The 230,686-nt window shown below is 58.2% G+C and carries 203 protein-coding genes and 11 pseudogenes (2 of these 214 only partly in view); 114 read left to right on the top strand and 100 right to left on the bottom strand.

The genetic code is table 11. The features are described 5' to 3' along the window. Nucleotides 1–12: the 3' portion of a caspase family protein gene (locus C5J22_RS18925; RefSeq protein WP_105439448.1), read on the top strand. Its footprint begins 3,744 nt before the window's first position; the window shows 12 of its 3,756 coding nt (coding positions 3,745–3,756); its start codon lies beyond the left edge, outside the window; the stop codon is at nt 10–12. Between the two features lie 22 nt (nt 13–34). After that, nucleotides 35–214 (top strand): annotated as a pseudogene (locus C5J22_RS32070) (hypothetical protein); the annotation flags it as partial. A gap of 307 nt (nt 215–521) precedes the next feature. Here C5J22_RS32070 and rpsU (C5J22_RS18915) read toward each other — a convergent pair. Then, the gene (gene rpsU / locus C5J22_RS18915; RefSeq protein WP_105439447.1) at nt 522–776 is read right to left on the bottom strand and encodes a 30S ribosomal protein S21; all 255 of its coding nucleotides are present in this window, start codon (nt 774–776) and stop codon (nt 522–524) included. A gap of 371 nt (nt 777–1,147) precedes the next feature. Here rpsU (C5J22_RS18915) and C5J22_RS18910 point away from each other — a divergent pair, with 371 nt between their 5' ends. The 3 genes from C5J22_RS18910 to ligD (C5J22_RS18900) are packed head-to-tail and all read left to right on the top strand — an operon-like array spanning nt 1,148 to nt 3,903. Further along, nucleotides 1,148–2,047: a Ku protein gene (locus C5J22_RS18910; protein WP_105439446.1), complete on the top strand. Its 900-nt coding sequence runs from the start codon at nt 1,148–1,150 to the stop codon at nt 2,045–2,047. A 12-nt stretch (nt 2,048–2,059) separates the two neighbouring features. After that, entirely contained in the window at nt 2,060–2,872 is an 813-nt protein-coding gene (locus tag C5J22_RS18905) for a Ku protein (RefSeq protein ID WP_105439445.1), read from the top strand. Then, on the top strand, nt 2,869–3,903 hold the full coding sequence (gene ligD / locus C5J22_RS18900) for a non-homologous end-joining DNA ligase (RefSeq protein WP_105439444.1): 1,035 nt from the start codon (nt 2,869–2,871) through the stop codon (nt 3,901–3,903). The genes C5J22_RS18905 and ligD (C5J22_RS18900) overlap by 4 nt, the downstream gene beginning before the upstream one ends. Nucleotides 3,904–4,048: 145 nt before the next feature. Here ligD (C5J22_RS18900) and C5J22_RS18890 read toward each other — a convergent pair whose 3' ends face one another. From C5J22_RS18890 to C5J22_RS18875, 4 genes are all read right to left on the bottom strand, one after another. After that, on the bottom strand, nt 4,049–4,591 hold the full coding sequence (locus C5J22_RS18890; RefSeq protein ID WP_105439442.1) for a DUF4334 domain-containing protein: 543 nt from the start codon (nt 4,589–4,591) through the stop codon (nt 4,049–4,051). Beyond that, a complete protein-coding gene (locus C5J22_RS18885; RefSeq protein ID WP_105439519.1) occupies nt 4,557–5,468 on the bottom strand; it encodes a hypothetical protein in 912 nt (303 codons plus the stop codon). The genes C5J22_RS18890 and C5J22_RS18885 overlap by 35 nt, the downstream gene beginning before the upstream one ends. A gap of 57 nt (nt 5,469–5,525) precedes the next feature. Further along, complete coding sequence (gene ligD / locus C5J22_RS18880; RefSeq protein WP_105439441.1) at nt 5,526–8,198, bottom strand: DNA ligase D; 2,673 nt, start codon at nt 8,196–8,198, stop codon at nt 5,526–5,528. 228 nt (nt 8,199–8,426) lie between these two features. Beyond that, entirely contained in the window at nt 8,427–9,017 is a 591-nt protein-coding gene (locus C5J22_RS18875) for an SOS response-associated peptidase (RefSeq protein WP_105439440.1), read from the bottom strand. A 51-nt stretch (nt 9,018–9,068) separates the two neighbouring features. On the opposite strand from C5J22_RS18875, the gene C5J22_RS18870 reads away from it, so the two are divergent. From C5J22_RS18870 to C5J22_RS31725, 5 genes and pseudogenes are all read left to right on the top strand, one after another. Then, nucleotides 9,069–9,581 carry an SOS response-associated peptidase family protein gene (locus C5J22_RS18870; protein WP_172746698.1) on the top strand — a complete coding sequence of 171 codons (513 nt, stop codon included), beginning with the start codon at nt 9,069–9,071 and terminating at the stop codon, nt 9,579–9,581. A 407-nt stretch (nt 9,582–9,988) separates the two neighbouring features. Beyond that, nucleotides 9,989–10,741 carry an ImuA family protein gene (locus C5J22_RS18860; protein WP_105439439.1) on the top strand — a complete coding sequence of 251 codons (753 nt, stop codon included), beginning with the start codon at nt 9,989–9,991 and terminating at the stop codon, nt 10,739–10,741. Further along, entirely contained in the window at nt 10,662–12,173 is a 1,512-nt protein-coding gene (locus C5J22_RS18855; protein ID WP_172746697.1) for a DNA polymerase Y family protein, read from the top strand. Before C5J22_RS18860 ends, C5J22_RS18855 begins: the two co-directional genes overlap by 80 nt. Continuing rightward, a complete protein-coding gene (locus C5J22_RS18850; protein ID WP_105439438.1) occupies nt 12,170–15,427 on the top strand; it encodes an error-prone DNA polymerase in 3,258 nt (1,085 codons plus the stop codon). Before C5J22_RS18855 ends, C5J22_RS18850 begins: the two co-directional genes overlap by 4 nt. Nucleotides 15,428–15,568: 141 nt before the next feature. Next, a pseudogene (locus C5J22_RS31725) lies at nt 15,569–15,727 on the top strand (type II toxin-antitoxin system VapC family toxin); the annotation flags it as partial. 902 nt (nt 15,728–16,629) lie between these two features. Here the strand turns inward: C5J22_RS31725 and C5J22_RS18845 are convergent. Continuing rightward, a complete protein-coding gene (locus tag C5J22_RS18845) occupies nt 16,630–17,934 on the bottom strand; it encodes a DUF882 domain-containing protein (RefSeq protein ID WP_371412637.1) in 1,305 nt (434 codons plus the stop codon). 325 nt (nt 17,935–18,259) lie between these two features. Here C5J22_RS18845 and nadE point away from each other — a divergent pair, with 325 nt between their 5' ends. From nadE to C5J22_RS31720, 4 genes and pseudogenes are all read left to right on the top strand, one after another. Further along, nucleotides 18,260–19,081: an ammonia-dependent NAD(+) synthetase gene (gene nadE, locus C5J22_RS18840; RefSeq protein ID WP_105439436.1), complete on the top strand. Its 822-nt coding sequence runs from the start codon at nt 18,260–18,262 to the stop codon at nt 19,079–19,081. 39 nt (nt 19,082–19,120) lie between these two features. Beyond that, on the top strand, nt 19,121–20,395 hold the full coding sequence (locus tag C5J22_RS18835) for a cytochrome P450 (protein ID WP_105439435.1): 1,275 nt from the start codon (nt 19,121–19,123) through the stop codon (nt 20,393–20,395). A 291-nt stretch (nt 20,396–20,686) separates the two neighbouring features. Continuing rightward, the gene (locus C5J22_RS18830; protein ID WP_105439434.1) at nt 20,687–21,298 is read left to right on the top strand and encodes a transglutaminase-like cysteine peptidase; all 612 of its coding nucleotides are present in this window, start codon (nt 20,687–20,689) and stop codon (nt 21,296–21,298) included. A 585-nt stretch (nt 21,299–21,883) separates the two neighbouring features. Next, nucleotides 21,884–22,077: pseudogene (locus C5J22_RS31720) on the top strand (ABC transporter ATP-binding protein); the annotation flags it as partial. Nucleotides 22,078–22,532: 455 nt separating this feature from the next. Here the strand turns inward: C5J22_RS31720 and C5J22_RS18820 are convergent. Continuing rightward, nucleotides 22,533–23,486 carry a LysR family transcriptional regulator gene (locus tag C5J22_RS18820; protein WP_105403620.1) on the bottom strand — a complete coding sequence of 318 codons (954 nt, stop codon included), beginning with the start codon at nt 23,484–23,486 and terminating at the stop codon, nt 22,533–22,535. A gap of 93 nt (nt 23,487–23,579) precedes the next feature. Here C5J22_RS18820 and C5J22_RS18815 point away from each other — a divergent pair, with 93 nt between their 5' ends. Continuing rightward, entirely contained in the window at nt 23,580–24,539 is a 960-nt protein-coding gene (locus C5J22_RS18815; protein WP_105439433.1) for an MBL fold metallo-hydrolase, read from the top strand. 200 nt (nt 24,540–24,739) lie between these two features. Here the strand turns inward: C5J22_RS18815 and C5J22_RS18810 are convergent, their stop codons facing one another. The 5 genes from C5J22_RS18810 to C5J22_RS18790 form a co-directional block, all read right to left on the bottom strand. Then, complete coding sequence (locus tag C5J22_RS18810) at nt 24,740–25,789, bottom strand: ABC transporter ATP-binding protein (protein ID WP_105439432.1); 1,050 nt, start codon at nt 25,787–25,789, stop codon at nt 24,740–24,742. Next, entirely contained in the window at nt 25,789–26,835 is a 1,047-nt protein-coding gene (locus C5J22_RS18805; RefSeq protein ID WP_105439516.1) for an NAD(P)-dependent alcohol dehydrogenase, read from the bottom strand. The genes C5J22_RS18810 and C5J22_RS18805 overlap by 1 nt, the downstream gene beginning before the upstream one ends. Nucleotides 26,836–26,840: 5 nt before the next feature. Beyond that, the gene (locus tag C5J22_RS18800; RefSeq protein WP_105439431.1) at nt 26,841–27,659 is read right to left on the bottom strand and encodes a carbohydrate ABC transporter permease; all 819 of its coding nucleotides are present in this window, start codon (nt 27,657–27,659) and stop codon (nt 26,841–26,843) included. Then, entirely contained in the window at nt 27,656–28,519 is an 864-nt protein-coding gene (locus C5J22_RS18795) for a carbohydrate ABC transporter permease (RefSeq protein ID WP_105439430.1), read from the bottom strand. The genes C5J22_RS18800 and C5J22_RS18795 overlap by 4 nt, the downstream gene beginning before the upstream one ends. A 65-nt stretch (nt 28,520–28,584) precedes the next feature. Then, nucleotides 28,585–29,835: a sugar ABC transporter substrate-binding protein gene (locus C5J22_RS18790; RefSeq protein WP_105403615.1), complete on the bottom strand. Its 1,251-nt coding sequence runs from the start codon at nt 29,833–29,835 to the stop codon at nt 28,585–28,587. A gap of 138 nt (nt 29,836–29,973) precedes the next feature. Here C5J22_RS18790 and C5J22_RS18785 point away from each other — a divergent pair, with 138 nt between their 5' ends. Together C5J22_RS18785 and C5J22_RS31285 are read left to right on the top strand one after the other, a co-directional pair. Then, on the top strand, nt 29,974–30,909 hold the full coding sequence (locus C5J22_RS18785) for an AraC family transcriptional regulator (protein WP_105403614.1): 936 nt from the start codon (nt 29,974–29,976) through the stop codon (nt 30,907–30,909). Between the two features lie 436 nt (nt 30,910–31,345). Then, nucleotides 31,346–31,498, top strand: a complete 153-nt coding sequence (locus C5J22_RS31285; RefSeq protein ID WP_172746696.1) for a hypothetical protein — start codon at nt 31,346–31,348, stop codon at nt 31,496–31,498. A 246-nt stretch (nt 31,499–31,744) separates the two neighbouring features. On the opposite strand, the pseudogene C5J22_RS18780 reads toward C5J22_RS31285, so the two are convergent. After that, a pseudogene (locus C5J22_RS18780) lies at nt 31,745–31,927 on the bottom strand (hypothetical protein); the annotation flags it as partial. Between the two features lie 649 nt (nt 31,928–32,576). Here C5J22_RS18780 and C5J22_RS18775 point away from each other — a divergent pair. After that, on the top strand, nt 32,577–33,017 hold the full coding sequence (locus C5J22_RS18775; protein WP_105439429.1) for a hypothetical protein: 441 nt from the start codon (nt 32,577–32,579) through the stop codon (nt 33,015–33,017). A 228-nt stretch (nt 33,018–33,245) separates the two neighbouring features. Continuing rightward, on the top strand, nt 33,246–33,611 hold the full coding sequence (locus tag C5J22_RS18770; protein WP_105439515.1) for a VOC family protein: 366 nt from the start codon (nt 33,246–33,248) through the stop codon (nt 33,609–33,611). Between the two features lie 272 nt (nt 33,612–33,883). On the opposite strand, the gene C5J22_RS18765 is transcribed toward C5J22_RS18770, so the two are convergent. Next, the gene (locus C5J22_RS18765) at nt 33,884–34,126 is read right to left on the bottom strand and encodes a DUF982 domain-containing protein (protein WP_105439428.1); all 243 of its coding nucleotides are present in this window, start codon (nt 34,124–34,126) and stop codon (nt 33,884–33,886) included. Between the two features lie 880 nt (nt 34,127–35,006). Continuing rightward, nucleotides 35,007–35,261 (bottom strand): 30S ribosomal protein S21, encoded by a 255-nt coding sequence (gene rpsU, locus C5J22_RS18760; RefSeq protein WP_105439427.1) that lies wholly within the window; start codon nt 35,259–35,261, stop codon nt 35,007–35,009. Nucleotides 35,262–35,605: 344 nt separating this feature from the next. On the opposite strand from rpsU (C5J22_RS18760), the gene C5J22_RS18755 reads away from it, so the two are divergent. Further along, on the top strand, nt 35,606–37,552 hold the full coding sequence (locus C5J22_RS18755; protein ID WP_105439514.1) for a methyl-accepting chemotaxis protein: 1,947 nt from the start codon (nt 35,606–35,608) through the stop codon (nt 37,550–37,552). A gap of 142 nt (nt 37,553–37,694) precedes the next feature. On the opposite strand, the gene C5J22_RS31280 is transcribed toward C5J22_RS18755, so the two are convergent. Beyond that, complete coding sequence (locus tag C5J22_RS31280; RefSeq protein ID WP_172746695.1) at nt 37,695–38,003, bottom strand: hypothetical protein; 309 nt, start codon at nt 38,001–38,003, stop codon at nt 37,695–37,697. 207 nt (nt 38,004–38,210) lie between these two features. Next, nucleotides 38,211–38,555: pseudogene (locus C5J22_RS18745) on the bottom strand (PAS domain-containing protein); the annotation flags it as partial. 434 nt (nt 38,556–38,989) lie between these two features. Between C5J22_RS18745 and C5J22_RS18740 the strand changes: the two are divergent. From C5J22_RS18740 to C5J22_RS18725, 4 genes are all read left to right on the top strand, one after another. Then, on the top strand, nt 38,990–39,649 hold the full coding sequence (locus tag C5J22_RS18740; protein ID WP_105439424.1) for a transcriptional regulator: 660 nt from the start codon (nt 38,990–38,992) through the stop codon (nt 39,647–39,649). A 132-nt stretch (nt 39,650–39,781) separates the two neighbouring features. Continuing rightward, on the top strand, nt 39,782–40,342 hold the full coding sequence (locus C5J22_RS18735) for a hypothetical protein (protein ID WP_105439423.1): 561 nt from the start codon (nt 39,782–39,784) through the stop codon (nt 40,340–40,342). Nucleotides 40,343–41,056: 714 nt separating this feature from the next. Further along, entirely contained in the window at nt 41,057–42,217 is a 1,161-nt protein-coding gene (locus C5J22_RS18730; protein WP_105439422.1) for an iron-containing alcohol dehydrogenase, read from the top strand. A 153-nt stretch (nt 42,218–42,370) separates the two neighbouring features. Next, nucleotides 42,371–42,826 carry an RbsD/FucU family protein gene (locus tag C5J22_RS18725; protein ID WP_105439421.1) on the top strand — a complete coding sequence of 152 codons (456 nt, stop codon included), beginning with the start codon at nt 42,371–42,373 and terminating at the stop codon, nt 42,824–42,826. A gap of 212 nt (nt 42,827–43,038) precedes the next feature. On the opposite strand, the gene C5J22_RS18720 is transcribed toward C5J22_RS18725, so the two are convergent. The 8 genes from C5J22_RS18720 to C5J22_RS18685 all read right to left on the bottom strand — a co-directional run bounded on the left by C5J22_RS18720 (nt 43,039) and on the right by C5J22_RS18685 (nt 51,514). Further along, nucleotides 43,039–44,592, bottom strand: a complete 1,554-nt coding sequence (locus C5J22_RS18720; RefSeq protein WP_105439513.1) for a hypothetical protein — start codon at nt 44,590–44,592, stop codon at nt 43,039–43,041. Nucleotides 44,593–44,609: 17 nt separating this feature from the next. Then, on the bottom strand, nt 44,610–46,169 hold the full coding sequence (locus C5J22_RS18715; protein ID WP_105439420.1) for a hypothetical protein: 1,560 nt from the start codon (nt 46,167–46,169) through the stop codon (nt 44,610–44,612). Nucleotides 46,170–46,299: 130 nt separating this feature from the next. Next, nucleotides 46,300–47,049 (bottom strand): SDR family oxidoreductase, encoded by a 750-nt coding sequence (locus tag C5J22_RS18710; protein WP_105439419.1) that lies wholly within the window; start codon nt 47,047–47,049, stop codon nt 46,300–46,302. Next, nucleotides 47,046–48,368 (bottom strand): FAD-binding protein, encoded by a 1,323-nt coding sequence (locus C5J22_RS18705; RefSeq protein WP_105439418.1) that lies wholly within the window; start codon nt 48,366–48,368, stop codon nt 47,046–47,048. The genes C5J22_RS18710 and C5J22_RS18705 overlap by 4 nt, the downstream gene beginning before the upstream one ends. Before the next feature lie 7 nt (nt 48,369–48,375). Next, on the bottom strand, nt 48,376–48,807 hold the full coding sequence (locus C5J22_RS18700; RefSeq protein ID WP_105439417.1) for a GtrA family protein: 432 nt from the start codon (nt 48,805–48,807) through the stop codon (nt 48,376–48,378). A gap of 10 nt (nt 48,808–48,817) precedes the next feature. After that, entirely contained in the window at nt 48,818–50,272 is a 1,455-nt protein-coding gene (locus C5J22_RS18695; RefSeq protein ID WP_371412643.1) for a UbiA family prenyltransferase, read from the bottom strand. 304 nt (nt 50,273–50,576) lie between these two features. Next, nucleotides 50,577–51,200, bottom strand: coding sequence for an exopolysaccharide biosynthesis protein (locus tag C5J22_RS18690; RefSeq protein WP_105439415.1), 624 nt, complete (start codon nt 51,198–51,200; stop codon nt 50,577–50,579). A 2-nt stretch (nt 51,201–51,202) separates the two neighbouring features. Then, entirely contained in the window at nt 51,203–51,514 is a 312-nt protein-coding gene (locus tag C5J22_RS18685) for a hypothetical protein (RefSeq protein WP_105439414.1), read from the bottom strand. Between the two features lie 325 nt (nt 51,515–51,839). Between C5J22_RS18685 and C5J22_RS18680 the strand changes: the two genes are divergently transcribed. Together C5J22_RS18680 and C5J22_RS18675 are read left to right on the top strand one after the other, a co-directional pair. Further along, nucleotides 51,840–52,178, top strand: coding sequence for a hypothetical protein (locus tag C5J22_RS18680; protein WP_245440459.1), 339 nt, complete (start codon nt 51,840–51,842; stop codon nt 52,176–52,178). A 218-nt stretch (nt 52,179–52,396) separates the two neighbouring features. Next, on the top strand, nt 52,397–52,960 hold the full coding sequence (locus C5J22_RS18675; RefSeq protein WP_105439511.1) for an alpha-ketoglutarate-dependent dioxygenase AlkB: 564 nt from the start codon (nt 52,397–52,399) through the stop codon (nt 52,958–52,960). A gap of 282 nt (nt 52,961–53,242) precedes the next feature. Here the strand turns inward: C5J22_RS18675 and dinB are convergent, their stop codons facing one another. Beyond that, nucleotides 53,243–54,331, bottom strand: coding sequence for a DNA polymerase IV (dinB, locus tag C5J22_RS18670; RefSeq protein WP_105439510.1), 1,089 nt, complete (start codon nt 54,329–54,331; stop codon nt 53,243–53,245). A gap of 177 nt (nt 54,332–54,508) precedes the next feature. Between dinB and C5J22_RS18665 the strand changes: the two genes are divergently transcribed. Both C5J22_RS18665 and C5J22_RS31715 read left to right on the top strand, forming a co-directional pair. Beyond that, nucleotides 54,509–54,817 carry a hypothetical protein gene (locus C5J22_RS18665; protein WP_105439413.1) on the top strand — a complete coding sequence of 103 codons (309 nt, stop codon included), beginning with the start codon at nt 54,509–54,511 and terminating at the stop codon, nt 54,815–54,817. A 2-nt stretch (nt 54,818–54,819) separates the two neighbouring features. Then, nucleotides 54,820–55,071 (top strand): annotated as a pseudogene (locus C5J22_RS31715) (DNA polymerase ligase N-terminal domain-containing protein); the annotation flags it as partial. Nucleotides 55,072–55,231: 160 nt separating this feature from the next. On the opposite strand, the gene C5J22_RS18655 reads toward C5J22_RS31715, so the two are convergent. Further along, nucleotides 55,232–56,173: an alpha/beta hydrolase gene (locus C5J22_RS18655; protein WP_172746694.1), complete on the bottom strand. Its 942-nt coding sequence runs from the start codon at nt 56,171–56,173 to the stop codon at nt 55,232–55,234. Nucleotides 56,174–56,712: 539 nt separating this feature from the next. On the opposite strand from C5J22_RS18655, the gene C5J22_RS31275 reads away from it, so the two are divergent. From C5J22_RS31275 to C5J22_RS18640, 3 genes are read left to right on the top strand one after another with little or no spacing between them, the layout of a single operon-like run. Continuing rightward, entirely contained in the window at nt 56,713–57,258 is a 546-nt protein-coding gene (locus tag C5J22_RS31275; protein WP_205837199.1) for a nutrient deprivation-induced protein, read from the top strand. Then, nucleotides 57,251–57,667 carry a phage holin family protein gene (locus tag C5J22_RS18645; protein ID WP_105403609.1) on the top strand — a complete coding sequence of 139 codons (417 nt, stop codon included), beginning with the start codon at nt 57,251–57,253 and terminating at the stop codon, nt 57,665–57,667. The genes C5J22_RS31275 and C5J22_RS18645 overlap by 8 nt, the downstream gene beginning before the upstream one ends. Next, the gene (locus tag C5J22_RS18640) at nt 57,667–58,644 is read left to right on the top strand and encodes a DUF3618 domain-containing protein (RefSeq protein ID WP_105439410.1); all 978 of its coding nucleotides are present in this window, start codon (nt 57,667–57,669) and stop codon (nt 58,642–58,644) included. The genes C5J22_RS18645 and C5J22_RS18640 overlap by 1 nt, the downstream gene beginning before the upstream one ends. A 93-nt stretch (nt 58,645–58,737) precedes the next feature. Here C5J22_RS18640 and C5J22_RS18635 read toward each other — a convergent pair whose 3' ends face one another. Beyond that, nucleotides 58,738–59,358, bottom strand: a complete 621-nt coding sequence (locus C5J22_RS18635; protein WP_105439409.1) for a cyclodeaminase/cyclohydrolase family protein — start codon at nt 59,356–59,358, stop codon at nt 58,738–58,740. Between the two features lie 455 nt (nt 59,359–59,813). Beyond that, complete coding sequence (locus C5J22_RS18630) at nt 59,814–60,602, bottom strand: DUF2243 domain-containing protein (RefSeq protein ID WP_172746693.1); 789 nt, start codon at nt 60,600–60,602, stop codon at nt 59,814–59,816. A gap of 829 nt (nt 60,603–61,431) precedes the next feature. On the opposite strand from C5J22_RS18630, the gene C5J22_RS18625 reads away from it, so the two are divergent. Next, nucleotides 61,432–62,349: a hypothetical protein gene (locus C5J22_RS18625; RefSeq protein ID WP_105439407.1), complete on the top strand. Its 918-nt coding sequence runs from the start codon at nt 61,432–61,434 to the stop codon at nt 62,347–62,349. Nucleotides 62,350–62,829: 480 nt separating this feature from the next. Here the strand turns inward: C5J22_RS18625 and C5J22_RS18620 are convergent, their stop codons facing one another. Then, on the bottom strand, nt 62,830–63,237 hold the full coding sequence (locus C5J22_RS18620) for a cupin domain-containing protein (protein WP_172723925.1): 408 nt from the start codon (nt 63,235–63,237) through the stop codon (nt 62,830–62,832). Between the two features lie 98 nt (nt 63,238–63,335). Between C5J22_RS18620 and C5J22_RS18615 the strand changes: the two genes are divergently transcribed. Continuing rightward, nucleotides 63,336–64,229, top strand: coding sequence for a LysR family transcriptional regulator (locus C5J22_RS18615; protein WP_105439406.1), 894 nt, complete (start codon nt 63,336–63,338; stop codon nt 64,227–64,229). 235 nt (nt 64,230–64,464) lie between these two features. Here the strand turns inward: C5J22_RS18615 and C5J22_RS18610 are convergent, their stop codons facing one another. Then, on the bottom strand, nt 64,465–64,683 hold the full coding sequence (locus C5J22_RS18610; RefSeq protein ID WP_105439405.1) for a hypothetical protein: 219 nt from the start codon (nt 64,681–64,683) through the stop codon (nt 64,465–64,467). 85 nt (nt 64,684–64,768) lie between these two features. Here C5J22_RS18610 and C5J22_RS18605 point away from each other — a divergent pair, with 85 nt between their 5' ends. After that, the gene (locus C5J22_RS18605) at nt 64,769–65,386 is read left to right on the top strand and encodes a TetR/AcrR family transcriptional regulator (RefSeq protein ID WP_105439404.1); all 618 of its coding nucleotides are present in this window, start codon (nt 64,769–64,771) and stop codon (nt 65,384–65,386) included. Between the two features lie 35 nt (nt 65,387–65,421). Here the strand turns inward: C5J22_RS18605 and C5J22_RS18600 are convergent, their stop codons facing one another. After that, a complete protein-coding gene (locus C5J22_RS18600; RefSeq protein ID WP_105402509.1) occupies nt 65,422–65,748 on the bottom strand; it encodes an isochorismatase family protein in 327 nt (108 codons plus the stop codon). A gap of 28 nt (nt 65,749–65,776) precedes the next feature. Here C5J22_RS18600 and C5J22_RS18595 point away from each other — a divergent pair, with 28 nt between their 5' ends. Then, a complete protein-coding gene (locus C5J22_RS18595) occupies nt 65,777–66,781 on the top strand; it encodes a GlxA family transcriptional regulator (protein WP_105439403.1) in 1,005 nt (334 codons plus the stop codon). Nucleotides 66,782–66,825: 44 nt separating this feature from the next. On the opposite strand, the gene C5J22_RS18590 is transcribed toward C5J22_RS18595, so the two are convergent. The 4 genes and pseudogenes from C5J22_RS18590 to C5J22_RS18575 form a co-directional block, all read right to left on the bottom strand. Continuing rightward, nucleotides 66,826–68,079 carry a cation:proton antiporter gene (locus C5J22_RS18590; RefSeq protein WP_371412642.1) on the bottom strand — a complete coding sequence of 418 codons (1,254 nt, stop codon included), beginning with the start codon at nt 68,077–68,079 and terminating at the stop codon, nt 66,826–66,828. Nucleotides 68,080–68,151: 72 nt separating this feature from the next. Beyond that, nucleotides 68,152–68,884, bottom strand: a pseudogene (locus C5J22_RS18585) (alpha/beta fold hydrolase). Nucleotides 68,885–69,013: 129 nt separating this feature from the next. Then, nucleotides 69,014–69,232, bottom strand: a complete 219-nt coding sequence (locus tag C5J22_RS18580) for a hypothetical protein (protein WP_105439401.1) — start codon at nt 69,230–69,232, stop codon at nt 69,014–69,016. Continuing rightward, a complete protein-coding gene (locus C5J22_RS18575; RefSeq protein WP_105439400.1) occupies nt 69,229–69,531 on the bottom strand; it encodes a hypothetical protein in 303 nt (100 codons plus the stop codon). The genes C5J22_RS18580 and C5J22_RS18575 overlap by 4 nt, the downstream gene beginning before the upstream one ends. 786 nt (nt 69,532–70,317) lie before the next feature. Here C5J22_RS18575 and C5J22_RS18570 point away from each other — a divergent pair. Both C5J22_RS18570 and C5J22_RS18565 read left to right on the top strand, forming a co-directional pair. Further along, the gene (locus tag C5J22_RS18570; RefSeq protein ID WP_105418119.1) at nt 70,318–70,677 is read left to right on the top strand and encodes a response regulator; all 360 of its coding nucleotides are present in this window, start codon (nt 70,318–70,320) and stop codon (nt 70,675–70,677) included. 87 nt (nt 70,678–70,764) lie between these two features. Then, complete coding sequence (locus C5J22_RS18565; protein ID WP_105418117.1) at nt 70,765–71,838, top strand: sensor histidine kinase; 1,074 nt, start codon at nt 70,765–70,767, stop codon at nt 71,836–71,838. A gap of 271 nt (nt 71,839–72,109) precedes the next feature. On the opposite strand, the gene C5J22_RS18560 is transcribed toward C5J22_RS18565, so the two are convergent. The 4 genes from C5J22_RS18560 to C5J22_RS18545 form a co-directional block, all read right to left on the bottom strand. Beyond that, a complete protein-coding gene (locus C5J22_RS18560; RefSeq protein ID WP_105439399.1) occupies nt 72,110–73,099 on the bottom strand; it encodes a TIGR03885 family FMN-dependent LLM class oxidoreductase in 990 nt (329 codons plus the stop codon). Next, the gene (locus tag C5J22_RS18555; protein WP_105439398.1) at nt 73,096–74,757 is read right to left on the bottom strand and encodes an alpha-amylase family protein; all 1,662 of its coding nucleotides are present in this window, start codon (nt 74,755–74,757) and stop codon (nt 73,096–73,098) included. The genes C5J22_RS18560 and C5J22_RS18555 overlap by 4 nt, the downstream gene beginning before the upstream one ends. 1,280 nt (nt 74,758–76,037) lie before the next feature. Beyond that, complete coding sequence (locus C5J22_RS18550) at nt 76,038–77,111, bottom strand: zinc-binding dehydrogenase (RefSeq protein WP_105439509.1); 1,074 nt, start codon at nt 77,109–77,111, stop codon at nt 76,038–76,040. A 564-nt stretch (nt 77,112–77,675) separates the two neighbouring features. Continuing rightward, nucleotides 77,676–78,584, bottom strand: a complete 909-nt coding sequence (locus C5J22_RS18545) for a LysR family transcriptional regulator (RefSeq protein WP_105439397.1) — start codon at nt 78,582–78,584, stop codon at nt 77,676–77,678. A gap of 135 nt (nt 78,585–78,719) precedes the next feature. Between C5J22_RS18545 and C5J22_RS18540 the strand changes: the two genes are divergently transcribed. The 13 genes from C5J22_RS18540 (at nt 78,720) to C5J22_RS18480 (ending at nt 90,754) form a co-directional block, all read left to right on the top strand. Continuing rightward, nucleotides 78,720–79,634: a LysR family transcriptional regulator gene (locus tag C5J22_RS18540; RefSeq protein WP_105439396.1), complete on the top strand. Its 915-nt coding sequence runs from the start codon at nt 78,720–78,722 to the stop codon at nt 79,632–79,634. A gap of 548 nt (nt 79,635–80,182) precedes the next feature. After that, the gene (locus C5J22_RS18535) at nt 80,183–81,136 is read left to right on the top strand and encodes a sugar ABC transporter substrate-binding protein (RefSeq protein ID WP_105439395.1); all 954 of its coding nucleotides are present in this window, start codon (nt 80,183–80,185) and stop codon (nt 81,134–81,136) included. A gap of 73 nt (nt 81,137–81,209) precedes the next feature. Then, complete coding sequence (locus C5J22_RS18530) at nt 81,210–82,322, top strand: ABC transporter permease (RefSeq protein ID WP_105439394.1); 1,113 nt, start codon at nt 81,210–81,212, stop codon at nt 82,320–82,322. Then, nucleotides 82,322–83,101, top strand: a complete 780-nt coding sequence (locus tag C5J22_RS18525; protein ID WP_105439393.1) for an ATP-binding cassette domain-containing protein — start codon at nt 82,322–82,324, stop codon at nt 83,099–83,101. The genes C5J22_RS18530 and C5J22_RS18525 overlap by 1 nt, the downstream gene beginning before the upstream one ends. Nucleotides 83,102–83,223: 122 nt before the next feature. Continuing rightward, entirely contained in the window at nt 83,224–84,315 is a 1,092-nt protein-coding gene (locus C5J22_RS18520) for a Gfo/Idh/MocA family protein (RefSeq protein ID WP_105439392.1), read from the top strand. Between the two features lie 791 nt (nt 84,316–85,106). Next, a complete protein-coding gene (locus tag C5J22_RS18515; protein ID WP_105439391.1) occupies nt 85,107–85,439 on the top strand; it encodes a Dabb family protein in 333 nt (110 codons plus the stop codon). A gap of 21 nt (nt 85,440–85,460) precedes the next feature. Next, nucleotides 85,461–85,646 carry a hypothetical protein gene (locus tag C5J22_RS18510; protein ID WP_105439390.1) on the top strand — a complete coding sequence of 62 codons (186 nt, stop codon included), beginning with the start codon at nt 85,461–85,463 and terminating at the stop codon, nt 85,644–85,646. 112 nt (nt 85,647–85,758) lie between these two features. Then, on the top strand, nt 85,759–86,043 hold the full coding sequence (locus C5J22_RS18505; protein WP_105439508.1) for a YciI family protein: 285 nt from the start codon (nt 85,759–85,761) through the stop codon (nt 86,041–86,043). Nucleotides 86,044–86,092: 49 nt separating this feature from the next. Then, the gene (locus C5J22_RS18500; protein ID WP_105439389.1) at nt 86,093–87,154 is read left to right on the top strand and encodes a maleylacetate reductase; all 1,062 of its coding nucleotides are present in this window, start codon (nt 86,093–86,095) and stop codon (nt 87,152–87,154) included. Nucleotides 87,155–87,185: 31 nt separating this feature from the next. After that, nucleotides 87,186–88,109, top strand: coding sequence for an intradiol ring-cleavage dioxygenase (locus tag C5J22_RS18495; RefSeq protein ID WP_205837198.1), 924 nt, complete (start codon nt 87,186–87,188; stop codon nt 88,107–88,109). 2 nt (nt 88,110–88,111) lie between these two features. Next, nucleotides 88,112–88,903, top strand: coding sequence for an SDR family NAD(P)-dependent oxidoreductase (locus tag C5J22_RS18490; RefSeq protein ID WP_172746692.1), 792 nt, complete (start codon nt 88,112–88,114; stop codon nt 88,901–88,903). 41 nt (nt 88,904–88,944) lie between these two features. Further along, nucleotides 88,945–89,742: an SDR family NAD(P)-dependent oxidoreductase gene (locus C5J22_RS18485; protein WP_027664433.1), complete on the top strand. Its 798-nt coding sequence runs from the start codon at nt 88,945–88,947 to the stop codon at nt 89,740–89,742. A gap of 127 nt (nt 89,743–89,869) precedes the next feature. After that, nucleotides 89,870–90,754 (top strand): sugar phosphate isomerase/epimerase, encoded by an 885-nt coding sequence (locus C5J22_RS18480; RefSeq protein WP_027664432.1) that lies wholly within the window; start codon nt 89,870–89,872, stop codon nt 90,752–90,754. Between the two features lie 20 nt (nt 90,755–90,774). Here the strand turns inward: C5J22_RS18480 and C5J22_RS18475 are convergent. The 10 genes and pseudogenes from C5J22_RS18475 to C5J22_RS18430 all read right to left on the bottom strand — a co-directional run. Next, a pseudogene (locus C5J22_RS18475) lies at nt 90,775–91,258 on the bottom strand (ATP-dependent DNA ligase); the annotation flags it as partial. 197 nt (nt 91,259–91,455) lie between these two features. After that, nucleotides 91,456–92,388, bottom strand: coding sequence for a dihydrodipicolinate synthase family protein (locus C5J22_RS18470; protein WP_105439387.1), 933 nt, complete (start codon nt 92,386–92,388; stop codon nt 91,456–91,458). A 27-nt stretch (nt 92,389–92,415) separates the two neighbouring features. Then, a complete protein-coding gene (locus tag C5J22_RS18465; protein ID WP_105439386.1) occupies nt 92,416–93,243 on the bottom strand; it encodes a shikimate dehydrogenase in 828 nt (275 codons plus the stop codon). Nucleotides 93,244–93,247: 4 nt separating this feature from the next. Continuing rightward, entirely contained in the window at nt 93,248–94,051 is an 804-nt protein-coding gene (locus tag C5J22_RS18460) for a sugar phosphate isomerase/epimerase (RefSeq protein ID WP_105439385.1), read from the bottom strand. Nucleotides 94,052–94,185: 134 nt separating this feature from the next. Next, nucleotides 94,186–95,205 carry an aldo/keto reductase gene (locus C5J22_RS18455; protein ID WP_205837197.1) on the bottom strand — a complete coding sequence of 340 codons (1,020 nt, stop codon included), beginning with the start codon at nt 95,203–95,205 and terminating at the stop codon, nt 94,186–94,188. 295 nt (nt 95,206–95,500) lie between these two features. Beyond that, entirely contained in the window at nt 95,501–96,799 is a 1,299-nt protein-coding gene (locus C5J22_RS18450; RefSeq protein ID WP_105439383.1) for an ABC transporter substrate-binding protein, read from the bottom strand. 45 nt (nt 96,800–96,844) lie between these two features. Continuing rightward, nucleotides 96,845–97,690 (bottom strand): carbohydrate ABC transporter permease, encoded by an 846-nt coding sequence (locus C5J22_RS18445; RefSeq protein ID WP_105439382.1) that lies wholly within the window; start codon nt 97,688–97,690, stop codon nt 96,845–96,847. 9 nt (nt 97,691–97,699) lie between these two features. Next, the gene (locus tag C5J22_RS18440; RefSeq protein ID WP_105439381.1) at nt 97,700–98,641 is read right to left on the bottom strand and encodes a carbohydrate ABC transporter permease; all 942 of its coding nucleotides are present in this window, start codon (nt 98,639–98,641) and stop codon (nt 97,700–97,702) included. 53 nt (nt 98,642–98,694) lie between these two features. Beyond that, nucleotides 98,695–99,747, bottom strand: a complete 1,053-nt coding sequence (locus tag C5J22_RS18435) for an ABC transporter ATP-binding protein (protein ID WP_105439380.1) — start codon at nt 99,745–99,747, stop codon at nt 98,695–98,697. A gap of 144 nt (nt 99,748–99,891) precedes the next feature. Further along, nucleotides 99,892–100,722 carry an IclR family transcriptional regulator gene (locus tag C5J22_RS18430; RefSeq protein ID WP_105439379.1) on the bottom strand — a complete coding sequence of 277 codons (831 nt, stop codon included), beginning with the start codon at nt 100,720–100,722 and terminating at the stop codon, nt 99,892–99,894. Nucleotides 100,723–100,908: 186 nt separating this feature from the next. Here C5J22_RS18430 and C5J22_RS18425 point away from each other — a divergent pair, with 186 nt between their 5' ends. Beyond that, nucleotides 100,909–101,916 (top strand): Gfo/Idh/MocA family protein, encoded by a 1,008-nt coding sequence (locus tag C5J22_RS18425; protein WP_172746691.1) that lies wholly within the window; start codon nt 100,909–100,911, stop codon nt 101,914–101,916. Between the two features lie 175 nt (nt 101,917–102,091). Continuing rightward, nucleotides 102,092–103,090, top strand: a complete 999-nt coding sequence (locus C5J22_RS18420; RefSeq protein WP_105439506.1) for an SMP-30/gluconolactonase/LRE family protein — start codon at nt 102,092–102,094, stop codon at nt 103,088–103,090. A 25-nt stretch (nt 103,091–103,115) separates the two neighbouring features. On the opposite strand, the gene C5J22_RS18415 is transcribed toward C5J22_RS18420, so the two are convergent. The 3 genes from C5J22_RS18415 to C5J22_RS18405 all read right to left on the bottom strand — a co-directional run bounded on the left by C5J22_RS18415 (nt 103,116) and on the right by C5J22_RS18405 (nt 107,058). Further along, nucleotides 103,116–103,889: a shikimate dehydrogenase gene (locus C5J22_RS18415; protein ID WP_245440458.1), complete on the bottom strand. Its 774-nt coding sequence runs from the start codon at nt 103,887–103,889 to the stop codon at nt 103,116–103,118. A 29-nt stretch (nt 103,890–103,918) separates the two neighbouring features. Then, nucleotides 103,919–105,892 carry a VCBS repeat-containing protein gene (locus C5J22_RS18410; RefSeq protein WP_105439376.1) on the bottom strand — a complete coding sequence of 658 codons (1,974 nt, stop codon included), beginning with the start codon at nt 105,890–105,892 and terminating at the stop codon, nt 103,919–103,921. A 341-nt stretch (nt 105,893–106,233) separates the two neighbouring features. Next, nucleotides 106,234–107,058, bottom strand: a complete 825-nt coding sequence (locus tag C5J22_RS18405) for an IclR family transcriptional regulator (RefSeq protein WP_105439375.1) — start codon at nt 107,056–107,058, stop codon at nt 106,234–106,236. A gap of 647 nt (nt 107,059–107,705) precedes the next feature. On the opposite strand from C5J22_RS18405, the gene C5J22_RS18400 reads away from it, so the two are divergent. Next, nucleotides 107,706–108,596 carry a ribokinase gene (locus C5J22_RS18400; protein WP_105439374.1) on the top strand — a complete coding sequence of 297 codons (891 nt, stop codon included), beginning with the start codon at nt 107,706–107,708 and terminating at the stop codon, nt 108,594–108,596. Nucleotides 108,597–108,774: 178 nt separating this feature from the next. On the opposite strand, the gene C5J22_RS18395 is transcribed toward C5J22_RS18400, so the two are convergent. The 6 genes from C5J22_RS18395 to C5J22_RS18365 all read right to left on the bottom strand — a co-directional run bounded on the left by C5J22_RS18395 (nt 108,775) and on the right by C5J22_RS18365 (nt 114,866). Further along, entirely contained in the window at nt 108,775–109,683 is a 909-nt protein-coding gene (locus tag C5J22_RS18395) for a nucleotidyltransferase and HEPN domain-containing protein (RefSeq protein ID WP_105439373.1), read from the bottom strand. A 561-nt stretch (nt 109,684–110,244) separates the two neighbouring features. Then, a complete protein-coding gene (locus C5J22_RS18385) occupies nt 110,245–111,021 on the bottom strand; it encodes an aldo/keto reductase (protein ID WP_105439371.1) in 777 nt (258 codons plus the stop codon). A 6-nt stretch (nt 111,022–111,027) separates the two neighbouring features. Beyond that, on the bottom strand, nt 111,028–111,651 hold the full coding sequence (locus tag C5J22_RS18380) for a hypothetical protein (protein WP_245440457.1): 624 nt from the start codon (nt 111,649–111,651) through the stop codon (nt 111,028–111,030). 275 nt (nt 111,652–111,926) lie between these two features. Next, a complete protein-coding gene (locus tag C5J22_RS18375; RefSeq protein ID WP_105439370.1) occupies nt 111,927–112,142 on the bottom strand; it encodes a hypothetical protein in 216 nt (71 codons plus the stop codon). A 19-nt stretch (nt 112,143–112,161) separates the two neighbouring features. Continuing rightward, nucleotides 112,162–113,802: an iron ABC transporter permease gene (locus C5J22_RS18370; protein WP_105439369.1), complete on the bottom strand. Its 1,641-nt coding sequence runs from the start codon at nt 113,800–113,802 to the stop codon at nt 112,162–112,164. A 2-nt stretch (nt 113,803–113,804) separates the two neighbouring features. Beyond that, nucleotides 113,805–114,866, bottom strand: coding sequence for an ABC transporter ATP-binding protein (locus C5J22_RS18365; RefSeq protein ID WP_105439368.1), 1,062 nt, complete (start codon nt 114,864–114,866; stop codon nt 113,805–113,807). 119 nt (nt 114,867–114,985) lie between these two features. Between C5J22_RS18365 and C5J22_RS18360 the strand changes: the two genes are divergently transcribed. The 3 genes from C5J22_RS18360 (at nt 114,986) to C5J22_RS18350 (ending at nt 117,956) form a co-directional block, all read left to right on the top strand. Then, on the top strand, nt 114,986–115,975 hold the full coding sequence (locus C5J22_RS18360) for an extracellular solute-binding protein (protein ID WP_172746690.1): 990 nt from the start codon (nt 114,986–114,988) through the stop codon (nt 115,973–115,975). Between the two features lie 146 nt (nt 115,976–116,121). Beyond that, on the top strand, nt 116,122–117,138 hold the full coding sequence (locus tag C5J22_RS18355; RefSeq protein ID WP_172746689.1) for a protein phosphatase 2C domain-containing protein: 1,017 nt from the start codon (nt 116,122–116,124) through the stop codon (nt 117,136–117,138). Continuing rightward, complete coding sequence (locus C5J22_RS18350; protein WP_105404646.1) at nt 117,135–117,956, top strand: DeoR/GlpR family DNA-binding transcription regulator; 822 nt, start codon at nt 117,135–117,137, stop codon at nt 117,954–117,956. Before C5J22_RS18355 ends, C5J22_RS18350 begins: the two co-directional genes overlap by 4 nt. 391 nt (nt 117,957–118,347) lie before the next feature. On the opposite strand, the gene C5J22_RS18345 is transcribed toward C5J22_RS18350, so the two are convergent. Then, nucleotides 118,348–119,439: a 4-oxalomesaconate tautomerase gene (locus tag C5J22_RS18345; RefSeq protein WP_105439365.1), complete on the bottom strand. Its 1,092-nt coding sequence runs from the start codon at nt 119,437–119,439 to the stop codon at nt 118,348–118,350. A 110-nt stretch (nt 119,440–119,549) separates the two neighbouring features. Here C5J22_RS18345 and C5J22_RS18340 point away from each other — a divergent pair, with 110 nt between their 5' ends. The 4 genes from C5J22_RS18340 to C5J22_RS18325 all read left to right on the top strand — a co-directional run bounded on the left by C5J22_RS18340 (nt 119,550) and on the right by C5J22_RS18325 (nt 123,881). Next, nucleotides 119,550–120,449 carry a LysR family transcriptional regulator gene (locus C5J22_RS18340; RefSeq protein ID WP_105439364.1) on the top strand — a complete coding sequence of 300 codons (900 nt, stop codon included), beginning with the start codon at nt 119,550–119,552 and terminating at the stop codon, nt 120,447–120,449. Nucleotides 120,450–120,636: 187 nt separating this feature from the next. Next, the gene (locus C5J22_RS18335) at nt 120,637–121,617 is read left to right on the top strand and encodes a tripartite tricarboxylate transporter substrate binding protein (RefSeq protein WP_105439363.1); all 981 of its coding nucleotides are present in this window, start codon (nt 120,637–120,639) and stop codon (nt 121,615–121,617) included. A gap of 68 nt (nt 121,618–121,685) precedes the next feature. Then, nucleotides 121,686–122,375: a tripartite tricarboxylate transporter TctB family protein gene (locus tag C5J22_RS18330; protein ID WP_105439362.1), complete on the top strand. Its 690-nt coding sequence runs from the start codon at nt 121,686–121,688 to the stop codon at nt 122,373–122,375. A gap of 3 nt (nt 122,376–122,378) precedes the next feature. Next, on the top strand, nt 122,379–123,881 hold the full coding sequence (locus C5J22_RS18325; protein WP_105439361.1) for a tripartite tricarboxylate transporter permease: 1,503 nt from the start codon (nt 122,379–122,381) through the stop codon (nt 123,879–123,881). A gap of 153 nt (nt 123,882–124,034) precedes the next feature. Here C5J22_RS18325 and C5J22_RS18320 read toward each other — a convergent pair whose 3' ends face one another. The 4 genes from C5J22_RS18320 to C5J22_RS18305 all read right to left on the bottom strand — a co-directional run bounded on the left by C5J22_RS18320 (nt 124,035) and on the right by C5J22_RS18305 (nt 127,768). Then, entirely contained in the window at nt 124,035–125,621 is a 1,587-nt protein-coding gene (locus C5J22_RS18320; protein ID WP_105439360.1) for an FAD-dependent oxidoreductase, read from the bottom strand. Nucleotides 125,622–125,625: 4 nt separating this feature from the next. After that, a complete protein-coding gene (locus tag C5J22_RS18315; protein WP_105426880.1) occupies nt 125,626–126,357 on the bottom strand; it encodes a GntR family transcriptional regulator in 732 nt (243 codons plus the stop codon). 83 nt (nt 126,358–126,440) lie between these two features. Beyond that, nucleotides 126,441–127,097, bottom strand: coding sequence for an amino acid ABC transporter permease (locus tag C5J22_RS18310; protein ID WP_172746688.1), 657 nt, complete (start codon nt 127,095–127,097; stop codon nt 126,441–126,443). Between the two features lie 5 nt (nt 127,098–127,102). Next, a complete protein-coding gene (locus tag C5J22_RS18305; RefSeq protein WP_105404653.1) occupies nt 127,103–127,768 on the bottom strand; it encodes an amino acid ABC transporter permease in 666 nt (221 codons plus the stop codon). Between the two features lie 178 nt (nt 127,769–127,946). Between C5J22_RS18305 and C5J22_RS18300 the strand changes: the two genes are divergently transcribed. The 3 genes from C5J22_RS18300 to C5J22_RS18290 all read left to right on the top strand — a co-directional run bounded on the left by C5J22_RS18300 (nt 127,947) and on the right by C5J22_RS18290 (nt 130,536). After that, entirely contained in the window at nt 127,947–128,708 is a 762-nt protein-coding gene (locus C5J22_RS18300) for an SDR family NAD(P)-dependent oxidoreductase (RefSeq protein ID WP_105439359.1), read from the top strand. A 72-nt stretch (nt 128,709–128,780) separates the two neighbouring features. Continuing rightward, nucleotides 128,781–129,683 carry an ABC transporter substrate-binding protein gene (locus C5J22_RS18295; protein ID WP_172746687.1) on the top strand — a complete coding sequence of 301 codons (903 nt, stop codon included), beginning with the start codon at nt 128,781–128,783 and terminating at the stop codon, nt 129,681–129,683. Nucleotides 129,684–129,735: 52 nt separating this feature from the next. Beyond that, nucleotides 129,736–130,536: an amino acid ABC transporter ATP-binding protein gene (locus tag C5J22_RS18290; protein WP_105439504.1), complete on the top strand. Its 801-nt coding sequence runs from the start codon at nt 129,736–129,738 to the stop codon at nt 130,534–130,536. 120 nt (nt 130,537–130,656) lie between these two features. On the opposite strand, the gene C5J22_RS18285 is transcribed toward C5J22_RS18290, so the two are convergent. Continuing rightward, a complete protein-coding gene (locus C5J22_RS18285; RefSeq protein WP_105439503.1) occupies nt 130,657–132,069 on the bottom strand; it encodes an aldehyde dehydrogenase family protein in 1,413 nt (470 codons plus the stop codon). A gap of 85 nt (nt 132,070–132,154) precedes the next feature. After that, entirely contained in the window at nt 132,155–132,613 is a 459-nt protein-coding gene (gene hpaR, locus C5J22_RS18280) for a homoprotocatechuate degradation operon regulator HpaR (RefSeq protein ID WP_105439357.1), read from the bottom strand. Nucleotides 132,614–132,733: 120 nt separating this feature from the next. Between hpaR and C5J22_RS18275 the strand changes: the two genes are divergently transcribed. From C5J22_RS18275 to hpaI, 7 genes are all read left to right on the top strand, one after another. After that, nucleotides 132,734–133,123 (top strand): 5-carboxymethyl-2-hydroxymuconate Delta-isomerase, encoded by a 390-nt coding sequence (locus C5J22_RS18275; RefSeq protein ID WP_105439356.1) that lies wholly within the window; start codon nt 132,734–132,736, stop codon nt 133,121–133,123. A 56-nt stretch (nt 133,124–133,179) separates the two neighbouring features. Then, entirely contained in the window at nt 133,180–134,697 is a 1,518-nt protein-coding gene (hpaE, locus tag C5J22_RS18270) for a 5-carboxymethyl-2-hydroxymuconate semialdehyde dehydrogenase (RefSeq protein ID WP_105439355.1), read from the top strand. 99 nt (nt 134,698–134,796) lie between these two features. Continuing rightward, nucleotides 134,797–135,777, top strand: coding sequence for a 3,4-dihydroxyphenylacetate 2,3-dioxygenase (gene hpaD, locus C5J22_RS18265; RefSeq protein ID WP_105439354.1), 981 nt, complete (start codon nt 134,797–134,799; stop codon nt 135,775–135,777). Nucleotides 135,778–135,858: 81 nt separating this feature from the next. After that, nucleotides 135,859–137,325: an NADP-dependent succinate-semialdehyde dehydrogenase gene (gabD, locus tag C5J22_RS18260; RefSeq protein WP_105439353.1), complete on the top strand. Its 1,467-nt coding sequence runs from the start codon at nt 135,859–135,861 to the stop codon at nt 137,323–137,325. A gap of 12 nt (nt 137,326–137,337) precedes the next feature. Further along, the gene (locus C5J22_RS18255; protein ID WP_105426888.1) at nt 137,338–138,207 is read left to right on the top strand and encodes a fumarylacetoacetate hydrolase family protein; all 870 of its coding nucleotides are present in this window, start codon (nt 137,338–137,340) and stop codon (nt 138,205–138,207) included. A 1-nt stretch (nt 138,208) separates the two neighbouring features. Then, nucleotides 138,209–139,012: a 2-oxo-hept-4-ene-1,7-dioate hydratase gene (gene hpaH, locus C5J22_RS18250; RefSeq protein ID WP_105404662.1), complete on the top strand. Its 804-nt coding sequence runs from the start codon at nt 138,209–138,211 to the stop codon at nt 139,010–139,012. Nucleotides 139,013–139,021: 9 nt separating this feature from the next. Next, nucleotides 139,022–139,831 carry a 4-hydroxy-2-oxoheptanedioate aldolase gene (gene hpaI, locus C5J22_RS18245; RefSeq protein WP_105426889.1) on the top strand — a complete coding sequence of 270 codons (810 nt, stop codon included), beginning with the start codon at nt 139,022–139,024 and terminating at the stop codon, nt 139,829–139,831. Nucleotides 139,832–140,191: 360 nt separating this feature from the next. Here the strand turns inward: hpaI and C5J22_RS18240 are convergent, their stop codons facing one another. Beyond that, the gene (locus C5J22_RS18240; RefSeq protein ID WP_105426890.1) at nt 140,192–140,680 is read right to left on the bottom strand and encodes an Lrp/AsnC family transcriptional regulator; all 489 of its coding nucleotides are present in this window, start codon (nt 140,678–140,680) and stop codon (nt 140,192–140,194) included. Nucleotides 140,681–140,813: 133 nt separating this feature from the next. Between C5J22_RS18240 and C5J22_RS18235 the strand changes: the two genes are divergently transcribed. Both C5J22_RS18235 and C5J22_RS18230 read left to right on the top strand, forming a co-directional pair. After that, on the top strand, nt 140,814–142,001 hold the full coding sequence (locus C5J22_RS18235) for an amino acid aminotransferase (protein WP_105439352.1): 1,188 nt from the start codon (nt 140,814–140,816) through the stop codon (nt 141,999–142,001). Between the two features lie 32 nt (nt 142,002–142,033). After that, on the top strand, nt 142,034–143,662 hold the full coding sequence (locus C5J22_RS18230; protein ID WP_105404701.1) for a thiamine pyrophosphate-dependent enzyme: 1,629 nt from the start codon (nt 142,034–142,036) through the stop codon (nt 143,660–143,662). A 236-nt stretch (nt 143,663–143,898) separates the two neighbouring features. Here C5J22_RS18230 and C5J22_RS18225 read toward each other — a convergent pair whose 3' ends face one another. Beyond that, the gene (locus tag C5J22_RS18225; protein WP_105439351.1) at nt 143,899–144,975 is read right to left on the bottom strand and encodes a trans-acting enoyl reductase family protein; all 1,077 of its coding nucleotides are present in this window, start codon (nt 144,973–144,975) and stop codon (nt 143,899–143,901) included. A 103-nt stretch (nt 144,976–145,078) separates the two neighbouring features. Here C5J22_RS18225 and C5J22_RS18220 point away from each other — a divergent pair, with 103 nt between their 5' ends. From C5J22_RS18220 to C5J22_RS18205, 4 genes are all read left to right on the top strand, one after another. After that, nucleotides 145,079–145,675 carry a TetR/AcrR family transcriptional regulator gene (locus C5J22_RS18220; RefSeq protein ID WP_105404667.1) on the top strand — a complete coding sequence of 199 codons (597 nt, stop codon included), beginning with the start codon at nt 145,079–145,081 and terminating at the stop codon, nt 145,673–145,675. 686 nt (nt 145,676–146,361) lie between these two features. Continuing rightward, the gene (locus tag C5J22_RS18215; protein ID WP_105404668.1) at nt 146,362–147,030 is read left to right on the top strand and encodes a haloacid dehalogenase type II; all 669 of its coding nucleotides are present in this window, start codon (nt 146,362–146,364) and stop codon (nt 147,028–147,030) included. 164 nt (nt 147,031–147,194) lie between these two features. After that, a complete protein-coding gene (locus C5J22_RS18210; protein WP_245440455.1) occupies nt 147,195–148,319 on the top strand; it encodes a phosphotransferase enzyme family protein in 1,125 nt (374 codons plus the stop codon). 67 nt (nt 148,320–148,386) lie between these two features. Continuing rightward, nucleotides 148,387–149,724, top strand: coding sequence for an aspartate aminotransferase family protein (locus tag C5J22_RS18205; protein ID WP_105439349.1), 1,338 nt, complete (start codon nt 148,387–148,389; stop codon nt 149,722–149,724). A gap of 564 nt (nt 149,725–150,288) precedes the next feature. Here C5J22_RS18205 and C5J22_RS18200 read toward each other — a convergent pair. Next, nucleotides 150,289–151,161 (bottom strand): GNAT family N-acetyltransferase, encoded by an 873-nt coding sequence (locus tag C5J22_RS18200; RefSeq protein WP_105439348.1) that lies wholly within the window; start codon nt 151,159–151,161, stop codon nt 150,289–150,291. A 343-nt stretch (nt 151,162–151,504) separates the two neighbouring features. On the opposite strand from C5J22_RS18200, the gene C5J22_RS31270 reads away from it, so the two are divergent. The 3 genes from C5J22_RS31270 (at nt 151,505) to C5J22_RS18190 (ending at nt 153,802) form a co-directional block, all read left to right on the top strand. Beyond that, the gene (locus tag C5J22_RS31270; protein ID WP_172746686.1) at nt 151,505–151,693 is read left to right on the top strand and encodes a hypothetical protein; all 189 of its coding nucleotides are present in this window, start codon (nt 151,505–151,507) and stop codon (nt 151,691–151,693) included. A 312-nt stretch (nt 151,694–152,005) separates the two neighbouring features. Continuing rightward, on the top strand, nt 152,006–152,482 hold the full coding sequence (locus C5J22_RS18195; protein WP_105404671.1) for an Lrp/AsnC family transcriptional regulator: 477 nt from the start codon (nt 152,006–152,008) through the stop codon (nt 152,480–152,482). A 474-nt stretch (nt 152,483–152,956) separates the two neighbouring features. Beyond that, on the top strand, nt 152,957–153,802 hold the full coding sequence (locus C5J22_RS18190) for a GNAT family N-acetyltransferase (protein WP_105439347.1): 846 nt from the start codon (nt 152,957–152,959) through the stop codon (nt 153,800–153,802). Between the two features lie 323 nt (nt 153,803–154,125). Here the strand turns inward: C5J22_RS18190 and C5J22_RS18185 are convergent, their stop codons facing one another. Further along, the gene (locus C5J22_RS18185; RefSeq protein WP_105439346.1) at nt 154,126–155,442 is read right to left on the bottom strand and encodes an FAD-binding oxidoreductase; all 1,317 of its coding nucleotides are present in this window, start codon (nt 155,440–155,442) and stop codon (nt 154,126–154,128) included. 540 nt (nt 155,443–155,982) lie between these two features. Here C5J22_RS18185 and C5J22_RS18180 point away from each other — a divergent pair. Next, complete coding sequence (locus C5J22_RS18180; protein WP_105439345.1) at nt 155,983–157,410, top strand: aldehyde dehydrogenase family protein; 1,428 nt, start codon at nt 155,983–155,985, stop codon at nt 157,408–157,410. Here C5J22_RS18180 and C5J22_RS18175 read toward each other — a convergent pair. Then, a complete protein-coding gene (locus C5J22_RS18175; protein ID WP_105439344.1) occupies nt 157,404–158,333 on the bottom strand; it encodes a LysR family transcriptional regulator in 930 nt (309 codons plus the stop codon). The genes C5J22_RS18180 and C5J22_RS18175 overlap by 7 nt on opposite strands. Before the next feature lie 90 nt (nt 158,334–158,423). Here C5J22_RS18175 and C5J22_RS18170 point away from each other — a divergent pair, with 90 nt between their 5' ends. From C5J22_RS18170 to C5J22_RS18160, 3 genes are read left to right on the top strand one after another with little or no spacing between them, the layout of a single operon-like run. Then, the gene (locus tag C5J22_RS18170) at nt 158,424–159,602 is read left to right on the top strand and encodes a DSD1 family PLP-dependent enzyme (RefSeq protein WP_105439343.1); all 1,179 of its coding nucleotides are present in this window, start codon (nt 158,424–158,426) and stop codon (nt 159,600–159,602) included. Beyond that, nucleotides 159,602–160,060: a RidA family protein gene (locus tag C5J22_RS18165; protein ID WP_105404677.1), complete on the top strand. Its 459-nt coding sequence runs from the start codon at nt 159,602–159,604 to the stop codon at nt 160,058–160,060. The genes C5J22_RS18170 and C5J22_RS18165 overlap by 1 nt, the downstream gene beginning before the upstream one ends. 28 nt (nt 160,061–160,088) lie before the next feature. Further along, a complete protein-coding gene (locus tag C5J22_RS18160) occupies nt 160,089–160,442 on the top strand; it encodes a cupin domain-containing protein (RefSeq protein ID WP_105439342.1) in 354 nt (117 codons plus the stop codon). Between the two features lie 315 nt (nt 160,443–160,757). On the opposite strand, the gene C5J22_RS18155 is transcribed toward C5J22_RS18160, so the two are convergent. The 5 genes from C5J22_RS18155 to C5J22_RS18135 all read right to left on the bottom strand — a co-directional run bounded on the left by C5J22_RS18155 (nt 160,758) and on the right by C5J22_RS18135 (nt 165,567). Next, nucleotides 160,758–161,201: an Lrp/AsnC family transcriptional regulator gene (locus tag C5J22_RS18155; RefSeq protein WP_105404679.1), complete on the bottom strand. Its 444-nt coding sequence runs from the start codon at nt 161,199–161,201 to the stop codon at nt 160,758–160,760. A gap of 16 nt (nt 161,202–161,217) precedes the next feature. After that, nucleotides 161,218–162,003: a phosphotransferase gene (locus C5J22_RS18150; protein WP_105439341.1), complete on the bottom strand. Its 786-nt coding sequence runs from the start codon at nt 162,001–162,003 to the stop codon at nt 161,218–161,220. Nucleotides 162,004–162,165: 162 nt separating this feature from the next. Then, nucleotides 162,166–163,044, bottom strand: coding sequence for a 4-hydroxy-tetrahydrodipicolinate synthase (gene dapA / locus C5J22_RS18145; RefSeq protein WP_105439340.1), 879 nt, complete (start codon nt 163,042–163,044; stop codon nt 162,166–162,168). Between the two features lie 46 nt (nt 163,045–163,090). Further along, on the bottom strand, nt 163,091–164,506 hold the full coding sequence (locus C5J22_RS18140; RefSeq protein ID WP_105439339.1) for an aldehyde dehydrogenase family protein: 1,416 nt from the start codon (nt 164,504–164,506) through the stop codon (nt 163,091–163,093). Next, the gene (locus C5J22_RS18135) at nt 164,506–165,567 is read right to left on the bottom strand and encodes a homoserine dehydrogenase (RefSeq protein ID WP_105439338.1); all 1,062 of its coding nucleotides are present in this window, start codon (nt 165,565–165,567) and stop codon (nt 164,506–164,508) included. The genes C5J22_RS18140 and C5J22_RS18135 overlap by 1 nt, the downstream gene beginning before the upstream one ends. Before the next feature lie 491 nt (nt 165,568–166,058). Here C5J22_RS18135 and C5J22_RS18130 point away from each other — a divergent pair, with 491 nt between their 5' ends. The 3 genes from C5J22_RS18130 (at nt 166,059) to C5J22_RS18120 (ending at nt 169,161) form a co-directional block, all read left to right on the top strand. Continuing rightward, complete coding sequence (locus tag C5J22_RS18130) at nt 166,059–167,567, top strand: NAD-dependent succinate-semialdehyde dehydrogenase (protein WP_105439337.1); 1,509 nt, start codon at nt 166,059–166,061, stop codon at nt 167,565–167,567. Between the two features lie 108 nt (nt 167,568–167,675). Then, the gene (locus C5J22_RS18125) at nt 167,676–168,029 is read left to right on the top strand and encodes a cupin domain-containing protein (protein WP_105404685.1); all 354 of its coding nucleotides are present in this window, start codon (nt 167,676–167,678) and stop codon (nt 168,027–168,029) included. A gap of 283 nt (nt 168,030–168,312) precedes the next feature. After that, nucleotides 168,313–169,161 carry a GNAT family N-acetyltransferase gene (locus C5J22_RS18120; protein WP_105439502.1) on the top strand — a complete coding sequence of 283 codons (849 nt, stop codon included), beginning with the start codon at nt 168,313–168,315 and terminating at the stop codon, nt 169,159–169,161. 399 nt (nt 169,162–169,560) lie between these two features. Here C5J22_RS18120 and C5J22_RS18115 read toward each other — a convergent pair whose 3' ends face one another. The 4 genes from C5J22_RS18115 to C5J22_RS18095 form a co-directional block, all read right to left on the bottom strand. Beyond that, the gene (locus C5J22_RS18115; protein WP_105439336.1) at nt 169,561–170,883 is read right to left on the bottom strand and encodes an FAD-binding oxidoreductase; all 1,323 of its coding nucleotides are present in this window, start codon (nt 170,881–170,883) and stop codon (nt 169,561–169,563) included. A gap of 487 nt (nt 170,884–171,370) precedes the next feature. Further along, nucleotides 171,371–172,087: a 4-hydroxythreonine-4-phosphate dehydrogenase gene (locus tag C5J22_RS18105; RefSeq protein WP_105439335.1), complete on the bottom strand. Its 717-nt coding sequence runs from the start codon at nt 172,085–172,087 to the stop codon at nt 171,371–171,373. An 11-nt stretch (nt 172,088–172,098) separates the two neighbouring features. After that, nucleotides 172,099–173,073 (bottom strand): 4-hydroxythreonine-4-phosphate dehydrogenase PdxA, encoded by a 975-nt coding sequence (gene pdxA, locus C5J22_RS18100; protein ID WP_105439334.1) that lies wholly within the window; start codon nt 173,071–173,073, stop codon nt 172,099–172,101. Beyond that, on the bottom strand, nt 173,070–174,281 hold the full coding sequence (locus C5J22_RS18095) for a four-carbon acid sugar kinase family protein (RefSeq protein WP_105439333.1): 1,212 nt from the start codon (nt 174,279–174,281) through the stop codon (nt 173,070–173,072). Before C5J22_RS18095 ends, pdxA begins: the two co-directional genes overlap by 4 nt. Nucleotides 174,282–174,349: 68 nt before the next feature. On the opposite strand from C5J22_RS18095, the gene C5J22_RS18090 reads away from it, so the two are divergent. Beyond that, a complete protein-coding gene (locus tag C5J22_RS18090; RefSeq protein WP_172746685.1) occupies nt 174,350–175,258 on the top strand; it encodes a LysR family transcriptional regulator in 909 nt (302 codons plus the stop codon). A gap of 361 nt (nt 175,259–175,619) precedes the next feature. Here the strand turns inward: C5J22_RS18090 and C5J22_RS18085 are convergent, their stop codons facing one another. Then, entirely contained in the window at nt 175,620–176,288 is a 669-nt protein-coding gene (locus C5J22_RS18085) for a FadR/GntR family transcriptional regulator (RefSeq protein WP_105404693.1), read from the bottom strand. A 227-nt stretch (nt 176,289–176,515) separates the two neighbouring features. Between C5J22_RS18085 and C5J22_RS18080 the strand changes: the two genes are divergently transcribed. From C5J22_RS18080 to acs, 6 genes are all read left to right on the top strand, one after another. Beyond that, nucleotides 176,516–178,180, top strand: coding sequence for an ABC transporter ATP-binding protein (locus C5J22_RS18080; RefSeq protein ID WP_105439332.1), 1,665 nt, complete (start codon nt 176,516–176,518; stop codon nt 178,178–178,180). Between the two features lie 37 nt (nt 178,181–178,217). Beyond that, complete coding sequence (locus tag C5J22_RS18075) at nt 178,218–179,888, top strand: peptide ABC transporter substrate-binding protein (RefSeq protein ID WP_105439331.1); 1,671 nt, start codon at nt 178,218–178,220, stop codon at nt 179,886–179,888. A 66-nt stretch (nt 179,889–179,954) separates the two neighbouring features. Next, entirely contained in the window at nt 179,955–180,905 is a 951-nt protein-coding gene (locus tag C5J22_RS18070; RefSeq protein ID WP_105404696.1) for an ABC transporter permease, read from the top strand. A 35-nt stretch (nt 180,906–180,940) separates the two neighbouring features. Beyond that, nucleotides 180,941–181,819 carry an ABC transporter permease gene (locus C5J22_RS18065; protein WP_105404697.1) on the top strand — a complete coding sequence of 293 codons (879 nt, stop codon included), beginning with the start codon at nt 180,941–180,943 and terminating at the stop codon, nt 181,817–181,819. A 179-nt stretch (nt 181,820–181,998) separates the two neighbouring features. Further along, a complete protein-coding gene (locus C5J22_RS18060; RefSeq protein ID WP_105439330.1) occupies nt 181,999–183,333 on the top strand; it encodes an FAD-binding oxidoreductase in 1,335 nt (444 codons plus the stop codon). Nucleotides 183,334–183,498: 165 nt separating this feature from the next. Continuing rightward, nucleotides 183,499–185,442 (top strand): acetate--CoA ligase, encoded by a 1,944-nt coding sequence (gene acs, locus C5J22_RS18055; protein ID WP_105439329.1) that lies wholly within the window; start codon nt 183,499–183,501, stop codon nt 185,440–185,442. Nucleotides 185,443–185,838: 396 nt separating this feature from the next. Here acs and C5J22_RS18050 read toward each other — a convergent pair whose 3' ends face one another. The 3 genes from C5J22_RS18050 to C5J22_RS18040 all read right to left on the bottom strand — a co-directional run bounded on the left by C5J22_RS18050 (nt 185,839) and on the right by C5J22_RS18040 (nt 189,067). Further along, the gene (locus C5J22_RS18050; RefSeq protein ID WP_105405432.1) at nt 185,839–186,522 is read right to left on the bottom strand and encodes a GntR family transcriptional regulator; all 684 of its coding nucleotides are present in this window, start codon (nt 186,520–186,522) and stop codon (nt 185,839–185,841) included. A gap of 102 nt (nt 186,523–186,624) precedes the next feature. Further along, entirely contained in the window at nt 186,625–187,995 is a 1,371-nt protein-coding gene (locus tag C5J22_RS18045; protein WP_105439328.1) for an aspartate aminotransferase family protein, read from the bottom strand. A 7-nt stretch (nt 187,996–188,002) separates the two neighbouring features. After that, nucleotides 188,003–189,067, bottom strand: a complete 1,065-nt coding sequence (locus tag C5J22_RS18040; protein ID WP_105439327.1) for a phosphotransferase — start codon at nt 189,065–189,067, stop codon at nt 188,003–188,005. A gap of 949 nt (nt 189,068–190,016) precedes the next feature. Between C5J22_RS18040 and C5J22_RS18035 the strand changes: the two genes are divergently transcribed. Then, nucleotides 190,017–190,709, top strand: coding sequence for a haloacid dehalogenase type II (locus C5J22_RS18035; RefSeq protein ID WP_105439326.1), 693 nt, complete (start codon nt 190,017–190,019; stop codon nt 190,707–190,709). A 376-nt stretch (nt 190,710–191,085) separates the two neighbouring features. Here the strand turns inward: C5J22_RS18035 and C5J22_RS18030 are convergent, their stop codons facing one another. Both C5J22_RS18030 and alr read right to left on the bottom strand, forming a co-directional pair. After that, a complete protein-coding gene (locus C5J22_RS18030; RefSeq protein WP_105439325.1) occupies nt 191,086–192,387 on the bottom strand; it encodes a D-amino acid dehydrogenase in 1,302 nt (433 codons plus the stop codon). A 33-nt stretch (nt 192,388–192,420) separates the two neighbouring features. Then, on the bottom strand, nt 192,421–193,539 hold the full coding sequence (alr, locus tag C5J22_RS18025) for an alanine racemase (protein WP_245440454.1): 1,119 nt from the start codon (nt 193,537–193,539) through the stop codon (nt 192,421–192,423). 148 nt (nt 193,540–193,687) lie between these two features. On the opposite strand from alr, the gene C5J22_RS18020 reads away from it, so the two are divergent. Beyond that, nucleotides 193,688–194,149, top strand: a complete 462-nt coding sequence (locus C5J22_RS18020) for an Lrp/AsnC family transcriptional regulator (protein WP_105439500.1) — start codon at nt 193,688–193,690, stop codon at nt 194,147–194,149. Nucleotides 194,150–194,359: 210 nt separating this feature from the next. On the opposite strand, the pseudogene C5J22_RS31710 reads toward C5J22_RS18020, so the two are convergent. Further along, nucleotides 194,360–194,593, bottom strand: a pseudogene (locus C5J22_RS31710) (IS66 family transposase); the annotation flags it as partial. Between the two features lie 201 nt (nt 194,594–194,794). Then, nucleotides 194,795–196,075, bottom strand: a complete 1,281-nt coding sequence (locus C5J22_RS18010) for a DUF3422 domain-containing protein (protein WP_105439323.1) — start codon at nt 196,073–196,075, stop codon at nt 194,795–194,797. Between the two features lie 538 nt (nt 196,076–196,613). On the opposite strand from C5J22_RS18010, the gene C5J22_RS18005 reads away from it, so the two are divergent. Continuing rightward, on the top strand, nt 196,614–196,967 hold the full coding sequence (locus tag C5J22_RS18005) for a hypothetical protein (protein WP_245440453.1): 354 nt from the start codon (nt 196,614–196,616) through the stop codon (nt 196,965–196,967). Between the two features lie 16 nt (nt 196,968–196,983). Here C5J22_RS18005 and C5J22_RS18000 read toward each other — a convergent pair whose 3' ends face one another. Together C5J22_RS18000 and C5J22_RS17995 are read right to left on the bottom strand one after the other, a co-directional pair. Beyond that, the gene (locus C5J22_RS18000) at nt 196,984–197,955 is read right to left on the bottom strand and encodes a threonine/serine dehydratase (RefSeq protein WP_105439322.1); all 972 of its coding nucleotides are present in this window, start codon (nt 197,953–197,955) and stop codon (nt 196,984–196,986) included. A gap of 2 nt (nt 197,956–197,957) precedes the next feature. Further along, entirely contained in the window at nt 197,958–198,953 is a 996-nt protein-coding gene (locus C5J22_RS17995; protein ID WP_105439321.1) for an ornithine cyclodeaminase family protein, read from the bottom strand. Between the two features lie 255 nt (nt 198,954–199,208). On the opposite strand from C5J22_RS17995, the pseudogene C5J22_RS31705 reads away from it, so the two are divergent. Then, a pseudogene (locus C5J22_RS31705) lies at nt 199,209–199,355 on the top strand (damage-inducible mutagenesis protein); the annotation flags it as partial. 487 nt (nt 199,356–199,842) lie between these two features. Here the strand turns inward: C5J22_RS31705 and C5J22_RS17985 are convergent. Then, nucleotides 199,843–200,601, bottom strand: coding sequence for a DeoR/GlpR family DNA-binding transcription regulator (locus C5J22_RS17985; RefSeq protein ID WP_105439320.1), 759 nt, complete (start codon nt 200,599–200,601; stop codon nt 199,843–199,845). Between the two features lie 612 nt (nt 200,602–201,213). On the opposite strand from C5J22_RS17985, the gene C5J22_RS17980 reads away from it, so the two are divergent. From C5J22_RS17980 to C5J22_RS17970, 3 genes are all read left to right on the top strand, one after another. After that, entirely contained in the window at nt 201,214–202,383 is a 1,170-nt protein-coding gene (locus tag C5J22_RS17980; RefSeq protein ID WP_245440452.1) for an MFS transporter, read from the top strand. Nucleotides 202,384–202,516: 133 nt separating this feature from the next. Then, complete coding sequence (hisN, locus tag C5J22_RS17975; RefSeq protein WP_105439499.1) at nt 202,517–203,299, top strand: histidinol-phosphatase; 783 nt, start codon at nt 202,517–202,519, stop codon at nt 203,297–203,299. A gap of 228 nt (nt 203,300–203,527) precedes the next feature. After that, nucleotides 203,528–204,178 carry an HAD family phosphatase gene (locus C5J22_RS17970; RefSeq protein WP_172746683.1) on the top strand — a complete coding sequence of 217 codons (651 nt, stop codon included), beginning with the start codon at nt 203,528–203,530 and terminating at the stop codon, nt 204,176–204,178. Nucleotides 204,179–204,255: 77 nt separating this feature from the next. Here C5J22_RS17970 and C5J22_RS17965 read toward each other — a convergent pair whose 3' ends face one another. The 5 genes from C5J22_RS17965 to C5J22_RS17945 all read right to left on the bottom strand — a co-directional run bounded on the left by C5J22_RS17965 (nt 204,256) and on the right by C5J22_RS17945 (nt 209,498). Next, the gene (locus C5J22_RS17965; RefSeq protein WP_172724459.1) at nt 204,256–205,044 is read right to left on the bottom strand and encodes a sugar phosphate isomerase/epimerase; all 789 of its coding nucleotides are present in this window, start codon (nt 205,042–205,044) and stop codon (nt 204,256–204,258) included. 191 nt (nt 205,045–205,235) lie between these two features. After that, nucleotides 205,236–205,772, bottom strand: coding sequence for a gluconokinase (locus C5J22_RS17960; protein ID WP_172746682.1), 537 nt, complete (start codon nt 205,770–205,772; stop codon nt 205,236–205,238). A gap of 169 nt (nt 205,773–205,941) precedes the next feature. After that, the gene (locus C5J22_RS17955) at nt 205,942–206,919 is read right to left on the bottom strand and encodes an ABC transporter permease (protein WP_245437547.1); all 978 of its coding nucleotides are present in this window, start codon (nt 206,917–206,919) and stop codon (nt 205,942–205,944) included. A gap of 73 nt (nt 206,920–206,992) precedes the next feature. Then, nucleotides 206,993–208,519, bottom strand: a complete 1,527-nt coding sequence (locus C5J22_RS17950; protein ID WP_371412640.1) for a sugar ABC transporter ATP-binding protein — start codon at nt 208,517–208,519, stop codon at nt 206,993–206,995. A 52-nt stretch (nt 208,520–208,571) separates the two neighbouring features. After that, on the bottom strand, nt 208,572–209,498 hold the full coding sequence (locus tag C5J22_RS17945; protein WP_105439318.1) for a substrate-binding domain-containing protein: 927 nt from the start codon (nt 209,496–209,498) through the stop codon (nt 208,572–208,574). Between the two features lie 518 nt (nt 209,499–210,016). Between C5J22_RS17945 and C5J22_RS17940 the strand changes: the two genes are divergently transcribed. The 6 genes from C5J22_RS17940 (at nt 210,017) to C5J22_RS17915 (ending at nt 218,483) form a co-directional block, all read left to right on the top strand. Beyond that, a complete protein-coding gene (locus C5J22_RS17940; protein WP_105418279.1) occupies nt 210,017–211,150 on the top strand; it encodes a LacI family DNA-binding transcriptional regulator in 1,134 nt (377 codons plus the stop codon). Nucleotides 211,151–211,250: 100 nt separating this feature from the next. Continuing rightward, on the top strand, nt 211,251–213,350 hold the full coding sequence (locus tag C5J22_RS17935; RefSeq protein WP_105439317.1) for a hydantoinase/oxoprolinase family protein: 2,100 nt from the start codon (nt 211,251–211,253) through the stop codon (nt 213,348–213,350). Between the two features lie 13 nt (nt 213,351–213,363). Further along, the gene (locus C5J22_RS17930; RefSeq protein WP_105439316.1) at nt 213,364–215,178 is read left to right on the top strand and encodes a hydantoinase B/oxoprolinase family protein; all 1,815 of its coding nucleotides are present in this window, start codon (nt 213,364–213,366) and stop codon (nt 215,176–215,178) included. A gap of 90 nt (nt 215,179–215,268) precedes the next feature. Next, nucleotides 215,269–216,174: an aminotransferase class IV gene (locus C5J22_RS17925; RefSeq protein WP_105418273.1), complete on the top strand. Its 906-nt coding sequence runs from the start codon at nt 215,269–215,271 to the stop codon at nt 216,172–216,174. 81 nt (nt 216,175–216,255) lie between these two features. Further along, nucleotides 216,256–217,026, top strand: a complete 771-nt coding sequence (locus tag C5J22_RS17920; protein WP_105439315.1) for an SDR family oxidoreductase — start codon at nt 216,256–216,258, stop codon at nt 217,024–217,026. Nucleotides 217,027–217,163: 137 nt separating this feature from the next. Beyond that, a complete protein-coding gene (locus C5J22_RS17915) occupies nt 217,164–218,483 on the top strand; it encodes an aspartate aminotransferase family protein (protein ID WP_172746681.1) in 1,320 nt (439 codons plus the stop codon). Between the two features lie 317 nt (nt 218,484–218,800). Here the strand turns inward: C5J22_RS17915 and C5J22_RS17910 are convergent, their stop codons facing one another. Next, nucleotides 218,801–219,484, bottom strand: coding sequence for a glutathione S-transferase family protein (locus C5J22_RS17910; RefSeq protein ID WP_105418267.1), 684 nt, complete (start codon nt 219,482–219,484; stop codon nt 218,801–218,803). A 20-nt stretch (nt 219,485–219,504) separates the two neighbouring features. Next, entirely contained in the window at nt 219,505–219,915 is a 411-nt protein-coding gene (locus tag C5J22_RS17905; RefSeq protein ID WP_105418265.1) for a DoxX family protein, read from the bottom strand. An 82-nt stretch (nt 219,916–219,997) separates the two neighbouring features. On the opposite strand from C5J22_RS17905, the gene C5J22_RS17900 reads away from it, so the two are divergent. After that, nucleotides 219,998–220,462: a MarR family winged helix-turn-helix transcriptional regulator gene (locus tag C5J22_RS17900; RefSeq protein WP_105439497.1), complete on the top strand. Its 465-nt coding sequence runs from the start codon at nt 219,998–220,000 to the stop codon at nt 220,460–220,462. A 449-nt stretch (nt 220,463–220,911) separates the two neighbouring features. Beyond that, nucleotides 220,912–221,109 (top strand): annotated as a pseudogene (locus C5J22_RS31700) (hypothetical protein); the annotation flags it as partial. 924 nt (nt 221,110–222,033) lie between these two features. On the opposite strand, the gene C5J22_RS31255 reads toward C5J22_RS31700, so the two are convergent. Next, the gene (locus C5J22_RS31255; protein ID WP_172746226.1) at nt 222,034–222,219 is read right to left on the bottom strand and encodes a hypothetical protein; all 186 of its coding nucleotides are present in this window, start codon (nt 222,217–222,219) and stop codon (nt 222,034–222,036) included. Nucleotides 222,220–223,702: 1,483 nt separating this feature from the next. Here C5J22_RS31255 and C5J22_RS17880 point away from each other — a divergent pair. Together C5J22_RS17880 and C5J22_RS17875 are read left to right on the top strand one after the other, a co-directional pair. Next, nucleotides 223,703–224,122, top strand: coding sequence for a response regulator (locus C5J22_RS17880; RefSeq protein WP_105439313.1), 420 nt, complete (start codon nt 223,703–223,705; stop codon nt 224,120–224,122). Further along, nucleotides 224,103–224,477: a response regulator transcription factor gene (locus C5J22_RS17875; RefSeq protein ID WP_105405424.1), complete on the top strand. Its 375-nt coding sequence runs from the start codon at nt 224,103–224,105 to the stop codon at nt 224,475–224,477. The genes C5J22_RS17880 and C5J22_RS17875 overlap by 20 nt, the downstream gene beginning before the upstream one ends. Nucleotides 224,478–224,836: 359 nt before the next feature. On the opposite strand, the gene C5J22_RS17870 is transcribed toward C5J22_RS17875, so the two are convergent. Then, on the bottom strand, nt 224,837–225,136 hold the full coding sequence (locus C5J22_RS17870; protein WP_105439312.1) for an I78 family peptidase inhibitor: 300 nt from the start codon (nt 225,134–225,136) through the stop codon (nt 224,837–224,839). 253 nt (nt 225,137–225,389) lie between these two features. On the opposite strand from C5J22_RS17870, the gene C5J22_RS17865 reads away from it, so the two are divergent. From C5J22_RS17865 to C5J22_RS17845, 4 genes are all read left to right on the top strand, one after another. After that, the gene (locus C5J22_RS17865; protein WP_172746679.1) at nt 225,390–227,726 is read left to right on the top strand and encodes an EAL domain-containing protein; all 2,337 of its coding nucleotides are present in this window, start codon (nt 225,390–225,392) and stop codon (nt 227,724–227,726) included. A gap of 388 nt (nt 227,727–228,114) precedes the next feature. Continuing rightward, on the top strand, nt 228,115–228,765 hold the full coding sequence (locus C5J22_RS17860) for a transcriptional regulator (RefSeq protein WP_105439310.1): 651 nt from the start codon (nt 228,115–228,117) through the stop codon (nt 228,763–228,765). Between the two features lie 133 nt (nt 228,766–228,898). Then, nucleotides 228,899–229,459 carry a hypothetical protein gene (locus C5J22_RS17855; RefSeq protein ID WP_105439309.1) on the top strand — a complete coding sequence of 187 codons (561 nt, stop codon included), beginning with the start codon at nt 228,899–228,901 and terminating at the stop codon, nt 229,457–229,459. Nucleotides 229,460–230,415: 956 nt separating this feature from the next. After that, nucleotides 230,416–230,686: the start of a PAS domain S-box protein gene (locus C5J22_RS17845; RefSeq protein WP_105439308.1), read on the top strand. It continues 833 nt past the right edge of the window; 271 of the gene's 1,104 nt are visible here — the first part of the coding sequence; its start codon is at nt 230,416–230,418; the stop codon falls past the right edge of the window.

Below are 230,686 nucleotides of genomic sequence, written 5' to 3'. Positions count from 1 at the left end.
CCGATGCATTGAGCACGAGTGGCCGTACGCCTAAGGCCGCAAAGGCTTTGCGGTGCTGTCTGCGAACATGGCCGAGGCAATCCCTGTCAATGCCGACGAACTTGCACGGCATACGCCCGAGACGGCCGAGCGGGTGCTGCAGCAGGCGTGCGCGATGATATCGCAGTTCAAGGCCGCCTATCCTCATCGCATTCTCAGTCGATCGGTCCATTGATCGGGACGAAGGGCAACGCGGGTTCGGTTCATATAACCGGTTGGAAGCTGGCTGGGGAAAGTGGCTACGCTCCCGCATGCGGCACTCCGCGGAGGGGAGGTCGTGGGAAGGGATGGCACGTAGTTGAGAGGTCAGCGAAATCCAGGCCCTCTTTGAAGGGCCTGATCCTTCTGTTCGCCGCGGGCGTGAAAGTCGGGGAGGGCTAACGTATTGCAGCCATGCGCCACGTCTGCGAGTTGGTTCCGCGAAGCGAATGTGCGGCGCGGCAAACACCTGAAGCAGGCCTAGCTAGACATCTCGCCGGAAATCAACCGGCAGGTTTCGGACGGATGGCTGGCTTCGCCTTCTTCGGCGCAGTTATTCCAAGTTCGCGGTTCAACTTTTTCAACGCCACCTTGCGCGTCCGGCGGATGCCCTCCGCCTTTTCGCGGGCCCGCTTCACGGAAGGTTTTTCATAATGTTCCCGGAGGCGCATCTCCCGAAACACGCCCTCCTGCTGCAACTTCTTCTTCAGAAAGCGCAAAGCCTGATCAACATTGTTATCCCGCACCAGAACTTGCAAGCCGAGCTCCTATGTTATCGTCTGGACCATTCATAGGCGGACGGCCGGTCTCTGGCAATATTGCAGCAAGGGAGGCAGGGATGACCATGGATGCCGCTAGAGTTATCCGTCATCGAGTCCCTGCGGACATACCGTTTGTCGGTTCCGGTATCGATCAGTTCGCGTGTGGTGATGGCGAGACTCCTTCCTGGTTGATGCTTTCCATGAACGCACCCGACGCCCAAAGATGCATGCGAATCAGCGGCCTAACAGAGACTCGCAGAACGCCAACGGTGGACCCGCTAAGTCATTAGAAAATGATTCGTTTCGACTCGGAACAATTGCCCCCTAATTCGCTTGAATCGCCTAAGTTGCGTCAGGAGTTCAGCGTCATGGTTGCCCCAAGAGCCAATTGGAAAGGCTTTATCAAGTTCGGAGAGGTGTCATGCCCTGTGGCGCTTTACACCGCGGCATCCTCCTCCGAGCGGATCGCGTTTAACACCCTCAATCGAAAGACCGGCAATCGGGTAAAGCGAGAGTTCGTCGATAGCGAAACGGGCGATCCCGTCGAACGCGATGATCAGGTCAAGGGGTACGAGATCGAAAACGGCCAGTACATCGTTCTGGAACCCGACGAAGTCGCGGCCGCCGTACCCGAAAGCGACAAAACCCTGAAGATCAACGCCTTTATTCCCTGCCACGAAATCGACGACGTCTATTTCGACAAGCCCTATTATCTTGCGCCGGACAGGATGGGCAAGGAGGCTTTCGTCCTTCTGCGCGACGGGATGAAGGCGGCGAAGGTCGCCGCTATCGCTCGCACCGTCCTCTTTCGCCGGATGCGCACGGTCCTGATCCGCGCACACGGCAAGGGCCTGATCGCCTCGACGCTGAACTTCGACTACGAAGTCCGTTCATCCGAGAAAGCGTTCGAGGAGCTGCCTGACCTGAAGATCGAGGGCGAGATGCTCGATCTCGCCGAACATATCATCGGGAAGAAGAAGGGCAGTTTCGATGCCAGCACCTTCGACGACCGATATGAAGCCGCGGTCGCCGAATTGGTGAAGGCCAAGATCGAAGGCCGGTCGCTGCCGAAGAAGAAGGCGCCGGTCGCATCGAAACCGAGCGATCTGCTGCAGGCACTGCGCGAAAGCGCGGGGGTCGGAGCCAAGGCCGAGCCGAAACGCACAGCCGCCAACGCCAACAAAGGCACCGGTCGCCAAAAGGCCGCCAAACCTGCCAGTGCAGCGAAATCGAAGGCCGCGACGACGCCAGCGCGCCGCGCAAGCTGATCGGAGGGTATCATGGCTGTCCGTCCCTACTGGAAAGGCTATCTCAAGCTGTCGCTGGTCACCTGCCCGGTGCAGATGATGCCTGCGACCTCCGAGAACGAGAAGGTTCGCTTCCACACGCTCAATCGCGAAACCCAGAACCGCGTCGTCAGTTACTATGTGGACTCGGTGACGGGGAAAGAAGTCAGGCAAGAGGACGAGGTCAAAGGCTATCAGCGCGGTGAGGACGAATACATCATTCTGGAAGATGATGAGCTCGAAAATGTCGCATTGGATAGCAGCAAGACCATCGATATCTCCACCTTCACCCCGCGCGACACGATCGAGTGGGTCTGGCTCGACACCCCCTATTATCTGTCACCGAACGATCCGGTCGGCCAGGAGGCGTTCTCGGTCATACGCGACGCAATGGAATCCCAGGACATGGTCGGCATTTCGCGGCTGGTTATTACGCGGCGGGAGCGCGCCGTCATGTTGGAGCCACGCGGCAAGGGTATCGTTCTGTGGACTTTGCGCTATGGTGACGAGGTGCGGGATGAAGAGACCTATTTCGGGGGCATCGGTGATGAGACAGCAGATTCCGACATGATGCCGCTGATCCAGCAGCTGATCAAAAAGCAGACCCAGCACTGGAACCCGAAGATGGTCGTCGACCCGGTTCAGGACCGGCTCCTCGATATCATCGCAGCGAAGAAGAAGGCCCTGAAAAAGCCGTCAAAGGCCAAGGCCAAAACGCCGGCCTCAGCGCCCGCACCGAGCAACGTCATCAACATCATGGATGCCTTGAAGAAGTCGGTCGCAGCCGAAACCCGGACAAGCAAATGAGCAAACGCGCCAAGCCTCTGCTTCAAGACGAGGCGTTCACCGCCAAATCCAAGCCGAGGCGCAAGCGCGATCCGGCCCAACCCAACCTCCCATTCGACCCGATGCCCGATCGCGTTGAGCCATGCCTGGCTTTGCTGAAGACAGCTCCGCCTGTCGGGCCGGACTGGGCCTTCGAAATCAAATGGGACGGCTATCGACTCGCGATCCATATCGAGCCGAAGGGCGTGCGGATCATCACCCGTGGCGGCCATGACTGGACACACCGTTTTCCCGCGATTGCCGCGGCGGCCAAGAAACTCGGGGTCGGAACAGCGATCCTCGACGGGGAGGCTGTCGTTCTCAACGCTGAGGGCCAATCCGACTTCGGAGCGCTGCAGCGTTCGCTCGGCGGACGCGGCGGCAAACGATCCTCGACGGAGTCGATCCTGTTTGCCTTCGACCTTCTGTATTTCGACGGGCACGATCTGACGAAAACCGAGCTGTCTGTCCGGCGGCATCTTCTCGAAGATCTGCTGGAAGGCACCGTCCGCGCCATTCAGCTTTCAGAGGAAATCGAAGGCGACGGAACAGGGTTGTTGGCCAACGCTTGTTCTATTGGAATGGAAGGCATTATCGCCAAGCACCGCGACAGCCCGTACCGCTCCGGTCGGACCGGGGACTGGCTAAAGATCAAATGCGTCCAGAGCGATAGCTTCATGATCGTCGGCTACGAGCAATCCGCCGCTGCGCGCGGCGGTATCGGCAGCTTGCTGCTTGCTGGCCGTCGCGGCCATGACTGGGTCTATGTCGGCGCCGTGGGCACCGGCTTCAAGGAAAAGGATGCGATCTATCTGAAGAAGACGCTGGATCAGCTGAAGACGAAGACGCCGGTCGTTCCGATCAAAGGCAAGAACTACGTGTTTGCGCAGCCGACGTTGATCGCGGAGATCGAATTCCGCGGCTGGACGGACGACGGCAATCTGCGGCATGCATCTTACAAAGGCCTTCGGGAAATCCAGGACAACGCGGCGGTATTCGAAATGAATCGCTGACCGGATCGCTGAAATGGGCAGGGAGCTCGACCCTTGCGGGGAGCGCCCTGCCACACCCGGACGATCGCGCAGACAGACAAGCTGCTGCGCAGGCGATCATCGAAGACGCGTGGCAGCAGATAGATGATCGTCCGAGCCGGAGAATTCAAGGGTCTGCTCGTGCCGAGCCTGATGGCGGCTCGACCCGTTCAAGTTCGAAGAAGTAGATCCGCTCGTCGCCTTCAATCACCATCGCCCCCATCATCCTGTGCTCGTCAATCCTGCGAAGGTGGTCTACGATCGGTTGCTCGTCATAGATGATCGCAGCGCTTGTCACTCCGTGAAACGACATCGTCTGCAGCGACGCAACCGGCCCTTTTGCCCGCAGCCCGCGCTGAAGGTACGAAAACAGGTTTTTCACGGGACGTGTTCTTCCGACCTTATGGAAGCGAAGCGCCAGACGCAGCGGGATCCTCGCGGGATCGATTGGTGTCAGCCTGTGCTGGCCGGATCGAAACAAGAGCGCGTCCGCGCGCAATTGCGATGTAAACCGTTTGCCGAACCAGCCGAGATTTTCCAACACGCCGTCGAACGGATGGCCGGACGGGATGCCGCGACCCTGCCATAGCCCGATCATCTCGCTGGGCCTGATCGGCGGCAAGCTTAGAAACTTCTCAAGGGTTTTCTGCTGTTCGCTCAGAGGACGCATCCTTTTCCCTGCGCTCCCTCGTCCGCCTCCTGGATTTTGCGTCACGCCGCGCCGTTCGCAACTCATCCAGCGTCGGCAGCCACCAGCCGCGATCGGTTTCTTGTCGTCCCGGAGGTGTCCGCGCCGGCCAGGTGGTCACCAATTCTTCCAGCGAACCTGAACGCCACGACGCCCAGACATACTCCTCATCGCGATTTGCGGGGAAGTAGAACGTATCGACAGTCGCCGTATCTGCCAATTCGCCGTGCGTGCCAGTAAAGAAAAGGACTCCGACATGGGTGCTGACAGCGCGCTCCAGCGGCGGGCCATCATTGGCCGGGACGGGATATCGTTTCCGTCGACGCTCCCTGGTCCGTGCCTTCGACGCCTCGTCTTCCTCTGTACCCTTGATTGCTTCACGCCGCGCCTTCCGCATCTCAGGCTCGTTGCGTTCGGCGGCCGTCTCAATTGCCGGCCACCGCCGGCGGAGTTCGTCCAACGACCGGTAAGGCACCGTCCACAGCCGTCGGTCGGCATCCCAGCGCGCGAAGGGAATGTCCCGGATCTCGTTGACGATGGTGCGGGAATAGGGCGTCCGAATTTGAAGGGAAGAGGGCCCCGCGTCCAGATAGTGGCTTTCGATCGGATCGAATGCGAAGGCATCTCTGCCCTTCTCGTCGGCGAAGGCCTCGGCTTCCGCTTCCATCTCGGCGAGCCAGCGGCCGATACGTCTCTGGGCGGTCCGTCCCGGCACGAACCAGGCATTGAGACGATCGCTCCATCGCGCGCGCGGAAACGCTTCGCGAAAGCGCTGCACCGTGATGCGATCATGAGGCAGCTCTGTCGTCGCGCCAGCCCGGGGCGTTGAGGGAGCATCGCTATCCGGTTCCGGTTCCATCTTGCTGTAACGCGGAGTTACGAATTCGGGTTCACTCGCCATGCTGCGGACGATCACTCAGGCCGCCTGCTTCATCGACTTGGCGAGCCGCTTGATCGCCTGCTGGAGCGATCGCTGCCCGTCGCAATAGTCCTGCCAGGCGCTCGATTTCGCCAGCAGCGCCGGCACGGTGCGGATCGTGAACCGCTTTGGATCGAGATCCGTCTTCACCTGGGCCCAGGTCAGCGGCATTGACAACGTGGCGCCGGACCGGGCGCGCGGTGATAGTGGTGCGACCGCGGTCGCCATGCGGTCGTTGCGCAGGTAATCGAGGAAGATGCGGCCGTTGCGCTGGTTCTTCGCCATCTTGATCAGGTAGAGCTCGGGGTTTTCGCGTGCCATCTGCTGGCAGACGTCATGGGCAAAACCTTTGGCTTCCGGCCAAGCGAGCTTCTTGCCCTTCGCCACCGCAAGCGGCGTGACCACATGCAAGCCCTTGCCACCCGTCGTCTTGCAGAAGCTGACAAGGCCGAGTTCCTCCAGCCGGTCACGCATCTCCCGAGCGGCTTCGACGACGGTGGAGAAGGGGACGTCCGGACCGGGATCGAGGTCGAACACCAGACGACCCGGCACTTCGGGTAGTTCCGGTTCGCAATTCCAGGGATGCAGCTCGACGCCGCCGATCTGCGCGATCGCGGCGAGGCCCTCGACGCGATCAATCCGCAGATAGGGTTTCTTGTCGCCGAACACCTGCACCAGCTCGAGCAGGTTCGACGTTCCGGGCATGGCATGGCGCTGGAAGAACTGCTCGCCGCCGATGCCATCGGGGGCTCGGATGATCGAGCACGGCCGGCCCTTGATGTGGTCAATAAGCCAGGGGCCGACGGCTTCGTAGTAGGTGGCGAGATCGACCTTGGTCACCGGCTTGTCGTCGCCAGCGTCGGGCCACAGCGGCTTCTCCGGATTGGAGATCAACACGCCCATGACGTTCGCCTTGCCGCCCTTCCGGAAAGATTTAGCGGGAGTTGGCTTGTCGGCCTCTGCCTCCGGATCAGGCACATCGGCTGCTACGGGTGAGACAGGCTTCTCAGCGACGACTTCCCCCGCCGGCTTATCCTCGCGCAGGCCTTTGAATGCCGCCTGCCGAACCAGGCCATCGGCCGTCCAACCGGCGAACTGGATCTCGGCGACGAGTTCCGGTTTGAGCCAGACGATGTCAGGATCCTTGTTTGGCGCGCCGATCCCCGTAAACGGCGACTTGGTGGTTTCCAGCTGGCGGAGCTTCGGCAAAATCGTATCGACGACTTTTGCGCCGTAACCCGTCCCGACCCGGCCGACATAAACGAAATGATCACCCCGGTTGACGCCGACGAGCAGCGAGCGGAACTTGCCGTTCGTTTTGGCATAGGCGCCGATCACCACTTCATGGCCGGCCCGGCATTTGGACTTGGCCCACGTTTCAGTGCGGCCGGATTGATAAGGCGCATCGGCCTGTTTCGAAACGATGCCTTCGAGCGACAGGCGGCAGGCCGATTTCAGGACGGCGTCGCCACCGGTTTCGAAATGCTCGACGAAACGCAGGCGTGGATCGTCGCCTGCATCGTTGAGCAGGGTCTGCAGACGATCCTTGCGCTCGGTCAGCGGCAGTTGTCGGAGATCCTCATTGCCTTCAAACAGCAGGTCGAAGGCGAAATACACCAGCGCATCGGTCTTGCCTTCCGACAGCGCCGCCTGCAGCGCGGCAAAGTCCGGCGCGCCGTGTTCGTCGAGAGCGCAGATCTCGCCATCGATGATCGCGTCAGGGAGGGCGGAACCAGACGCGGCTATTGCCGGATATCTTGCTGTCCAGTCAAGGCCTTTGCGAGTCTTGAGTGTCACCTCGCCGTTTTCGATGCGCATCTGGATGCGATAGCCGTCGAACTTGATCTCATGGATCCAGCCGTCCGCCGTGGGTGGACGCTCAAGCGTTTCGCAGAGCTGCGGAGCGATGAACCCCGGCATTGTTGACTTTGCTGACTTGGAAGCTTTGGCCGGCGCGGATTTCCTTTTGGTTTTGGTTTCGGCTTTGCGTTCTTCGGCGGCAAGGCCGTGGTTGCTGTCCCAGACGGCATTCGCCTGAACGTCACCGCTCTCGACCATGAACGGTTTCGGCTTCTTGCCCTTGCCGGCAGCGATCGCCTCCATCGTCCGACCGGAGGCGACAGAGGTGGCGTTGTCCTCAAGGACAGCCGCGCCGTCTTCCTCGACGGAAAATTCATCGTGATGCTTGATCAGCAGCCAATTGGTGCGCTTGCCGCCATCGCGGTCATTGCGCATCCGCACCAGCACAAAGCTGCCATGCAGACGCTCGCCCTCCAGCCTGAATTTGAAATCGCCTTTGGCCAATGCCTGTTCCGGGCTTTTGTTACCCTCCGGCTCCCAATAGCCACGGTCCCAGAGCATGACCGTGCCACCGCCATACTGGCCTTTCGGGATCGTGCCTTCAAAGTCGCCATAGTCGAGCGGATGATCCTCGACCTCGACGGAAAGACGCTTGTCGTGTGGATCGAGCGACGGTCCCTTGGTCACCGCCCAGGACTTGAATACCCCATCTAGTTCAAGGCGAAGATCGTAATGCAGCCGCGTCGCGTCATGTTTCTGGATGACGAAGCGACGGCGGTTCGATGCCTTCAGCTTCGCCTTTCCGCTCGGCTCCTGCGTCTTTAGAAAATCACGTTTCTGCTTGTATTTTGAGAGCTTGTCGCTGGCCATCGCGGTCCCCGGGACACTTCCGCCATCCGCGTCGAATGACGACGGAGCTGAGGCGCGGGCTGGACAGGTGGGACGCTCGACTGCCATTTCGTTGGCCGCAAGGAGAGCGTTCATCACCCCTGTCACGTCCAGTTGACACGGCACGCAACCTCGGAACTGAGAAGCATCCAGCCCGCATTTTGTTCCAACTCAGCCCGTTGAGATGCGGTGATGGAAACAGAAAGCGCGTCAGCCGACCTGCTCGACGTGGAGTGTGCCGGCGGGAAGCGGCCTGATCAGAGACTTCGCCGAGACAGATGGATCGAGCCAGTCGCCCCAGGCGTCCCGTTCGAGGATGACGATCTGCCGGTCGTGATAAGGCGCGATATCCGGGCCAGGCTCGATCGTCAGCATGGTGAAGGCTTGCCCGACGTCATCCGTCTCGCGCCAGATGCCGGCGATGCAGAAAATTGGTTCGTCCTTCTTGGTGAACAGCCACTTGTCCTTGCGCTTTTTGCCTTTTTCGGTTGGTTCGGTGAACTCGTAGAAACCATCGGCGACGATCAGGCATCGGTTAGAATCGAACTCGCGTCCATCGGAGCGGAAATTATAGACCGGCCGCTTGTTCTGGCCAGGCCAACTCCATCGGCGCTGGACGAGGCCGGCCTCGTCGCGCGTTCCCTCGATTGTGCGGATGATCGGCGCCATATCTGTGATCTTGATGTCTTCGCGTGCCTCAACGTTCGGTGCACCTTCACCAAAGCGGATCTTGATCTTGAGATGGGTGAAGTCCTCCACAATCGACGCCACGTCCACCATCAGCCGATAATCATTGCACATGCTTTCCTCGCAGTTCTTGTTGTGAAGCCTGGTTCTTGCTATGTTCTACATATGATGAACGCGAAGGTTTTCCAGTCCGACGCCCCGCTCGACGAGCGCCGCGTCATCATAAGACGGCATGACGGCGATGTGGAGATGGTGGAGCTGCCCTGGGGGTTGCGTCGGCTCGATGGCGGCCCACGCGCGGCCAATGTCGTCCGCTCTGAAGGAAGGACGTTTCCAACCCACCACCGCTGTCTGGTGCCGGCATCCGAGTTTCGCCATCGCAGTGGGGCGAGGAACTTCTGTTTCTCGCTCAAGAACGGTGACTGGTTCTATTTCGCGGGTATCTGGCGGCAGGCGTCCCATGGCTGGCCGGAGGCCTATGCCGTCCTGACGATCGAGGCGAATGTCGACATCGCACCCTACCATGACCGGCAGATGGCGGTGCTGACGCGCGATCGGCGGATGGACTGGCTCGATGGGGTCGTAGCGGAAGATGAAATCCTGCGGCCACTCCCGGCAGGTACATTCCGCGTCAAGCCTCTTTCGAACGCTTCGTTCCAGTCAAGATTGGCGGTCTAAAGCGCGAGCCGCAACTGCGGCGCCTTATCACCTGCGTTGCGCCAGTGAGGACAGCAACACGTCGGGCGGGCGGCCATGACCGTCCGGCCGCTTGATCCGCGACGTTTTGTCGGTGGGGTGCCCTCATGCGCGGGGATCGAGAAGAAATTCGCAGACACTACGACGATCCCGACTTGTCCCCGCAATTCACACCAAGGAGTAGCGAGCGCACGCAGCGCTCCAAAAAAGTCTGCCAGCCGCTATTGGGCTGATTCTTCTGAGTATTCTTCCGATTCCTAATGTCCAGGATAATATTCCCATTCCTCCGGTTGCTTGACTCTTTTATTCGACCGGAACAGAAAGAGAACATCCACATTTGCTCGACATGATGTCGGCCGCCAACACGACCTTGAAGGGAGCCGTGAACGATGACTGCTGCCCGCGAAAGGGTGATTTCCGATCTGCGCGAGCGCATTGCCTCGCTGGAGGGCGTGTCAGCCAGAAAGGCCGGCTGTCTGTCCTTTGGGGTGCCGGAAATCGATGCGGTCCTGCCGGGAGGTGGCCTGGCCTATGGCGCCCTGCACGAATTTGCAGGCGGCGGGTCGGGCACGGTGGATGGTGCGGCGGCGGCCCTCTGTGCGGCGGGCATCGCGGCCCGCACCAAAGGTCCGATCGTCTGGTGCCTGACGCGGCCGGACCTGTTTTTTCCTGCGCTCGCCCAGGTCGGTCTCCAACCCGACCGGGTGATCTTCGTCGAGTCCGACAAAGAAGAAGACGTTTTGGCAAACATGGAGGAGGGGCTGTCCTTCGGCGGGCTCGGCGCCGTCGTCGGTGAACTCGTTCGCCTGCCGATGGTCAGTTCGCGCCGGCTGCAGCTGGCGGCCGAGCAAACGGGCACGATGGCGCTCGCCGTGCGACGCTGGCGACGGCAGACGGAGGCCAATGACTTCGGGCAGCCGACGGCGTCGACCACGAGGTGGCGGGTGAGCGTCATGCCGTCGGAGGAATTGCCGGTGCCGGGTGTGGGGAGGGCTCAATGGTTGCTGGAATTGATGCGCGTGAAAGCGGGTGAATGTGCTGAGTTTCTCGTGAGGGCGTGCGATGACAAGGGTTGTCTCGATCTATCTTCCGGATCTGCCGACGGATCGCATTCGTCGCGCCGATCCGTCTATTCCGCCTGAACAGGCGATCGCCGTGATCGCCAGGAGCGGCTCGAAGCGCTGGGTATCGGCCGCCGACGCGGCCGCCAGGAAAGCCGGCGTTCATGTCGGCATGCCGGCGGCCAAGGCACAGGCGTTGTTCCGCGGCCTGATGCTGGTCGATGCGGATCCTACAAAGGATGCCGCAGCACTCGAACGCATTACCCTCTGGGCGCTAACGCTCTATTCGCCGATCGTCGCCGTCGATGGGATCGACGGGATCGTCATGGACACCGAGGGTGCCGATCACCTGCAAGGCGGCGAGCTCGCCATGGTGACGAAGATCGCCAATCAGTTCCTGGCAAAAAAACTCACACCCCGAGTCGCGATCGCCGACACCTGGGGTGCGGCCCACGCCTGTGCGCGTGCCATCAGCCGCGAAACGGTCATCGTGCCTTCAGGTCAGACCGTCCGCGCCGTCGAAAAGCTGCCGATATCGTTGCTGCGCCTTCCCGGGAAAGTCGTCGGCGATCTGCGCACGCTTGGCTTCCAGACGATCGGCGAATTGGCCAATACGCCGCGCGCGCCGCTGACGCTTCGTTTTGGTCCGGAGATTGGCCGGCGGCTCGACCAGATGTTCGGCCCGGTCCCTGAACCGATCGATCCGATCCGCACCGCCGAGCTCGTCGAAGTGAGCCGCGCCTTCGCCGAACCGATCGGTGCTTCCGAAACCATCGACAAATATGTCGGCCGGCTGGTCGTGCAACTGATCGAGGAGCTGCAAAGGCGCGGCCTTGGTGTTCGGCGCGCCGACCTGATCGTCGAGAAGGTTGACGGAACACGGCAGGCAATCCGCGCCGGCACGGTGAAGCCGGTGCGCGATGTCGTCTGGCTGACGAAGCTATTTCGCGACCGGACGGAAAAGATCGAGCCCGGTTTCGGGATCGAGAAGCTCACCTTGGTTGCGGTGATAGTCGAGCCGCTGGAGGAGCGCCAGAAATCCTCCTCGCTGGTCGAGGAGGAAGTGAAGGACGTGACGCCGCTGATCGATATCTACGGCAACCGTGGCCAGCGTGTGTATCGGGTGGCACCCGTTGCATCCGACGTGCCAGAGCGCTCCGTCCAGCGCATCAGTCCTGCTGCCGATCCGGTCGAGGTCACCTGGGTCAGTCATTGGCGCCGGCCGGTTCGGCTGCTGGCCCGCCCGGAGCTGATCGAGGCCATTGCCTTGCTGCCGGACCGGCCGCCGGTCTCGATCACGTGGCGCGGCAAGCGGCGGAAGGTCAAGCGCGCCGACGGTCCGGAACGGATCTTTGGCGAGTGGTGGCGGCGCGACGCGGAGATGGAGGCCGTGCGGGACTACTTCGTCATCGAAGACGAGGCCGGCGAGCGTCTTTGGGTGTTTCGCTCCGGTGATGGCATCGATCCTGACACCGGAAGCCATCGCTGGTTCTGCCATGGGATCTTCGCATGAGCTATGCCGAGCTGCAGGTCACGACCCATTTTTCCTTCTTGCGCGGTGCAAGCTCGGGGCAGGAACTGTTCGAAACCGCCAAGGCTCTTGGCATCGAAGCCCTTGGCGTTGTCGACCGCAATTCGCTTGCCGGAATCGTCCGGGCGCTTGAAGCATCGCGCGCCACGGGATTACGCCTCGTTGTCGGTTGCCGGCTCGATCTGGCCGACGGCATGTCGGTGCTGGTCTATCCGACCGACCGGGCTGCCTATTCCCGGCTGACCCGCCTCATCACGCTTGGCAAGTCGCGCGGCGGAAAGAACAACTGTATCCTGCACTGGGACGACGTCGTCGCATACAATGGCGGCATGATCGGCATTCTTGTGCCGGACCTGCCGGATGACACCTGCGGGATCCAGCTGCGCAAGATGGCCGAGCTGTTTGGTGATCGGGCCTATGTGTCGCTTTGTCTGCGGCGCCGGCAGAACGACCAGCTGCGCTTGCATGAGATTTCCAATCTTGCGGCGCGGTCCAAGGTGCGGACGGTCGTCACCAATGATGTCCTCTTCCATGAGCCAGGCCGCCGGCAGTTGCAGGACATCGTCACCTGCATCCGCACCCGCACGACGATCGACGAAGTCGGCTTCGAGCGCGAGCGCCATGCCGACCGCTATCTGAAGCCGCCGGAAGAAATGGAGCGTTTGTTTCCGCGATACCGGCAAGCCCTGGCACGAACCATGGAGGTTGTCCGTCGCTGCACTTTCTCGCTCGAGGAACTTACCTACCAATATCCGGAGGAGGCGATCGTGCCGGGCAAGGATGCTCAAGGATCGCTGGAGCATTATGTCTGGCAATGCGTGCCCGATCGCTATCCCGAAGGTCTGCCGCCCGATGTGTTGAAGGTCGTGCGCCACGAGCTCGATCTCATCCGCACCATGAAATACGCGCCCTATTTTCTGACCGTCTTCTCGATCGTGCGCTATGCCCGGTCTCAAGGTATCCTTTGCCAGGGGAGGGGTTCTGCCGCCAACAGCGCCGTCTGCTACATTCTCGGCATTACCAGTATCGATCCCTCGACCAACGATCTTCTGTTCGAGCGGTTCGTCAGCCAGGAGCGCGACGAGCCGCCGGATATCGATGTGGATTTCGAGCACGAGCGGCGCGAAGAGGTGATCCAGTGGATCTATCGCACCTATTCCAGAGAAAAGGCAGCGCTCTGCGCGACCGTGACCCGCTATCGCGCCCGCGGCGCGATCCGCGATGTCGGCAAGGCGCTCGGCCTGCCGGAGGATGTGATCAAGGCGCTGTCGTCGGGCATGTGGGCCTGGTCGGAGGAGGTTTGCGATCGCAATGTCCGTGAGCTCAATCTCAATCCAGACGACCGGCGCCTTGTCCTCACCTTGAAGCTCGCACAGCAGCTGATGGGTGCCCCGCGGCATCTCGGCCAGCATCCGGGCGGATTCGTCCTCACCCATGATCGGCTCGACGATCTCGTGCCGATCGAACCGGCGACGATGAAGGATCGCCAGATCATCGAATGGGACAAGGACGACGTCGAAGCCCTCGAATTCATGAAGGTGGACATCCTGGCGCTTGGGATGCTCACCTGCATGGCCAAGGCCTTCGATCTGATCCGCGAGCACAAAGATCGCGATCTCGACCTCTCGAAGATCGAGCAGGAGGATCCTGCGACCTATGCGATGATCCGCAAGGCCGATACGCTCGGCACGTTCCAGATCGAAAGCCGCGCGCAGATGGCGATGCTGCCGCGTCTGAAACCCCGAACCTTCTACGACCTCGTGGTGCAGGTCGCCATTGTCCGGCCCGGTCCGATCCAAGGGGACATGGTGCATCCCTATCTGCGCCGGCGCGAAGGCAAAGAGGCAGTCGAATATCCGACGCCCGAGCTTGAGGCGGTCCTCGGCAAGACGCTCGGCGTGCCGATGTTTCAAGAGTCGGCGATGAGGGTCGCGATGGTCTGCGCCGGCTTTACCGGCGGCGAGGCCGACCAGCTGCGCAAGTCGATGGCGACCTTCAAGTTCACCGGCGGCGTCTCGCGGTTCAAGGACAAGCTCGTGTCCGGCATGGTGAGGAACGGCTACACGCCCGAGTTCGCCGAAAAGACCTTCTCCCAGCTCGAAGGCTTTGGCTCCTATGGTTTTCCGGAGAGCCATGCGGCATCCTTCGCGCTAATCGCCTATGCGTCGAGCTATATCAAACGCCATTATCCGGAAGCCTTCTGCGCGGCGCTCATCAATTCGCAGCCCATGGGTTTTTACGCGCCGGCGCAGATTGTCGGCGACGCGAGAGCCCACGGCGTCGAGGTGCGGCCGGTCTGCATCAACCGGTCCCGGTGGGACTGCACGCTGGAGCGGATCGGCAATGCTGGGCGCCATGCCGTACGGCTCGGTTTCCGGCAGGTGAAAGGACTGGCGGTGGCTGACGCGGCGCGCATCGTCGCGGCACGCATGGACAATACCTTTGCCTCGGTTGATGATATGTGGCGCCGATCCGGCGTGCCATCGGAAGCGCTCGTCCAGCTTGCCAAGGCCGATGCCTTTCTGCCGTCGCTGAAGCTTGAACGCCGCGACGCGGTCTGGGCGATCAAGGCGCTGCGCGATGAACCCCTGCCGTTGTTTGCGGCGGCTGCCGAACGGGAGATGGCTGCAATTGCCGAGCAACAGGAGCCGGAGGTGGCACTTCGGCAGATGACGGACGGGCATAACGTCATCGAAGACTACAGCCATACCGGGCTGACATTGCGGCAGCATCCGATCGCCTTCCTGCGCAAGGATTTAGCAGTGCGCAACATTATTACCTGTGCCGAGGCGATGAATTCGAGGGACGGGCGGTGGGTCTATACCGCCGGACTTGTGCTGGTGCGGCAAAAGCCGGGATCGGCCAAGGGCGTCATGTTCATCACCATCGAGGACGAGACCGGGCCGGCTAACCTCGTCGTCTGGCCGACGCTGTTTGAAAAACGCCGGCGGGTCGTTCTTGGTTCATCGATGATGGCGATCAATGGCCGGATCCAGCGGGAAGGGGAGGTGGTGCATCTCGTCGCGCAGCAGCTGTTCGACCTGTCGGGCGATCTGACCGGCCTTGCCGATCGCGATGAAGAGTTCAAGCTGCCGCCAGGACGCGGCGATGAGTTCGCCAGAGGCGGAGGGCCTGATCCACGGGACAAGCCGAAGCCGGTTATAGCCGCGCGCGACATGTTCGTGCCTGACCTTCATATCGATACGCTGAAGGTGAAGAGCAGGAATTTTCATTGATATTCAATTTAAGAGCTGGTCTTTGGTTCAAATCGGGCTTCGGCGATAGAGCTAGGATCCCATCTTGCGGCATCCTCTCGATGGTTATACTGTTTTTGAAAAACAGTATAACACCAGAGTCGAGCCTATGAAGTCCATCGCAAGGCCGCCCAATGGCATGTGCCCCATCCCAAACCGATCAATGACGCTTATATTGCAGCGACAGCCTTCACCCGACATATGACACTGGTGACCCGCAACATCAAGGACTTCGAGGGCATGGGAGTGGCACTCGTGAACCCGTGGGCGACGCCGACATAGGGCCATCTGGATTCTAAATTTAGCTTCTTATTCCGCACCGGGATCGGCAATGCCAGATCTTTCGGCCGCGCAGGAAGCGGCCTTTTCACCACGAATGTCCGTCGCAACGATCGTTCGGGCCGTCCGCTCGTTGAACGGTGCGCGCTCTATGCCGAAGGCACGGAGCCGGCCGTGGCCGTCTCTGCCGATCCCGGTGACGATCGCTTGCCCAGCGAGCGCTTCACACTCGTCTGTGAAGCCCGTTCCGGGCCGCTTCCATCTGTTCGCCCAATGACATCGCCGCCCAGGCCGGTCCCTGGGAACTATCAGAGGCCATCCCCCGGGACAGACCGGGAGGGCTTCGCCCGAGGGGGCTTGCCAATCGGGATGACAACGGGGGTCAGACAAGAGCAGTTCGAAATCGTACGATAAGGCCGAACGGAGCATGGACAATGCCGTAGCTCGGATCAGCAGCTCCGATCTTTGCGGCCATCGGTGACGCACGAGGGGTCGACATCTTCTCGAATGGAAGCACGGCCGAGCCCAAGGCAGCCGATCCGGACCGACGAGGAAACTCAAGAGCGCCCGCCGCAGCACCGTGCCGTGCATGACGAGCATCGTCGGCAGGCCGACAAATGCGCGATCGCTTCTGTCTCCTTTCTTGCGAAGAGATCATTGCCCTTGGAACCATGCCAGTCAGTGCCCATCTAGGGCTCATTACCCGCCATAGATGATTGCCTGCAGCGCCGCTCTCGGCCGCGCGTTCGCAGTCGTCCAGGTTACGAAGGCGCTCCCTGGCAACAGGTCGAGCGCCTTCGTCATTTCTGCAGCTTTCTATTCGTATCGACGCCAACGCGATCATGAACCGAGCGCAGGCAGCGGACGCAAGAGCCGGAAGGCAGAACAATCCAATTGATATTAGGTTAGCGAATATACGCAGGGGGCGAGCCGTCTGACCAGAAACGCCCTCTGTCGAACTCTTCCGCTACCGCTGTCGGCCCGATCTCTCCGCCTTCCGAACCTGCGGCTGCCGCGCCCAAGGTGATGATACGGGACACGAAAACTGGCGCGGTCATTCCAGTGAAGGTTCCGGGCGCTGACAGCGCCCAACTCACGAGGGCGTCTTCCGCGTCACTCTCGTCTCGCGGATCGGTATCCGAGTGGGTGATTCCAAGCAGGGCGATAGAAGCTGAGGGTTCCCGCAGTTCCAGGATCGCACCCTGCGGTCGCACGCGGCCAGTCGAAAGGGCTGAAAGGGGGCCGGGTGCCGCGGTCTCGACCGCGGGCGAAGCCATCACCTCCGCCGGACGAACAGATGGGATCGGCACCGCCAGGGAAGCGAGATCCGCGAAATTGGATCCCTTCGCCGCGGAGGCATCCCTCTGAGATTTCGTCTGCAGGTCAAGCGCCTCCTCGGCACGGCTCCGCGGGGTCGGAAGCATGGCCGCCAGCAGACTGCTGCGGGCTGGTGCCGGAGCGACATCTTCATCGTCCTCCCCGGCAGTGCTGGCGATCTCGATGGACTTGGCTCCCACACGCCGCCTGTAGTCCGCGACAGCCTGATCGTAGCCGGGAAGGGGGCTGCCGTTGGCGGGCAGATGCATCGTCTTCCCGTCAGGAAAGATGCGCGCGAGTTCCTGGCGGGACATGCGCGGCCATGCGCGGACGTTGCCGACGTCGAGGTGCACGAACGGGGATCCGGACGTCGGGTAGTAGCCCACGCCGCCGACCTGCGCCTGCATGGCGATCGCCCGGAGCGTCGCCAGGTTTACGCCGGGGATGTAGAAGTCCATCGCCTTGCCCAGCATGTGCTGGCTGTTCTTCGCCACTCCGGTGTTGCGCGAGCGTCCGCGCAGCATGCTGTTGGTGGCAGGCGACCGGTAGGCGGAGACGATGTGGATGTAGTCCTTCGCCCCCGCGCGGTCGTAGACCTCCCAGACGAGATCGAGCAGGCGGGGATCCATCCGGGCAGGCTCGTTCTTCCGCCAGTCGCGGAGCAAGCGGTTGATCCGCGCCAGACCCTTGGGGTCGAACCTGCCGTCGCGTTTGAAGGTGATCGTCGCCCTTTCGCCGGTGTGCGTGAAGAAGAGCTTGAGGGATCGGTCCCCCTCGGCGGCAGCAAATGTCGCAGATGCAAGCACCACAAGCGCTGCAATCAGCCCTGCGCGGGCGGCCTTCACGCAAGGTCGGACGACATGCGACAGCAGAAAGACAGCAGCACGTCGCACAGCCTCCTTCGAAAACACTTTCACCGAAACCTCAGACACGAAAAAACCCGTCCACGCAGCACGATCGTAGCGGGAACGCCATCGTCGCCGCTTCCTGGAGACGGAATTATGGTCAACGAATTACTAATATGCCGTTGACGGTTCCATCAAAGGCGCGATCTAACCGAAACCCCCTCTTCGTTCAGATGCTTCTTCTTCGGCGTCATTTATCCGTTGCGTGCTGCTCCGCCGAAATGAGCGATGACAGATGCCTCCACTTGGAAGTCTGCAACGGGAGCGCCAGGTATGCGTTGTCGGCTTACTTGATTTCCATCGGAGGACAGACATGCTCGACGAACACGCCCGGATCATCAAGGAACTCGGAGTCGCTGGAGACTTCGATGCGGCGGCCGAAGCCAATCGTCGCTCGGCTTTCCTTGCAGACCATGTCCAGACATCGTCGATGCGGACGCTCGTCCTCGGCATCAGTGGTGGCGTGGATTCGCTCACGGCAGGAATGCTCGCGCAGCGGGCGGTGCAACGGCTGCGAGACGGCGGCTACAGTGCCGAGTTTATCGCGGTACGGCTTCCATACGGCGAGCAGGCCGACGAGGATGACGCACGGAAGTCGCTTGATGTCATCCGCCCGGATCGGACGGTCACCATCGACATCAAGCCTGCCGCCGACGCCATGATGGCCGAGATCCGGCGCGATGCCGACGATCTCGTTTCAGGCGAGCGCCTTCACTTCCATCTCGGGAACATCAAGGCCCGCCAGCGAATGATCGCCCAATACGCACTGGCAGGCGGTGCACGGGGCCTCGTCATCGGCACTGACCATGCGGCGGAGGCGCTGATGGGGTTCTTCACGAAGTTCGGCGACGGCGCGGCCGACATCCTGCCGCTTTCAGGTCTCAACAAGCGGCAGGTGAGGGCGGTCGCGCAGCATCTCGGCGGTCCGGAGGATCTCATCTTCAAGGTGCCGACGGCGGATCTTGAATCCGACGCGCCGCTCAAGCCGGACGAGCAGGTCTATGGCGTCACCTACGACGAAATCGATGACTTCCTGGAGGGCAGGGCGATCGGCGAGAACGCGCTGCAACGGATCCTGACGGCGTACCGGTCCACCGCTCACAAGCGCGCGCTGCCTGGGGCTCCGATCGGCTAAGACAGCCAACGGTATGTGAGACGGTAGAGCGAGGTAGCGATGGCCCAAATCCCATTTGAGAAAAACCTGGACTCGACGCTGGCCCTCATCGGCGATCCCTATCGCTTCATTTCCGACAGATGTCGGCGCCACCGCTCCGACCTGTTCGAGACACGGCTCCTGCTGGAGAGGACGATCTGCATGACAGGTCCGGAAGCGGCCCGGCTATTCTACAATCCGGACCTCTTTGTGCGTAAAGGTGCCATGCCTAAGGCGATCCAGAAGACGTTGCTCGGCGAGGGCGGCGTACAGGGTCTCGATGGTGGATCACATCGACACCGCAAGCAGATGTTCATGTCGCTGATGAGCCCCGCGCAAATCGGGGAACTCACTCGCCTGACGGCAGCGGAATGGCAGGCGCGCATGCGGGCGTGGACATCGACACCCAACGTTGTGCTCTATCCGGAATTCCAACGGCTTCTGACTCGCGCAAGTTGTGCCTGGGTCGGCATCCCTCTGGCCGACCCAGAAGTCGATGCACGATCGCGGAATATCGTGGCACTCTTCGACCACGCCGGGTCGGTGGGGGTTCGCCATCTGTGGTCGCGGTGGTCGCGAAAACGTGCCGATCGCTGGCTTGCGAACATTGTGGAAGAATTCCGTTCCGGGCGGCTCCACTTGCCGGAACATACCGCTGCCCACGCCGTTGCCTGGTACCGGAATCCTGATGGCGCGCTGCTGGCGCCCCAGGTTGCCGCCGTCGAGCTGCTCAACCTTATCCGGCCGATCGCCGCAGTATCGGTCTACATGATCTTCGTGGCGCACGCGTTGCATATGCATCCGGATATCCGGGACAAACTCCGCTCCGGTGACGACGATTACGCCAACCTCTTCGTTCAGGAAGTGCGCCGATACTATCCGTTCTTCCCTGCGGTCGCCGCCCGTGCGCGACGGACGTTCGAATTGAACGGCTACAAAATTCTTGAGGGCCGCCGTGTGATCTTGGATTTATATGGGAGCAATCAGGATCGACGAACGTGGGAGAAGCCGGAGGAGTTCGAGCCCGAGCGATTTTGTCGATGGGATGGTGGCCAGTTCAACTTCATTCCGCAGGGCGGCGGAGACCACTACGTCAACCATCGCTGTCCGGGTGAGTGGATCACAATTGCGCTCATGAAGCAGGCAACGGAAATGCTGACGCAACAGATGGCGTATGACGTTCCCGAACAGGACCTGCAGATCGAATGGTCGCGGATGCCTGCGCTGCCGCGAAGCCGCTTCGTGATCAGCAATGTCATAACCCGCGAGGCACCATGGGCTACTGCAACGACTTAGATTGAATCGATACTGCCGGTCGGTGTCGACGCAGGATCCTGCATTAGGCGGGGATATCTCCGGTCCCAGGCTTGGTCTTAGTGGGTGGGCTGTGGCGGCGGAACCGCACGTCACGTCTCATTGCGGGGTGGGAGACGATGCTGCGCACGTTGTAGAAAGGCTCCTTCGATACGCGCCACTGGCCGCACAGTCGAACAATCCCGATCACCACAGATCACGGGTGAAAGTTCATGAATTGACCGATGGCCCCTCCGAATCTTAACTTTGGATTAAGAATCAGGGGGCGAACGAATGAACCTTTCTTCTTGGACGGGAGCAGCCATTGCCGTCGCGGCGGTGGTTCTCTCTTCAAGTGTCGCTATCGGTGGACCAAGGGCGGCGACCAACATGATCGTTGGCGAACTCACCAGCCAGCCGGTCGGCCACTACGACTTCTGCCAGCAGTATCCTGCGGAATGCAGCGTCCGCCTCCCGTCGTCTCCCTCTCCCGAGCTGTCGGAATACGGCTGGGCTGCTATCGAGGCCGTCAACACCTCCGTCAACGCAAGGATCGTCCCCAAGACCGACAGGCAGATGTTTGGCCGGGAAGAGCTCTGGGCCTATCCCTCCAGCGAGGGGGACTGCGAAGACTTCGCGCTCCTGAAGCGCAGGGAGCTCGCTAACCAGGGGTTCTCCCTGGCCGACCTCCTGCTCACCGTTGTCCGGAAGCCGGACGGCGAGGGCCATGCCGTCCTCACCGTGCGCACTGCTGACGGTGACTTCGTGCTCGACAACCTGGACTCCAAGGTCAAGGCCTGGAACGAAACGGCATATGTCTTCGTCAAGCGTCAGTCCTCGTCGGACACGGGCCGCTGGGTCAGCATCGAGAGCGCCCGGGACGTGCCTGTCGGGTCGGTCCGCTAGTGTCCGGTCTCGACCTCCGGAGGCTTGGTGGTGAGAACGTCAGCGTGTCCTGCAATATGAGGTCCGAGGCTGATGCATCGAAGCGCGGGCTGCGTTCCTGCGAGCTGCGGAGGAAGCCGACCTCGATATCAGTGGCAACTGAGGTAGAGGACAAACATTTCGGAGGGTCCGAAGACCAATCGCTGACAATTTTACCAGTTGCGCCGCGACCAATTGGCTAACGCGCCGTCATGACTAAAGATGAGATAACAACCTTCCTGGTTGCGATGATCGAAGCCTGCAGCAAGATCCAGGCGATCGGGACAATCGGCTAGTTCTTGGCTGAACCGGCCGATCCGACTGACAGAGATGCTTGCCGCCGGATCAAGCTTGTCTCCTCGGCATTCGGCGAGCGCATCTCCGGCCGCCGCACCGAACGGCCATCGGGATCGCGTCGGAGGTTGCCAACGTAGGGGCCGACCACCATCGGGGGATCTGGATTATCTGAAGGTCGCCCCGGAGCCGACAGCCTTATCGGCGAAGACTTTGAACCGGATTGGGACGCTGCGGGTCACGTCGGGCTTCAGCTTGAAGGCTACCCCTATACCGTACGATTTTTCAGGCGGGCATCGGCAGCCCATCGGCATTGGCCGGGCGGTGGCGGTCAATCTGGAATTCCTGATCCTCGACGAGCCGACCTCGGCCTCACCTACTTTTTTATCAGCCACGATCTCGGCGTCATCCGCTATATCTGCGACGATGTCGCGGTGATCTATCGCGGCAAGGTGGTCGAGCAGGGACCGGTCGCCTATTGCCCACAAAAGAGGTGGCTCGACCGTTTTTCCCGTTCGAGCCACCAAGCAGTCTGTTGGCAAGGCACATGACAACCTTGCCGTCAATCGAGCGTGACACGGCCGTCAAATGTAACGGCTTCACGCTTTGTAGGTCATTATTTTCCGCATTTCGGACAGCGGTTACGTGGTGCGAGACCGCAAACCCAACGATTTAGTCGAATTCGACCGGTTGGACCGTCAGCGTGAGCGGTTCCGCCGAAGATCCCGATCGAGCCGTTGATGCGGTCTCCAGGGTAGCACTTGGAGCTGGTTGAGGCATGTGCCCAGCCGTCATGGAAGCCCATTTCCTCGTGGTTCTGCCGGTCGGCGTCGGGCTTGTGCCGCACCAGCGCCTGGTGGAAATTTTGGACGGGCTGCAGGCTCGTGTCCCTTGACGGCGTGGCCTTCAATACACCCGCACGTCACGCTGCGATATCCGCGACGTTGCTCCCGTTCGTCCTCAGCATCGCGTCGCGGATTTGCTGCCGCAACCATGCGCAGCCAAGATCGCTGTCCATCTGAAGCGGCCAGACCATAGCCACCGGTGGAAAAGAAAGCGCCAGTGGCACCGGACTGACCTCGAGTCCCAACAGCGGCCCATAACGGGCCGCGATGCGCGATGATACGGTGGCGATCACCGCAGACGAACGCGCCGTGGCCAAAATCGACATGAAATCGGGTGCTGCCGCCACCACTTCCAGTTCGGCACCCGCATGCTCCAGAGCATCCTTGACGCAGCCATGCAGGCTGTCGGTCTGGGAGATCACCGCGTGTTGTGCGGCCATATAGGCATCAAGGCCTACCGGATTGGAGAGCTTCAGCAATTGCGGATTAAAACAGCACAGTACGCTGGACTGATACAGCGGTTCGCAGTGGTGCCGTGAGTCCGGCAGATAACTGCACCCCACAGACAGATCGACGACGCCTGCATCGAGCATCGCGTCGACCTCCTGCGCATCACCGCCACGGGCCAGAATACGGATGCCCGGCGCGATATCCCGCAGACGCGCCGTCAGATCGGGCAGCAGTAGTAGTTCCACCTCGCTGGAAAGCCCCAGCCGGAATGTGCGTTGCTCGGTGGCCGGATCGAATGCGTCCGCCGTCAACACCGCCGCCTGCGCCTGCCGCAACGCCTGCCGCACCGGACCAGACAAGTTGAGCGCACGTGCCGTGGGTTTCATCACCTGTCCTACACGGATGAAAAGCTCATCCTGAAACAGCGTGCGCAGGGTGGATATATTGTGGCTCATGGCAGGCTGCTGGATTTTCAACCGCTGGGCCGCACGGGTCACACTCATCTCTTCCATCATTGCGTCGAAGGCAACGAGGAGATTGAGGTCGAAGGAACGTAGATTGAAATGATCGATGACTTGCATGAATGGTATCGATTTGATTGCTGACCAAGGCATCCTTAGCTGATGGGCAGGAACTTGCAAGCCATTCCGAAGCATCACCCATGGAGTAAACCAATGCCATCCCGTCGTTCTATTCTCAAAACTGCTCTAAGCGGCTTGATCGCCGCACCCTTCGTCGCACCGTCAATCGCCTTCGCCAAGGCACCCTATGCCGTTGATCAGGCACCTGGTTTCTACCGGCTTAAAATCGGCTCCGCAGAGGTCACGGCCCTGTCGGACGGCACCGTCGCTCTGCCGCTGGCCAAGCTGTACACCAACACCAGCGAACAACATGCGCAGAGCGTGTTGAATGATGCCTTTCTGCCAGAACTCGTTCCAACCTCCGTCAACGCCTTCCTCGTCAACACCGGGGAAAGACTGGTACTGATCGACGCAGGCACCGGTGCCTATCTAGGGCCATCGCTCGGCAAACTCGTGTCCAACATCGAAGCGTCCGGTTACAAGATGGATGACATCGATGATGTCGTCCTCACCCATATTCACACCGATCATTCCGGCGGGTTGATGAGCAATGGCAAGCGCACCTTCCCGAACGCCACATTGCGGGTCAATGAGCGGGAGGCCAAATTCTGGCTGAGTGCGGTAAACGCCACGGCGGCGACCGGCATCGTCAAGCAGCATTTTGGCGAGGCGGATCAGTGCGTGACGCCATATGTTAAAGCCGGAAAATTCGCAACCTTCGCGGATAATGCAGCGCCCGTTCCCGGTCTTGGCTCCATTCTTTACGCGGGACATACGCCGGGTCACAGCGCCATCACGCTGGAAAGCGAAGGCCAGAAGATCATATTTTGGGGCGACATCACCCATGGCGATATTCTGCAATTCGACCAACCCGGCGTGGCGATCGAATTCGATATCGACCAAAAGGCCGCCGTGGCTGCACGCGACATTGCGTTCAAGCGGGCGGTGGAAGGCAAATATCTAGTGGCAGGTGCGCATATCGCCTTTCCGGGCATCGGGCATGTGCGGAAAGACAGCACGAATTTCGATTGGCTGCCGGTCAACTACGCTTAAGGGCTGGCGACCGGCCTGGGTGGCTTCATCAGACGTGCAGCTGAACACCTGGAGCCCCTGAACCGCTTCGAGCATCGCCTGCTCTGAACTCTGTTGAACAGGGCTGCATAACTCAGATATCCCTCAGCACGCTCAGGGCGATATGCTCAGAGGCGTCCCGCCATCGACGGGACGCAATCATCGGTCCAACAACAACGATCCTAGTTTAACCTCAGTCCGGTGCCCGGATCGAATACGTGGATGTCGGAGGAAGCCACTTCAACACCAAGCACCTCACCGATTGCGGGCCTAATGTGCGCCGGAACTGAGATATTGATCTCGTGACGCTCATTTTTCAGACTGATGAGGCGTGTTTCTCCATGAAACTCGTTGCGTTCGACCGTACCGCGAAATCCCTGGGCTTCCTCGCTCACGCGGAATGAGCCGGGCCGGATCCCAACGGTTACCTCTCCCTGGCGAATTCCAGCAGGTGCTGCGAATTTGACGAGGTTGTCGCCGAGCCATTCTTCCGTCAACTGCAATTGCAGAAAGTTCATGTTCGGCGTGCCTATGAACCCGGCGGCGAAGACCGTCGCCGGTGCCTGGTAGATCTCCTCGGGTGTGCCCATCTGCTCGATGCGGCCGTCCTTCATCAGCACGATCCGATCAGCGAGCGTCATCGCTTCGAGCTGATCGTGGGTGACATAGATGCTCGTCGTCTTCAGGTCACGATGGAGCCGCGCGATCTCGACCCGGAGGCTGCCGCGCAGCTTGGCATCGAGGTTGGAGAGCGGCTCGTCGAAGAGAAACACCTCGGGCGTCTTGATCATCGCGCGTGCGATCGCAACGCGTTGCTGCTGGCCACCCGACAGTTCTGCCGGCTTGCGGGCGAGGTAGACACCCAGGCCCAGGGCCTCAACCACCGGAGCGAGCCGGTCGTCGATCGCGGCCTTGCCGACGCCGGAACGCTCAAGGCCAAAGGTTATGTTCTCGCGCACGCTCATATGCGGATAGAGGGCGTAGTTCTGGAAGACCATCGCGATGCCCCGGTCCCCGGGGTCACGGTCATTCATCCTCGCGCCACCGATCAGAAGCTCGCCGCCCGAGATCTCTTCGAGCCCCGCGATCATCCGCAGCATGGTGGATTTTCCGCAACCTGACGGACCGAGGAAGACAACGAATTCATGATCGTCGACCTTCAGGTCGAAATCGCGCATGACTTCAAGTGCGCCGTAGACCTTGCGGATGGCCCGGCATTCGACGATGGCCATCAGTTCCCCTCCCTGTCCACGACGATCTGCAGCTTGACGTCTTCCGGCCGCCCTTCGGCAGCGCGTTCGAAGGCAGCGATCGACTGATCGAAGCCGTAGGTGCCCGATATCAGGGGCTGGAGATCCACCTTGCCGGCGGCAATCAGGGCGAGGGCCCGGTCAAAGACGTTGGCGTAGCGGAAGACCGTTTCGATGCGGCATTCGCGGAAGCAGGCCGCTGCAAGGTCGACTGCGACGGGTTCCGGCGGCAGGCCAACGAGCACGACGGTGCCACCTGGCCTGACCACCTTGAACAGATCGCGGATCGCTGCCGGTGCGCCGGAGCATTCAAAGACGATGTCTGAGCCCCAGCCTTCGGTCGCGTCGTTGACCGTCTCAATGAGATCTACCTGCCTGAGATTGACGCCGGTGATACCGCCATAGCTTTCGGCAAGCTTCAGCTTCGTCTCGGAAATGTCCGAGATCAGGACGCGCGAGCAGCCGCCGGCAAGCGCCGCCAGCGCCACCATGATGCCGATCGTGCCGCAACCGGTGACCACCGCCGTGTCGCCAGGGGTGATTTTCGCCCGGGCAGCCGCCTGCATGCCGACGGCGAAAGGTTCGACCATGGCGCCTTCGGCAAACGAGACATTGTCCGGCAGCTTGTAGGTGAAGCTTGCCGGATGCACAGTCTCGGGGCAGAGCACGCCATGCACGGGCGGCGTTGCCCAGAAGGTGACGGCGGGATCGACATTGTAAATACCAAGCCGCGAGGCCCGCGACTTGGGATCGGGGATGCCAGGCTCCATGCAGACACGGTCTCCAGGCTTCAGATGGGTGACGTTGGCACCGATTTCCGTGACGGTTCCAGCTGCCTCATGGCCGAGAACCATGGGCTCGTTGACGATGAAGTCACCGATGCGGCCATGGGTGTAATAATGAACGTCGCTGCCGCAGACTCCGACCGTGTGTATGCGGATGCGAACGTCGTCCGGTCCCATCTGCTGTGGCAGTTCGATGTCGCGCAGGGAAAGTTCGCCGACACGTTCGAGGACAAGTGCTTTCATGAAGGTCAACCTTGATCAATTTTCTTGGAGAATGCGGCGTTGAGCCCACCGGCAAGGACCCCGAGAAGGATCAGCGGTGGCAGAGACAAAAGGACGACGGCAGCGTTCAGGATGCCCCAGGGCACGTTCATGCCGAGCTGCGACATTTCGGAGGCGATGATCGGCAGGGTCTTCGCCTTCGAGGTCGTGAGCATCATGGCAAGCAGAAACTCGTTCCAGACCAGGACGAAGGAGAAGGCGATGGCGCCGAAGACCTGGAAACGGGCGATCGGCAGCGCGACGCGGAAGAAGGTCGCGTATGGGCCAAGTCCGTCGACACGGGCGGCCTCCTCGACATGCAGGCTGACGCGCTCGAAGGCCGGCACTGACAACCAGATCGTGATCGAGGCGGTCACGATGAGATAGGTCACGATCAACGACAGGCGGGTGTCGTAGAGATCGAGGCCGAGCCAGATGACCAGCATGGGGATGGCGATTGCGACTGGGGGGAGGAAGCGGAGGGACAGGACGAAGAACTGCGCTTCCGCCGTGATACGGTTCTTGAACCGGGCGATCACATAAGCCGCCGGCACTCCGAGGACGGCACCGAGCAGCACGGCGCTCGAGCAGATGATCAGAGAATTGGTGAGCGCCCGTGCAACCGAGCGGCGGTTCAGGACATAGCTCATATTGTCCCAGACCGGTTGGAAGACCAGCTTCGGCGTCGAAACCAGGAGATCTGCATTGGTCTTGAAGGCGTTGAGCAAGGTCCATAGCAGCGGCAGCACGACCAAGGCGGCGGCAAAAAGGAGCAAAAGCTTGAGCAGGAGGGTCGAGAGCTTCATCGATTGAGCCTCTTCCAGGTGAAGGTGAAGGTGACGATGGTCAGCACCATCATGATGACGGCCATGGATGAGGCGTAGGAGATCTTGCCCGCTTCGATGAAGCCTTGGGAATAGGCATACATGTCGAGCGTCTCGGTGGAGATGCCGGGACCACCGCGCGTCATGACATAAACCAGATCAAAGGAGCGCAGGCTTTCGATTGCCTTGACAAGCAGCAGGCTGATCAGCGGCGCCTTCAGCATCGGCAGGGTGACAAAACGGTGGATCTCGAAGCGGGTCGCCCGGTCGATCCGTGCAGCTTCAAGCGGCTGCGGCGGCAGGGATTCGAGAAGCTTCAGGATGATGACCGTGAAGAACAGACCCCATTGCCAGACATCGACGAAGGCGACGGCGAGAAGTGCGCCAAGCGGGGTCGAGAGAATGTCCGGCGTGATACCGGTGAGTTCCCTGACCGGCCAGGTCAGCGCGCCATAGAGCGGGTGAAAGGCGAATTTCCAGACAAAAGCAGCGCAGACGCGGGGCAGAAGGACCGGAATGATGAAGAGCACGCAGAGGATGTTGCGCATGCGCGGGCTCGCTGCCTCGAACATCGCAATCCCAATGGCGAGCCCCGTCACCATGGTCGCAGTCACGCTGATGATCTCCCACTTGAAGGAGACCCAGAGCGCATTGAGGAAGCGGGCGTCCGAAAACAGCGCGAGGTAATTGGCGAACCAGACATAGTCTGCATTGGGGGCCGAAAGGGTGCGATTTTGGAGCGATATGTTGATCGCGTAGATCGTCGGCACGAGTGCGAGCACGATCAGGATACCCAATGTGGGTCCCAGAAAAACGTAGGGCAGCGAGCGGCCGCGGCGCATGGCAAATCCTCGGATGGGAAAAGGGGCGCGTCAACAAACGCGCCCGCTAGAGGGCTCAGGAAGTGTCAGAGCTTGGCGGCGAAGGCTTCAAGTTCGGTCAGCGTCGCCTTGATGTCGGTGCGGCTGCCGGTGATCAGTTCTTCCAGCATGATGCCCCACTGGTTACCCAGTTCCTGCCAGCGCGGATCCTGCCAGAAGGTGACAGTGGTTTTCTCGCCTGTCGCAGCCATGGCGTCGGCAAGATTCTGGCCGAAGGTCTTGGCATATTCCGGGCTCTGATAGGTGCTGGTGCGCGTCAGTTCGCCCGGCTGCCCTGCGGCGAGGCGACGGGCCTCCTGCTCCTTGGACGTGGCCCAGGCGACAAAGAGACCGGCGCAGGCCTTTTCCTTATCCGTCGCGTTTGCCTTGGACGCGATGGCAAAACCATGGGCGTAGCCGCCACCCGGCAGTGGCGAGGGCGGTACGGAGAAGGCGACCTTGTCGGCGACCTGGCTCTGCGCCTTGTCGACGGACATGCCGCCGAGCGGGGCGGATTCGATGATGATTGCCACCTTGCCGGAGCGGAAAGCGCCGGTGGATTCGTCCCAGGAACCGGTCTGCGTGCCAGGTGCCGAGTACTTGAAGAGCTCGAGATAGGTCTTGGTCGCTTTCAAGGCGGCATCCGAGTTGAAGGACGGCTTGCCGTCCTTGAACCACTCACCGCCATTGGCCTTAAAGAAGGGCATCCAGCGCCACACGTTAGCGCCTGAGCCACGTTGGCCGCGCAGGGCGGTTCCGTAGACGCCGTTCGCCGGGTCATGCAGCTTCTGTACGGCGGCGAGATATTCGTCCCACGTCTTTGGTGGCGCAATGCCGGCCTTTTTCAGGAGATCGGTGCGGTAGACCATCAGGTCGCCGCCGCCCTGCACCGGCGCAAACCACTGCTTGCCATTATAGGTGGCTGCAGCCCGCATGCCGGCATCGAAGTCGTTGTAGTCATATTCGGCCGGGTAGAAGCCCCCGAGGGGGACGATCCAGCCGGACGAGGCAAAAAGTGCAAGGTTAGCTTCATCGACGTAGTAAACGTCGAAGCTGCCAACGGTCGAGGCGTCGGCCTGCGACTTTGCGCGGCGGTCATTTTCGTTGAGATAGCTGATCTCGAAGCCCGCGCCCGAGAGCTCTTCGAACTCGTCCACATAGTCCTCGAGAAGTGTGAGACCGTCACGCGGCTGTGCCAGGACGCGCACGTCGTCGGTGCATTGTGCGGCGGCAAGAGCATTGGATGCGGCAAGCATGGCGATGACCGCGCAACCGGCACGGAGAGCATTGAGTGTCATGATTTCCTCCCTCAGATGGTAAACTCCCTTACCATCGACAGGGGGCATTTTTGCGCAGGCTATCAGCGCGAACTAGTTTGTCTTCGTCGCAGAACTAGTATTATTTTGACATCTGTCCGCAACAACATGAGTCTGTGAATGCCTATTGCATCAGATTTTCCGCAGTCGATCTCCGAAACCTTCACTGCCACGCGCGAGCAGATCGTCCTGCCAGGAGGCGCCTCCTATCTGATCCGGCGGGACGACTATCCCAATCCGATCTGCATCTGGAACTATCATCCGGAATGGGAGATCCATTTCATCCCGGGTGCGAGTGGCTTCGCCTACGTCGGTGACTATATTGGCCCCTTTCGGCCGGGACACCTCATGCTCACGGGCACCAATCTGCCGCATAATTGGATTACACCCGGCGCACCGGAGATCCCCGGCCGCGACCTGGTCCTACAATTCGACGCGGATGCCCTGATTGGCGTCCGTGCGATCTGTCCCGAGTTTGACGTGCTCCATCGACTGAAGCCACTCGCTCAGCGCGGGATTGAGGTTTTGGGTCCAGAGGCCTTCGCCATCGGGGCCAAGATCCTTGAACTGCACGCCGTCGGCCACCGGGGCGGACTAGGGCTCTTTCTGGAAATTCTGCAGGACATCGAGGCTGCATCGCCGAAGCGCCTGCTTGCGAGCGAACACTTTCTCTCAGTCTATAATCAGGTGTCGGACCGCAGGCACCGTCGGATCGACCAGGCGATACAGATCCTGCAATCGAATCCCGGCGCGCAGATGCACGAGGTGGCGGAACAGGTCGGTTTCGAGCCCTCTGCCTTCTCGCGCGCCTTTCGGCGTCTCACGGGCATGAACTTCTCCGACTACAGCCGTTCGGTCCGCGTCTGGCGGGCCCGCACACTGCTTGCGGAGACAGAGACAACGATCACCGACGTCTGTTTCGAGGCCGGCTTCAACAACCTGTCCAACTTCAATCGCTACTTCCGGATGGAAACGGGCCTCACACCTCGAGCCTATCGCAAGGCCGCGCGCATCAGAGCGAAGTCGGTTATCGCTGGCTCGCTAAAACAAGCCTAAGCCGTGAGAAGAAAGTCATGTACCGACGAGCTGAAGGAAGTGCAGCCATGGCGCGACGTGTCTTGGAGCGGTAGAACCGCTACTTTCTCGACGCGCGAGATCAGGCAACGAAAACCTGAGGGAAAAATAACGAGGGCTAACTCGCCGGCCACATCGTCACTGGCGAGTTAGCCATTCCTGATGATGCTCTTCGACCGACCGAGCGCACGCCTACGTCCCTCCCTGAACGCGCACTTTCCTGTACCGCAGGCCGTCCCGTCTGTTCATCGACGATCGGCATCGTGTCCACAACTCATCTGTAACATCGGGATTCCGCCATCAGCTGTCCCTCCTCAGCAAGGGAGTGGAATCGGAGAAGAAGCACAGACGGTTGTGTCTTCCTGTTTTAAAATAAGCCGCAATTAACTTTTCGGTAACGAAGTCGGAGCATGAGTCCGTGGCTCAATCGCTGAGAGGTTTTGTCATGCGTGTTCCCGGTGGTGCCGTGCTTTTGGTTATCCCGATTATTGCGGTGCTGCTGTTTGGCGCGTCGCTTGCTTGGGACCAACTCGACAAATTCGATCCCATCGTGACAGGCACTATCCGATAGAACGAGATTTATGTCGGCCTCAACGGGCTGCCACGCTTGCGCCCGGACGACAGGTCTGCGAGTGTCGGCCCGCCTGTAATCTCCTGCCAGACATCGTCATGCATTCGCTATTGGGGGGATCAATGAAGGTCCCGGACCATCGCGGCCCCCTTAGGGAGAAATACCAGAGCTTTGGCGAATCGGCGCTGGACGATTTTGATATCCTCGAGCTTCTGCTTCTCCGCTCCAACCCTCAGCGCGATACGTCGTCCAGTCAAGGCGACCATTCAGGATCGGTGGCGGCTTCCGGTAAATGATCAGGTTGATGAGATAGGGGCGGATATTTTCCAGCACCCGCTTCGGTGCGATCGGCGCAATGCGCAGCTCGCAGAATTCCGAGATTTTTCGTTGAAAATGACGTGATGAAATATCCTGTTTGGGCACGCTCATTCCATTTCTCTCAGACACCCGTGCCGAGGGCGAGGGGGAATAGGAGGCAGGCTTTAACGAAGCATGTATCGGAACTATAATTTGGCGGTCGCGCTCGACCCCGCAGTGCGCCCAGACTCTTTCAGAAAAAGGCATTTAAACAGATCATTGTCCCTAATATGTGCTTCAGAGCGAATGCAGACTTGGCCTAGTGCCAAGCGACGGTGGACGAATTTCCTGAAAATGCCGCTCTTATCTTGCCTCTCGTACCCATCTCGGGGGCCTTTCCATGAAACCTATCCCCTACGTCGGCTCCGGGCAGTATTGCTACGCCAACACCTTTGCAAGGATGTTGGGGCGGACGCGCCGTCTACAGCGGCCATTGAATTCGCGACCAGCAGTGTCTTCGGGATGTAACTCATTGGAGGCACGCTGCCTTTCTTCGGTACCTACGGATGGACCCCTGAAGCCGGCCGAGGCACGAGTTTCGAGATCCGCAGGTAACTTCGACAGGATCGAATGTTTCTTTCAGATGTCCGATCACCCGAAATCCCATAACGCACGCGACGATGCGAATGAGAATCCGACGAACGTGGCTAGTTGGTCGTCGACCGATGGAACTTCGTCCTCTCCAAACAGTTCGCGCACCACGAAACCGGGAGGAGCAGTCATGGTTTTGCAATCGCTCATCGCTGAAATCACTGGCCAGGTGCCTCAGCAGGCGGAGAAGCTTGTGGAGCAGATCGCAGCCGGCCGGCTTCTCGTGGTGATTTTTGAGGACACGGCCGGCGCGCTGCGAGTTTGGCAGAATGAACTGCTCAAGATCAACGGCGACGCGATTCGAGAAATGAATATGTGGGTAGCCTGTGTTCCAGCAGATGGGCAACCGGCATTGTTGAATGGTCGCCCAACCGACCTTCCGGTTGCAGAACTACGTCAAGCGCTTTCCGAGGGGATGTCGGGGGCGTTTCAGGTCGTCCTGTTGAATTTCGACGGCGAGGTTATCCTGAGAGCCAATGGCCCCGTGACCATTGAACAGCTTGCGGATGCGGTGGGTCGAACAGGCTCCGCATCCGGCACCCCCGCTAACGACATCGGCAGGCTCCTGTAACCCGAGGCGCATGCAAAAGACGCCGGGAAGTCGATAAGTGCGAAAGCCGCGACGATTTATGGCTACACGAGGAAACGTCAGTATCGTCGCGGGTGAAGATGAGTGCTTCGCGTTTTTTGTAGCGACCGGAACAGCAGTCGCGCTCGCGGAGGCACCGGATACTTCGACCCTCGCTTGCTCTCCGGGCTCGTGAAGTGCATGATCCCGCCGTGGTTCCAGGGAAATTTCATGCCGAAGGTGATTGGAATCGGTGGACTTTTCTTCAGGGCAGTTGACCCGGGAGGTCTCGCCCAATGGTATGAGAAGCATCTAGAGATCGCCGACCTGCACAAGTCCGTTTGGCAGCAGCAGGCAGGCCCGACAATTTTTGGTCCGTTCTCTGAAAGTACCGACTATTTTGGGCGGTCAGAACAGCAATGGATGATCAACTTCAGGGTGGATGATCTCGATGGACTCAAAGCTGCCCTGACGGCGAGCGGGATCGCAGTGGAAACTCGCGCAGAGTGGGACTCAGAGGCCGGCCGTTTTGCCCGTATCCATGATCCAGAAGGTAATCCTATCGAGTTATGGCAACCGCCTGACACACCTGGGTAAGCCCGTAGGGCGGAGTTCCTGCACTCAGTGCAGCGCTAGAGTTCACGCGGCTCCGGTGGGCAGAAAGCTGCACATTCCCGGCTGGTTCCTATTACTGAGCAGCCGGCTTCTAAGTGCCGCCATGCGAGCGTTCATGATTGTGGAAGGCCTGCTGCTGGACGGGGCCTAAATCGCGCGCGGTGTCGGAATTTCACAAGTTCGATCAGTCTGCATTCGCCAAAGCGGTCACCACGGAAACATCAGTTGGCGCCAAGGTCTGCTACCGTTTGTCCTTAGTTCAGATTTCGGTTTGCTTCCGCCGCAGCCTTTTCAAATGCGCGTCGCGCCTGTTCCGCCGTAAGTCTTTCGTCGAGCGCCGCCTTGCAGGCGATCTTGGCCCGAACGAAATGGGGTCCTGTCATTGCCGGCCAGCCTTCAGTTAAAAGCGCCAGCGCCTCAAATGGCCCATTGACGTCCCTGCGCCCGATCCCCGGCAATGCCACATTGACGGGCGCGTTCCAAGTTCTCTCAGTCATCGCTTTCCTCCTGATCGCTCCTGTCACGATCATTGATACTTTGTGAGCGGAGTCCAGTGGAAAGCAGGGCGCGGTACGATTCCTGACCAACACGTACTTTCGAAAGATAGCGTCGACGCACAGCGGGTCGGTCAAGGATTGGTCAGGTTCCGCTAGACCACGTCAGCATCTGCGCCATCTGCCGTTGGTCGCTTGAGCACTCTGTCGAAAGCGGATCCGTCTGCCGTTGCGCCTGCCAAGCGGGACTTGCGAACCGATCTTCGTTCCCGTTCAAGCCCCATGAACGATCCATCCTGCCGTGAGGATCACCAAAAGGCTCTGCAACAGCACTGTGACCATCTCGCGCCGGCCCCAATATGGGCGGTGCCACCCGCGCCAGGAGCCAGCATTCGCCTCGAGAATTCCTAACGTCAGTGCTAGCGAGCATGATCTGCTTTAGCCTGGCGGATGTGTGGCGTGCGGCAACAAGACAGCGCACTCGGTCAACTTCTACTCTCGGCAAAGAAAAATGCCCAGGGCGAGTGCCTGGGCCAAGTTTCTAAAACGACAGCAGCATACGAAGGGGAGGAGCTTGCTGCTGAGGTTAAATTAGGGATTTTTGATTAAAGAAAACCCTACTGTTTACGGCATGGCAGCGATCCTTCGCCACTCATAGGGACGACGGCGGTCGCCTCCTCCAGGAACGCCCAGTGCTTCTTGAGTAGTTGGAAAGCGTAATGCATTTATCCCGAACCGACTTTTGATTGTCGTCTGCAATCGGTCGGTCTGCGGGCAATCGACGAAAGGCAGCCTGAAGCCCGTCTTCGATTCTACCCTTTCAGTCGATCCGGCCACCAACAATCGAGCCCTATGGCGATTTGGGCGCGGCGTTAGGCGGTAGCTAAAGCCCAGGTTTCGGGCGTGCGGCGAGCTTTGCCTTCTTCGGACTGGCGATGCCCAGTTCTCGGTTCATCTTTTTCTGCGCGAGCTTACGCGTTCTCCGAATTCCTTCGGCCTTTTCTCGCGCTCGTTTCTGGGAAGGTTTTTCGTAATGCTCTCGAAGTCGCATTTCCCGAAACACGCCTTCTTGCTGCAATTTCTTCTTCAGAAAACGCAAAGCGTGATCAACATTGTTGTCGCGCACGAGAACTTGCAATGTCCGCTCCTGATGCTGCTAGTGGGCGAATCCATATCTGCACTGTACCTTCCGCGCAATACACCACCATATTTGGCGAACCACCATCTCAACCGCGGCCTCAACAGCGTTGGCCGCGAAAGTCTGGTTTCAAATGACCGTGCAACCGCCTCTCGCGCAGTGAATGCGTCTCGGCGCGGGAACCTGCCAAAACTTAAAGGAATAAAAAGCCTTTCACTGAATATTAGTCGCAGCTTTAACGCTGGCGAGAAGATGTATTCCGCCTTCCTACTCCCTAAGCAGAATGATTTTGCATGACGGCTCTGTTCGTGACGCTGGACTACGGTTCAGCGATAGGAGAATTCATGTCTCGTCCGAATATCAAAACTGCTCTTATGGGAATGCTGATCGTGATCAGCTTCATATTCGGTGGCTTTGCCTTCTATGCGGTAAACCGCCTGGAGGTCGTCAACGACTACGTCAGCGATCTGGCAACCGACTGGATGCCAAACCTGGCCTTGGCCAAAAATATGAGCGCTGATCTGACAACGTTACGCGTTGTATACCGAGATCACCTCCTATCTGCGGATGACGTAGGCAGGGAAGGTGCGGCAGCCAGAATAAAGGTGGCTGGCGAGGCCTTTCTTGCGCATCTGGCAGCCTACGAAACGAATTCCATCAACCGGAGTCAAGCGGACGTCTTCACGCGGATTCGCGCAGATGTGAAAAGTTACAATGCGGTGGGCGAGCGCGTGATCATGGCCTCCCGTATGGGCAAGGCCGATGAAGCCAAGCAAATACTTTGGTCGCAATTGGCGCCTCTTGGCGACAGAATTGTTGGGCAGGTGAGCATTCTTGTCGAAACGGCCGAAGCGGGGGCGAAGGAAACCTATACCAACAGCCAAATCGTCCATAGCAGGGCACTGACGATGACGTTGATCGCTGTCGGGCTATGTGCCGTAGCGATCGGCGGTTCCGTCTGGTTTGCCGTGGCGGGCATTGCCCTACCGATCCAGACAATTACCGCCTCGATGACGAAGGTGGCGGAAGGTGATTCAGCAACCGCAATACCCTATAACGGACGCGCCGATGAGATCGGTCAGATGGCTGCCGCCGTCGAAGTTTTCCGGGCCAACGCTGTTGCCAATATACGTCTCGAACAGGAAGCCCGCATACAGCGGAGCGAGACTGAGGAAGAACAGCGGAAACTTGCGGAAATTGAGCGGACCAAGGCTGACGCCATGGCTCAGGCGACATCCGGGCTGGCGAATGGTTTGAAGCATCTGGCTCGCGGCGACCTTACGTTCGAACTCTCCGAACCTTTCGCCAGCGAATTTGAAAGCCTACGATCCGATTTCAACACGGCGGTTGGTCAGCTCTCCGAGACATTGGGATCCGTCGCCCAATCGACGGGTTCGATCGACAACGGGATACGCGAAATCAGCCAGAGTTCGGAAGATCTATCCAAGCGCACCGAACAGCAGGCGGCGTCGCTCGAAGAAACCGCCGCCGCCCTGGATCAGATCACTGTAAACGTCACGAACTCCTCCAAACGGGCAGAAGAGGCGCGGACCGTGGCCGTCCAGGCCAACAAGAGCGCGGGAGAATCCGGCAGGGTGGTCGCCGACGCTGTCTTTGCCATGCAAAAGATAGAGCAGTCCTCAAACCAGATCTCCAGCATCATCGGCGTGATAGACGAGATCGCGTTTCAGACAAATCTACTTGCCTTGAATGCCGGGGTCGAAGCGGCCCGCGCGGGAGATGCCGGCAAGGGTTTCGCTGTCGTGGCCCAGGAAGTGCGAGAACTTGCTCAACGTTCGGCGCAAGCAGCAAAAGAGATCAAGGAGCTCATCCGCAATTCCAGCATAGAGGTTCAGGGCGGCGTCAAGCTTGTCAGTGAGACGGGCCAGGCGCTGAAGACTATTGAGGGTTATATCATCACAGTGAACCAGCATATGGATTCCATCGCGACTTCGGCGCGTGAGCAGTCGATTGGGCTCGCTGAGGTAAATACGGCGGTCAACCAAATGGACCAGGTGACACAGCAGAATGCGGCCATGGTCGAGGAAACGAACGCAGCCAGCGCTACGCTCGCCAACGAGGCCGGACGACTGCGCGAGCTGATCAGCCAGTTCCAGCTTGCCGGACAAGTTGCACCGCATCCGACTGGCAGAACGCTGGTAAGCCTGGCCGATATTGTCGATCAGCGTAGGCCTGTCATCTCGCCGGCGCGGCGGCTGACCAACTCGGCCGCCAAGGCGTTCGGCAGCGGCCAGGCAGCAATTGCAACCGACAACTGGCAGGAGTTTTAAGAGCGGGCAGGTGCCGGAAAGCTTGCGCCCCTACTCGGGCGTCGCAGTTCGGCCGTTATGGCGGCCGGGAAGCGAACCCGGCTGGCGCAACGACAGCGAAGAGCCGCGAGAGCGGATCAACCTAGTTGCGAACGCGCCACACTCACGTACGGCTCTTGGCACGGATACGCCGCGGCCGGCGGTCGGTCGAAAGATCGGGCAGGTTGCCATCAAGCTGGGGGCCGGTGTGGCCGCGGTCATTTGCCGAGAATTCTCTTTCGATTTCCTTGATCGCCTCTTCGAGCTTGTGCAGTTGGGTTGGCAGAGAACCATGGCCGGTCGGCATGTCTGAGCGTGTAAGAAGCCGTTCTATTCCACGACGGGCGGAAGCATAGATGCGTTGCCGCCCTTCGACCGTGGTATCGTTGGAGCGCTGGATGGCTTGGCGGAGTACGGAAATAAGTGCTGACATGTGATCCTAGCCGCGATGATATCACAGAGCTAGGGCTATATAGTCAGTCGTCAATTGTGGAATTCGCGCTAAATCCAACGGGTTACTATTGCCAAGCGCCGGCGCGGGCTCCGTGGAACGAAATCGCCTGACAAGCGCCCATCATCATGAGACGCGCATCTGGCGCCCTTCACTACTGAAAAATCTCCGGGATATCGACGTGCGATTGACCACCTTGTAGGGGCGGCCGTTGCGCAGAACCGGGTTGTAGGATGCCTGGATCCAGATCTCGCGTCCGCCCTTGGCGATCCGTTGGTATGTCCCAGCGTCGAATGATCCACCAGCCAATCTTGTCCAGAAGGACTTATACTCTGCGGAGGCAACCGTCGCGGCATCGCAGAACATGCTGTGGTGCTTGCCTACCATTTCATCGAGCCGATCGCCGAGCGCCTTGAAAAAGTTATCGCTCGCGGAAAGGATGTTCCCCTTCAAGCCGAACTCGATCACCGCCTGGGATCTGGATATGGCAGCCAATACGCTCTTTGCGTCCGCGAACGCCCCTAGACCCAGCATCAAACCCTCGGCAGAGCATTTACTTGACGGTGCGCATTCAAGGTAACAGTGGGTTTATGCGCCACTGTGAAAATAGACCAGTAAGTAGAGAGTGGGAGAGCTGGAAGATACATCGAAACCGCTTGTCGCCCTGCGTGGAACACCGGCTTGGTCAACTGCTCGAGTGACCTCGGCTCACATCTCAACAACGCCTGCCCAATGGGTGGTAGAATCGCTTAATCCACAATCGGCAAAGCAGGTGGCTGCAGGCGGTCTTTGGCCAGCGCTGTTTGCTTGGCGACCCTTGGGGTCAACGGGCGGTGATGGTGGTCCCGTTCGAGGCGCGATATCACCATGGGTATGGACCGCAAGGGCGATAGCGGCTATCTGCAGGGCTTGTTGCGATGCTGAACACGTCGCCGAAACATCACCGCAGACACCCAAGGCCTCCCAAAGTGAAAAAAGTCCAGCGCAGCTTTGCCGTCGAGTACAGATCGGGTCGGCGTAAACTCAATTCCAATCCGAACTCGATCTGGGGAGACATGGATCTCAAGTCCGTTGCGCAGGATCTGCAGGACGAGGCAATGCCATTTCTTCCGGAAACGTCTCAGGTTGGCAGCGCCGGAGTGTCTTTACCCGGCGAACAACAGGCCGCGACGTTGTTGACACCGCCGATCGAGCAGGAGACAAATGCACCGGCTTTACAGGAGACCATAATGGCCGACGAAAACAATACGATGACTGATGCTGACACGCCGACGGTTGCGGCGCCCGCACCGAAAAAGGAGCGCAAACCTCGCGCCAAAAAGGCAGCCGCTGAAACGGCCTCAGCCGCAGTTTCGGCGCAACCGGCAGCGGCTTCGAATACCGCAGCGATCAAGCCGACGAGAGGCCGCAAGGCAAAGGCTGACGACGGTGCGACAAGCGCCAAACGTGCGCCTGTCAAACGGGCTCCGAAGGCGGTGCAGGCAGCGAGCGCTCCGTCGGTGGCGGCGGTCGACGAGTTTGCGGATCTCCTGCAGCTGGAAGAGGAAAACCAGAGACTGCGCAAGCAGCTGGCCGAGAAGCTGCGTGCTGAAAATGCCGATCTGCGAAAGCGGCTCAACCTCGGTTGATCGGCAGCCGTCGGTCAAGCGCTGGCCGCATTCTCAAGGCTATATCGAGACGAACATCTTGGCGGCGGCTGGTCCTGCCGCCACGCTTTTGCTCGCAGCCTGCCTGCGGGGTAGAATACGAGGTCGAATAAAATGGCGTCTCCATGGAAACTTCTTGCCCGGCTTGTGTCACCGCGGCGTCAGCAGCGCCAAGAACACGGCTCGACCGATGACGTGAAGCCGGACATATTGGCCATCGCCAAACCGACTGAAACGGTCGCCGACAACGGGCTCAACACCGCGGATCCTCCGGTCGACGAAAAGCCGGTCGCTTACGAACAATCGGAGGCGGTGTCGGCGGACCCGGATCATTCCGAAGAAACGGCAAGCGGTGTTCACGGCACGGCAGATATCGAAGGCGCTGGGCCGGTGGAGGCGGCTGATCCGGCCTTGTCCGATGACGCCGGTACGGCCGCACACGACGCACCAAAACCCTCCCAGGCTAGCGAAGGTGCAACGCGAAAGCGCAGCATCCGGGGCAAGAAAGCGGCAGGGGGTGAAGCCGTTCCGCCACCCGCTCCGACCGTTCCCGCCGTTTCTGACGATGCAATCCGCCTCGATGAAGAGATCAGGCTGCTGCGGGACCAACTGGCGCGCAAGCTACAGCTGCAAAATGCGCAACTGAAGAGGCTGCTGGAGCGGTTCGAACGCTGAACGTGCTTTTATCGTCGCACTCTCTTGGATGGCTGCGCGGTTTGTGCTTTTCGCACAAGCCGCGTGCGCCCGCGCTTGTTTCAGGGCGGGGACGTTCATCGTTTGCTTCGGCTGCTCTGATTTCTTCAGATGGCGAAAAATCAGTCAGTTAGGAAATCACGCCGGATCTGATCTCGCCTGAATATCCCCGCCGATCACCTTACCTCTATCCTCGATGGCGTGTAGTGCTCATCGGAGAATTGTTTGATGTCCAAGACGGATTGGGTGATGTTGGTCGCAGTGGCCATCCCGGTCGCGCCGGCGCTTTCAAGGGAGGTCCGGCTTTGGTGGGAAACCTGGCGGAAGCATCGGCGGGCCGAGCGTCGGAAGCGCGCTGAGCAACCTTGATATTTCCCCTCGCTCCTGGAAGTAGTTCATCGGGTCCTTCCACTTTCTGGCGGATCGTGGCGGGAGGAGGGTGGGCCATGCGCCCGTCGAAGTGGAGAAGGCAATCTGCTTGAACATGCGACCATTGGCTGCCTTCACAGGCTTGCCTCACCAATGTTGGGGGCACCTCTGCTCAAACACTGCAAAGACTGGCTATCGGCCTACAAAGATCCTGGACCGCGTCGACAGAGGTACTGAGATACTCGTACAGGCTGGAGAAAAAGCCTGCAAAGACAAACGTGGCGACGGCATCCCGCAGCGTGGCGCAAATCAACTTAGGAGAAGTGCATGAACCCGTTTGTCTTCAGTACGACCGCACAGGTCGTCTTTCGACCTGGTGCTGCAACTGCGATCGGTGATCTCGTACAGCAGAAGCTCGGCCGCCGTATTCTCTTCGTGACGGACCCCGGATTGCGAAAGCTCGGCCTCTGTGAACCCGCTCTTGCGTCTCTCACTGTCTCCGGCATCGAGACCACCGTGTTCGATGGAGTCGAAGCTGACCCATCCCTCGCAACCGTGATGGCCGCGGTAGGTGTCGCCAAGGCTGACAATGTCTCCGGGGTCATCGGCTTCGGTGGCGGTTCTTCACTTGACGTGGCCAAAGTCGTCGCATTGCTTTGCGGTTCAGGTGAGCCCCTCGACGAGGCGTGGGGCGTGGGGAATGCGAAGGGGCCGCGGCTGCCCCTGGTTCTTGTTCCCACCACGGCCGGAACAGGATCGGAGGTCACCCCGGTTTCCATTATCACGGTCGGCGGCGACGAGAAGCGTGGCGTGTCGTCGACCATCATCTTGCCCGACATCGCGATCCTCGATCCCGATCTGACCTTAGGCCTTCCCGCTCACATAACGGCCGCCACGGGCATCGACGCCATGGTCCATGCGATCGAGGCATATGCGTCGAAGAGCGCGAATAACAACCCTCTTTCAAAGATGCTTGCGCGCCAGGCGCTCCAGCTTCTGGGCGCGAATATCGAGAAGGCAGTCTTTGATGGAAGGAACCGTGCTGCCCGCGGCGCGATGCTTCTCGGCTCGATGCTGGCTGGACAGGCCTTCGCGAACTCTCCTGTGGCGGCGGTTCATGCGTTGGCCTATCCGATTGGCGGAACCTTCCACATTCCCCACGGCCTTTCAAACGCGCTCGTGCTCCCGCACGTCCTGCGGTTCAACGCGCCGGACGCTGCGTCGATATACGCGGAGATCGCAGCCGACGTCTTTCCGGAACTCGGTTCGGAACAGGGACACCAGCGACGATGCACCGCTTTCATCGAACGGCTTGCCGGGTTGTCGCTTAAGCTCGGGCTTCAGCCGCGGCTGCGAGACGTGGGTATCGGAGAAGAGCACCTGGCCGGAATGGCGCGGGACGCCATGAAACAGACCCGGCTTCTTGTCAACAACCCCCGCGAGGTCGGCGAGGCGGACGCCCTCTCGATATACCGGGCGGCCTGGTGATGGCGGAACGAACAGCTCCTGAACGGTCCAGCCCAGAAGGTTCCGAATGAGCGCAATCATGCCTCTGGTCCTCGTCGGCATCTTTCTGGAGCGCTATATCGCCAAGAGGCCGACTGCAGGCGCCGTCAAGTAAATGCCAATGAGGAGGACATCATGCTTAAGAACATTCATCCGGCGTTGAACGCCGACGTGCTGCACGCGCTCCGCTCCATGGGGCACGGGGACACGCTGGTCGTCTCCGACACCAACTTCCCGAGCGACAGCGTCGCCAGGCAGACGGTGGTCGGCCGCCAGCTCAGTATGGCCAATCTCCCGGCACCGCAGGCGATCCGTGCCATTCTCTCGGTGCTGCCGCTCGACACGCCGCTCCAGAATTCTGCCGGGCGTATGGAGGTCATGGGCGCGCCGGGCGAAATTCCGACGGTGCAAAGCGAGGTCCAGGCGGAGATCGACCAAGTGGAAGGCAGGCCTTCACCCATGTACGGCATCGCGCGCTTCGATTTCTACGATCTGGCCAAGAAGGCCTATTGCGTGATCTCGACTGGGGAAACCCGCTTCTATGGCTGCTTCCTGTTCACCAAGGGTGTCATTCCACCTGCAGGCGTGTGAGGTACGGCCATGGGAACCGGAATTCCATTCTCGGAATTTTCGTCGCCGACACGGCCTGTCTCGCGCCGAGAATGTCAGCCGTGGGCGAGATTATAGCCGGCAGCGGCTTTGGCGAAATGTTAAAGGCTATCGCAGTGCGGGAGTATCCGCCGGCGGCTCTATAGCGGATCGGCACGACGCAAGCACCTGATCCTGAGGTGCGCTCCTTATGCTCATTTTCTGCGGTAGATTCGCCAATTCGTTGTCTCCCGTACCTCGTCGAAATGGCGGGCGATATAGTGAGCGAAAATGTCGCGCATGCCATTCGCCGTCCAGATCTCGATTGGCCATTTGGGATCGAGGATCAGGTCGACGTCTGCAAACATCTCCTCCGCGGGTGGATGGTAGTCGGGACCGAGGGTTCGTCCCCAGTGATACCAGGCGCTGTCGCCAACGGGTGGCCGGAGCGTCAGCCCCGCCGAGAAGGGGTTGACGAAGTCCAGCACGGCGACAGTCGCTTGGCGAGCGCCTAACTGGGACAGCACGTCCGAGGCCTCGGACAGAGTGCGATTATACTGCACAAAATAGTCGTACTGACCAGCACTCCATGTTTCGACAAGGCGAATTCTCGAAAATGCCGGCAGCGGCATAGGCTCGCCCCATCCCGCAATAGCGTAACGGGCATGAAGGGCAACAGCAACGGCATTGCTTATCGCTGCCGGCACAAGCAGAAATGCCAGCAGTAGCGGCAAGACGAGACGAGCCTTCCGGTACAGGCGGGAAAGCTCGGTCCTCAGAAGAGTTTGAGTGATCACAGCTGCGCTTGGCCCCAGCGTCAGGATGCCCGCGTGTTGGAAGTTCTGTTCAATGAGCAGCACGCCGGTTACGCCGCTAAAAGCTGTAAAAAGAAGATGGCGGTAGCTTGGTGCGAGAGCAAGAAAGATGCCGGCAACAAGTGCGTAGACAGTAAGGTCGGCGAGATTGTTCAGCAAGACGTGCCCCAGAGCGCCGAGCGTCGGGAGCCCGCCGCTATTCTCGCCTGCAAGGCGCATATCCGCGAGGTAGTTGAGGCCCCCGCCCCAGAGAAGTTCGATTGCAAGGACGCTGCTCCCGATCATCCCAAGCGCCAGCGGGGCCCACCCGATTCGACGTCGATCAGTTGCCAGGAAGACCAAAAATGCGAGCTCTACAAGGCCATAGGTGATCTTTGTGTAGAGCATGAGCAACACTAGGAGGCTTGCACAGGCGGCATCCACGACCTTGCTCCGAGCGCTGGATAGGCGGGGCAGGTACATCACCAAAAGAAGACCGAGCGAGGCCCAGCCCAGCCTATTGTAGAACATCGCAAATGTGAGATCGCCGATCCGCTCTCCGGGATTGGCAGGAGCCGCGACGAGCAAAAGCAGAAATGCCGCCAAGGGCAGGCCGAGCGCCTTGTGCATCCGGCTGCCGAGAATCGCCGCGGCAACGGCCGCAAACAGGAGGATGACTATGGCCATGCCCACTGGCATCGCGCCGCCCATGCTTCCCGAAAGGCCATAGCCGGCAGCAGGAATATAGAAGGTGAGTGCTCCAAGTGAGGTATGGAAATCCACGTTCGGAATTTGTCCCGACCAGATGCGATGCGCACCGTCGAGAAAGACAAAGAGATCGTTGACGTATTTGCTGGTGATCGTCTGGTTGGGCAGGGCGAGAAGAGCTGAAAGCACCAGCGCAAACGACGCGACGGTGGTCCACCAGATGTATTGGCGGCCGGCCCGTGGCGATGCGTCTTCCTGCTCCGGCATCGACCTCACTGCCTGCGTCACCGCGCCTCGCTTTCCAACGCGGCCTGTGGTCGCTGGTAAATCGTCCATTCCGGCGTTTTCTGCACCATCTCGAAATTTTTCGAGATGAATGGGCCATACAGCTCCTGTAACGGCAGGCTGTTGATGCCGGCCTTCGGCACCATCAAAATCTTCACGTCGGCGAACAGTGCTTCCGGTGGGATATAGGTCTTCTCGTTGATGTTGCGGTTCCAGTGGAACCACGCAGTGTCACCTGTGGGAGGACGTATCCCGAGCCCCGCGGAGAAAGGATTGGCGAAATCGAGCACGAATACTCGCTCGAGCGGAATCGGCAGGGCCTGTAATAGAGCCGCTCCACTTTCGATACTATCGAGGTAGCGCTGAATGAAATCAGGCTCGCCACCGGGCGGGTCGACTTCCCGGACGTCCTCAAAGAGCGGAGGGCCAAGGGGCTTGCCCACGTTCTCCGCCGCAAGTGCCGTGTGGAGAGCGATCGCCTCAGCGTGGTGGACGATGGGCGGCAACAGAAAGAAGATTAGAAGCAGCGGCAGCGCAGCGACAAGACGAGCAGGCCTCTCGATTTGCGCGCTTGGGTCGAAAGATTGAAAGCGCCGTGCCTTTTCCACCAGGACGGCCGCTCCGCAATAGAGGGTGATGATACCCCAGCTGTGGGCGTTCTGGTTGATGATTGCCAATCCTGCACCCACGCAGAAGCCACTGTAGAGCAGGTCTCGAAGGCTGCGGATGCGCCAGAAGGCGATCAGCGCAAAGACCGTGAAAACCACCAGATCCGAGAAATTCTCACGGACATTTTTCAGTATGCTGCGGACGTCATGGTCACCGCTGACCCGTGCGGCGGCCCGCAGATCCTCTATGTGCTGAAGCGTGCCGCGCCAGAAGAACTCGATAACGATCATTGCCAGTGCAGTCAGGAACAGACTGAGCAGGATCCAGGAGCGCTGCTGCCGGTCCAACAACAGGAAGATCAGAAAGGCTAGGCCGCAGAGCCCGTAGGTCGCCTTGGTGTAGAATTGGACAAGTAGAAGAAAGGCCGTCGCGAGACTGTCTGCAACGTCGTTGCGTGCGGCGTTGGATCTCGGCTTCAGGTACATCACCAGGATGAGCCCGAGAGCGACCCAGCCGATGCGATTGTAGAACATCGCGAAAGAAAGAAGCCGGACCGGACTTCCGAGGTTGATCGGGACCGCGAGAATAAGAATCAGGAATATGCCCAAGGTGATGGCTGAGGGAGAGCTTAGGCGCGAAAGAAGGATACGGATCATCGCAGGCATGAACGCGAAGACCAGGAGTGCCATTCCCATCGGTATCGCGGCGCCGAAATTTCCGGACAGGAGGTATCCCAAGGCAGGGATATAGAAGACCAACGGTCCGAGCGCCGTATGAAAATCACGGTTTGGCACCTGCCCGACAGCGATACGATGCGCTCCATCAATGAATATCAAAAGGTCGTTGATGAAAGCGGTGTTGATGGTCCGTCCAGGAATGGCAAGCATCGCGGCACAAATTGCCGCGACCACCAGGAGCGCAACCTGTGTGGAAAAAAGGCGGCGCCTCATCTAGACCCCGTCCTTCCCGAGGACAGGTCTTGATCCGCATCGGCGTGCGGAAAAAGCGGATCAACAAGATGGAACATACGGACGACGAAGCGGCCAGGGCAATCTCTATCTTCTATTCCCCAGGTTTCGATCACAGCCGCAACCTCTTGAAGATCGGTTCCGGTATGCTTCGGATTATCGCCATGAGCGGATACCAAATGCGCCGGACATAGACGACGTCCCCTCCCTTGCTGCCATCGGCCACGGCAAAGATCCTTTGAGCGACCTCTGCAGGCTCGGCCGTAAGCACTGGTGGAAGCTTCATTCCATCAGTCATCCGCGTTCGGACAAAACCGGGTTTGATGGTGAGGACGCGTACCCCGGCTGCGGATAGTCTGTTCCTGAGACCGGACAAGAACGCCGTCAGGCCAGCTTTCGCGGCGCCATACACGTAGTTGGATCCTCTCCCGCGGTCGCCGGCGACCGAACTTATGCCGACGATGGTGCCGGACCCGCGCGCGGCAAAGCGGCTAGCCAGGAGGCCGAGCATCAAAGCCGGTCCTTCGAAGTTTGTCCGCATCACCATGGCTGCGTGTTCGAGTTCCCTTTCGGCGCGGGCCTGCTCGCCGAGTTCGCCGACGACGCAAACGGCCGTGTCAGGTAATGGCGACACGGTGGTCAGAAACTCTTCGAAGCGGTCGGTATCAAGAATATCCAGTTCATGGGCGGTGACGGCGGCGCCGGTGCGCGTGACGATGTCATCGGCTTCACGTTGGACAAGCTCACGCCTGCGTCCGACCAAATCGATGTCCCAGCCCGCCTCGGCATAGACCAGGGCAGTCGCACGACCAATATCCGACGTCGCGCCAATCAGGAGCAGTGTCTTGCCGATGGCCTTCATATGCCAAGCCTTTTTCCCAGCTGGGAACTAAAGTGACGGTCGGCCCCCGTTGTTCGTCGCACCTCTTTGAACGCCTGCAGTCGGGGGTAACCGGCTTCGAAAGTATGACGGGATTGCCTCGCATCCTTGGCGAGATAGAGCCGCCCTCCCGCCGCGACAACCAGCTTGTCAATTTCGGCTAACAACTGGAACACGTCGGGCGCGACCGGCAGATCGAGTGCGAGAGTATACCCTGGCGCCGGAAATGACAGAAGGCCTGCGCCACCCCTCAGCCTTTTCAGAACGGCCAGGAATGAGGCTTTCCCAGAACGAGCGAAACGATCGAGCATACCGCTCAGAACCGCAAGCGCATTTTCGTCAGGCACTACGCATTGATGCTGCAGGAAGCCGCGCTTACCGTAGAGGCGATTCCATGCGAGCAGACCGTCAAGCGGAAAGAAGTAACTGTCCCAGTGGACCAACGAGGCTCGGGATGCTTTGCGGGCACCCATCCGATAGTAAAGGTCGTTGAATGCGGAAACACTCGCCCTGTTGAGCGCCCAAGCAGGCAGGTCGACCGGCAGCGAAAAACGGGCGGCCTTGGAGGGAGGCAACAGCGCTGCTTTCGGCATTTGAGCGATGTCGCTCGGGTTGGCGTGCTCGCCGACAAAGATCAGCGAGCGGCCAAGCGAAGCCCCCCGCGAAAGGCAATCAATCCAGGCAACGGAATAGGTGGCGTCGTCTGTTTGCTTCAAGGCTTTCAGCGTATCGCCGAGGTTTTCTGTCACGACCGTCTTTTGAACAATCCAGCCGGTAGTGATGGGCCTCAGCGTAAAGGTGGCTTCAGCGATGACGCCCGTCAGGCCCATACCGCCGAGCGTCGCGAGAAAAAGCTCCGAATTCTGCGTTCTGCTGCAGGTAAGGATCTCACCACCGGCAACAACCAGCTTGATTTCGCTAACGTGTTCGCCGAACCCGCCGTCGCGATGATGGTTCTTCCCGTGCACATCGGATGCGATCATTCCGCCAACCGTGACGAACTTCGTACCTGGGACCACCGGGGGGAAATAGCCTCGGGGGATGAACGACCTGAGAATGTCCGACAACATGACGCCACCTTCGACGGTCAGCGACGCCTTCTTCTCGTCGAAGCTTCTCATTCGGCTCAGTGCACCGCAGGTCAAAGTGAGATGCTCACCGATCGCGGCATCGCCATACGAGCGGCCGTTGCCGCGAGCAATCAGACCCGCGCGCGATGACACCGTTCCAGGCAGCGCTTCCGGCAGCCTGCAATCAAGCACTTCACTATCGTGGCGCGGATAACGTCCCCATCCCTCCATCAGTCTGTCACACCCCCTCCAACCTGAACACGAATTTTCGGTCGAGCGCGAATTTTGAGACGTAGCCGATCGCCAGACCGATCGCCCCGCCCGCATACTTCGCAAGATCCGTTCTCCAGACTGTCCAGAAGACGATTTCGAACCCCCAGAATATGATCGTCGTCACGACGCTGAACAGGCCGTAAAGGACGATCTTGAGCAATTCGTCACCATGCGACTCGTATCGGTCAAAGAAGATCCACCTTTTATCGAGGAAGTATTTGAGCCCGAACCCAGCGGCGGTGCCCGCGAACATTGACGGCACAAGGCTTTGCGACGGGTAGATTTTCACGACAGCCGCCTGAACCGCAAAATTTGCCAAAGTCGAGAGGATCGCGAACGCGACATAGCGAACTGCGATGCGGGTCGTAGTCCCTCCACGCATATGATAGGAACGCATCTCGCTCACCTCAAAGCGCGGCGACTACAAAGGCGCCGGCAACGCCCAGAGTCGCGAGGCTCACCTTGTCTTTGATCGCAAATACGACCGGATCGTCATGCATCTGCCCCCTATGGGCCAGCAACAGGATGCGGGCAATCCAGCAAGCCAGGATTGGCCCCGCCAGCCATAAAATCCCTGGCCGGGTGTAGAGATCCTGCACGCTGTCGCTTGCAGCGTAGAGAGCATACAATGTCAGCGCGTTCATCCCGGCCCCGGCCGCCAATGCGCCGATCATGCCGACGTCTCCATTCTTGTAATCGCGGCTCTTGGAGTCGGGTAGGTTCGCGGCTCGGCGTGAAATGAGCTCCGTATATCGCTTGACGAGTGCAAGCGAGAGGAACCAGCTCATCATGAAGGCGAGCAGCCAAGGAGAAGGCCAAACGGAAATCGCCGCCGAGCCTCCCACCACGCGTGCGGTGTAAAGAGCGGCAAGGGTGACGACGTCGAGGATTATCTTCCGCTTCAGAAAGAATGAATAGGCGGTGGTCAACGAAAAGTACCCGGCGAGAACCAACATAAAGGCGGGTGAAATCGTGACGGCAACCATAAACGATAGCAGCAGGAGAACGGGGATTGCCATGAGCGCGTGTGAGAGCGGGATATCGCCGCAACCCAGCGGCCTGCTGCATTTGCTGCGATGTCCGCGGTCGTCCTGCAGGTCGACCAGGTCATTCAGCACATAGACGCTCGACGCGCAAAGCGAAAAGGCGACCAAAGCCAGAGCGGCATTGGCGAGACTGTGGACGTCGAAGAGCTGATTTGTCAGCAACGGGATAAAGACGAGCCCGTTCTTGACATATTGATGCACCCGCAGCAACCGCGCCCAAGTGCGCCAGGTCGGCTTGTCGTGCGCAAGATGTTCGACGTTGTCGCATTGACGTGACAGTTGCCGGGCCACCCTGGCGGACGTCCGAACTGCATATGACTTTCCGGCATGACGCCATACAGGTAGATCTGCGGCGTCGTTGCCAACATAGTCGAAGCCGCCATCCCCAAAGGCCGCTACGAGCTTTTCCGCCTTTACCTTGGCAGCGCAATTCGTCATCTCGTCCGTTGCAAACCAACCGGTGAAGACACCTAAATGATCGGAAACGCGGGAGACAAGTCGTTCGTGGGTCGCGGACGCGAGATAGACCTGACGTCCCTCTTCCCGCGCCGTCTGGATCAAGTTCAGAACCTCGGGATCAAAGGGCAGGATGGCCGGATCAAAATCCGCGGGTGCGGAAAGGCGGTGCTTGAGGCATGCCTTTCCCCGGCACATCGAGAGGACAAGGTCAACGACGGAAAAGGGGCGGAGCCTGAGTTCAGAGAACGCGGTCTCGATCAGGAGGTCGGATCGGACCAAGGTGCCATCAAGGTCGATGACCAGCGGCCTCGACGATTCCGAATTTTGCGGTGTCGCCGAACCACCGACCGTTGATATCGTTCGACGAAGTGAAATCCACTCGTCCTCCTGGCCCGTCGGCAGAAAATCTCTTCGAAGCTCAAACTCCTGGCGCAATTCGCTCAAAGGATTTCCCTTTACTTCGGGTCGGTGGAAATGGCCGAACAACGGCTAAGCCGCTTAGTTCCATGGCCCAATCACTTGCGTCTGACGGCTTTGCGCGCCCTTCACCTCAAAGTTTAGACAGGTAGCGGATATCCTTGCGCGACCCGTCGATGCAGCGGACTACCACCAAGACAAACGGCCATCCAGCGAATGGCGAGACCCACGGCGGCTCCGGGCGTCAAAGCGTGGACATGAAGATTGCAGCGCCGTGGAGAAGTGCGGCCGTTACGACTAGGGCAAATAGCGTCAACAACGTTCCGAGCAGCACGATCAAGCCGTCCCTCTCGATCAGACCTATGGCTATGACGCAGACCGCAATCACGGGAAGAATGTTGCCAAACGGAATGGGAAGGGCGATCGCGATCGCAAGCGCAAAGACAGGAAGCGCCAGGACATAGGGCAGCGCAGGCCCGGTGAACGCCTTCAAGCGTCCTGGTCGAATGATGCGCTCGATCCTCCTTACGATCGGATCGGCATGTCGCTGAAGAGCTGCGAATGCTGATGCGGAAACTTTACAGTTCCGCAGAATGGATGGGAGCCAGAGCGAGCCGACCCCGACGGCAAACTGCAGGGCGACGATCGCCAGAGCAGATCCGAAAACCATGCCGAAGGGCCCTGGGATGGGGATCAGGGCGGGAAGTGCCAGCATCAGCATTGCGAAACCAAAGCTTGCCTCGCCCACCGAGGCAAGTGCATCGCCGACCGTAAGTCCCCCGCGGTCGCGTGCCGTCTCGGTAAGCTTTGCAAGCGCAGCTGAGGCGATGCCACGCGGCTTAGCTGCCGTGCCTACCTCTGGCCCCATGATCAAGCTCCATTGACCTGGTCATTCTCGATCTGAAAAACTTTTATGATGGTAGAGCAGTTCGGGTCGCCTTCGTCGAGAAGCTGTACCGGCGAGATCCAGCCGACTGCAAAGCTCACGGCCGTAGCGACCGCCCAACCGGGTTCTTCGCCGGCGCGTTGCAAAAGCCGCGGTCCATGTGACTCGACGCACTGGCGAGATTGCTGGATTGCGGCTACGGGAGCATTGGCGCGTTCCAGGTGTGCGCTTATCTCAGCCTGAAGAGGGTCGATGACAAAAAGAGCGAACAGCCAGGCTGCGATATCCGAGATCATCAAAAACCTATCACTGGTTCGGCAAACATGTCGGAAACGGTCCGACATCACGAAAGCGCCGAAGACTTCGCCAGAGGGGCCCGGACCAAGGGTCGTTGTTAAAATAGATAGTGTTCGCTAGCGTTCAAGGCTCGCCGGTCGACGACCAGTATGGCAACGCCTCTCGTATGTTCGGTTGGCGGCGGTGGCCTTCCTCCCAACGCCCGCCAACTCGCCACTGGCCTTAGGTGAGCCTAATGCATGCACGGAATACATGGCGGCCATGATTTGCTCGCTTGCTCTCGGCACCCCATATACTTTGAGACTATCCAGGTGAGTTTCAAGTATGATGCCGTTCCGTCGCCGCCAGTGGCTGAGCGACGGCGTGCGCGAAGGAGACAGCATGGAAGAAATTGCCAAAACCCTTGTAGAAATGGATCCCGTCGAGCGGTTCCAACTGCTTGACACCGTCACCGACGCGCTGAGGCAAGCTGCTGGTCAAGCCGAAGAACAGGGCGACACTTGCTTCGCCGCCAATTCGAGATGTTTGGCGGGTTCGATCGTAGGATGCGCTAATGATCCGGAAGGAGAAAACCTAGCGGCCGCCGAGCTTTTGCTGAGGCAGGGCGTCATGCTCCTGCACTTATATTCGAACAGGTCGAACGTGCGGTCCGTGCTTCATTAGGTCAATCCGCGAACTGTGCGAGCAGAGCTCCGGGAACCGAGTACATTTCCCTCGGTTTGGAGGCGATGAAACGATCCGACCGCACCAGCCCATCCATCCGTGCGCAACCAAACCGATGACTTCCAAGACGACACCGGCGTGACAGACGAGATCATCGTCGTGGCTCAGGCTCGGTCGGCACGTGTCTAACGTAAACCCGAAGAAGCGCGGTGATGCCCATGCAGGCCGATTTGTTTAAGGAGCAGGCGCCCTTTTTTCCCGCCGGCTTCCGTTACTTGCCAGATGTGGTTCCTGCGGGGATGCAGGCCGGCCTGGTGCGCCTTATCAAGGAAATGCCGCTGAAGCCCTTCGATTTCCATGGCTACGAAGGCAAGCGGCGCGTTGCCTCCTTCGGTTGGAAGTTTGATTTCGATACGCAGCGCCTTCGTCAGACTGAAGCGATACCCGACGATCTGCTGCCAGTCCGCGACATCGCCGCCCATTTCGCCGGCATTCGGCCTGACAGTTTGCAGCAGGTATTGGTGACGGAATATGAGCCTGGCGCGCCGATCGGCTGGCACAGGGACAAAGCGGCCTTCGCCCGTGTTGTCGGCCTGTCGCTTCTATCTAGCTGTACGTTCAGGCTGAGACGGCGAGCTGGTAGCAAATGGGAACGTTTTTCTATATCAGCGGAACCCGGCTCGGCCTATCTGCTGTCAGGGCCAAGCAGGAATGAATGGGAGCATTCCATCCCGCCTGTCGATCGGCTGCGCTACTCGATCACCTTTCGTGAGCTCAGGTGACGCCGTCGCCAGCGAGCGGGAGTGCCATAACAACTTGCCGCCCGCTATCTGTGCGGGTCCTCAGCGCAATTTCGTTTGCGGTTTCGCAAACCGCACGCCATCCCCCCGTCGTCTTCGGAGATGAATTCCACTCCGGCATTCTTGAAGGCGATACATATCACTCCTAGCGTCGAGGCATGCCTGGACCAGCTTCTCTCCCGATCCTCACATCCAGCGTCGGCTTCAGCTGGCGCGCGCTTTCGGGTCCAACGCCCAACCTCCTGGTTAGACAAGACTGGCGGTCTAAAGCGCCAGCCTTAGCTGCGGTTCCGCAGACGGTGCTTGCCGCTCCAGCGAGGACAGGGTGACGCCGAGCAGACGTATCCCTTTTCTCAGTGGGAAAATCGGCGTGAGAAGCAGGCCGATCAGATCCTGAAGATCAGTGATCGCCGACAGGGGTGCAGGGACCGTCTTGCTGCGGGTGACTTGGGTAAAGTCGGCATATTTGACCTTTAGCGTCACCGTCTTGGCGCCAATGTCATTGGCCTCGCAGTAACCCCACACTTTTTCGATCAGCGGCTGAAGCCCTTCGCGGGCAGGCTCAAAGGCGTGGAGGTCCTGCGAGAATGTGTCTTCCGCGCCGACGGATTTGCGCACCCGATCCGGCTTGACCTGGCGATTGTCGATACCGCGGGCGATGCCATGGAAATACGGTCCCGACTTGCCGAAATGCTCCACCAGGAACTCGAGCGTCTTCTCTTTCAGATCCGCGCCCGTTTCGATTCCGAGCCGATGCATCTTTTCGGCCGTTGCCGGTCCGACACCATGGAATTTATTGACCGGGAGGGCTTCAACGAAGGCCGGCCCGTTCCTCGGCGTGATGACTGCCTGTCCATTGGGCTTGTTGAGGTCGCTCGCCATCTTGGCGAGGAACTTGTTGTAGGAAATCCCGGCCGAGGCGTTGAGGCCGGTGACCAGCTTGATCCTGGCGCGGATCTCCAACGCAATCTCGGTGGCGATCTCCATGCCCTTGAGGTTTTCGGTAACGTCGAGATAAGCCTCGTCGAGCGAAAGCGGCTCGATGAGGGGCGTGTACTCGGCAAAGATTTCGCGGACCTGCTGCGACACAGCCTTATAGACGTCGAAGCGCGGAGGCACGAAAATCAGCTCCGGACATTTGCGCTTGGCAGTCACAGATGGCATTGCCGAGTGAACGCTGAACTTGCGTGCCTCATAGCTTGCCGCTGCCACTACACCGCGGGCGGCCGAGCCACCGACGGCAATCGGCTTGTTACGTAGGTCCGGATTATCGCGCTGCTCGACCGAGGCATAAAAGGCATCCATGTCCACATGTATAATTTTCCGGACCGGGGTTGAGCTCATCTCGTCCATGGCGGCTTTAACGATCACGATAGATCGGCCCTCGGAATTTGCGCCGAAACAAAAAGAGAACATAGCAGGGTTGCGTGCGTTATCAACCGGATTCGACGGCGTCTTCTCACTGCGATCGAAACCAGCCGCCACCGAAGGCGTTCACATCCTGTGGAAATCAATATCTGGAGACACCCAATGGCGGACGACAGCACTACGACAATCCGGGCTACTTTCGAAACACGTGAAGCAGCCGATCTTGCCGTCGAACATCTGGTTCAGCAGCACGGCATAGCAAGGCCGGACATCTTTATTCAGTCGGCAACCGACCGCAATTCCGCCGGCTCGGCGCCGTCGGGCGGCGATGTCTCCCATGAAGAGGGCGCCCGTCGCGACGCGCCTCTCGAAGGCGAGATCGAGGTCTCGGTGGATATCGCATCCCGCCAAGTCACCGCCGTCGAGCGCAGACTTGGAGACGCCGGTGCGCTCCGTGTGTCGAGCCGCTGAGCATGGGCGACAATCTCTCAAAATACCATGCCCAGCGCGATTTCAAGAAGACCAGCGAGCCGAGAAGCGAGGCGCAGGTCAAGCCGTCGGACCGCCGGCGGTGCGTTATCCGGAGGCACGACGCCGCACGGCTCCATTATGATCTGAGGCTCGAACTTGACGGAGTTGTTTAAGTCCTGGGCAGTAACAACGGGCCGTCGCTTGATACCCACGACAAGCGACTGGCAGTCGAGGTCGAAGATCACGCGCTCGACTAACCTTGTTTCATTTGCAGTTTTCCGCGTAGGCTTCTACTCGTTTGAAAATCTCAACCGTGAGAATTCTCCAGGCTTGAAGGCCGGTAATCATTTCAGATCAGCCTAGTGAACCGGTAAGGCCATGACACTATTTCAACTGGAATATTACCGGCTGGGTTTAAGACAATGTCCGGTTGATCCAGTCCGCCATGAATTGCCGGGTTTTAGCAGCCAGCCGAGTCGGTAGCCGTTCGAAGCCATGAGGGCCTTCGGGCACGACAAGGAGGTCCGACCTGCCGGCCTGGCGTTGCCAGCGGTCATGCATCCGGGTGGTATCCTCCACTATGGGATCAAGCGCTCCCGCAATGAATAGGGCAGGGGGCATTTCTGACAGATCCGCGAAAACTGGCGAAAGGTCCGCGTCGGACGCTAAATTGGCGGTCAATCTGTCGAGGTTCCTCTCAGCCGATTTGGGCTCGATGATCAGACTGCCCTTCGCTGTCCTGAGGCTTTTCGATCCGCCCAGGTCGAAGGCTCCGCACAACGAGACAAATCCGGCTACCTCTTCGAGCGAGCGATGTCTGGCGAGGCGGGTCAGCGCACACGCGGCAAGGTGTGCACCAGAAGATTCGCCTTCGATGATCAGCTGATCCGTTTGGAAGTCCGCAACATGATCCAGCGCCCACCCGGTGATGGCGACGGCGTCCTGTATCGTCTGCTCAAGATCGTCATCCACCGCAAGATGAAAATCGCCGCTGGCGACGGTGACGCCGCACGATCTCGCCATCCGCATGTTCCAGCCATCGTCGAGCCGGGAATTGCCCAAGACCCACGCTCCACCGTGAAAGTGTAGGAGAAGAGCTTTGACTACCGGTCGAGGTCGGAGAATGCGGATCATCGTCTGATGGTTACCGACCGGCAGCTCGATAGTCTCGATCGATATGTCCGGCCATCGACTTCTCGGCAGGAGACGCTGGCCAATCCCGATAACGCTGTCAATCAGCCTGGCGTTCAGCCGTCTGCCCGCGTGGTAACGCGGCATCCATGACAGGACACGGTTGAGACGCCGTGCGCTGGCAAAGTCGCCTGGGTTGAAAATGTCGGCGGGGTCGATCTTCATGGTATCAACTCGGGGCGGCGGCGCCGCAGACCGCAGGCGACACATCTGTCGATCAACACCGATGACGTGCCTGGGGAAGGGACACTGCCCAATCATGGCAGGCTCCCCCAGAGAGCCGGCAAACCAATTAAGCCCGCCAAAGTTCCGCATGCCATGCGCATTCTTCCATTCACATCTCAGATGCTTGCTCCTTTCCCTCTGCTTCATGCTGCTCCCAAGAAAGGAGCGTTGGTGTTTCCCTCAGAGCCTGAGCAGCCGTATCCGGTGTAGGTGAGGTTTGATCCAGCGGGAAATGCCAGCGAAGTTCCGGTCTTGCTGCCGTCAGATCGACGTGCGCCCGTAGCAAACTGCCTGCGCGTTCCTTCCTCGCCCCCACCCCCAGGAACAATATTACCCATTCCCGGTTGGAGCTCCGATGACTGCGATGGTTCGCGGTGAAGCCGATTTCAATTCGGGAGGATCCTATGACTGAGACTGGTACGGGCCAGGGCGGCCAGGCCGCTTCGTCCTCGAGTTACGCCGCGGCTAAGGGAGATCGATTGGCTGGCAACGCTGCCGCAGTTGAGCCCTCGGGTGCAGCCGACGACTTGCGGCAGACGCTTTCGGAAGACGTGCAAACAATCAAGGAAGTTGCGCAGGATCAAATTTCAAGCGTCAGCGACAAGGCAAAGGACGCTGCTGCCGACCAGAAGAATTTCCTTGCGAAGCAACTTGCTGGGGTCGCCGCTGCCCTTGAAAAGGTCGGAGGTGAACTCCAGGCAGGTGATCAGGCGGATATCGGCCGGATGACCAGAGGCATTGGCTCGAGTATCCAGCGGTTCGCGAACGATATCCAAGACCGAAAGATGAGCGAAGTCGCCGGCATGGCAGAAGACTTCGGGCGCAAACAGCCTTTCGCCTTCCTTGGCATGGCGGCTATCGCCGGATTGGCCGCAAGCCGCTTTCTGACTGCTTCGGCTCGCCGCGGCGACAGCCCGACGGAGAGAACTCCGTCCTTTGCGGCCTCCGGAGAAACAGGCGGGGGCAACGCGTCGAACCGGACTCCATCAGATGAGCAAAGATCGGAAGGAAATTTCAATGGCTAGTTCATCGGAAAATTCGTCGCTCCCCCAACTCATCAGCGGATTGGTGGAAGATATAACTGGCCTGTTCCGCAAGGAGATTAACCTGGCCAAAACCGAGGCTGCGGAAAAAATGTCCTCTGCGGTCACCGGAGTGGAAGCGTTTGCAGCCGGATTGGTGTTCGCCATCGCGGCGATCGGTGTTTTGCTCGCGGCGCTGGTCAGGGGGTTGACGGCGTTCCTCGTCACTCGTGGCATGTCGGAACCGAGTGCAGACGCGATCTCTTCCGTCGTCGTCGGAATCGTCGTGGCGCTGGTTGCCTGGGGCCTGATGTCTCGCGGCCTGGCCGCGTTCAGGGGCAACAATCTCAATCTCGACCGGACGTCTGCATCGCTGAAGCGCGATGCACAGATCATCAAGGAGAGAACATAATGGCCAACACTTCGGGAAAACCAAACGCGGCCGATATCGAGCGCGAGATAGAGGAAGATCGTCAGCGCATCGAGAAACGGATTGATGCCATTCAGCAGCGCATGTCACCGGGCCAGTTGGTGGACGAGGTTTTAGCCTATGCGAAGTCCAGCGGCGGTGGCGAATATGTCGGCAATCTCTCGAATGCGCTGAAAAGCAACCCAATTCCGGTCGCGTTGATGGGAGTTAGCCTTGCATGGCTGATGGCGGGTCAAAAAAACACGGCCGGCCCGAGCAGCGATAGCGGCCCCGATTATCCGTTGGCTGTCGTCGAAGGCGGGATCCGACGGATCGGCCCTGTCGAGAGCAACGGCGGCGATCGGTACAGCCACTTCGCAGACAGTACCGGAAGGCGCTTCAAGGCGCTGACGGACGAAGGTGGGCGCCGAGCCGGGCACTTCATGGACGACAGTGGGAAAACGTTTCGGGGCTTTGCAGATGCCTCCGGGCGGCAGATTAACGATCTGCGTGACGAGGCGGGTAAGCTCTTCGACCAGGCATCCGGATGGGCCTCGGAAACATGGCAGGCCGTGGCAGGCTCCGCCGGAAAGATGCGCGACGCGATTTCGGGCGCAGGACGCAACTCGCTGGATACCGGCGCTCAGTTCAACGAGGCAATCCTCAGGCATTTCAAGGACCAGCCGTTGGTCGGCGGCGCGCTCGCCTTCGCGGTCGGCGCCGCAATTGGAGCGGCCCTGCCACACACCAGCGAGGAGGATGAAGCGGTCGGCGCGGCGGCCGACACTGTAAAGGACGGGCTGTCGTCCGGGGCGTCGAGGGTACTGGATAGAGCTGAAGACTTGGCCTCGGACGCCGTTCACAAGGCAGTCTCCATCGCCACCGAGGTTCATGACGTGGCTCGCGACAGGATCGTAGAGGAAGCGTCGTCGCTGGGAGGAAATGGTCGACCCGACGGGGGGACCAAATCCGCGACATGATTTTGCTGAGGTAAGGGCCACGGACACGCTGCCCGGCAACCGCCCTATGAGATCGGCGGTCTCAGTCGGCCGATCCGGCGGTTCATTTTTGCCTTAGTATTGGAAGCCCTGTAGCGCGGCTGCTCTTTTAAGGCCAGCGAATGCGGTGTCGCGGCGCGCAGCAAGCTCTGCCCGCTTCCCCGCCGTATGTTGGCGCATATCGGCCATGCGGTCGGGCTCCAGGTTGATTTTCACGGCCATGATTATACCGGTAAAGGAGGCATTGAGGATTGCGGCTCCGGCGTGGAGATCGCTCGCGACCGAGTGATCCACCAAGGAGGATATCTCGTTCAGGTGTTCTAGCGCCTCGACGATCAGACGGGCTGCATCGAGAGGTTGGGCAGTTGCGCCGGATTCCGCTTTGCGGACAGCGGAAACATCAGCTTGCTTGCCTTCCACGGCGCAGCGGTCCCGCAAAACCTCCATGTAGTTCAAGAAGTTGCTGCGGTCTTGTTCTGCTGCTTGCAAGAGATCGCACGACAGTCGATCGATTTTTTCCACGGCCGCGCGCAAACAGGGATCGTTTATGGGATGATTGGAGACAAGGATGGCCATTTTTGCCATCGACAGTCCCATCAACCCCGCGAGGATTGACGCAGTACTGCCAGGGATGTCGGGGGAGCGTTTTCCGGTTGACCCAAGGATATCGTCAAGCGTGCGCTCTGTTTGTTTCATCAGAGCCTAGCCTGCCCCTCCAACAGGTGTGTTGACCTTGCCCGTTCCATTGCAGTCGGAACATCGCGCCCCACCGACCTGGCCTTTGCCGCTGCATTTCCGACATATATTTTCGGCGGACAACGGGGTTGTGGCGGGTACCTGGTCGGAGTTTCTCCGCTCGTTTCCGGTTTTTTCCAAAGCAAGTCCCTTTCAATCATTTTGGCTCCCGGTCGGGGCATTGACGCTTCTGACCCTCGATGCTGGGCCGGCGTGGCACTCGGTGCCGCACCGCTGCTTCGCGAACGCCGTTCTGCGTCTCGGCGAATAACCAGCCTGCGCGTCAGGAAATGAACTGCAAAAGTGCCGCTTGGTTCCTGTGGGGCCGCTGATTTCGCGCTGAGGTGATTTCGCTTGCTTAAGCAGCTATCTAAATCCGCACCGTCGCCTTTTGCCCTTCTTCGACGGATGGCTTGCTAAGTGGAGGGCGCGGGAGTGGCGCTGAAGCATCCCATGCCGAACACCGAACCACTGACGTAGAGGGCGCCGTAACGGTAGAAGGACCATCCGTCGAAACTGCTTTTTAAGGCGATCGCCCACACGTCGCCATCAGCGTTGCTCCACAAAATCTGACCATTGGCATTTTCCACGGCGGCGAGAACCGCGGCCGGGCTGATGCCCTGCTTGAATACGACCGTCACCGGTCGCGGATTTGACCACGGGGACGCAGCGACAGCGCCCGCCGCGAAAGCGATGATCCCGACGCTCGAGGCTACCGTGTTGCTCAGGCGGCGGCGGCCACCAAATCGGTCGAAGGTTATGCCGAGGCCCGCGCACACCAGACCGAGGACAAAGAACGCCAAGTCCCACAACAGCCATTTTCGGCTGTCCTCCTTGATGTGATGCAGACCCAGGAGCCAATGGTTCAGGACGGCATCGGTCAGATGCCAGACGCCGAATCCGAACAGCAACGCTGAAGCGAACCGCTTTCCGGATCCGTCCGAGGCGAATTCATAGCGACCGCGCCAGAGTAACCACAGCCCAACAAGTCCGATGCCGTACATTGCGGCGTGGAAAGCCCCGTCCGTCAGCATCCGAAACCGGATGTCTTGATAAACCTGGCCATCGAGTGAGCTGAAGAGGCTATGCCACTGCAGGATTTGGTGGAGGAGGATCCCATCGAAAAACCCGGCCAAGGCGAGGCCGATGAAGAAGCCGGCAGGCCCGCAGCTGCGCCGCAACGATCGAAAGATGTGGTTCAGCACTACGCGCTCCAAAAACAATGTTAGGCGCGAACAATCCATGTCGGCGACAGTTCCATCTTAGAGCGTTTGCGACGCAGAGGCGCTCCGCGCGCCCAGTGCGGTCATCCTCTATCTTGCGAGAGACAACGTTGTTCAACCGAGGAGTTAGAGCCGGAGGTGTCTAGTTGTTTGCGGGCGGCGCGACAGCAGGTGGAGGGTTCGAGGCCGGGGCACCCGAGTTTGGCTGGCTTGGGCCGCGCATCATAAATGCCGCGAGCAAGATTATCACGACCACGCCAAGGAGGCCGATCATCGCATTTTTCCGCATCTGACTGGCCTCAATTTAAAGCAAGCCAGACGGCGCCAGCGATAAGGCAGCCGAGCGCAACGGTCTGCAAGATGTAGAACAGGAATTCGTGCCGGTGGGGCGGGCTGCGGTGCATTCTGATCTCCTCCTGCAGATCAAACCATCACGCGCATCCAAAGTTCCGGCGGCCCAGTGTAGACGGGACGGTGCCATCGTGGCCAAGGTTTTACCGACAGAAATCGCCTAGCCACCTTGCGGGCGCCGCCGAGCCCATCGAGGTAACCATTTTACACTCGCTGCATTCTCGGCGGTGGCACCGATGTCAAGATCTTCCGAATTTTGGGACCTGATGTTTTGGACAAGCCTTGCCCTGGGGCCAAAAAATTTACCGCCGTATCGCGCGCGACTGCTTTTCAGCCGGCTGCGGAATATTCCACGAGCCGACCTCTGCTTTTGCCTTGGCTCAGGTTTGGAAGGCGAAGGTAGGGAGATCATTGTCGCGTAGCGGTGGAGTGAGACGGCTGGGACTGATAAGAAAGCGCAATGATCAACGCTACAGAGATACGAGCGCTCGACGTCTCCCCGAAAGTGCCGACCGCGCGGCCCTCCTATATCAGCGCTGCAAGCGGGCTCGTCTGCGTCTGCTCGACCATGTATGTGGTTGCTGATGACGAACTTCACCTCGGCGTGTTTTCAAAGGATACGTCCGAACCTGGCCATCTGATCCGACTGTTTACCGGTGAGCTGCCCAGCGGCAAGGCTGAGCGAAAACGGCAGAAGCCGGACCTTGAGGCGATCACCTTTGTTCCGGCTTTCGACCACCTTACGCATGGCGCGCTCCTGGTTATGGGATCGGCATCCAGGCCCAACCGCGGTCGCGGTGCGCTGCTGACACTCGACGCGCATGGTGCGGTCTGCGGTTCACCCCATGAATTGGACATGTCCCCGATTGTCGGTCCGCTTCTCCAAGCGTTCGATGAACTCAATATTGAAGGTGCGGTTATCGTTGGCAACGAGTTGCGCCTATTCCAGCGCGGCAACAAGCGACATGCCGACAACGCGATCATCCGCTATCCGCTGCGGCAAGTTCTCGGTGCCTTACAAAGTTCGCAAGCCGATGCCGTCGCGCCAGTCGCTATCGATCGGCTGGATCTTGGTCTTATCGAGGGAATTCCGCTCTGCTTCACCGACGCCGCAGTTCTTCCCGGTGGAGAAATGGTGTTCTGCGCCGTGGCGGAAGATACTGACGACGCCTATCACGATGGGCGCTGCGTCGGGGCTACGATTGGTATCGCAGACAACGACGGGCATCTGCTCTCCCTTCACCTGCTTGACCGGCCATACAAGGTGGAGGGCATCAGCGCACGGCTTGAAAAGGACAGGCTGGAACTTCTCCTTGTTACGGATGCGGACGACAACTCGATACCGGCAAAACTGTTGTCTGCATCCATTGCGAAATAGAGCAGGGCTGTTGCGGTCGTGCAATTATTGCGAGTCGATAGCTCGCGAGCGGCGAGACGTATTCCCAAATCGGTGCCTTGGTGCAGCGCCTACTCGGTGGCTAAGACAAGGCCGAGCGCCAAAGCATAGAGCGGAACAATCCAAAGCAAGGTGGAAAAATCCGAAGAACTAGAACCTCCGCGCTCGTTTCGGGACGGGGAGAAATATCATTTGGATAGGCAACAGGTAATCCTTGCAATCCCTTGTGCCGGAGCTTCGACTTCGGTGGAAAGCTTGGTGGAAGCATGGGGGGCGGGTCTTAGAGGCGCGCAGTATTTGGTCTCAAGGAAATCTGGACCGGCAAGTTTCAGCGGCAGATCGCGAATAGCAACTTGATGGCTGCCCTGATCGAAGCCGGCGGGGGTCGCGAGGGCATATTCGTGGGGAGCGAACAATCTAACGTGGGGACGGGGTTTGCCCTCGCGACTTCAAGCTCGGCAATCAGACCGGATCGGCAAACGGCGTTTCGGGGTCGCTGATGTAGAACAGAACCATAACCGCCGGACTGTCGGAACTGAGATTCCGGCCCGTCATTCTCACGCCCGAGGGTTCGACGAAAACTTCACCTGCTCCGATAGGGATCGGGTCGTGGCCGTCCAGCTCGAGGGTAAAGACCCCCTCGAGCATGTAGACGGTGACTGGAAAACGATGGGAGTGGTACGGGGTGCTGTCGCCGGGCTCGAGCCTGGCGATGATCACCCGAATTTCCTGAATGCCCCCGGTCGGGAGTGCATCCGTCAACTGCTTGTGGAGGACCGTGAGTTTCGCCACACCGGTGATCCCGGCGGAGGTGGTCACCCCCAGCTGTGTTCCGGCAATTGCTTTGTCAACGTCCATAACCTTGTGCATCGCGTGTCTCCCTGAGTGTGAGACAAATCTACGCCTGATCCCAGGATACCGGGAGCCGCAGACTTGCAAAGGCTCGCCGCAAAAGCGCATAACGAAACATGTTCGACTGGAACGATCTCAAATACTTTCTTGCCGTGGCCCGTCATGGCAGCACGACGGCTGCCGCCAAGGCAACCGGAGTCAACCAGTCAACGGTGCAGCGCCGAATGGTCGAACTCGAACGCCAGATAGGGCAGCCTCTCGTCCACAGGCACGCCAGCGGCTACCAGCTCACGGAGTTCGGGCAGCTGCTTCTGCCGAAGGCGCAAGAGTTGGAGCAGGCGGCGCTCGCGATCGAGCGGCAGACACGGCTTTATGTCAGCGAATTGAGCGGCGTTGTCCGGTTGACCTGTCCCGAGCCGCTGGTGTCACGCATCAACGGATCGCAACTACTGGAGCAGTTTCAACTGCAATATCCGGAAATTCGCGTGGAGTTCGTGATGAGCGATGGCTATCTCGATCTTTCAAAAGGAGAGGCCGATGTCGCCTTGCGCTCGGGCGAACCTTCAGATGAAAATCTTGTAGGCAGGAAAATCGCCGACTCGATCTGGGCGGTCTATGCGAGCCGGACCTACGTCGAGCATCACGGCGCGCCGAATACCGCAGCAGACATTGGGCGACACGCCATTGTCGGATTCGACGGGGCGCTTGCCAACCATCGGGCTGCGAAATGGTTTGCGTCAGTGGCTCCAACTGCAAGAGTCGGCGCGCGGAACAACAGCGTTTTGGGGGTACTTCACGCGGTCAAGTCGGGATTGGGCGTAGCGCCGCTGCCCACCACAATTGCGGAAATGCATGATGACCTCGTGCAGGTGCTTCCTCCGGTAGAGGAATTGAACCGGGGCTGGTACCTTCTGGCTCATCCAGACATCCGGAAAACGCCGCGGGTTAGAGCCTTCTTCGAGTTCGTCAGCAATCATAATTCGCTGGTCCGCCCCATACTCATGGGCTAGGTTCACGGGATCCTGTTGGCCGGGCGACAGACGAGATGGAATAGCTATAGAGCTTCAAATCCTGAGTCTCGATGTTTTTCTCCGGTTCTCAAGATCGTTTTCATCGGTATCTCCACAGGCTGAATTCGTGCGTCCGCTAATTGAGAATTACCGTCATGTGTCGTGGTCCAGGGCCACAACCTCCATCTGAACGTTGGCAAATCCGGACATGAGTTCAGAGCCGCGCGAAAGGAAGCTAAATCGCGCAGCACGCTGCCCCAATGGGACGGTCGTTTCTCAGCGAAGCTCGGGTTACCGTGGCATCGAGGTCGCCGGGCTCACGCTTCAGCTCTTGCGATGCCCAAATCATCTCCTCTCGAAACTCGGCCGTCGACCATCCGTCCGCGCGAGCCAGTAAGAGGATCATCGGGTCGGAGAGGATTTGGTTGAGCGTCAGATCGTCATGTCGTGCCATTTTCAATCCTCTCCCGATCCTTGACTGAGCTATGGTGGGGTGTTACCAGTAAGTAACACCAGAACGTTACCGACCGGTCACACCCATGTCAAGTTCGAAATCTCCAGATAATGCCGCTGATCCTTCCTCTCCGACGGCCATTCCTCCCCGTGAGCGCATAGTGTCTTCAGCGGCGGACCTTTTTCGAAAATTCGGGATTCGAGGGATTGGCGTCGACGCCATTGCGGAGGCTGCCCAGACGAACAAGATGACGCTTTACCGAAAATTTGGTTCAAAGGACGAGCTTCTTTGCGCAACTCTGCGCCAGGTGACGCAACGGGCGGGGGCCATCTGGGACGAGCTGGAGAGAGAGTTCTCAGGAGACGCTGCCGCGCAGTTGAAGCGATGGGTCGAATTCCAGGTGGACCGTCTGGAACAGGAACCCGGCGGTTGCGATCTGGCGAACGCTGCCGTCGAGCTGCGTGATAGCGATCATCCAGCCCACGCGGTTGTTCAGGAATTTAAGACTTCCCAGCGCAACCGACTCGCGGCAGTGTGCGAGGCAGCCGGTTCGTCGAACCCAGAGCTGCTGGCGGACACGTTATCCCTTCTGCTTGAAGGCGCTCGCGTCAGCGTCCAGACAAGTGGGCCTGAAGGGTCGAGCAGACGGTTCAGGGAGTCGTGCGAGGCGACTATCGCGGCGTTTCATCGAAGTAGGGTTTGACGACAAGTTCTCGATCGCCGTCAACTCAGTATCGATTAGTTCGCCAGATATTCTTCGGTTGACACTACCCGCCCGTAACCAAAGGCCAGCGCGGACATGTACGCGGCGTGGACCTTGTCGGCGGACACGACTTCGCCTCTGAACTCCAGGTCGCGCTCCGCTCCCTCCGTGCCCACGGCAAAGAAAGGGCCGTCGGCTGCGCTCTCGTGGCGAACATTGATGACGAGATCACCGGACCGGCGAGCGGCGTCGACGACGCGTGCTGCGTTTTCCAGTGCTGCATCTATTCCTACCAAAGGAAACCTTCCCGCCGCCAGATAGTCATTCTGCAGGTCAACAACGATGATTGCTCTCTTGCTCATAGGACGTCCTTTCAAAGAAGCGGGCGATATGGACGAACCAGTAGATTTTACGGAAATCGCAATTCTCGCCTACGAGGGCGCTCAAACTGCGGCTGTGCTGGGCATGACTGATTTGCTGACTGCCGCCGCAGGCATCGCCAGTCAGCAACATGGTGTCAGCGAGCCTGCCCTCGGTGTGAGCCATTGGACACGTGCAAACGGAGATGATGCGCCCGCGAGAGTGTTCTCTTTCGACCCTGCCGGACAAGCGGGCCATCCGACTGTAATCGTAGTCCCTCCGGGCCTGGGGGATCCCTTGCCGGAGACGGAGGCGCGGTACTACGCAGCTTGGCTTCGCTCCGAGCATTCGCGAGGAGTGGGCCTGTGCTCAATCTGCAAAGGCGCATTCTTGCTAGGGGAGACAGGGCTTCTCGCCGGCCGAACGGTGACGACCCACTGGACCTACGAGGAGAACTTCGTCGCGCGTTTTCCCGACGTCAACCTGAACACCGACCGTCTAATCATCGACGATGGAGACATACTAACAGCTGGCGGCGTAATGGCCTGGGTCGATCTTAGCCTAATACTGATCGAGCGGTTTCTCGGATCGATGATCATGCTCGAAACCGCGAGAGCTTTCCTTGTTGATCCGCCCGGCAGAGAACAAAGCTACTACAGCGCCTTTTCTCCTCGGCTCAACCATGGTGACAATGCAATCTTGAAGGTTCAGCACTGGCTTCAGGCCAGCGGCGGCAAGGAACTGAGCCTCGCTGGCTTGGCAGGCCATGCTGGGCTCGATCCGCGAACCTTCATGCGAAGATTCAAGAAGGCAACTGGTCATACAGCAGGCGAGTATATTCAGCGTTTGCGTATAGAATCGGCTCGTGACCTTCTCCAGTCTTCTCGCGAGCCGGTGGACGCCATTGCGTGGAAGGTCCACTACAGCGATCCCAGCTCCTTCCGGAAAATCTTCACCCGCATTATTGGTCTCACCCCCGCCGAATATCGTCAGCGTTTTCGCATGCGCTCGCCTCGGAACCTGGCTCGGGGTTGAAGGTGCCTCCGCTGTCCGAGCAATGCCTGTAGATAGACATGAGCTCAGTCAGCCTCCCGGCCGTGCCGCCGATCCAGCCAACGCATCGCTGGCGTGACAGTGAGCCCGTGCATTAGGATTGAGACAAAGACGACGAGCGAGAGGATGACCCACAACCGGTCGCCGTCCTCGAACCGCCCGTGATTGAGGCCATAGGCGAGATAATAGAATGAACCAACGCCCCGAATGCCGAAGAAGGCGATGGTGATTTTCTCAGGTAGCGTCGCGCGGACCCCGATAAGCGCCAGCAAGCCGGTTACGGGTCGAACGACCAGCAATATGAGCACGACGGCGACAATCTCTACCCAGCCGATACTGGACAGCAAGCCGTTGACGATAGCGCCGCCAAAAGCGAGCAGCAGGAGCATCATCGCGATGCGTTCGATCTGCTCGGTGATGTCGTGCATGTCGCGCTGGAAGTCGTGGTTGCGATGGGAGTTGCGCAGTGTCAACGCGGTAACGAAGACGGCGAAGAAGCCATAGCAGTGCAGCAGCTCGGACACACCATACGACACGAAGGTGGCTGCTATGGCCACCAATCCGTCGCCTGTCTTTGCCAGCGTATCGCCGGGCATCTTGAAGGTTGCCCAACCAAACACACGGCCGACAAGCCATCCACAGCCAACGCCAGCAATCGTCTCCCAGAACACATTCAAAGTCAGCCAGCGAGCGAACCAGGGCTCTCCTGTTGTGGCCGCAAGACTTAAAACAATGGCCAGATGCACGAAAGGAAACGCGAAGCCATCGTTCAGGCCAGCCTCTGACGTCAACGCGAAGCGAACAGTGTCTTCGCCCCCTTCCTGTGGGCCTGCAACCTGGATGTCGGCCGCAAGAACAGGATCGGTGGGCGCAAGGCTTGCTGCCAGCAGCAGCGCGGCCAGAACGCTTAGACCAAGGATTGTCGTCCCGATGACTGCTATCGCGATGATGCTCATCGGCATCGTGATCAATAACAGCCGCCAAGTGGTTCCCCACCCTCTGAATGAGAACCGGCGGTCAATCTTCAGGCCTGCGCCCATCAACGCAACAAGAACCACGAACTCCGTCAAACGTTCGGTGGCGTAGGGGTATGCGCCTGGAGATGGGTCCAACGTCACATACGGGGAGGTATAGATCAGGCCACCAATGGCCAGGCAGACGATTGGAAGCGAGAGCGGAAGTCGGCGGAGAGCCAGCGGCAGCCACGCCACCAATGCGATGAGAAGCCCCGCGCCTGTAAGCGCTACAGCATAAGGGTCTGGTTCCCAGCCGTGAATCACCAAGGGTTAGACCTATCTGCGCGTTGCATACGGCGCGACCGTTCGGCCGCAACCCAGCGGGCCGTGAAACGGTTACTTGGGGGCGGCATCAAGACGTTGCTTCAACAGCCAGTCCCATAGTTCCGGATCGCTTAAAGCTGCCGTTTCGATATTCGAATGGTCCACGCCTTCCAGGACACTAAGTCGAGCGTCACGTTTCAGCGCCTTGAGGCGTTCGTACATGATGACGGAATCTGATAGGAGGATGACGTCGTCGTCTGTCCCGTGGAAGACCCAGAAGGCAGCCTTCTCATTGGTCCTGCTGAGATAGTGACGATTGCCACCACCTGCAATCGGAACCACTGCGGCAAACTTGTTCGGAAACTGTTCTGCCATGGCCCAAGCCCCAAAGCCGCCCCGACTGTAGCCGACGACGTAGATACGGGAGCGGTCAACCCGGTACTTTGAGATGACCTCCTCAAGTGCCGCTTCTACCTTTTCGATGGGGTAGAGCGAGTTCCTCGCTCGGGTTTTGAGGCGAGAAGACCAGGAACGGGAACTGCTTGCCGTCTTCGATCAGTTTCGGCATGCCGCTCGATTTGACCTTCTCGATATCGCCTCCACCTTGGTCACCTCCGTGAAGCCATACGACGAGCGGGTAGGAGTCGTTGGACGTCTCATATCCGTTCGGCGTGTACATCAGATACTTGAGGTCGTTTTTCACGGTTGCCGTCGATGTCATCGCCATCTGATCAGCATGTGCCGCGCCAGGTGTGCACATTCCCAACGCGGCGACCAATGCCGCAGACAAAATCCTTCGCGTCATCCGTTCAATTCCTCCGTAACTGTTAACTAATGGTCGCACCTGAAGACTCGGCGGCTTTTCCGGACTCCGGCAACTGACCGGAAAGGCCAGGTGGGAGGTCGACAATGCTGCCGACAACGGGGCTCGCCGTTACCCTGGGTTCATGTTCGGGAGGTTCGTCTCGACCTCTCTACGTTCGCTTTCCGGCAAACTGTCGATCTTGTCACGCCAGAAGGCTGCTGCCTCGTCCGGTTCGACATCCCACAGCCTGGTATCGACGATGTTGTCATCGAGCTTGCCCCGGCGCTTGCCACCAAGCCAAACAAATTCTTCAGCAAGGCGAGCGGCTTCCGCCGAGGGTCCCGTCATCTTACAATCCCGTAAACAAATCCGACGATTGCCGCCAAGGCTACCGACGCTATCGGCTGAAGGCGAATCTGATACTCCACTTCCTCACGCAGTGTACGTGGGACACCGGCAACGGCTGGTGACGGTGAGATGATTGGACGGTGACGCACTGCCCTCTGCAGTGTCCGAAGCTCGGCCTGAAGCTCTTCGAGTTCCTTGCGCTGCTCGTAGGCAGGAGATGTTCCCGCCTGCGTTCCCATACTTTCATCGACTTCGTTTGAGGAGGCGGTGACGATTGTCTTATCGGAGGTGCTAGCCATTTCGAACCCTTCCTGCGCGTTGCTTGGAGAACGGGGCTTCGAGCGGAGAGTTCCGGGGACGGAACGCTTCTTCATATAAGGACGGATTGGTGCTTACCCCGGATGTGGCTCCCCGCGATCGGAAAACATTCACGACCGCCTATAATGGAACAGAGAGGGATGCCGTTTCGATTGAAGAGCCCATTCGATCTCGATAGCAGTTATACACGCTGGCGACGGGATCGATCGGCTCAAGCAGCCCTCAGGTAGGGGTTAGGCAGATAAGTCAGAACTGCCCGATTTGCCTTCATTTCTGGTCGAGCCGGGTTCGCATCCAGGGCGAACTTGGTCACCTTGACGGTCTAGTCCGCCGTGACCCTATCCGCAACCCGAGCCATGGACTCACCATCGCCCGGGTCGTCCTGAAGACCTGCCTGTGTTTGACGCTCTGACGGGGCGGTCCTCATCGTTGACGGCTTATGGGCACGCAACAAAGCGGACATTTGTGTCGTGACAGAAGGTATCGAAACGGAGTCACAACCCAGCCGGCTTTCCCTCATTTGGTAGATGGGGCAAATGGATGCGAACCCTTCGGCAATCACTCCGGGCTCGGCCTTTGAAGAAGTTAAAGTCACAACACGGTGAGCGCCCCTGCGGCAATCAAAGCTGAATTGCTTTCCGCCGGCGATCACGCAATGACGGTTACCTCGCACGTCCCGTTGAGCTAAACGCTGTTGCAGTCGAACAGGAACATGTTGCTCCGCCAGAGAGTTTGCTTGCGTGACACAGATCAGATCGGTGCAAATAATGCCGCGGACGACCATACTGGTGATCGAAGATGAGCCATTGATACGCATGGCGATAGCGGACGATTTGCGCGACGCCGGCTTCCACACCCTGGAGGCAGCAAATGCTGACGATGCCCTTGGTATTCTTTCTACCGAGGCATCGATCGGCGCGATCTTCACCGACATCGATCTGCATGGCGAGTTGGACGGGTTGACTCTTGCCTGGATTGTCAAGGATCGGTGGCCGCCGATCGGGATCATCATAACATCCGGAAAGCGGCGGGTAGAACGGGACCAGATGCCGGACCAGTCGCTTTTCTTTCCGAAGCCCTATGCCCATCGAGCAATCATTGCGGCATTGGCGCGGCTAGTGTCGTAAGCCGCCGATCGTTGTGCGATAAATCCCCTAGCCCTTTCTTTTGATGGCGTGTTATGGACTCCCGCTGCCCGACACTGCGGATACTCCATGACAAAGCCCGACGATCCGAACCCGCCGTCTCCGACCCCTTCCGATCTCCCGCATCTCGCGGAAGCGCTCGACGACAACCGGTTTCGGCAGTTTCTCGATCACGTCCCTTTCGCGGTCGCGGTCGCGGAACTTGGTCACAATGAAACCCTCATCTATGGAAACATCGAATTCGAACGCCTGACCGGAATTTCGGCTGAACAGCTGCAAGGGAAAACCTGGTCTGTCCTTCCCCCGGCTGCCCCCCTTGCAAATGGACCGGAACTCGCTGAGGCTTTGCTTGAAACCGAAGAATACCTCGGTGCTTTCAGCCTCCCGGGCGCCGCGGAAAATAGGGTCGTCGACGCCTGGTCGAATACGATAGTCGATGACGCCGGCCAGCCTCTCTTTCGGCTGTTGGCGATGTCGGCGCGCGAACGCTCCGAGGACCAAGCCGCCATGACCGAGGCGCTGGCGGAAAAGGATGTTTTGCTGAAAGAACTTCAGCATCGTGTCAAGAACAACCTGCAGATGATCACGGCGTTGATCCGGATGGAGGCGCGAAACGCACAGCGTCTCGAAGAGAGTGAACGCTTTCATGGGCTGGCGGGGCGGATCGAGGCGCTGTCGATCCTGTACCGGTCACTCTATGCCGGCAACGACACCGAAACCGTCGATCTCGGAACTTATGTCAGCCAGATAGCTTCATCGGTGATGGCGGTCCATGCGGTCGAGGGTATTCGCCTGGACATGAAGGTCGATACGTGGCCGGTCTCGGTCAATGTCGCCATGCCGGTAGGCCTTGTTGTCAATGAGCTCATGACAAATGCCCTGAAACACGCTTTCAGTGGTCGTGACGGCGGTGAGATCAAGGTGCGCTGCACCGTCGATGATGAAGGCTGTAAGGTTCTCGTCGCTGACGATGGTGTTGGACTTTCGGATAAAGCCGATTGGCCGAGACGAGGCAAGCTCAGCGCCATGATTGTTCAGTCGGTTAAGCACAACGCGAATGCCGAGATAGAAGTAGATTCTGGACCCGGCAAGGGCATGGCGGTAACGATTGCGTTTAGACGGCGGGACGCTGTAGAGGCCTGACTAGGGCATCCTCCGTCCATCGCGGGTGCAGTGGACCACGCGGCGGTTCGCCATGCCGCGCGCTCTTCTAGCAGTTCATACGCTGCTCCTAAAGATATCATGATGCGCCTATTTCCAATCACCGCCGTCCCTGTCTTAGTCAAGGAAGCGGGCGAGAGCGCAAAGTCCGATCCACGCAGCGCAACCCTCATGTTCGAATCCGGACAGGAAGCGGCAACTGATCCCGCAGGACGTTCTGCCTTACTGAAGGACCCCGCTCGCGGGCGACCACTCATCTGCCAGTATCGCGTGTCCCGCTGAACTGGTTCAAGACGCTCTTCCCGAAAATATCGATGAATTCACGCTGATTGCGCCCGACATTGTGGATATAGATCTGTTCGAAACCCATGGCGATATCGGCCTCCAGCCACTCGACATGCTGCCGCAGATCGGCCGAGATGCGTGCATGCTTGTCCATGTCCTCGGGCCGCACATTCGCACAGGCACCGTCGAACTCCTCCGGCAACCGAAGCGTTTGCGACACGGCTGCAGACACAGCATTGCTTCGCCATTGATCGAAGGCGTTCGCCCGGGCCTCATCCTCGGAATCGGCATAGGATACATGGACCTGCAGGTAGAGCGGCTTTCCTATCCCGCCCCCTCTCCGGAAGGCATCGATGATGTCGCTGAGGCTTTCCCGCGGCTGGTTGATCGTGATCAGCGCATCTGCCCAGCGTCCCGCCCATTCCGCGGTCTCGGGCGACAAAGCGCCCGCCACGAGGCGAGGCAGCTCCCCGGGAAGAGTGTGAATTCGCGCCTCGTCCACCTTGATCGGACCATCTCGGTTGACAAGCTTGCCCGACCACAGATCGCGTATGATCCCGACTGCAGATTCCAGCCGTTCATTGCGCTCCCGTTTTGAAGGCCAGCGCTCGCCGGTGACGTGCTCGTTCATTGCCTGGCCGCTGCCGACAGCCATCCATGGCAACCTTCCGGGAAACATCTCCGCAACCGTGGCGGCCGCTTGCGCCGTAATCGCGGGATGATAGCGCCAGCCCAAGGGAACGGTGATGATGCCGAATGGAATGGATTGCGTTGCCTGCAGCGCTGCACCCAGCCACGCCCATGCGAATCCCGATTGACCTTGCCGCTCGCTCCATGGTGTAAGGTGATCGGAGGACATCACCGCTTTGAAACCTGCGGCTTCCGCAGCCTGGACATAGGTGACGAGTTCGCTTGGCGAAAACTGCTCATGGGAAGCGTGATAGCCAATGATCGTCATGATCCGTTACCCTCCGAAATAAGCCAGCGATAAGCATAGGGCTCAAGTTCCAGGCGCGGATTCTTGGCGATGTCGAATTCAAAGTAACCAATCAGATCACGAAAATGTCTGGGCTGCATGCCGCCGAAATTGATTTCGACCCTGCTCGTTCGGCCAGCCAGATTGTGCACGAGCAACAGCAGGTCGCCCGCATCCTCAAAGCCGTGAACGAGAACTGCTGGATCGGTTGCGCCGAGCCTCACCGACCGTCCCTTCGCGAAAATCGGCTGGTTTCGACGAAGCCTGATGAACCGTCGAACCCTGTTCAACAGAGAATTGGGGTCGTTCTGCTGATCGGCTACATTCACTTTCCGGTAGCAAAACGGTCCGTCTGTCAGCACCGGCTGACAAAGCTTTCCGGAATTCGCGGTTGAGAATCCTCCATTTTTCCCACCCGACCACTGCATCGGTACCCGAACCGAATTCCGTCCGGTTTGAGAAAGATCCTCGCCGATACCGATCTCATCTCCATAAACGATAAGAGGCGGTCCCTTCAGCGAGAAAATGATGCTCAAGGCCAGTTCGATCCGGCGCTGCTCGCCATTCAGCATCGGGGCGACACGGCGCCGGATGCCACGTCCGAAGACCTGCATTTCTTCTTTCGAGGCGAAGGCTTCGAATACCGACTGCTTCAGATCAGAGGGGACGCGAGAAAAATCGAGTTCATCGAGATTGCGAAGGAAATTGACCCAATCGCAACCGGGTGGCGGCTCCGGAAGAAGGCTCAGCCCTTGGTTGATAGGGGCGGCTTCTTCTCTGGCAAACCCTGCGAACAGATAGCAGGCAAGCATGAAGTTGAGCAGAAGCTGGAGCTGCTCACCCTCACCAAAGAAGGAGTCGGATGCCTGCGGCGGAAGATTGACCTCTCCGAGAAGAACCCCACCCGGCCGGCGGTCCTGAACGTACGCCCCGATTTGCCTAAGAATGCCGTGCGGATCGCGGGGATTGGCGTGTTCAAGCCCCTTATCCGCAATGATGAGCGGAGCTGCATCCAGCCGAAACCCGCTGACGCCGAAGGCAATCCAATAATCCACAATGCGGAGGATTTCTTCGCGCACCTGGGGATTGGCGGCGTTCAGCTCCGGCTGAAATTCGTAGAAATTGTGAAAATAGTAGGCTCGCGCTACCTCGTCATAGGTCCAGAGACTATCCACCTCGCCGGGAAAGATTGACTTGGCGCCTGCTGCGACGGGCGGAGGGTCGCCGCTCCAGACGTAATAATCGCGATAGCGTGTCTTATCGTCTCGCCGGGCCGCCTGGAACCAAGGATGCTGATCGGAGGTGTGATTGACGACCAGATCGATGATGACGCGGATGCCGTGTTCTCCAGCGTTGTGCAGAAAGGCCAGGAAATCATCGAGCGATCCGACCTTGGGGTTGATGCTATAGAAATCGCTGACGTCGTAACCGTTGTCGCGGTCGGGGCTGCGGTAGAACGGCAGGAGCCAGATGCAGGTGATGCCAAGTTCGGAGAGATAAGTCACCTTCTCGGTGAGCCCTATGAAGTCACCGATACCATCACCATTTCCGTCGGCGAACTTCTCGACATCGACGCAGTAGATAACGGCTTCCTCATACCAGCTGTTGCCTCTGTCCGGCACGCCTCCGTCTCCTGTCATTTTCTTATCGAAAATGCTTAACGGCTGGGAGGTAGGCATGTTCCATGGGGACGTTCGCCCATGTCGATCAATGCCCTGCTCAGGCCCGGAGCCAAGGTGGCCAGAAAATGTTCTCCGCTCAGGCCTGTTCCCCAAGACAGAGGAATAATCGGGCTTCGGCGTCCGGCTATGGAGCAGTTCGCCCTGCTCCTTCAGAACCAAGTAGGCTGCTGCAGCAACCAGATCTGCTTGAGATCGCGGATCAGTCGAGATGCAGAGAACTCGTTTCCGCGGTCTCGATTTTGCCCTTCCGCAGCCGCGCGAAATGCGATTGGGCCGCTTCATGTTCAGCCCTTCTAAACCTGACCTCTCGTCAACGAGCATGCGCGCTGTCTGGTCATCCCGCTTCACGAACAATGCGGCCGTCGTCTGGAGATTGGTCAAAAGCCGGCCGAACAGACCGGATAACTCCGCCTGTCCCTCCTTCGAAAAGTTCAATTTCGTCTGAGCCGTTCGGCGAGATAGGTCCCAAATTTCCAAGAAATGCCCAGAGAATCCGGCCGGCCCCGCCATCGCCTGCATCGACGCAGCAATCGCGCTGGCAGAATTCCTGAGCCACTACCCGATCAACCAGGCGAAGGCGGGCGCATCCAAAGGATTCGTGGAGCTGCGCGGTATCGGACCGAAGTCGCAGAGCGCTGGGAAGCCTTGCGAAGCAAATAGCTGTGTCTAGAGCCGATTGGGTTTCAGACTCCTCACTCCGGCAGCAGCACTGGAGCCATCCTCTGAACGGCAGCGGACGATCGAATTTGTTTCTCTCATCCGTAGGCCACTGCTGGAGCGGTCATCATTTGAAGCAAGACCTTAGTCCGCATTGACTAGTAGTAGCATCTCCCCGATTTCGCGCTACTCGATCTTCGCGAAAAGCGTTGACGAGCCGGCGGCCGGGGGAGTGTGGACCCTTCGGTCGCCGATCCATTTTGGCGTTAGCCTGCACTCCAGCATCTTTAAGCAAAAGCGCCTTCGGCAACGACGCCCACGAGATCGGTTGACGAAGGCCGACGCTGGCTCGCATCAGCCAATCGGTCATTCAGTAGCTTAAGAAAGTGACGAGCGGGTCGACGGTTCGAGTCGGTTCAAGGCGGCCAGATCGTTGTTAGGAATCAAAACTGCACCGTTTTCTCTACGTTTGATTTCCGAGAGGTTTTCCGGACAGTTCCGTCCGAGGTTCTAAACCTGACGAGCGCATGGGTAGCAGCGGAATTTCGGGCTTTCGTTTTGGACAGAAGTCCGTTGCCCTCTCAGGCGGACTGCATCGACACGAGGATCTTCATTTTGCCCCCGTTCGGGTCCAGGAGTTCCCGGAAGCCCTTGTCGACGACGTCATCCATGGCGATTTCGTCATCGACGATCTTCTCAGCTGGATAGAGGCCGGACCTCATCATCTCGAAGATTCGCGGCCAGATGGTCAGCGGGTAATTCAGCGATCCTCGCAGTGTGATGTCCCGCATCGTGAGGTCGAAGGGGCTGATCTCGGCGGGGCCGCCCATCAGTCCGACCTGGACGACGGTGCCTTGAGCGCGGACGGCCTGAAGGCATGTCTGCAAGGCGCGGGGGTGGCCCGCGCACTCAATCGCGGCGTCTACTCCGACGCCCTCTTCGGTTCCGTCCCTGATCGTGGACATGAAGTCTGGGGAACTAGGATCGAGCACCGTGACGTCGTTCGAAAGCGCCGCGATGCGCGCCCGACGGTTGGCATTCGGCTCGCTTACGAAAATCCGTGTCACACCTGCGGCGACAGCCGCGAGGACCACCAGCGCGCCGATCGGACCCGCGCCCGTTATAAGAAGGGTACCCCCAGGCGTCAGCCCTGATCGGTCAATGGCATGGACGGCTACCGCTGCCGGCTCGACGAGCGCGCCTTGCTGGTCCGTCACGTCGTCAGGCATGCGGATCGCGTTGTATTCGTGGACGATGGCGCGCTTCGCCATGCCGCCCCAAGGCCAGCTCAGGCCGACGACGGAAGCCTGCGGCCCTAGGAACGACAGGTTGCGGGTCCCGAAATAGTCGAGCCTTGGGCCGATCTGCGGCTGGATCGACACGCGGTCTCCGGGCTTCAGCGTCTCCACACCAGGGCCGATCGAGACGACTCGCGCCGCGAATTCGTGGCCCAGGATTTGAGGGAGGATGGCCCCGCTATAGGCGTTGGGCGTCTTGGGAGTGAAGATCGGACCGGATTCGAACTCGTGCAGATCGGTCCCGCAGATGCCACAAAACGTCGGCTCTACGATGACCTGGCCAAACTGGGGTGACGCGGGCTCGGCAGCCTCCTCCACTCGGACATCATGTTTCCCGTAGTAGCGTATAGCCTTCACCGCCAACTCCTCTCGATTTTCTCGGTCTTCGCGCCAGATTTTTGTGCGGCGCGTTGGCGAATGCCTACAGAACCGCCTGGAAACTTTTGGTGATAAATATCGAGACCGCTAATGCGCTCCGCTCTCCATCCCGGTGTTTGGATAATACAAATGCTAAACAAGCAAATAAGAGCCCAAACCGGAAAACACTTTCCCGGCGCGCGCAAAAGATTCAGATGGGAGATTGCGCGGTACGAATCTGGCTGAAAGCCGCGGCTAGCCGCTTAGCAAAAGCGTCCAACCTCGCACTCAGCAAGTTGATGTCAATGTGCAACAAGCGGCCCGTCGCGTTTCACAAAGACGCCCGCGACCATCCCTGCGTCTATGTTGCCACTGTTGGCGTTCATGATCACGGTGCTGACGGGATCAAGCAGGAGTATTGCCGACCGCATTGGGAGTTGATAAGCCGTGACATGAACAAGCTACGGCAATTCCCAAACAAGGTCGCTGAGATTGCCGTTGACGGAGCCCCATCGCTGGTCGGACGCTGCGCGATGCCCAGCGGCTCATTTCCCAAGACCCTGTTCAGTCAAGGGCTCCTTGTCGCCCTTTCTCCGCCAGGAAATCCACGACGGTTCGAACGCGCGGCAGTAGATGGCGCGTCACAGGCCAAACGGCGTAGACGGATACTGGAACATCTGCGACCTGCTCCAGAACTGACGTCAAAGTTCCCTTCTCCAAATGCCCCCGCACGAGCGAACGGGGCATTTGGCAGAGCCCCAGGCCAGCCAACGCCGCCTGCACGATCGCCTCTCCATCACCGAACTGGTGACTGACAGGGGGCAAATATCGAACCGCAGTGCCGCCGGAACCCTTGATGCGCCAACTTGCTGAATTGCCTCCGAAGCCGCAGATGCAATCATGTTGTTGAAGATCGGCAACGCTTTGAGGTGTTCCCCGTGCTGCTAAGTATGAGGACGACGCTACAACGACGGAAGGTTGCTCAGTAAGTTTCTTGGATATCAGCCCGGTGCAGTCGCGAGTCTCACCGAACCGGATTGTGAGGTCGACACCCTCTTCGACGGGATCGACGATCTTGTCGTTAAACGAGAGCGACAGCGTCAGACCCGTGAAGGCTCTGGAAAAATCCAGTAGCAAAGGCATGAGAATCTGCCGTCCGAACGCAGCCGGAGCGTCGATCCGCAATCGTCCTGAGATCACTTGGCTTTTTGAGAGCAGCGTTGTCTCCGCCGCAGCTATTTCCCCAAGCGCATGTCGCACGCTCGCATAATAGGCTTCACCATCGGGAGTTAGACTCAACCGCCGTGTGCTCCGGTGCAGCAGTTTGATACCCAAGCGCTCTTCAAGCTTCGTCACGCTTTTGCCGACCGCAGACTTCGTGATGCCCAATTTGGCGGCAGCCGCCGTGAAGCTGAGGGCTTCTGCGGAATGTAGAAATGCAATAACTCCATTTAACTGGTCGATCTGGGTCATTGTAAACTTTCACTCCACACACTGGAGAAACTGAAACCCTTCTGTTCCAACAAGGTTACATTAAGCTATAGCGCACGCGCAAGAAAAGTCGAACATCGGCAATGGTCTTCGCGGTCAACGCAAGAATGTCGGGCCATGGATCGTCTCACAGAGATCGAAGTCTTCATACAGATCGCGGAGTATGGGAGTATCACGAGGGCCGCGGACGCGTTGGACATGTCAGTCTCGGCCGCGAGCAGAAGCCTGCAATCTCTCGAGGAGCGTCTCAACGCTCGGCTGGTGCAACGGACCACTCGACATCTAAGTCTGACCAGCGAGGGGGAACTGTACTATCAACGCGGCAAGGAATTGGTGGCGGGGATGCTCGATGCGGAAGCGAGCGTCAGCGAAGGCGCGTTAAGCCCAAGCGGGTTGCTGCGGATAAGCGCTTCGATGTCGTTCTGCCTATTGCACCTCAGCCCGCTCATCCCAGCGTTTACTCGAGCCTATCCTAAGGTGAGGGTCGAGGTACTGGTTTCCAACCGGTATTACGATTTGATCGAAAACGGGGTCGACCTGGCGATTCGTACGCGTCGCGTGGAGGCAGATTCGTCGGTCACCATCCGCCGCCTCGCTGAAACCAGGCGACTGCTTGCAGCGTCGCCCGAGTACTTGGCAAAGCGTGGCGCGCCACTCAATCCCGATCAACTCGCTGAGCACGACTTGCTCCTCTACACGTTGGCCGACAATTGGAACCATCTCACCTTCAAGAAGAATGGCGAGACCATCACAAAGCCGGTCAACGGCCTACTCAACTCGAACGAAGGCCAGATCATACGTAAGGCCGCTTTGGACGGCCTCGGGATTCTGGCTCAGCCGACCTACATCATAAATGATGATTTAGAGTCCGGTAGGCTGGTGCGAGTGATGGACGACTGGGATCTGCCGCGTCTGACCATGAATGTCGCCTATCCGACCCGTCACCACCTTCCTGCCAAGACCCGCCTATTCATCGACTTTTTGGTCAGGGAGTTTAAGAACAGCGACTACGAGGCCAAATGGACGGCTTAGGTTCGTCGGATAAATAGGCTCGCCATCCGCGGGACAACAGCTTGGCAATGGCCGTGCTGTAGACCCGTCCCCGTTTGAAGCGCTTCAAGTCACTGCGACAGCTCTAGCGTTTTCGTCCGGTCCATGATCCGATCGCCAACCTTTTCCGCGTTCGCTGCTAGGATATTGCTTCAGTTCACCATCGAGAGCTACGAAACGTGGCTATGCAGATTTGGCGCAACATTATGCGCCTTCAAGCCGCTTAACTCCCGCAAATTTTCCCATCCTTGGCCGGGGCTTGTTAACTTTACGATGCCGTTTGGTGAACTGGCGACACGCTTAGGGCGCGATCCAGTCGCCTCGAAAGTTCCGCCAATGTCACGGCCGCCGGTACAATCACCGTAAGATTTTTGCAGCTACTGCAATACTGTTTTGTTCTGCCCCTGGTTCATCCCGGGTAGCCAAAAATGCATAACATGGGCTCGGGGTTGGAGGGAAGAAGACGGGGGTGCAATCGCACCGGGCCAGCCGCCAAGCCGACCGATCTCGGTCAACATGAGGAGGAAAATATGAACAATCGTGTATTTAAGGCCGCGTTGCTTGCCGGTTTGGCTGTCTCGGCCACTCTTGGCTTCGTCGGAACTGCCCTGGCGGATGGGGAGAAATACGTTCTCATCCATCATTCGCCCGACAGCGAGACGTTCTGGAACACCGTGAAGAACGGTGCCAGCCTGGCGGCAAAAGAAGTCGGCGCGACCGTGACCTTCCGCAACCCGCCGACCGGCGACCTGGCCGACATGGTGCGCATCATCCAGCAGACCACCGCCGAGAAGCCTGACGGGATCATCGTCACTATTCCCGATGTCGAGACGGTCGGCGGCGCCATCGAAGACGCGGTTGCCAAGGGCATCCCTGTTGTTACGATGAACACCGGTACGGCAGAAGAATCCAAAAAGCTCGGCGCCCTGCTTCATGTCGGACAGCCCGAACTCGACGCCGGCAAGGGAGCCGGTGAGCGCGCGAAGGCTGCGGGCATCAAGTCGTTCCTCTGCGTCAACAGTCTCTTCCCCAACGTCGCAGGGCAGCAGCGTTGCGAGGGCTTCGCGGCCGGCCTGGGTGTGCCACTCGGCGGCCAGATGATCGACTCGGGCACCGACGCGACCGAAATCGCCAACCGGGTAAAGGCGTATCTTTCCAATCATGCGGATACGGGCGCCGTTCTGACCCTTGGGCCGATGACCGCCCTGCCGACCATCAAGGCGCTCAAGGATACCGGTTTGGCCGGCACGATCTTCTTCGCGACATTCGATCTCACGCCGGAGATCTCGCAGGCGATCAAGGATGGCGTCATCAACTTTGCCATCGACCAGCAGCCGTTCCTTCAGGGCTATCTGCCGGTGATCACCCTCACCAACGACCTTCGCTACGGGGTTCTGCAGGCGAACTCGGTGTTGTCCGGACCCGGCTTCGTGACGAAGGATAATCTGGCTCTCGTCCAGTCGCTTGCCGGCAAATACCGGTAAGCGGACGACCTCCCGAACGGAAGCGGCGCTTCCCGCATCCGTTCGGCCCTCACGACAGTTTCAGGTGATCGCAATGAGCACGACAATCAGCGCTGACGAGCGCGTTAAACAGACGTCAACTCTCCGACGGGCGCTCGTCCGCCCGGAGCTCGGGGCCATGGGCGGCACCGTTGCGGTGTTCGCATTCTTCCTCATCCTTGCCGGCAACACGCAAATGTTTGCCCTGGACGGGATCATGAACTGGAGCACCGTGTCGGCTCAGTTCGTCGTCCTCGCTGTCGGTGTCTCGCTGCTGATGATTACCGGCGAGTTCGATCTCTCGCTCGGTTCGATGGTCGGCTTCTCCGGCATGGTCTTCGGTCTGCTGGTTATCTACGTCGGCTTGCCTGCTTGGGCGGCCATCGGCGTCACGGTACTTGCTTGCGGTCTGATCGGGGCGATCAATGGCCTGCTGGTCATCCGCACCGGCCTGCCATCATTCATCGTCACGCTTGCCTTCATGTTCATCTTGCGCGGTGTGACGATCTGGAGCGCTATCACCTTCAATAGGCAGCCGGTGGTGTCGGGGATTGCCGATATCGCCGCTGGCGATCCCATCGCCTGGCTCTTTGGCGGCAAGGCGCTTGGAGGGCTGTTCTCATGGCTCGGCCAGCAGGGGTGGATTGCGACCTATACCCGCGGCACCCGAATGGGACAGCCGATCGTTGACGGCATCCCGATGTTGATCATTTGGGCAATCGTTATGGTGATCGTCGGTCAGTGGGTGCTCACAAGAACCAGGTTCGGCAACTGGATCTACGCCGCCGGCGGCGACCCGCAGGCTGCGCGTTATATCGGCGTACCGGTCGCTCGCGTGAAGGTGGCGATGTTCATCGTTGCGGCGTTGTGCGCCACGCTCTTGGGAATTTCCCAGGCGGTGGAGTTCGGCTCGGCTGCCTCCGACCGGGGCATGATGAAGGAGTTCGAGGCAATCATTTGTGTGGTCATTGGGGGCGCCTTATTGACCGGCGGGTATGGCTCCGTCGTTGGCGCCGCGCTAGGAGCCGTCATCTTCGGCGTCGTGCAGCAGGGTCTGTTCTTCACGAATGTCGAGAGTTCGCTGTTCCGGGTATTCCTCGGATCGATCCTCCTCGCCGCCGTTATCGCCAACACTTACATCCGCCGCGCGATCACCGGAGAGCGATGATGTCCGCACCAATTCTTGAAATGACCGATATCCAGAAGCACTTCGGTCACATTATTGCCCTCTCGGGCGTGTCCTTCGATGTCAAGGCAGGCGAGTGTCACTGCCTGCTCGGCGACAATGGCGCGGGCAAGTCGACATTCATCAAGACGATGTCCGGTGTACATGCCCCCACGCACGGCGAGATGAAAATCCAGGGCGAGCCGGTCCGCTTCACCAGCCCCCGGGCGGCGCTGGCCGCGGGAATCGCAACGGTCTACCAGGACCTGGCAATGATCCCGCTGATGAGCGTGAGCCGCAACTTCTGGCTTGGCCGTGAACCCGAAGCCGGCATTGGCCCGTTCAAGCGGATCGACTTCAAGAAGGCCGATGCAATCACGTTCGAACAGATGCGCGAAATGGGCATCAACCTGCGTGAGCCTGGACAATCCGTCGGGACGCTCTCGGGCGGCGAGCGACAGACGGTGGCAATCGCTCGCGCGGTCTATTTCGGCGCCAAGGTTCTCATATTGGATGAACCGACATCCGCCCTGGGCGTGCGTCAGACGGCCAATGTCCTGTCGACCATCGACCGTGTGCGAAAGAAGGGGGTAGGGGTTGTGTTCATCACCCACAACGTCCGACATGCCCTTGCTGTCGGTGACCGCTTTACCGTCCTCAATCGCGGCAAGACCCTCGGCACGGCCGATCGCGGCCATATTTCCTCCGAGGAGCTTCAAAGCCTGATGGCAGGCGGGCAGGAGCTCGCCGAGCTCGAAGCCTCTCTGGGGAAGACGGTGTAGCGTTCCCCGATCGAATGGCCGACCGTAGGGAAAACACCATGCGGTCGAGACAATGCTGACGAGGTTGATGACATCGCTCGTCACCTCGTCGAGCGCGTTTCACCAAGGTTTGGGAGAAGGAAATGACCTACGCGATCGGCGAAAACGCCGAGTTTGGTATCGCTTGCCTGGGTATCACGCACCCGCACACCTCGGGACGCGTGAAGGCATTTCAGCGCATGGCCGGTGCTCGGCTGATGGGAGCGTACGACGACAGTCCGTTGCTCGCCCCCTTCGTTGACGCGCTCGGGCTGGAAGCCAGAGCAAAGGAAGCGATCCTGGCCGATCCCAACGTCCACGCGGTCCTCGTGCATTCAAAGAGCCACAGCATGGCCAACTTGGCCGTCGAGGCGCTTGAGGCCGGCAAGGCCGTGTTGTGCGAGAAGCCGGCGGGACGGGGGTCGGCCGATACCGCCCGGATCGTCGAGGTAGTTGAGCGGACGGGCGGACTGTTCCAGGTTGGCTACTGCTGGCGTTTTGCTCCTTCGGTGGACAAGATGCAGGAGGTTCTTTCGAGCCGCCGGCTCGGCAAGGTGCTGCAGGTGAGGGCGCATGCGGGCTGCTCGCACAATGAAGCCGCCACGCCGCACATGAACCAGCCCGGGGATATTGGTGGCGCAATGTTCGTTATTGCCTGCCACCTGATCGATCGCATTCTGCTTCACTTCGGAGTGCCCCAAAGCGTGAATGCGCGGATCACGAAATTCGAGTCAGCATTCGGGAGCGACTCCCGCGAGGACGCCGGCGGCGCGATTTTGAACTACGGTGACAAGCTCGTGACTGTCGACTTCATGTCGTGGGATCCTCTGTCTTGGACCGAAAGCTGGGATCTTTCGGCCTACGGAACGGAGGGTATCATGCACTCTTGTCCGCTACCCTCGTCCTACAAGATATATGACAGCGGCAGGAACGGGTTCCAGCAGGGCTGGACAGAATGGCGCGAGACGAGCTTTCCGGAAATCTGGGCCACCAAAAAGACCGTGTACTCGCCGGAGATCGCGGAGATCGGCAACCCGATCTACTTCGATCGGGAGGCGGCAGCTTTCGTCGGGTCGCTCAGGTCTGGCTCGGCCTCAGTCGTTTCGGCAACGCAGGCCCACAATGTGAACCAGCTGCTCGAGGCCTTGTTCAAGTCGTCCTCTCTTTCCGGCGCCGAAGTGGACGTCGCCGTCTGAGTCCAACTAATGCGAAACCCGGGGTCCCCGATCTCGGGTTTGTGTGGCGCCAAGGCATGGCGCGTAGCGCCGTCATCGGCGTTGCCTTCTCAAGTCGATTTCATGCCGATCTCCGGCGGAACGATGAAATGGGAAACCAACTTCGACTTCGCCTTGAGACCTCTCTAGTTCGCGTCCTCCCAGGCGCTTTAGCGAGGCAGCACCCCTACGACGGGCGTGCAGCCTCGCATTCTTTTTGGCTGAGCGTGTCGCTCGAGGCCGGCAGCTCAGCCACCCGTGAAAGTACGTCTACCATTCAGCTCAGAACCTTCCCCCGGATAGAGCCGACTGTCACTAGCGTGAGCCGCAACGTTCCAATGCCTCTCGGTGGGAAGATCCCCGCCCGGATGCAGTAGGCACGCGCACCTGACCATTTGGTTTCCCTAGCGGGCATTGACTTCGTGGTCGGAGGTCGTCCTCAGCGCCAAATCCATGAGTTGCCCCCCACCGGGCATTTCAGGTTCTCCTACAGGCGGCGGCCTGCAAAGTCGGTTTTGCTTTTGCGCAGCGTGAGAAAGTGTTTCCCTGCTCCCGGCCTTTTTCCCAAAGTTGGGGAAGCTAATTTCGATCTGCGGCGGAGGAACGGCCGTTGGGAGGAATTCCATGAGCTTCAATCGGGTTTGCCGGATCTGCCGCGAAGGGCCCGCCTAAGCGAGTGTTCAGCGCCCCGTAAATGAAAACGGGATTTCCAAAGACATCAACCGAGCCGCTCTTTCCGGCAGTTCGTAACTCCAAACTCAAGAAGAAGATCGATGATCAAGCATATCGTCATGTGGGACGTCCGTGGAGACAGCGCCGAGGAGAAGCAAGCCGCCGCTTTCGACCTCAAGACAAAGTTCGAGAGCCTCCGTGGGGAAATCCCCGGCCTCCTTTTCCTTGAGGTCGGCATCGATTTTTCACGTGTGGATTATGCCTGCGATGTCGTACTCTATTCCGAATTCAAGGACGAAGCTTCCCTGGAAGGGTACGCCTCCCATCCCGCGCATCTGCGGATCAGGGATTCCCTAAAGGACGTCCGGATCGCCCGACACCAGGTCGACTACTCCCCGCTCAAATGCGCCGGCGTGCATGCAAACGCCGACTAAGGTGTGAAGGTGGAGGAGCCGATGACCACGATGATCCAATCCCAAGACCTCAAGCCGACGCTGACCCTGAATGTGCGGGGGCTTCGGAAGATCTACGGCGGCGGCGCTTTAAAGAGCGTCGATTTCGACCCGATGCCGGGCGAAATCACAGTCGGTTGTTTGGCCCTCAAGAGCGGGGGCACGAAGTCAATACCAAGGACAACGTGAAGGATTGCTATCCGGCCAACGGGAAGTGATCGAAGCAGATCCAGTTGCGGTTTTCGAACCGCCACCACTCTTCGAAGTTGATCTTCGAGGGAGAACGATGAAAGGAAAGTTCATGCTCTTTGCGGTTCATTGCCTCGACCACGCGGATGGCCTGCCGCGCCGCCAGGCGAACTACGACGCCCATAAAGCGTACCTCTCCTCAGGCACGGTAAAGACCGTAATTTCGGGACCGCTTGTCGCAAATGACGGCGAGACCATGATCGGGTCGCTATTCGTCTTTGAGGCCGACCAGATCGAGGACGTGATCGCGTTCAACAAAAACGACCCGTTCGCCCATGCCAACGTCTGGCGCCAAGTGGACATCAACCCGTTCTTGAAGCGCGTCGACAATCGCTAAGAGCGCTGGACGTCCGGTCCAATCGAGGCTGGGAATTCAAGGAACCGATATGCAGTCTTTCGTCTATAACGGCCAGCCGGCCAGAGTGATTTTCGGGTCGGGAACGCTGGCCCAGCTTCCAGCGGAAGTCGACCGCCTTGGGCTGAAGCGTGTTCTGATCCTGGCGACGCCGCCACAGGCCGAAGATGCGAAGAAACTTTCCGCGCTTCTGGGCGCGCGTTCGGTCGGTGTCTATTCCCAAGCGACTATGCACACACCCGTGGACGTCACCGAGGACGCGATGAGGGTTGTGGCCGACAAGAACGTCGATGGCCTGATCGCAGTCGGTGGCGGATCGACCACAGGGTTGGCCAAGGCGATCGCGCTGCGGACCGACCTGCCTCAGATCGTCGCCCCGACCACATACGCGGGATCGGAAATGACGCCGATCTTGGGCGAGACCAAGGACGGGCAGAAGGTCACGCAGAGCAGCCAGAAGATTCTTCCTGAGGTCGTCATCTACGACGTTGACCTCACGCTCACGCTCCCGGTCGGCATGTCTGGCGCCAGCGGCATGAACGCCATCGCCCATGCGATCGAGGCGCTCTACGCCAAGGAACGGAACCCCGTCGTCTCCCTGATGGCGCTGGAGGCGATCCGGGCCCTGGCGCGTTCGCTGCCGCTGATACATGACGACCCGTCCGACCGCGCCGCGCGCAGCGACGCTCTCTACGGCGCGTGGCTCTGCGGCATCTGCCTGGGTTCGGTCGGCATGGCCCTTCATCACAAGCTCTGCCACACGCTGGGCGGCTCGTTCGATTTGCCACATGCGGAAACCCACACGGTGGTCCTGCCGCACGCGCTAGCCTACAACGCGCCCGCCATTTCCGAAGTGATCGAAAAGCTCCGGGACGTGTTTGGTCATCAGGACCCCGCTGTGGCGCTTTTCGAACTCGCCGGACGGATCGGAGCGCCGAGGTCCCTGCGAGAGATCGGCATGCCGGAACACGGTGTCGAGGTGGCTACCGAGCGCGCCTTGGCCAACCCGTACTGGAACCCCCAACCATTGGAGCGCGACGGCATCCGCGCGCTGATCGCCCGCGCCTTTGCGGGCGACGCTCCGGCCATTTGATGGCGAGCAATTTGGCCGAGGAGGATAGAGAATGTCTGAGATGAGCAAAGCCGAAGGGTCGAAGCCCAAACATCCGTATTTTGAGGAGGAGACCTCGGTCGACGTCGTGAACGCAAGAATGGGGCCGGACGTCGATCCGCGCCTGCGCGAGGTCATGTCCATCCTGGTGAAGCACCTCCATGCTGCGATCAAGGAAATCGAGCCCTCGCACGAGGAATGGCTTCAGGGCATCAAGTTCCTCACCGAGGTCGGGCAGATGTGTTCGGATTGGCGTCAGGAGTTCATCCTGCTGTCTGACACTCTCGGCGTCTCGATGTTGGTCGATTCCATCAACCACCGTCGCCCCAGCGGTGCCACGGAGAACACGATCCTCGGACCGTTCTATGTACCAGCCGCTCCGCGCTACGCAAACGGGACTAACATTTGCCTGGACGGCAAGGGAGAGCCGATGGTCGTGCGGGGGCATGTCGTCGACACTGATGGCAAGCCGATCGCCGGCGCGCTCGTCGACGTCTGGCAAACAAACGACGACGGGTTCTATGACGTGCAGCAAAAGGACGTTCAGCCCGACTGGAATCTTCGCGGCGTCTTCACCTCTGAGAGCGACGGCTCGTATTGGTACCGAGCCGTGAAACCCCGCTACTACCCCATCCCCGATGACGGTCCGGTCGGCAAGCTGCTTGGGCATCTGGGCAGGCATCCCAATCGGGCCGCGCACATTCATTTCATCGTAAGCGCGCCAGGCTACGATCCCGTCATCACCCACATCTTCACACCCGATTGCCAATACTTGGCCGAGGACTCGGTCTTCGGCGTGAAGGACTCGTTGATAGCGGACTTCGAGAAGGTGACCGATCCCGCACGGGCATACGAGCTCGGCTTCGATGGCCCCTTCTGGTCTGTCGACTGGGACTTCGTGCTCGCCACGAAAAAAGACACCCCCAAGGAGAAATGACGATGCCGCAACTCACCTTCGAACTTCCTGACACTGTAGTGGTGACGGGAGCGTCGTCCGGCCTCGGGCATGAACTTTGCAGTCTGCTCGTCAAAGCGGGTGTGGCGACCGTCGGCGTCGATCTCTCGGCTGCTCAGGACGATCTCGCCGCTCTTGCGGGATATCACCATGTCGCGGGAGATGTCGCCGGCGAGGCGACCTGGGACAAGGTCGTCGCCCGTCTGAGGTCTTCGGGCGCGAAACGCATCGGTCTCGTGACGTCTGCAGCCATCCTAGACGTCGGCACGATCTTGGACGCCACGCCTGCGGTTATCTCCCGGGCGCTCAACGTGAACGTCGTGGGCACTGCCCTGGCGATCAAATCCCTGCTGCCGCTGATGATCGAGGCCCATGATGGGGCAATCGTGGCTGTGGCCAGCGTCAACGCCACGTTGGCAGAACAGCAGCTTGGCATCTACAACGCCACGAAAGCAGCGGTGCGGCAGCTGGCCCGCACGGTCGCGGTCGACCACTCCCGAAGTGGCGTCCGCGTCAATGTTCTCAGCCCCGGACCCATGTTGGCTGGCCTCTTCAAGCGTCACCTTGAATCCGCCACCGACAGCGACAGGTTCCTGGCGACGCGATCAGCGCGCCAGCCCGGCGGCCGCATCCTGGAGGCGCGCGAAGTCGCCCAGGCCGCGATGTTCCTTTTGTCGAGTGGCTCGACGGCGATCCTTGGCGCTGATCTCGTCGCCGACGGGGGACTGACCACGAGCTTTGATTTCCGAACGGGGGAGGAAGGCGCTTCGATCTGACGCGCCCGCCATATTTGAAAACGATCCTATGGGAGAGAGAAATGGAAACTGGACTGAAGGGTAAAATTGTTTTCATCACAGGTGCCGCCAACGGCATCGGTCGTGCGACCGCGGTGGCGTTCGCACGGGAAGGTGCAACGTTGGGCCTCGTAGACATCGACGAGAAGGCCTTGGCCGAGGTTAAGGTCGAAGTCGCCGCAGCGGGCGGCATGGCCCACACCGCGAAAGCGGACCTGTCCACGGGGGCCGGCGTATCGGCGGGCCTCGACGAGTTGCTCAAGGCGACGGGCGGCGCGGTAGACGTGCTGGTGAACAATGTCGGCTCAGGCGCGATCCGTACCTTTGACCAACTGACCGACGAAGAATGGGAGAAGACCTTCTCCCTCAATTTCATGAGCTACGTTCGCGCGACCCGGAAGCTGCTTCCGATCCTCCGCGAGCGAAAGGGCGTCATCGTCAACAACGGTTCCGATCTCGCCCGTCAGCCTGAACCGGTACCGATCGACTATTCGACGTCGAAAGCTGCAGTTCTTGCCCTCACAAAGGGTCTCGCGCGCGCCGAAGGCAAGAATGTGCGGGTCAACGCCGTCGCGCCGGGTCCGATTTGGACGCCGTTCTGGACGAAGCCTGGTGGCTTCGCCGAAACGATGGGCGCGTTCCACAAGATGGAGCCGCAGGCGGCTGTCGAACATGAGATGAAGCTGCGGCAGCTTCCGCTTGAACGTCTCGGGACGCCCGAAGAGGTCGCCAACGTGGTCGTATTCCTTGCGTCCGACCTGGCCAGCTTCGTCACTTCGGCGGTTTGGGGCGTTGACGGGGGCAGCATCCGCTCCATCTGAGTCCCCTCATTGTATACTTTTGCGCTACGATGTTGGTCTTTGGCGTACGATTGTAGTGCCAGAGCTTCAGTGTACAAAGGGTCATCTAAAACGCAGGCGGCGCGATGTCGCCAGGAGAGTAACGGAAATGACTGGGAAAAACGGAATCGAGTTGTTGGCGGCGTTCTTCACACTTGGAGGCGACGTCTATCCGTTCGGTCCGACCGAGATCAGCCCGATCCCCTTCAAGGATCGCGTCGAGGCTGCCGCCAAGGTCGGCTACAAGGGCATGGGCCTTATCCACGCCGATGTCCAAGCCACGGCCGCTCAGATAGGCCTGAAGGAAATGAAGCGGATCGTCGATGACAACGACATCAAATACCTCGAGTACGAATTTCTCTCCGGATGGTATTTAGACGGCGAGCGCCGGGCGAAGTCGGACGTCATGCGGACGGAGATGCTCGAGGTGGCCCAGGGTCTCGGCGTCCGCAATCTCAAAATAGCTCCCGGCCTCGGAAGCGATCTGTATGCACCGACCGAGGCGGAAATGACGCCTGACGTCGACCGCATGCGCGAGGCGTTCGCTGGGGTCTGCCGTGACGCCGCCGAATACGGCGTCAGGGTCGTCATGGAGATCATGCCCTTCTCCAACGTCCGGACGCTGGAAGTGGCCCGTGCGATCGTGGAAGGTGCCGATCAGCCCAACGGCGGCTTGCTCATCGACATCTGGCACATGGCCCGCGGCGGCATTCCCTACAAGGACATCGAGAAGATTCCGTCCCGCTTCATCGGCTCGATCGAGCTGGACGACGCCGACGCCGATGTGAAGGGCCTCCTGTGGGAAGACACCATCTATCATCGTCGCCTGCCGGGCGAAGGCGTGCTCAAGCCGAAAGAATTCATCAAGGCAGTCCAGAACGCCGGCTACGAAGGTCCTTGGGGTGTCGAGATCATCAGCGAGACCTATCGCAAACTTCCGCTTGCCGAACAGGCGAAGCGCTCGTTCGAAACCACGATGGCCCAGTTCAAGTGACGTCCGAGGAAAACATTGAAATACGCGACACCGCGCAGATCGCGGCCGTCCAGATAAACAAGATCAAAACCGTAGAGGACAGCGTCGGAGGCACGGTTGCCAGCTTATTGCCGGATGCGCCCAGCGATTGCTGCAGCAGCCCAAAATCCGGCCGCCCCTCTTCGTCGAGCACGACGGCCTCACCATCGTCGCCGGCCCGAGCGCTCGGGCGGCGTCCGCGATTGCCGGAAAATGATGCGTCCAGTCATGTCCGCCACGGGTGAGGATCCGGATACTCTGCGGCTCGATATGAATGGCGAGGCGATAGCCATCCAATTTCAGCTCCCAACTCCACTCGCTTCCCTGGGGCATGGGTGTTCAATTCCGCAGCGCAGGCTCGACGCGCTCAGGCATCGGATCGAACGGCAGCTGTGGTTGACCTGGATCGCGTTTCCTGCGGGGCTGGAACGGATCGGGGCCTCGGTGTCACGAAGGAGGCGTTTATGATCTCGGAGGCTTCGTCATTGCCGTCAATCGGCACCCAAAAATCTGCATCCCGGAACACAATTGGAGCGGCTTGGTTGAACGACGATGATTTCAGAACCGAACTGGACCGCGGTGACCGGTGATGTACAAGGCGAATAGTCACCATTCTCGGGGGACGTGGTTCCCCATTTTTTACCTCTCTCAAATCGCAACATGCTGGTGGTGACCGTTTTTGGCTAAGATACCTGCTTGATCCGCTCGCGAAAGTTCGCCGTTCCCTGTTGAATATGGTCCAGGAGATCCATGACTGCCCAGTGACGCTCGGCAATGTCATAATCGGTGACACGGGAATACACGCTCTCGAAGGTGCCGAGGCGCTGATGCCAGACCTTGGCGACTCCCGGATACCCCATCGGTTCAGCCATCGCCGCCAGGGCAAGAAAAATTTCAAGTTCGCGACGCAGATCGCTGTCCTCGGAAGGGTGTTTGTAAAGCCAGGCGTACAGGTCTGGGTGGATGTTGGTAAAGACGCCAGAGAATCCTTTCGAACCTGCCCGTATTGCGGCTGCGGCAATGGCCGCATTCGCGTTGACGATCGCAAAGCCGGAATCGCCGGAGAGCGCTACGCGTCGCTTCACGGTTTCAAGGTCGCAGGAGACATCCTTCAGGGTTACGAAGCGGCCGGTGTCGCGGCAAAGCTTAAACTCGTCATCGCTCAAGAGACGGCGATAGGGAGCCGGGCATTCGTACAGACCGAGGTCCAGGTCGCTCGGGAGCCAACTCAAGATGGCGTCGAGGCCGGAACGAAACGCTTCGGTTCCGGCATTTCCAGCATCGAGCCTGTTGGTGACCAGGACAAGTGCATCGATCCCTGTTTCGGCCATCGCCACCAGTTCGGCACGCTGGTCATCACGGCCATCGCTTATGTGTCCCGATGAGATTACCGGCACACGCCCGGCTGCCAGCGTGACCACCTTTTTGGAGAGCTCAACTCGCTCTTCCAACGACAACTTCTGCATTTCGCTCGATTGGCAGACGGCGAAGAGCGTATCTGCACCATTGGTGATGTACCACTCCACAAGTCGCTCGAGACCTTCCCAATCGATCCGATTTTCCGGGGTGAAAGGGGTTATCATAACGGGAACGATCCCTTGGCCTTTGATCTTCATGACGCAATCTTTCGCTATCTTCGTTCGTTAAAGTGCAGTTCCTGCCGGCAAGCCTGCCGCAAAACCTGCCATCAGGCGGATCTGCGCGAGCAGCATGTCATTCCCATCAGACACCGTTGCACCGGCTGCCTTGGCGGCGCGCAATAGTGCCGTCTCGCCGCTTAAGCTGGCGATATCAGCGATGAGCATTTCGGGCTGTATCGCGTCAGTTGGCAGAGGAAATATGCCGTCTCCCTTGACGCCGATCGGAGATGCATTGACGACGATATCGTAGTCCCACCTAGCCGATCCATCGACCGAAACCGCGCATTCTTCACCGCGGAGGGAATTGACCATATTCGCGGTAAAGGCGACGGATTCAGCGGAGAGATCCATCAGATCAATCTTCCTAACGCCTTCTTCGGCTAGCGCGAAAGCGATCGCGCGCCCGGCGCCGCCTGCTCCGACAATCAGCACGCGGGCGCCGCGCAGTCGCGATTTTGACTCTCCGAGTCCTTCAACGAAGCCCACACCATCAAAAAGCGCGCCGTTCATCTGGCCGTCCTCTCCACGCTGGACACAGTTGACCGCACCAACTGCTTTTGCCGTCGGCGTTAGAGTTGAACACTTTTTGGCAGCCGCGACTTTGTGAGGGATCGTCGTGCTGATACCGCAGAGGTTGGGAATGGCGGCGAAGATATCCCATGCCGCCGCGAAGTGTTCGGCGGTTACCAGGAATGGCACCGCGTAGATATTGACTTCGGCGGCGGCAAAGATCGGGTTGATCAGGCGCGGCGTCTGTACCTGGTGGATTGGGTCTCCAAACACAGCGTAGATACGTGAGTTGCCATCAAGGTTGGGAATATTCGCTCGCATAGTTTTATTCCTTGTTGAACAGGCTACGGCAGCGATCGATCGCGATGTCCATCACCTCCGCCGGGTCGCGAGACCACCAGTCGGTGGAGAAGATCTCTACCTCCACCGCGCCATGATAGCCGGCATCGCGCATCATCGTGTGGATGCCGCGCAGGTCGATGATCCCATCTCCCATCATGCCTCGATCGGTCAGGAGATGCCGCGTAGGGATCAGCCAGTCGTTGACATGAAATCCAAAGAGCCGGCCTGCCTTGCCCGCACGCTCGATTTCGGCTCCCAGTCGCTCGTCCCACCAACAATGATAGACATCGACAACCACTCCGATCCCCGGTCCTAATGATTCGCACAAAGAATTTGCATGGGAGAGGCTGGAGATGACGGTGCGGTCACCTGTGAGCATAGGATGAAGTGGCTCAATGGCGAGCTTCACTCCAATCTTGCGTGCGCGCTCGAGTACTTTGCCAACCAGATCCTCGATCCGTTGTCTTGCAGAATTCAAGTCCTTTTCATTGTCTCGCAAACCTCCCGTAAACAGGAAAACATGATCAGCCTCAAATCTGGCTGCACGCTCAAGCTCCGCCTCGGCCCGGTCAAGGCAGTCCGCTGCCAACGGCCCAGCGCGGTTATATCCTGAGACCGTCATCCCGAGATCTTGCAGAACAGAGAGAGCGTCCGTCTCGCCGACCTTGGCAATTTCGTCTCCCCAAATAGATACGGTCTCCAGTCCTCGCTCTGAGCAGAGTCGAAGAAAGGTCAACATATCTGCTCTCTCGCGCACTGTGGCGTGGTTGAAGACAATGTTCGTCATCGGCCCCCTCGTAATGTTTGAATACCAATGTTCCTGCGCGGCTGGGCCGCAGCCGCAGTATCAGGATCGTGTTGTTTGTTTGGGAACTGACGGAGTTCTGACCTGACAACCAAGCTCCGTCTTAGTCGGCTCTGCTAGCCGACCTTCCCCGCGTAGCGACGAGCTTCCGGCGCGAGCCATGGAGAAACATAGCCCCGGTCAGCTTCTTCGATCAGCGCTCCCGGCGGAACAAGTTCGTCAATCTGGTCGAGTGTCGGCACTTTAAGAACTGCTTCGAACCCGGCCTCCATGCTTTTGAACTGCTCGAGCGTGCGTGGCCCCAGGATCACGGAAGTCACCGCGGCATGCGCGAGCGGAAACGCCTGAGCCATGTGCATAAGGGACAAACCCGCCTCCATCGCGATGCGTTCAAGTTCTGGAAGGAGTTCCAGCTTGCGCCTGTTGCCTTCGCGCTGCATATCGAAGCGGGACTGTAGGATGGGGTAGTGCTGCCCCCATTGCCCTTTTACGCGCTCGGCCCTGGATCCTGACGGCGCTGAGCCATCGGCTTTGTACTTGCCGGTTAACCAGCCGCCGTTCAGTGGGCTCCAGGCGGTAAATCCCATTCGGTAATGTTGAACGGCAGGAAGGGTTTCTCTCTCTACGGCGCGTTGAAAGATCGAGTACGGCGAGCTTTCATTGATGAACCGTGCCGTCTTATTCAATCGACTAACCGATTGAGTCTCTGCGAGGTACCAGCTCGGCAGGGTCGAGGACCCGATGTACCGAACTTTGCCTTGGGCCACGAGGTCGCTGAGAGCGCCCAGTGTCTCGTCGAGATCGGTCTGAAGGTCGGGCCGATGTATTTGATAGAGATCGATATGGTCGGTGTTAAGCCGTCGCAGACTGTGTTCGACCTGCTTCATAATCCAGTAGCGGGACCCGCCCTGTTCGTTGCGTCCTTCACCGGCCGCCAGACGAAACTTGGTTGCGAGCACGACTTTGTCCCGACGGCCTGCAATCGCTTTGCCGACGATCTCTTCGGCCTCTCCATGGGAATAAGTGTCAGCAGTGTCGATGAAATTGATGCCGCGGTCCAAGGCACAGTGCACGATGTCCATGCACTCTTTTTCGTCGGTATTCCCATCTGATCCGTAGCTCATGGTCCCCAGCATGTATTCGCTGACCTGAACTCCAGTTCTCCCAAGGTAACGATACCTCATAACCGATGTCTCTCTGTTAGTTTGACCGCGGCCCGGTCCGAACGGGGTTCGCGCACGATCTACGATCACAGGGCACAATGATGCCCCCGGCTTTTCCAGCCGCTGCAATGCGAGAACTCAGGCGGCCTGAACCACTGATTTTCGCGTCGACATTTTGACGACGTTTGTCGATGGTCGTGTCCCGACAGTGAGCTGGATGGAGGTGACTAGCCACCGTCCACCCAGCCTCTTTTTCGAGGATGCAGGCTTACTGCGCCTTCGCGAGTGCCGCTCCATACCGTTCGATCAGCTCATCGTAGGCCTCCGCCGGTGATCCGTCTTTCAGGATCATTCTCTGGAAAGCTTCGCCCAGGATGGTGTGATACGTGGAGAGGATGGGGGTATAGGCCACGGTTTGGCCACGCTGGCCTACCAGATCAGCCCACTGCTTTTGATCCTTACCCGCGTCGGTCTGGAAGTATGGAGCAGTGTATGTCGATTTACGCGATACCACCTCACCGCCCTCGGCTGCGAAGGCTTGCGCCTCCGGCGACACCATGAACTTCACGAATGTCCAAGCGGCATCCTGATTGGCTGTCTTCTTATTGATCGCGATGTTGTAACTGTAGACCGTCTGTTTGTCGTTTGCCGTATACCCCGGCGCCGGAGCCCAGGCGAGGTCATCGCCGCCGCCTTGCTGCTGCACCGTTTTGTAGCGATAAAGGCCGAACACCGCCATCGCTGCACTACCAGACCGGATTGCATCGTGCACTTCATTGAAACCCATCTGCGCGCTGCGCAGCGGAGTCACCTTGCACTTCGTGTAGAAGTCCTTGATCGTTTGCGCCGCCTTGATGAACGACTCTTTTGAAAAGGCGATCTTGCCGTCAGGGGTGAAGTATTCACCGCCATTCCCGGGCAGCATTGTACTTAGGAAGAATTCTCCGAGGCTCTGGGCACCGCCAAGTCCGCCTGTGGCCCCGAGCGGAACGGCGAACGGGATCGTATCCGACTGGCCGAATTTGGCGCCTGTTGCGCACACTTCATCCCAGGTCGTCGGCGGCTTGACCCCGGCCTTTTCCAACATGCTCTTGCGATAGAAGAGGATGGGAATTCGGAAATCCTGGGGAAGAGCATAAAGCTTCCCGGCGACCTTCGTGCTCGACAGCGGCAGGAGCCAATCCTCATCCGGAATGCCGTCCTTCTTCACCAAGTCGTCGAGTTCGAGCAGATTTCCAGTGGCAGCGAACTCGGAAACAGCAAAGCCGACGACGCGGATCACGTCTGGTGTCTGGCTGCCGGACTTGATTGCGCGGGATGCTGTTTGGCCGGTTGGATCGACAAGGAACTTGACCTTGATGTCAGGGTTTTTCGCCTGAAAAGCATCGATCATCTTGGTTTGAGCAGCCGACCGGGGATCCTTCGAATTGTTTGGATCCAGAAACGTCTGGTAGATGATTTCCTTGCTCTGAGCAAAGGCTTGCGGAGCAAGGAAAGCAAAGGTGGCGGTACTTATTCCAAGCGCCGCGACTGCTTTGATAAGTTTGCGTTTTGACGTGGTTTGCATGCGTCTTCCTCCCGTTGAACATGGTGCTGTGTGGATGCTAGGTCATCAGCCTTTGACGGCGCCTGCCGTAAGCCCGGAGATGAACCACTTTTGAACGAAGCCGAACATGAGAATGACCGGCATCGATGCGATCATGACAAAGGCCATCATGTAGGACCACGAGATGCCGATGGCGTCAAAAACCTGATTGACGAGAGCGACCTGCAGGGTCCGCTTTGCTACCTCGGGCGCGAATACCGCGACGGTAATGTAGTCGTTCCAAGTGGTTACAATGCCGATCGTGGCAACGGCCGCTATGCCTGAACGTATCAGCGGCAAAATCAGGCTCCAGATAATTTGGAAGCGAGACGCGCCATCGATCATCGCCGAGTCCTCGATCTCAACCGGAACGGCCTCGACGAAATTTGCGATGAACCAGACGGTCTGCGGGATGATTCTCGCGGAAAGGATGATCGTCACCACGATACCGCTATTGAGCAGACCAACCGCTTCAAGTAAATAATACGTGGGAACCAGCAGGGCGACGCCCGGCACCATCGAGGTCGCAAGAACCATCAGCATCAAAGTGCGCTTGCCTTTGAAAGAAAAGCGAGCAGCAGCGTAGCCCGCTGGAATGCCTACGATGAGGGCAATGATGACGGCGCCGACGGAGTAAGCAATCGAGTTCCAAAGGTCGGTCAAGAATGCCGCGTCCTGGAAGACCTTGATGTAGTTCTCCAGAGTAGCCGAACTTGGTAAGATCGTCGGGGGAACAGCAACCGCTTCCACTTCCGTCTTGAAGGAGGTGGCAAAAGCCCAAAGCACTGGCCCGAGAACGATTATTGAGATCACGAGCGATCCCAAGATCGCTGGGATCTGTCCGCTTGGGCGGTTCGAAAGAGCGTTACTCATATTGCGATCCTATCCGGTAACGCGGCCGGTGAGCCGGCTGTAGAGAGCACCAAGGGCGACGTTGATGAGAAGGACGACGATCGAGACGACTGCGGTGGGTCCGATGTTGACCGCCTGCACGGTTCCACGAAACGCTTCGAAGCTAAGCGTGGTCGTCGACCCCAGTGGCCCGCCGCCGGTCATGACAATGATCAAGGTCATCAAGGTCAGGTACATGATGGACAGTGTCAGTGCGGTACTGCCCAGGGTAGGCAGGATTTCAGTGAGCGTGACGTAACGGAATTTCACGAATGCTCCGCCTCCATCAATCTCTACGGCTTCGTAGAGTTCTTTCGGAATGGACTGCATGGCGGCTGTCGCCATCACCATCACGTATGGAAACGACCACCAGGCTGTAACGATAATGATAAGGGGCAAGGCCATTCCTGGGTCGCCCAACATCAATCCAGGATCAATACCCAGCTTCTGGATCACGTAGGGAATCGGCCCAAACGATGGGTTGAGGAGCCAGAGCCAGATGCTGCCGACGACCGACATGGAGAGCGTCCAGGGAAAAAGGATGAAAACGCGCAGTGCGGAACCTGTCACACCCGCCCGGTTCAAAACCAGCGCCGAGGCCATTCCAAGTACGATGGCACCCACCAGAGACCCACCAACGTAGGTCAGGGAAATTACCGTCGTGTCCCAGAACTCGGACGAGCTCAGAACTTCAATGTAATTGGCGAGAGCCGCAAAGCCTACGAGCTCGTAATATTTCGTTTTTTGGAAACTCAACCAGATCACAAAGATCGTAGGATAGAGGGTCACAAGAAACAGGATCAAAACAGCTGGGGTGAACCAAAGAAAGGGTGTCCAACGAAAGCGATTTGCGCCGTCAGTGGCGTCTACGGCGTCGCTTGCAAGGGCCGTCCCGCTTTGATTGGTGCTGACTTGGAGCAGAGGTGTCGGCATTCGATTACCAATCCCGTGTGGGCGTCTCAGGCAGAGTGGAGGGCGTTGCGTGCTCAGGACAGGCGACGACCGGTGCTCTCGCTGAAGAGATGAACGCGTGAAAGATCAGGGGCTACGGTGATGGTCTCGCCGACCTTCGGCAGAACTCGATCACGGAAGATGCAGACAATGGTCTGAGAGCCATGCCGGGCTATGATCTGCGTCTCGGACCCTGTGGGTTCCACGACCGTGACGGTGAGGGGCATTCCTTCGTCACTAAGAATGAGATGCTCAGGGCGAATGCCGTAAATCAAAGTCCCCGACGTATCGGATACCCCCGCAGGTAGAGGAAGCGTGTGCCCGCCCTCAAGAACGAACCGGTCGTGCTCGACGTTGCCTTTGAGGAAGTTCATCGACGGCGATCCGATAAAACCGGCGACGAAGACGTTGGTGGGGTAATCATACAGGTCGAGCGGCGCACCGACTTGCTCAACATGGCCATCGTGCATGACAACGATTTTGTCGGCCATAGTCATGGCCTCGACCTGGTCATGGGTCACGTAAACCGTGGTGGTCTTGAGCCGCTGATGCAGTTCCTTGATCTCAGCACGCATTTGCACGCGCAACTTTGCATCAAGGTTCGAGAGCGGCTCGTCAAACAGGAATACCTGCGGATCTCGAACAATTGCGCGCCCCATCGCCACGCGCTGACGCTGCCCGCCCGAAAGTTCGCGAGGGTAACGATCGAGGAGTTTGGTGAGGCTGAGGATTTCAGCTGCTCGTTGGACGCGCGTCGTCCGCTCCTCGCGCGAAGCCTTTTTCAACTTCAACGAGAAGCCCATGTTTTCCGCAACGGTCATATGCGGATAAAGGGCGTAGTTCTGGAAGACCATTGCAATGTCTCGGGCCTTCGGAGGAATGTCATTGACGGTGCGTCCACCGATCTGGATCTCGCCGCCAGAAATACTCTCCAGGCCGGCGATCATCCGCAACAGCGTTGATTTTCCGCAACCCGAGGGCCCGACCAAGGTCACAAATTCCCCCTCGTGGATATCGACAGACACACCATGAAGCACGGGTACGGCCCCGTAAGCTTTGCGGACGGCCTTCAGCTCAACACTAGCCAACTGTTTCCTCCTACCGGCCACCGAGGCGGCCACTTATCCCAAGGCGATCTGCGAGATCGCTATCGGAACGTTATTCCACTAACAACGGGGAGTGTCAACATAGGCCGGCAATGCGCAAGACGCGCCGTTGACTTAAAAAGTCATTTAAATAATATTCCCAATAACTTGCGAACTTCTCGAAGTATTGGTCTGGGGGGTAAGTGAGGCAATGCGATAAGGCCAAAGTTGGGAAAGTTCCTCGGCAGTGGCCTTAACCTGTTCCGCTAACTGCGGGAGTACGAGCGCAGAAAAGTGGTGGATGGCTCCGGCGATGCTCACCGTTCCAACAACCTGACCTCCAACGCGAATGACAGCGGCGACAGCGGCGACGCCGGGTTCAGCTTCCTCTATCGCGGTGGCCCATCCGCGTTCCTCGGTTTCATCCAAGGCAGCGGAAAACGTCTGCTTCGAGGTAATAACCCGCGGCCCACCCAGATCTGTTCGTCCCAGTCCACTTGCTACCGCCCTTGCCAACGCCTCCTCCCGATCCAAGGTCGCTAACCACGCTTTTCCGTTGGCGGTCGTGTGCAATGGGACTTTCGCGACCAACTCTGGCTGGTAGATCAGGCCGGACCGCATGCCTTGTGAATGGGATATCCACGTCAAACCATCACGATCAAGGATCGCAATCCTGCCGAGCCCCTTTGTATTGCTCGCTAACCGGTCCAATATCGGCTGGCAGATGTCGGGGATTCTTGTCCCGGCCAGCAGGCGCTGGCCCATCACGGCAAGGCGCAGCGTCAGTCTATAGAACCCGTTCTCGGGATCCTGTTCGGCCCAGCCTAAGTCGCACAGACTGTTGAGGAGGCGATGCGCTGCGCTCTTCGGGACGTCCAACCGGCGACTGATCTCGCCTAATGACAGTCCAGTGGCGTTCTCACTCAGCAGGGTGATGAGGTCAAAACAACGGTCTAGGAGGGATTTGACAAGTCGCATGATACCACGATATTCGGTTTATCGGAACGCTATTCCAATAGCATTGCGAGAGGCGTTTCACAAGAAGCCGCCCGAAGGGCCGTTAGACGCTAGTCCGTGGGGTCGTCGGTTGCCATCGGGTCGCTGTCCTGGATTCGTTTAAGCATGGCTTCTCGCCTTGATAAACCCGCAATGAACGGAGTCGAGATGAAGATCGCAGTATTCGACGTCAGCCACTGGCATTTTCCGCTTTACATCCCTGCACTCAAGGATCCGGGTATCGAGGTAATCGGCATATCCGACAGCACGTCATTTGCCGGGGCTCGTTTTTCCGATCTGCTCAACTGCAAGCTCTATGGTTCGAACGATGAACTCATGAGGCAGGACTTCGACTTCGCGCTCGTATTTAGCCGTCATTCCGACATGGCTGAACTCGCCGAGCGGCTGATCGCCAAAGGCAAGCCCTTTCTCATCGAGAAGCCATGCGGACTTAATCTCGAGGAAGTTCGTCGTATTCGCATACTCTCTAAGAAACACGGCGTCTTTGTAAGTGTGCCTCTCATTATGCGGGTGAGCGACCTGGGTGATCGTCTTTCGCCAGCTGCAGGGTTCACGCCGGAAGGATTTCAGCATCTCTCCTTCAGGTTTATCGTAGGGTCGGTGGCTCGTTATGAGCGAAACGGATGCGGTTGGATGCTTGACAAGGCGCTTGCTGGAGGTGGTTCGATGCTGAACGTTGGCGTTCACTTCATCGACATGATTGCAAACCTGACGCAATCCCCGATCACTCATGTCTCAGGCCAGGTCCAGATTTACCGACCCGATGTGACTGTCGACGAACAGGCTGTGTTCACCTGCCGCAATGGTTCAGGACAGATCGGCGTCATCGAAACTGGCTATTTGTATCCCTCCACAGCCGACGATCAGCGAGATTTCGCGTTCTCGATCTCGCATCGTCAATCCTACATTCGCGGTTACGCTGACCAGTTCTATGCAAAGTCGCGTGAAAACGAGAAGGCTAGCTCGACGACAATCGAATACAATACGGACGAGTATTACCCGGTTTTCCTTCGCCGCAGCTGGGAGGATCTCGCAAACGGCCGGCCTCCCGTTGCAGGCCTGCTCGAAGCGGAACGCGCACTGGCCGTCATCGAAGCCGGGTACCGCTCGGCGGCAAACGGGGGCGCTCCTGAAAAGGTCGATCCTGATATCTAGTTCGCCACTTAACAGTTGTCGGGTGGCGCGAGTAAGCTCTCATCTCGTGCTGCAAGGTCAGCCGTGCCATACTCTATTGCGACAACGGCCTGGCGCCGCACCCCGGTTTTGTTGATTCCCATCCGTTCGCCTGAGATTCTTTCGCGGACATCGTCTTCCACCATTGGCCGATTGCATGACGAAACCCGCCATCGAGATCATTGCCGCTGGGCTTCACTTCCCGGAAGGCCCCGTAGAACTCCCTGATGGTTCGATTGCCGTCGTTGAGATTGGCCGCGGCAGGATCTTGAGGATCAGGGAAGGCAGACGACAGGACGTACTGGCGGTGACCGGTGGCGGTCCCAACGGGATGGCTTTAGGGCCGGATGAAGCACTCTACGTTTGCAACAATGGAGGGTTTTCCTGGGCGCAGGAGGGCGATTGGTTACGTCCCGTCGGCCTGGCACCGGACTACAGCGGCGGCTTGATCCAGAAAGTCGACGTGGCGACGGGCGAGGTCACGACCTTGTATGATCAGTGCGACGGCCGAAAACTTAGCGGCCCGAACGATATCGTTTTCGATGATCAGGGCGGCTTTTATTTCACTGACACGGGCAGGGTTCGAGAGTTCCAGCGCGATCATGGGGCGGTCTATTACGGAAAAGCCGATGGCAGTTCGATAAAAAGGGTGGTGTTTCCACTTCTCGCGCCGAATGGAATTGGGCTATCACCCGATCTTAAAACACTTTACGTCGCCGATATGGAAACAGCGCGACTGTGGAGCTACGCCATCGTTGAGGCGGGGGTCATCCGGAAAAGGCCGTTTCCGAGCCAGAGCGGCGGTGAGCTCATCATCGGGCTTGGCGGGTTCCAGCGGTTCGACAGCCTGAAGGTCACAGCTTCCGGTAACATCTGCGTCCCGACCTTGGTGACCGGGTGCATAACGGTGGTTTCGCCACGAGGTGAATTGCTCGATCAAGTGTGGATGCCGGACATCTATCCGACAAATCTCGGATTTGTCGGGCAAGACTTGCAAGATGCAGTCGTCACTCTGTCTCTGACAGGTCAGGTGGGCCGACTTCGGTGGCCGGAGAAAGGTCTGAAACTGCAACATCAAGGGAATCCTAGCCAATCGCATCTCGTCGCAAAGCGCGTTTGGAAGGAGTCCGATGCCCCTGGGCTTCAAGAAAATTGAGTGATTTTTCTGAATTGGAAAGCAGCTAAGCCCAAAGCTCACAGATATGGTCGACGGTGAGGTCGGCCTGTCCGGTGATCATGTGCATGCCGGAATGGGTTTCGACACCCTTTGCTGCGGCCAGTGCGAGAAGTCTGGTGGTCTCTGGCTGGGCGATGACTTCGGCAAATGTCATCCCAGGCTGCAGGAGATCTGGATTGAGCGGAAGAGCGTCAGTGTCCTGAAGGCCGAGTGACGTGGCATTGATGACGAGCTGGCCTGGTTGCGGCTCGGCTTTGCCTGCCTTGGCAACCCTTTTTCCAAAGTCGGCATTCACCGTTTCCGCCAGCGCTTCGGCTTTGTCGAACGTTCGATTTGACACCGTAATGCTGTTGGCACCGGCCTCGACGAGCGCAAACGCTATAGCGACCGAAGCACCACCAGCTCCGGCAATGAGCGCGTCGCGACCCACAATCGCGATCCCCTTCGATTGAAGGCCACGTACAAAGCCTTTGCCATCGAACTGGTAGCCTCGAAAGCTGCCGTCGCGCTCGCGCCGGACGAAATTGACGGCGCCGACCCGGGCAGCCACTGGATCGAGACTGTCGCAAAGCTCGATCGCCGTTTGTTTGTGAGGTAGGGTGATGCCGAACCCCACGAGGTTCGGCATCGCCCTCAGACCGGCCCAGATCGTGGTCAGGTCCTTTGCAGGTACATGGAGCGGGACAGATACGATATCTGCTCCGCGTGCCGCAAAGAGCGGATTGACCGCAGCTGGCGACTTGGCTTGAGCGATCGGGTCGCCGATAATGCCAATCAACCTGGTTGTACCTCGAATGCTGACGCCACTTACCACCACAATTCCTCGCGTTTGAGCCAGACGATGCTGCCGTCCTCGATCCCGACAACGATATCCAGATTTCCGCGGCCGGCCCAATCGACGACTTCCGGGGAGGCGACGTGCATCGCCATCTGAATGGTCTCGTTGCGGTGTTTGATGGGGATTGGCAGCGCAAAACGCGGCTCTTCCGGTGTTCCGACATTGCGGGAGTAGAACAGGCCAGCCTGCTTCGTTGTATTACGTGGGGCGCCGGTCTCAGGATCCGGTGGCACACAGGCGCGGGCATGGGTGCCAAAGATAAGGTCCGTGCGACCTGTGCCTTCCCAATCGCAGAAGCACAGCTTTACACGTCCGCGACCGCCGCCGACATCGACCGTAAAGCGCATGGCTTCGCCGTCTTCCCAACGCAGAAAACGTTTGTCGACGAGTTCTGTATCTGACCCCTTCCTCCAGTCACTGAGGACGCCATCCTCATCCAGTGCGACATAATGGAGGTCGTTGTCCTTGAACCAGTCGACGACTGCCGGCCGAACCCGCCAGACCGTCTTCAACGGCTTACCCTTGAAGGTTAGGAACTCTTCCTCGCCGAAACGTGGCGGCAGAACCTTTTCGCCGGTGTTGCGGAATAGCCGGTGACGGCCCGTGACGTCGCTGACCAAAATGTCCCTGCTGCCATTGCCGGTCCAATCGGCAAGGGTCGGGCAGGAATAGCCGAACATCTTTTCCGATGGTCCTTGGATAGAGCCCGTCAATCCGGCTGCAAGCCGGATCGGCGTGTCGCCACCCTTCAGCATGACTTCCTTGTCGAGATAAATGATCCCGTCTTTTTTTCGGCTCTGGTAGAAGAGCAATTCGCCGGTGCTGTTGCCGACGACAAGATCGTAGTGGCCGTCACCGCTGAAGTCATAGGCTGCGGGACTGGGCAGGATACCCGCGTGAATCAATGGCTTCGTGGTCTCGATGCGGCCGCGCTGCTCGAAGCGTGGAAGTCCGTCTTCGCCATCTCCGACGTTCTTTAGGAAGCTGATATAGCCATCCTCGGCGCCGTAAATGATATCCTCGCGACCGTCGCCATCCCAATCGATGACGCAGGGGAGATGGATGCACTGTTCGAGTTCCAGAACCTTGTCGTCGACGCCGCGGATAAGGCTGGTTGGCTCGAAGGTACCGTTTTCGCGCCGTCGGGCGATATGCAGGATGTTCCAGAACTCGCCTGCGATGACGTGTTGCTGCCTGGTCCCGAACTTGCCGAATGCAGGCGCCAGCTGCCCATACACCTCAAGTGGCGTTTCGCCGGCGATGAGGGCATGACCTTTTTCCAGCACGGGAGCTGCGAGCGTACCTTTGTTTTTGAATGCGTAGAGGAAGCCACGCAGCGGACCGCCGAGCCAACGGCCGGCGTCGTCATAACCGCGATAACCTTGGTCGTTCCATTCCAGACCGTTTGGCCAATAATCGTTCCAGTAGTCGCTACCGACGATCAGTTCCGGGACCCCGTCGCCGTCGATGTCGTGGAACCGAGCCATATGGAAATATTCGTTGCCCTTGACCCAGTCGGCGTCGAGGTCAAGACGGACGGGGTCGCCGAATTCAGGCGCGCCTCGTTTTCCAACGTTAGGAAACACGTAAATCTGCTTGCGCAGCCGCGACGCTGAGACAAGATGGAAAACATCTCCGTCCTTGACGGCCGTCACGTAGCCGCGGACGCCTTCGATCAGCTCTTCTTCACCCAGAATAGGTGTGCCGTCGGGGCTGGTGCCGATCTGGCGGCGCAGGAAGACGCGACCGTCATAGCAGGCGTCCCATGCAGAAATCAGCATGTCCTTCGTGCCTGTGCCGCTCCAATCAACGATCTCGACGCAGGTAATGATCCGACCTGCAACAGCCGCCGAGTTGACGTCGGGGTGGTATTTCAAAGCCTCCGAGCCGTAATCCGGACCGTGCCACAGAGTGGCGTCGTCCTCCCATCGCGTTACGCTCATCACAAACCCTCTCTACAAATTATTGGAAATGAATTCTAAAACGAAACCACCTTTTAAATCTAGTGAGAAAATTGAGTTTGGCGGGTGTCGGGGTGCAGAACGGAGGGACGGCTATACATAAGGAAGTTGAAGGTGAAGTCCGACAGGGCAGACGGAAAACGCGCCTGTGCTCCCCTCAGGGCGCGTTGCTGGCGGGCTGCCAGTGGACAAGCTGTCCTGGAAGCGCGCGGGAGACGCAGAACTGCCATCCGTGATGGTTCTTGACGAGGTCTTGCCAGAAGCCGGCGATCCTTGCAGACCCAGCTGGCCGTGATCATGTTTCAAAGTAACTAGAGATGCAGCTACCGCACTGCGCCGGTGGCAACGATCAGGGGCGTCATGGTTCGCTGACGAACTCGCAGAGGCCAGATATCACTCAGTTCTTCCGCAGCTTTCTTTAGGGCCCGAACTAGGTCCGGCCAACGATCTTCGGTTATGCGCATAAGAGGTCCCGCAACGGAGATCGTTCCAGCGACCGGCGCTTCAGCGTCAGAACTCGTTCGAAAGGGAACCGCAACTGCTGCGGTACCAGCCTCACCCTCTTCGACAGAGGTTGCGAAGCCACGCTTCCGAGTTTCGTTTAGTCGGACTCTGAGTTCATCGATTGATCGAGCAGAATTGGGACCAAGCTTTCGTTTGGCGGTAAAACCGCGAGAATAGACAATCTCCAGGGCGCGTTCTTCAGGTAGGGTAGAAAGCCACGCCTTTCCATTCGCCGTTGCGTGAAGAACGATTTCTTGTCCCATATCCGGATCATACCGGAGGCCGGCTGTTGCACCTTGTGCGCGTGCCACCCATACCAAATCCTGACCTTCGAGGATTGCGAGGCGGCAATATTCCTGGGTTTCCGCGGCCAACCTATTCAAAACGGATTGGACGACGTCAGGCACATTCCGCGCATCAAGGTTACGGAATGCCAATGCGCTTAATCGAAGAGAAAGAGCATAGTTTTGGCTCGCGGCATCTTGGATTACCCAACCGTGGCTAATCAGCGTCGTCAACAGCCGATGGACCGCACTGGCCGGCATGTCGAGGCGTCCAGCAAGGTCGGATAGCTCAACTGATCCTGCTTCTCCGGCCAGCACTTCCAAAAGCGTCAGGCATCGTGATACGGCTGCGACGGTCAAACCTTAAATCTCCTTTTCGAGCAGCGTAGAAGGTTTGTTTCCATTTTGGAATAGGCTTCCACATGGTTCCCCATCATACGAGAGGAGAGCATGGCTTCTGCGGATTGCTCAAATTAGCGCACGATACGCCCAGCAGCTCCTCGCAGTCCCTCAACTCGTAGAAATTAACGAGCGCCGGTAAATACTGAGACAGGTCCGCAGGGGTCTAGCGCGAAGTCGGTGAACACCTTGGGGATTACATCGGGTAGGTCGAGACCTCGAGGTCGTTGGCCTTTTTCTCGGCACGGAGCTCGGCTGGAAGCAGCAGCGAGCCTGGCAATTGGTAAAGGACTATTCGCACAGCGTCTTTCTGGGTCGGTACTTGGGCATCCGCCCAGGAGCGGGCTGAGATCGCCCTCAGCATCGGCACCCCGAGTTCGGAGAGAGGCGGTCGCTGGCCGCTTGTTTACCGAGCTGCTTTTTTGACCATTGATTAAAATAGAAATCGATTCTAAACCAGAAATAGATTTCAGCCACTTGGCGCACTAGGGGGGTGAGAACTGATGGCATCGTTCAGATGATGCTTACCCCACGATTGAAGCGGATCCCACTATTCGGCGCGGCGAATGTTTCCGCGCCTTCGTGAAACAGGCTTAGGATTGATCGCTATGATCGTCACGTTTGGATCAATCAATGTTGACCTCATCTTTCTGGTCAAGGAAATACCTCAAGCGGGCCAGACCGTCCTAGCGAAGGGATCGCGAACCGAAGCTGGAGGAAAGGGTGCCAACCAAGCATTGGCAGCTGCCCGGGATGGTGCCAAGGTCGTTATGATGGGGGCAGTCGGTGACGACGCCATGGCCCCTATCGCCCTTCAGAATTTGGAGGGCGAGGTCGATATCAGCCGCCTCCTCCGATCGAGGGAACCCACTGGCTCCGCCGCAATAATGATCGACGCCAATGGCCGCAACATGATCGCGGTTGCAGCAGGTGCCAACCTTGTCGCGCAATCTGATGGTGTTGAAGATGAGCTGCTTCGGAATGCAACTTACGTTCTGATGCAGATGGAGAACGACGCCTCCCAGATCGAAGAGTTGATCAGGCGAGTTTCCAATCAGTCTGCAAAATCGATACTCAACCTCGCGCCGGCCTACCGGCTGGATCGAGACCTTCTCTCTCTCGTGGACATTGTGATCGTTAATGAAGACGAGGCCGAAGCTCTTGCCGGATGGCTCGGATGCGAATCAAGCGCGAGATCGTTGTCTTATGCGCTCGATACTGGGGTCTTGCGCACCATGGGAGGAGAAGGAGCCGAAGCCTCGATCAAAGGAGAGGAGGTAAGGGTACCTGCGCTCAGTGTTAATGCTGTGGATACAACTGCAGCCGGCGATTGCTTTGTGGGCGTCCTCGCTTCGGCTCTCGATCGAGGCCTGTCGCTCGATGCAGCGATGCGACGAGCTGCAACGGCCGCCGCCATTGCCTGCTCGCGTCCGGGAAGCCAGTCGAGCATCCCTCATCGGGGCGAGACCGACAGTTGGACTGAAAAAAGCTTGGATTGAGCCGCTCGAATCGTAGACGCGCTTTCAGCGGGGGCCGACGCAGCGATTCTGCAGTTCCACAATAGCGCCTTACGGCGCAACAGGTGCTTCCAACGGTTGAGCCGTATGTGGGTGCCGCGGGTTCGGTTCCCTTCAAGGCGACGGTTATGGGCGTCCATCCGTCGACAAATTGAAATCGCTAGTCGACATTGCGCCCAAGCATTTCAAGATGCTCCGTGCATACGTGGTCGACCAGCTCGAGAAGAAGGCTGGTTCGCTCTCCGAGCCAGGAGAGCGCCTCCTCGCTGATCTCGTACTGCTTCGAATAGCGCGCCTTCACATAGGCTTCATTCAAAGTGTTGAACCAGGCCCGCTCCCGGTGCTGATCGCGGGGAAATGCCTCGGCCAGACGTCGATCCTGTTCCTCGGCAAGCGCGCGCAGGAACTTGATGTTGTGGGAGGGCGGGCCGTAGTTCGTCAGCGTGAGGAGGATGCAGGCATATGCCTGCTCGAGTGATTGATGGAGAAGAAACGCCGCTCTCTTCGCGTACTGTTTGACGATAGCGTGCCCGGCTAAATCCGAAAACTCCTTTGCCGCCAGCAGCCGCTCTTCGAAATGGCTTCTGGCGATCCTCAGTCGATCCGCCGGCGACAGCGGTTGCGGCTCCGCCAGCGGCTCGTCATCCAACTCATAGAGGATGATGCCTTCCTTTCGGATATCGACAAAGAAGTACTGCCCTTCCTTCAGGTAGGTGTTCACCTCGCGCCTGGAATGAACGATGAAGCTCACCGGCGTCTCGATCGACTTGTCGCGGATCAGCCGGTCGGCGGCCTTGTACCAGTAGTCGGCGAACTCGCAGAGCCTGCGATCGTTGACGATGACCAGCAGATCGAAGTCTGAGCGATAGCCCTTCGTGGTGAAGGGCTCGTCGACCCATCCACCCTTGGCATAGGAGCCGAACAGGATGATCTTCAGGATCCGGCCGCGCTTCTTGAACCCGGCCGTCCCCTCCTTCAGCGCGTCCTCGAACTCCTCATGCAGGATCTCCAGGACCCGGCCGAGCTCGCGCTGTTTGCGCGGGGGCATATGATCGATCGACGATTTCATGAGCAATCGATAGGCGAAAGATCGGCAACCGTCCACTGGCAGTTCTGGTAGTCCCGCTCCGGCTCAGTGAGGTCGTTCAAGTTGACGATAGGTGGTTATCGGGTGGGCGCGCGTCGAGCTCCTACAGCGATTCCTTGACGCTGCGAACGCCCGGCTGTCCGCGATCGAGGGGAACGCGACCCCGAAGGTGAGGCTTGAAGCTCTGCAAGCGCCGACAGACCAGACGAGCCGGAATTCAGGTCCGCTACCGTACCCAACTGTTGCTTCAGAGGTCTTTGCTCCTAGCTTTTTGGCAAATGAGCGATGCGACCGAAAAGAATCCATCTACCCTTGATCTAAGACGTGCGGCGTTCCAGCAAACTTCGGAATTCGCGCGCCTCAATGCTGAGGCCGAGAAAAAGGCTCGCGACGAAAAGACCATCCGTCTGCGTGCCCCCAGGCTCGCAAGGCAGAACGATCACTGACAGGAGCTTGCCGCCAATCAACAGGACGTGTCAACATGTACGGAACCCTCTTTTGACGTCCTTAGGTTGACGGACAGGACCGTTTTCGTGGCGCCCGTCAATCGTTATTCGGATCACCGAAGGCTGCGAAGTTCTGGCGGAGGTGTTGCGGCTTGCTCGTCCCGGTGAGGACGATCCCTGCCTTGACCGCTCGGTGAATGAAACGAAATGCCGCCCTCCCGGTCTGGTCGGGCTGTGGTGTCGCAACCAGTTCGCCCATGGCGAACGGGCGGTTTATGATTGGGTGCATGCCCGCTTGCGTGATGGATGTCAGCAGCGGAAGAAATTTCTGATCAGCCATGTTCAAGGGGAACTGCAGAAACGCGTAGATGCCGCTTGAGATCGCCAGTTCAGCAGCTTTCGTCGAACTGACGCTCGCTCCGAAACGTCTGATCCCCGCTGCCTTCGCGTAGTCGATTGCTTCCACGACGGCTGGGGATGTAACAACGTCTTCGCTCGCCTTATGGATTTGTAGGACGTCGATCTCGCCCAGCAACGAAATGCTCCGGTCAATGCTGCTCTTTAGAGCATCGATGCCGTGGTCTACAAAAGGCCTACCGGTATAGTCGTTCCAGTGTTCTCCCGCTTTCGTCATGATCCGGAGCGACGAGCGTCGCTCAGGGGGCAGCGCGGCGAGGAAGCGGCCGAGAATAGTCTCGCTTGCGCCATAAGCTGGCGCTGTATCGAACACCGTGATCCCGAGTTCTGCAGCGCAGCTCAGCAAATCGCTAGCCTGACGCTCGCCGGGTGGATCGACATTTGCGAATCCCCACCGACGTCCGATCGATACCAGCCCGAGTCCCAACTCTAATTTGCTTGCGTCATGCTGGAGCATTGCGGGTCAATTCCCTGGCTTTGGATGAAAATAAGATTGCTTGCGCACCGGGGCTTCAGAGAAAAGCCCAAAGGCTTGAATGACAGAACCGGCTGGCACAACGATGTGCCGGGCAACGCCATATCCCTTAAGAACTGCCCCGCGCCGATCAGGGTCTGGCTCGAGATGCGTGCCGCCACCCTCAAGCACGCAGTTCTGCAGCTGGATCGGTCCGAGGATCTGCGCTCCGGCACCTATGGAATTGCTAAGCTTCAGCGAGCCGCCGCCGATCAACCTCGCGCCTTCTCCAACTTCAATCACGGCATCCGGCTGCTCGGCCTTGATGGTGAAGCCGCCTTCCTCGCCGATCTCAGCCCTCGCACCGACCGTGATACGTCCTTTCGCGGCAACGAGACGTGAGCCCGGATAGAGCTGGGCATCGGAACGGATCGCGATAGCTCCGCAGTCGCCCGTGTGAAGGATCACGCCGGGCCAAAGCGTCACGCCGGGACCAAGCATGACGTCTTGCGACACGAGCGTCGAGAACGGATCAAGGACCACAACGCCCGCGGACGAAAGCGCCGACGTGTCTTCGACTGTCATGAAACCGCGCTTGCGCCGGACGTCGTTGAACCGCTCGATATCAATCACGACTTACCCCCATGTACAAAGTCGCACGTCAGAGTAGACCTCGTCAACGGTCCGCTCGCAGCCATAGATCGTATCCGTCTTACGGGGACATGAGGATTTTTGCTACGACATCGGCATCGTTTCGGGAGCCTCACCCGACAAGCGCGGCGGCGTGCTAAAAGGCTGCGGCGTAGTCCGTAACCACGACGTACCGACCGGAATGGTCGTCCAGGCTTTCGGCGTTTTAGCGAAGCGCCGCTGCGCCACCAGACATAATTTCATGCGAAGGCGCCGGATCACCGTCTCTCCGGCATCTCCTTTGATAAAAGTTGTGCAAGCTGCGTCTGGGAAAGCACGCGTTCGCGACGCAGCTGGGCGGCCAGTTCAAGCGCCTGTCTGCCGACATCGCTAGCAATTGCCTGGCCTTCGCTGGAACACCAGATCTCGACCGCTCCCATCACATCTTCAAGCTCTTGATCGGAGAGGGTTAGAAGCCACTTGATATGCATCATCGGATCCTGCGGGCCTCCGCTATAGGAGCGCCTGTTCGTTCCTGCCCAGGAAGCGGAAGGCGATATAGACGGCCACGCCGCTCAGGAGAAGCAGGATGCTCGCCATCGCCGCGGCAGTCCCGAAATCTCCGTCGAGGATCAGCAGGTAGATCCGCACAGGCATGGTCACGGTACTGCCGACATAGAGGACCAGCGAGGAGGAGAGTTCGTTGATCGCTGTCACGAAGCTCAGCATGCCGCCAGCGATGATACCGGGAACGATCAATGGAACCGTGATGCGGATAAACGCCTGAAACGGGCTGTATCCGAGCGATATGGCCGCTTCTTCCATGCTCGGCGAGATCTGCCGCAGCGACGACGCCGTGGTTCGTACGGCATAGGGCAGGCGGCGGATGAAGATCGACAGGATGATGATTGCAGCCGTTCCCGTGAGCACGATCGGGCCCGTGTTGAAGATCGCGATATAGGCGATGCCGATGACGATCCCGGGCATGACATAGGGGATCATGAAAGCCGCATCGAGAAGGGAGGTGTTCAGCGTCGTGCGACGCGCAACATAGACGCCGACCATCGTTCCGACCAACACGATCAGGACGACGGCGACCACGGAGAAGGTCAGTGAATTGCGCACGACATCACCGAGGTTGAACAGGATGCGGGCGTAACTCTGCAGTCCGAAGCCAGGCTGGAAGACGGGGCCATTGGTCAGTCGGAAGGAATAGATGATGGAGATGATGACGGGCAGCGCGCCAAGCAGGCCGATCAGGTAGACGGCGACATGAGCCGCCACGTTGCGCCAGCCTTTCAGCCGGATCCTGATCGGCTTGTTGATCATGTTGCCGTGGTAGACGTTGCGCCGCGACATGTAGCGCTGCAAGAAGACGAACAGCATGGAGACGACGATCAGCACGACGCTGATGGTCGTTGCCATCGACATGTTCGAGCCGACCTCGGCTGAATAGAGGGTGAAGGCTTCGGTGGCGAGCACTGTATATCCGCGGCCGAGCAGGCGGGGCGTGCCGAAGTCGGCGATCGCATGGATGAAGGCAAGCAGCCCGCCCGCCGACAGCGCCGGAAACACCATAGGGAACGAGATCCTGAACGTGCGCTGCCATGGCGTCAGTCCGAGCCCTTCGGCTGCTTCCTCCAGCGATCGGTTGACGTTGGAAAGCGCGCCGGAAACCATCAGGTAGACGTAAGGGTAGAACTTCAGCGAAAAAACGACCAGAATTCCGCCAAGGCCGTAGATCGGCGGCATCTGGATGCCGATCTCGCGCAGCCCGCTACGGACGAGGCCACCGGCGCCGAAGAGCACGATCCAGGAATAGGCGCCGATAAAGGGCGGCGAGACGAGAGCAAGGATCGCCAGCAGCGATACGAAGCGTCCGCCGAAGATCACGAAGCGTGATACGCAGAAAGCCATAATCGAGCCGAGCAGCAGCGCTCCGGCCAGACCGCCGAAACCGACGACGAGCGTGTTCAGCAGCGCCCTGTGAAAGCGCGTCTCTGTGAGGAAGGTGAGATAGTTGCCGAACGTGAAATCACCGGCAGGGTCGTAAAGGCTCGACACCAGAACGATGCCGACTGGGAGCAGGAGGAGAAGAGCGAGCAGGATCCAGGTGAAGATCGCGACGCCGGACCAGAAATTCAGGCGCGACATGGCTATCCTCCGATCGCGATGCGCTTGCCGGCGGAATCGAAGCCCATGAGAGCCTCGCGCGGTACAAGCACGGAAACGGGTTCACCGGTATGTTGTCCGGCACTCCGCCCGGGGTTCGAGATGTGAACAACGAGATCGCCGACACCGGTCTCGACCAGAACATGGGCTTCACGGCCAAGATAGGTGTATTTTCTGACTGTGCCGTTGAGGACGAATCCGCTGCCGAGCGATCCGGCACCATCGGCAAGCACAAGCCGCTCAGGGCGGATCGTCCACGTTTCTCCCATCAGGTCGCCAAGACTGACAGACTGCAGCAATCGGCTGAGTTCGGTACCGTTCTTGAACTTGTTCAGCGTGCCAACGAAGTTGGCGACGAACAACGTTTGCGGATTGCCGTAAATATCCTGCGGGCTGCCGACCTGTTCTACATGGCCGCCGCTCATCACGCAGATGCGGTCGGATATCGCCAGCGCTTCTTCCTGGTCATGGGTGACATAGATCGCGGCGATGTCGATCTGTTTCTGGATGTCCCGAATTTCCTCGCGCAGTTCAATGCGAAGCTTGGCATCGAGGTTGGAGAGAGGCTCGTCCATCAGCAACAGCCGCGGCTTGATGACCATCGCGCGTGCAATGCCGATGCGCTGCTGCTGGCCCCCGGACATGGCAGCCGGCATGCGCTCGGCAAGCGCCGAAAGACGAACGGTGGCCAGCGCCTCTTCGACACGGGCCTTGCGCTCCGCTTCGGCGACCTTTCGCGGCTTCAGGCCGAACGCGACATTGTCAAAGACGCTGAGGTGCGGAAACACCGCATAATCCTGGAAGACCATGCCGATGTCGCGCTGGTGCGGGGGAACTTTGCGCAGATCGGTGCCGGCAAGAGTGATATTGCCGATGGTTAGATCGCTGAAGCCCGCGATAGCGCGCAGCAAGGTCGTCTTTCCGCAACCGCTCGGACCCAGCAGGGTGAAAAACTCGCCCTTCTCGACGCTGACGGACACTTCATCCAGCGCTTTGAACGTCGGGGTGAATTGTTTTGTGGCCTTTTCGACCATCAGATATGCCATTTTTAGCGCCTCCCCACTGAGAGTGATAATGGCGCAAAATATTCGTATTGCAACGTTCCGAAATGCGTATCAGTATCGAAATGATCAGGAGGATGATCAAAAACGAACGGGAGGAAAGAATGGATATTCGTAAGCGAACATTATTGGCCGCGGCAGCCCTGTTGGCGGCCGGTGTCGCATTCACCGGTGTTGCGACCGCGCAGCAAAAGCCTGTTGTCATTTACACAGCGCATATTTCGGCGATCGTCGATAAGCTGATCCCAGCTTTCGAGAAGGAAACCGGTCTGAAGGCGGAAGTCGTCAAGCTTGGTTCCGGAGATGTCGCCAAGCGTGCCAAGGCAGAAGCCGGCAAGCCCGCAGCGGACGTCATCTGGTCGATCTCCGGCAGCGTGCTGACGGAACTTGCTCCGATCCTCGAACCTTATGCGCCGAAGGATTTCGACAAGATCAACAAGAACCTGGTCGGCAGCCCGGCCTGGACGCCCTATACCAGCGTCGTCTACGTGTTGGCTGTCAATACCAGCATGACACCACTAAAGGACGCACCGAAGAGCTGGGCCGATCTCGCCGACAGCAAATGGAAGGGGCAGATCGCATCCGCCCGCGCCGACAATTCCGGTTCCGCCCTGCAGCAGATGCAGGGTGTCTTGACAATCTTCGGCGATGATGGCTGGAACAAGTACAACCAGATCGCCAAGAATTTCGTTCTGACTGACAGTTCCGGCGCCGTATCGCGATACGTTGCCGACGGCGAGACCTCGCTTGGCCTGACGCTCGAAGACAACGCCTTGCAGTATGTCAGTGGCGGAGCGCCTGTTTCGATCGTTCATTTGACCGACGGAACAGTCTTGTCGCCAGACGGTGTGGCGTTGGTTAAGGGCGGTCCTAATGCGGAAGGCGGCAAGCGCTTCCTCGACTGGGCGCTCTCCAAGACGACGCAGGAGACGCTGGTGAAGGAAATCGGTCGTCGCTCCGTGCGCACCGACGTCAACGGCCCTGCCGGCCTCCCGAACCTCACGGACCTAAAGATCGTCAGCCTTAGGACGATCGCCGATCTCGGTGGTCAGGAAGCTCTCCTCACGAAGTGGAGAACTGCCACGGGTCAGTAAATCGGTTTGAAATGCACGGCCTGCAGACACGAGTCGGCAGGCCGTTACGGCTGGAATTGCTGAGGCTGTTCATCACCCTGTCAGTCATAGTGCAAGCGGATCAACCCGTCGCTCAGCCGGCGGCAATCAATCGTGGATACATGAAAATGAAGCAGATCGAGGCTTTCACACTCGGGAAAAAAATTGGGCACCCCGACCTCAACGAAGACAGTATGGTCGTCATGCCTGACCTCGGTTATGCCGTGATCGACGGCGTTACGGATCGCAATGGGACCCGATATGGAGGCATGCTGTCGGGGCGTTTCGCCTCGCGCACCGTACGGCACGCACTTGAGCGACTTCTGCTCGACCAAAAGGACGCGACGGGGTCGCCGTTCGGGAACGGAGGGCCGGAGGCGCTGATCGAATATCTGGCGAAGGCAATTTATCGCGGCTACGTGGACAACAAGGCGTTGGCGCTTGCCGAAGCGGACTGGAAGGTCCGCGCTGGCTGCACGCTGATGATTGCGCTGCACGACGGTGATAATTTGCAGGTCGTGGCCGTCGGTGACAGCGGCATCCGGATCAATGGCTCTGAAATTTTGCAGCCCCTGAAGCCGCTTGACGATGTAACAGCGATCCTTCGTCGGGAGGCATGGTTGTTCTTCGAAGGCAGGGGGGCTTCGAACAAAGACTGTGATCGCTTGGCGGCCCTGATGACGTGGCAGGGCACGCGCAATCAACCAGCCGGTTCGAGCACAGCTCTACCCGAAATCGTGCAGGCGATAGAGCATAACGCGCTTAGCGCATGCAGAGCCCATCTCCCATCCGTACCCGAATGGGAAATTTTGGAGCTCATTCAGCACGGTATCGCCCACGGACAAGGCAATTTTCAGAACGTTACCGACCGCGCCCTCGGTTATGGTGGCCTGGACGGCTTCAAGCTGCCGGCAAAGTTCATCGAAACACGACGTTATCCGATTTCGGAAATCGAAACGATCGAATTGTTTTCCGACGGATATTTCGAGCCCGGCTCGGAATTTGGCATTGCCTCTTGGGAGGAGGCGTTCGAGAAGGTCGAGCAAGAAGATCCATTCAAGATAGGGCGGTACATGAGTACGAAGGGCACGACGGACGTGCAATGGACGGATGATCGGACCTATGTTGGCGTGAGACTGAAATGAGCGGCAAGGCCTCGCCAAGAGCGGAGTCCCGGGAAATTGAGGGAAGCGGCGACAGCCCTCGTCGCTCCGGCCGGCAGGCCGCGATCCTGGAGGCGGTCCGGAGGAATGGATCTGCCTCCGTCAGTGAGCTGGCCAAGGAGTTCGGCGTCACCCAGCAGACCATTCGCCGTGACCTGAAAATACTGAATGACAACGGCTTGCTGCAGAAGGGTTTTGGGGGCGCCTTTGCGTCACCCGGCGTCGTTCAATATGGCCGAGGAGAACGGCAAAATCTTCTGGTGTCGGTTAAGAGGCGCCTTGTTCAGGCTCTAGAGCAGTTCGTTCAGCCGAATTCGACAATGTTCGTTGGACTTGGTACGACGTTCGATTCTTTGCACGAAATCTTAACCCGGCATCCGGGGGTGTTTATTGCGACTCCGAATCTGGAAGTTGCTTATAGCTGCGCCATGAAGACGGACGCCTCAGTCTACATTTACGGCGGGTATGTGCGTAGCAAGGATCCGACAGTGCTAACGGTACCTGATGGGAGTCGAGATCGCTTCAAGTTCGATATCGCTGTTTTGGGCGCGAGCGCAATTGATGAGGATGGGGCGGTGCTTGAATTCGATCCCCTCGAAGTCGAACTCGTGCATGCTATCCTTCCTCAATCTCGACAAATAATCCTCGTCGCGCACGAGGAGAAATTCGGCAAACGCGCGCCGCATAGAGTGACGAATCTCAACGCCGTCGATGTGCTCATCACCAATGGAGAAGCATTGTCGAGATTGACGTATGAAGCAGTTCCTCAGGATTTGAAGGTGATTGTGCTTGACGCCTGAGTGTCGGCCGCGGTGCCTCTCAGGAGAAATGCCGGGGCGATTGGCTCGCCGCTACCTTCGTATGTCATTGCTTCTCACGACAAGGAGCCTTTGGTCGACGGTTCACGTCCCTTCAAGGCAAAGTGCCTGTCGCCTTCATTTGATTGCTAAGCCGTGACCTCCAGATGGTCACTTGTGCAGACTCCAACGGACCAGCTGCGAGGTAATGCCCAACATGCAGAGCGAAAAAATACGAGCAATCAGACTTTCAGAACCAGCAAAATTCAGTGTTGTAAAGGAGTCGGAATAGTAATCCGTTCGGATTCGCGCTCATGAGGGAGGGAACCAATGGGCACCTAAGCATCTAAAAGTTAAACTCATTTGGAGCCCAGCCGACGATCGCCTCTGACAATTACGCGACTTGGACCAGAGACCGGGCATACGGTTCCGAAGGAACCAGAATCCGTCCTTCGAACAGGCGTCGCGCCGTCCTCAGGATGCCTGCCACGGCGATCCCGTTGCGAAAGCTAAATCGCACGTCAATCTTCCCGCTAGGATGCTCAATACTCACGGTCGCTGGAGGGTTTTTGATCCCCCGGAGACCCGACACGAGGGTCCCTTCATGTAACGACGCCGTCGCAATTCCGACCGCGCCCGTACTCGCCAGGGCAGGGTGGCAGGTATGCGGCATTAGGTACCTTACGGAAAGATCTCCGCCTGATCGCGGTTGTGCGAGAAGTACCGGTTTTGGGATGACCCGATCGGCAACATCTCCCAGCCCCATTCGTTCACCGGCCGCCAGACGTATAGACTCGATCCTTGCAAGCAGATCCATGTTCTGGTTGATCTCTGCTGCTGTCTCGTAACCCGTGGCACCGACGTCGGCGGCGAGCAGCAAAACCATGGGCATTGCCGCATTGATGCAGGTTACGGATACTCCACCGATCTCGTCAAGCTTTGCTCCGGTGGGGAAGAGATTGCCTGTGTCCGGATTACTCGCGTCCAGAAACGTGAGGGAAACGGGGGCTGCATTTCCCGGAACGCCATCGATTGATGCGTCTCCCTGATACGATACCCGTCCATCGGGCGTCTGCACTTCAGCTTCGATCAGCGTGTTGGTGTTTACGTTGTAAATCCTCACGACAGTAAGAGGTGACGAGGCTCGCATAAGACCTGCCTCAATGGCAAAAGGGCCAACTGCCGCGAGCATGTTCCCGCAGTTGGGCGATGTATCCACGCGGCGCTCAAGTACGCTGACTTGGGCAAAAAGATACTCGACATCTGCATCTGGTCGATCTGAAGGGCTAACTATGGCCACCTTACTCGTCACGGGGTTGGAGCCGCCCACTCCGTCGATCTGTAGAGGATGTCCAGATCCCATCGCCGCAAGCAAGACCTCGTCGCGCGCAGCGATGTCGCCGGGTAGATCGTTGCTGAGAAAAAACGGCCCTTTAGAGGTGCCTCCCCTCATCAGAACACACGGGATGGCCATCAGGTCATTCATGTCGCGGGCAGTTCCTTTATTCAGAAAATCGCATTAATCGTTTCCGTTGTTGCAAAATGCGCTAGGCTTTTTATTAAGTGAAATGCCAATTTCGAAGGAACTGATGCGGTATGGCTATCAATTGCGAAATCTTGGATCTCCGTGCCTTCATGTATGTGCTGGACCTCGGAAGCTTTCACCGAGCGGCAGAGGCGCTTAACATTTCACAGCCTGCACTCAGCAGAAGGATCCAGAAGCTGGAAGGCGTCGTCGGTGCAGCGCTGCTGGAGAGGACTACCAGGTCAGTAGCCGCCACTGCTCTAGGGATGGAGCTGATCCCGCTTGTGCGCCGAATGTTGGAAGAGTTCGATCAGTCGCTGTTCACTGCCAGGGACTCGGGGCTGCAGCGAAGTAGCGTAGTGAACATGGCGTGTATTCCGACTGCGGCCTTCTACTTCCTTCCAACCGTCATACGGAAGTTTGCCGCTGAATTTCCGCACGTCCGCTTCAGCATCATGGACTTGACCGCGACTGGCGGCATCCAGGCGGTGGCCCGCGGAGAGGTTGAGTTCGGCATCAACATCATGGGAAATCTGGATCCTGATCTCGACTTCATCCGGTTGATCGAGGACCCGTTTGTTCTCGCCGTACGGAAAGATCATCTGCTGGCGGAGTTCGAAAGCGTCACCTGGGCCCATCTCGAGAAACACCCCATGATCTCCGTCCACAGATCAAGTGCAAATCGCACGCTGCTCGATGCGGCCCTGGCGCGAGCCAACGTCCAGCTGAAGTGGTCGTACGAGGTCACTCACCTGTCGACGTCTCTTGGCCTCGTTGAGGCGGGGCTCGGGATATCTGTCTTGCCGGGCCTCGCTACGCCGCAAGGCGACCATCCTATTCTGAAAGCGATCCCCATTGGGGGGCCGGAGGTATCAAGGACGATCGGTGTTGTTAAACGACGCAATGTCACCCTCTCCCCGGCCGCCGAGCGTTTTCTCGGGATGTTGGTGGGAACCTGGGCGAAAGACTGAACTTGAGCAGAGCGGCCGATTGATGCGCAAAGAGGATCAATAATCCGAATCTTTGCATTTCCGGCAAAAAGGGTTTCGCTTTACAGCATTTGCATCGGCTCATGTGGAGGCGGTGGCCGCCAAGCGGTCGCGAGGAGAATCCATTACTTGTTCGCTGGGAGGCGGCAAGTCATACAGGGAGGTGACGATGTTCAATCGCCGTACATTCTGTGCGTTCGTAACTCTGGCTGGCGTGGCGATTGCAGCGCCTGTTTTTGCTCAAGCTGACGACTACCCGACACGTCCTATCAAGCTCATCGTGCCTTACGCTGCAGGCGGCGGTACTGACGCTATCGCTCGACTGGTGGCGAACGGCGTGGGTGCGAAGATCGGTCAGTCCATGGTTGTCGAAAATAACGGCACTGCAGGAGGTAACGTGGCTTCGCAGACCGCTGCGAACTCGGCCGCCGATGGTTACACCGTCCTGATGGCGAACCAGGGGCCGATGGTCGTAAACCCGCACCTTTTCAAGAACATGAAGCTCGACCCGCTGGCCGCTTTCGATCCGGTGATCCTCGTCGCGCAGACGCCGCTGGTCGTTGTCGTGTCGAAAAGCTCGGCATACAAGAGCTTCAAGGATGTTATCGAGTTCGGAAAGCAGAACGCAGGGAAGCTCACCTACGGTTCCGCCGGTAACGGATCCGCCAGCCATCTCGCTACCGAGATGCTGCTTACGCAAGCTGGTATTACAGCTGTACACGTTCCTTACAAAGGCGCTGGTCCGGCCCTTAACGACATGCTCGGTGGCCGCGGTGACTTCATGATCACGACGCTTCCATCGGTGCTTGGATTGATCGACAGTGGAGACATGATCCCTGTCGCAGTTACGACCTCGGAACGCGTACCGAAGTACAAGGACATTCCGACCATCGCTGAAAGCGGGTTCCCCGAATACAGCTCGGCGGCATGGTACGGCTTTGTGGTCCCGAAAGGCACGCCTGCCCCGATCATCGAGAAGCTCAGAGCGGCGACCACCGAGGCTCTCGCCACTTCTACCATCAAGGAACGCCTGGAAGCGGAAGGCACGACCATTGTCGGTAACAAGCCTGCTGAGTTTGCGTCCATGATGGCTGCAGAATCCAAGCGTTGGGCAGAATTTCTGACCAAGACCGGAATCAGCATCAAGTAGCCATCTCCTGCTGAAATTGCATCGCTCGTCCCGGCGTCATTAAAAGCCTGACGCCGGACCCGACCTGAATGGAGACCTTCATCATGACGACACGGGATCTACCGGTACGTCCGACAGAAAAAGGCGGGCTTGCGATCCGCTCGCCGGAAAATGTCCTGGGTGGTCTGGTGCTCATCGCACTCGCCTTGTTCGCCCTATGGCTAACTCTGGATCTGCCAAGGGGAACCTTGACAACCGTGGGGCCTGCAATGTTGCCCCAGGCGATCGCGGTTCTGATCGGGGTCTGCGGATTTGTCCTTCTCATTGCAGGATTTAAACGGAGCTCAGAACATGGCGCGCCGGTTTGGTCACTGCGCGGACCGCTTCTGGTCAGCATCTCAATTGCGCTTTTTGCGGTTACCATCAAGGAACATCACTTTGGGAACTGGCGAACTATCGAGTTTGGCTTGATGTTCGCGGGTCCGATGGCGATCATCATTGGCGGCTATGCGTCAAGTGAAGCCAGGTTTCGGGATCTCCTCCTGCTTGCCCTTACTTTGACCCCGTTCTGCATGCTGCTTTTCGGCGACATGCTAAACCTCCCAATCCCCATCCTGCCCCGCTTTCTGTCGGAAGCGCTATTTGGCGGCCTGAGCTACAAGTCCAGTCTTCGCGTGACAGCCGCGGTTCTTTTCACCGCCGCGATACTTGTGTTCCGGTTCACGAAGGGCCGAAGCGGCTCGCGGATCGAAGTCGCCAAACATGAAGTGAGGAACTGAGACGTGTTTGATCTGCTCTCAAATCTTTTTCTCGGCTTTGGTGTCGCGCTCACATTCAATAACCTCTTCCTGTGTCTCCTCGGTTGCCTGGTTGGAACCCTGGTGGGCATTCTTCCCGGAGTTGGCCCCATCGCAACCATCTCGATGTTGCTACCGATAACGTTCGGGTTGGATCCGGTCGGCGCGCTTATCATGCTCGCCGGCATTTATTACGGCGCGCAGTACGGAGGTTCTACGACGGCGATCCTGGTAAACATTCCTGGTGAAGCCACTGCTGTGGTGACAACCCTCGATGGCCATCAGATGGCACGTCGAGGTCAAGCCGGAATCGCGCTTGGTATTGCTGCAATTGGCTCCTTCCTTGCTGGAACGGTCGCCACCATCGTGATCGCGGCGCTGGCAAAACCTCTTACCGGCCTTGCTCTGGTTTTCGGACCCGCGGAATACTTCTCCTTGATGGTGATGGGCCTGGTTTTCGCGGTTGTGCTTGCCCACGGCTCAATCATCAAAGCAATAGCGATGATTCTCGTCGGCATCCTTTTGTCAACAGTGGGCGTCGATCTTGAAACTGGCGAAGACCGAATGACCCTCGGGCTCAGCTTCCTGTTCGACGGAATCGACTTTGCGGTCTTGGCGATGGGCGTTTTCGGTATCGCCGAAATACTTCGTAACCTTGATAACGTTGAGACGCGCGATGTGGTGCGTCAAACGATCGGTCGCCTTCTGCCTGGGTGGAAAGAGTTCAAACAGGCCGCTGCACCGATCACACGAGGCACTCTTATTGGCTCTGTTCTCGGGATACTCCCAGGTAACGGAGCCGTTCTGGCACCGTTCGCCTCGTACTCTTTAGAAAAGAAGATTTCCAAGCACCCGGAGCGGTTCGGCAAAGGAGCTATCGAAGGCGTTGCCGGGCCGGAAAGCGCGAATAATGCCGGTGCGCAAACGTCGTTTATTCCTCTCCTCACATTAGGAATCCCGCCAAATGCTGTTATGGCCCTTATGGTGGGAGCCATGACCATCCACGGCATCGTGCCTGGACCTCTGGTCATGACGAGCAACCCCACTCTATTTTGGGGTATGATAGCCTCGATGTGGCTAGGCAACCTTATGCTGCTCATTATCAACTTGCCGATGATTGGCCTTTGGGTACGGCTCCTCAAAGTGCCATACCAGCTGCTGTTTCCCGCAATTCTCATGTTCTGCTGTATCGGGATCTTCTCGATTAACTCCGAACCGGTGCAGGTTCTGATGATCGCGTTCTTCGGCATCGTCGGCTATGCCATCAGCAAGCTAGGCTTCGAGCCAGCTCCGCTTCTCCTCGGCTTTGTTCTCGGGAGGCTAATGGAAGAGAACTTCCGGCGCGCTCTGTTGATGTCGCGCGGGGACATGATGACGTTCGTCGAGAACCCGATATCAGCAGTGCTGTTGGCGATTTCAGTGTTTCTGTTAGCCGTCGCGTTGCTTCCGAGCCTAAGGAAAAACAGGGACGAGGTGTTCACGGAATAGGGCTGTTAATCCTCGCGACAATCTTGCGGCTCTCGATTTATCCCCGATGAGGAAGTTAGGGTTTGCCTTGACACCATCCGTGATGGTAGGCATGTTTCGGTGCGAGCCTTACCCCATCCCAGGATTGGGAGACTGAACGTAAAGCCCGCCTGCTCAGGGTGTGGGGTTCGCGCCGATTTCCACACCAACTTTATAGGCTGCCGTCAGGATCGGCCCAAGCGATCCACCGTGGCCTGGATAACCTTTTCCGAATATGCTTGCTGCAACATTGCCGCAAGCAAAAAGGCCGGCGATCAAAGAGCCGTTCGGGCGGATGACTTCGCCGCGTGACGTTGTCTTCAACCCACCTTTTGTGCCATTGTTTCCGGGCAGAATTTCCACTGCGTAGACAGGACCGACACCGATCGTCCCTAGGCAGGGGTTTGGGAGATGCCCAGGATCTCCATAGTAGAGTCCGTGCACGTCGTCACCTCGGCCCAAATCTGGGTCATGACCCTGGAGAGCGTATCCATTAAAACGGTCGATTGTTGCGCTCAGGCCTTCGACGGACATGCGAAGCTTTTCGGCTAATTCTGCAATGGATCCCGCACTGATCATCCAATCCGGAGCCGACTGCTGAGGGGGGATAGAGGCGACGGGATAACGTCTCTTGAAAGCGTCATCGAAAATGAGCCAGGCCGGTCGATTCGGGTAGGAGAATGAACCGGGGTCAAAAGCATTGAACGCCATGCCCAGATCATTGTAGGAACTCGCCTCGTTGACGAAGCGCTGGCCTTTCCGGTTGACCATGATCGAGCCCGGTAGCGCCAATTCGCGCACCATGTTGCGCGTCAGTGCCTTGCCATCAAGGACGTCACCCGGGATTTGGTAGGCGGCGGTCCACCAAGCTTCCGTCATGTTGGCGACGGCCGCGCCGGCTTGAAGGGCGAGCCGGAGACCGTCCCCTTCATTACCCGGCGGTGTGGTCGGCGCGCTTGAAAATCCAGGAAGATATGCGGAGACGAGCGATGGGTTCCATTCGAAGCCTCCTGTGGCGAGGACAACGCCGAGGCGAGCGGAGGTCGAACCGGAAACGGTCACGACTCCGTCGCAGCGATCACCACTAAACGATAGTCCCGTGGCGGCTTCATTGACGTAAAAGTGGACTCCAAGTTTGGCGCACGCCTGCACCAGTCCCGCGACCAGTCCGGCACCCTGCGCGCGAACGCGGCGCTGTCGACGATCCGCGATGATTTCTGGCGCCAGTCCCTTGCGAGCCTCTATCGACGTCACCGGTTGGCGCAGGTGCGAATAGCGCAGCATCTGAAACAGCTTCTCGTCCATCGTCGGCTCGAAAGGCAAAGGCTCGACCGAGCGGCCCGTGCGTGCGCCTGGCCACCCGGGATGGTAGTCGGGGCGATTCACGCTGAAGAAGCGCAGATCGGAATGCCGCTCCAGGAACCGCAACATTTCGGGGCCTGTCTTCAGAAAATCGTGCAGCAGATCGACGCCGATTTCCCCCAGGGTTAGTCGGACAAGGTAAGTTAAGCCATCCGGTTCCTGATCCTCGAAACCTGAAGCTTGCATCACATGATTATTGGGGATCCAGATGCCGCCGCCGGAAATAGCAGTAGTTCCACCAAGGAGCATCGACTTCTCGAAAACGGCAACGGACCGTCCCCTTGACGCCGCGGTGAGCGCCGTCACCAGTCCGGCACCGCCGCTTCCGAGGACGACAACATCATATTCCGACGGTTGCATGTGACTATCCCTGCGATCTGCTTACCCGCCGATCATGGTTGTTGACCAGATTGCGGTGCGTTTCTGTGGTGAGCAGAATGATATTCGTGCGAACATGCGCTTCGATCTCGGCGGGAGACTTTTTTGCGATATAGGCCGCAATGATCCACTCGTGCCCTTGAAGCGTCGACTTCCCGCTATCCTTTCCAAGAGTATGCAAGATGGTCGCTTCCGTCCGCGGCTGGATGAAGCGATTGATCATCGCAATCCGCGATCTCAATTGCGCGATCTGCTCGACGATTGTTTCGTTCGGGCACCTTCGATTTATCACGGAGTGGAAGTCCAGGTTGCCCTGAGTCCACCCCGAAAGGTCGAAGGAAGCCAGCGCCTGTTCCATGCCCTCGTTGATTTTCTGAAGCTGCTTGATATCGCTGGCAGTAATCCTCGGCGCGGCGGCGCCGGTTACATAGCCCTCAAGCAATGCCAGAAGTTCCATCTGCTCGGCCCAGAGATCCGGATCGGCTCCAGCCACGATTGCGCCGGAGTTTTTACTGAATATGATCAGCCCTTCTGCTTCCAACCGACGGATCGCCTCGCGCACCGGTACGGGGCTGATCGATAGCTCCTTCGCGAGTGTGTCGATTACAAGCCGCTGTTTGGGTGCATAGAGGCCGCGATCTATCCCAGCCTTGAGATAATCGTAAGCAAGTTGCTGTTTGCTTCTAGCTTCTGTGACGGGTGTCACCACCTTTGCCATGCGTGACTCTCCAACGGTGATCAAATTGAAAATCAGATTTGATTTCCTTTCGACCTAAAGACTTCGGTTGGCTTCGGCAAGTGCTAGTGCTTCCAGGCCAGTCGCCGCTCAAGGCTCATACTCAACCGCGACAGGACGAAGACAATCAGGATGAAGATCACCCCAACCGCCGTCAGATACTCGAACTGCTTGTAGGTGATCGATGCCTGGGCATTCGCCACATAGAGGATGTCTTTGACACCAATCACGCCCACGATTGCGGAATCCTTCAAGATGACGATGAACTGGTTCAGAAGGAGTGGAATTGCAGTCCGTAGCGCCTGCGGCCAGATAATGATCGAGTTTGTTTTCCAGGGTGACAGACCCATTGCGGCGGCCGCTTCCCATTGCCCGCCATCAATGGTGAGCAACACGGACCGATAGATTTCTGCAACATAAGCGGTATTCAGAAGCGTCAGGGATATGATAGCGGCTGTGATCGGATCCATTTTCCAGCCTGTTGCTCCGGCGAGGGCAAAATAGACGAGCAGAACGTAAACATATGGCGATAGTGAGCGGAAGACCTGGATGTAGAGAAATCCTACCGCTCGGATGGCAGCAGATTTGCTCCTGAGAAGGGATACCACTAGCCCTCCGAAGATCATTGAAAGTGCGAGCGAGACGATTGCGATCAGGAATGTGTAACGAAGCCCGTAGAGCATGTCGGGCAGGTGGTTGAGGACAACGTACCAGCTATTCATGAGCTTCAAGCCCCTTTGCCGTCATTGAGACGGTCTTCGACGACTTTGACCAGCAAAGATAAAACCAGCATCGTCGCGATGAGTAGGACGGCGACCGAGATATAGGCTTCGAACGGCCTATATTGGTTGAGACTGATGTCCTGGGCCGTGAAGACGAGTTCCGGGACAGCGACCACTGCCGCGTAAGTCGCCGCTTTGAAGCAGATCACGAAGACGTTCAGCAGGGGCGGGATCACGACCCGAATGACCTGTGGAAAAAGGATAGTGCGATTGATCCGGAGGTCGGAAAGACCGAGTGCCTTGCCGGCTTCAATCTGGCCGACGTCAATCGAATTATAGCCGGTCCTGAAAATCTCGGAAGCAAATGCCGAGCTCATGATGGCGATGGCGATGACTATCGCTTGAGGCCCCGTCAGTGCCAGGCCGAATTTTGTTGCGAGCCCGAAGTAAATCCACAACAGCAGCAGATACATCGGCAGGCCCCGAACGATCTGCACGTAGGTGTAAGACACTGCGCGGGCGATTTTCGAGCGGGAGGCCGAGCCAAGATAGGAGATGAACCCGATAACGCAGCCCAGCGCGAATCCCGCGAATGCGAAATAGAGATCATACCCTAATCCCCATAGGAACCGGGGCCATTGCGCCAGGATGATCGAGAAATCGAGGTTCATGACGTTCCCTTTTTCTTTACTCGGCTTCTTCTCCGGTACTGACTCAATCGATAAACCCGAGCGCGAGCTTCGTCAACATCATATATGATTTCATATTGCAAGACAGATAGATTTAGGTCATAGATGTCAAAAAGCGGTCCCAAGCGGTCGCGAAAAAGCAAATAATGGGAAGTCAGACATGCGGTTTTCAGGAAAAACGGCCCTCGTAACCGGGGTCGCAAGTGGGCTCGGGCGCGCCGTTGCGCAGGCACTGGCGAATGAAGGCGCGAGGCTTGTTCTCGTTGATCGCGCAAAAGATCAGCTGGAAAACTTGGTGCTGCTTCTACGCGGAGAGGGAGCGGACGTCGTCGAACTCGTGGGCGATGTTTCCCGCGAGGAAACCTCACAGCAAGCAGTCGCACTGGCCCGGTCACGCTTCTCATCCCTGGACATCTTGATCAACAATGCCGGCATCAATCCTACAGGCACGATCTCGCAGACCGATCCCGCGATGTGGCAGCAGGCTTTGGACATAAATCTGAAGTCAGCTTATCTCTTCTGCCGGGAAGCGATCCCGCACATGGTGGAGGCGGGCAAGGGTGTGATCGTCAACACGGCCTCTATCGCGGGTCAACGGGCCTCGACAGCCGAGGCGGTATACGGGGTTTCCAAAGCCGGATTGATCATGCTGACGCGCACCATCGCGCGGGACTACGGAGCAAAAGGGATTCGCGCAAATGCGATCTGCCCCGGCGTCCTTGAAAGTGTCATGGCAGACAGATTGACCCGAATGTCGGCCGAACAGGTCGCAGCACGTGACCAGCGCTTTGCGCCGACGGTCCCTCTCGGTCGCCTTGGGACATACGAAGAAATCGCCAAAGCCACGCTTTTCTTGGCGAGTGAGGATGCCAGCTACGTGAATGGCGCGCAGCTGACAGTCGATGGCGGTCTTACCGCCTAGCACAAGCTGTACCCCACGGATCGTGGGTTCCAGGCCAAAAATTTCATTGTGGAAACAACAAGGGGAATGCTCATGGATACGAAGCACGATAATGGAATGCAGGCAAACCGCCGTTCGCTACTGACAGCAGGTTTGTTCGCCGGCGGCGCAGCTGCTGTTGCACTTGGTGCAACGACACCGGCCGCCGCGCAGGATGCCGCGAAGGAATCCGTCCTGGACAAGGCGATCCGCACCAAAAAAATCGTGGTCGCGGCGAGCCTCAAATATCCGCCAAACCTGTATATCAATGAGAAGGGTGAGCCGGACGGCTACGAGATCGCTCTCATCCGTCGAATGATGAAAGATGTCTCGCCTGATATCCAGGTAGAATTCGCAGACATGGATTTCGGTCAGATGTTTGCAGCCGTCGAATCCGGCCGTGCCGATATCATGACAACGGGAACGATCTTGCCATCACGTTCGCTACGTGGCTGGTTTGCCGGCTGTGCCGTGACGTTTCAACCGGTCTACGTCGTTGGACGCGACGCGTCAGACTTGACTTTCGAACAGATGAACTCGCCGGAGTTCAAGTTCGCCGCTCTTCAGGGAAGCTCCCAGGAAGCGAAGATCCGGGCGCTCTACCCGAAGGCAAACGTGTCGGTATTCCCTGACCAGACGGGCGCCATCGGTCAGGTCATGTCAGGACGTGCGAACGCAACCTTGCAGTCGCTGTTCACTGTCGTGAACACCAAGAAACAGGGTGTCGCGCTTCAGATAATCGGCAAGGAACCGGCTTATGTCGATCACAACACCTTCTTCATGCCGACGGGAGACATGAAGATGTACATGTTCGTGACCAACTGGTTGCTTTTCAATGCAGCAGGCGGGATCCTCAACTCCGTATTCCGCGAGTATGTCGGCAAAGATGCGATCGCCGCAGGCCTTCCTTACCTTGCGGTTGGTCCGGGCGGCAGCCCTCTCAAAGTGGACGCGTGAGATTCGTGTCGGGGCGGCCGAGTGGCCGCCCCGCTTCTTCGAGGAGCGGAACATGGAAAATTCAGAAGAAAGAAAAACAGTCATCTCACTGCGGAATGCGAGCAAGTGGTTCCCCAGTCGCGACCTCCCCAATGTGAGGGGGCTGAATTCGGTATCGCTTGACGTTCTTGAAGGCGATGTCGTCGTCTTGCTCGGACCAAGTGGCTCAGGCAAAAGCACACTTTTGAGGTGTTTGAACCTGCTCAATATTCCCGACGAGGGACAACTACGGGTCGGCTCTGTAGAATGGGATGCCAAAGCCTATTTTTCGGCACGCTCACGAGAGCGCCGTTACAACCGTGATTTTCAGCGGCTTCGTCGCGAGACGGGCATGGTCTTTCAGCACTTCAATCTCTTCCCGCACATGACCGTTTTAGAGAACGTGATGTGTGGCTTGGTGCACAGCAAGGGGATGTCGAAAGACGAAGCGCGTGAAATCGCGCTCGAGGAGATCGTAAAAGTCGGTTTGGCCGACAGAGAAGGACATTACCCCGGGCAATTGTCGGGCGGTCAAAAGCAGCGGGTTGCCATTGCCCGCGCCATCGCCACCAAACCGCTGGCGATGTTGTTCGACGAACCCACGTCAGCCCTTGATCCCGAGCTGCGAGGAAGCGTTTTGGCGGTGATGCAAGATCTCGCCAAGGAAGGCATGACCATGGTCGTGGTCACGCACGAGATGGGTTTTGCGCGGGCAGTCGGGAACCACATCGTCTTCCTCGAAAGCGGTGAAATCATCGAGGAGGGGCTTTCGAACGATTTCCTCGACAACCCAAAGACCGAACGTGCTCAACGGTTCCTATCTGAGATCGCTTGAAGTCTTAGGGCGCACACGGTCACCCTGTCGGTAGAATTCGGAGCCTTCGATCCCGGAACAACATAAGAAAAGGGACGCCGGCGAACCCGGCGTCCCTTTCTTTTCTCGCGCTCCAGGCTCTTACTGCAAAATGACCTGGATCGTCGTGTATTCCGCCAGGCCCTCTTCAGCAAATTCTACGCCCAGACCGGAGCCCTTCACGCCACCGAACGGCACGTTCGGCTGGATAGCCCCATGCTTGTTGATCCATACGGATCCACATTCCAGCTGGCTTGCCACTTTCTTTGCTTTTGCAATGTCTCTGCCCCAGACGGAACCACCAAGACCGTTCGGGTTGTCATTCGCGCGCCTGATGACTTCGTCGAGATCAGAATACTTGATGATCGGGAGAGCCGGCCCAAACTGTTCCTCGTCCACCAGACGATCACCGTTATTAAGGTCCGCGACCAGCGTCACGGGATAGAAATTCCCAGGAGCGTTGTCGTCAGAATCCCCTCCAATGAGAATGCGCCCGCCACGCCCCTTCGCGTCGTTCACCAGGTCTTTGACCTTCTGGTACTGCATGCGGTTCTGGACCGGACCCAGGACACTATCTTCCGAAAGTCCATCACCGACTTTGACTGTCGCTGCAAAGCTTGTCAGCTCGCGGCAAACGTCCTCGTAGATGTCCTCGTGAACATAAAGTCTCTTCAATGCCGCACAGGTTTGCCCGCCATTGATGAAAGCGCCCCAGAACAGTCCCTCGGCAATCTGGCGGGGATCGCAATCGGGCAGGACAATGCCGGCATCATTACCACCGAGTTCAAGAGTCAGGCGTTTCAATGTCGCCGCAGCGCCTGCCATGATTTTTTTGCCGGTCTCGGTCGAGCCCGTGAAAACGATCTTGGCAATACCAGGGTGGGAGGACATCGCGGCCCCGATGTCGTTTTCACCCGTCACGCAATTCAACACACCTGCGGGTAGAACTGTGTTGAGCAGTTCGATCATCCGGATGGTGGACAGCGGGGTGAGCGGGGAGGGCTTGATCACAACGGTGTTCCCTGTTCGTATGGCCGGTACAATGTGCCAGATCGCAATCATCAACGGCCAGTTCCAGGGCGTAATTGATCCTACAACGCCCACCGGTCTGCGGTGCAGTTCCACCCGGCCCTGATTGTCATCCTGCAAAACCTTGACCGGCAGCTCCAGACCGGCAGTGTATCGCGCCCAAGCTTCGGCCCCTCCGAGCTCATACCGGGAGCCCATTCCATTCAAGGGTTTTCCCTGTTCCAGGGTGAGAAGCTGGGCCAGCTCCTCCGCATGATCGCGCAAGGTGTCAGCGATTGCGACACAGGCCTTCCGGCGCGTCGCGTCGTCAGCCTTGCTCCAAATTTCATAAGCTGTTTGCGCCGCGGAAACAGCCTCGTCCAACTGGATGAGGGTTGCCTTTGGCGCTGCCCCCACGACTTGACCATCTGAGGGATTTAGCACCTCAAATGTTTCTTGGGTTGCGATCGACTGGCCGTTGATAACGAGCCTGTATTGATGGTCCACCACGGGAAAACTCCTCCTATTTCCGTCGCTGAATTATTAAACATGTTAAGTAAATCAGCGAGGGAAAGCAAGGGCGCAAACTCGACTAGCGCGTCGTCGCCTTATCCGTGACCTCGTTAAGCAGTGCAATCAGGGCTTCGATCTTGTCGTGGCCAATGCGAAGCTCGAGCTCTTCATAAATTTTAAGACTTTCGGGCCGCACTTCTTCGAGGAGCTTAGCGCCTGCGTCATCAATCCGGACAAGCAGACGTCGGCCATCCGCAGTATCCTTCGTTGTCCTGATCAGCTTACGGTCCTCAAGCGTCTTGATCATCCTTGTCAGGCTGGGGGCAAGGAGCGCGGCACCTTGCGCCAATTCGGTGGCATCGATCTGCCCCCGTTCACTTAATAGCCGCAGCACACGCCATTGCTGCTCGGTCACATTGTGCTGCGCAAGCATCGGTCGAAAATGGCCCATCACTGCTTCTCGCGCCTTCAACAGTGCGATTGGGAGTGCCTGGCGGGTGCTACGCAGAAGGCGAGGGTGATTTTTATCCTGATCCATATGAGGTGAATAAGTGAGAATTTACCGGCCCGTCAATATTCGATCAGGCCGAGATCACCCGACAGTGGGTTGACAAACGCTCAATAATTGTTAACGTGTTAAGTATCGGAGGAGCGATAAATGCCACATTTCGTCATTGAAGGGTCCGCGAACCTGAAACCGCGCGTCGATTTCAAATCGCTGTGTGAGGTCGTTCATAAAGCGATCCTCGACAGTGGGCTGTTCGAACGTGGCGCGGTTCGCGTCCGAGTTCTGCTTAGCGATGACTATGCGATCGCTGACCTCGACGAGCGCAATTCTTTCATCGACATGAGCTTTCGCATTGGCGCGGGCAGATCGTCCGAAGAAAAGAAACGTGTTGGCAACGCGATCATGGCAGTCGTCAAGGCCGAGCTGCTGGACCTTTTCAGCGAGCCACATTTTGCCCTCTCCCTTGAGGTGCGCGAGATCGATCCAGCCCTAAGCTGGAAAGACAATGCGATCCATGCGCGCCTTCGGTCGGAGACCTAGAAAACACCATTGAACATTGGCTGAGCGAATGCTGCTGCATTCGAGATGGAGATCTCATGACGAATTTTGAAGACAACAAGAAAAAGGCCGATGCCTATCTTGCCCGGTTTCGCGCCGGCGGCGTCCTCAACCACATTGCCGGAGAGGCTGTCCCTGCTTTAGATGGTGCCACGTTCGAAACAATCTCGCCCGTCGACTTGCAGCCTCTGGCGCAGGTCGCCCATGGCAAAGCGGCAGACATCGATCGTGCCGCCAAAGCCGCATCCGAGGCATTTCCCGCCTGGGCGGCAATGCCTGGTGACGCTCGCAAGGCGCTCCTGCACAAGATCGCTGACGCGATCGTTGCCCGCGCCGAGGAGATCGCCTTCGTCGAGTGCATGGACACCGGACAGTCCCTGAAATTCATGGCGAAGGCGGCACTACGTGGCGCAGAGAACTTTCGTTTCTTCGCAGACCGAGCACCAGAAGCAAGAGACGGCAAATCGATCCGTATTCCAGGCCAGGTAAACGTAACAACGCGGAACCCCATAGGCCCGGTCGGTGTGATCACGCCTTGGAACACGCCATTCATGCTATCCACCTGGAAGATTGCACCGGCCCTGGCGGCCGGTTGCACGATCGTCCACAAGCCGGCGGAATTCTCGCCGCTTACAGCACGCCTGCTGGTCGAGATTGCCGAAAGCGCCGGCCTTCCCAAAGGTGTTTGGAACCTCGTCAATGGTTTGGGAGAGGACGCCGGTAAAGCGCTGACAGAACATCCATTGATCAAGGCGATCGGTTTTGTTGGCGAAAGCCGGACGGGCTCAATGATCATGAAGCAGGGTGCCGACACGCTCAAGCGCGTCCACTTCGAGCTCGGTGGCAAAAACCCGGTCATTGTTTTCGCTGACGCTGATCTGGAGCGAGCGGCGGATGCTGCCGTATTCATGATCTATTCGCTCAACGGCGAACGCTGCACGTCCTCATCCCGATTGCTGGTCGAGGACAGCATCTACAGTAAGTTCACTGAAATGGTCGCCGAGAGGGCCAAACGTATCAAGGTCGGTCACCCGCTCGATCCGCAGACGGTCGTCGGACCTCTGATTCACCCTGTCCATGAACGCAAAGTGTTGGAATACGTCGAGATCGGCAAAGCCGAAGGCGCAACTGTCGCCGCCGGTGGCTATAAGGTCGATGGACCGGGAGGCGGATGCTACGTCGCTCCTACGCTCTTTACCAGTGCCGACAATGGAATGCGGATCGCCCAGGAAGAGATCTTTGGTCCGGTTCTGACCGCAATCCCGTTCAAGGACGAAGCGGATGCTTTGAAGATTGCCAACGATGTCCAATACGGTTTGACCGGTTATCTTTGGACTTCCGATGTCACGCGCGCTTTCAGGCTGACCGACCAGCTCGAGGCTGGCATGATCTGGGTCAATTCAGAGAACGTCCGCCACCTGCCGACCCCATTCGGCGGCGTCAAGAATTCCGGTATCGGACGAGACGGCGGAGACTGGTCGTTCGATTTCTACATGGAAACCAAGAACATCGCTTTCGCCACGACTGCCCATGCGATCCAGAAATTGGGCGGCTGACGGGATTTCGCGACACTCTGGCCGCGTCAACAAAAGACGCGGCCGCTTCGTAACAACAAAGCGCCGAACACGGGCTGTTTCGGCCCCGAGGAGGAAACCATGCCGCTCCCGCAATTCAATCTCTATCCAGCGTTCAACACGGTTCGGCTTAGCCATGTCGAATTCCTTGTTAAGGATCTCGCTGCCAGCCGTGCCTTCTATGTGGACATGCTCGGCCTTCAGGTCACAGACGAAGATTCTGATACGGTCTACCTGCGTGCCATGGAAGAACGCGGCCATCACTGCATGGTGCTCAAGAAGAGCGATACTTCGGCAATCAGTTACCTCGCCTTGAAGGTCTATTCCGAGGAAGATCTCGACAAAGCCAAGGCCTATTTCGATACAAAAGGTCAGAAGACGGCATGGGTGGAGCGCCCTTTCCAGGGACGCACCCTGCGCACCCATGACAACTTCGGCATCCCGCTCGAATTCTATTTCAAGATGGATCGCCTGACCCCCATCCATCAAAAGTACGCGCTTTATCACGGGGTCAAACCACTCCGGATCGACCACTTCAACTGCTTCACGCCAGACGTCGATGCATCCGTCGCCTTTTACAACGATATTGGTTTCCGTGTTACGGAATACACCGAGGATGCAGAAAGCAAAAAACTGTTTGCCGCCTGGTTGCATCGAAAGGGTGGCGTCCATGACATGGCGTTCACAAACGGCGTCGGCCCGCGACTGCATCACACAGCATTCTGGGTTCCAACACCTTTGAACATCATCGATCTCCTCGATCTTATGTCGACCACTGGATACCTCGCAAACATCGAACGGGGTCCAGGCCGTCACGGCATCTCTAATGCATTTTTCCTCTACATCCTTGATCCGGACGGCCACCGCATCGAGATTTACTGCTCGGACTACCAGACTGTCGATCCCGATCTCGAGCCGATCAAATGGGACCTGAAGGATCCACAGCGTCAGACACTGTGGGGGGCACCTGCGCCGAGGTCTTGGTTCGAACACGGCAGTTTGTTCACCGACCTTCCAACCCAGGAGCCGCTTCTAAAGGCTCAACCGATCATCGCGCCCTGATCTCGTTGCGAACACAGACGGCGAGGGACATTGGCAAGTCCTGTGTCCCTTTTCTCTTAGCCCACACGGAGTGACCAAGCGATGCACCTGAAAGACCCAACGTTATTCCGCCAGGCCGCTTACATTGGTGGCGACTGGATCGAAGCAAACGATACGGATGCCATCGCGGTCACAAACCCCGCAACTGGTGAGAAGATCGGCTCCGTTCCCAAACTGGGGGCGGCAGAAGCACGTGCGGCGATCGCGCATGCCGAAGATACGCAGAAGGAATGGGCAGCGCGAACCGCGAAGGAGCGTAGCGTAATCCTGCGCAAGTGGTTTGAGTTGATGATGTCCAACCAGGATGACTTGGCGCACATTCTCACACTCGAGCAGGGAAAGCCGCTTCTCGAAGCAAAGGGTGAGATCGCCTATGGGGCAAGTTTCATCGAGTGGTTCGCCGAAGAAGCCAGACGCATCAACGGCGACATTATATCCGGCCATCACCGAGACAAACGCATTCTGGTGATGAAGCAGCCGATTGGCGTCGTTGCAGCCATTACCCCTTGGAATTTTCCGAACGCGATGATTACACGAAAAGCTGGCCCGGCGCTCGCAGCCGGATGTGCAATGGTATTGAAACCCGCTGCTCAGACGCCATTTTCCGCGATCGCTTTGGCGGTACTGGGGGAGCGGGCAGGATTGCCGGCAGGATTGTTCAGCGTGATCACCGGTTCATCTCGCGAAATCGGCGCCGAGATGACCTCAAATCCCATCGTACGTAAACTCACATTCACTGGGTCGACGGAAGTTGGTGCCGAACTTTACCGTCAGTCTGCTCCCACGATCAAAAAACTTGGTCTGGAGCTGGGCGGCAATGCGCCCTTCATCGTGTTCGATGATGCAGATCTCGACGCAGCCGTCGAAGGCGCCTTGATCGCGAAGTTCAGGAACAATGGTCAGACCTGCGTTTGCGCCAATCGCCTGTACGTCCAGGATACGGTCTATGACGCGTTCGCTGAAAAGCTGGCCAAAGCCGTTAGTAAGCTTCGGACCGGAAACGGGTTCGAGGAGGGTGTTGCGCTCGGACCCTTGATCGATGAAGCGGCTCTCAAGAAAGTCGAAGAGCACGTTCAGGATGCCGTATCGAAGGGCGCAACCGTCATTCAAGGCGGAAAAGCGCATGAACTTGGCGGCACCTTCTACGAAGCGACTGTTCTCACAGGCGTCACGCAAGACATGGCCGTGGCATCCGAAGAAACCTTTGGGCCTATCGCGCCGCTCTTTCGCTTCGAGAATGAGACTGATGTGGTTGAAAAGGCGAATGACACGGAATTCGGTCTCGCCTCCTATTTCTACGCGAAGGATCTGTCGCGGGTGTTTCGAGTTGCCGAGGCCCTCGAATATGGAATGGTTGGCGTGAATACCGGCCTGATATCCACTGCTGAAGCACCGTTCGGCGGCGTAAAGTCGTCCGGGCTAGGCCGTGAAGGCTCCAAATACGGCATCGATGACTACCTCGAGCTCAAATACGTATGCCTTGGTGGCATCACAACAAAAGAACAATAAAGGAAAGTCCGTATGCATCCCCGTTTTGCATCTTTTTCCAATTCCGGTCGTCAGGGTTACGGACTAATCCGCGAAGATGGCGTGGTGGACCTGTCCGTCAGGTTCCGCCCGCGTTTTCCGACCCTGCGCGAAGTTATCGCCGCAGGTGCTTTGGACATGCTGGCCGAGAAAGGTCAATCGGCCCCCGTCGACTATCCCCTGGCTGCGGTTACATTGGACATTCCAATCCCGTCGCCGGAAAAGATCATCTGCGTCGGCGTCAATTTTCCGGACCGTAACGAGGAATACAAAGATGGGCAGACAGCGCCCACCAATCCGTCGCTGTTTATCCGCTTCCCGCGATCCTTCACGGGTCACGATCAGCCGCTGATCCGGCCACCGGAGAGCCCTCAACTCGATTATGAGGGGGAAATAGTTATCGTTATTGGCAAAGAAGGTCGACGCATTCCAGAAAGCGACGCTCTCTCACATATAGCGGCTCTGTCGCTCTGCAACGAAGGGACGCTGCGGGATTGGGTCCGGCACGCCAAGTTCAACGTTACCCAAGGCAAGAACTTCGATGCCTCTGGCTCGATTGGGCCATGGATTGTTCCGTATACTGACGAAAGTCAGCTGGCGGACATCAAGCTGGAGACGCGGGTCAATGGTGAGGTCCGTCAGAATGATCGAACCAGTCGAATGATTTTCTCATTCCGGAAGATCATCAATTACGTCTCAACCTTCACGACACTCGTTCCAGGCGACGTGATCGTCTGCGGAACACCTACTGGCGCGGGAGCACGCTTCGATCCGCCGATCTGGCTGAAGCCGGGCGATATCGTTGAGGTCGAGGCCGACGGTATCGGTCTGTTGCGCAACACCATTGCCGACGAGAGGATCTGAGATGCTGTCCACCGCAGACATAGAAACAGCTGTTGCCGCGCTGGACGAAGCCGAACGGACTCGCGTTCAGACCGGGCTTTTGTCACTTCAGCATCCGGACATGGTGATGGATGATGCCTATGCGATCCAGTCTGCGTGGGTGAAAAAGAAAGTTTCCGACGGACGTCAGGTGGTGGGCTGGAAAATTGGTCTCACATCCAAGGCGATGCAATATGCCCTCAACATCAACATTCCAGACTCAGGGGTCTTGCTGGACGACATGGTCTTTGAGGACAGTTCGGTCGTTCCAAAAGACCGGTTCATTCAGCCGAGGATCGAAGCTGAAATCGCCTTCATCATGAAAGCGCCCCTAAAGGGGCCGAACGTGACCGTCGTCGATGTGCTCAATGCCACCGATTATGTCACTCCAGCCCTCGAAATTCTCGACACGCGGATTCTTCGGGTGGATCCCCAGACGAAAAAAAACCGTAACGTCCTCGATACGATCTCTGACAATGCTGCGAACGCCGGCATCGTAACGGGCGGCCGCGCTGTGCGCCCGGATCAACTGGATATGCGTTGGATGGGTGCCATAGTGTCTCGCAACGCGGAGGTCGAAGAGACTGGGCTTGGCGCGGGCGTCCTCAATCAACCTGCTCGTGGTGTTGCGTGGCTTGCCAATCGGCTGTCGCAATATGGAGACGGAATAGAAGCAGGGCAGGTCGTTCTTGCCGGGTCGTTCATTCGACCGATTGAGGCACGTCATGGAGACACGATCGTAGGCGATTTCGGGCCCTACGGAACTGTAAGCCTGTATTTCGAATAGGGGAAAACCATGCCAGCTCCAACCAACACCTTCAAAAGGGCGCTTCAGGAAAAGCGGCTTCAAACCGGATTTTGGCAAGCTCTGGCAAATCCTTACACGGTCGAAATATCAGCGGACGCCGGCTTCGACTGGCTCCTTCTCGATGCCGAACATGCGCCAAACGACATCCCGCTCCTGGTCGCCCAGTTACAGGCGATGAAAGGTTCAGCCAGTCACGCGGTTATCAGGCCGCCAATCGGCGAGACATACATCATAAAACAGCTGCTCGACATCGGCGCGCAAACACTCCTGATCCCGATGGTTGACAGCAAAGAGGTCGCCGAGAATTTGGTAAAGGCCGTGTCTTATCCCCCGCGCGGGGTCCGGGGCGTTGGTGCAGCGCTGGCTCGTGCCTCACGCTTCAACCGGATTCCGGACTACCTCCAGACGGCAAACGACGAAATCTGTCTCTTGCTTCAGATCGAAAGCCGCGCAGGTTTGGCCGCGCTAGATGAAATCGCATCGATCGACGGCGTCGACGGCGTGTTCATCGGCCCGGCTGATCTCGCAGCTGACATGGGCTATCTTGGTAAGCCGGGAGCCCCGGAAGTCCAAGAAGAAGTTGAGAAGGCCCTCCTGCGCATCCAGTCCCATGGAAAAGCTGCAGGAATCTTGACCGCCGATCTGTCGCTTGCCAGGCGCTACGTCGATCTCGGTGCAACATTCGTTGCCATTGGCAATGATGTCACTTTATTTGCGAACGCCACGACGCGGCTGATTGAGGAATTCGGTCGTACCGCTTCCAGCCAGGATTCTGCGAGCTCAGGGAGCGGGTACTGATGTCGTATCTTGAAAAATCCAGGGCGGACCGTGTCGCCCTCAAGCAAGACGGATTGCTGTGTTTTCTTCTGCTGCTCGTCGCATCAACTATCCTTACAATATGCTCCCTCATACTGGCTTATCGTCCGTATGCTTTTTTGCGTAACGATCGCTCCAGCAGTCGTCGGGATGATTCCTATGACAATTGCATTCACCAAATTCGCGCTTGAGGCGTCGCTTTGGCGGAGAAGGCGCTATCTTCTTCCGGCAGCTTCAATCGCCGGAATGGTTATGGCGTCCGGTTTCGTCATCGCAATCGCAGATCGGGTAGCGATATCGAAGGTAGCCGATAGCCTGCTTTTGGCGTTGTAGTTGATCCCGCTAGGTCTGAATAATCTGCAACGGGAGTTCGGTACTCTTCTTAAGGGTCCGTAGCACGATGCTGGAGGTGACCGACGCCAGTCCACCCGTGACCTTGATCATACGCTCCAAGAAGATGCTGAGGTGGTCAAGATCGCTGGCCACAATCTTCATCAGGAAATCCGCATCGCCCGTCTGGGAGTAGCATTCCAGGATCTCTGGCGCCGTTTCGATGAAGCGGTGCAGTTGAGCATTCCCTTCCTCTGTGTGGGACCGAAGGCTAACCAGCGTGTGCGCAACAACGGAAAAACCGAGTTTTTCCGGGTTCAAAATCGCTACAACGTTCTGGATCAGACCCTCGCTTCTCAGCCGGTCAAGCCGCCGCGAGCATTGAGCTGCTGACAGATTGACGACTTGCGACAGTTCAGTCTGTGTCAGCTCAGCATTGCTTTGAATAGCCGCGAGAAGACGGATATCGAATTGATCTAGGGTATGTAACTTTGAGATCATGTCAAAATATCTGCATAATTTGCGGAAAGTTGGTGATTTTCATGTAAGATAATATCTCCATATGCTGAAAATTGCAAACATACCTCACTAAAGCGCCTGTAGGCTTACGCCACGTTCTTAGGAGGTAGACAACATGTTTGAGAAACTCACTGCGCAACCAGCCGACAGCCTACTTGCGCTCATCAAAGCGTTTCAGGCCGATCCCAGAGGCTACAAACTCGACCTCGGCGTCGGCGTCTACAGAGACGAACAAGGGCGGACACCGGTCATGCGGGCCGTCAAGCTCGCTGAAAGGCAGCTGCTCGAGACCCAGGACAGCAAGCGCTATCTCGGGCCGGAAGGGGACCTGAATTTCGTCAATCTCCTGAAACCGATTATTTTCGGCGCAAATCATGATGCCGGCAAGGTTGTAGGCATTCAGACGCCAGGTGGAAGCGGCGCTCTGCGACTGGGCGCTGAACTCATCGCCTCAGCCAGACCCGGTGCGAAGGTCTGGCTTGGTACACCCAGCTGGCCCAATCATGCTCCAATTTTCCAGTCGGCGCGCTTGACCGTCAAAGACTATCGTTTCGTCGACCTTGCCAAGCAGCAAATTGACTTCGATCGTGTTCTGGAGACTCTCAACGCGGTCGAGGCTGGTGATGTGATCCTGCTACACGGCTGCTGCCACAACCCAACTGGCATTGATTTTGATATCGACCAGTGGAAGCAGATCGCAGCAACGCTCGTAGAGCGCAAGCTCCTTCCCTTTATCGATCTTGCCTACCAAGGCCTGGGCGATGGCCTCGAAGCGGACGCGGAGCCAACCCGCCTTATCCTCGAGGCAGTAGACGAAGCGCTTGTTGCCTACTCGTGTGACAAGAATTTTGGTCTTTATCGCGAGCGTGTTGGTACCCTTTACCTTGTGAGCCGCAATGCGGAGCAGCTCAAAATCGCCGATGGCAACATGGCGTCGTTGGCACGTGTCAACTGGTCGATGCCCCCGGACCACGGCGCTGCCATCGTACGCGTGATTCTGGAGAGCATGGAGCTTACCCAAATCTGGAAGCAGGAGCTGGTTGAAATGTGTGCTCGGGTCAATGGTAACCGCGCCGCCCTTGCAGCTGCCCATCCGGAACTGAGCTTTGTCGCAAACCAGCGAGGGCTCTTCTCGAACTTGGCGATGTCGAAAGACACGGCAGTCGCATTGCGCCACAAACACGGGATCTACATGGCCGATTCCGGTCGCATGAATTTGGCGGGGATGCAGCCTTCTGATGCGTGCGCGATCGTCAAGGCTCTGTCGGCGGAAGGCACGCTGAGCGCCCGCTCGGCGGCCTGAGCATTCCTAAAAAAACAGGTTTGGACATCATCATGAAAAACAAAGAGACCACAGGGCAGGCCATCGCTCGTTCACTCCTCGAAAACGGTGTGGACACTGTCTTCGGCATCCCCGGCGCCCATATGTACGACTTCAACGATGCTCTCTATGAAAAGCGCAACGAGATCCGTTTTATCCATACCCGCCACGAGCAGGGTGCGGGCTACATGGCATACGGTTACGCGAAGTCCACTGGACGCATCGGCGCCTATACGGTTGTGCCCGGCCCAGGTGTTCTCAATTCCGGCGCCGCCCTATGCACTGCCTATGGAGCGAATTCCCCGGTCCTGTGTTTGACGGGCAATATCATGTCGCACTTGATCGGCCAGGGCCGTGGCCAGCTCCACGAGCTGCCCGACCAGCTGGCGACCATGCGTGGGATCACGAAGGTCGCAGAGCGGATTGATCATCAGTCCCAGACCGGAACGGTCATGGCCGAGGTGATCGGAAAAATGCTCTCCGGACGTCAGGGACCCGGAGCGGTCGAGGCGCCTTGGGATGTCTTTGGAATGACAGGCCCGGAGCTCGATCTTCCTGAAACCAGACGCGCCGCGGACCCCCAAGTCAATCCTGACAGTATTCAGGCTGCGGCTGCTATCCTGGCAAACGCCAAAAACCCTCTGATCATGGTAGGCGGAGGCGCTGTTGATGCGGGTGCGGAAGTTGCTGAATTGGCCAAAGCGCTTAAAGCGCCGGTGACGTCCCATCGATCGGGAAAGGGCATCGTAAGCGACGAGCATCCCAACTATCTGAATTTTGTCGCTGCGTTCGATTACTGGAAAGATACCGATGTGCTCATCGGTATCGGTAGCCGTCTTGAACTCGAATTCATGCGGTGGAAGTGGCTTCCCAAGGGACTCAAGGTTATCCGGATCGATATCGATCCAACGGAAATGGTCCGGTTGAAGCCGGACGTTGGAATTGTCGCGGACGCAAAGGCGGGCACCGCAGCTTTGACCAAAGCCGTGGGACCATCGGACAGAGCGGCGCGAACTGATGAGTTCGCGGCCCTGAATCGCAACGCGAAAGAACGGTTCTCAGCCGTTCAGCCTCAGGTCGATTATTTGAATGCGATCCGGGAGGCACTGCCGCGCGATGGTTTCTTTGTCGAAGAAGTCAGTCAGATGGGCTTCACCGCCCGGTTTGCCTTCCCCGTCTACGGCCCCCGACAGTATGTGACTTGTGGCTATCAGGACAACCTCGGATTCGGCTTCAATACCGCGCTTGGAGTCAAGGTCGGCAATCCGGATAAGGCAGTCGTTTCAGTGTCGGGCGATGGTGGTTTCATGTTCGGTGTGCAGGAGTTGGCCACAGCCGTGCAGCATAATATCGCGGTCGTCGCAATCGTGTTCAACAACAATGCCTACGGAAACGTATTGCGCGATCAGAAGCAAGCCTATTCCGGCCGATACATTGGCTCAGACCTCACCAATCCTGATTTCGTAAAACTCGGCGAGAGTTTTGGCGTGAAAACATATCGCGTATCGTCCCCAGGTGAACTGAAATCGGCTGTCAGCGAGGCTCTGGAGCTCAACGCTCCCGTTCTCATTGAAGTGCCGATCGAGAAGGGATCCGAAGCAAGCCCCTGGCCCTTCATCCATCCCGCACCGCCTGCTGCATAAGAAGTCTCAACTGGGGTCTCAAAAGGATAGACATCTCCTCCGGTCCCGTTTTCGACACCGTCGTCGCCAGGCGTCGTGAACTGTTGACGACGCTTTTTCCAAGGTCATCGCGAGAGCGATCTCGGAAAAATATCCAATCGCACTGCGGCGATCACGATTGGAGTGCGGCGAACTACCAACGCCAACCAATCTCGGGGACTTTTTCCTTGACGAGTGACTAGAAAAATAGAGCGATCTTATCCCTCATAAAGCGGGCCCCTTGTCACAGCCGACATTTCCAATGTCTCGATCGACAGATGCGGGTCCAGCGCGCGCAGGAAGCTGGCGGCATCGAAAATCACGGCCGGCGGGTTCGCGCCGATATTGAGGATGTTGCCCAACAGGATGCGCTGGACCGCTTCACATATGATCGGCGCCGTGACGGCGTAGATGTCCTGGCCCTGTGCGACGATCTGGCGGTGAAGGGCTCCTTGCGTGACGACGACCTTGACGGCGAAGCGCTGCGCCGAACGTCCGGTTTCATCGACAGGCTTCGGTGCAGGCGTGGCCGGATCGCGTAGATCCCGAAGCGCGGTCGTGCTGAGAAAGGTGTGCAGCTCCTTCGTCCGGACGTGACGGGCGATGAGTGGTACTTCCGAAAAGGGAAGCTCGACGAAGGTCTGCCGGCCGAACGGGGCCGGTAGGACGGATACCTTTTCCATAGGTGGTTGATGGACTGGCTCCATCTGGCCGCCGCTGATGGCAAGGCGCTTCGCAGTGTTCTTTTCTCCGGTCACGCGGGTCCCCCTTGTGGGGAGCCAGCTGTCGAGCGCAACGTGGATTTCGATGGCGTCGGCGTGATCCCATTCGTCCATAACGGTTGCGACGAGCAGATCGGCCAGGCCGCCGTAAAAGCCCATTGCGGGTATGACGACGACTCCTGCATCGCGGGCCGCAATCTCGTGGCGCTCGAACGTCGTTTGCACGCTGGGCTGCTCGGCCGTCACGTCCAGATAGTGGATGCCTGCTCGCAACGCGGCACGTACCGCAGCATCGGCCGTATCCATGAACGGTCCGGCGCAGTTGATGACCGCCGCCGCCCCGGCAAGGGCTCGGTCCAGCGCCGCGTCGTCTTCCACTGCAGCTTCACGGCGTTCGATACCCAGCTCGGAAAAGCCAGCCTCCGCCAGCCGCGCTCCGCTCCGGCCGATGGCGATCGGCTTGGATCCGCGCCGCAACAATTCGGCGACGACAAATCGGCCAGTATGGCCACTCGCACCTATGACCGCTACGGGCTGTCGTGTCCTGATGATATCAGCTTGATCAATGGTCATCGCTCTCTCCTTCGCTACAGACCGGTCCGTTGCTACGGAAACATACAGGTCTGTAGCGCGTCAAGTAGCTTTCTGCTACAAGGGGGATATTGGAGATCGAGACATGGCAAAGAACACAGCGAACCCTCCCGCATCCGGTACGAAAGAGGTCCGGGACAGAATTCTTGAGGCAGCATCGGAGCTCTTTTACCGGCGTGGCGTGCGCGCTGTCGGCGTCGACCTGGTGGTGGAAAAATCCGGCGTCGCCAAAACCAGCCTCTACCGCCATTTCGGTACGAAGGACGACTTGATCGCCGCTTTTCTCAAGCGCGAGGACCTGGATTTCTGGTGCACCTGGGAGCAGGTGAGGCAACAGCATCCGGACGATGCCGCAGCCGAACTCGACGCCCATCTCGAATGGATCGGCGAGCGGGTCGGACGGGACCACTACCGGGGTTGCCCACAAATCAATACGGCGGCCGAGTTTCCAGAAGCGGATCATCCTGCTCGCAAGGTCGCGAAGGCCCACATGCGCGAGCTGCGGCGACGCCTGAAGACCATAGCCGAGGCGCTCGCGGTTGCCGCACCCGACCGGCTTGCCGGTCAGCTTGCGGTCCTGATCAACGGCGCCTTTGTCAGCATGCAGGTCTTTGAACCCGGGGAGGCAACCAGCTTGCTCCGCGATGCTGCCCATGCTTTGATCGCGGCCAGTCACGACTGATTGAACTCAGAACTGTTTAGCATGGGATGGCCCGCCGTGTTTGCAGGAGCTTTTTCAGTTCCTGCGCAGTCTGCTTCAACGTGTGCGGTCTCACGGTAATGCCGTGGCCACGGTGAATTCCGCACATCCGGAGCCTCAATAATCAACACGGCTTCCATGACCCATTTCCACTGCTGGGCTTTCCGGACGCCGGTCAACTGTTAGGCCGTTTTCCTTCTCGCAAACATCATGGACTGCTTATAGGTTCAGCAGACCGTCTCAGGCCAGAGCGGCGCCGTATGTTCGCTCGAATGACATCCCTTTCGTAAGACTGCCACGCAATGGGGGCGAGCTTGTTTGCGAGCGTCACGATCAGGTCGTTTACGATGCCTTCCTCTGGCAGATAGCCTTCGGGGCCATTGCCCGAGCGGAGAGCGTCGCTCTGATTGAGGGTAGTTCGCATACTTCGTTCACTTTCCTCTCGATCCGGGCGATGCGAACAAGCTTAATGTGCGGAAGAAATCGGCGCGTTTCGGCTCGCTGTGCCCATCGGGCGTGTAGGCTTGCGTGATTCAGGGGAGCGGAAGGTTGTGCTGGTTCTCACACAATGGAGGACGCCTCTACCGAATCCCTGTGCACTTCGGCACATTCTACCTCAGGCATGCGCCTATCGTCGGTCCGTTAGACAAGCGACAGGAATCAAGCACATGGATGTCTTCCGACCGAAATACGTGACTTTCGATTGTCACGGCACGCTGATCAACTTCCAAATGGCAGAAGCCGCCAAGGATCTGTTCGGTCATCTTTTGGATGGTCCGCGCATGGCTGAATTCATCAAAAATTTCCAAGCCTACCGCGTGGATGAGGTGCTGCAGGACTGGAAGCCTTATGCCGATGTCGTTCACAACGCCTTGGAGCGCACATGTCGCCGCAACAACGTCCCATTCGCTGACGAAGACGCGCAGACGATCTATAGCCGCATCCCGACCTGGGGCCCACATCAGGACGTGCCCGAGGGATTGGCGAAACTGGCCAAAGAAATTCCGCTGGTTATCCTTTCGAACTCCATGGTCGCCCAAATTCCGTCCAACGTGGCAAAGCTTGGCGCGCCATTTCATGCTGTGTACACCGCCGAGCAGGCGGGTGCCTACAAGCCGCACCTGAGGGCGTTCGAATATTTGTTCGATATGCTGGGTTGTGGTCCGCAGGACATCACGCATGTTTCCTCATCTTTCCGCCACGACCTGATGTCTGCCTATGATTTGGGGATCAAGAGCAAGGTCTGGGTTAACAGAGGCCATGAACCAGCCAATCCCTTCTACGAATACACCGAGATCCCTGATGTGAAGCATCTGCCAGGCGTTTTCGGGCTTTGAAGGTCGGCAATGGGCGTGGCCTCTTGCAAAGCACGCGCCCATTCCGGGAGTAGCCGGCGGAGCTTTCCGAACGCTGCAAGACAGGCAACTTCGCGGGTTCTCGCTGGAGCGTTTGATCTCGCAGCGTCAGAACAACCCTCCCCAACGGACGAGGATTTTTCAAATTGGGTGCTTCTCGTGATCTCCTCGCCGATGGAACAGGTCAATTCAATGGCTCCATGCCAGCGAAAGACGACCATTTACCTTGCTCGGTAGCCTCAACTGAAGCCTATTTTCGCGCTGCCGCGGCCATGTTGGCCGTGCCGCCGAGCTGCGAGCCTGACATATCGGGGGCACTGTTGGAGCGCCACTACGGATTGACAGGATCGATTGTGCCATTGTCATCGGAGGTCGAGCGCACAGTTGCGGTGAACTTGGCGGACGGCCGCCGGCTGATCCTGAAGACGTCGATGAGACCGGAGGCGGTCGACAGCTTTGATTTTCAAACAGCGGCCTTATCCGAACTACAAGGGGCATCGGGCTTTATTGCACCCGAGGTGCTCCGCACGAGCAATGGCGGATTGATGTTTGACCAGGACGGAGTATGCGGATATTTGCAGACCCGGATTGATGGCATTCCGTTGCACCAGGCGACGCCAACTCCCGACCTGCTCTTTCGAACCGGCTACGCTCTGGCTCGCCTGGACTTAGCGCTTGAACCGGTCAGTGTGGCCGCGGCCCACCGTCCCATACTTTGGCAGCTCGGCTGCTGGCCGCATTTGATCGAACTGGAGCAATACCTCCCACCCGGGCTCACCGCTGATTGCGTGCGCATAGCGATGGCGGATTATGTGGAGTTCGTCGAGCCACAAATCTCGAATGTGGCGTGGCAGGTAGTCCACAATGATCCCAGCCCATTCAATATGATGGTGACCGGTCAGGAAATGGGATTCATTGATTTTGGTGACGGCTGCTGGAGCCCCAGGATCCAGGATCTGGCGATCGGCGCAAGCCACGTCGTAAGGGATCCGACCCTTCCTTTGGGCGGAGCCGAGCATCTTATTGCCGGCTATGCCTCCGTCACTCCACTTTCGGCGCTGGAAGCAAAACTGCTCGTTGGACTGATGCGGGCGCGGCAAAGCGCACTGCTTCTGGTCAATTATTGGCGATCCCATCTTTTTCCAGCCGACGCCCAGTACATCAAGAAAAATGTTGCGCGTGCCGAGCGGGGCCTTGCCATCCTGAAACCTCTCGGCGTTGCAGCGGGCGAGTCGGCAGTCCTCGCTGCGGTGTCGTTGTCGCGGCCGTAACGTCCTCTTGGCTCGCCCGACGGACGCCCGGAAATTGATCAAGCTACCTCGCAACAGGGAGAAGCACATGTCCACAGATCTCATGCCAAATCGTTACAGGCCCGGCGAAGCGGATCTTCCCAGACGCGAGTCGGAGTTGATTGCGCGCCGTGATGCAGTTCTTGGGGCCTCTTACCGGCTCCAGTACCGTCGGCCTGTGCATTTCGTTCGAGGTGAAGGCATGTGGCTCTACGACCCAGACGGCCGAGGCTACCTCGATTTCTACAACAATGTGCCATCTCTCGGCCACTGTCACCCAGAAGTAAACGCCGCAATGGCTGAGCAGGCGGGCCGGATAAGCGCCAACACGCGCTATCTTGAGCCAAAGCTCATCGACTATGCCGAGCGATTGGTCGATACTTTCCCAAGCGGGCTGGACCGGGTGGTTTTCACGTGTACGGGAAGCGAATCCAACGATCTGGCCCTGCGTATTGCGCGGTTTGCGAGCGGCAACGAAGGGGTGATCGTGTCCACCCATGCGTATCACGGCACCAGCGCTGCGACCGCCGCGGTCTCCCCGAACTTGGGCGACGCTGTCAAGCTCAGCCCGTTCGTGCGCATGGTGTCGATACCCGGGCCAGCAGGCGTCCCGGACGGCCAAGCTGCCGATTTTTTCGAAGCACAAATCCGCTCGGCCATCGCGGATCTGAACCGTCGGGGCATTGGTGTTGCAGCGCTGCTCCTCGATAGCATCTTTTCCAGCGATGGCGTCTGGGTAGATCCAGCTGGCTTCATTGCCAGCGGCGTTGCCGCGGTGCGGGACGCAGGTGGTCTCGTCATCGCCGATGAAGTCCAGCCCGGCTTTGGCCGAACTGGCGAGCATATGTGGGGTTTTGAGAGGCACGGGATTGTCCCGGATTTCGTCACTCTCGGCAAGCCCATGGGCAATGGATTTCCAATCGGTGCTGTCGTTGGTCGCAAGGCGCCAATGGAGCAATTCGGTACCACCTCCCGCTACTCAAACACCTTCGCAGGAAATACCATTGGGATTGCGACGGCGGACGCCGTGCTCAGCATCCTCCAGCGTGACCAGATCCCCAGAAGAGCACTTTCCATGAGCCAGCATCTCCGGGCTGGACTGGAGAAGATCGAGCAGCAGACCTCCACGATCCGCGCAATCCGAAACGCTGGCCTTTTCTTCGGCATCGACATTGGACATGAGAGCGCACCGGCAACAGCCAGGCGCACCATGGCTTTAGATTTGGTCAACGCAATGCGGGACGACGGCGTTTTGGTTAGCACGACGGGAGCCAACGAGGATTCACTGAAGGTGCGCCCACCGCTCGTTTGCCAGGCAGAACATGCCGACCTTTTCCTTGAATCGTTCGAGCGCGCCCTCAGCAAGGTAGCAGGCTATGCTTCGTAACCGAGAGCAGTTGCCCTTCCTTCGACCGCGCCGAGACGGCGACTGCGGGATTCTAGTTGCGGCAGTATGTCAAATCCGGGCTATAGTCAGAGAGCGCTGTGGCGCCTACGGGCTGGTGGCCGCGATGCAGTGCGCATCGCTGATCGATGGGTTCGATGGAGACTGCCCGGCGCGGGGCGTGGATGCTGTCCGCGCGGCTCGATGCGGAGAACCCACAGGCCTCTCGGAGGGACCCGTCAACTCAGAGCTTCTGAGAGTCGTCAAATGACCTGCACTAGTGAAACTATCTCCGGCGAGAATAAAACAACGCGCACCCATCCACGCGCGGCTTTCTGGCCCGCTCGACCCCCGGCGCGAGCCACCAAAGCCCCGGGTTCCAAACAGCGGTTCGACCTCGCCGGGCCGTGTGCTGGCAAATTATGGATGGCGTTCAACGAGCTCTGATCGAACAAAGCATCGTTTCGTTGGCCTCCGAATAAGGAATGTGTCCGCCATGGCGCCCAAATAAGTAGGTGGTGGTGAGACAAGTGGCACGCAGGGGTGTGAATGGCAGCTGGCCTTCGACTAACTCAGTGCGTGACCGGCCAATCCGTAAACCCATGGGCCATTCTCCGACCGGTTCAGAAACCTCCTGCCCTTAGACATTGTTATCGTCGTTTCGGAAACAGCGAGGCCGCACTGCTCTACGAAATTCGCGAAAGGCCCTTCCTCTCGCGTGTCGATTCGCGTGTGCTGATCCTTCAGCAAATTCAGATGCCACGCGGCGAGGTGGATCGCATCCTCATCGTTTCGAGCGACAATTGGACCAACTACATGACCAGGTCCAAATTTGTGACGCATGGCATACCCAACGACCACGCCACCGCGTCGAAGTACACAAGTCACCGCCCCCTTTGACAGCTGCGCCAGGAGTCGCGCGCGCTCGGTTCCGAACGCCTCGGTGTCGCAGGAAGTTACTTCGTTGATACGGGCGGCCGGGAGTTCACTCAACGTTCCATCTAAGATTGGCAGCATTGGTAGCGCGCAAACGATGCCACGGTGCAGGAAGACCGTTGCCTCGGTTTCGAATCCAAGCGAGACATACATGGGGTAAGCGGCTCTCGTCGAGTTCAGGCTGAGGTTTCGGTCTTGGCAACGATCCAGCACCTGCTCCATCAGCCACCGACCGGCGCCATGAGCCTGGGCGCGGGGGGTCGTAATGACCACTCCGACGGTGGCGAAATCCTCGCCCTGAGGAAACCACATCGCACTGCCGAAAACCCGTCCGATCCCATCCACGGCGACGATGCCTTGTCCTACGCGTCGCAGGAATTCCCAATCCGCAGGCCTGTGAGGCCAACCGACGCCAATCGAGAGCCCATGCAGCAATTGCACGTCAACTTCGGCGATGTCCTGCGCGACCAAATCAAAGGACTTCACGCGAACCGATTTTGCCACTTCGACTCCTTTGTGTTTGACAGATCGGGCGAACTTGCGAGGGAACAAGAGCCGGTCCCGTCAAAAAAGCCAGAACGATTGTCACCGTCCACATAGTGGCGCTCGCAAGCCAGCAGGATCAACCGCATCCGAGGATGCTGTTCGATATCTTTTGCCGAATGTCAACGCCATTCCGCACAGAAGCCTTCCCCGTCACGGCTAGCCTGTCGATCAAGATCACATTGTTAGCCGGGTGCACTATGACTAAGCCCGCTTTTCGAGCAGCAACTATGTGGCGGCGTCGTGATGTAAAAAAACTGCGAGGCATGTTCAGGGCAATGCCAATTTTGACGGTGACGATACCATGCTCGAACCGCTTGGCTTGAACCGGCGCCGAATTCGTTCGTCCCTCAAGTTTCCGTTCGCTGCTGCAGCAAGAGCGCTGGAACTTTTTCGCCTCAGCCGCTATCAGCGTGAAGGAACAACTGACAGCTCATGCATGCATGTGCGGGATGTGCGCCATGTCGTCGGAACATCGAAAATCCGCATCTGACGAAAATCTCGTTCTGAAGCCCGCCGGCGCATGAGTTCCGGATGTACTTTCGTTGGGCGAGGCCATAGAGCGATCGGTATGAAAACCAACCCTCGAGGGCCAGAATCAAAGCTTGCACCCCAACTCGGTGAGAGCGAGCGGATATTCTATGACAATGGTACCCGATGCAACTCGAACATGTTGGGCGGCTACTCGAACTTAAGGTATATGAATCGGTGAACCTGGGCATAGGTGACGCAGAGGTTTCGGCGACAGCGGGTGACTATTCGGCATCGGAAAACGAAGCCGAGAGAAAACAGCAAGGGAACGGACGTGAAGCTTGACCGTATCGACATCCGGATCCTGCATGAGTTGCAACGCAATGGCAGGCTGACAAATGTCGAGCTTGCGGACCTCGTGCATCTATCGGCCAGTCCGTGCCTTATGCGCGTCAAAAAGCTACAGCAGTTGGGGTACATTACCGGCTATTCGGCTCATATAGATCTGGCGAAGCTTGGCCCGTCGGTCACCATCTTCACCGAAATCACGTTGAGCAATCACCGCCACAACGACTTTTCCCGATTTCAACAGGCGATCGAGAAGGTCGAAGAAGCAATCGAGTGCCATGTGGTTTCTGGTGGTTACGACTACCTGATAAAATTTGTCACCGCCAGCATCAGCGACTATCAGGAGCTGATGGAGCGCCTGCTTACAGCAGAAATCGGTATAGACAAATATTTCAGCTTCATTGTGATGAAATCGCCTTTCATCAAGCATCATCTACCCCTCAAGACATTGTTTCACGATTGAGCCTGCAGAGATCACTTTTGGCGAGCCTGAGGCCGGCGGGGTCAGGCTCACCCGCGATGTCCTGGGACGCCGCCAACGTGGATTCAGTGCCGGGTGAGCCTTGCCAATAGCCGTTGCTGCGTCACCTCCCAGTAGCGGGGCTTCTCCCGTGTTCGAACGTCGCGCAACCACCGGAAGCAGCCGGTGAGGTCGCACATTGCGTGCTGACGAAACGGGTTGCGGATCTGCAACGTAAGCCGAGGCCGCCATGCAGCTCCTTGACGGTCTCCTTAGCCGAACGACGTGTCCTTAGTAGCGTTCAGGCAGCAATGCGACACAGGAAATGTCGAGCAGCAACTTAAAACCGCATGAAGTCACTGAATTGAGCGCCTAAAAAGCATGGAAACTTGGGCTTTTGCGATGACAATCACAAGGCATTTCGCCCTTTCGAACAACAGAGCCAACGGCAAAATCCCAATTAGCGGAAGCCATTAAATGAAAGATAGCAACTATATCACCCTTTCCAAACTTGAACCTCGGCATCTAAAGGGTGCGCTGAATCTTTCTCAGGAGTTTTCTTGGCCCTACCGCCTGGAAGATTGGGAATTCGCTGCCAGTCGGGGGGAGGGTTTCGTGTTGGAACGTGGCGGCGAGGTTGTCGGAACAGCGCTGTGGTGGTGCTATGGCGCCAACTATGCCACCGCCGGAATGATCATCGTAACCACGAAGGTTCAAGGTGGCGGTCAAGGCTCCCGGCTTTTCAACGCTTTACTGGAAGCGACCAAGGATCGAAACGTCCTGCTCAACGCGACCGAAGAGGGGCTGCCGCTCTATCAGCGCCGCGGCTTCCTGCCTTGGGGCAAGGTCCTGCGGCATCAGGGCATGTTGACCGCTGCACCAGACACCGAGCTTCACGCGGACATTCGCCCCGCCAATGACCAAGACTTAGCGGCCATCCAGACTTTTGATCAGCTAGCAATCGGCATGCCTCGACAGGAACTGGTGAGCGCGCTTACCGATGTCGGCGATACGCTCGTTATCATCCAGGATGGACAATTGGTCGGATATGCCATCGCGCGAAAATTCGGTCGTGGTTATGTGATCGGACCCGTTGCGGCCAACTGTGCTGCCGACGCAAAGCGCCTGATCGTTGCCCATCTTGGCAACCTAGCCGGCCAATTTGTTCGAATCGACGTTTATGCCCAGGAGGGGTTGAGCGATTGGCTCCAGAGTTCTGGCTTGCAGCTTGTTGGTGAGGCCGTGTCCATGGTGCGGGGAAGTGCACCGGAGCCCGTTTCCCCCGCTCGAATGTATGCGGTGGCAAACCAGTCGTTTTGCTAGCTGCGCAGCCTCAACGCTTTGCTGCCGAGCAGACTTCGTCGGGAGGTGGTCTTTGAGCCGATACTACCATCAGCTCTGTGCCGTTTGTGGCGGTAAAGCCATCGGGCAGTTCGACGCAGCGTTCGTCTGAGGTGTTCCAGGCAATCTTGGTCCCATGCGCGCAAGCTTCTCTGAACAAGCACCCATGTTTGCCGTTGCTGGCAAGACGGGCTAGGTGAAGATCTAGCGAGACATGCGCGGCCAACAACGGTTTCGTTCGGGTTGCTAAAACGATGCCCGGTGCCGCGCAGTATCAAGACCAGACCGGCGTTCAGCGGATGCGGTCACCGCTGGTCCCATTTGTCCAACATCCCATAGTACCAAACGGCCAAGGGAAGAAACCATGGTTTCCCGTTGTAGTAAGGGCGGGTCTCAAAGCTGAGTTCGCTATAAACGGTCTTGCCCTGATCATTGCCGAGCATTTTGTTGGCCATTTTACCGCCAAGCCAGCTGGAGCGCGCGACGCCTGTACCGTTGTAGCCGCCGGCGAAATACATGCCATCGATGGTGTCGATGTGTGGGAAATGATCGAAGGTGAACCCCAACTGGCCGTGCCAGTAGTGGCTGATTTTGCGCGCATTTAATTCCGGAAAGATGTTGACCAGCAGGCTGCGAAGATAGGTTGCGTTCCTGGTGTTGCTTTCTAGTGTGCCGCTCATGTTGAGGACCCGTCCACCCAAGATGATCCGAGTTCCATCAGGTGAAGGGCGATAATAGGTTACAACTCTCTGGCTGCCGGCAAGCATCTGCTGCTTCGGCATCAATTTTCTCATGAGCTCTGGTGGCAGCGGTTCCGTTGCAACCAAGCCGCTGCCCACGGGGATGATGCGCCGCTTCAGATAGGGCAACAGCGCGCCGCTGTACCCGTTCGTCGCGATCAGAACCTGGCCAGCCGTGACATCTCGACCCTGAACTTCGAAACTGAAAGCACCAGCCTTTTGCTGAAGTTCGCTTACTCGCGCGTTGCTGAACACGCGCACGCCCAGGCGCTGGGCAGCCCTTGCGAGGCCTTTGACGTATTTTGCTGGATGAAGCCCAGCATAACCGGGCATCGCGACGCCGCCGTGATAAAGTTCGGAACCGACTTCCTTATGCTGGTCCACCCGCGGAACCATATAGGCATCGCATGGGAGCACCTTGCGAATGCTATCTATGTTGGCGCCCAGCCTGTCGTAGATACGCGGGGTCATTGCTCCCTTGAAATATCCGACCACTTTGAGGTCGCAGTCGATTTGTTCCCTTGCGACAACATCTTTGACGTATTGCAGCGATTGAAAGCTCTCCTCGACGACGCGTCGAGCCATATCTACGCCAAAAGAGGTCATCGCCGTATCGAAGAAGGCCCAGCCGGGTCCTAGAAACCCGCCGTTGCGCGAAGATGCACCCCAGCCCGGTGCGTCAGCGTCATAGACAGTGACCTGCTTGCCAGCCCGTGCAAGAACAAGCGCAGCGTTGAGGCCGGTGAAGCCGCCGCCGATGATTGCGACCTCGGTGGAGGCGGGGATATCATCGGCATTGGCTCCGTCCGGGCGGGCCTCGTCCCACCAATAGGGGCTGGCAACGGCATCATCGCTGAAGAAGGGCGCTTTCAAGGTAGACATGCTTGTCACTCACATTGTGTCGTATGCGCAGGAGGCGCTGCATCCGAAACCCGCCGAACAACGAGACCCTGTGGGTGGATAGTCGGCACGCAGCTTCAGATGACTGCGGATGTCGGGATAGTTAATGTTGGATATCGGTGTGATACGGAAGAAAATGACGTTTTGGCCCCGCTCCGGCGCATCAGCTGCTGAATGAGACCGAAACAATCAAAACCTTCCATATCAATAGGATTGAGTTCACGCATCCTGGACCTGCTACAACATAAACCACGCATGCTTGCCCTCGGCTTCGCAAGGGTTCGCCAGTCCAGTCTCAGGAGCAATTCAGCTTAGCTCAGCGGTAGCCGAGGGCGATGCGGCGATGTTTCCAGCCGAAATCACGCGGTCAGCAGATCTTCTGTCACAGGAGGTGAGTGATCCCTTTGTTAACGCCCCTCTTAAGCAACGATTCAGACGACATGAATTGCCATCGTGGCGCCCTTTCAGGCATCTTCCACCGGTGGCTCGGACTGGCCGCATAGTCGTGATGCGAGGTGAACCATGGTGACCGAAAGAGAAAGCCAGTTTTTCATTGGCGGAGAATGGCAGGAATTTGCGGGTGTTGCCCGCCTGCCTGTCGTCGATCCCTCCTCGGAGCTGGTTGTTGGGCATATCGCTGCGGGAAGCGCTCATCACGTCGACTTGGCCGTTGCAGCGGCGCGCAAAGCCTTCCCCGGCTTCTCTCAATCGTCGGTTTCCGAACGGCTTGGTCTGCTCGGCAGGATGCATTCGCTCCTGAAGGACAGAGCGGAGATATTCGCGGAAGCGCTCGTTATGGAAATGGGGGCCGCAATCAGTTTCGCGCGAGCCTCCCAGGTTCCCTTCGCTGCCGAACACATTCGTGTCCAGATGGAGGTGCTCGAGAAATACCGCTTCGTGACGATCGATGGGCACACCGCCACCGCCAAGGAAGCGATCGGAGTTTGCGCGCTGATCACGCCCTGGAACTGGCCACTCTACCAGATCACCGCGAAGGTAGCCCCAGCGATCGCCGCTGGATGCTCGATCGTCCTCAAGCCAAGTGAGCTGTCGCCTTACAGCGCCCTCCTTTTTGCCCAGTTGATGCACGACGCCGGTACACCGCCAGGGGTATTCAATCTGGTGAACGGCACTGGTGAGAGCGTCGGCGCAGCGCTCGCGAGTCATCCGGAGGTTGACATGATCTCCATCACCGGGTCGACCCGTGCAGGGGTACTCGTCGCGCAGGCGGCTGCACCGACGGTGAAGCGGGTAGTCCAGGAACTCGGCGGCAAGTCGCCCAACATTTTGCTCGATGACGCAAATTTCAGCGAGGCGGTATCAAAGGGGGTCCTCGCCGGCATGCGAAATGTCGGCCAGTCATGCAGCGCCCCAACGCGCATGCTGGTACCAGCGCATCGGCTCGCCGAAGTGGAGGAATTGGCCAGCGAAACGGCACGTACCATCATCGTCGGCGCGCCGCTCGATCCGGCAACCGGCATGGGACCCATCGCAAATCGTGCCCAGTTTGAGCGGGTGCAGGCTATGATCCAGGCGGGAATCGACGACGGCGCCAAGCTGCTGTGCGGCGGGCTAGGGCGTCCGGCGGGCCTCGACCGGGGCTTTTTCACGCAGCCGACGATCTTTTCCAAGGTCACGTCCGACATGCGCATCGCTCGCGAGGAGATCTTCGGGCCCGTGCTTTCGATCATGCCGTATATGGACGAGGACGAGGCGATTGGGATTGCCAATGACACTGTTTATGGATTGGGCGCGCATGTGCAATCTTCGGATCCGGAGCGGGCTCGACGGGTTGCCGCGAGGATCCGTGCCGGCCAGGTTCATATCAACTATCCAGCTTGGAACGGGGCTGCCGCGTTCGGTGGCTACAAGCGCTCCGGCAACGGCCGTGAGTATGGCGTTCACGGACTTGAGGAATATCTCGAGACAAAGTCCATCCTCGGCTACTGACGCGGCAACACGGAGCGGTTCACCCGCCAGGGTTGCGGCTTCAGCGACTGACGAAGCATCGTCAGGAACGCTGCCGTTCGCGCGCTGCGCCCGTGCCGCGAGCCGAGCATGGCGACGACATCGGCCGACGGAAGCTTCCAGTTGGGGAGCACCTGCCTCAATCGTCCCTCGGCGAGATCTTCTGCCACGTTCCATTCGGATCGGATCATGATCCCTTGGCTGGCCAGCGCCCAATCCCGTATAACGGCACCATCGTTGCTCGACATAACGGGATTGACCCGCACAGTCGCAGTTTCAGTCCGTGGTCCTTTGAAGCGCCACAATGTCACGTCCTCATCGTTCTCCCGAACCGCCAGACAGCGATGTTGAGCAAGATCCGCGGGCGCTGTAATCGACGGTGCCGAGGCAAGGTAATTCGGACTTGCACAGAGAATCCTGTGATTGGGTGCCAATGTCGTCACGACCTGGTCCAAATGTCCCGGACCACCGATGTGCACGACAACGTCATAGCTCTCGACGAGCAGAGCAATCGGGTGGTCCGACAGCTGCAGGGTCGCCGTCGCGCCCCGGTGTTCTCGAGCAAAGGCCTCCACGACCGGTGCGACGTAGAGCCGTCCGAATCCATGTGGTGCCGCGACCCTGAGATGCCCGCGAACGGCACCCCTCCGGTCAGCTATCGCCTCAGCCAGCGCATCAATGGCTTCGCTGACGATCACGCTGTGTGACGCGACCAACGAGCCCTCCTCGGTCAGGAGTAGTCGTCGCCCGGAGCGGTCGATCAGCCGGGCCCCCACTTTCTCCTCGAGCGCGCGCAAGCGCTGGGTCACCGCCGGAGGCGTAACGTTAAGCTTTCTCGCGCTTTCGGCCAGCGATTTCGATCCCGTGACGACCGAAAAGAAGGCAAGATCGTCGGATGTGAGCATTAATCCAGACCTGAAGCAAACATTCAGATAGCATTAATTGCCATCTTTATGGTTTCGCGACAAGCTCAAACTGAGATGGGAGACCGAATAATGAGTCTAGCGACGATCGAGGCGCCCAGCCGCCTGACCACCGTTACCAGCCTCGAGGCGCTGGAAACGCCCTGCCTGGTCTTGGACGTGGACCGGATGGACAGGAATTTCACGCGGCTCAGGAGCCGGCTGGACGGCATGGGCGTGTCGCTGCGGCCGCACCTGAAGACCACGAAGTCGATCGAGGTGGCCCGGCGGATCATGAACACGCCCGAGGGGCCGGCTACCGTCTCCACGCTGAAGGAAGCCGAGCAGTTCGCGGCCGCAGGCGTGCGCGACATGATTTATGCGGTCGGCATTGCGCCGGCAAAGCTGGCGCGTGTCGCCGAATTGCGCGCCGAAGGCGTCGATCTCGTGGTCATTCTGGATACCGTCGAGCAGGCAACGGCGGTCGCCGAGGCATCTCGGGATGCCGGAATGCGCATCCCGGCGATGATCGAGATCGATTGCGATGGCCACCGCTCGGGCGTTATGCCCGCCAATCGCGCCCAGCTCCTGGAGATCGGGCAATTGCTGACGGCAGGCGCCGATCTGCGTGGCGTTTTGACCCATGCCGGCGATAGCTACAAAGGTGGCGGGGTTGAGGCGCAGCAGCGCTATGCGGAGGCGGAGCGGCTGGCCGTGGTGGAGGCAGCACGGATTCTTCGCGAGGCTGGCCTGCCATGCCCCCTCGTCAGCGTCGGCTCGACGCCGACGGCCCATCACGCGAAGGATCTTGCCGGCGTGACCGAAGTCCGCGCCGGCGTGTTCATATTCTTCGATCTGGTGATGGCTGGCATCGGGATTTGCGAAGTCGATGATGTCGCGCTGAGCGTTCTTGCGACGGTTATCGGCCACCAGCGCGAGAAGGGCTGGATCATCACCGATGGTGGATGGATGTCGTTGTCGCGGGACCGGGGTACCGGCAAGCAGGCCGTCGATCAAGGGTATGGTCTTGTCTGTGACATCGACGGCACTGCCTATCGGGACATCATCGTTACCGACGCGAACCAGGAGCACGGCATTATCGCTGTGCGGCCGGGGACGGACGCGCGCCTCCCCGATCTGGCAGTTGGGGACCGAGTGCGGATCCTGCCGAACCATGCCTGCGCGACCGCTGCACAGCATGCAGTCTATCATGTGGTCCGCCGTCGCTCGCATGTCGTCGAGGCCTGTTGGCCGCGTTTTGGAGGTTGGTGATGTCGAAATCCACAACAGTAGATACCGACCGTGCACCCAGACCTGCGGGTCACTATTCGCAGGCGAAGCTGGCGGGTGGGCAGCTTTATATTTCCGGGCAGCTCCCGGTCCGCCCGGATGGGCAGCCGCTTGCAGACGACAGTTTTGAAACGCAGGCGGAGCAGGCCATCGACAACATGCTCGCGGTTTTAGTGGCTGCCGGCGGAACCCCGGCCGATATCGTCAGGGTAACTGCCTATATCGTCGGTGTAACCCATTGGCCCCGCTTCAACCAGGTTTATGCAGCGCGGATGGGGGACGCCCGCCCGGCCCGAACGGTCGTTCCGGTGCCCGAACTTCACTACGGCTATCTCGTCGAAGTCGATGCGATCGCCGTCCTCACGCAAAACGCTGCCCCCCTACACACCGAAGCTGGCCTCGACGCGATCGGTCTCGTCGATCGCAACCGCGGCTATTGAGCCACAAACAGAACAGCAAGGAGAAAACATGCCCCTTCTCAAGACCATTGTACCGACCAGCACGGAAGCTCCGCGTGAATCCAAGCCGGCGCCGGAACGCCTCATATCCGGCGACCCCTCATTCAAGACATGGACCCAGGATGTAGCGAGAGGCGAAATGATTCACACTGGTGTCTGGGAGGCCACACCCGGCCTCACGCACTCCATTAAGGGTGAGACCTTCGAGTTTTGCCACATCCTTCAGGGGGTCGTTGAAATCACCCCAGATCAGGGGCAGCCGATTACCTACAGAGCGGGAGACAGTTTCGTGATGAAACCAGGATTCGTCGGCACCTGGCGCACTGTGGAGACCGTTCGGAAGATCTACGTGACGGTCACGTAACAGGCCATGGCCCTGCGGCCGGTCCTTCGCGAAAAAATTGCCGGTGCTGCAGCGAAAAGATGCGGCCTCTGCGCCGCGGCACTGGCCGCCGCCCGCACCGGAAACAGGCGGCAGAACTCTGTCAAATTATCGTCCGATCTTCCAAGGGTGTGAAGATAATGTTGCGCGCCTCCTACGAAGACAACCAATTGGCTACTCCGGCATACGCTCAAACATCACACGTCTCTCCTGGGGCAGGCTGACGGTGCACTGAAACCACCTAGGTAATTGGAGCGTCTGACACCTCTTCCGTCGCTCCCGCCTCTATCCGCACGGTTACTTCCGAATCACGGAAGAGAGAGCAAACGCGGTCAGGGTATCGCGCACGCCTGGCATTTCGGCTATCGACTGCCAAATCTGCCTTATTCGGTCAGCCTCGGAAGACTCGACTCTGACGAGAAGGTCGAAATCACCAGTCATCACGTCGCAGGCTACGACTTCGGGGATTTTTCTCAGTGCCTGAATAACCTCTCCACCCCTCATGCGATCGTGCCGGTAGACGAAGATCAGTGCTGTCGTGACCTGTTGACTGCTCCCTCCATCACCAGTGATGATGGTGTATCCTTTGATAAAACCTTCTCGCTCAAGTCGCTCAATCCGGGCTCGCACGGCGTTGCGCGAAAGATTTACCTTCGCCGACAACTCCGCGTGCGAAGTTCGACCGTTTGTCTTCAATTCGACAAGTATCTGTTCATCCACTTTATCAAGAAGGTATTTCATGAATTGTGACCGGTGATCAGCGTATGAAATCGGGCGTTACCGACAGATAAGCTAACACGGCAATTTCAGGCAAGAAGGCTGTTTTTTTCCGGCTTGCGAAGTGCTTCGCCGTCGAGGCCATTATGAAACCTGGAAGTGCCTCCTGTTCCGCGTCGGTCAGTGGCCGAACTTCTTTGTAACCCCGCAACAGGGCGTACGCCCTCTCCTTGTTCAGTTCGCCGTTGGGTTCCCCGGTCCAGCCGACAAGTACATCCGCAATCTCAGATACAAGTACACCATCGTGACGCAGCCTGAAGTTAATTACACCGCTTACTTGGTCCCCGATAAAAAAGACATTCTGTTGGGCCAAGGCACCATGGACCGCCCCAGTTGGAAGATCCGCTGAGGTGCGTTTTACATTTCGCTCCAAGCCAGTATGAATTCGAGCCATCACATGCCCTAAGCTTTGGCATTTCGCCGGGCCTGCAATTGTGGGTGAGGAACCGGGCACGAAGCTGACGACGGCGACCAATCGGCCTGCAGCCCGACATGTGGCGTGGCCTTCGACGGTACGCAACGGCTTTGGGCAGGGAATGCCCTTTCGATAGAGCTCCTCCATGGTCTCGAAAGCTCTTTCCAAATCTAAAGGTTGCGCCCCGTTCTCGAAAAGCGTGACGATGAATTCGCCTTCTTTGGCGCGGAACAGGTATGTCGTCTCGGTGTCGCCGTCTGCGATCCCAATCACCGAGAAAAGCGAGGTGAGGCCATAGGCTGCAGTGATCGACTGACGATCTTCGTCAGAAAGCTCGGTAAAAACGGCCATTTCCGACCCCTTATTCGGTTGACGACCTCAGCGACATATTCTTGAACTGCGCCCCGTTTATCGAAGAGCTCTTCGACTTGGCGGGGCAGATACCTTCCGCTGCACAAATCGGCGTTCGCGAGCCCGGCCGCTTTCGATAGGCTCAATTTCCATCGCAGCTCTCTAGTCCAAAATTCTAGCGTGACGCATTGCATCAGTGATTGCTTCTTGAACAGGTGGACTCACGCCGACGAGTGGAAGGCGCAGGTCGCCCCTGATTTTTCCAAGCCGGTTCAAAGCGTATTTCGCACCGGCTGGACTGGCCTCGAGGAACAGTGCGTGGTGAAGCGGCATCAATTGGTCTTGCAGAGCCAGCGCAGTGGTGTAATCGCGATTAAGGCATGCCCGTTGAAACAACGCGCAAAGCCGGGGAGCTACATTTGCAGTCACCGAGATGCAGCCGTGACCGCCATGAGCCATGTAACCCAGCGCCGTGCCGTCTTCGCCGGTCAGGAGATTGAACTGCTTGCCGCAGGCAATCCGCTCAAGTGAGGGGCGCAGGAGATTGCCTGTCGCATCCTTAACGCCCTTGACGTTCGGGCAATCGCTGAAAATACGCGCAAGCGTTTCGACCTGGATATCGATCACACTCCGACCTGGGATATTGTAGATAAGTATCGGGATTGAAGCTTCGGCGTCGATGGCCTTGAAGTGCTGATAAATGCCCTCCTGCGTGGGCTTGTTGTAGTACGGGGCGACGATCAACAAACCATCCGCGCCAACCTCCTGCGCGTGCCGCACGTAGCTGATTGCTTCCTCGGTGTTGTTGGAGCCTGCACCGGCAATAACAGGAACACGACCCTTCGCAGTCTCGATGGCGATTTCAACCACGCGTTTGTGCTCGCCATGGCTGAGGGTTGGGCTTTCACCTGTGGTTCCGCAGGGGACAAACCCTGACGTGCCCTCTGTGATCTGCCATTCGATGAGGCTGCGAAATGCAGCGTCATCGACTTTTCCATCAGCAAACGGAGTGACTAGCGCGGTGATAGATCCTGTGAACATCTTAGCTCCCGGATGTGAAAAATGGGCTTATGGGCCACGGTGCCGGTCAACGCTGCAGCATGGTGATGCAGACGACCTTCGGCTGGGTCATGTCTTCGTAGGCAAAACGGACGCCTTCGCGTCCCATGCTGCCATATTTGAACCCGCCAAAGGGCATCGCGTCGAACCGGTAGTCGGACGACTGATTGATCATGACACCTCCGGCATCGATCCGTTTGGCGGCGTCAAGCGCCGCGGCGAGATCGTTGGTAAAGATACCAGCCTGAAGGCTGTATTCCGGACTGTTTGCCAGCTGTATCGCCTCATCCAAGTGATCGAACGGCAGCAGGATGACGACCGGCGCAAAGACCTCTTCATTTAATACGTCGCAGGTCGCCGGCACGTTTTCCAGCACGGTCGGAGGATAAAGGGTGCCGGAGGGCTTGTGACCGCAAAGCAGCGTCGCGCCGGCAACAATCGCGCGGTCGACCATGGCAGCTGCGCGGTTTACCGCCTTTTCGGAAATCATTGGGCCAATGTCAGTGTCACCTTCCATCGGGTTACCTGTCTTTAACTTGAGGGTCTGAGCCACAAACTCCGTCTTGAACCGTTCATAGATCGGGCGCTGGACCAAAATCCGCTGGGTACCAATGCAGTTCTGGCCCGCCGCCCAGAAAGCACCTGACACGCAATCCTCGACAGCGGCGTCGATTTGGCTGTTTTCCATCACGATAACTGGTGCATTGCCACCGAGATCCATCGCGAGCTTCTTGATGCCGGCAGATTTTGCGATGGCCTCGCCGCTTGCAAAACCGCCTGTGAAGGAAATCATTCGAACCTCCTTGGCTGAAACGAGCGCCTTGCCCAAGTCCGCGCCGCCGACGGCCACCGAAATCACCTCATCCGGCAGGCCGCTTTCGACCAACACGTCCACCAGCTTGATCGCCGAAAGAGGCGTAAGCTCCGAGGGCTTCAGGAGTACAGCATTGCCGCCGGCGATCGCGGGGCCGAGCTTATGCGCCACGAGGTTAAGCGGGTCATTGTAAGGCGTGATCGCCGTGATGATGCCGAGTGGCTCTCGAGTGTACCAGCCTTGACGGGATTCGGATCCCGCATAGGCATCAAACGGAATGACTTCGCCGGCGTTCCGTTTGGCTTCTTCCGCAGAGAGCTTCAAGGTGTTGACACACCGAGTCGTCTCCTTGCGCGCCTGGGTTATTGTCTTGCCGGCTTCCCGCACGATCAGGAGCGCGAATTCCTCTTGACGGGCTTCCACGGTCGCTGCAGCCTTTTCTAAAATTGCGGAACGCCGGTGACGAGGGAGCGACCGGGCGATCTGCGCCCCACGTTTGGCGCTCTCCAGCAACTGGTATACCGCGTTTGCAGTGGTCTCGGACACCGTTCCTACGAAGCTGCCGTCGAAGGGATCGCTGACGATGATCTCGTCTAAAGAGGTCTTTTTATTCACGGCAGCGCTGGGCATCACGCAGCCTCCTTCGCGAGGTTGCCTGATTGGGCGCGGTGGATGGCAACAATGTCCGACAGCAAGGCATAGGCGGTCTCAGTCCGGCCAGCACCCGGGCCGGTGACCGTGACAGACCCGAGCAGCTCGGTGTTAAGAGATACCGCATTGGTGGCGCCGTTCACGCCGGCGAGCGGATGCTCGAGCGGAAGCTGCCTGGGAGAAACGCTGCCCGTTACCGTCCCGTCAGCATTGCGAACGGCAGATCCGATCAGCTTCCAACGGCTATTCGCCGTTGCCGCTGCCTCGATGTCGAAACGTGAAATGCCTGATATTCCCTGGCAGGAGACTTTCTCCGGCTGGAGGTTTGCCCCCAGCAGCTCGTTCGCGAGGATCACGACCTTGAGGCGAACGTCGAAACCCTCTACGTCGGCTGTCGGATCGGCTTCGGCATATCCGAGCGCCTGGGCTTCTGCGACAGCGCTGGCGAAATCGAGACCGCTCTCCATGCGGCCGAGGACAAAGTTCGAGGTGCCGTTCAGGATTCCCTCGAACCCTTTCATTTCTGCGCCCGCAAAGCAATTTTTTGCCATCCGGATGACCGGTGTGCCGCTCATGACGGAGCCCTCATACTCGAAATGAGCGCGGTTTGCTTTAGCAAGAGCCTTCAGCTCCTGGGCGGCGAGTGCGACTGGCCCCTTGTTCGTGGTGACCACATGCTTGCCGGACTTGAGCGCCCAGCGGCAGTGCGAAACAGCCGGCTCGCCATCCTTCGGGTTTGTGAAGGTTGCTTCCACGACGATGTCCGCCGGCGCGGTATTAATGACCGTCGCGTTGTCCGCTTCCGCGCTGCCGCCAGAGAGACCGCCAAAGCCGCCCTTTGCGAAATTCGCTTCAACGAGCGTCTTAGCGTCGAGGCCGTTTGGTGAAATCACGGAGCCGAGATAGAGGTCGCTGACAGCAACAATATTCAGGCGGAAACCGAGATCCCGCTCCCACAGCGAGTTTTTCGTCGCGATGAGCTCAGCCAGCGCGCGATTGACGCCACCAAATCCAATGAGAGCGATGTTGTACGTTTCCATATGGTTTCCTCCGATGAAGCGATTTACGCGCACATTATCAGAGGCGGATCACTCAGTCGGAACAGAGCAAACAGACCAATCTGCAGCTCACAATGCTCAGTCCACTGCCGTCTTGCCCTTTGACTGCCGGCCAGGGTAATTAGTCTTTGCTGCATATGGCATTAGTGGAAACTTGAACGGCTCCGCCGACTATTCCAGGGACGCACTTGTAAATGCCAGCCGATCGTGAACCAAATATGATTCATTCGCCTTTCGTCACGTTCAATTGTCCCATTCGTCCTGCAATTTGCCGCCGCTTTTTACCCGCGGTTCGCGCTGTCACCGCATTTGGGCCCGACGGGTTTTCACGATTTGGGACGGCGAACTCGGGCTTCCCGGGGTCATCAGAAAACCAAAACTGCACAAAATGTTCACGACCAAATTGATCTATATTGACACCAATACCAAAACCAATCCTATATTGATCGCATTATGAACCCGATTGGTAGTGAATGGTGCTGAACGTGAAAACGAATGAGACACATGAGAGTTCCCGCGCCGCGCCTTCCCAGGCGGCTTTTGCAGTAGTCGGCGTCCCCACCCAGCTGTTCATCGATGGTGAATGGATCTCCGCAAAAGGGGGCCGGACCTTCGACGTCATTGATCCCTCGACCGAAGAGGTTCTCGCCTCAGTCGCTGATGGCGACGTCCCGGAAGCAATTGCCGCTGTCGACGCGGCAGAAAAGGCCGCGGCGGGCTGGAAGGCAATTCCGCCGCGGCGGCGCTCGGACATTCTCATGAAGTGTTTCCACCTGATGCATGATCAGGCAGAACGGCTGGCGCGAATGATCACGGTTGAGAATGGCAAGTCGCTTCCGGACGCGAGATCGGAAGTCACCTATGCGGCTGAGTTTTTCCGCTGGTATGCGGAAGAGGCCGTCAGGGCGCCCGGTGAACTCGGGCCTGCGCCGGCAGGTGGAAACCGGATCATGGTGACCCACGAGCCGATCGGTATTGCCATACTGGTGACGCCGTGGAATTTTCCGGCAGCAATGGCGACCCGCAAGATCGCTCCAGCACTGGCCGCAGGCTGTACATGCATCCTCAAGCCCGCAGCGGAGACCCCACTGACTGCGCTGGCAATTGGCGAGATCATGCAGCAGGCAGGCGTTCCGGCCGGTGTAGTCAACATTGTGACAACAAGGAGGTCGGGCCCCGTCGTCAGCGCGATGCTGCACGACAAGCGGGTGCGCAAGCTCTCGTTCACGGGCTCGACAAATGTCGGTCGAATATTGCTGCACGAAGCCGCAGATCAGGTCATCAGCTGCTCAATGGAGTTGGGTGGTAACGCGCCCTTCATCGTATTCGACGACGCCGATCTTGAGACGGCTGTCGCCGGTGCAATGATTGCCAAGATGCGCAACGGCGGCGAAGCCTGTACCGCCGCAAATCGATTTTACGTGCAGAAGGGAATTCTGGCAGATTTTACACGGCGGTTTGCCGAAGAGATGGCGACGCTCAAAGTCGGGCCGGGACTGGAACCTGCCAACCAGCTCGGGCCAATGATCACCCAGGCTGCGGTCGCCAAGATAGATGGCCTGGTGACCGACGCCGTTGCCAAGGGAGCTCGTATCGTGAGCGGTGGTACCAAACTCAGCGGCCCTGGTTTTTATTATCCGCCGACCGTGTTGGCCGACGTCTCTCCCGATGCTGAGATACTTCGCGAAGAGATCTTTGGGCCAGTTGCGCCGATCATTGCGTTCGAAACCGAAGACGATGTTGTGCGGATGGCGAACGACACCGAATATGGATTGGTGTCCTATGTCTTCACCCGGGACCTCAAGCGCGCTCTTGCGGTCGCTGGCCGCCTGGAAAGCGGCATGGTCGGGATCAACCGCGGTGTCGTCTCCGACGCTGCCGCGCCGTTTGGCGGCGTGAAACAGAGCGGCCTCGGACGCGAAGGCAGTCATCACGGTATGCTGGAATATCTCGAAGCAAAGTACATCGCCGCGACGTGGTAGGTCCCGGCGATCAAGGCAGGTCGTCGCGGCTCGATGTATCGTGGCGAAGTCGATCGGAAGCCGTCATCCAACGATGACTCGCATGGCTCCAACCAGAAAGAGAGAGCAATGTCTTTACTCAAAACCATTGACCCGGATCCATCGTTTGAGCCAAAACATCGAACCGCCGAGCCGGATCGCCTCATCGCGGGCAGCCCCGCTTTCAAGACCTGGTTGCAGGACACAGCGAAGGAGGGCAGAGTCAATACCGGCGTCTTCGAGGCGACGCCCGGAGAAACGCACTCCATCAAGGGCGAAACCTTCGAGTTTTGCTATCTCCTTCATGGTGTGATCGAATTGACCGAGACGGGTAAGGAGCCAATCATTTATCGTGCGGGCGACAGCTTCGTGATGAAGCCCGGTTACGTCGGGGTTTGGAAAACAATCGAAACAGTGCGAAAAATCTTCGTCACAGTCACCTGATCAAAGGAGCGGGTGAAGCCTTTTGCAGGTGGATTGTCGCCCTATTCAATGGTGGGAACAGATCGATCTGGCAGTCAGAGCTCTCGATCGGCTGATCCGGAAGAGGATGGGCGGCCAGCTGCCCATCACCTTTTCAATCCCGGCTCGTGCTTGCAGCCGAAATCTTTCTAATAGCGGCTGGTACGTTGGCATCGTCTGGATACAGCGCGAACTTTCGAGACTCCACCCCGGCATTGGAAACGCGTGCCTTCGATCTTTCCAACGGGAACTAGAGATCAATGAAATGGATCAACCCATGCAAACCGAAGCGTACACTCTTGCGCCTTTCGAGGCTCACCATCTGGATGGTGCCTTGGCGCTTTCGCTTGCAGCGGGTTGGCCGCACCGAAGAGAAGACTGGGAAATGATATGGTCCCTGAGCGAGGGACATGTTGCCCTCGTAGGTGATCTAGTGGTGGGTACAGCTCTCATGACTCCCTTCGGCGACACATGCTCGACCATCAATATGATCATTGTCGACGAAAACCAGCGCGGGCAAGGGCTGGGTAGACAGTTGACCACCGCAGCAATGGAACTTGCTGGGGAACGCGAATGCCGTTTGACGGCCACAAATGATGGCTTGCCCCTATACGAGAAGCTGGGGTTCGTTGCGACGCATCAAATCTCCCGCCATCAGGGTGTCGTTGCTCGGATTGATGCCCCTGAAAATATTGAAGCGGTCGGGCCGGAAGCCATCCCGGCAATCAAAGCGCTTGATCGGGCAGCTTACGGCGCCGACCGCGACGCCCTGTACAACATCCTGGCGAAGGAGGGTACGTTCGCCGCCATCCGGAACGAGGAGGGTATCGTTGCCTTCGCGGCCACGGGGCTGTTCGGGATGGGCGAAGTCATCGGTCCGGTAGTTGCAGCGAATCTTAACCAGGCGAGGGATTTGATCTCCTTTATACTCTCCGGCAAGGAAGGACGCTTCGTGCGAATTGACATTCCCGAACAGAGCGGCCTGTCGTCGGTGCTCCAAGACTGGGGACTCCCCCGCGAGGGTGGGGTCGTTGCAATGGTTCGGGGTGCAAAGCGTCTGTCCAGCATATCGCCAAGTCGGACTTTCTGCCTGGCGAGCCAGGCGATTGGCTGACCGTGGGTTAACCGTCGGTCGTTATACCTGGTGCGAAACCAGTGCATTTTTGCGAGGCCCGCAAGACGCCCGACGTCGAATCGTAACCTCAAGTTGTCAGGTTGTGAATCGGCCGTTTCTCCGCCTTGGGAAGCTGATATTCCCCTGATTGTTCCCTAAGCAACCAAATAGCTCCTTGGATGCGCGGGGGGCCTGGTTGTGGCTCCCAGTTTCGACCCATCCTGCAAGGATGACCGCCGACACATCCTCGACCCGGCGGACCGTGCTCGGGTAGAGAGCATCCAAACGTCGGAAGTGTTCGGGACACTGGAGTAGATGCTGATTGCTGCCACTCCTACGAGACGTTAAGAGTGTTTCCAGTAGGTGCTCTGTGCCCAGATTCCCGCCGGCTCGGCACGATCAGAGCCCTCCCACCTCGACTCTGGAACCGTCAAAGAACCGGGACAGGCGGAAGGGCGTGGGATCAACGCAAGGCTTATCGTTGGCAATCAGGTCAGCGGCTAGGCGACCGATACCCGGGCCAATACCGAAGCCATGGCCGGAACCACCAGCGGCCAAATAGAGACCTTTCACATGGTCAGACGGCGAGATGACCGGAACCGCGTCTGGCGTGCAATCGACGTAGGCGCCCCAACTGTCGGCGACTTCGATCCCCGCCAGTGCAGGAAACTGCTCCGTCACACCTTTCAAAATAGCTGCGACCGTCCGGCGGCTCGGCGTCGGGTCGAGAACGCGGATCCGCTCGAAAGGCGAAAGCGTATCATTGTTCCAGTTTGCAAAGGCCTCCGGGCCACGGAACATGGATTTGCCGACGCCGAGTTGGACTGCTTTCAGTCGTTTCAGAAACATCGGCATGAACCAGCGCGCGTAGCGCAGGCCTTGCGGCGTGAGATCCAGGGTCGCCCTGCCGCTGATGGCGAGCGTGTAGCTGCCATCCAACCTGCGCGTCAACGAGCACTCCGGAGTATAGATCGCCTCGCCTAGATTGGCTGTCGGCCGCGTACGCACTGCAGTTTGACGAACGCTTGCCTGAGGGAAATCAACGCCATACCGTCGGCAGAACAAGGATGTCCACGCACCGCCAGCGTTCAGAACGGCCTGCGACCTGATAAGCCCTTTTTCAGTGATCACTCCAGCGACTGCACCATTGACGATATCAAGGCCCCGTGCCGCACATTCCTGGTGGACAGTCGCGCCAAATTTGCGTGCGCCGTTGGCGATCGTCGGCGCGGCAATGGCCGGTTCACCTTTGCCATCGTCGACTGAGTGGACCCCTCCGAGCCACCGGCGGCCGTCCGCCGGGATTCTGTCATGCGCTTCTCGTGGGCTCAGCATCGTCGTGTTGACGTTGAATTGCCGGGCGATATCCAGCCATTGTTCCCATTCCGCCAGCTGCTTTGGGTCATCTGTCGCGTAAAACAGACCGCATTGGCGGAAGCCGACGTCTTCGCCGATTTTGGCGGACAGCTGGTCCCATAACTGCATGGAAACGCCCGAGAGCGGCAATTCGCGCTCATCGCGATTCTGCCGACGGCACCAGCCCCAGTTTCGGCTCGATTGTTCACCACCGACGTAGCCCTTTTCCACCAACGCAACGGACAGCCCCCGCTCTGCGAGACAAAATGCCGCCGACGCGCCGATAATGCCGCCGCCGATGACGACGACGTCCACCTTCGCGGGAAGCTCTTCGTCGCTTTGTATGCGTTTGAGGAGTGGTGACATGGAGTCTGACCTGCGTTGTTAGTCGGAATTGTTTTCGGGTAATAGCATTTCGGTGAGCTCGGCGATCGCATCGACTTCGACGAGATAGCCGTAGTGAAGTTCGGGCACCGGAACGACGGAGCGAGCCGGACTGACGTCCCCAGCCGTGCTACCTAAACCTGGTCGAGGCGAGGCCAATTGGTTGCCCGGCGATACAAGCGGTCACACCGACGAGATCAGCCGCGGTTCCGGTCTTCAGATGGCCGAAGCGACACGCCTCAGGCCGTCGAGCCGGCTTTTGAGCCGCGTAAATTGCCTGCCAATCCGGTCCGCGTCCGGAACCAGAAGGTGCGTTCCAGCATCTCGATCCAGGTCTGGCCACCAGACGGCGTCGGGCGCATTGATTGTCGCTAGATACATGCGCCCGATCTCCCATTCGGATTTCATTTTATCGCCAAACCATACCGGCGAAAATTAATGCTCTGCGAAGGGTCCATTCAGGTGCGAATTAATGATGCTGGTGTAAATAGCCTTGGTTGGCGTTAATTCGCTCAAGGACGGCAATCTCGGTCTCGATCTCGAACTGGAGATTGGAACTACCTGAGAAAGCCCCGTTAAACGCGGCCGTTCCGATGGTAAACCCTGCTGCACCAGATCGTACCACGGCAGCCATTCTTTCGCGGCTGTCGATCGAACCGGCAACAACCACTGGCTTTTCAACGGCCTCGCACACCCGGGTCATAAGCGCCTCGACATCGCCGTCGAAGCGATAAGCAAGCAGATCGAGACCGCTGACGCCGTCGATTGCCGACAATTGGCGAGCACTTTCTACGATCGTATCGATCGTTCCTTCGAGCTTACTTGGATGACCCTCAATCTTGCCAGGGAACGGATAGTAGCGGATGTTCCTGCTTGCGATAAGCGGCAGAACGACATTCGGCCGGGTTCCACCCATCAAGACGTCGACGCCGAGTTCGAGCGCGGCCCGCGCAGATTGTCGCTCGCTCTCCTCGTCGAGGCTGACGACTTCGAGGTAGAGCGTGGCACCTGCTGCCCTGATTGCTGAAGCAAGGTCCACAAGTTCATCGAATGGCAAGCCAATATCCTTGAACCCCACATGTGTGATGCCGGCGCCAAGCACATCCTTAACGCGCTCAGCCGCGTCGGCAACAGTCCTGTCCTGATTGGTCAACATGAATATGAATGAGGGAGAAGTCCGAGACATCGAAAGCGCTCCTAGATTGCGTTGAGTAGCAGTGCCTGATCGAAGGCGTAGCGAAGAGAGGAATGGTCGGCCTTACCTTGGCCCGCGATGTCGAATGCGGTGCCGTGATCAACGCTGGTACGGATGAAGGGCAAACCGATAGTAACGTTGACGCCGTTGTCGATGCCGAGATACTTGACCGGAATGAGACCCTGGTCGTGATATTGCGCAACGACGATATCGAACTCGCCTTTGCGTGCCCGCATGAAAACCGTGTCTCCGGGCCACGGACCGGATGCATCTATGCCAAGCTCCCGAGCTCGGCTGATCGCCGGCGCAATAATGTCGAGATCTTCGCGTCCGAACATGCCGTTTTCACCGGCATGGGGATTGAGGCCGGCGACGGCAACGCGGGGCGAAGCTACACCATAGGCCTTGCCTGCCCAGTGCGCGAACTCGATCGTTCTGAGCACAGAATCCTGTGTCACCAGCTCAATGGCATCGCGTAACGAGACGTGGATCGTAACCAAGATGACACGCAGTTCGTCGTTTGCCAGCATCATCGCAAACGTGTCGGTCCCGGACCGTTCTGCGAGAATTTCGGTATGGCCGGGATAGCTGAGCCCGCCCTTCTTCATTGCTTCCTTGTTGATCGGCGCGGTAACGATTGCCCCAATATTGCCCGCCAGTGCTTCGTCCACCGCTCTCACGACGTAGTCGTAGCTGGCTCGGCCAGCGCGCCCGTCGACTTGACCGATGGGTAGATCGTCGGGCAGATCGGAGACGTTGAGAACGGCTATGAATTTGCCGTCTAGAATAGCGTCACTGAGGGACTCAACGCGCTGCACCTGAAGAGGCAGATCGAGGGCTCGGACAGCGCGTTCCATTACCCTGGCGTCACCTATCACCACCGCTCGCTCCGGCAGTCCGTCCGCGAAAACGCCCGCGACAATTTCCGGGCCAATCCCGCAGGGATCGCCCATAGTTATTCCAATTGGTTTCTTCATTTCTTATCTCCAAGCCATAGGCCGCGAAGCACTTCGGCTGATTTCAGCAGAAGATTCGGTGAGCCGAAGCCACCCGCTTTCGTGATGATGCCAATCGGATTCGAACCGGTTACGCGTCCGATCGGAACTCCGGGCTCGATCTCGCCTAGAAGCTCCAGCGAACCGACTTCAAGTTCCCTTAAAATGGATTCAGCGGTGTCCCCGCCGGTCAGGAGAATTCCTGTCACGGGATGACGCTTCATGATCGCGCGTGCTGCCTTGCCAAGAGCGATCGCGATCGCTCGCGGATCAGCGGACGTGTCGCCCTCAGATGTTGTCAGAAGGATGTCTCCACTGGACGCAGATTGGTCTTGTTGCCCAATAGCGTTTTGGGCAGCCAATATGGGAGAGCGCGACGCCTCCGCAGCGTCGATTGTGATTTGCCTGACATTGCCGGTACCTATCAGCTTTGAGCATTGCTCGCGGCTCCGTGGGTTGACGCTGCCGACGACGAAGAGGTTTACCGATGCCGCGAGGGAAGATGGTGCGGTGTCATCGGCCGGAGCCACAGAGATTGCCAACGCGCTCGCCAGTCCCGGAGAGCCGCACCAGAGGATTGACTTTGGATCCGCAGCCGATCTCACCAGCAGGACCAGATCATCCTGCATCACCGCATCGGCAATCACCAGTGTCCGGCCGTCCGCGACCAAATCACCCGGCTTCAATGTCCGAACCTTCGCAAGCGTGAGATAACGGACTTCCGTCTCTGGGATACCTGGAAACAGAGCGCGAAGATCCGAGTCCTTCACGGGATGAAGGGGATCTCTTGCGAACTCGGTTTCTTCCAACGGCACGCCGTGGAGAAGCTGACGCCCTTTTTCGGTGGTCCGCCCACCATCGGGAAAGGCCGGAGCAAGAACCGCCAGCGACCGACCGGAAGCCGCGAGTGCGGACGCTATCTCAGCTTCAAGGTGGCCGCGAATGGTAGAATCCACGGTATTGTAGAGGACATCGGCCGACGCCAGGCTTTTTGCCGCCCATGCCGCACGTTCGGTAGCGTCCTCCAAGGATGCTGTGCGGCTTCTCTTGTTCACTGAGATGATTGCGACGTCTTCCGGTGGCGTTTGCCGATGATCGGCGAACACAATACATCTGTGCCCCATGCTCACGAATGGCGCAGCGCCATCGGTTGCACTAGTCAGATCATCGGCTAAAATTCCTACCTTCATGATCGCTACTCGTCAGGTTTCTGTCGAACGACGATGATATTAGCGCTATTACTTCTGACGAAAAAACGATGAATTCGAACAGATATCCGTTCCTCGGGGTTACAGATATGGCCGCACGACTACCTTCTCTGTCCACCCTCAGAGCCTTTGAGGCCGCAGCACGTCATCTAAACTTCAGCCGCGCCGGCGATGAATTGTGTGTTACGCACAGTGCCATCAGTCGGCAGATCCGCTCGCTTGAGGAAGATCTGGGAGTAGCTTTGTTCGAACGACGAAACAGGGCCGTTTTCCTCACCGAGGCGGGACGACGCCTGCTTGCCACGATGAGTGATGTGTTCCGCAACATTGGCGATTGTTGCAATGAGCTCAGAGTGGGGATTTCGGCACCACTGGTGGTCTCGTGCGAACCGACGTTCACCCAACGCTGGCTTATCCCTCGATTGCCGGATTTCAATGCGCTTCATCCAGATGTCGAGGTCCACCTGTTGACCGCGGGCGGTCCGGTGAATTTCGACAGGAGCCATGTCGATCTTGCGCTACGGAGGAACGATTTCTCCTGGGCGCCGGAGATCTATGTGGAAACGGTAGTCGAAGAACGCGTTGGACCCGTGTGCGCACCGCACCTCTTGGTCACAGGCAGCACGGATATCCTCTCGTTGCCACGCATTCATTCGGCCACCCGTCGTGACGCTTGGCCGCGGTATATCGCTGACGGTCAGATCCCAGATGCCAATCCCGTCGCCAGCCAAGTGTTCGAACATTTCTATTTAAGCATCGAGGCGGCAATCGCCGGGCTAGGCGCCGCGATTGGTCCAGAGCCGTTGGTGACCGACGCTTTGAAAAGCGGACAACTGATCGCGCCGCGGGGATTCTCCAGCAACGGGTATAGATATATCCTGTTGAGCCGCCTTCCCATCGAAGACGACGCTCGGAAACGAAACTTCCTCTTCTGGCTCCGAAAGCAGTTCAACACCTGACGGACGGACGTACTTTAGGCTCTTCACCGTCCCCAGCCAGTGAACCGAATATCGGGGAGGTGGTGCAGAGTTCGCGCCACAAGCGGGCCAGGTTTGTTTCTGCGTCTCCATTGCGCCCAGCGCGCGCGTCCGGCCAATCTCATGTCAGATCCGGGAACGCCATTTGAGCAGGCCACGATTCCAAACACCGCTTGGCCATTGGCAGGCAAGAACTAGATCGAAACTTCTACTACTCGCTACCCGGAGGCTGGTTCCTGATAAAATCATCGACTAGGTTAACGAGACGGCCGGGATCGCGGCCGAGACGGTCGCACTGATGCGGCGATCGTACGCTTTCAATACCAAATCGCCCGATTGGATCTTATAAGTTGGGACCGAGTATATTGGTCCTGGCTTCTATGATGTGATCGTACATGTTTCGCTCAGCCTCTCTGCTATCGCGATCTTTGATCGCGTCGAGAATTGCCTGATGGCTGGTGATATAGGCCTTCATGCGCTCTGCGGTCAGTGATTGTTCTTTCATTTTGCCCCAGAGATTTCCTGCGCGCACTGCGTGGATCCCTTCATAGAGGGAAGCAAGAAGACCGTTACGCGCGGCTTCGACGATAATGCGATGAAAAACCGCGTCCCATTTCTCGAACTCGCTTAGCGATTCCGAGGAGTTGCCTCGGCCGATCGATTTCTGCATTTCTTCGATTTCTTGCCTCGTCGCCCTTAACGCAGCCAACGCGGCGATTTTTGGTTCTATGATCAGCCGAGCCTCGAAAACTTCAGCCGGATAGGTACGCAATGCGTCTCCTTCATTGCTCAACGGGCGACGAAGGGCGCTTGAGCGCATGCCACTCCCGGCGATAAAGGTTCCTCTGCCGACATGCCTGATAAGGCGTCCTTCCTTCTCCAAAGCACCAAGCATCCGTCTAAGGGCGGTGCGTGGCAGCCCGAGTTTCAGCGCCAAGTCTCGTTCAGGAGGCAGCCGATCCCCCGGCTCCAGACCTTCCGCCTCAATGAAGTCTTTCAGCATCACGCTCATGCGCCCTCCAATATTTATTTTCGAAACCAATTTGATCTATATTGACACCAATAGCAAGACCAATGCTTATATTAATCACGGTTCGGGGCCAGATTGGTAGCGAACGGCGGCCGTAGTCCAAGGGGTACAAGCTATGCAGTGCCCCAAGAAGGATAATCAGAGGCAGCATGCCTAGAGCCGCGACACACATCGCAAATGAAATGCTGCGTTGAAAAGGAGATGCATCGATGGTCGCTAAAATAGAAGCTGTTAACGCAGGCGACGCGGCAGTTTCAGTGCGCGGCCTGACGGTCGACCTCCCAAAAGGCATGGAGCGAGCCCACGCCGTCGAAAACATCTCCTTTGATCTCAAGCGGGGTCAGATCCTGTGCATTATCGGCGAGTCTGGTTCGGGCAAGTCGGTAACGGCGAACACGATTATGGGTCTCCTGCCGAAGATAATTCGGTGTTCGTCGGGGTCCATTCATCTTGACGGAACCGCCATCGTCGACGCGTCGCCGCAAAAGCTGCGGGATATGCGCGGCCGGGTCGTATCGATGATTTTTCAGGATCCCCTGTCGGCGCTCAACCCTCTGATGACGGTGGGCGAACAGATTACGGAAGCCATGACTGCACACGGTGTTGGCACAAAGGCGTCGCGGCGCAGCCGGGCCATCGAATTGCTGACTGAAGTGGGTCTGCCCGATCCGGAACTCATGTATTTCCAATACCCTTTCCGGCTTTCAGGTGGCCAACGCCAGCGCGTGATGATCGCGATGGCCCTGGCGCTCGAACCGAGCGTCCTGATCGCCGACGAGCCGACCACCGCACTCGACGTCACGACCCAGGCGCAAATTCTCGAGCTGATCCGGGACATTCAACGCCGCAAAGGCATGAGCGTGATGTTCATCACCCATGATTTCGGCGTTGTGGCAGAGATCGCCGACAGTGTCGTGGTCATGGAGAAGGGGCGTATTGTCGAACAAGGCACCGCCGAGCAGGTCCTGAATTCACCCGCCCACCCCTATACCAAGCGCCTGATAGCCGCCGTCCCGCGCCTGACCGGCGAGGATCGTGTCGCCCAGGAGACCGCCAGCAAGGGGTCTATCTTGAAGGTTGAGGGATTGTCCAAGACATACCGAAGCGGCAGCGTGCTGTTCGGCGGCCAGCGTGTCGTGAATGCGGTGAACGATGTTTCCTTCGACTTGGCGCATGGGCGCACTCTGGGCGTCGTCGGAGAGAGCGGTTCTGGCAAATCGTCGCTAGGAAGGCTTCTGATCAAGCTTCAGGACAGCGATGGTGGTCGCATCCTGTTTGAGGGCCACGACATCGCCAAGCTTTCGGAATCGGAGTTCCGTCCGCTGCGGCCTCGAATCCAAATGATCTTTCAGGATCCTTTCGCGTCGCTGAACCCGCGGTCCACCATCGGACAAATCCTGACTGTAGGACCCGTAGCGCACGGGATGTCCTACTCCCAGGCGCGTGAGGAAGCACGAGCGTTGCTGTCACATGTGGGCCTCGATGCAGGCGCCTACGGGCGCTACCCGCACGAATTCTCCGGCGGCCAACGTCAACGCATCGGGATCGCCCGGGCCTTGATGTTCAAACCAAAACTTTTGGTTGCTGATGAGGCAGTCTCTGCTCTCGATGTGTCGATCCAAGCTCAGATTCTCGAGCTGCTGGATCAGATCCAACGAGAGACCGGCGTATCGATGATCTTCATCACCCATGATCTGCGCGTCGCCAGCCAGATCTGCGACGAGATCGCAGTGATGCAGAAGGGGCGGATTGTCGAACACGGTCCGCCGTCTCAAATCTTCCTGAATCCGCAATCGGCCTACACGCGTGAGCTGGTAGCGGCCATTCCAGGAGAGCGGCCGAGAAACACTCGGATGAATGCTGCGAACTATTGAGAGCTACGGCGCCTAGCGTCACTCGGGAGGAGAAATCATGACTAAAGATCTAACGACCAAATCCACCTATTCACGACGTGACGCGCTGCGCCTGATGGCAGCGGGCAGCGTCGCGAGCTTTGTCGCACCCAACCTGCTCGGCAAGCCTGCTTATGCGCAAACCCCTCCGACAACTCCGTCGGGCCGCGTGGTCGTCGGGCTTTCCCAGGAACCCACCGTCTTCAATCCGCTGATGGCACATATCGAGGTCGATGATGCCGTGCATTTCTCGGTCTTTGATGCGCTTTTTCGAATCGACCCAAAGGGCGTTCTTCAGCCCAATCTAGCAGCTGAGGTGCCAAGCCAGAAGAATGGTGGGATCTCGCAGGACGGCCTTCAGTGGCGCATTCGTCTGCGTGACGACGTCCGCTGGCACGATGGCAAGCCGTTCACGGCCGACGACGTGAAGTTTACTCTCGAACTCATCACCAACCCGAAATTCCGCGCGTGGCGCACGGGTGGGCATTCTCTGGTCCGCGATATCAAGGTGGTCTCGCCGACTGAGATCACCTGGCGGATGGAGAGCGTCTTCGCTCCATACATGTCGTTTCTTGCCGAAACCTTCATTGTGCCCAAGCATATCTTGGAAAAAGAGGCAGACCCTAACGCGGCCGCCTTCAATCAGGCACCTGTCGGCACTGGTGCATTCAAGTGGGCGCGGCGCATCGCAGGCGATCATATCGAACTCGTTGCCAACACCGAATATTTCGGAGAAGGCCCATATGTCGAGCGGGTCGTCTTTAAATATATCCCTGACATGACGGTACTCTACACCCAATTCAAGAGTGGCGATATCGACCTTACGGACCAAGCATACATTTCCGCTGATCACTACCAGGAAGCCAGCAAACTGCCGCGTCGTGTCGTGAAGCTGCAGCCTGGGGCATCGGTCGAGTCGATCTATCTCAATCTTGAGAAGCCACAATTCAAGGATCCGGCGGTGCGCCGTGCGCTTTATGCCGCGATCGATAGAAAGGCTATCATCGACGCAATCTACTACGGCGTCGGGACCGTCACCGAGACCTTCATGCCGCAGCAATCCTACTACTACAATCCCGATCTGCCGGCGCAAGAATTCAACCTCGACCTCGCGCGCAAACTCCTCGATGAAGCCGGATGGCTGCCGGGGCCGGATGGAGTTCGGGGGAAGAATGGAGTGAGACTTGCCTTCGCCAACTCAACAACTTCCGGCAATAATCTTCGGGAACAGGTGCAACAATTCCTGCAGCAAACCTTCGCTGAGATCGGCGTCGAGATGACCATATCGAATTTGCCAGCTGCAGTCATGTTTGGCGAATTCTGGCTTAAGTCACAGTTTGACTCGGCCATCTCCGGAGTAGCCCATCTCATTGCAGCGGATCCGGACGCAACGAACCGCCTGCATTCAAGCGCAATCGTTGCGAAGGGCGGAAAGGGGTCCAACGTCGGCCAGTACTCCAATCCCGAAGTCGACGCGCTGCTCAAAAAGGGTGCCCAAACCTTTGATCCGGAGGCACGGCGCGCGATCTATCTTCGCGTGCAGGAAATCGTGCGGCAGGACCTGCCGTTTCTGCCGCTGTTTTCCGCTACCTATGTGATCGGGCGCAAGGAAGGGCTAGAGGGCTCCGAGTCTAACGCCAACACTCGAACAGCTTCCTGGCATGCTGCAGGATGGCATTGGAAGCGATGACCTTCGCTGCCGCCGTCGCGGATTGCGACGGCGGCAATCTATTGACGTTGTCATGAGGAGACCTAAATGCGCGGCTTCCTGATTAACCGGCTCTGCCAGAGCCTTGTCCTTCTCCTGATCGTTTCGGTCATCGGCTTCGTCGTCCTGAACCTGATCCCAGGTGGCCCGTTGGCGCAATTTGGACTCGATCCCAGCATGACCCAGGATGACCTCAACCGACTGAAAGAACAGCTGGGGCTCAACCGTCCACTGTGGATGCAATATCTAGACTGGGCCTGGCGCCTTGTGCAGGGTGACTGGGGCCATTCCTTCCGCGACGGTGCGTCGGTTCTGGACGTGATTGGACGGCACCTTTTTGCAACGCTGTTGCTAATGGGGTCTTCCACGATCATCGCGATCGCCATTGGTACCTGGATCGGTATTCGCGGTGCTACGCACCGGTATTCTGTCTTTGACTACCTCGCTACGGTCGGCGCAATGGTGGCGCTGTCGATCCCGACCTTCTGGTTCGGGCTGGTTGGAATTTACGTGTTTTCGCTCCAGTTGGGCTGGCTGCCGGCCGGGAACATGTACACAATTGGGGATGGCTCGGCCTTAAATTACATGCACCACCTGATTTTGCCGAGCATAGTGCTGGCCTTGGTCCATGTCGCCATCTGGAGTCGATACATGCGATCCGCAACGCTTGACGTTATCAGCCAGGAATTCGTCAAGACAGCACGCGCGAAGGGACTGAGCGAGCGCCGGATCTTGATGAAGCATGTCGTTGGCAACGCGTTGCTGCCGATGATCACATTGGCTGGAATGCAGCTCCCCAGCGTCCTAACGGGCGCCTTGGTCACCGAGACTGTGTTCACCTGGCCGGGAATGGGTCGACTGTTCCTGGATAGTCTAGGCTATAGCGACTACCCGGTTGTCATGGGCTTGCTGATGTTCTCCGCAATCCTTGTCGTTCTCTGCAATCTTATCACCGACATAGTCGTCGCAATCATCGATCCCCGCATCCGCCTGAGCTAGGCGCACCACAAGATGCACAAAAGGAGTCAACCACTATGACCGCGATCGCTGCGAAATCGGGCCAGGACCGCTGGTGGAACAGCCGAACCACACACCGCTTTTTGGGCCATCATCTGGCTCTGCTCGGAATGGTGATGATCGTCTGTTTGACGCTGGCTTGCGTTTTAGGTCCCCACCTGCTGCCGTACGATTCGCTCTATATCGATCTACGTGCCCGATTTTCGCCGCCGCTGACCGGCTACCACTATCTAGGCACCGATCCGCTGGGCCGGGATGTGGCCGCGCGGCTCTTCATGGCGGGACGAACCTCCCTACTGGTTGGCTTTTCGGCAATGCTCTTGTCGACGCTCATCGGAACGTTTGTGGGCGTCATCGCAGGATACCGTGGCGGCTGGATCGGCACGATTCTAATGCGGACAGTGGATGGTTTTCTATCCTTCCCTTCGATCTTTCTGGTGCTTGCTCTCGCCGCAGCACTGAAGCCCGGCCCGATCATGATTACCGTCGTTATCGCAGCCTCCAGTTGGATGGAGGTCGCCCGGATTGTCGAGGCCGAGGTCCGGTCGCTCCGCGAGCGCGAATTCGTTCAAGCCGGGCGCATGCTGGGGCTGAGCGGCACGCATATAATGTTCCGAGAAATCTTGCCGAATGCCATCGGTCCGATCATCGTCGCTGCCACTCTGACCGTTGCCCGGGCGATCCTCATGGAGGCCTATATCAGCTTCCTCGGTTATGGAATCCAGCCGCCGCTGCCCAGCTGGGGCAACATGCTGAATGGCGCGCAGCAGTATCTAAACAGTGCGCCGTGGCTGGCCATCATTCCTGGTGCCGCCATCACCATTGCGGTCACCAGCTTTAACTTTATCGGCGACGGACTGCGTGATGCGTTCGATGTTCGAGCTGATCACAGCTGAGGAAACGAGCACCCGGAACGCCAACGGACGAAGCTCCTGAGGTGATGAAACATGTTTCGAGGTGATCGCCATAGGCGAGGCGCCGGAAACGTCACGTGCTTTCGATGAACAACGATTGTGAATCCCAACGCTCCCATAGGAGATAACGGCGTTCACACATGTCCTTAAGGAATAAAATTATGCCCGCCGAGGTCCAAAAAGTCAGTGACAGCGCCTCTTTTCCGACCGAGGTGGACGTCGCGGTCATCGGCGCAGGAATTATTGGTACCTGCACGGCCTATGAACTCTCGCGCAGAGGGGTGTCCGTTGCTCTGCTCGAAAAAGGCATCGTTGGCGGCGAACAGTCGAGCCGCAATTGGGGCTGGGTTCGTCAACAGAACCGCGACATCCATGAACTAGCCCTTGCTATGTACAGTTTGCGGCGCTGGGAAGAGTTGGGCCCCGAGATCGGCCGCGATCTCGGTTTTCGTCGAAGTGGGATACTTTATTGCACTAAGAACCAGGTGGATGTCGCCCGCTGGGAAAAATGGGGCCAGACGGCGCGCCTTCAAGGATTTCATAGCCAGATACTCAGTGCTTCCGAGACCAACGAACGGGCCTCAGGCGGCACGTCCTCCTGGGTCGGTGGAGTCTGGTCTCCGTCTGACGGGAGAGCGGAGCCCAGTCTTGCTGTGCCGGCCATTGCCGAGGCAGCAAAGGAAAACGGCGTATCGCTCCATCAAAACTGTGCCGTTCGGGGCCTCGACGTTGCAAACGGCCGCGTTACAGGAGTGTGGACTGAACGGGGTCTTGTGAAAGCCAGCACAGTGGTTTGTGCCGGAGGTGCATGGGCCTCCCGCTTTTCTCATCGACTTGGAATAGAGCTTCCGGTCGCGAACATCGCCGGGACAGCGATCAAAACAACCCCGGCGCCCGAGGTTGTTCAAGCAGGATGCCTATCGGGTTCAAACTTCGTGATGCGGCGGCGGATTGACGGTTCCTATACGATCGCTGTACCCGGACATGGCACGCTCGACGTCACACCGCGTGGAATGCGATACGCGCTCAAATTCTACCAGATGTATCGCAGCAAGATCGGCAAGAAGCTCAAGTACCGCCTTAACAGCAGCTTCTGGAATGGCCCCGACGCCATTGGCAACTGGGAGAATGACGAGATTTCGCCGTTCGAAAAGAACCGCATTCTGGACCCCGCGCCCGATGGGGAGCTCGTCAAGCTGGCCGTGAAGAACCTTGAAACGGAATACCCGGCGCTGAAGGGGATCGGGGTCGAGCGCGCTTGGGGAGGTCTGATCGATACCTCTCCGGATCTCATTCCGGTGATTTCGGAAGTGGAGGGACTGTCCGGCTACGTGATTGCCGCGGGCTTTAGTGGCCATGGTTTCGCAATCGGCCCAGGGGCTGGCCGGCTGGTGAGTGAGATCGTGCTGAACGATAGGCCGATGACTGACCTCTCACCCTACAGATTAAGCCGTTTCACAGATGGCTCCTCGATCAAACGTCCGGAAATGATGTAGGCGGCAATCCGTGACCGCAGGCCGAGGATTCGTTCCACCGGTGTGGGTAGTTGAAAACTATAACCAGACGACGGCTCGCGTTAGGACATCTGCCGACAGTGGCTCGAGGGTCGTCGTTGAACGGCGAAACGATGCCCACGAACAAAAGAATAGGGAGGCTGAGCTGTGGCCATCGAACGATACATCGTGCCCCGAACCATCCGGACTCGCGCCTTTATCAACAAGGACAAATACGAAAAGTGGTACGAGGAGAGCGTTGAGGACCCGGACAAGTTCTGGGGCAAACACGGAAGGCGCATCGACTGGTTCAAGCCCTATACCAAGGTCAAGAACACCTCCTTCAAGGGCAAGGTCTCGATCAAGTGGTTCGAGGACGGCCTGACCAACGTTTCCTACAATTGCATCGACCGGCACCTGAAGACCCATGGGGAGCGCACTGCGCTGATCTGGGAAGGCGACAATCCCTATATCGACAAGAAGATCACCTATAACCAGCTTTACGATCAGGTCTGCCGGCTGGCCAACGTCTTGAAGAAACACGGCGTCAAGAAGGGCGACCGCGTCACCATCTACATGCCGATGATCCCCGAAGCGGCCTATGCGATGCTCGCCTGCGCCCGCATCGGCGCGGTGCATTCGGTCGTGTTCGGCGGGTTCTCGCCGGAAGCGCTGGCCGGCCGCATCATCGACTGCCAGTCCACTTTCGTGATCACCTGCGACGAGGGCGTGCGCGGCGGCAAGCCGGTGCCGCTCAAGGACAATACCGATACGGCGATCCATATCGCGGCGCGCCAGCACGTGATCGTCAACAAGGTCGTGGTGGTGCGCCGCACCGGCGGCAAGACCGGCTGGGCGCCCGGGCGCGACCTCTGGTACCACCAGGAAATCGCCACCGTGAAGGAGCATTGCGAGCCGGCGAAGATGAAGGCGGAAGATCCGCTGTTCATCCTCTATACCTCGGGCTCGACCGGCAAGCCGAAAGGCGTGCTGCACACGACCGGCGGTTACCTCGTCTTCGCGGCGATGACCCACGAATATACGTTCGACTACCATGACGGCGACATCTACTGGTGTACGGCGGATGTGGGCTGGGTGACCGGCCATTCCTACATCGTCTACGGACCGCTGGCGAACTGTGCCACCTCGCTGATGTTCGAAGGCGTGCCGAACTTCCCGGACCAGGGCCGTTTCTGGGAAATCATCGACAAGCACAAGGTCAACATTTTCTACACGGCACCGACGGCGATCCGCTCGCTGATGGGCGCCGGCGACGAGTTCGTGAAACGCTCCTCGCGGACAAGCCTGCGTCTGCTCGGCACGGTCGGCGAGCCGATCAATCCGGAAGCCTGGGAGTGGTACTACAACGTGGTCGGCGACAAGCGCTGCCCGGTGGTCGATACCTGGTGGCAGACGGAAACCGGCGGCCACATGATCACGCCGCTGCCGGGGGCCACCGACCTGAAGCCGGGTTCGGCGACCGTACCGTTCTTCGGCGTGAAACCGGAACTGGTCGACAACGAAGGCAAGGTGCTGGAAGGGGCGGCCGACGGCAACCTCTGCATCGCAGACAGCTGGCCGGGCATGATGCGCACCGTCTATGGCGACCACGAGCGCTTCATCCAGACCTACTTCTCCACCTACAAGGGTAAATATTTCACCGGTGACGGCTGCCGGCGCGACGAGGACGGTTATTACTGGATCACCGGCCGCGTCGATGACGTGCTGAACGTTTCCGGCCACCGGCTCGGCACGGCGGAAGTGGAGTCGGCACTAGTCTCCCACAGTCTCGTGTCCGAGGCCGCTGTCGTCGGGTATCCGCACAACATCAAGGGCCAGGGCATCTATTGCTACGTAACCCTGATGGCCGGCCATGACGGTGATGACGCGCTGCGCCAGGAGCTGGTGAAGCATGTGCGCCAGGAGATCGGCCCGATCGCCCAACCCGACAAGATCCAGTTCGCACCCGGCCTGCCAAAAACCCGCTCCGGCAAGATCATGCGCCGCATCCTGCGCAAGATCGCAGAGGACGACTTCGGCGCGCTCGGGGATATCTCGACGCTTGCCGATCCCGGGGTGGTTGACGACCTGATCGCCAAGCGGCGGGATTGAACAGGCCGCAGCGCCCGACGAGGCGCAGACGATATCGAAACTGAGAAGTGAAATTGAAATTACTCGGTCCCCCAAGGGGAACGAAAGACACGGCCATCGCATTTCCGGCCGTGTTTGGTTCCATTTTTCCTGCAGAGAGGCCGGGCTGAAACCGATCCGTAACATCGTTCGGAGACAAGTTCCGCTACGCTGGGCGCCGGTGTTGCAACAGATTATGATACGGTTCTTACAACTCGTCGCGCTTCGACTACGCCGCTGGGTCACTGTCCTCGATTACAATGCCATCAACCGGCGGCCCAACGCGCATGCTACTTGAGACATGGCGCCAAAGGGCGGAGATCCCCAGACGCCTTCCCGGGTTGTCTTTCCGAACTGACAAATTCGCAGCCAGGCCCATCAGCGTTGATCGAGCAATTTGATCTGGAGATCTTCCCAGTGCTCTCTGAATGCCTCCCGCGCTGTATCGTAGTGGCGGCTTCTCAAGCTGCTGATGAGCCTTTCGTGTTCTTCCGCCATTTCGTCGGCAGTGGTGTAGAAATCTTGCCGTTGCACGAGGAGAAGCTCGATCTCGCCTTCAAGTCCTGAGTAGGTTCGCTTCAGCCGGGCGCTGCCACTAGCGGCGATGATCGCCCGGTGGAAGTCTCTATCCGCAGTCACCAGCAGTGACTTGTCGGAGGATAGCGTTGAAGTATGCATAACCTCGACCGCCTCCAGCGCCTCTGATGGGATGACCCCGGTCAACACGATCAGACGAATGGCCTCGCCCTCAATGGCGCCGCGCATGCGCGTGATATCGACGATGTCGTCTGGGCCAAATTCAGGCACCATAAAACCGCGGTTAGGTATCTGACGCAGCAGGCCCTGCGTGACGAGCACCTGGGCTGCCGTACGGAACGTGTGCCGTGAGGTCGAATGATCCTCACACATCTTCACGTCACGTAGGAACTCGCCGGGTCGGAAATCTCCCGACAAGATGCGCTGTCGCACGGCGTGGGTCAGTATTTCCACCGCGCTCGCGGGTAGGGGTTCGAGGTTCGTCTCAGCAGTTTCCGTTTGATTCGTGAGGTACTCTGGCGGCATGGCTCTGGCTTCGGTGGCGATTGTGTTCCCATACTTACGCCATATGCGGCGGCTCAGAACAAGGGAGATGAACTGTGGCTTCCGGCCGCTGCGTGTCGGGCCTCAAATCAGCACGGACCGAAGCGCTTTATCGACGCCCTCGATCAGACGCGTCGCGTTGGCCGATGTAAAGATGAGCGGTGGTCGGATCTTTAGGATATGGGCATCCGCTCCCGTCGCGGAAATGAGAATGCGCTGGTCGCGCAAGGCATTGACGACTGCAAGGGCACGGTCCATGTCTGGCGTTTTCCGATCCCGATCCTTAATAAGTTCGACGGCGAAATAGAGACCGGTCCCTCGAACATCGCCGACGAACTCGTAATTCTTCTGGAGGTCACGGAGGCCATGTAGAATTTCGCCACCGAGGTTGGCGGCGTTGTCCATCAATCCCTCCTCGATGATCGTGTCAAGCACGGCCCTCGCAGCCGCGATGGCGACCGAGTTACCGCCGAACGTGTTGAAATAGCGCATGCTGGATCCGAAATCGGCGACGAGTTCGGGTCGAAGGACTACGCCGGCAACGGGATAGCCGTTGCCCATTGGTTTTCCCATGGTGACGATGTCCGGATCGACCTTGTGACGGCTGTGACCCCAAAGATGGGTTCCGGTCCGCCCAAATCCCGATTGCACCTCATCGGCGATGAACAGACCGCCGGCCTTGCGTACTATCTCCGCTACCGGCGCCAGAATGTCGGTCGGATCGACATAGAGACCATCGGAGGAGAAGGCGGAGTCGACGATGAAGGCCGCAAGGCCGCCGCCATGCTGCTCTATGTCTGCGATCTGCCGCGTGACATCCTCCGCCATCCGGCGGCCGATTTCCTCGACGGGCAGCCGATAAGAATCTGGCGCAGCGACCGTCCGAAGATAAGGATCAAGGGCCGACTTCCTACCGAGTGACGGCGAGATTGCCGCGACCGCTCCGCTGTTACCGTGATAGGCTTCGGCCGTGACGATGACACCGGTTTTGCGAGTGTGATAACGTGCGATCCGCAAGGCGAGGTCGTTGGCTTCCGAGCCGGTACATGTGAACATCGCGCATCCGGTCCGGCCGAGTTCGCCGCCGAACGTACTGATCAGGGCCTCGGCGTAGTCCAGCAGGGGCTCCTGCATATAGCGCGTGTGGGTGCAGAGGATTTCGAGTTGCTTCTGGATTGCCTCGACCACACGCGGATGAGAGTGACCTAGCGATGCTACATTGTTGTAGGCATCGAGGTATTCGTTACCGTGCTTGTCATAGAGGAAGACGCCCTTGGCACGAGAGATCTCCACCGGCGACTTGTAGAAGAGCCGATAAGCAGGCCCGAGCAACCTTTGCCGTCTAGCGACATGGGCCAGATCTTCACTCGAGAGATGAGACGTGTCCTGAGGGTTGAAGCCATTAGGCATGTCGCCACGGTATCCTTTTGGCAGGGTGGTCGCTTGCTTGAACATGACATTCCTATCGTGTCAGAAGATCGGAGATCTGAGCGGTCGAAGTCGAGTGGAACCACTCCAGGTGGGCCCAGCCGGCCTCGGTATTGCGCAGAATGTAGCGGCTGTTGTCGGGGAAGATTTCGGCGCGCCAGCACGTGAGTAGCGCACGGGCCGCAAGACGGGCCATCGACAGGAAGGGGATGAGCCGCAGTTCCTCGTCAGTGAGTTCGGCGTGGCGGAGATAGCCGCGCAGAACGTCGCGCGGCTCGTCGAACAGGTCACGGCGGTTCCCGTAGCCAATCGTCTTTGGCATCTGATTCATCAACGCGGTAGAGACGTCGACCGCGATGGCGGTACGGACTGCATCTCCGAAATCGATAACGCCAGTCAGGAACTGCGGGGTGGCGTGATCAACGACAAGGTTCGAGGTATTAAAGTCGTTGTGGAGCACTTGCCGCCGGCATAGGTCCAGACTCGGCTTGATTTCGGCAAACCGCTCGAGTGCCCGGATCGTCCAGGCCTGCTTGCGACCCTCCGGAATAAAGCTCAATAGATTGGAGAGAGCGAGCAAATGGGTAACATCCCATGCTAGCGCCCGGTCGTCTGCAGGGTGAGAAAAATCGGCCATGGAATGACGCAGCTTTGCCAGGATCTCGCCGATCCGTTCGCGCTGTGGGGACGTGGAAGTCGTTCGGTCAAGTGGAGTACCGGGGAGGAAGGTGACTAGCCGCACCGCTCGCCGCTCGCCGGCACTGGTGGTGACGATGGGCAAATCCGCCCCGTCGACGTCGCGATGTGCACGAGGGATTGGGAGGTCAGGAGCTCTTTGCTCGATATGACGCATCAGCGCTACCTGGAAATCGAGCTCCTCCAGCCGCTCAGACGGATGGGCGATCTTTAGCACGAACTTCCCCTGGTGCCCGCAGTCAAGGAGGAAGGTGTCGTCTTTTTCGGTCTCGAAGCGGGTGGCCGAGCCACGCGCGCCGTATAGTCGTTCAGAAATTACTTCGGCTTCCGCTGCGCCGACGGGACAGCAGGCTTGGGAAAGCTCAGAGACGCAAGCTGGCCGAAACTGTTGATTGTCACTCATCGTCCATCCTATTCAGATCCCGCCCTGAGATAGGCAGCTCGACGGCCGGAATATCTCATATATTCTGATTGTACAACAATCGCACGGCGATTCAAGCTCTTTTGTCGCCTTGCTCGGTGACTTCCTGCCCGCGGATGGGTGGCAGTGTAGGAGAGCGTTCCGATCAACCCGCAATAAATCCCGAATATTCTCGCTATTTCGGCGAGTCAGTGGGGTGCCTTGTCGTTGTTGAACGGAGGCCTGCCCACGAGTGGCGGCCAAGCAATGTCAAATCGAGAACTAGAGATTGTTGTACAATTCTGTTGCTATCGCGGCGACCTTATGCTTATGTGCTCAGGCCGGTCGGAATGCAGGAAGGGAACGAAGTGCTCCGACAGGATTCGCTCATGGCAAGAAATAGGGGTGAGATGAAACTGAACAGACACAAACTCTTGAGCATATCGGTGTTGTCGCTGCCGCATTGCGGCCTACCGGCGCCGCGGCCTCCTTCGTGCCCGAACTGGCTCAACGCTCCGACAGAGCTCACCGAGATTGCTCCCAACAGCCATCGACCTTTCGTTTTTCGGGAGTCCTCCCAACGGTGGAGAAGGTTGATTTCGTGATCGAGTGCAATCTGCTTTTGGTCGGCTACGACTATCTGGCGACGTTCATCACGCCCGGAATCAGCGTGTGCCGAGTTGGACATGGACCGCTTGCTCGAGCTGGATGGCGTAACTGACAAGTACTTCAGTTTATGGTGTTGAGATCGCCGTTTTCTAGGAGAATCCGCCGCTATATCCGACGCTCGTATAGTAATACCGCAAATGTCGACGGCAACGTACTGGCACCGTAGCCGGAGAACAACAGCCATCTCCTCCGACCCAAAGCATCAGTGACTATATTCCTGCATCGTCCATATGATGATCCGTAAAGGCACAACGTGCCGTGAAAATTGAAAGGAACACACGCTATGACTGCCTTCCGACCAAAGTTCATCACCTTTGACTGCTACGGCACGCTGACTAACTTTGACATGGCCGGCGCCGCGCGTCGCGTCTACAGTGAGCGCCTCTCGCCAGAGGCGATGGTTTCCTTCATCGAGGCTTTTCGAGGCTACCGCCTAGACGAGGTTTTGGGTGCATGGAAACCTCTCGTCGAGGTCGTGCACAATTCCATCGAGCGTAGCTGCAAACGCATCGGCATCCAATTCAAACCGGAGGACGCCCAACTTATCTATGATGAAGTTCCAACCTGGGGTCCGCACGCGGACGTCCCGGCGGGACTGGTCGAGGTCGCCAAGGAAATTCCACTGGTCATCCTCTCTAACTCAATGAACAATTTGATCATGTCAAATGTAGAAAAGCTTGGCGCCCCCTTTCACTGCGTGATCACCGCCGAAGAGGTTGGCGCCTACAAGCCGCTGATGAAGGGCTTCGAATACATGCTCGACAAGCTCGGCTGCGGCCCCGAAGATATCACTCATGTGTCCTCCTCGTTCCGCTATGATCTGATGACGGCTTATGATTTGGGGATTAAGAGCAAGGTCTGGGTCAATCGCGGCCACGAGCCGGCCAATCCCTTTTACGGATACACCGAGATCGCTGACATCGGCGGCTTGGCTGCAGCCGTCGGCCTGGCTGCGCCAATGTCAAAAGCCGTTTGATCTGGGTGATTGCGAAGGTCGGGAGCGGGTCGCTTGACCCGCCCCGGCATAGGATCGCTGACTAGGTATTCCCGCAGAGCAACGGCGGTTCTCTCTCCCGCGCGCGCTCTGGCGTGGAGTCGTAGAATCCACCCCAGCAGATCCACGCTTCACCGGGTCTTTCGGAATCCTTCGACATTAACCGCAGTAAGTCGGCATCAGCAGAATCGTCCGCAACCAGATCCCCTTGGCCCTGGAGGAGAGCGTTCTTCACGTCAACTACGTCACCATCCGGTCAGGCCTCAAGGTCGACCAATGTGACTGATCACTTGCCGAGCGCCTTCGTACCTACCAGCTTGCCTATGCCACGGCATCCAAAACGCGAATCGTTGCAGGTTCAAAAGCTCCTCGACCGCACGAAGCTCTCGGTGACCGAGGAGCTGGCCCTGCGGCCATAGCGGCTGATCGACAGCCCGGCGGCGTCGATGTCTGGGGTGCGCTCGCTGACCAAGTCTGAAACCACTCGCGCCGACCCGGTGCTCATGGTCCAGCCAAGAGTTCCATGCCCGGTGTTCAGGTAAAGGCCCTTGATATTCGTGGGACCGACCACCGGAGTGCCGTCCGGCGTCATGGGGCGTAGGCCGGACCAGAAGCTCGCCTTTGAGACGTCTCCGCCAGGAAACAGCTCGGTTACCGAATGCTCGAGCGTTTTCCGCCGAGCCCGTGCGAGGTCGTTCGTGTAGCCCGAGATCTCGGCCATGCCTCCGACGCGGATGCGGTCGCCGAGACGCGTGATGGCGATCTTGTAGGTCTCGTCCATCACGGTCGACTCCGGCGAACGAGAGGGGTCGTCGATCGGAATCGTCAAGGAGTAGCCCTTGACCGGATAAACCGGGAGATGGATGTCGTGAGGCTTCAGGAGGAGCGGCGAATAGCTTCCCAACGCTACGACGACGGCATCGGCGGGAACCCGACCGCTGCCGGTCACGACGCCGCGGACGCGACCGGACTCTACGTCGAGGCCCTCTATCGTCGTCCCGTAGGAGAAGCGAACGCCAAGTTCGGCCGCCTTCTTCTCAAGCGCGTTGGTGAACTTGAAGCAGTCGCCGGTCTCGTCCTTCGGAGTGAGGAGACCGCCCACGATCTTCTCGCGGACGTGTGCCAGAGCGGGCTCGTAGCGAATGCATTCGTCACGATTGAGAACCTCGTGAGGAATTCCATCCGCCGCCAGCGCCACTACGTCGTTTGCGGAGGCGTCTAGCTGCTGCTGGGTCCTGAAAAGTTGCAAGGTTCCCTGCATACGTTCGTCGTAGGCGATTCCGGTCTCTTGACGCAGTTCCGCCAACGCCGAGCGACTGTAGTCTGAGAGGCGGAGCATGCGGCTCTTGTTGAGAGCGTACTTCTCATGGGTGCAGTTCGACAGCATCTTCAGCATCCACGACAGCATGGCAGCGTCGAACTTTGGACGGAGTATCAGTGGCGCGTGCTCCATGAACATCCACTTCAGAGCCTTCTGCGGGATGCCAGGTGCCGCCCAGGGCGAGCAGTAGCCGAAGGAAACCTCGCCTGCATTGGCGAAGCTAGTCTCCAGAGCCGGCCCGGACTGGCGATCGACGACGACCACCTCGTGACCTGCCTTCGCAAGCTGATATGCGGACGTGACGCCGATGATGCCGGCGCCGAGAACTGCGACTTTCATATTATCCTCGAGGAGAAGGGGCTCTTCCAGCCGTTAGCGATATTGGCGGTGATAGCGGTGGCCGAGGCCGGTGAGGATTTCGTAGGAGATAGTCCAGGCGTCGCGCGCGACGTCCTCCAACGTCTGGTTGGGCCCGAGGACTTCGACAAGGCTGCCGAGCCGGATTCTGCCAAGGGGCAGGGCGCTGATGTCGATCGTGATGCTGTCCATCGAGACGCGGCCGACGATCGGCAGTCGCACGCCTTCGAAGTAGACCGCGCCACGGTCGCCCAGGGAACGTGGCAGCCCGTCCGCATAGCCGGCCGCGATGGTCGCCAGTCTGGTCTCCCTGGAGGCGACATGGATGCCGCCGTAGCCGATCTTGGCGCCGGCCGGAACCGTCCGGGTCTGTACAACTGCGACGTCGAGGCGGACGACCGGCTCCATCGGATGCATATCGTCCGCATACGCGCCGCCGTACAACGCGATGCCGGGCCGGGCGAGGCCAAGGCGATAGGGCCTGCCGAGCAAGATTCCTCCGGAATTCGCGAAGGACAGTTTGTAGCCAGGAAATTCGTCGGCGATGGCTCGGAACGTTTCGAGCTGTTCCAAGTTCTGAACGCTTTCTCCGTCATCCGCCGACGCAAGGTGGCTCAGAAGGAAGAGGATCTCGACGTTGTCACCTAAGGCGATCTCCATGGCGAGCTGAGAGCGCTCTTCAGGTGGGAGCCCGAGCCGCGACATCCCAGTGTCGAATTGCACCGCTGCGGGCAATCGTCGTCCGAGCCTGCGCGCGGTCCGTGCCCAGCTCCGCCATTGATCGATCGAGTTGATGACCGGGACGATGTCCTCGTAGGCACATATGTCCTCGTTGCCCGGTTGTAGCCCATTGAGGACAAAGACCTGTGCATCTTGCGGCAGGGTCGGGCGAAGTTTCTTGGCCTCCACGAACTGCGCGACGAAGAAATGCCGGCAGCCACGCTCGTAGACGGCCTTCGCCACACGTTCCGCCCCGAGACCGTAGGCGTCGGCCTTGACCACCGCGGCGGCGCCGCCAGGCCCCGCCAGGTCGGCGAGCGCTTCGTAGTTGCGCCCGAGCGCTTCGAGGTCGAAGGTGAGATAACCGGAAGCTCCCTCGACGCTACCGACTTCATCGACCTGCAGTTCGCTCAATCTCACTGTTTGCAAAGTCGCGATCCCCGTACCTGCGTATGCTGGAAACATATTGAAATAATCGTCGAATATCCTATCAAAGAGTATTTGATTATGCGAAAATTCTATGTTCTGAAGAGGAATATGCGAGGCTTTGAAAGAATCCGCCGTGGTATCTTTGGACACTATCGACCGTAACGTCATCAGGCTCCTTCGCCTCAACGCCCGGACCTCGAATGCAAAGCTGGCCGAGGACGTCGGACTGTCTCCTTCCGCCTGCCTGCGACGAATCCGCATCATGGAAGAGGCGGGCGTGATCAGGGGCTACACCGCGCTCGTGGACACTTCCAACGTTGAGTCCTCGATCGCGGTCATCATCAATATCACGCTGGAACGCCAGACCGAGGAGCACCTCGACCGCTTCGAAGCTGCGGTCCGGAAGTTCCCCGAGATCCGCGAATGTTTTCTGATGACGGGAGGGTCGGACTACCTTCTGCGTGTCGAGGTGGCGAACGCAGGAGATTTCGAAAGGATTCATAAGGAGATCCTTTCGACGTTGCCGGGTGTGCTGCGCATTCACTCGAGCTTCTCGATCCGGAATGTGCTTGCCACGAAGCCGAAGCGCCTGTGAAAATGCTTCGCTCACCTCGACCTATTCAGCGCGCCTTGTAGCCTACAGATGGGCGCCAATGGTCGAAAGCAGTCGATTTGTCAGTGGAACGGAAAAGTTCTGCGCACGGTAAATTTCGCGAAAGTGTCACGCTATCCCGATTTGTCGGCACAAGGCTGCGGGCGCCTCGTATGAACTCCACGGAGGAGGGTGATGAGTTGGAAGACGCGCTCTTTGACTTCCTCGTCGAACGGCAGCGGCGAGCCCGTTGATCTCGCGCTCGATGTCGAACGAAGCATCCATCCGTTGACGCTTCTAATGCATGGCCGAAATCAGTGCGGCGCCACGATTGGCATTCGCAGCGATGTCAGCGAGCACAAAGAAATTGCCTCGCGCATGTGACCAGCAAGGCGCCTGCGTCAGCGGAGCCGCATTGCGATAAACCTTGAACAACGGACATGTGCCACTGTCAAAATAAACCACCAAGTGTAGAGCGAAAAATAGAACGTCGTCGGGCGACCTCTGGATTTGTACAGCTTGATGCACGCAACGCAACAGAACGCGGCAATGCGGTAGGACCACTATCACCGCCGCTGCCGCGATTGCTCGCAATACAGAAGGGTTGCGCCAATTGTCGGAGCGTGCGCGGGTCGAGCAGCGATACCTCTAGCTCTCTGTTTTAAGCGCATGCTTGACGCGGAAGATGGTGATCCCCACAGATCCCACAACCACGGGAATAGCGACAAGCATGATCAACGGATTTAGATGAAGCCCTACGTGGTCTACCGTTTCATATATAAGTTTGAGCAAGCTCAGCAAGTAATAGCTAATTGCGATCATAGAAAAGCCTTCGACCGCGCGCTGGATCTTGACCTGCGTCGCGGCGCGATTGGCCATCGCCTGGATCTGTGTGGCGTTCTGGAACTCAATCTCTACCTGGATCCGGGTTTGTAGCAGGTCGAGCAAGTGCATCGCGGCTCTCGATAGGTGCTCAAGCCTCAACGCGGTTGCTTCGCAGGTACGCACCGCAGGCTTGAACCGTCGCTCCACGAAGGTACCGAAACGTTGAAAGCCGGGGACATGGGTTTCCCGTAGAAGGGCTATCCTCTCTTCAACGATTTTGGCGTAGGCAGCGGTTGCGCCAAACCTGTTTCTGGCCTGCGCGGTGGCTGAAATGATATGCGATGATAGAACAGTAATCTCCTCAAGCAATTGCTTGTGCTGGTCTGCAGGCGTCCCCAAGTTGCGATTGGTCAGCCTAACGAGTTCAGCGTCATACTCGCCCAGAAGCGGGGCGAGACGACGCGCCTCCGGCAACCCGAGCAGCGCCATTGACCTATAGGTTTCGATCTCAACGATGCGACGTACCATGCGCCCCAGGCGATGTGCATTCAGGTCCTTGTTGAACAGAATGATCCTGCTTGAATTGTCCGCTCGAACACGAAAGTCGGAGCACACCTGCGCCGCCCCGCCGCCGATTGATGACGCGGCGGTATCGCCGAAGTCGAGGGCTTTCAGAACCGTTCCAAGCAGGTCAGGAGGGTTCCCGAGAACAAGAATACTCACGCGGCAAACGAGCAGAGGAGAACTCAACCCTGCTAGGCGCGCAAAATCACCTTCACACAGCTCGGCGTCCGGCCAACGCTCGGGCTCGGTGGCCAGTTTTCGGACCCGCGTCACCGTGACGAACTCAGTGTGCCGTTCCACTCTAACTGAAATTCCACCCTCGGCCTCGAGACTATCGTGGAACTCCTTGATTACGCCGTCCGACGGCAGGAAAGCGACGTGCTCTACGATCGCCGGACCGGTGAAATAAATCGACGGTCGAGCGTGAAGCTCAGAGTTGAAGTCTACCGTCTTCTGTTCAAAAATAGCTGGACTGGAGACCTGTGGTGTGGGAGCAGACGCCGTTGGCGAGAATGCTTCCTCAGCGCCCTTTGAAATCATTTCCGTCGTCCTCATTCCGTAAAAGCACACCGACTGGCGAACCTATATGAAGCGAATGCCATCAATTTGAAAAGCCCCGCCGGCGCGGAAAGAATCTGCTGATCCTGCTTGGAGTCCGAGCGCTTCTCGGTCGATTTGTGAGCAAGCCAGCTTTTCGCGCCGTCGTTTTTACCCGCTCGATGCCGGGCGGGATAGGCGCCTTGTAGACTTTGGATCTTGAACCGTAGGTAGCCACCACTAGGCGACCTGAGGCAGGATCATTCTCCAGCGTGACCCTGCCATCTCGGTAATCATGCGTGAATGGCTAGGCCGGGCGCGATCTGGCGCACGATGGCCGCCCGTGTTCGTTGCCTGACCTCTCGACGTTCGGATTTCGCTTGATGAGATCGAAAAAATCTTCGGCCAGCAACATGTGCATGCCCGGCCAGCGCCGGGCAGGCCAAGCGCTGATCGTCTACAGGGGTGAAGATTGGGGTCTGACTCACATTTGATGATTTCAAGTCGAAGCTGGGTGCGGCTATCAAAAGGAGTCAGCACCATGGCGACCAAATTTCGTTTGTCATCCCTGATCCCGGCCGGATTGATTGTAGAGCGTTCCGACGAGAGCGACGGGGTTATCATTGTTTTAGCGCGGGCTGCCACCGGTCGGCGTTCCAGCTCTTTGTGCAAACGTGTGTCTGATCGTATTGATAGCCGTTCCGTCCGGATTATTGCCGATTTGCCCTGTGCTGGCACTAAGGTTCAATTACGGCTGTCGGCACGACGCCTTGTTTGTGAGATGATATTCTGCCGTCGCCGGATTTTCGTCGAAAGGCTTGGTGAGCTTGTCGTCCTTTGTGAGAGAGGATATGAGAATTGCAGACGTCCAACAGCGATCGGCGTGGTTTACTGACCGAAGCTGAGACTGATCACCGCGCCAAATTGTAAATCTCGGCAAGGTCGCTTAGATCCCAATTGCCGCCGGACAAGACCGCACACACTTTCTCTTCTGGCCTCACGTCTATGCTGCCTGCCAACAGTGCTCCTATTCCGATGGAGGCGGCTGGTTCCGCGATCAATTTCGCATCCTTAGCAAGGGCACACATTCCGGCGATGATGTGTTCGTCTTCAACAAGAACAATCTCGTCGACATACTTTTCGATAATCGGGTACGGATTTTGACCCGGTACGCTTAACCTCAAACCGTCCGCAATCGTATTCTTTAACGGAAGCGATGTGCGTTCCTTATTTTTGCGGCTGTAAAAGTATTTCGGCGTCAAGGCAGGCTCTGCGCCGATAACGCGCACTGATGGCTTGGTTTCTTTTATCGCAGTGGCGATGCCCGAGATCAGCCCTCCACCGCCCAAGGGTACGATAACTGTGTCCACATCTTCCAAGTCTTCGAGGATCTCACACCCGATCGTTCCCTGACCAGCCATTACGACAGGGTCCTCGAAGCCGTGAATAACCGCATAATTGTTTCCTTCACCGATCTCGTAGACTTTTCTCCATCTAGCAGCGTTGTCACCATCAAAAAGGATGACTTCCGCGCCAAGGGCTTCTGTATTGGCGATCTTGATTTTTGGTGTGGTGACCGGTAGCACCAAAATCACTTTTACGCCAAGCATCCTCGCGGCATAAGCAAGCGCCTGGGCGTGGTTGCCCGACGAGGTCGCAATGATCCCGTTTGCGATCTCTTCTCGGGGGAGCGAGAGAACCTTGTTCAGGGCGCCGCGGATCTTGAATGCGCCAGTGATCTGCAGGGTTTCCGGCTTGAGGTAGAGCTGACAGCCAGCAGCTTTTTCGATTTTGTCGGCACGCAATAGCGGCGTGTGTCTGACATGCGGTTTTAGTCGTTGCTGAGCTTCACGGATGTCCTGAATGGTGGGATAGCTGCGCATTGTCATTCCTCAAAAAACTGGAAGAAAGTGCCGACGTTACCAGCTATTGCGTTCTGATAGATTTTGCTGGCGGTCGTGTTGTCTTGTATGGCCATCCCTGTGGAATCGAAGATCGTTATTTCATCATCACTTTCTCGTCCCGGCTTCCTTCCCAGCAGTACCTCACCGATTTCGCCGTGGATGTCGTCCTTGGCAATTATGTTTTTATTCAGCGGGTGCCAAGTCTCGCCTTTTTCCGTGCATTGAGAAAGCGAGTCGACGATGATTTTGGCGTTTCGAAAAAGCTCCGGATCCAGCTCCTGTTTGCCGCGTTGATCCGTGCCGATTGCAACGATGTGCGTACCGGATTTTACCCATTCCGCTTCCACAAGCGACCCTTTTCCTCTGGTCGTTGTAATCAAGATGTCGGCCCGTCCGACCGCCTCCTTCTTCGAGCTTGCGACGGTGACGGGAATCCCGAATTCACGCTCGATATCCGCCTTGTATTTGGAACTTGTTTCGTAGGTGCTGTCCCAGGCGTGAATCTCTTCGATCTTCATGATCTCGTTGATCGCCCGGATTTGCATTCTTGCCTGATTGCCTGTGCCAATCGACGCGATCGTTCTGGAGTTCTTTCTCGCCAGTGCTTTGACGGAGACGGCTCCCGCCGCCCCGGTTCTAAGGCCAGTGATCAAGCTACCATCCATGATGCAAATTAGCGCACAGCTCCTGGCATCGAACAGGAGAATGGTGCCCATGCTATTCGGCACGCCGTGTTCTACCGGGTTGTTCGTGAAGCCCCCGGAATGCGCCTTCATGGAGATGATTTCAGCGACCTTATGGTAGCCAAGCTTGAAGTCGATCTCGCCACGCAGGGAGGGCAGATGAATCCCGATATAGTCGGGCTGCTCCAACTGATCGCTGCTGAAGGCCCTGTAAGCCTCTTCGACCGCGCCGATGACCTCCATCATGCCGATAAGCCGTCCTACGTCATTCTTCTTGAGCAGCAGCGTTTTCATGCGTGACCTCTACCTCAACTCGTCGGATGCCCTCGGCGCATCACGATCTGAGCCGCACCAAACATAGTGGGTCCGGTGGGATCTATTGGTCGTATTCGTGAAACCCCAAGCAGATTGTTTCAAATCGCATGGCAATTTTGGCAGAGAGTTCCGGCAGGCTCCTTTTCGGAGCTTGAGCGGCGTGTTGGCAATATCCGGTCACCTCCATGCTGACATCGGCGAAGGATTGGGAGCTGATCCTGTCGATCCCACTCGCTGCCAATCGACTCCGCCCTGCCGGGAGGTGGGCTGGCTTTCGGCGCACTGCATGAATTTGCAGGCGGCGGGTCTGGCACGGTGGATGGTGCGGCGGCAGCCCTGTCTGCGACGGTTACTATTGCTGACAAGATAAAGGGTGGGATACCTTTCGACGAGCGATGATCTCCAGGCGCGGAAGCGATCAAGCGATGCTTCTAACAAGCGCGCCCTCCAGATAGAGCAGTCGTCTCGTGATACCACCAGTCCGCGTAGTTCCGCCTTCGCGAGCGAGGGTTGAGTTCCGCGAGATGGTCGGGCTGTGGAAGGGGCAGCCCCGACGCGCATATAGATTTGTTTAAGGAGCAGGCGCCCTTCTTTTTCCGACGGCTTCCGATATCGGCAGATGTGGTTCCTGCGGATATGCAGGCCGACCTGGTGCGTCTTATGAAGGAAATGCCGCTGAAGCCCTTCGGTTTTCATGGCTACGAAGGCAAGCGGCGCGTTGTCTCCTTCGGTGGGAAGGTTGATTTCGACACGCAGCTCTTTCATGGCATCCAAGCTCTTTATAGGCCACGCAGGTCGCGACTCTCCGATAGGTTGCAGGCCGGGTACGCGAGGCAAGGTTTTGTATGCTCGTTTGTCGCGAGTTTGGCTAAAAAACCTCGTGGACAACGACGCCTTTCTCAGAAAATGGAAGGGTCGATGCGCTTCCATCGTCTGAAACAGCGAATAATTTACCGATAGCGGACGCATCTGCGATCTTATAGGGCGCAATTGTGCCAATTTTGTCCATGGTTACCGGCACCCAAAGCTGATTTGATTGTTCAATCATACACCGCTTAAGCTCCGCCTCTTCAGCATCCAATGCGGTCAACCCCATATCCGCGTCTACACCGCACGTACCTAAAATGAAGATATCGGCGAAAATCCGCTTAGCTTCCCGCAGCGCCTGTCCACCTAAGCAAGCGCCTTTGGAAGGGTTGAATATACCGCCAAGCAAAATTGTCCGACACTTATCGTGGTTCTCGAGGGCGAGCGCTATGCTTGGAGCGTTCGTGATGACAGTCAGTTCCGGGCCGACTGGAATGGCGCCAGCAATTGTGATGTTCGTCGAGCCTGCATCAATAAAAATGGTTTGACCGGACGTAAGCAGTTGTCCGATTGCGGCTCCGAGTCTGTGCTTCGCGTCGCTTAGTATGGCCGAACGAGCTTGGATGGTCCCGAGGTCAGGTGCGGGCGACAGCGCGCCGCCATAAACTCTGCGGCACCAACCCAGTCGTGCCAACTCTCTCAAATCACGCCTGACGGTATCTTCGGAAACACCAAAATCAACGGCTAGCTGCGCGGCAATCACCTTTCCTTTTCGCGCGAGTTCTCCTCGAATTTTGTCGTGGCGCTCTTCTGTCAACATGCAACACGTCTTCCCGTTTCACCAGGTTATTGCACATTGATGCACGATATGTAAAGCTACGGGTGGCATTGACTTATCAACGTGCACGAACAAGTACCTGGCCGGCGCGGCCTCGAGCAGGCTGTCGGACGGGAAGATTGGCTTAAGTGATCGGTCGCTCACGCGATTCGCCGCCAGAAGAAAGGGCAAAAAAGATGCGCTTGCACCATGTTCGCTCTGGGTGTCTGACCTCGACGGTTCAGCACGCTTTTGTCCGCGGTATCTCGGTGCAACGTCGGAGATCTCTACGAGAGCAAGAGCCCAATCGGCTTCAATTCACGGTTCCTGACAATGCCGGGTGCCGACCTTGATCGAACTGATGAGCAAGCTCAGCTGTCGGAAGGCCACGACCATTTCGGCTGGGCACATATTGCTCTTTCGCTTGGCAGCCAGAAGGCCGTTGATGACGCTGTTTCGCATTTCTCGAAAGGCGACAGGCTAATCCTTGGTGGCGGACCACCGGCGATGGCTTCTACGAGGCCATGGCCTGACGGCATAGAAATCGAACTCACGACCTAACCAAAAAACACTAGGAAACACAGCCGAAAACGGCTCACATATCAAGGATACGACGTGACCAGCAACTATACCTCAATTCCAGCCCACCACGATTTGAGCGGTCGGCGTGAACAGTATGCAACGAGGGCGGTCTTTCTAATAGCCGGCATTGGAATGGCCGCCTGGGCACCACTCGTGCCGTTTGCAAAGGCGCGCGTGGCTGTCGGAGACGCCACATTCGGCCTTCTGCTTCTTTGTCTTGGACTGGGGTCAATCGTAGCGATGCCGATCACCGGCATTCTGGCGTCCAAGTTCGGATGTCGAGCCGTGATCGCCGCTTCCTCAATTTTATTAGCTATCGGCGTACCCTTTCTCACGCTTGCCAACACGTCTATTGAACTTGCGCTGGCATTGGCATTCTGCGGCGCAAGCGTTGGCACGCTCGATGTCGCGATCAACGTTCAGGCGGTGATTGTTGAAAAAGACAGCGGCCGCAACATGATGTCGGGCTTCCATGGTCTGTTCAGTTTGGGTGGTATCGTTGGCGCCGGTGGCGTCAGCCTTGTCCTGGCTGCCGGCCTGTCGCCTTTCGGAGCGACCCTGATCGCAAGCGCATCAATGTTGATCCTTCTGATTGCCTCATACTCTGGCCTGCTGCCCTACGGGAATCGCGACGCGGGCGCCACGCCGCTCTTCGTTCTGCCGCGAGGCATTGTCATTCTCATTGGCGTTCTCTGCTTCATCGTTTTTTTGGGTGAAGGGTCTATTCTGGATTGGAGTGCGTTGTTCCTCATTTCTGCACATGGACTCGATCAATCTTATGCCGGGTTCGGTTATACAATGTTCTCGATCGCTATGACGTTCGGCCGCTTGATCGGCGACTGGATTGTCAAGACGTTGGGCGGTGCCAAAGTGGTCTTCTTCGGCGGCCTGTTGTCTGCGGCCGGTTTCCTTCTTGCAGTCGTTGCTCCAAATGCTTCTGTCGCGCTTAGCGCATTTGCACTTGTCGGATTGGGCGCTTCAAACATCGTGCCCGTGCTATTCACCGTAGCAGGTCGGCAGAAGGCAATGCCGTCCAGTCTCGCGATCGCCGCCGTGACTACGGTCGGCTATGCGGGGATTCTGCTGGGACCAGCCTTAATTGGATTCGTTGCGCAACACTTCAGTCTCTCGACCGCGCTGGTGATGCTTGCCGGTCTTCTGCTCGTCGTTGCTCTTGTCGGGCCGCGTTCCGCCGCCCGTTAAGCCGAAGTGTAGGATCGGGGGCGGCGTCATCGCGGCCTCGATCATCTCAGCCAACATCATACAGAACGTCGGATCACCGGCGGAACATAAACCTTGCGGTCGACTTAAGCCGCCCATCGATATGGATCCCAACATGACAAAGCTACCTGACGCGCTGTTCCTGCATCGTCTTGCCGATGCGGCTGACGCGGAAACGATGCAACGGTTCAGGACGCGCTTGAATGTGCAGACCAAGCCGAAAGACGGGTACAAGTTTGATCCCGTGACGGATGCGGACAGAGCGGCGGAAGTTGCTATCCGGGCGATTATTCGTGACGTTTACCCCGACCATGCCATTGAGGGAGAGGAATTTGGTGTCTCTGGTTCTGGCGATATACGTTGGGTCATCGACCCCATCGATGGGACAAGACCCTTCCTGCTCGGTATCCCCGTTTGGGGAACTCTTATCGGAATGACGGAAAAGGGTCATGCCGTCAGCGGCATGATGAGCCAGCCGGTCACGAGAGAACGCTTCTGGGCGGACCGGACGGGATCCTGGATGCAGAGGGATAGCAAGACCATCGAACTCAAAACAAGTGAAAAGGTCGATCTAGCCGACGCAATCCTTCACACGAACAGCCCCGAGCCGATTCTGCGGAACCCCCAAATCTCGTTCGGGGCTCTCAACCGTCAGGTCAAAATGACGCGTTATGGCGGCGAGTGCTACGCCTTCGCGATGTTGGCCGCCGGGCATATAGACATCTGCTTCGAATTCTCGCTTCAGCCCTATGACATAGTGGCCATCATTCCGATCATCGAGAAAGCGGGTGGTGTCGTGACGACCCTGAGTGGCGGCAATGCCGCGGCAGGTGGTCCCGTCGTCATCGCCGCGAACACCAGCTTGCACGCTCAGGTGCTTCAGATCCTAAACGGCTAACGATCCCACGGTAGCAACGAGATGAGCATCGGCCGGAATGCTGCACTTGTTTACATCAGCTCTTTTACGTGGATATGAGGTGAGAGCTCCAGCCTGTTTCCAATCCGTTACGAAGACGTAGCGAGGACCCGTTCGTGTCTGGAAACGACCCATTCGGCCCCGCCATCAGTCCTCCGGGCAGAATTTCCAACATAGCAAGGCCGCACAATGCCTCCTGGACAGATTGCAATGATAGCCGTCATCTTTGACCTGGATGGAACTCTCGTCGATAGCGAGAACCAGCACTTCGCGTCTATGTCTGACGCATGTCGTTCAATGGGATGCGAGCTGTCTCCGGATCTGGCTTCGAGGTTGTCTGGCCTCAGCACGGATGCCTGTCACGCTCTGCTTCAGCGTGAAGCGCAGCTTGTCGGTTCCTTCGACGATTTCGTCGATGCCAAACACAGGTACTATCTCGATCGCGCATCAACGTTGACCATACGCGCTGGTGCTGAAGAAGTGCTCTCATTTCTCGCGCGATCGAGCATTCCATTTGCCATCGCGTCCAACTCTAGCAGGACTGTCGCCGACGCAAATCTTGCTGCCAGCGGGCTGGATTCCACCAAAGTCATTTCGATCAGCCGGGACGATGTCGAGTTCGGGAAGCCACATCCCGATCCATTCCTCAAGGCAGCGGCATTGCTTGGCGTGGATCCGCAGTCATGTGTGGCGGTTGAAGACAGTGTGCCCGGCGCGATTGCGGCCCACGCCGCAGGCATGCAGGTGATCGGCTGGCCAGAACCGCATCGTGCCCAGATCATCTTCCCCAGTGGGACGCGCCTAGCCGATCCCAATGACCTTTACGCCACACTGGTACACTATTATGAGCGGGTAAGTTGATCGCGGCCGCTTGAACTGGCTCTCTCAGCCGATCCTTGAATTTGCCTTCATCAGGTCCGACTGCTCAAAATTCGCGATCAGCTAAAGCGGCTCAAGTACAGGTAGGCGTTTTTGGCAAACTGCTCCGGGTGCTCTGGATCATCGTGCTCAGCTATTAGAAGTCGTGCACCCTCCTGGACCGCGCTTCTTATCAGCAAAGGCAATACTAAAATCCCGTCCCCGACCTCCGCCCACACATAACCCCTATTTTCGGAAGATATGGCGACGTCTTTTATATGCGCGGCGACCAGCCTTGATTTCAAGCGACGGAGCCAGACGCTCGGATCTGCACCACCGAAGCGTATCCAGCCGATGTCTGCTTGCCATCTCAGCAGACCACTGTCGTCCGCGCGGAACAGTTCTTCGATGGGCGACCGACCTGAATTGAGGATGTCAAAGCACTCTCCACCATTATGGAAGCCAAGTTCGATGCCGCTGCCAAAAAATCGTTCTGCCAGAATACCGAGACAAGCTCCCGCTCGTGCCCATTGAGAAGCGTCCCGCACCTTTTGAATTCGCAAATCGTGTACGAAGACACTTCGTATTCCTACGATGAGGCAGGCGTCAAGAATGGCGCCGGCGTTGTCGATGAGGAACTGATACTCGACGTGCAGGGTCGTGCATTCCAGCCCCCGGACATCCAGCATTGTTCTGAAGATCGACGGTTCATTGATATGGATTTGCAGGCATTCGACCATCTTGAAACCGGCGTTGCGAGAGGCCTCAAGCTGTGCATCGATGGATCCTAGGCGCCTCATCGAGAAAAGCTGCAGCGCTATCGAAACAGACGCGTGACCCCACAGCGCCGTGTTTGGCGCTTCGACCATCGACGGAACCGACCTCGAACCTATTGCTGAGACCATCTGATGCAGCAGCGCTCCCGTGACCCCTGAGATCGCCCGGAGCTTAGCCGGACTGATCGCAGCAGCGCAAGGACGTGAGGATCAGCCTGCCGTTTCTCGCAGTCACAGCAGCAGCTTATCCTCCAACCAGTTTCCTCAATGTCAGAGGAAACGGGTCATTGCGCGGCCTGTCGGTTCTCACCGGAGAGTATGGTCATGAACTGCTCGACGATTCTCTCGGGTGTAGCAGCGTCGATCGTTATCACGTCATCCTCGGTCGAAGGATCTTCCAGGGTGTGGAACTGGCTCTCGATCAACGCGGCGGGCATAAAATGCCCAATCCGACAGCCAAGTCGCTGATTGGCTTCTTCACGGGAGATTCTCAGATAGAGGAATGTCACCGTACAGCCTGCGAGTGATCGCAATTTATCCCGGTATCGCGCTTTCAACGCGGAGCAAGTGATCACCGGCGGATCATGACTATCGGAAGCTAAGGCGCGACCGATGGTTTCTAGCCACTCAACCCTGTCATTATCGGTCAGCGGTGTGCCAGCGGTCATCTTTGCAATGTTGGTAACGGAATGAAGCTCATCACCCTCCACAAACGTCTGTTGAAGCCGAGCCGCGACCAAGCGTGCAACCGATGTCTTCCCGCATCCTGACACTCCCATCACGATTACTGGTATCTTGTGCATTTGTCGTGCGACCATCATGCAGTCTTCTCATGCCTGTGAGGTAATTTTCCGCCTACGGCGATGCCTCTTTACCCTTAAGCCAACGCTTTACAGACCAGTACCAATTCAGAAGTTGCCGTGCGGCATAAGGCGAGAAATAGCGGAACGTGGACATTTCTTGGGTCTCCAATGGTGTCAAATGCAGCGGTCAACCCCGACCGCGACGGTTGCGATAGACGTCAACCGTCACTGCGGCGACAATGATGACGCCCTTGACGATCTCCTGGTAGTAGGCGTCAACGCGCAAGAACGTGAAGCCAGAGGACATTACCCCCAGGATGATGACGCCGATGACCGTCCCAGTGATCCGTCCGATCCCGCCGGCTAGCGACGTTCCGCCGATAACGGCTGCTGCAATTGCGTCAAGCTCGTAGTTGACGCCCATGCCGGATTGCGCTGTCTGGGCACGCGCTGCGGTGACGATTCCAGCGAGTCCGGCGAGCATGCCGGCTATCGCATACACCTTGACCAGGTGCGCCTCCACATTGATGCCCGACACGCGCGCGGCCTGCATGTTCGAGCCAATAGCGTAGGTGAATTTGCCGTATCGAGTGTACTTCAGGGCGACATGGAAAATAATTGCGACCACGATGAACACGACGACCGGCCAGGCACCGGAGCCGATAAAGGTGAACTGGTCAGTCAGACCAGAGATTGGCTGGCCCTTCGTGTACCATTTGGAAATGCCTCGCGCTGCAACCATCATACCGAGGGTGGCAATGAACGGAGGTATCCGAGCATAGGCAACAAGGGCACCGTTGATGAGTCCGGCTATCGCTCCGAGGATGATGCCGACGCTAATCGGCACGATTGCCGGCATGTCGGTGAAGCCGGGATATAAAGCCCGTGTCCATTCGGAGGATTGCGCTACGCTCGCAGCGATCATTGCGGTCATGGCGACCACGGAGCCTGCCGAGAGATCGATGCCGCTGGTGATGATTACCTGCGTGACGCCAACGGCGATGATGCCGACTACGGAGACCTGCAGGATCGTGATCGTCAGGCGTTGCGTGTTTGCAAGAAAGCTCTGGCCGATGAATATCCAGCCCATTGCCTCATAGATCAGGGCAATCCCGACGAGGACAAGGAGGATGTTGAGTTCCTGAGGAGGCTTCCATCTCTGCATAGCAGGGGAGGGCGCAATGCGAGTTTTTTCAGCGAGATTCTTTTCCATCGGAGTTGTTCCCTTATTGGTCCGATCAACGGGATGCCAGTTCCATTACGGCGACCTGGGTCGCATCGCTCCGCGGCAGGATGCCCGTCACCTTCCCTTCGTGCATGACCAGGACGCGATCGCTCATCCCCAAGACTTCGGGAAGCTCGGACGAGATCAGAATGACCGCTGCGCCGGATTTGGCGAGACTGGAAACGAGACCGTGGATTTCCGCCTTTGCGCCAACGTCGATACCCTTTGTCGGCTCGTCGAGAATGAGGATCCTTGGTGCGGTGAGTAGCCACCGCCCAATTAACACCTTCTGCTGGTTCCCACCCGACAGGTTCTGGATGCTCACGTTCAGGCCAGTCATCTTGATGCGCAGCCTACGCGCCATTTCGGCGCAATCCACGGCGACAGAGCCGCCCTGTACGAAGCCCGAGCGTGTATAACGGGTTTGTAGTGCTGCGATCTGCATGTTTTCGAGAATGTCGAGCGCGAGAAGACAACCTGTTTCCTTGCGATCCTCGGTGAGAAAGGCCATGCCGTGCGCAATCGCATCGCTTGGCTTTCTGATTTGTACACTCTGTCCGGCGATGCGAATTTCGCCGGATGTCGGGGGGGTGACCCCGAAGAGGGCTTCCGCAACGTTTGAGCGCCCCGACCCTATGAGCCCGGCCATTCCGAGGATCTCGCCTGCGCGCAAATCGAACGAGACGTTGGAGAAAACACCTTCGAGATCGAGGTTTTTCACCGACAAAAGGACGTCGCCCAGTTCAACGTCCTCTTTGGGAAACATCTGAAGGACTTCTCTGCCCACCATCCGCCGGATGATTTCGTCGCGACTGATGGTGCTGGCCGAATGCGTTGATATATATTTGCCGTCGCGGAAGATGGAGATTTCGTCAGAGATTTCCAGGATTTCGTTCATTTTGTGCGAAATATAGACGACACCTTTGCCTTCGGTCCTCAGTTCCCTGATGATCTCGAAGAGATGGCTCACCTCCCGATCGGTAAGGGCCGAAGTCGGTTCATCCATGATCAAGACTTCGGAATCATATGAGACAGCCTTGGCGATCTCGACCATTTGCCGGCTGGCGACCGACAGGGTTCTGACCTCGCCATCCGCCCGGACGTTAATGCGAAGGCGCTGGAGAAGATCGTTTGTGATCCGGTTCATCTTCTTGTGGTCGATGAACCCGAACGCATTGCGCGGCTCTCGCCGTATCCAGATGTTCTCGGCCACGGTCATGGAGGCCATCAGGTTCAATTCCTGATGGATCATGGCGACACCCTTCTCGAGCGCATCCAGTGGCGTCGAGAGCATAACCTCTTTTCCCTTGAGGTGTAGCGACCCTGCGTCCGGCTGATAAATTCCTGCAAGGATCTTCATCAACGTAGATTTGCCGGCGCCATTTTCACCCATCACGGCGTGGACGCTACCGCTCCGGAGGTTGAATTGCGCGCCGTCAAGCGCGACCACGCCTGGAAACTCTTTCCGAATGCCTTGCGCACTGAGAAGCAAGGCCTGTTCGGCTGTGGGATCGGCCAATGTAACGTCGCTCATGACAATTCCTCCGAAAATAAATTGCGCGCGACCTGTGGTCGCGCGCAAATTGTGAACCTTACTTAAGGAAGTTCGCGAGATTGTCCTTGGTAACCAACGTCAGATTCGAATAGATCTTCTTCTCGGTGGGCTCGCCCTTCACGACCTTTAGGATCGCGTCTAGTGCATCCTTGCCCTGCACCGCTGGATCCTGCTGTACGGTTACAGCCATGTCGCCGGCTTTCATTGCAACGAGAGCGTCCTGCGTGGCGTCGATACCTGCGACAACAACGTTTTTCGTGGAGGCTCCCGATGCCTTCAATGCCTGGATGGCGCCGAGGGCCATCTCGTCGTTGTTTGCGATGACGGCGTCGAACTGCGTGCCGGCCGTGAGCCAGTTGGTAACCAGATCGAGAGCGTTCGTTCTCTGCCAGCCAGCCGTCTGTTCCTCAACGATCTTAATGCCCTTGCACTCATCCGATTTGAAGACGTTGTGAACGGCCTCGGTTCGGCCGCGAGCGACAAGCGTGCCCAGTTCACCCATCAGGATGACAGCATTGCCCCTGCCGCCCAACGCTTTGCAGACGGCGGTGGCTTCAAGTGTGCCCGCCTCGATCTGATCGGATCCGACGAATACCTGCTTTGCCGGCAGCTTGTCGATGTTGCTCGGCTGGTTGTTCGCAAAGACCATGGGAATTCCGGCATTTTCGACGGTCTTTGAGATCGTCACGCCAGCGTCTGCTTCGACAGGAATGACGATAATTCCATCGACCTTGCTGGCGATGAAGTTGTCGATCTGGCTCTGCTGCTTGGAGACATCGCCTTGCGCATCTTCGATCAGCAGCTTGACGTTACCGAGCTCCTTCGCGCGTGCTTCCAGGCCGCTACGCAGAATTGCGAGAAAGTTGTCATCGAAACGCTGCATGCTGAAACCGATCGTGGTTTCGGCGTGCGCGGATGCAGCGATGGTTGCTGCGAATACGGCTGCGAGTGCGAATTTCTTCATGTTCCTGCTCCGGTGTGTGGGTGATCATTCTTTGCCCGTTTTCTGTTTCCTGCCGGAGCCCTATACGGGTAGGCGCTCACGGGGCGCACACGTCCCCGATCGCGGCAGTCCACAGACAGCCTCGGTTTGGGTTGTGTGGGGGAGTTTGCGTCGCTGGGTGCTCGACATCGGCCGAGAACCTGGAGTTTTGCGATAATTCTTCGAGCGGAGCGGCCGCCTTCTCCCAAAAGGAAAGCCACCCCTTCGATAGGTGAAACGATAAACTTGACATTTGGTTTGTGTCAATCGCCATGGCTGTGAATTCTTATAAAATTTTGAAAGGAGCTCCATTCTGGGGGCATTGTATTCATGAACCCCGGATAATCGGCGCATAAAGGCGCAAAAAAAATTTGACAACAAGTTATCGAGGTGTATCGTTACACCAACCAAGCGAGATTTGTCGGAGGGCGCACATGTCCTCTGTCGCATCCTTCCTTCGGTGATATCCTTGTCGCTCCAGTAGCCTGGACGGCCTGATCATGGATGATGAACATATGGAAACCACACGGCCGAAGCGAAGCGAACGGCGATCGAGTGCTCAGGGCGCGACATCGGTAGATGTTGCAGCCGATCGCGCGACCATTCAGGATGTGGCCAAAGCCGCCGGCGTCTCCAATACGAGCGTCTCGAATTACATGAACGGCAGGCTGGAGCGGCTGGGTCTGGAAACAAGGGCGCGGATCGCGGATGCGGTGGGACGTCTCGGTTTCAAGCCAAATCAAGCCGCCCGGCAGTTGAAGACCGGTAAAACCAAGGGGATAGCGCTCGTTGTTCCCAGTATCGTCAATCCGTTCAACGGCCAACTGGTTTTCGCGATCGAGCAGGCTGCGGTCAAGGCTGGATACGCTGTCCATCTCTGCAACACGATGCGCGACAATGCAGTCGAAAAGCGCTTTCTGGAGAACCTGGTCGGTTTGGGTGTCAGCGATCTGATCACCATTGCGCCGCTGAGTGCCCGGAAAGGCTTTTACGGACCGCAAAGCGATTTCTCCGTTGTCGCGATTGACGCGGACCGGTCGGATCTTCGCCTCCCTCGCCTCGATACGATCAACTTCAATCATGAAGTAGCGATCGATCTGGCAGTGGAACACCTGTACGAACTCGGGCATCGCCGCATTGCTTACGTCACGGATCCGATGATCACATACAGTCGCCGCAAGCGTCTGGCTGGTTTTAAGGCCGCCATGGCAAACAGAGGCCTCCAGGGCGATCTGGTCGTATTGCTCGATGCAGATCACGGAGCGCGTGATATCGCTGACGCCGAGATGCTGGAAGTTGGCCGAAGTGCAGCACCGGAGGTGCTGAAACTTCGCCCTCGGCCAACTGCTGTTGTGGCTTTCAATGATATGATTGCTCTCGGTCTCCTCGCAAGCTTCAGACAAGCTGGTCTATCCGTGCCCGGCGACCTCTCCTTGGTTGGAATAGACGATGTCTGGGTCAGTCAACTATCTTATCCGGCGTTGACGACGGTACGCCAACCCATCGAGGCGATGGGCGCGGCGGCCGTCGATCGGATCATAAACCATTTGGCAGGGGCTGTCGGGGGAGGTTCCGACACGCTTTTCCTGCCCGAACTCACAGTGAGGGAGACATGCGGAGAACCGTCCAGCTAAGCGCGCGGTAACAGCAGGTCCCAACAAACAACCAAACCTCCCCATGACTTTGAGCAACTGGCCGGCACATCGCCGCGCCTTAGAGAGAAGGCTTTGCTTGATGGATATCAATTCCCACGCCAAGGGCTTGAGCACGGGGCTTCGGCTTGCCTGCGACACCGGCGGCACATTCACCGATCTGGTCGTGGAGGACGGCGAAACGATTCGACTGTTCAAGGCGTCTACCACCCCGGATGATCCGGTTCGCGGCGTGCTCGATGCCTTGCAGCTCGCGGCGGATCACTACAAGCTTGACCGCGGCACATTCCTCAAACGCGCCTCCATGTTCATTCATGGCACTACCCGCGCCATCAACGCGATCATCACCCAGAAGACGGCCAAGACCGCGTTCGTAACGACAAAGGGGCACCGGGACATTCTGGTGATCCGTGAGGGCGGTCGTATCGAGCCCTTCAACTTCACCGTCGCATATCCGGAGCCATATGTACCACGCCGTTATACGTTTGAGGTCAACGAACGAATTGACGCCCGCGGCAACGTCGTCTCCGAACTCGACGAGGCCGACTTCATGGAAACGCTGAAGCGCCTGAAAGACCTGAAGGTCGAGGCAATTGGGGTCTGCCTTCTCTGGTCGGTTACGAATTCCGTCCATGAGTTGCGCATCGGCGAGTTGATCAAGCAGCACCTTCCGGATGTTCCCTTCACCCTGTCGCACCAGCTCAACCCGACACTGCGCGAATATCGCCGCGCATCGGCCACCGTCATCGATGCGTCGCTGAAGCCGTTGATGTTCCGCTATCTCGACAGCCTCACCAATCGTCTGAAGGACGCGGGGTTCGATGGGCGCACGCTGATGGTCACCTCCAGCGGTGGTATCATGGATGCGGAAGCCGTCGCACGAGCGCCGATTCACTCGATCAATTCCGGTCCGGCCATGGCACCGGTCGCCGGCCGCTACTATGCAGATCGCGATTTCGGAAACCCGATCGCCATCGTCGCGGACACAGGTGGCACCACGTTCGACGTTAGCCTCGTGCGCGACGGCCGTATTCCGTGGAGCCGGGAAACCTGGATTGGCCAGACAACGCGCGGCCATATGACTGGCTTTCCCTCAGTCGACATCAAGAGCATTGGTGCCGGCGGCGGTTCGATTGCCTGGGTCGATGACGGCGGTATCCTGCAGCTTGGTCCCCAGAGCGCTGCCTCGACGCCTGGCCCAGTCGCCTATCGCCGCGGTGGCACCGAGCCGACGGTCACCGACTGCGCCATCATTCTCGGATATATCGATCCGGACTTCTTCCTTGGCGGCGCGATGGTTCTCGATCGTGCCGGCGCGACCGAGGCTCTGCGTACCAAGGTCGCTAATCCGCTCGGCATCAGCGTCGAGGAAGCTGCGGCCTCGGTTCTCAAGCTCTCGACAGAGAAGATGGTCGGCGCTGTCGAGGAAATCACGGTCAATCAGGGTATCGATCCGGCATCTGCACTGTTGATCGGTGGCGGCGGCGCGGCCGGCCTCAATGCGGTTGCAATCGGCAAGCGCCTGCAGTGCGCTGGGGTACTGATCCCGGAAGCCGGCGCGGTGATGAGTGCTGCCGGTGCGTTGATGTCGGAGCTTTCATCCGATTACGCACAATTGAACTTCACGACCAGCGGCAAGTTCGACGGCGAGAAGATCAATACAGTGCTCGCTGAGTTGGAAGCCCGTTGCCAGAGCTTTGCGGAGGGCCCCGGTGCGAATGCGATCGAGCACAAGATCGAATTCTCGGTCGAAGCGCGTTATCCGCACCAGATCTGGGAGATTGACGTTCCCTTGCCGTCCAGCCGGATTTCCTCTGATGGCGACCTGCAGGCGCTGAAATCGGCATTCCATGAAATGCACCAGCGTATCTTCGAAATCTCCGATCCGGATTCCGAGGTCGAGTTCGTTACCTGGCGGGCGAAGGTAAGCTGCAAGCTGAAGGAGGCGACCTCAGGATCGCTACCACGTGAAGGTGGCTTCAGTGGCGGAAAGGCATCCCGGCCGGTCTATTTCAGTGAGACAGGTTGGATCGACGTCCCGGTTCACCGCTTCGAAGCGATGGCTCCCGGCAATCCGGCGCCCGGTCCTTCTATCGTCGAATCCTCATTCACCACGGTCGTCATCGATCCGCAGACCGTAGCCGAACGCACCGCCGGCGGCGGCTTGCGCGTAACATTCTAATCAGGAGTCGCACATGACCAGCTCCCCTTCGAAAAATGCTCCCGACGGTGTGCAGATGGCGATGATCTCCAGCCGCATGGAGACGATCGCCCGCAAGATGCAGAACACCATCTTCCGGACAGCACGATCCGGCATTCTCAACACCGCGCACGACTTTTCGTGCGTCGTGCTGACGGCAGATTGCCAGATGCTGTCGGCCGCAGAAAGCCTGCCGAACCACACACTGATCGGCCCGGACCTGATGTGCCAGGCTGTGCTGAAGCACCATCCCATTATGAAGCGCGGCGACTGCTTCCTGCACAACAGTCCTTATGAGGGCAATTCTCACGCCGCCGACCACTGCATGATTGTTCCGGTCGTCGATGACGGGGGCGTTTTGCGCTTCTTCGTCCTAGCGAAGGCGCATCAGGCCGATTGCGGCAACTCGCGTCCTTCCACCTATCTCGCCGACGTCAAGGACGTCTACGAGGAAGGCGCGCTGATCTTCTCGGCGACGAAGATCCAGGAAGACTACAGAACCAACCAGGACATTGTGCGCATGTGCGAGTCTCGCATCCGCGTACCGGATCAATGGTGGGGCGACTTCCTGGCGACACTCGGTTCTGTTCGTATCGGTGAACGCGAACTGCTGGCGCTCGGCGATGAACTTGGCTGGGATGCGCTGGAAGGCTACGCGTCGCGCTGGTTCGACTATTCCGAGCAGAAGATGATCCAGGCCATCTCGAAGCTGACGACGGGCAAGATCACGCTGCATTCGGCACATGACCCCTTCCTTGGCCTGCCGGACGGTATTCCGGTCAAGGTGGAGGTCGAGATCGACGCGGAAAATGCCCGCATCACGGTTGATCTCACCGACAATCCCGATTGCCAGCCCTGCGGTCTCAACCTGACCGAAGCGACCTCGAAGAGTGCTGCCATGATCGGTATCTTCAATGCGCTCCTTGATCATCGTGTGATCCCGAACTCCGGAAGCTTCCGTCGCATCGACGTGAGGCTCAGGGAAAATTGCTGCGTCGGCATTCCGCGTCATCCGGCATCCTGTTCTGTTGCAACAACCAATCTGGCCGACCACGTGACTAACCCGGTGCAGCGTGCGATTGCGGAGTTGTCAGCAGGTTACGGTCAGGCGGCTACGGGGCCGATCCAACCGCCCGGCATGGGTGTCATTTCGGGACGCGATCCGCATAACAAAGACGAGCCATTCATCAACCAGGTCCATATCGGCGTAAGCGGCGGTGCCGGTACGCCAGTCACCGACGGCTTCCTGTCGATCATCCATGCGGGTAATGCCGGCATGTGCCGTATCGACAGTGTCGAGGTTGACGAACTGCATCATCCGATCCTGATCGACGATCGGCATCTGATAGAAGATAGCGAGGGTGCCGGTACCTATCGCGGCGCCCCGTCCATCTACAGCGAATATGGCCCTTGGGGTGGGAGTGAACTGACCATTCTCTATGCCGCGGACGGCACGGTTACGCCGGCAGCCGGTACGCGAGGTGGCGGCTCGGGTGGTACCTGCCGAGCGGCCATGCGCAAGGTTGACGGGAGCGTTGTCGAGCTACCCCCATGCCATGGCATCACGCTCAAGGCGGGAGAAAAGATCATCTCGCATTCGGCAAGTGGCGGCGGCTACGGCGTGCCAACCGAGCGCGATCCGGCTCGGGTCATCCACGATCTGGCCGAAGGCTGGATCAGCCTCGAACGCGCCCGCGACGTCTACGGCGTTGCCGTCGTCGGCTCGCGCGCCACGGATGATCTGGCACTTGACCCCGTCGGAACGGAGAAATTGCGCAGCAAGGGCAGGCCGCTCGCCGCAGCGAGCTAATCAATCGAGATCCTGCTGGGACCCCTTGTCCAGCTAAGAGGCGCCAGCATCGGAGCCAAGCTAAAGGTAAATAGGTGAGGACATTCTCTCATGTCGGATTTGGACTGGAGCAGCGGCGCTGCCTATGTCGACGGTCAATATGTGCCGCTCAAGGATGCCAAGATCCCGGTGACCGAATGGGGATATCGCCGTTCCGATGTCACCTATGACGTTGTCGGCGTCTACTATGGCGTGTTCTTCCGTTTGGACGACCACGTGAAGCGTTTTCGGGCGTCGATGGAAAAGCTTCGTATGAAGCCGCAGGAAAGTGACGATCAGATTAAGGAGATCCTGACCGAGATCGTCAAACGCTCGGGTTATCGAGAGGCATATGTCGCGATGGATTGCGTTCGCTCTCGCCCACCCCGCGGCGTGCCCCTACACCCTGCTTATGGGCGCAGCTACCTTATGTGCCACGTGTTGCCTTGGGTGTGGGTCTTCACACCGGAGCAACAGGAGCGTGGCGTTCACGCGATCATCGGCACCCCCGAGCGGATTGCGCCAGAATCCTTCGATCCGACGATCAAGAATTTTCATTGGGGCGATCTCACCCGCGGTAACTTTGAGGCACATGAACAAGGTGCCGAGACCGCCATTCTGCTCGACCGCCACGGCCATATCACGGAAGGTCCAGGCTATAACGTCTTTGCGGTGTTCGAGGGCAAAGTTGTCACACCGCGCTCCGGCGCGCTCGAAGGCATTACACGCAAATCGGTAATCGAACTTTGCCAGATGCTCGGGCTTGATTGCGAGCTTCGGGATATCACGCGCGCCGAGTTTGAAAACGCCGACGAAATTTTCTGCTCAACGACAGCCGGCGGCATCATGCCGATCAGCAAGCTGGGCAGCCGCATTCTCGGAAATGGCCGACCGGGTCTGGTCTCGACCCGTCTCAAGGACACATTCTGGGAAAAGCGCAAGCAGGGCTGGCATGCCACGCCCATCGCCTATGAATAACAGCGTTCAAAGCGACTGGCCCAGGCAAGGTGGCTGCCTTGCCCGGCGAAGTACCCAATGGAAAGCGAGTGAGTAACCGCCATGCAGCAGCAATCCATTTTCGACCTCAGCGCTAAGACCGCGCTGGTAACCGGTTCAAGTCAAGGCATCGGGTTGGCGCTCGCAAGAGGGCTTGCTCAGTACGGCGCCAAAGTTATCCTCAACGGCCGGAGCAGAGAAAAACTCGCAGCCGCGCAGAACCAGCTGCGGACCGAAAACCTTCTTTGCGAGGTCTGCTCCTTCGACGTCACGGACGCACAATCGAGCGCATCCGGTATTGCTGAGATTGAGGCATCCGTCGGATCGATCGACATTCTCATCAACAATGCCGGCATGCAGTTTCGCTCACCCCTGGAAGAGTTTCCGGTTGAAAAATGGGAAGAGCTGCTGAGGACAAACGTGTCCAGCGCGTTTTACGTGAGCAGGGCTGTCGTGGCGGGCATGATCTCTCGCCGCCAGGGAAAGATCATCAATATCGCATCCGTCCAGAGCGAGCTCGCCCGTCCTGGAATTGCTCCCTATACCGCGACGAAAGGGGCCATCCGCAATTTTACCAGGGGGATGTGCACGGACTGGGCAAAGTACGGGCTGCAGATCAATGCGATCGCGCCGGGTTACTTCAAGACACCGCTCAATGAAGCTCTCGTAAAGAGTGAAGAATTCTCCGAATGGCTTCAGAAACGCACGCCAGCTGGCAGGTGGGGAGAGGTGGACGAACTTGTCGGCGCCGCGGTCTTCCTGTCCAGCCCAGCCTCCTCGTTCATCAACGGCCACACGCTCTACGTCGATGGCGGCATAACCGCCAGTCTTTGAAGTCGGAACCGACCGCCCACACCACCGTCTTTCGGAGGATGGATGTCGCTCCGGGAACGACCAACTCGAAACACAGCTCGATGAGAGCGAGGGCGCCGCAGTTGCAGACAGGTCGCCGCAAACGGAGAACGATCCAAATGACAAAACTCTCTGAAATTCACGCCGAAGCCAGCAAGTATTTCATCGGCGGTGCTTCGGCGGGACAACGTTACAACGCACCGCTCGGCCAGCCGCTCTACATCACCCGAGCCGATGGCAGCAGGTTCTGGGACGCTGATGGAAACGAGTTCATCGATTTCCACACGGGTGCGGGCGCCGCCCTATTCGGACATAACAACCCGCGTATCCGCGAGGCGATTGGCAAGGCCCTGGATGTGGGGTTCTTCATGAATTTCGATACGGAATACCACACGCAACTCGCCCGGTTGCTGCAGCACTTCTTTCCGAGTTGCGAGCGGTTCCGGTTATTGAATACTGGCGCGGAGGCAACGCAGTCTGCAATCCGGTTGGCCCGGACCTATACCGGCCGCGAGAAGGTGCTGAGATTCGAGGGCCATTTCCATGGCATGTACGAGAGCATCTGGTTTAACCATAACATGGTGAGCAATGTTGACCGGCGTGGTGAGGTGGAGACGAATGCAGATTCCGCAGGATTTCCGATCCACGCCAAGGACGGCGTCGTCAACGTGGTTTTCAATGACGTCGAGGCTTTGGAGTACGCACTAAAGAAATACAAGGGTCAGATCGCTTGTGTCATCCTGGAGCCTATCAGCTATAACTGCGGGTGCCTCCAAGCGCGGGAGGAATATCTCCGCGCCGTCCGGGAAATGTGCACCCGCGAAGATATCGTCCTAATCTTCGATGAGGTGGTCAGTGGCTTGCGGATGCGGCCGGGTAGCGCTCAGAAGTACTATGGCGTCTTACCTGACATGACTGCCATGGCGAAGGCAATCGGCGGGGGCCTCTCAATCGCGGCCGTTGGCGGCAAAAAAGAAATCATGGAGCATGTCAATCCGATCGGGAACGCCGCGGTGAGCGGGACCTATAGCGGTGCACTGATGCCAGTGCTGGCGAGTATCGCGTGCCTGACCATCGCCAGCGAAGACGGTTTCTACGATCGCATCGAGGATACCGGGAGCAAGTTGTTTACGGGTATCGACGCTCTCCTGTCCAAGCACAAGATTGCCGGCCACGTGCGTGGTCTCGGCGCTCGGTTCGGCATCTATTTTGGGGTCGAAAATTCGGAAGACGACTTCGACTTCCGCAAAGTTGCCGCATTGCAAGACAGGGCGACCTACAAGAAGTTCGTGACTGAGTGCTTGAGCCACGGGCTCTGGTTCCACGATACCGCGGGCCCGGTTTCACCTGCCCATTATGGGATCACGATAGCTCACTCGGAACGCGATGTTCAGGACACTCTCGAGCGTCTTGATACGATCTTCAAGAAGTGCGCATGAAGCCTGCGAGCCGCGTGCGACCCTGTTTGACCATTCAGGCCTTGCCGCGCAATCACACTGGAGATCGCGCGGCAACCCGCGGGCGCTTTCATTGCCGGCCGAACAGGTTTGGACGAGATAGATTATATAAAGGAATGTGAAGTCGCCGAAGCTCCAATCGCGAGATAGCGTAAAGGAACCTTGGTGACGGCCCTATCATAGGGCGAGGGGTGGCAAGGGGGAGTACTCGGTCTAGCTTTGCGCGTCGCAACTATCGCTATGCGATCGTCGACTATCGCGGGAAAACACTCTCTTTAATTGGGACTTTTGCGAATTCGTCAGGCGGTGGCTTTCAGCAGCCATGCGTCATGGTTCTTCAGGAAGGTCTTGAGACGATCAGCGTAATCATGTGTGACGGCCTCGCGGACGCTTTGGCGCGCTGCCAGTGCCTTTCGCCATGCCGTCACGCGGGGCAGCGCGTCGAACGCGCCGGTCGGCGCGATGGTGTCGAACACATCGAAATAGCGGAAGATCGGCGCAAAGACCGCATCGACCAGACTGAACGCCGCGCCGGCGAAGAATGGACCGTCGCCTAGCTCGGCTTCGACACGGCCGAACTTGTCGATCAGGGCGTTGCGCTTGGCCTCGTAGTTTTCGGAATCCTTGGCGGTCTCGAAGCCCCAGAGGTCCGAGAGGATCGATGAGCCGAATTCGATCCAGCCACGATGCCTCGCCCGCGTCAGCGGATCGACGGGATGGAGGCGCGCGCCGGGCTGCGTTTCTTCAAGATACTCGCAGATCACGGCGCTCTCGAACAGCACGATGTCCGTGCCACCGTCCTGTTCGACGATCAGCAGGGGCACTTTGCCGAGCGGGGAAATGGCAAGGAACCAGTCCGGCTTTGCGGCCAGATGGACGTAGCGGCGCGTGAACGGCACGCCCTTCTCCGTCAGGGCGATCGCGGCCCGCTGCACGTAGGGGCAGAGGTGATGGCTGATGAGGCTCAGCTTTACGTCGGACATGATGAAATCTCCTTTGTGGATCAGCGAAGGGTGGGGGACGGACGCAGCGCATAGCGGCCGTCGCCAAGCAGAAATTGCGCGACAGACAGGATGATGAGGTAAAACGGATATTCCCAGCCCCCGCGCGGTGCGGTGAACACCCATCCGTTGCCGCCATGCACCCAGATGATCGCGCCGAGAAGCGCTGGAACCAGCGCCACGGCCGCCCACCGGGCATAGATGCCAAGAACCAGCATCACCCCGCCCACGGCTTCCGCCGCAAAAGTGACGTAAGCCAGCCATCCGGGCAGGCCGATGGCCTCGAAATAGCCCGCCGTGCCGGCAAGGCCAAAGGTGCACAGTTTAAGCACGATTGAATGGGCAAGATACATCACGCCGAGGCTGACGCGCAGCAGCGTTACCCCGTCGTCGGTTAGTCGTTTCTGTGTCATGGTAGAGCCTCGGTGGATAATAGATGTAGTTGCATCTATATAGGCACTTGCCTTGTCGGTCAATATAGATGTAATTGCATTCATGTCCGATTGTTCAAATTCCAGAACGCAGCAACCCTCCCCAGCCATCACCCGGGCATGGGTCCGCCTTATGCGCGCCCAGCAGCTCGTGCTTGACGCGATTGAGAAGGATCTGAAGGCAGCCGATCTTCCATCACTTGGCTGGTACGACGTACTGCTGGAGCTGTCGCGGGCCGAGGATGGCCGCTTGCGGCCCTACGAGATCGAGGAGCGCACCCTCTTGGCGCAGCACAATCTTTCCCGGCTTCTCGACCGAATGGACAAGGCCGGTCTTGTTCAGCGCGAGGTGTTTTCCGAGGATGGCCGGGGTCGATGGGTCATTATCACCGATGCCGGCCGGGCCATGCAGGCGAGCATGTGGAATGTCTATGCGGCGGCGATTCAGCGACATCTAGGCGACAAGCTGGACGACGCCCAAGCCGATCAACTGGCCGAACTGTTGGCCGCATTGTCGCGAAATTCCTAACTTTCGCGTCAATATCGCCCCCGCTGAATTTTAGGGGGAATCTCTGTCGCGAAATTCATTCGCAAAAGCCAGAGCTTCGCGAGTGAATTATTGGTTGTCGGTCGCCGGTTCACATCCGTCCTGCCGAACCAAGATTTTGCTCTGCATAGACAATCTGTCACCAAGCGAAAATAGGAATAGCGGGGCTGTCGGTTCAGATCCCATCAAGGCGGACATCGCTGACTTTCGCAATATGGCCTGCCGAGGAAACAGAAGATCAGTCCATTGGATAGCGGCTTCGCGCCCCGCCTCCGCCATTAATCACCCTGTCTTTCATTTTGCCGTCTTCTCCGTCCTGGGGGCTACAACCACATCACTTTGGCATTTTGCAATGCTGTGAGGGGAGGACGGCAACTACCTTGTTCTGACCCCATTTTAGCAACTCTTATCCGCGCACGCCGCCGTCCGATGGATTCCTTCTGGTGTTTGGCCTTTTTACCCCGCCGGTTGCGTTCATTTTGTCCGGCCTGATAGCGTTCGCCTATTTTATCGCGCATGGCTCGGGTGGCTTCTTCCCGGTTCTCAACCATGGCGAACCCGCTATGTTGTATTGCATCGTCTTGAACGCCCTCAGGGGTTCAAAGACAACGGCCGCCGTCGTGGCATGATTTTAATAGACGCGTGATGCCGAAGGTCGGTGTGGTCATCATGTCGGGCTTCGAAATCTACTTTAGCGGGATCCCGAGGACGGCCATGAGGTTCTATTCGGCCGTTCTCATTCGCCCGCTCTACTCTGGTTATCTCCACCCGGCGGCCCGTATCTCCTTGCCAGCTGTTCATGCCTTCCGACGTTGATTCCGGCAGCGATGACGAGGCAACTCCATCGCCGAGCGGGATCCTCAGGGTGGCAAGTGCCTCAAAGGGCAGATGTAGGATGCCATGGCTAGGTTGTCGTTCTCCGCGAATAATCTGGAAGGGGCGGTCGTCACGTTGAAGGCGTGATGGGCATCGCAACAGGCTGGGCCTTCGTGATGGAATACGTGCCGGTGGTCCGGCCCCAGCACCCGATCCTGAGGTGCGCCCTTTTATAACCACCGCTCGCTAAACGAGGAATCGGCGGTTTCCTTATCTCGACGTTCGTCGGGATTGAGCCGCAAGCGTTGGCCTTTTACGCTCACTCCAGCGGGCAGGCGACACGATAGCTGCGCCAGGAATGGGCGGCAGTTGCTCGGCCTGCTTCGCTCTATAGACACGAAATAGGAGCCGGCGACGACGGCGCCTGGCAGGACTATCCCACCAGCACCAATCCCCGCTCGGCGACCAGCAATTCTTGAGTTGGTTGTCATGCCGCCGAACGTAGTTCGCCAGCAATGTCCCGGCTAGATCACCTAAAGTAGCAACGTCTATAGCTACCTTTCGGATGCCCATCGCTCTTAGTTGAACGCCAACCACGACGCTCCTGAGACTAGACAGCCGAGTACGTCCGTCTGGCGGACGCAAAACAGGAATTCGTGCTGACTGGGCGGTGTCCGGTACATCCTGATCTCCTCCCGGAAATCAAATCGACACGGGTCTCCAAATTTTCCGCAAGCCTAGTGCAGCCGTGCGGATATCGTGGCAGCGATGGCTTCCTTGAGTTCGCCGACAATCTCTTCGTAGTCGGCGATCCGTTTACAGGGTGCTGGCTCGGTCTGCCTGGCTCTCATATCCTTGATGACGTCGGTGAACATCCGGACCTGTTGCTCAAGGTCGATGCTGTCGCTCACTGATATACGCACGATGCTATTCCCCGGCTAGTTCTCCCCCAGCCGCCGAGCATGGAACCAGCATTGCTCGCAATGCACAAATCAGCTTTTCGGAGTAAGCCTCGGTCCGAGACCAACTTAGCCTAAGCAGGCTCAACTACTTCAGCGCGAAATAGATGAGGGCAATTCCCAGAATGATCGAACCGCAAATGAGAGCGGGCGCATAGACGAAATCCATGATCGGGCCTCCGGTGTTGCCGCCCTACCTAGAGCAGCTTGCCAAGGCATCCACCCCTAAAATGAGACCAAAACACAACGGTCCTACGTTAGAGGCTCGTTAGTCAGACTGAAGTCCGACGCCGGAACATGCGAGAAGCAGAGGGGTTTATCTGGCGAGTACGCGAAGCCATAGCGTCCCTGGCACCATTCAAACGGCTTCGTCAGATGGTGTGTCTCCCCTTCAAACCCGTCGCCTCACGGGCGGCGGGTTAAGCAGGTTCAAACGATAGAGTGACAGTCCGCCGGTTGAAGCCAGCGGGCTTGCTCCATCAATGGCAGTCAGAGACGATGAGCACTCGGGGCATTCGGCCTTCGCAGCCTTCTGCGCTGCTGCTTCTGTGCTACCTATGCCCGTCGCGTAGCTCGCCTTGTTGCCTATATAGGCGCCGCACTGTTCGAAGGTCGGCATGACCTCGCGCGTCGCACTACCGACGGCCTCGCATTCCTTCATGGCGTTCGAAGATGCCGCATCCGTTGGTGCGTCCGCGATTGACCTGTGCTAGGTCAGCGCCGCTCAGAGGTATGAGCAGGCTAGGGTCCGGTCTTTCTTTCCGTGCAAGAAAATTGGCCAATGTTCTCCAAGGTGTATGTGCCGAGCTCGGTTTGTCCCCTCGTTGCCGGGTCCCAATCGTAGACAACGACCACCTTGTACTTCCCTCCACGCAGGAGACGAACGACTGAGTGCTCCAGCTTCCGCATGTCATCGAAGTAAGCTTCGGCGTCTGGAGGTTCCGCGGATTGCGGCGTGACCCAGCACCGGATTGCAAAACGCCCCTGGACCATACCAGCCCCCATTTTTCAGATGCCAACACGCTATCGCATAGCAATCTGGATCTATCTAGAAGTGCCTGCAATTACCTCGGCGCGTTTCCTGCGCCGTGCGCGAGGCAGCTTGCATCCGACCGTTCAAAAAGTCGAGGGGAGGGAATCAACGTTGAGAAACTGGAGTTCAACATCGATGTCCAACCAGGCTGACGCTTATCTGAGTTTTGACCTCCACCCGAAGCAGCGGCAGCGCCTGCCGACGTCGAGCACCTTAAACAGCCGCGCTTAGCGCTCCATTGCCACATCGGTATCCGCAGCGACGGGGCCGATAGGACCTCGGCAAGCGGCCAGACTTCTCCTTTGGTCCGTTCAACTGAGTGCGGCCCTAATCAGACTGGAAAATGCTGTAGGCAGGAACTAATCGTCCTGTGAAGACTTCTTCGTTGGCCTCAACGGCCGAAGAGGGGATGCAATGGCGCCTGATGACCTGAGCGCGACAGAAATTGAAGCGTGCGGCGCTCCTCGCGTTCTAATCGCTGAAGACGAGATCTTGGTTCGGCTCGATCTTGCCCAGAGCATTCGTGATTTGGGTTGGGAAGTTGTGGAAGTATCTTCGGCTGACGAAGCCATTGAGCTGCTGCGCCATCCTCTGCATTTCGATCTCCTGGTGACCGACATCCAGATGCCGGGCCAGAAGGACGGGCTGGATCTCGCCCGCCATGTGCGCGAGCAATTTCCCGACATGAAGATCGCGATCGTCTCTGGCGCAGCATATCTGGTTGAGCAATCTCAGGACCTCTGCCACCTTGTCATGAGCAAGCCTGCTTCGGATGCCGTTCAACAGCTGTTAGAGTTGATGAAAGCTACCGGTGATGGACCACAGCATCGCTGAAACAATCTTGCTGGTCGATAGCAATACGCCCCAGCGGACAGCGGTCGCGCAATATCTGCGCGAGTGTGGCTACCGCGTTCTTGAGGCAACGGGTGCCGATGAGGCCCGACAAGCGATCGCACATCACAAAGTGGATATCGTTGTGACGGACGTCGGCCTCAAGGACGACAGCGGATTCGCGGTGTCATCTTTCGTTCGCAAACAACAACCGGAGGTCAAGATTATCTTGACGCACACGGTAGAGAAGATCGCGGCTGTTGCCGGCGATCTATGCGAAGACGGGCCGCTTGACCATCCCTATCATCCCCAACTGTTAGTGGAACGGATTAAGCGCCTGGGCCGAAAAGGTGACTAGCGGATCGGTATCTGTTCATCGGAGTGGGGTTTCCTGGTTGACCTCAGGATGCTGCACCGCCTGGCCCGCATCGACAGTCTCAAACCCTTCGAAACCAGCAGCCTAAATTCTCACAACGCGTAGCTTTGGTTTCAGCGCCACCTCACGCCAGCGTCGAGCCATTCAGTTGAAGGACATTCCTAGCTTTTTAGTCCTATCGTAGAGTCTTCATCGGAATGGCTCGTTCCGGTTGCACCATCAACGGCCGTGATTTTAGCTGCCGGTGCGGGAACAGAGGCCGACCATTCCGTTCGACGGACGTGTGCTCGGCTACAGCCAGCTAAAAGCAAAGTGCGCGGGTGCAGATGGAGGAATATCGCCTAGACACAAGTCGCCCTGACGATCCGGCCCGTTGCTGGATCCGTCTCGATGGTCACGCGGTTCCCCCTGAAATCGTGAGTGACCATTTGGTCCGGCCTGATCTGACGGACAATGGTTGCACCCGTCAATCGTATAACTTCTTGATCAGTTAGCCTTGGCTTCCCCGCAAGTGCCTGAGCCGCAGTGGGCGCGCAGATTCGTTGGGGCGACGCCGCCGATACAGTCCTGCCGTTGCATGAGAGCAGGACGGGAAGCAATCCAATGAAAAGAACGCTGAAAACCTGATGCAGTGTATTCATTAAACGGTTCCTGGTTGGCATTGAACGAGAAGATATCGCAGCAGCCGCGAAAATGTTGGCCCCTGCGACAAAACTGTGGCGGAGAACTCTCTCATCCGTTTCGCGACAGACCTTGGTCCCTCTCTCCGTCAAGTTCCCGAGGCTGTGATGCAAGGCCTTTGGTAGGAGTCTCGACTATCAATCCTTAAAATTTTACCGACTTCTCTAACTCAGGGGTCAGACGGGCATGAAAGGATGTCAGCCGGAGGTCCTGATGTCCCAACTGGTTTCCTGTATCACTGAGCAACACAACTGGCTGCTTTTGCTTGTTGCAATCTGCGTCTGCACCGCCGGCAACCTGGCAGGGGTCTTCATGTTGTCGCGCGCTCGGCAGTGCGTCAAGGCGCACCGGAACCTATGGCTTGCCGTCGCCGGGACTGTGTTTGGCGGAACCATCTGGGCAACCCATTTCATCGCCATGCTTTCATACAGTGTTCCCGTTTCCTACCGGTTGGTGGAGACAGGCTTGTCGATCGTCGCAGCGATTGCGGTCTCTTGTCTTGCGACTTTTGCGTCCCTCTGCGGCCGAGCTCGGCAAGGTGCCGTCGCTGCCGGGGTTTTTCTCGGACTGGCTATCGCAACAATGCACACCATCGGGCTCAGCGCTATCAGTACCTCTGCCATTATTGAAGGCGACCTGGGGACCGAGGTGGCTGCATGGATGTTGGGCGGCGCGTTTGGAGTCGGTGCGATGTTGGTTCTTGCTCATCGGATGACTGGCGGTCGGCTGATCCTCGCAGCTCTGCTGATCGTCGGCGCGGTCTGCAGCCATCACTTCGTTTCGATGAGTGGCTTTGATATCGTGCCGTTGTATTCAGACGCGGCTCGTACACTGACATTCATCGACCGGGTGGGCATTGCTGTCGGCGTCTGTATCGTCTCCAGTCTGTTGATCGCTACAGGCGTTGCGGCACTATTCTTCGATCGGCACCTGACGGATGTCAAAGGGCTTGCCAACGCGACGTTCGAGGCAGTCGTATTGACACGGGCCGGGCGGATTGTTCATGCCAACGAGAGATTTGCAGCACTCATCGGGAAGGCGGTCGCCGACCTCAAGTCGTCGGTTCTGTCTGATTTTCTGGTTGACCGGCAAGGGCCGCAAGGTGTCCTGAAGTCGCCAAATGGCCCGGTTCCTGTCGAGATCGTCGAGGGCATTATAGAATACCGCGGCCGCGAAACGTCGGTACTCGGTCTGCGAGACATCAGCGAGCGGCTGGAGGCCAACCGGCAACTGGTTCATCTTGCCTCCCATGATCCGCTGACCGGCCTTTTGAACCGGCGTTCGTTCGCCAGTTGGTCTGATGAAGCTATCGCCGAAGCTGCGGCTGGGGGAAATGAAGTCTCGCTGCTGACATTTGATCTTGATCGCTTCAAGGCGATCAATGATGTCCATGGCCACGCCGAGGGAGACTTGATTTTGCAACAGGTTGCCGATGTTCTCAACGCTTCGTTCGACGACCGCGCGATCGTGGCGAGGATGGGTGGAGATGAATTTTCTGTCCTGTTGCCGGGATCTCAGGCATCTGCGGCGCGGCAAGCTGCCGCGGCATTTTTCGCAAACTTCAAATCGCTGTTTGATGCGCACGAAAAGGCAGGGGCGTTAGGCGTGAGCGTCGGTATCGCGACGTTCCCGGAACATGGACTTGAACTCAAGCAGTTGCAGAATAATGCTGATGCCGCCCTGTACCGAGCGAAATCCGAAGGGAAGGGGAGGATATGCGCGTTCGACCGTTTTCTTGACCAGCAACTGCGTACGCGGCGGCGGCTGGAAGAAGAGCTGCGGAGCGCCGCCCAGGCCGGCGAACTGTTCCTGCTCTACCAGCCAATCGTCGAAACGGCGTCGGGTGAGCCGCAAGGCTATGAAGCACTGTTGCGATGGCGCCATCCAACTTACGGCGTTCTATCCCCGGCGGTGTTCATCGAAGCTGCGGAGGAGAGCGGCAGCATCGTCGAGATTGGGAAGTGGGTCCTCGAAGAGGCTTGCCACCAGGCGGCGTCTTGGGACGACAGGCTCTTCGTCGCCGTCAATGTCTCGACGCGACAACTAATTTCTCCCGATTTAATCGAACACGTGACGACCGCCCTTGAAACAAGCGGTCTTGCGCCAGAAAGACTTGAGCTGGAGATTACCGAGACGGGGCTGCTCGAGGATCGTGCCAACGTCACGCAATGCCTTACCACGCTTGCCTTCATCGGCGTTAAGCTCGTGATGGATGACTTCGGCAGCGGTTACTCGTCGATAACCAACCTCCGCCGCTACCCGTTCCACAAGGTGAAGATCGATCGCAGCTATGTCGCAGCGCTCGATGATGACCCGGTCGCCGAGGTCATAATCGATTGTACGTTGGCGCTCGGGAAGAGCCTAGGCCTCTCCATTGTCGTCGAAGGTATCGAAACGGAAGCACAACGCGGTCGCGTCGCTGAAAAGATTCCGGATCAAATGCAAGGTTTTGTTTTCGGTCGCCCGGACGCCATGCAGGACCGGACCTCGGTGTCAGAACACGAGCCGCGCCCAAAACAGGCACAGCGACCGGTGTTTACGCTTCGCTAACCATGATTCGCTACCCTACGGTTCTCGATGCGGTCTCCTCCCTAAGCGTCGATGAGAAAACTTGGGCCGTGGGACTATGTCTCCGGCCCTTTTTCGTGTCATGGGAAGTTCCTAACTCGACGTCCCGTCCTGCGGTTGAATTTCCGGGCGGGGGCGAGGTCGATCCTGTGTTCACAGTCACGCGTGAATTTTTGGAGGCGGCGCGAAGCCGGACACAACTTTTCCAAGCCTGACGCCGTAGCACCTCGCGGACTGGAAGGCGATGCGGCTTGCTAGGAACAGAGCCCTCGGGACTGGACCGCCGGGGCGATAGGGGTTATCTGCAGGGCTTGTTGCGATGCTGAAAGCGTCGCCGAAACATCACCGCAGACATCCAAGGCCTCTCAAAGTGAAAAAAGTCCAGCGCAGCTTTGCCGTCGAGTACAGATCGGGTCGGCGAAAACTCAATTCCAATCCGAACTCGATCTGGGGAGACGTGGATCTCAAGTCCGTGGCGCAGGATCTGCAGGACGAGGCAATGCCATTTCTTCCGGAAACGTCCCAGGTTAACAGCACCGGAATGTCTTTCGCCGGCGAACAACAGGCCGCGGCGTTGTTGACACCGCCGATCGAGCAGGAGACAAATGCATCGGCTTTACAGGAGACCATAATGGCCGACGAAAACAATACGATGACTGATGCTGACACGCCGACGGTTGCGGCGCCCGCACCGAAGAAGGAGCGCAAACCTCGCGCCAAAAAGGCGGCCGCTGAGACGGCCTCGACCGCAGTTTCGGCGCAACCGGCAGCGGCTTCGAATGCCGCAGCGATCAAGCCGAAGAGAGGACGCAAGGCAAAGGCCGACGAAGGTGCGCCAAGTGCCAAGCGTGCGCCTGTCAAACGTGCTCCGAAGGCCGTGCAGGCGGCGACCGTGGCGGCCGTTGACGAGTTTGCGGATCTTCTGCAGCTGGAAGAGGAAAACCAGAGACTGCGCAAGCAACTGGCTGAGAAGCTGCGTGCTGAAAATGCCGATCTGCGAAAGCGGCTCAACCTCGGCTGATCGGCAGCCGTCGGTCAAGCGCTGGCCGCATTCTCAAGACTATGTCGAGACGAATATCTTGGCGGCGGCTGGTCCCGCCGCCAACGCTTTTGCTCGCAGCCTGCATGCGAGGTAGAATACGAGGTCGAATAAAATGGCGTCTCCATGGAAACTTCTTGCCCGGCTTGTGTCACCGCGACGTCAGCAGCGCCAAGAACACGGCCCGACCGATGACGTGAAGCCGGACGTATTGGCCATCGCCAAGCCGACTGAAACGGCTGCCGACAACGGGCTCAACACCGCGGATCCTCTGGTCGACGAAAAGCCGGTCCTTCACGATCAATCGGAGGCGGTGTCAGCGGACCCGGATCATTCCGAAGAAACGGCAAGCGGTATCCACGGCACGGCAGATATCGAAGGCGCCGGGCCCGCGGAAGCGGTTGATCCGGCCTTGTCCGATGAGGCCGATACTGCCGCACACGACGCACCAAAACCCTCCCAGGCGGGCGAAGGTGCAACGCGAAAGCGCAGCATCCGGGGCAAGAAAGCGGCAGGGGGTGAAGCCGTTCCGCCACCCTCTCCAGGCGTTCCCGCCGTTTCTGACGATGCAATCCGCCTTGATGAAGAGATCAGGCTGCTGCGGGACCAGTTGGCGCGCAAGCTTCAGCTGCAAAATGCACAACTGAAGAGGATGCTCGAGCGGTTCGAACGCTGAACGCGCCGTTTGTCCATCGCACCGAATAGCCGATCGAAATTGGCCCAGCCTGGATGTGGTCGGGGTTGCTGGCGCATCGGGTAAGGCCGTAGGACAACATGCCGGCTTAGCGGCGCGCAATCATCTCCAAGGATTTCGAAGCAATCTCGTCCAAGCCAATCGAGAGGTGCATCGACGTTGTGTTTGACTGGCGAAACCCGCGCCCCAAAAGCGAGCTGAAGGAGGTCAAAAGAGCTTGCTGCTGAACCATGAGCCATCAGAAGTAGCGACCTCGTGGTCTGTTCGTCAGTTTGAAGGAGCTGGTGTAGTTGGTGCCAAAGCTGCTGGCGGTGTTGTACCAGCTGACGCAGGTGGTGTAGCTGGCGGGCTGGGGTTGGTAGCGGGTTGATCGAAATCTGACCGGAATATCAGCACGGCTACAATGACCACCAAAACGACGACGAAGCCAATTATTGTGTTTCGATTCATGAGTAATCCTCCCAAAACCAAGGGTCGGCTTTGGGAGAGGTAGGCCGGACAAACGGGCTTGTCCACTCCGAGGCCGCCTCTGGTGGGCCATAGGATCCGGCACGTCTCATGAAGAGACCGGGTCGGCGCAGGCTGCAATCAAGGCTGAAGAATTGTTCTCGGGGCACCGCCAACCGGCGCCCATCAATCGCGCGAGAGTCGCGCCTCGAACCTCTCCGCCGATGACCCGGGGCCGATACGCTGCCAACTGCAGAAGCAATTGCCCCGGACGTTGCAGCACCGGATATGCCAGTCGTTAGTCTTGGAAATTTGTTCATCGGGCCGTCGTCCAGGAATGGGAGCCGGCCGCACCGTAGGACGTCACATGATTTTGCAACAGTTGGGCCACACAAAAGACTTTATTTCTCGACGTGGGGAGCTAAGGTTCCAACCGGGGTAGGGCCTTTCCGCTCAAAACTTTTGACGACATCTTGGATACGCAGACGCCGATGGCAGACAAACATGATCGCAGTGATGGCGGGGCAACTGGCCGTCGCTCCAAGCAATCTGAGGCCGAGGCAGTGGCACATCAACAGACACACGACGCCGCCGCGTTCCTGGCGGCAATCATCGAGTCCTCCGAGGATGCCATCATAAGTAAGTCCCTTCAGGGGGTCATCACCACCTGGAACCGGGGTGCGGAGCGGCTTTTTGGATACAGCGCCGCTGAAGCTGTCGGGAAGTCGATCACTATTCTCATACCTGAGGAGCGGCTTGACG

Source organism: Neorhizobium sp. T25_13 (genome assembly GCF_002968675.1).
Taxonomy (GTDB): domain Bacteria; phylum Pseudomonadota; class Alphaproteobacteria; order Rhizobiales; family Rhizobiaceae; genus Neorhizobium; species Neorhizobium tomejilense.
This window is presented reverse-complemented; position numbering and strand designations above follow the sequence as displayed.

Coding starts and splice junctions, on each gene's coding strand:
- C5J22_RS18480 (WP_027664432.1), top strand. CDS start 89,870: ATGACTGGGAAAAACGGAATCGAGTTGTTGGCGGCGTTCTTCACACTT.
- C5J22_RS17955 (WP_245437547.1), bottom strand. CDS start 206,919: ATGCAGAGATGGAAGCCTCCTCAGGAACTCAACATCCTCCTTGTCCTC.
- C5J22_RS18165 (WP_105404677.1), top strand. CDS start 159,602: ATGTCGAAATCCACAACAGTAGATACCGACCGTGCACCCAGACCTGCG.
- C5J22_RS18030 (WP_105439325.1), bottom strand. CDS start 192,387: ATGAAAGTCGCAGTTCTCGGCGCCGGCATCATCGGCGTCACGTCCGCA.
- C5J22_RS18495 (WP_205837198.1), top strand. CDS start 87,186: ATGTCTGAGATGAGCAAAGCCGAAGGGTCGAAGCCCAAACATCCGTAT.
- C5J22_RS18560 (WP_105439399.1), bottom strand. CDS start 73,099: ATGACGATCATTGGCTATCACGCTTCCCATGAGCAGTTTTCGCCAAGC.
- C5J22_RS18685 (WP_105439414.1), bottom strand. CDS start 51,514: ATGATCTCGGATATCGCAGCCTGGCTGTTCGCTCTTTTTGTCATCGAC.
- C5J22_RS17940 (WP_105418279.1), top strand. CDS start 210,017: ATGGATGATGAACATATGGAAACCACACGGCCGAAGCGAAGCGAACGG.
- C5J22_RS18060 (WP_105439330.1), top strand. CDS start 181,999: ATGCCCGCCGAGGTCCAAAAAGTCAGTGACAGCGCCTCTTTTCCGACC.
- C5J22_RS18240 (WP_105426890.1), bottom strand. CDS start 140,680: ATGATCTCAAAGTTACATACCCTAGATCAATTCGATATCCGTCTTCTC.
- C5J22_RS18360 (WP_172746690.1), top strand. CDS start 114,986: ATGGATATTCGTAAGCGAACATTATTGGCCGCGGCAGCCCTGTTGGCG.
- C5J22_RS17880 (WP_105439313.1), top strand. CDS start 223,703: ATGGCGCCTGATGACCTGAGCGCGACAGAAATTGAAGCGTGCGGCGCT.
- C5J22_RS18600 (WP_105402509.1), bottom strand. CDS start 65,748: ATGAGCAAGAGAGCAATCATCGTTGTTGACCTGCAGAATGACTATCTG.
- C5J22_RS18465 (WP_105439386.1), bottom strand. CDS start 93,243: ATGCGAGCGAATATTCCCAACCTTGATGGCAACTCACGTATCTACGCT.
- C5J22_RS18535 (WP_105439395.1), top strand. CDS start 80,183: ATGAACAATCGTGTATTTAAGGCCGCGTTGCTTGCCGGTTTGGCTGTC.
- C5J22_RS17965 (WP_172724459.1), bottom strand. CDS start 205,044: ATGGTCGAAGCGCCAAACACGGCGCTGTGGGGTCACGCGTCTGTTTCG.
- C5J22_RS18855 (WP_172746697.1), top strand. CDS start 10,662: ATGACAAGGGTTGTCTCGATCTATCTTCCGGATCTGCCGACGGATCGC.
- C5J22_RS18720 (WP_105439513.1), bottom strand. CDS start 44,592: ATGCCGGAGCAGGAAGACGCATCGCCACGGGCCGGCCGCCAATACATC.
- C5J22_RS18425 (WP_172746691.1), top strand. CDS start 100,909: ATGAAGATCGCAGTATTCGACGTCAGCCACTGGCATTTTCCGCTTTAC.
- C5J22_RS18275 (WP_105439356.1), top strand. CDS start 132,734: ATGCCACATTTCGTCATTGAAGGGTCCGCGAACCTGAAACCGCGCGTC.
- C5J22_RS18605 (WP_105439404.1), top strand. CDS start 64,769: ATGTCAAGTTCGAAATCTCCAGATAATGCCGCTGATCCTTCCTCTCCG.
- nadE (WP_105439436.1), top strand. CDS start 18,260: ATGCTCGACGAACACGCCCGGATCATCAAGGAACTCGGAGTCGCTGGA.
- C5J22_RS18725 (WP_105439421.1), top strand. CDS start 42,371: ATGCTTAAGAACATTCATCCGGCGTTGAACGCCGACGTGCTGCACGCG.
- C5J22_RS18160 (WP_105439342.1), top strand. CDS start 160,089: ATGCCCCTTCTCAAGACCATTGTACCGACCAGCACGGAAGCTCCGCGT.
- C5J22_RS18455 (WP_205837197.1), bottom strand. CDS start 95,205: ATGCTGGGGACCATGAGCTACGGATCAGATGGGAATACCGACGAAAAA.
- C5J22_RS18175 (WP_105439344.1), bottom strand. CDS start 158,333: ATGCTCACATCCGACGATCTTGCCTTCTTTTCGGTCGTCACGGGATCG.
- C5J22_RS18040 (WP_105439327.1), bottom strand. CDS start 189,067: ATGAGTGACAATCAACAGTTTCGGCCAGCTTGCGTCTCTGAGCTTTCC.
- C5J22_RS17910 (WP_105418267.1), bottom strand. CDS start 219,484: ATGTCCGACGTAAAGCTGAGCCTCATCAGCCATCACCTCTGCCCCTAC.
- C5J22_RS18905 (WP_105439445.1), top strand. CDS start 2,060: ATGGCTGTCCGTCCCTACTGGAAAGGCTATCTCAAGCTGTCGCTGGTC.
- C5J22_RS17960 (WP_172746682.1), bottom strand. CDS start 205,772: ATGATGGTCGCACGACAAATGCACAAGATACCAGTAATCGTGATGGGA.
- C5J22_RS18510 (WP_105439390.1), top strand. CDS start 85,461: ATGACCACGATGATCCAATCCCAAGACCTCAAGCCGACGCTGACCCTG.
- C5J22_RS18645 (WP_105403609.1), top strand. CDS start 57,251: ATGGCTAGTTCATCGGAAAATTCGTCGCTCCCCCAACTCATCAGCGGA.
- C5J22_RS18395 (WP_105439373.1), bottom strand. CDS start 109,683: ATGAAATCGTCGATCGATCATATGCCCCCGCGCAAACAGCGCGAGCTC.
- C5J22_RS18795 (WP_105439430.1), bottom strand. CDS start 28,519: ATGCGCCGCGGCCGCTCGCTGCCCTACGTTTTTCTGGGACCCACATTG.
- C5J22_RS18070 (WP_105404696.1), top strand. CDS start 179,955: ATGCGCGGCTTCCTGATTAACCGGCTCTGCCAGAGCCTTGTCCTTCTC.
- C5J22_RS18000 (WP_105439322.1), bottom strand. CDS start 197,955: ATGCGCAGCTATCCCACCATTCAGGACATCCGTGAAGCTCAGCAACGA.
- C5J22_RS18095 (WP_105439333.1), bottom strand. CDS start 174,281: ATGAAGGTAGGAATTTTAGCCGATGATCTGACTAGTGCAACCGATGGC.
- C5J22_RS18870 (WP_172746698.1), top strand. CDS start 9,069: ATGATGAACGCGAAGGTTTTCCAGTCCGACGCCCCGCTCGACGAGCGC.
- C5J22_RS18620 (WP_172723925.1), bottom strand. CDS start 63,237: ATGCACAAGGTTATGGACGTTGACAAAGCAATTGCCGGAACACAGCTG.
- C5J22_RS17925 (WP_105418273.1), top strand. CDS start 215,269: ATGTCGGATTTGGACTGGAGCAGCGGCGCTGCCTATGTCGACGGTCAA.
- C5J22_RS18355 (WP_172746689.1), top strand. CDS start 116,122: ATGAAGCAGATCGAGGCTTTCACACTCGGGAAAAAAATTGGGCACCCC.
- C5J22_RS18205 (WP_105439349.1), top strand. CDS start 148,387: ATGTCCACAGATCTCATGCCAAATCGTTACAGGCCCGGCGAAGCGGAT.
- C5J22_RS18615 (WP_105439406.1), top strand. CDS start 63,336: ATGTTCGACTGGAACGATCTCAAATACTTTCTTGCCGTGGCCCGTCAT.
- C5J22_RS18185 (WP_105439346.1), bottom strand. CDS start 155,442: ATGTCTACCTTGAAAGCGCCCTTCTTCAGCGATGATGCCGTTGCCAGC.
- C5J22_RS18105 (WP_105439335.1), bottom strand. CDS start 172,087: ATGTCTCGGACTTCTCCCTCATTCATATTCATGTTGACCAATCAGGAC.
- C5J22_RS18655 (WP_172746694.1), bottom strand. CDS start 56,173: ATGAAGATCGACCCCGCCGACATTTTCAACCCAGGCGACTTTGCCAGC.
- C5J22_RS17970 (WP_172746683.1), top strand. CDS start 203,528: ATGATAGCCGTCATCTTTGACCTGGATGGAACTCTCGTCGATAGCGAG.
- C5J22_RS18295 (WP_172746687.1), top strand. CDS start 128,781: ATGGATACGAAGCACGATAATGGAATGCAGGCAAACCGCCGTTCGCTA.
- C5J22_RS18050 (WP_105405432.1), bottom strand. CDS start 186,522: ATGCCGCCAGAGTACCTCACGAATCAAACGGAAACTGCTGAGACGAAC.
- C5J22_RS18115 (WP_105439336.1), bottom strand. CDS start 170,883: ATGTCACCACTCCTCAAACGCATACAAAGCGACGAAGAGCTTCCCGCG.
- C5J22_RS18150 (WP_105439341.1), bottom strand. CDS start 162,003: ATGGCCGTTTTTACCGAGCTTTCTGACGAAGATCGTCAGTCGATCACT.
- C5J22_RS17855 (WP_105439309.1), top strand. CDS start 228,899: ATGGCGTCTCCATGGAAACTTCTTGCCCGGCTTGTGTCACCGCGACGT.
- C5J22_RS18485 (WP_027664433.1), top strand. CDS start 88,945: ATGGAAACTGGACTGAAGGGTAAAATTGTTTTCATCACAGGTGCCGCC.
- C5J22_RS18640 (WP_105439410.1), top strand. CDS start 57,667: ATGGCCAACACTTCGGGAAAACCAAACGCGGCCGATATCGAGCGCGAG.
- C5J22_RS18735 (WP_105439423.1), top strand. CDS start 39,782: ATGGCGTCTCCATGGAAACTTCTTGCCCGGCTTGTGTCACCGCGGCGT.
- C5J22_RS18530 (WP_105439394.1), top strand. CDS start 81,210: ATGAGCACGACAATCAGCGCTGACGAGCGCGTTAAACAGACGTCAACT.
- C5J22_RS18540 (WP_105439396.1), top strand. CDS start 78,720: ATGGATCGTCTCACAGAGATCGAAGTCTTCATACAGATCGCGGAGTAT.
- hpaD (WP_105439354.1), top strand. CDS start 134,797: ATGCCGCTCCCGCAATTCAATCTCTATCCAGCGTTCAACACGGTTCGG.
- C5J22_RS17995 (WP_105439321.1), bottom strand. CDS start 198,953: ATGAAAACGCTGCTGCTCAAGAAGAATGACGTAGGACGGCTTATCGGC.
- gabD (WP_105439353.1), top strand. CDS start 135,859: ATGCACCTGAAAGACCCAACGTTATTCCGCCAGGCCGCTTACATTGGT.
- C5J22_RS18190 (WP_105439347.1), top strand. CDS start 152,957: ATGAAAGATAGCAACTATATCACCCTTTCCAAACTTGAACCTCGGCAT.
- C5J22_RS17870 (WP_105439312.1), bottom strand. CDS start 225,136: ATGAATACACTGCATCAGGTTTTCAGCGTTCTTTTCATTGGATTGCTT.
- C5J22_RS18035 (WP_105439326.1), top strand. CDS start 190,017: ATGACTGCCTTCCGACCAAAGTTCATCACCTTTGACTGCTACGGCACG.
- C5J22_RS18125 (WP_105404685.1), top strand. CDS start 167,676: ATGTCTTTACTCAAAACCATTGACCCGGATCCATCGTTTGAGCCAAAA.
- C5J22_RS18680 (WP_245440459.1), top strand. CDS start 51,840: ATGATGCCGTTCCGTCGCCGCCAGTGGCTGAGCGACGGCGTGCGCGAA.
- C5J22_RS18005 (WP_245440453.1), top strand. CDS start 196,614: ATGGCGACCAAATTTCGTTTGTCATCCCTGATCCCGGCCGGATTGATT.
- dapA (WP_105439340.1), bottom strand. CDS start 163,044: ATGTTCACAGGATCTATCACCGCGCTAGTCACTCCGTTTGCTGATGGA.
- C5J22_RS18400 (WP_105439374.1), top strand. CDS start 107,706: ATGATCGTCACGTTTGGATCAATCAATGTTGACCTCATCTTTCTGGTC.
- C5J22_RS18330 (WP_105439362.1), top strand. CDS start 121,686: ATGGAGACCTTCATCATGACGACACGGGATCTACCGGTACGTCCGACA.
- C5J22_RS18610 (WP_105439405.1), bottom strand. CDS start 64,683: ATGGCACGACATGACGATCTGACGCTCAACCAAATCCTCTCCGACCCG.
- C5J22_RS18215 (WP_105404668.1), top strand. CDS start 146,362: ATGGATGTCTTCCGACCGAAATACGTGACTTTCGATTGTCACGGCACG.
- C5J22_RS18340 (WP_105439364.1), top strand. CDS start 119,550: ATGGCTATCAATTGCGAAATCTTGGATCTCCGTGCCTTCATGTATGTG.
- C5J22_RS18370 (WP_105439369.1), bottom strand. CDS start 113,802: ATGTCGCGCCTGAATTTCTGGTCCGGCGTCGCGATCTTCACCTGGATC.
- C5J22_RS18545 (WP_105439397.1), bottom strand. CDS start 78,584: ATGACCCAGATCGACCAGTTAAATGGAGTTATTGCATTTCTACATTCC.
- C5J22_RS18570 (WP_105418119.1), top strand. CDS start 70,318: ATGCCGCGGACGACCATACTGGTGATCGAAGATGAGCCATTGATACGC.
- C5J22_RS18130 (WP_105439337.1), top strand. CDS start 166,059: ATGGTGCTGAACGTGAAAACGAATGAGACACATGAGAGTTCCCGCGCC.
- C5J22_RS18580 (WP_105439401.1), bottom strand. CDS start 69,232: ATGACGGGACCCTCGGCGGAAGCCGCTCGCCTTGCTGAAGAATTTGTT.
- C5J22_RS17865 (WP_172746679.1), top strand. CDS start 225,390: ATGTCCCAACTGGTTTCCTGTATCACTGAGCAACACAACTGGCTGCTT.
- C5J22_RS18805 (WP_105439516.1), bottom strand. CDS start 26,835: ATGAAAGCACTTGTCCTCGAACGTGTCGGCGAACTTTCCCTGCGCGAC.
- C5J22_RS18525 (WP_105439393.1), top strand. CDS start 82,322: ATGTCCGCACCAATTCTTGAAATGACCGATATCCAGAAGCACTTCGGT.
- hpaR (WP_105439357.1), bottom strand. CDS start 132,613: ATGGATCAGGATAAAAATCACCCTCGCCTTCTGCGTAGCACCCGCCAG.
- C5J22_RS18170 (WP_105439343.1), top strand. CDS start 158,424: ATGAGTCTAGCGACGATCGAGGCGCCCAGCCGCCTGACCACCGTTACC.
- C5J22_RS31270 (WP_172746686.1), top strand. CDS start 151,505: ATGCTCGAACCGCTTGGCTTGAACCGGCGCCGAATTCGTTCGTCCCTC.
- C5J22_RS18675 (WP_105439511.1), top strand. CDS start 52,397: ATGCAGGCCGATTTGTTTAAGGAGCAGGCGCCCTTTTTTCCCGCCGGC.
- C5J22_RS18800 (WP_105439431.1), bottom strand. CDS start 27,659: ATGAAGCTCTCGACCCTCCTGCTCAAGCTTTTGCTCCTTTTTGCCGCC.
- C5J22_RS18335 (WP_105439363.1), top strand. CDS start 120,637: ATGTTCAATCGCCGTACATTCTGTGCGTTCGTAACTCTGGCTGGCGTG.
- C5J22_RS31280 (WP_172746695.1), bottom strand. CDS start 38,003: ATGTCAGCACTTATTTCCGTACTCCGCCAAGCCATCCAGCGCTCCAAC.
- hpaE (WP_105439355.1), top strand. CDS start 133,180: ATGACGAATTTTGAAGACAACAAGAAAAAGGCCGATGCCTATCTTGCC.
- C5J22_RS18710 (WP_105439419.1), bottom strand. CDS start 47,049: ATGAAGGCCATCGGCAAGACACTGCTCCTGATTGGCGCGACGTCGGAT.
- C5J22_RS18835 (WP_105439435.1), top strand. CDS start 19,121: ATGGCCCAAATCCCATTTGAGAAAAACCTGGACTCGACGCTGGCCCTC.
- C5J22_RS18135 (WP_105439338.1), bottom strand. CDS start 165,567: ATGGAAACGTACAACATCGCTCTCATTGGATTTGGTGGCGTCAATCGC.
- hpaH (WP_105404662.1), top strand. CDS start 138,209: ATGCTGTCCACCGCAGACATAGAAACAGCTGTTGCCGCGCTGGACGAA.
- C5J22_RS18230 (WP_105404701.1), top strand. CDS start 142,034: ATGAAAAACAAAGAGACCACAGGGCAGGCCATCGCTCGTTCACTCCTC.
- C5J22_RS17915 (WP_172746681.1), top strand. CDS start 217,164: ATGACAAAACTCTCTGAAATTCACGCCGAAGCCAGCAAGTATTTCATC.
- C5J22_RS18665 (WP_105439413.1), top strand. CDS start 54,509: ATGGCGGACGACAGCACTACGACAATCCGGGCTACTTTCGAAACACGT.
- C5J22_RS18705 (WP_105439418.1), bottom strand. CDS start 48,368: ATGGAGGGATGGGGACGTTATCCGCGCCACGATAGTGAAGTGCTTGAT.
- C5J22_RS18085 (WP_105404693.1), bottom strand. CDS start 176,288: ATGAGCGTGATGCTGAAAGACTTCATTGAGGCGGAAGGTCTGGAGCCG.
- C5J22_RS18010 (WP_105439323.1), bottom strand. CDS start 196,075: ATGATTTCAAAGGGCGCTGAGGAAGCATTCTCGCCAACGGCGTCTGCT.
- C5J22_RS17875 (WP_105405424.1), top strand. CDS start 224,103: ATGGACCACAGCATCGCTGAAACAATCTTGCTGGTCGATAGCAATACG.
- C5J22_RS17985 (WP_105439320.1), bottom strand. CDS start 200,601: ATGTTGACAGAAGAGCGCCACGACAAAATTCGAGGAGAACTCGCGCGA.
- C5J22_RS18310 (WP_172746688.1), bottom strand. CDS start 127,097: ATGAATAGCTGGTACGTTGTCCTCAACCACCTGCCCGACATGCTCTAC.
- C5J22_RS18635 (WP_105439409.1), bottom strand. CDS start 59,358: ATGAAACAAACAGAGCGCACGCTTGACGATATCCTTGGGTCAACCGGA.
- C5J22_RS18575 (WP_105439400.1), bottom strand. CDS start 69,531: ATGGCTAGCACCTCCGATAAGACAATCGTCACCGCCTCCTCAAACGAA.
- C5J22_RS18730 (WP_105439422.1), top strand. CDS start 41,057: ATGAACCCGTTTGTCTTCAGTACGACCGCACAGGTCGTCTTTCGACCT.
- C5J22_RS18120 (WP_105439502.1), top strand. CDS start 168,313: ATGGATCAACCCATGCAAACCGAAGCGTACACTCTTGCGCCTTTCGAG.
- C5J22_RS18775 (WP_105439429.1), top strand. CDS start 32,577: ATGGTTTTGCAATCGCTCATCGCTGAAATCACTGGCCAGGTGCCTCAG.
- C5J22_RS18155 (WP_105404679.1), bottom strand. CDS start 161,201: ATGAAATACCTTCTTGATAAAGTGGATGAACAGATACTTGTCGAATTG.
- C5J22_RS18820 (WP_105403620.1), bottom strand. CDS start 23,486: ATGCAAGTCATCGATCATTTCAATCTACGTTCCTTCGACCTCAATCTC.
- C5J22_RS18625 (WP_105439407.1), top strand. CDS start 61,432: ATGATCAACGCTACAGAGATACGAGCGCTCGACGTCTCCCCGAAAGTG.
- C5J22_RS18300 (WP_105439359.1), top strand. CDS start 127,947: ATGCGGTTTTCAGGAAAAACGGCCCTCGTAACCGGGGTCGCAAGTGGG.
- C5J22_RS18565 (WP_105418117.1), top strand. CDS start 70,765: ATGACAAAGCCCGACGATCCGAACCCGCCGTCTCCGACCCCTTCCGAT.
- C5J22_RS18770 (WP_105439515.1), top strand. CDS start 33,246: ATGCCGAAGGTGATTGGAATCGGTGGACTTTTCTTCAGGGCAGTTGAC.
- C5J22_RS18235 (WP_105439352.1), top strand. CDS start 140,814: ATGTTTGAGAAACTCACTGCGCAACCAGCCGACAGCCTACTTGCGCTC.
- C5J22_RS18890 (WP_105439442.1), bottom strand. CDS start 4,591: ATGCGTCCTCTGAGCGAACAGCAGAAAACCCTTGAGAAGTTTCTAAGC.
- C5J22_RS18345 (WP_105439365.1), bottom strand. CDS start 119,439: ATGAATGACCTGATGGCCATCCCGTGTGTTCTGATGAGGGGAGGCACC.
- C5J22_RS18785 (WP_105403614.1), top strand. CDS start 29,974: ATGCCTATTGCATCAGATTTTCCGCAGTCGATCTCCGAAACCTTCACT.
- C5J22_RS17930 (WP_105439316.1), top strand. CDS start 213,364: ATGACCAGCTCCCCTTCGAAAAATGCTCCCGACGGTGTGCAGATGGCG.
- pdxA (WP_105439334.1), bottom strand. CDS start 173,073: ATGAAGAAACCAATTGGAATAACTATGGGCGATCCCTGCGGGATTGGC.
- C5J22_RS18305 (WP_105404653.1), bottom strand. CDS start 127,768: ATGAACCTCGATTTCTCGATCATCCTGGCGCAATGGCCCCGGTTCCTA.
- C5J22_RS17920 (WP_105439315.1), top strand. CDS start 216,256: ATGCAGCAGCAATCCATTTTCGACCTCAGCGCTAAGACCGCGCTGGTA.
- C5J22_RS18075 (WP_105439331.1), top strand. CDS start 178,218: ATGACTAAAGATCTAACGACCAAATCCACCTATTCACGACGTGACGCG.
- C5J22_RS18385 (WP_105439371.1), bottom strand. CDS start 111,021: ATGCTCCAGCATGACGCAAGCAAATTAGAGTTGGGACTCGGGCTGGTA.
- C5J22_RS18885 (WP_105439519.1), bottom strand. CDS start 5,468: ATGGAACCGGAACCGGATAGCGATGCTCCCTCAACGCCCCGGGCTGGC.
- C5J22_RS17935 (WP_105439317.1), top strand. CDS start 211,251: ATGGATATCAATTCCCACGCCAAGGGCTTGAGCACGGGGCTTCGGCTT.
- C5J22_RS18700 (WP_105439417.1), bottom strand. CDS start 48,807: ATGCGTTCCTATCATATGCGTGGAGGGACTACGACCCGCATCGCAGTT.
- C5J22_RS17905 (WP_105418265.1), bottom strand. CDS start 219,915: ATGACACAGAAACGACTAACCGACGACGGGGTAACGCTGCTGCGCGTC.
- C5J22_RS18255 (WP_105426888.1), top strand. CDS start 137,338: ATGCATCCCCGTTTTGCATCTTTTTCCAATTCCGGTCGTCAGGGTTAC.
- hpaI (WP_105426889.1), top strand. CDS start 139,022: ATGCCAGCTCCAACCAACACCTTCAAAAGGGCGCTTCAGGAAAAGCGG.
- C5J22_RS18315 (WP_105426880.1), bottom strand. CDS start 126,357: ATGGCAAAGGTGGTGACACCCGTCACAGAAGCTAGAAGCAAACAGCAA.
- C5J22_RS18320 (WP_105439360.1), bottom strand. CDS start 125,621: ATGCAACCGTCGGAATATGATGTTGTCGTCCTCGGAAGCGGCGGTGCC.
- C5J22_RS18910 (WP_105439446.1), top strand. CDS start 1,148: ATGGTTGCCCCAAGAGCCAATTGGAAAGGCTTTATCAAGTTCGGAGAG.
- C5J22_RS18140 (WP_105439339.1), bottom strand. CDS start 164,506: ATGCCCAGCGCTGCCGTGAATAAAAAGACCTCTTTAGACGAGATCATC.
- C5J22_RS18445 (WP_105439382.1), bottom strand. CDS start 97,690: ATGAGTAACGCTCTTTCGAACCGCCCAAGCGGACAGATCCCAGCGATC.
- C5J22_RS18065 (WP_105404697.1), top strand. CDS start 180,941: ATGACCGCGATCGCTGCGAAATCGGGCCAGGACCGCTGGTGGAACAGC.
- C5J22_RS18420 (WP_105439506.1), top strand. CDS start 102,092: ATGACGAAACCCGCCATCGAGATCATTGCCGCTGGGCTTCACTTCCCG.
- C5J22_RS18555 (WP_105439398.1), bottom strand. CDS start 74,757: ATGACAGGAGACGGAGGCGTGCCGGACAGAGGCAACAGCTGGTATGAG.
- C5J22_RS17945 (WP_105439318.1), bottom strand. CDS start 209,498: ATGAAGAAATTCGCACTCGCAGCCGTATTCGCAGCAACCATCGCTGCA.
- C5J22_RS18810 (WP_105439432.1), bottom strand. CDS start 25,789: ATGGCCATCGTCGAATGCCGGGCCATCCGCAAGGTCTACGGCGCACTT.
- ligD (WP_105439444.1), top strand. CDS start 2,869: ATGAGCAAACGCGCCAAGCCTCTGCTTCAAGACGAGGCGTTCACCGCC.
- C5J22_RS18850 (WP_105439438.1), top strand. CDS start 12,170: ATGAGCTATGCCGAGCTGCAGGTCACGACCCATTTTTCCTTCTTGCGC.
- C5J22_RS18045 (WP_105439328.1), bottom strand. CDS start 187,995: ATGTTCAAGCAAGCGACCACCCTGCCAAAAGGATACCGTGGCGACATG.
- C5J22_RS18875 (WP_105439440.1), bottom strand. CDS start 9,017: ATGTGCAATGATTATCGGCTGATGGTGGACGTGGCGTCGATTGTGGAG.
- C5J22_RS18815 (WP_105439433.1), top strand. CDS start 23,580: ATGCCATCCCGTCGTTCTATTCTCAAAACTGCTCTAAGCGGCTTGATC.
- C5J22_RS18765 (WP_105439428.1), bottom strand. CDS start 34,126: ATGACTGAGAGAACTTGGAACGCGCCCGTCAATGTGGCATTGCCGGGG.
- C5J22_RS18080 (WP_105439332.1), top strand. CDS start 176,516: ATGGTCGCTAAAATAGAAGCTGTTAACGCAGGCGACGCGGCAGTTTCA.
- C5J22_RS18520 (WP_105439392.1), top strand. CDS start 83,224: ATGACCTACGCGATCGGCGAAAACGCCGAGTTTGGTATCGCTTGCCTG.
- C5J22_RS18365 (WP_105439368.1), bottom strand. CDS start 114,866: ATGGCATATCTGATGGTCGAAAAGGCCACAAAACAATTCACCCCGACG.
- C5J22_RS18755 (WP_105439514.1), top strand. CDS start 35,606: ATGTCTCGTCCGAATATCAAAACTGCTCTTATGGGAATGCTGATCGTG.
- C5J22_RS18460 (WP_105439385.1), bottom strand. CDS start 94,051: ATGACGAACATTGTCTTCAACCACGCCACAGTGCGCGAGAGAGCAGAT.
- C5J22_RS18350 (WP_105404646.1), top strand. CDS start 117,135: ATGAGCGGCAAGGCCTCGCCAAGAGCGGAGTCCCGGGAAATTGAGGGA.
- C5J22_RS18450 (WP_105439383.1), bottom strand. CDS start 96,799: ATGCAAACCACGTCAAAACGCAAACTTATCAAAGCAGTCGCGGCGCTT.
- C5J22_RS18860 (WP_105439439.1), top strand. CDS start 9,989: ATGACTGCTGCCCGCGAAAGGGTGATTTCCGATCTGCGCGAGCGCATT.
- C5J22_RS18830 (WP_105439434.1), top strand. CDS start 20,687: ATGAACCTTTCTTCTTGGACGGGAGCAGCCATTGCCGTCGCGGCGGTG.
- C5J22_RS18090 (WP_172746685.1), top strand. CDS start 174,350: ATGAATTCGAACAGATATCCGTTCCTCGGGGTTACAGATATGGCCGCA.
- C5J22_RS18180 (WP_105439345.1), top strand. CDS start 155,983: ATGGTGACCGAAAGAGAAAGCCAGTTTTTCATTGGCGGAGAATGGCAG.
- C5J22_RS18470 (WP_105439387.1), bottom strand. CDS start 92,388: ATGAAGATCAAAGGCCAAGGGATCGTTCCCGTTATGATAACCCCTTTC.
- C5J22_RS18790 (WP_105403615.1), bottom strand. CDS start 29,835: ATGACACTCAATGCTCTCCGTGCCGGTTGCGCGGTCATCGCCATGCTT.
- C5J22_RS18375 (WP_105439370.1), bottom strand. CDS start 112,142: ATGATGCATATCAAGTGGCTTCTAACCCTCTCCGATCAAGAGCTTGAA.
- C5J22_RS18490 (WP_172746692.1), top strand. CDS start 88,112: ATGCCGCAACTCACCTTCGAACTTCCTGACACTGTAGTGGTGACGGGA.
- C5J22_RS17900 (WP_105439497.1), top strand. CDS start 219,998: ATGTCCGATTGTTCAAATTCCAGAACGCAGCAACCCTCCCCAGCCATC.
- ligD (WP_105439441.1), bottom strand. CDS start 8,198: ATGGCCAGCGACAAGCTCTCAAAATACAAGCAGAAACGTGATTTTCTA.
- C5J22_RS18500 (WP_105439389.1), top strand. CDS start 86,093: ATGCAGTCTTTCGTCTATAACGGCCAGCCGGCCAGAGTGATTTTCGGG.
- C5J22_RS18440 (WP_105439381.1), bottom strand. CDS start 98,641: ATGCCGACACCTCTGCTCCAAGTCAGCACCAATCAAAGCGGGACGGCC.
- C5J22_RS18410 (WP_105439376.1), bottom strand. CDS start 105,892: ATGAGCGTAACGCGATGGGAGGACGACGCCACTCTGTGGCACGGTCCG.
- dinB (WP_105439510.1), bottom strand. CDS start 54,331: ATGGACGAGATGAGCTCAACCCCGGTCCGGAAAATTATACATGTGGAC.
- C5J22_RS18595 (WP_105439403.1), top strand. CDS start 65,777: ATGGACGAACCAGTAGATTTTACGGAAATCGCAATTCTCGCCTACGAG.
- C5J22_RS18715 (WP_105439420.1), bottom strand. CDS start 46,169: ATGAGGCGCCGCCTTTTTTCCACACAGGTTGCGCTCCTGGTGGTCGCG.
- C5J22_RS18690 (WP_105439415.1), bottom strand. CDS start 51,200: ATGGGGCCAGAGGTAGGCACGGCAGCTAAGCCGCGTGGCATCGCCTCA.
- hisN (WP_105439499.1), top strand. CDS start 202,517: ATGACAAAGCTACCTGACGCGCTGTTCCTGCATCGTCTTGCCGATGCG.
- C5J22_RS18505 (WP_105439508.1), top strand. CDS start 85,759: ATGCTCTTTGCGGTTCATTGCCTCGACCACGCGGATGGCCTGCCGCGC.
- C5J22_RS18430 (WP_105439379.1), bottom strand. CDS start 100,722: ATGCGACTTGTCAAATCCCTCCTAGACCGTTGTTTTGACCTCATCACC.
- C5J22_RS18290 (WP_105439504.1), top strand. CDS start 129,736: ATGGAAAATTCAGAAGAAAGAAAAACAGTCATCTCACTGCGGAATGCG.
- C5J22_RS18515 (WP_105439391.1), top strand. CDS start 85,107: ATGATCAAGCATATCGTCATGTGGGACGTCCGTGGAGACAGCGCCGAG.
- C5J22_RS18220 (WP_105404667.1), top strand. CDS start 145,079: ATGGCAAAGAACACAGCGAACCCTCCCGCATCCGGTACGAAAGAGGTC.
- C5J22_RS18225 (WP_105439351.1), bottom strand. CDS start 144,975: ATGACCATTGATCAAGCTGATATCATCAGGACACGACAGCCCGTAGCG.